This window comes from Streptomyces sp. NPDC006365, from assembly GCF_042870755.1.
Classification (GTDB): Bacteria; Actinomycetota; Actinomycetes; order Streptomycetales; family Streptomycetaceae; genus Streptomyces; species Streptomyces xiangluensis.
In genome coordinates this window covers 896693-1118948 of sequence record NZ_JBIAHS010000001.1, presented here as the reverse complement: position 1 = coordinate 1118948, position 222256 = coordinate 896693, and the positions used below count along the sequence as shown (strand labels likewise).

Genomic DNA, 222256 nt, shown 5'->3' with positions numbered 1-222256 from the left:
ACCCCGTCGAACTCATCGGCGGCGTCCGCTTCCCCGCCATCGGCGACCTGCCCTACCTCCTCACCCTCGCGGGCCACGGCTTCTACTGGTTCCGCCTACGTCGGGCGGTCCCCACCAGTGCCAGCTGGCGATCTTGATCGTGTGCCTCACCTCGTGTGCCTCGAAAGGACGCGCCTCCATGCCCAGGACCGCACCGCTCCTACCGGACAGCCTCGGCTCGGCCGCACTGCTGACCTCGGTCGCGGGGTTGCTGCGGGCCTGGCTGCCACGGCAGCGGTGGTTCGCGGGCAAAGGGCGGCCCGTCACGGATCTGACACTGCAGTCGGTGACTGAACTGCATCCAGGGTTCCTGCATCTGCTGGTGCACGCGCAGCACGGCGGCGGAGCGCCCCCGTCCGGCGACTGCTACCAACTGCTGCTCGGTGTACGGGAGGTCCTGCCGCCCCGGCTGGTCCACGCCTTCATCGGCCGGGCGAATGAGGGCCCGCTGGCCGGCCTGCTGGTGTACGACGCCTTTCGGGACCCCTGGTCCACCGGACTGTTGCTGGAGCGGCTGCGTCATCCGGGCACGGTCGGCCCGCTGCGCTTCGAGCGCGACGCCCAGGTGACGGTGCCCGCCGGGCTCGCTCCCCGGCTCCTCGACGCCGAGCAGTCCAACTCCTCGGTCGTATACGGGGATTCGTACATTCTGAAGGTCTTCCGGCGAGTCCAGTCCGGCATCAATCCGGATCTGGAGGTGCCGTGGGCGCTGGTCCACCATGGCTGCACTCGCGTCCCTCCCCCCGTGGCATGGTTTCGGACCTCGCGGCCGCAGGAGGCGACGCTCGGCGTGCTCCAGCCGTTCCTGCCCGAGGCCACGGACGGCTGGACTCTGGCGCTCCAATCCCTCACCTCGGGGAGGGATTTCACCGAGGAGGCGTACGAACTGGGGTGCGCCACCGCCGAGGTGCATCTGGCGCTGGCCGCCGCCTTCCCCTCCGAGACCCCAAGTCGGCGCCAGAACAGGCAACTTGCGGCCGCGATGACCGAACGTCTGACCGCCACGAGCCAGTCTGTGCCTGAACTCCTGCCGTACGCACCCGGGTTGCGGGCCGCCTTCGACGCGCTCGCCGAGCTCGACGCGACCCATGCTGCGCAGCGCATTCACGGCGATTTCCACCTCGGCCAGGTGCTGCGGGCCGGGCGACGGTGGTTCGTGATCGACTTCGAGGGCGAGCCGGCCCGCCCGCTCGCGGAACGCCGTCGCCGCCAGTCCCCCGTACGCGATGTGGCGGGCATGCTGCGCTCCTTCGACTACGCCGCCCGCAGCCGCCGTCCGTGGCGACCGGCGTGGGCGCGGCGCTGCCGGGAGGCCTACTGCGCCGGGTATGCCGCGGAGGCGGGGTGGGATCCGCGGGAGGAACCCGGGTTGCTGCGCGGATACGAGACGGACCGGGCCGTGTACGAGGTGCTGTACGAGGCCCGGCACCGCCCCGACTGGCTGCCCGTGCCGCTGGCCGCGATCGCCCGTCTCGCCGAACCCGACCGAACGCCCTCCGGCGGTGGTCCGTCGGCCCCTTCGTTCTCCCACAACGCCTGAGGAGGCTGACACCGTGGCAGCTTGCGAGATCCCCGCAGATGCGGATATGGACCCGGCCGACCGGGAGCGGCTGCTGGCGGGCGCCCATCATGATCCTCATGCGTTGCTCGGGGCGCATCCGGTGCCGGGTGGCGTGGTCTTTCGGGCGCTGCGTCCGTTCGCCGATGCCGTGGCCGTCTCGGCGAACGGGCGGCGTGTGGAGCTGGAGGCCACGGGCGACGGTCTGTTCTCGACTGTGCTGCCGCTCGACTCGATCCCCGAGTACACGCTGCTGGTGACGTACGGGGACGACGAGTTCGAGTTTGAGGATCCCTACCGGTTCCTGCCCTCCCTCGGCGAGTTCGATCTGTATCTCTTCAGCGAGGGACGGCACGAGCAGTTGTGGAAGGCGCTCGGTGCGGAGCCGATGGAGCACCAAGGTGTGACCGGCACCCGCTTCACGGTCTGGGCGCCCAACGCGCGCGGGGTGCGGCTGCTGGGAGACTTCAACTACTGGGACGGCACCGCTTTTCCGATGCGGTCGCTGGGCTCCTCCGGGGTGTGGGAGCTGTTCGTCCCGGGGCTCGGCGAGGGCGCCCGGTACAAGTTCGAGATCACGCGGCCCGACGGTTCCAGGACCCAGCGGGCCGATCCGATGGCCCGTGGCGCGGAACTGCCGCCCGCGACGGCGTCGGTGGTCCATGTGTCGCGCCACGAGTGGCGGGATGCCGAGTGGATGGCTCGGCGGGGACAGCGACCTGTGCACCTTTCGCCGTTCTCGGTGTACGAGGTCCATCTGCCGTCCTGGCGCCCCGGGCTGACGTACCGCCGGCTCGCCGAACAACTCCCCACCTACGTCTCCGACCTGGGCTTCACCCACGTCGAGCTGATGCCGGTCGCCGAGCATCCCTTCGGCGGCTCCTGGGGCTACCAGGTCACCGGCTTCTACGCACCCACCGCCCGCCTCGGCACCCCCGACGACTTCAAGCACCTCGTCGACGCCCTCCACCAGGCCGGCATCGGCGTGATCATGGACTGGGTGCCCGCCCACTTCCCGCGCGACGACTGGGCACTGGCCGAATTCGACGGCCGCCCGCTGTACGAGCACGAGGACCCGCTCCGCGCCGCACACCCCGACTGGGGCACCCTGGAATTCGACTACGGCCGCCGCGAGGTACGCAACTTCCTGGTCGCCAACGCCGTGTACTGGTGCGAGGAGTTCCACATCGACGGGCTGCGGGTCGATGCCGTGGCATCGATGCTGTACCTCGACTACTCACGCGAACACGGCCAGTGGACGCCCAACGTCCACGGCGGACGCGAGAACCTCGACGCCGTCGCCTTCCTCCAGGAGATGAACGCCACGGTGTACCGGCGTGTGCCGGGCGTCGTCACGATCGCCGAGGAGTCCACGGCCTGGGACGGAGTCACGAGGCCCACGTGCGACGGCGGCCTCGGCTTCGGGCTGAAGTGGAACATGGGCTGGATGCACGACTCGTTGGTCTATGTGTCGAAGGACCCTGTGCACCGGAAGTACCACCACAACGAGATGACGTTCTCGATGGTGTACGCCTACAGCGAGAACTACGTGCTGCCCATCTCGCACGACGAAGTCGTCCACGGCAAGCAGGCGTTGGTGTCGAAGATGCCGGGTGACTGGTGGCAGCGACGCGCCAACCACCGCGCGTATCTGGGCTTCATGTGGGCGCATCCCGGTAAGCAACTCCTCTTCATGGGGCAGGAGTTCGCGCAGGGCGGGGAATGGTCGGAAGGTCACGGACCGGACTGGTGGCTGCTGGACCCTGCGTACGACGCGGAGCCGGACCATCGCGGCGTACGGGACCTCGTCCGCGATCTCAACGGCCTGTACGCCGCGACTCCCGCCCTCTGGGAGCAGGACACCGTCCCGGCGGGGTTTTCCTGGGTCGTGGGGGACGCGGCGGACGACAACGTCTTCGCGTTCCTGCGCTTCGACGCCGCGGGCTCACCGCTGCTGGCGGTGTCCAACTTCTCGCCGGTGGTCCGGCACGAGTACCGGCTCTTCGTCCCGGCCGACATCCCTGCCTGGGGCGAGATCCTGAATACGGACTCCGCCTGTTACGGCGGCAGCGACGTCACCAACCCTGACCCCGTCAAGACCGAGGCCCTCGGCGACGGCGGACGGTCGGGGAGCATCCGGCTGACCTTGCCACCGCTGTCGACGGTGTGGTTGCGGCCGGCATAGCCGGCCGAGGCCGCCGAGGAGATCGGCAAGGTCATGGCTGAGGTGGGCGGTCTGGCCCTGGAGCTCCAACTCCGCGGACCTGCCCGGATCCTGCGACTCGCCGTACCGCTGGCGGAACCTGAGCAGCTTCTGATCGTTTCTGTCGAATCCCGGTCGCCTGGGGCTGAGTGTGCTGGCCGGCGAGCACCGTTCGGTGGCGCGTTCGCTCGCGTCGAAGAACGGTCACCGGTTCGAGACCGTCGACTGGGTCGCCACCGACACTGGGGCGGTTTTCGTGCACGGCGCCACGCTGTGGCTGGAGTGCCCCATCTATGAGGTCGTCGTGGCAGGCGATCACGCGATCGTGCTCCTGAAGATCGAGGCGCTCGACATGTACCCCGATGTCCCCCCGATGGTCTTCCACCGCAGCAGTTTCCACGAGCTCGCATCGAGCGCATGAGGCGGGGCCGCGGATTCGAACTCTGAATTGCGCTGGGGTGGAGGTTGAGGACGGAGCTGCCGTCCTCAACCCCACCCGCCCAGGCACTCCCAGCCCGCCCGGCGCTTGAGGACGAAGGCGCCAGGCCGGTCAGCGGGGTCCAGGGGCGGAGCTCCGGCCGCGGGCTCAGGGTCGCGGCGACGGGTCGGCGGTTCCCGGCAGCAGCGCTCGGGCCTCCTCGCGGGCATGCTCCAGCGCCCCGGGAAAGATGCGCAGACCGTGTGCCACAAGGGCACCCTCGTGAAGCAGCATCAGCGTGCGGGCCAGGGAGTCGGACGGGGCCGGGGCGAGGGGGCGTACGAGGTCGGTGAACAGGGTGAGCATCCACGCCTTCTGGCCGGTGATGACCGCGTACGCGGGATGCGCCGGATCATCGATCTCCGCATGTGCGTTGACCATGCTGCAGCCTCGGGAACCGTTGGCCTCCATCCAGTCACGTGAGGCATCGAAGACGGCCAGGACCCGGCCCTCCGCTGTGGGGGCCGAGTCCAGGCGGGGGGCGAGGAAGGCTCGCCAGCGCTCGTCGCGGTCGGCCAGGTATTCGACGACGATCTGCTCCTTGGAGCCGAAACGGTCGTACAGCGTCTTCTTCGTGACGCCGGCCTCGGCCGCGATGAGGTCGACACCCACGGCATGGATGCCGCGCTCGTAGAACAGCCGCCCGGCCGCTGCAAGCGCGCGGCGGGCGCCGGGGGTCAGTGGTACGCGTCGGGGGGTGTTCGCGGTCGCCATTCCTCCAGACTATACCGGTCTGTATACTCGAACCCCTAGGTATACAGACCGGTATACCTACGCCGGTGGCAGCCACTCACCACCCCTGGAGGTGTTCGCGCCGTGAACGTCCTGCTCTCGATCGCGTTCGTCGTCGCCTGGAGTTCCGGTTTCATCGGGGCCAAGCTCGGGGCGGGGAGCGCGTCGGCAGTCACGCTCCTGATGTGGCGCTTTCTTCCGCTGGCCCTCGTCCTGGGCGTCGTGGCCTTGATGGTGGCGCGGGCGTCCTTGCGGGAGCTGACGCCACGCGATCTCGTGCGACAGGTCGCCGTCGGGGCGCTGTCGCAGAGCGGCTACCTCCTCACCGTCTACTACGCCATCGAACTGGGGGTCTCCAGCGGCACGACGGCCTTGATCGACGGCACACAGCCTCTGGTGGCCGGAGCGCTGGCCGGGCCCCTGCTGGGGCTGCCGGTTTCCCGTACGCAGTGGCTCGGGCTGGGCCTTGGCGTGACCGGCGTCGTCATCGTCACCATGGCCGACGCCGGGGCCGGGACGGGCGCTGCCTGGTGGGCGTATCTCGTGCCGTTCGCCGGCATGCTCTGTCTGGTGGCCGCGACATTCCTGGACCGCCGGTCGCGCACGGAGGTCCGCCCGGTGGTGGCGATGACGGTCCACGCCGTCACAAGTGCCGTTGTCTTCACAGCACTTGCCGCGGGGACGGGAGGCGCGGTGCCGCCCTCGAGCACCTCCTTCTGGAGCGCCGTGGTCTGGCTCGTGGCCCTTTCCACGTTCGGCGGGTACGGGCTGTACTGGCTGATCCTGCGGCGGTCCGGGGTGACCAAGGTGAATACCCTCATGTTCCTGATGGCGCCGGTGACGGCCGTGTGGGGTGCGCTGATGTTCGGCGAGCCGTTCGGGGTACCGACGGCGGTGGGGCTGGCACTCGGCCTGCTGGCAGTGGCCGTTGTGCATCGCGGCGACCAACAGGACCCGGGTACGCGCAGGTTCACGCCCCGGCGAGCAGCATGGCACCGAGGGCGATCATCGTCGCGGCGATCAGACCGTCCAGTACGCGCCATGCCGACGGCCGGGCCAGGAAGCCGCTGAGCAGCCGGGCTCCGAACCCGAGCGCGACGAACCAGCACAGGCTGGCGAGTACCGCGCCGAGGCCGAAGGTCCAGCGGAGCGGGCCGCGGTCGGCGGCGACGGAGCCCAGCAGGAACACGGTGTCGAGGTAGACGTGCGGGTTGAGCCAGGTCATCGCCAGGCAGGTGAGTACGGCCCGCCGCCGCGAGCCGGCCGAACCGGCTTCCACCCGCAGGGCTGAGGCAGAGGGTCGGAAGACCCTACGGGCGGCGAGGCAGCCGTAGCCGAGCAGGAAGACGCCACCGATCAGCGCGATCACGGTGAGCGCCGACGGCCAGGCCACCACCACGGCTCCGACCCCGGCGACACCCAAGGCGATGAGGGTCGCGTCGGACAGGGCGCAGATGGCCACCACCGCGAACAGCGCCTCCCGGCGGATGCCCTGGCGCAGCACGAAGGCGTTCTGCGCGCCGATGGCGACGATGAGTGAGAGGCCGGTGCCGAATCCGGCGGCCGCGGCGGTCAGGGCGTTGGTCACGGCGTCGACGCTAGGAAGCCGGAGAGCAGGAGTACAGCTAAAGATTCTTACGTATCATTAGCGTTCGTGATGACGGAACTTCCCCTGGACCAGGTCCGCACACTGCTCGCCGTGGTGGACGAGGGCACGTTCGACGCCGCGGCCACCGTTCTGCATGTGACGCCGTCGGCGGTCAGCCAGCGCGTCAAGGCGCTGGAACAGCGCACGGGACGCGTCCTGTTGCTCCGTACGAAACCGGTGCGGCCCACCGAGTCCGGCGAGGTGGTCGTCCGCTTCGCACGCCAACTGGCCCGGCTGGAACGGGACGCCCACACCGAACTCGGCATGACCGGCTCCGAGGAACCGACACGTCTGTCGATCGCCGTGAACTCCGACTCACTGGCGACCTGGTTCCTGCCGGCGCTCACGCGCGTGCCGGAGGAACTGCGGCTCTGTTACGAGCTGCGCCGCGAGGACCAGGACCACACGGCCGCGCTGCTGCGCGAGGGGCTGGTGATGGCGGCGGTGACCTCGTCACCGGACCCGGTGGCCGGGTGTTCCGTCCGCAGCCTGGGCCGTATGAGCTATGTCCCGGCGGCGAGCCCCGGCTTCGCGGCGCGTTGGCTCGGCGACGGGCTGGGCCCGTCGTTGCGGGACGCCCTCGCCGACGCGCCCGTGGTGAGCTTCGACCGGCGCGACGACCTCCAGGACGGATTCGTACGAAGGCTCCGGCGTGGCCGGGACGGCGCGAGTTCCATGCGCCACTTCGTGCCGACCTCGGAGGGCTTCGTCGAGGCCGTCGCCGCCGGCATGGGCTGGGGCATGGTGCCCGTGGTTCAGGCCACGCCCCTGCTGGACGCGCGTCGACTTGTCAATCTGGCGCCGGACCGGAAGATCGACATTCCCTTGTTCTGGCAGCAGTGGAAACTCGACTTTCCGGCACTCGCGACCGTCGCGGAGATCGTCGCCGTGGCAGCCTCCGAGGTTCTCGACACGGCATGACGCAACTGTCCGGACAAATCACCCCCCGCGAGGAATCGACTGGAAATCCGCGAAAAGAACGACGGCTCAGTGAAGAAGTGCGTGAATTGTCAAGGCCGAGGTAATTCTCTTTTCTGGATCCTCACAAGTGCGGGGTAATACAGCCTCGCAATTCAGCCATGCTCGCGATGATCCGGGCCGGCAGCCGTCAGCCGGTCGATCCCGGCCCTGTTTCCGTCTCTTCCCTGAGGAAGCTGGCCACCTGGGCGGCAAGGCTGTCACAGGAGCCGTCGGGGCGGGCTCCGGCGCCGACGGACGGTTGGCGCAGGTCGATACCTCCGGACCAGAGATACCGGTGGGTCCACTCGTCGTCGACCTTCAGCTGGACCTGGACGTCCACCCGCCCCAGGCCGGCCTCGTCGGCCGCGGCGTACAGAACGGCCGTGACCCGGCGCAGCGGGTAGACGTCGAACCCCTCGATGAACTGCGAGTTCCGCCAGTCGAGAAAGGCGCTCTCGCCGTCGGCGCCGACCCGGACGTCGAGCTGGCCGTCTTCGAGGTGGATGCCGAAGTACGCGGTCGTACGGTTCTCGACGGTCACCCTGAACCTGACGTAGGTCAGACCCTCGGCCGCGTCGTCGCGTCCCCGCGGTGGCTCCGCCTTCTCCAGGCCGTGGACGCGGACACGCAGGCCGGCATGCTCCTCGTCGTACTCCTGCCAGTCGCCCACCACGTTCGGCTCGTACACAGTCCACCTCTCCACCTTCAGAGAGCTGCTTCCTATCTGTGCGTGCGATGACGTGTCAAATGCACGGAATGGGCTGTGGCCAGGGATTTTGCCCCGCTTGATCAGCGATCAAGCCGTGCCCAGCCACAATCCGCACTCCCGGCTCCGACGGCGGCGGTACGTGCGTGCTGCACATCACGTCCCACACGCGTCTCGCACCCGCGACGGAAGGGCTGGGTGAACGACGTCCGGCGATGAAGCCGGGGCGGAGAAAGTGACGCGCGTTGAATTTGAGTCACCAACGGCCAATAGCAATGATCCGGTTGATAGTTGAAACGATGGAATGCCACAATCCGATACGCCACGCCGGCCACCCCACCAGCGAGGCAACCAGCAAGCCGGAACACGGTTTCAGTGGCATTTCGGGCGAATTTCCGACCTGTGCGACCGGAAACGTGAACCGTGTTCAACAGTCGTCCCCCTGCATATTTCAGTGAAAAATTTCCGCGTGCAGACCGCGAACACAAGGCCCCAGACAAGGCACGGTATGCCAAGACACTCCAACTCATCCTTCAGCTCCCAACCAGGACAGATGCCGCCCGCCCCCGCGGCGGAGAACAGAGTCGCCTCGCATCCCGACTTCCGCTCCATACGCGGAGCCCACCGCTCGTTCGGGATCGTGGCGATGCTCATCTCGGTCGGCGGCTTCCTGCTGCTCGTGCTGCTGTCGGGCTTCGCGCCCGGACTGCTGAACCAGGAGCTGTTCGGCCACGTGACGCTGGGGCTGGTGGGTGGCATCGGCCAGTTCGTCGTGATGGCCGTGACCGCGTGGCGTTACACGGTCCACATGGAGCGGCGGATCGACCCGGCCGTCGACCGTCTGCGGGCGGAGATCGCCCGCGACGAGGCCGAGCAGGCTCGGGTCCAGCAAGCTCGTGTGCCCCAGGAGAGGCGGTTCCGTTCGTGGTGACTCTCTCCGACGGTCGCATGGTGACTCTCTCCGAGGGCGTCGTCGGCGGCACCAGTCTGAAGCTGACCTTCGTCCTGTTCGTGTCGGTCGTCGTCGTCAGCATGTTCTCGGCCCTCATCACCGCTCCGCAGGGCGACGAGATCAGCGACTTCTACCTGGGCAACCGGACCATGTCGCCCCTGCGCAACGGGCTGGCGATGTGCGGCGACTATCTGTCCGCCGTCACCCTCCTGGGCAGTACCGGACTGGTCGCACTGACCGGATACGACGGCCTGCTCTATCTCGTCGGCACCGTCGTCGCCTGGATGATGGTGATGTTGCTGATCGCCGAACCCCTGCGCAACTCGGGCAAGTTCACCCTCGGCGACACCCTGGCCCTGCGGCTGCCCCGGAGCCAGCGCTCGGTACGCATCGCCCTGGCCGCCTGCACCCTGACCATCTGCGTCCTCTACATCGTCGCCCAACTCGTCGGCAGCATCGCCTTGTTGACCCAGTTCATCGGCGAGCCGAGTGCCACCACCCGCACCATGTGCGTCGCGCTCATCGGCACCCTGATCGTGTTGTACGTGGCGCTCGGCGGCATGCCCGGCGCGACCTTCCTCCAGATCGTCAAGGCCGTCATGCTGATCGCGGGCGTCGCGGTGACCGCCGTCATCGTGCTGCACCGCTTCAGCTGGAACATCGACGGTCTCCTCGGCGCCGCAGCCGACGGCAGCGGCATGGGGCAGCGGTACCTGGAGCCGGGGCTGCGCTACGGAGGAAGCACGACCAGCAAGCTCGACTTCTTCAGTCTGCAGATCGCCATCGCGCTGGGCCTGGCGGCACTCCCCCACATGACGATGCGTCTGCTCGCTCCCCGCGCCACCCGTGTGCTGCGCCGGTCGGTGCTGTGGGCCACGGGCCTGGTCGGCTTCGTGTGTCTGGCGGCGGGCGTGCTCGGCCTGGGTGCGACGGCGATCGTCGGCCGCGACTCCATCGCGGAAGTCGACGCCAAGGGCGACGCGGCGGTACTGCTGCTCGCCAACTCCATCGGGGGCGCCGTACTCACCGCGCTCATCTCCTGTCTGGCGTTCATCACCCTGATGGCCGTCGCGGCCGGGCTCATGCTCGCCGCGGCATCCTCGCTCGCACACGACCTGTACGGGCAGGTGATCCGCAAGGGCAAGGCGAGTCAGACCGAGGAGCTGACCGCGGCCCGGCTGTCCGCCGTCGTCATCGGGATCCTCGGCATGCTCCTCGCGCTTCTGGCGTGGGGCACGAACACCGCCAGCCTGGGATTCCTGGCCTTCGCCATCGCCGCGTCCGCCATCCTGCCGACCATGGTCTACAGCCTGTTCTGGCGTCGCTTCAACGCACGCGGCGCCCTGCTGAGCCTGTACGGGGGGCTCACCACCTCCGTGCTGCTGGTCATCTGCTCCCCCGTCGTCTCCTCGACGCCCACCTCGTTCTATCCCGACGCGGACTTCGCCTTCTTCCCGCTCCAGAACCCGGGCCTCATCTCCGTACCGGCCGGGTTCCTGCTGGGCTGGCTCGGCACCGTGATGAGCGGTGGCGAAGAAGACGCCCCCGACGTGTACGAGAAGTTCGAGGTCCGCTCGCTGCTCGGTACCGGCGAGCAGGAGGAGGAGCAGCAGGAGGAGGAGCCCGTGGGCGCGCGACAGTGACGCCGACCGGACAAGGCCTCGGCCTTCCGTGACGACGAGTGGGGCCGGTGCCGTGCGGCACCGGCCCCACTCGTCGCGCGCGGTACATCTCGCGCCAGTTGACGAACCGGGCGTCCGAGTGCGGAGATGCTCTTGCGACGTGACGGACGACCGCGAGGCGAGGGCCCAAGAGCAATGGCATTGCACATCAGCGCCACCAACCCGGAGCATCCCGCGCTGCTGCTCGAACTGCCGTGGGATCTGCCCCTGGAGGAGTGGCCGGAGCGCCACCTGGTGCCGCTGCCGCGCGGCATCTCACGGCACGTGGTGCGGTACGCGCGCGCCGGCAACGAGGTGGTGGCCGTCAAGGAGCTGGCCGAGCGGCCCGCCGAGCGGGAGTACGAGCTGCTGCGCTCGCTGCACCGGCTCAACATCCCCGCGGTGGACCCACTCGCCGTGGTCACCGGCCGCACCCGCGACGACGAGGCCCCCCTGGAGCCGGTGCTGATCACCCGGCATCTGAACGGCTCGATGCCCTACCGGTCGATGTTCGAGACGACGATGCGGCCCGCCACCATGCACCGGCTCATGGACGCGCTCGCCGTGCTCCTGGTCCGGCTCCATCTGGCCGGGTTCGCATGGGGCGACTGCTCGCTGTCCAACACGCTGTTCCGGCGCGACGCCGGAGCTTTCGCCGCGTATCTCGTCGACGCGGAGACCGGCGAGCTGCACCAGAAGCTCAGCGACGGGCAGCGCAGTTACGATCTCGATCTCGCGCGCGTGAACATCAGCGGCGAGCTGCTCGACCTGGAGGCGTCGGGGGCGCTGCACCCGTCCGTCGACCCGATCGACTTCGGTACGGAGATCTGCGGGCGTTACCAGAGCCTGTGGCAAGAGCTGACCCGTACGTCCGTGTATCCGGCGGGCAAGCACCACTACATCGACCGCCGGGTCCGGCGGCTCAACGAACTCGGCTTCGACGTCGCCGAGATGCAGATCGCGCACTCCTCGAACGGTGACACCGTGACCTTCGTCCCCAAGGTCGTCGACGCGGGCCATCACCAGCGCCAACTCCTGCGGCTGACGGGGCTCGACGCCGAGGAGAACCAGGCGCGCCGACTCCTCAACGACCTCGAGAGGTGGATGGCCACCCAGGACGACTACGCACCCGGCGACCCTCTCGCCGCACGCCCCGAGGTGCTGGCCCACCGCTGGGTGCGGGAGGTTTTCCGGCCCACCGTGCGCGCCGTACCGAAGGAGCTGCGCGGCTCCATGGACGCGGCGGAGCTGTACCACGGGCTGCTCGAGCACCGCTGGTATCTGTCCGAACGGGCGCAGCACGACATCGGCCTGGACATGGCCGTCGAGGACTACGTCAAGCACATCCTGCCGAAGATCCGGGAGAAGCTGCCGGCGCCGGACGCCGCCGCGTCACGGGCGCCGTCAGCGCCGTCGGCCTGAGCCGGGCGTCAGGACGGCGGAACGACCGCCACCGGGCAGGGCGCGTGATGCATGACCGCGTGCGCCACCGAACCGATCCGTGACCCCACGGCGGAGCGGTGGGCGCGCCGTCCGACCACCATCAGCTGGGCCCGGGCCGCCACCGACAGCAGCACCTCTCCCGCGCTGCCTATCTCGACGTGCTCGGTCACGGGCACGTCGGGATACCGCTCCCGCCAGGGCCGCAGCGCCTCGTCGAGCGCCTTCTTCTCGTACGGTTCCAGACCGCCGGCCTCGTCGAGGAGTTTCAGCGAGGCGGGGCTGAACGAGTAGAGCGCCGGCAGACTCCAGGCGCGTACGACCCGTACGGCCGCGCCGCGTGCCGCCGCGGTCTCGAAGGCGAACCCCAGTGCCGCGCCGGTGTCGTCCGGGCCACCCTGCTGTCCCACGACGATCTCGCGGCCCGCCGCCTCGTGTTCGGCGCGGTCGTCGGCACGTACGAGGACGACGGGGCGCCCGGATTCGGCGGTCACCTGCTGGCCGACGGAGCCGAGCAGGAAGCCGACGATCGCTCCGTGCCCGCGCGAGCCGAGCACCAGCATCTCGGCAGTCGGCGCCTCGGCGACCAGCGAGGGGACCGGGGCCGCGTCCAAGAGGTCGGTGGTCACCGGCAGCTGGGGGTGCCGCTCGGTGAGACCGCTCGCGGCCTCTCGCAGCGCGTCCCGCGCCTTCGCGTCGTGCTCCCCCGAGTCGGCCGTCTCCCAGGCGTGCACCAGACGCAGCGGCAGCTCTCGGCGGACGGCTTCCCGGCCGGCCCAGGCCACGGCGGCCAGGCTCTCGGGTGATCCGTCCACTCCCACGGTGATCGGGCGGGTCATACGGGTGTCCCTCCTGCGTTCTCCTGCGAAGCCTGCCGACACCAGGTGATCGGCGGGACTGCCGACAGTACACAGGGCGCGGCCCGGTGTGATCCGTCACCAGCGCACAGGCAGCTTCCGTACGCCCCGGATCAACAACCCGGGCGTCCAGGGCAGTTCGGACTCGTCCGCGTCCGGCGCCAGGTCCGGGCAGCGTTCCAGCAGGGTGCGGAAAGCGATCCGGCCTTCCAGCCGTGCCAACGGCGCGCCCAGGCAGTGGTGCAGGCCGTGGCCGAAGGCGATGTGACCGCGGGAGTCCCGGCGGATGTCGAATCGGTCGGGCTCCTTGAAGCGCTCCGGGTCGCGGTCGGCGTCCGCCATGGTGATCAGGACGGTGGAACCCGCGGGGATGGTCACCCCGCCCATGTCCACATCCTCCAGTGCCAGGCGGTCCGTGCAGGTCTCCACCGGGCCGTCGTAGCGGAGCATCTCCTCGATCGCCCCGTCGAGCAGGCCGAAGTCGGCGCGCAGGTCGGCGAGTTGGCCGGGATGTGCGAACAGCGCCCGCAAGCCGTTGCCGATCAGATTGACCGTGGTCTCGTGACCGGCGACGAGCAGCAGATTGGACATGCCGATGAGCTCGTCCGGCGAGAGCCGGTCACCGTCCTCGTCTGCGGTGTGGATCAGCGCGCTGAGCAGATCCTCACCGGGCTTCGCCCGCTTGGCCGCGATCAGCTCGGCAAGATACGCCGACAACTCCTGGTAGGCGAGCGCCTCCGCCTCCGGGCTGGTGCGCGCGACCGCCTCGTTGGACCAGCGGCGAAAGGCTTCCCGGTCCAGCCCGGGGACGCCGAGCAGTTCGCAGATGACGGTCATGGGCAGCGGGAAGGCGAAGGAGGCGATCAGATCGGCCCGCCGCTCCTCCACTGCCAGCATCCTGTCCAGCAGCTCATCGGTGACCTGCTGGATGCGAGGAGCCAGTGACTCGATACGTCGCGGGGTGAATTCCCGGGCCACCAGCCGCCGCAGTCGGGTGTGGTCCGGCGGGTCCGACATCAGCATGTGCATGAGGGCCGGCTGGCCCTGCTCGGTGTTGACGATCCGTTCGATGTTCCCGGACCTCAACCAGTTCCGGCTGAGCCGTGGATCGGTGAAGGCCGTTCGGCATGCCTCGTGGCCGACGACGAGCCACACCTCCTCGCCATCGGGGTCGTGCACACGGTGGACGGGCCCCTGGGAACGGAGCCGGGCGTAGACGGGATACGGATCACGCAGGAAATCCGGACCGAGCTGCTTCAGGTCGACGATGGATCGGGCCACCATTCCACTCCCCGGTTCGTGGGCCGAAATGGCACGCTAACCCGCCTTCGGTGCGGATGAACGCCGGTTTCCGGACAGTTGCGCCCGGCCACGCCGACAGGGATGCGGGTCCCTGGGAGGGGCGGACCGGGGCCCGGGCTGGGAGTTGAGGTGAGGGTTGAGCGCGGAGCCGGAAAAGGACCTGCGTGACCGGGCCGTAGTCGGGTAAATGATCACTCGGTGCACAACACGGCGGGCAGGCGACGGTCCGCCCGACTTCACAACGGGGAGACATCCGAGCCCATGGGCCACCCGCCGACCGGTCCTTCATCCTCGCCGTCACCGCCACCGACCCGCTTCGACGAGACCTTCTGCGAGCTCCTGCCCCGGCTCTACCGAAGAGCCGTCATGCTGGCCGGGACGAGGTCCTGGGCCGAGGACGCCGTGCACGAGGCGTATCTGAAGCTGGCCGCACGGCCACAGCGGTTCCTCGACCATCCGGAGCCGTACGCCTATGCCTTCACCGCGCTGCTCAGCGTCATACGCGACACCCATCGCCGCGAGCGCCGTCAGGTCCTGGTGGATGATGTGGAGGTGTCGGGTGCCGCCGATGCCGCCGGGCAGGCGGGCCGCCTTGGCTCGATCGGGCCGGTGATCGCGGCGGGCTGGGACGGCGGAGTGGAGCGGCGCGACGCCGAAATGGAGGCGGTACGGCTGCTGGGGAGACTCTCTTCGAAGCAGGCAGGCGTGGTGATACTCGTCGATCTGGACGGTTACACCATCGATCAGGCCGCCCGGATCATAGGAGTGCACCGCGGAACGGCCGCGCGGCATCGCACGCGTGCGCTACAGAAGCTGCGCTCGCTGCTGGACAGAAGTGAGCGGGAACGCGGGGACCGTTCAGGAAAGGAGCCGGGGCATGAGGCCTGACGCAGAGCCAGACGACCGCGTTGCCGCGCTGCTGCGCGACCGGCTCAGGGCCGCCGACGAGGAGATCGAGACGCCGCCCGGGCTGTGGGAGCGTGTCCGGTCCGCCGAGGCTCCGCCACGCAGGGCGGTCTTCGGGGCGCGGCTGCGGATAGGTTGGGCGGTCGCTGCCGCCGCCGTCCTGGTGTGCGCCGTCGCGCTGGGCGCCTGGTGGCTGGTCCGGCCGGCCGCCGACACTCCTCCTGCCGACCGGGGGCGGTTCGATGCCTCAGTGACGGTGTTCAACGCCGAAGAGCCGTGCCGTCCGCTGCGGACGATGGAGTGCGCGCTGCGGCTGGCGTTGGATCCGTACGGCGAGTACGCGGCGCCGGGGAACACGGCCGGCCGCGTGTGGCACGGCGACCGGCTGGCCGCGGCGTGTGTCGTCACCCGCGGCACCATGGTGACGGACGAGAGTGGGATCTCCTCGACGCGCTGGTACCTGGTCAGGAACCGTGAGGGGGCGGAGGGCTGGCTGCCGGGTGTCCGTACCCGCAACACGGCTGAGATACGCGTGTGTTCGGCGGACGAGGCTCGTACGTCGTCCTGACCACCGCCCTTACGTCCATAAGAGTGTGACGAGCGTCACTCCACTCCGTGTCATACAGGGCAGCCCGTGTCCTCGTGTGCCGTGCGTAAGACAGGCAACGACCAAGCCAGCACGACAACACGGGGAGATCTCATGCGACTTCGTACTGCCCTCGGTGCCACCCTCGCCGCCACGACCCTGACCGCGGGCCTGGCCGGCCCGGCCGCGGCCTCGGCCGGTGACGCCTCGGACGGCGCGTCCGCCCGGGCGAGCTTCACGGTGTGGGCGACGGACGTCAATGTCCGCGACAACCCGGGCAACCCGGGCGCGTGCGACGCGTTCCCGTCGCCGGGCAACTGCCCTGTGGTGGCCGGGCAGTTGCAGCCGAACCAGCCCTTCGAGGCGGTCTGCCAGAAGCAGGGCCAGAACGTCGGCGGCAACCCGTGGTGGGTCTACATCACGCGTGGTGACTCCCGCGGCTACATCGCGAGTTACTACGTCGACCACCCGGACAACCAGCTGCCCGGCGTCCCGGTCTGCGGCACCTGAGCGACTGAAGGCCGCGAAAGCAACGGAAAGGGCCAGGCGCGTCCCCGCGCCTGGCCCCTTCCTGTCTGCGCGCCCAAGTTCAGGGGGTTTCCTCAGACTTGGCCAGGACCGTGGTGACCCCGCGGTTGTGCAGCTCGTCGAGGACGCGGGGGTCGGCCGCGTCGTCCGTGACCAGGGTCCAGCCCGCGGGCAGGGTGGCCCAGGCGTGGAAGGGGCGGCGGCCCACTTTCGCGGCGTGGGCGAGGACGTAGACGTGGTCGGCGCGGCGCGCCATGAGCTCCTTCAGGCGGGTCTGGCGCAGGTCGGCCTCGCAGATCCCGTGCTCCGGGGAGACGCCGTCCGTGCCGAGGAAGACGCGGTCGAAGGTGAGCCGTTCGAGGGCTGCTTCGGTCAGCGGGCCGACGAAGCCCTGGCTGAGGGGGCGGAGGGTGCCACCGAGGCACTCGACGTGGACGTTCTGGACGTCGGCGAGTTCCTGGAGCGCCGTCAGGCCGGTGGTCGCGACGGTGACGTTCTTGGCCGTACGCAGTTCATGCGCGAGCGCGCCGACGGTCGAGCCCGCGTCGAGGAGGAGGGTCTCGCCGGGCTGGATCTGGGCGGCCGCCCATCGGGCGATGGCGCGTTTGGCCTCGAAGGCCTCGCCCGTGCGCTGCCTCAGTGAAGCCTCGGGGTGTGCGGACAGCGCCATCGCACCGCCGTACGTCCGGGCGAGGCGTCCGTCGGTGGTGAGCTTCGCCAGGTCGCGGCGGATGGTGGAAGCCGTGACGCCGAACAGCTGCGAGAGTTCGTCCACGCTGGTCAGGCCGGTGGTGGTGGCGAGCTGGACGATCCGGTCGCGCCGGGACTTGGATCCGATCGCAGACATCAGTCCTGTGTCCTCCGGGTGTGCGGTGGTGTCCTCCGGGACCCACGAGAGCGGGGTCATCGGGCGGCCGAGGCGGATGACATCTCGGCGGCCTGCCGCAGCGCCTCGACCATGCTACCGGCCTCGGCGCGGCCGGTTCCCGCGATGTCGAACGCGGTGCCGTGGTCCACGGAGGTGCGGATGACGGGCAGTCCCACGGTGAGGTTGACGCCCGTTTCGATGCCGAGGACCTTCACCGGGCCGTGGCCCTGGTCGTGGTACATGGCGACGATGAGGTCGTAGTCGCCGCGGCCGGCGAGGAAGAAGGCGGTGTCGGCGGGGAGCGGCCCGTGGGCGTCGATGCCGTCGGCGCGGACGGCCGCCAGGGCGGGGGCGATCTTCGCTTCTTCCTCGCCGTAGCCGAACAGTCCGTTCTCGCCGGCGTGCGGGTTGATGCCGCAGACGCCGATCACGGGGGCGTCGACGCCCGCGCGGACCATGGCTTCGTGGCCGCGGCGCACGGTGCGTTCGACGAGGCCGGGCTCGATGCGGTTGACGGCGTCGATCAGGCCGAGGTGCGTGGTGACATGGATGACCTTCACCTTGGGTGTGGAGAGCATCATCGACACCTCCTCCACGCCGGTGAGGTGGGCGAGGAGTTCGGTGTGGCCGGGGTAGAGGTGTCCGGCGGCGTGCAGGGCCTCCTTGTTGAGGGGGGCGGTGCAGATGGCGTGGACTTCACCGTTCAGCGCGAGCCGGGCTGCGACGCGGATGTACTGGTACGCGGCGTCGCCCGCCGCTGCGGAGAGGGTGCCCCAGGGCAGGTCGGCCGGGAGCAGTCCGAGGTCGACGACGTTGATGCGGCCGGAAGTGAACTCGGCCTGCGCGGGGCCGTCGACGGCAACGATGTCACAGCTGATGCCGAGGATGTCCGCCGCCTGGCGCAGGCGATGGGCGTCGCCGATGACGACGGGGCGGCAGCCGCGCAGGGTGTCGGGGTGCAGCAGCGCGGGAACGATGACCTCCGGCCCGATGCCGGCACCGTCGCCCATGGTCACCGCGATGACCGGGAGCCGATGTCCGGCGGTGCCGGTCTGCTCGGCGGACGCGGCGGTGGGGGCTGCGTTCACGTGGGTTCTCCTTGCGGGGCTAACGAAGGGGTCGGTACGGCGGCGCGGACGGGGCGCAGCGCGCGGGCGATGCGCAGCAGGGAGTCTGTGCCGCCGAAGCTTCCGGGGCGGGTGACGACAGAGCGGCCGTCGGCGGTGCGGGAGTGCACGGCGCCGTGGTGGATCTGCCCGACGGGCAGCAGCTCACGGATGCCCAGCGCGTCCAGCACGCGGCGTGCGGTCTCCCCTCCCGTCAGGACCAGGTCGCTGTCGTACGCGGCTTCGGCGACCGTGCGGGCGAGGCCGGCCACCAGACCGCGGGCGGAGCCGGGCTCGACGGGGCCGCTGCCGTCGATGCTGACGATGGTGATGCCGTCCGGCGCGGTGGCGAGCGGCTGCGGGTCGCCGTGGTCGGTGAGCAGGCGCGCCGGTACGGGTATGTGGTGCGCGCCGGAGGCCAGCAGTTGCGCGATCTGCGCATCTGCGCTGAGCTCGGCGGTTCCGACCACGACAAGCAGCGGTCTGGGCCGCGTGGTCGCCGGGGTTTCCCTGAGACCGGCCCCGTCCGCTCCCGCCAGCCTCCGGCCGACGGCGGCGGCCAGCCCGCCGGCCCCCAAAAGCCGGATGTCGGGGCCGAGTTGAAGAACCGCCTCGGCTATCGCGTCGAGGTCGGCGTCCGTCTCGGCATCGCACACCGGGTGATGGCCCTTCGCGATGAGGGTGCGCAGCCAGCCCGACAGAACCAGGACGGGCGCGCGCACCACCGACAGCGGCACTACCCGCGTCGGCAGGTCGCCCAGCGCCGCCCGCACCGATTCCGGCGCCGGACCCCGCTCCGCCCGCCAGGCGTCGGTCGCGTGCAGCGCGGTGCCGTGCAGATGGACGACTCCGTCATGCACGGTGCGGCCCGCGACCGGTACGGCGAGGGCGATCACGACACCTGCGGCGCCCTCGGCGTAAGCGGCCGTCTCCGAGGCGAAGTTGCCCCGCAGCAGCGAGTCGGCCTTCTTCAGGACCAGGTCGCCGTCGGCGTACGACATGACGTCCCGTACGGCGCGTGCGGCCTCGTCCGCGGTGAGCTGCCGGGTGTCGAGGTCGAGTACGACCGCCTCGCCTTCCGGCGTCGGTGCGGTGGGCGGGCCCAGCAGGATCCGGCCGGGCAGGCCGAGGGCGGCAGCGGTCTCGGCGGCGCCGGACAGGTCGTCCGCGAGCGCCAGCACGCGGGATGGGCGGCTGGCGGGGGTTGTGCGGGACACGGGTACCTCCTCGGGCCTGTGGGTGATCGGCCTCGCACGCCGATGATGTCACGGCTGCGCGAAGTGCGCGAGACTCCTTGCGCGATTCGCGCAACCGTGCCACCTTTTTCGGCGCGACACTTCTGCGCCGCCCGGTGCCCGGTCGGCGTCAGCGAGAGCCGGTCGCCCCGAAGAACCGAGAAGGTCGACATGACCCCAGCCCCCCATCGTGTCCCCCCGCCCGGTCACCACACCCGCCGCACTGTGCTGCGCTGGAGCGCCCTCGGCGGTGCGGGCGTCGCCCTCGGTCCGCTGTCCGCCTGTGCCGGACCCACGGGCGCGCCCGGCCCCGGCACCCTCACCCTCGGTCTGAACCGCTCCCTGGTGAGCCTCGACAACAAGCTGAACCAGTTCGAGGCGGCAGTGACCGTGCAGCGCGCCGTACGGCAGGCTCTCACCCGTATCGGCCCGGACCTGGAGCCCCAACTCGTCCTGGCCGACCGGTTCGAGAGGACCGAGCCCACCGCGTGGACGGTGCGGCTGCGCGAGGGCGTGTGCTACTCGGACGGCAGCCCGGTCACCGTCGAGGACGTGGCCACGGCATTACGCATGTACGGCAAGGTCCCCGGCTCGTTCCTGCTCGGCCTCTTCCCGGAGCTGCCCACCGTCGAGGCCACCGGTGAGCGGACCTTCCTGCTGCGCACGGAGCGTCCGCTGCCGGTGCTCGACCGGCTCATGGCCAACATCCACATCACCCCGGCCAAGGCCAACCGGCCCGAGGAACTGCGCTCCGGGCTCGGCTCGGGCCCGTACCGCGTCGTCCGCGCGAACAGCGGAGCAGGCGAGTACACCCTCGCCCGCAACAGCAGGTACTGGGGCAGGCAGCCGTCCGTCGAGAAGGTCCAAGTCCGGTTCGTGCCAGAGGAGTCCAGCCGTGTCGTGGCCCTGCGCAGCGGCGAACTCGACGTCGTCGACACGCTGACGCCGGACTCCGCGGACCAGCTCATCGGGCTGCCGGGCGTCACCGTCCAGGAGACCGTCGGCGTCCGCATGTGCCAGCTCTTCTACAACTTCCGCAAGCCCAAAGGGCATCCGCTCGCCGACCCCCGGGTGCGGCAGGCGCTGACGTACGCCATCGACGGCACCGCCCTCGTCGACGATGTCCTGACCGGGACGGCCGAGGAGGCCCGCGGCGTGGTCCCGCTCGCCCTCCAGGGTGCGGTGCCGACAGGAACGTACGCTTTCGATCCGGGGCGGGCCCGGCAGCTGCTGCAGTCGCTCGGCGCCGACGACCTGCGGATCAAAGTCATCTGGGAGTCCGGGGAGTTCGCCGGCGACACCTCGGTCATGGAGGCCGTGCTCGACATGCTCCAGGACGTCGGCGTGCGCGCCTCGCTCCAGCAGTTCCAGCCCGGCGGCGACATCCTCAAGTGGCGCCAGGGACGCGCCGGCGACTGGGACGTCATCGGTAACGGCTACAGCAGCCCCACCGGTCAGGCGCTCACCATGCTGCAGGGGATGTACGGCGGAACGGCCGAGAAGGAACGCACCGGCGACGCGTTCATGGGCTATGTCATCCCCCGGATCGAGCGGCAGCTCTCGGCCACCGCCACCGAGGTCGACGACGCGGAACGGGACCGGCGGCTTGCCACGGTGCAGCGCGCCGTCTGGGAGACCTGGCCCAGCCTGTGGGCCTTCGCCCCCAAGACGCTCCTTGCCCGCCGCGACCGCGTCCAGGGGCTGGCGCTCCAGGCGATCAACTCCTACGACCTGACCGCGATACGCCTGGAGGGCTGAGCCGTGCCGAAGTACCTCGCCCGCCGTATCGGCCAGAGCCTGCTGACCGTCTTCCTCACGCTGACCACCGTCTTCCTGCTGGTGCGCCTCGCGCCCGGCGATCCGGCCTCCGCATACGCGGCCCCCAACGCGACCTCGGCCGAACTCGCCCGCATACGCGAACAGTTCGGGCTCGACGACCCGCTCCTCGTCCAGTACGGACTCTTCCTGCGCGACCTGTTCACGGGGGACCTCGGCACGAGCTACTCCTTCAGCTCCCCCGCCTTCGACGTGGTCCTGGACCGGATGCCGTACACCATCACGCTCGCCGTCTCCGCCCTCGCGGTCACCACCGTGGTGGCCGTGCCGCTGGGCGTGTGGATGGCCCGCCGCGCCGACACCCGCAGGGAGCTGGGCGCCAATGTGCTGACGATCGCCGGGCAGTCGATGCCGGACTTCTGGACCGGTGTGATGCTGCTGACGGTCTTCGCGGTGCTCTTTCCCGTGCTGCCCGCCTCCGGCTTCACGACCTGGAGCGGCCTGATCCTGCCGACCGCGACCGTGGCCGTCCTCCAACTCGCCCTGGTGTCACGGCTGGTACGGCGCGAGATGACCACCGCGCTGGCCTCGTCGTACATCACCGTGGCCCGCTCCCGCGGGGTGTCCGAGTCCGCGCTGACGTGGCGCTACGCGCTCGCGAACTCCGCCGTGCCGCTGGTGACGGCACTCGGTACGCGCTTCGCGGCACTGCTCAACGGTGTCGTCGTGGTGGAGGTCGTCTTCGGCTGGCCGGGGGTCGGCTCGCTGGTCGTACGCGCTCTGGAGACCCGCGACTATCCGCTGATCCAGGCCACCGTCCTGGTCACCGCCACCCTCGCGATCCTCGTCCAACTCCTCATCGACCTGGCCTATCCGCTGCTCGATCCGCGGGTACGCCTCGGGAAGGCGGCCTGAGCCATGACCACAGCCGTCAGCGCCGGCCGGCCCAGCGCCGTCACCGCGCGCGATCTCGCCCGGGCCACCGCGACCCGGCAGCGGCGCGGCGCCCGCCTCAAACTCTGGGCCGGAGCGGTGTGCACCGCCCTCGTCGTGCTGCCCGTGGCACTCGCCGGTGTGCTGCCGCTGGCCGGCGCCAACGCCCAGGACCTCTCCCGGCGCAGGCTGCCGCCGCTGAGCGAGGGGCACCTGTTCGGCACCGACCAGTTGGGGCGCGATCTGCTCTCCCGCGTCCTGCACGGCGGTCAGGTGTCCCTCGCGGTGGGTGTGCTCGCCGTCCTCGTGTCCGGTCTGATCGGTATCGCGGCCGGCGCGGCGGCCGGGTTCTTCGGCGGTTGGGTCGACGCGTTCGTATCCCGGTTCCTGGAGGCCCAACTGGCCCTGCCGCTCCTGATGATGCTGCTCCTCGTGGTCGCCCTGTTCGGCCCGTCCGTCACCGTCATCACCTGCGTGATCGCCCTCGCGCAGTGGCCCGAGGTCGCGCGGCTGACCCGCTCGCTCGTCCTGGTCGAACGCGAGAAGGCGTACGTCGCCGCGGCCCGCGTGCTAGGGCTGCGCTCCTGGTCGGTGCTCGCGCGCCATGTGATCCCCAACGTCGTACGCCCCGCGAGCCTGGTAGTTCTCCTGCTCCTCGCGCAGGCCGTGCTGCTGGAGAGCGCGCTGAGTTTCCTGGGCGCGGGACCTCAGCGGCCGTTCGCGACCTGGGGGCGGATCATCTCCGACGGCCAGGACTACATCACCACCTCCTGGTGGCTGGTCACCCTGCCCGGGCTGGTCATCGCGCTGCTGGTGGTCGGCGTCAACCTGCTCGGGGACGGGCTGCGAGACCGTACCCGGCCACGTTCCGGAAAGGGAGCGTGAGCCATGGCCGAGGAAACCCCGGTCACCGCCGGCCCATCGCTGCTCGACGCGACGGATCTGCAGATCGAACTCATCACCGCGCACGGCGTGGTGCGCGCGGTCGACGGAGTGAACTTCACCGTCCGCCGGGGCGAGACCGTGACCCTGATCGGCGAGTCCGGCTGCGGAAAGTCGACCACGGCGATGGGCGTGCTGCGGCTGCTGCCCGAAGGGCTCGCAGTGATGTCGGGCAGCGTACGCATCGCCGGACGGGACGTCGTCGCCGATCCCGACGCCGCACGCGCGGTACGCGGGCGAACCGTTTCGCTCATCCCGCAGGATCCGATGACGGCCCTCAGCCCGGTGCACACCATCGGCCGCCAGCTGGGCGACGCCCTACGCCTGCGCCACCCGGGCATGACGCGAACAGAAGCCCGTGACAAGGGAGTTGAACTGCTCGCCCAGGTACGCATAACCGAACCTCAGATCCGCTGGAAGGCGTACCCGCACCAGTTCTCCGGCGGCATGCTGCAACGCATCCTCATAGCGACCGCGCTGGCCGCCGAACCGGAACTGCTCGTCGCGGACGAGCCCACCTCAGCCCTGGACGCCACCGTGCAGGCGAGTGTGCTCGACCTGCTGATGGAACTTCAGGAACGCACGGGTATAGGCATGTTGATGATCACCCATGACCTCGGGGTGGCCCGGCTGGTCTCCGACCGCATCCACGTCATGAAGGACGGCCGTTTCGTCGAGTCGGGCTCCGCACAGCAGATCGTCGAGCGGCCGGCCGAACCGTACACCCGTGAACTCCTCGCCACCGTGCCCCGTGTGGGTACGTGGGACGAGGACAGCGACGGCCGCACCGAACCCGTCGCAGAGGAGGCGGCGTCATGACCGAACTCCCCACCGCCACAGGGCCGGTGCTTCTCTCCGTCGAGGACCTCGTCGTCGAATACGCCACGTCACGCGGCCCCTTCCGAGCCGTCGACCACGTCAACTTCCGCATCCCCCGAGGCGGTTCACTGGCGATCGTCGGCGAGTCCGGCTGCGGCAAGTCGACGCTGGCCCGAGCCCTGGTACGGCTGCTCGAGCCGGCAAGCGGCCGCATCATCCTGGACGGAACGAACATCGCCCAGCTTCCCGAACGGCGACTGCGCCCTCTGCGCCGCCGCATACAGATGGTCTTCCAGGACCCGTACGGCTCGCTGGACCCCCATCTCACCGCCCAGCAGATAGTCGCCGAACCGCTGCGCATGCACGGCCTCTCCGACCGAGCCCAACGCGCCAGGCGGGCGGCCGAGTTACTCGACCAGGTAGGCCTGCCGCCCTCGGCCCTGGACCGTCGCCCACCCGAGTTCTCCGGCGGCCAGCGTCAACGCATCGGCATCGCCCGCGCCCTGGCCTCCCGCCCCGACCTACTGGTCTGCGACGAGGCGACGTCCGCCCTGGATGTCTCCGTACAGGCCCAAGTCCTCGACCTGTTACGGGAGTTGCAGAAGGACACCGGCATCGCCTACCTCGTCATCGCGCACCACCTCGGGGTAGTCCGGGAAATCAGCACCGAGCTCGTGGTGATGCGCGCCGGCCGGATCGTCGAGGCCGGCCCGACGGCCACCGTGCTCACCACACCCTCCGACCCCTACACCCGCGCACTGCGCCGCGCCGCACTCGACCCCACCGCGATCCGGGGTGTGAAGCCCCGCCACCTGCTCGCCCTCGCCTCCGCCCCGGAAGGAACCCGCACGTGACCACCGGCATCGACCTGCCGAACATCCCCGTACCACTCTCCCGGCTGGTACTCGGCACCATGACCTTCGGCGACACCGTCGACGCCTCCTCAGCAGCCAACATGCTCGATGCCGCACTCGACGCAGGAATCACCGGCGTAGACACGGCCAACGGCTACGCGGGCGGTGAGAGCGAGCGTATCCTCGCCGCCCTGCTGCCAGGCCGCCGCGACCGCATCGTCCTGGCAACCAAGGCCGGTATCCCACACCCCGACCAGGGCGACAACGCCCCGCTCTCCGCGGCCGGCCTGCGGGCCGCACTCGAGGGCAGTCTCAAGCGCCTGGGCACCGACTCGGTCGACCTCTTCTACCTCCACCAACCGGACCGCGTGACACCACTGGCCGAAACTCTCACCGCCGTCGCCCAGTTCGTAGCCGAGGGAAAGATCCGCGCCCTCGGCGTCTCCAACTACGCAGCCTGGCAGATCTCCCAACTCGTCCGTGCCGCCGACGAGTTGGGAGCCCCACGCCCCGTCCTCGCCCAACAGATGCACAACCTCCTCGCCCGCCGCATAGAGGAGGAGTACGTCGAATACGCCGCAGTAACCGGCCTGCGCACCATGGTCTACAACCCCCTGGGCGGCGGCCTGCTCACCGGCCGCCACCACTTCGAACACCCCCCGGCTTCAGGTCGCTTCGGCGACTCCAAGGTCGCCGAGATGTACCGCCAACGCTATTGGGACGAACGCCTCTTCACCGCAGTGGACCAACTCTCCACCATCGCCGAAGCCGCAGGCATCCCCCTCACCGACCTGGCCCTCCGCTGGCTCCTGGACCGCGACTCGACCGACGCCCTGCTCCTGGGCGGCTCCAGCACCACCCACCTACTGGCCAATATCGCGGCCGCCGACAACGGCCCCCTCCCCACCGACGTCACAGCGGCCTGCGACGAGATCGGCAAGGGCCTGCGAGGCCCAATGCCCGCATACAACCGCTGAAAAGGAACCCAACCGCCGGAGGCGCAATGATCCCCACCACCTTCGCGGCAGCGCTACGCGCACGCGACCCCCTGGTCGGCTACTGGTCCGTCCTGGACTCCCCCGTCTCCACGGAACGAATAGCCCGGCTCGGCTACGACTACGTAGCCCTGGACGCCCAACACGGGCTGCTCGACTACGCAGGAGTACTCGCCTCACTCACCGCCATAGACACCAAGGGCTCAACCGCCGTGGGCCTGGTACGAGTCGAGGCCAACGACCCCATGCCCATCGGCAAGGCCCTGGACGCAGGCGCAGCCGGCGTCATCGTCCCGCTCATAGACACCGCACATGACGCCGCCGCAGCGGTGGCCGCGGTCCGCTACCCCCCACAGGGCAGGCGCTCGTACGGCCCGATGCGCGCAGCCCTGCGCATCGGGCCCGACCCCGCCGACACGCACGAGCAAACCGTGGTGCTGGCAATGATCGAAACCGCCGAGGGCCTCAAGAACGTAGAAGACATCTGCGCCACCGACGGCGTCGACGGCGTCTACATCGGCCCTTCCGACCTGCGCATCGCGCTCGGCGGCGCCAGCTCCACCGACCCAACGGTCGCGGACGAGTTCGAGGCGGCCCTGGTCACCGTGCGCGAGGCGGCAGCCGCCGCCGGTATCGCCGCGGGCATCCACAACGCCGACGGCGCGAGCGCCGCCAAGCGCCTCACCGAAGGCTTCACATACGTCACGGTCGCGAGCGACCTGGTCCACCTGGAGCAGGTCGCATACCGCCACCTCACCGCAGTACGCGCGCCAGGGCAGGTCCGGTGATGCCGGGCCCGGCCGTCGCCGACGGCGTCGTACGCCCGCACCCCACGGAGACGGGCCGCTCCGAGTCGTGGCTGTCCGCCCCGGCCATGCAGAACCATGCCGCCAACCTCACCGTGTTACCCGACGGTGAGCTGGGATGCGTCTGGTTCGGAGGAACGCAGGAGGGTGTCGCGGACATCTCGGTGTGGTTCTCCCGGCTGCCCGCGGGCGGTGACACCTGGTCCCGCCCGGAGCGGCTCTCCCACGACGACACCCGGTCCGAGCAGAACCCGCTGCTGTTCACCGACCCGTCCGGGGACTGGTGGCTGCTGCACACCGCGCAGCGGGCCGGGCGCCAGGACACCGCCGAGGTACGGCTGCGCATCAGCCATGACGAGGGAAAGACGTGGGGTCCCTCCCGCGTGCTCTTCGACGGCGGGATCTTCGTACGCCAGCCGGTGACCATGCTGCCGTCGGGCCGCCGGCTGCTGCCCGTGTTTCGTTGCGTCGCCGCGCCGGGCGAGCGATGGTCGGGCGATCGGGACACCAGCTCGGTGATGGTCAGCGACGACGAGGGGGCGAGCTGGTGCGAGGTTCCTGTGTCGGGTTCGACCGGTCTGGTGCACATGAACGTGCGCCCGCTGCCCGACGGTTCGCTCCTCGCACTGTTCCGCAGCCGCCGCGCCGACGCCGTGTACCGGAGCGTGTCGTACGACGACGGGGAGAGTTGGGCCGAGCCGCGCCCGCTGGACCTGCCGAACAACAACTCCTCGATCCAGTACGCCCCGTTGGCCGACGGACGGCTCGCACTGGTCCACAACCACAGCAGCGCGGCGGACGCCGTCGCCCGCCGCGTCTCGCTGTACGACGAGATCGACGACGACGGGCCGAGCGCGGACGACGGGCCGAGCAGCGACACACCTGCTACCGCCCCGGCGCCCGCCGCCGCCCCCACGACCGGAGCCGCCTTCTGGGGCGCCCCGCGCGCGCCGCTCACCCTCTCCGTTTCCTCGGACGGCGGCCTGACCTGGCCGGTGCGCCGGGACCTGGAGACGGGTGACGGCCACTGCCTGACCAACAACTCCCGCGACGGCCTCAACCGCGAGCTGTCCTACCCGTCCGTCGTCCAGACCCCGGACGGCGCACTGCACATCGCCTTCACCCACCATCGCCGGACGATCAAGTACCTCCGCCTGAGCCCCACTTGGGCGGACCGGGAGATCGCATGACCACGACCCCCATGACCACGACCCTCATCACCACGCCCACCTTCTCCCGCTACTCCGCCGAGCCCTGGCGGATCCTGGAGCGAGCGGGCGCGGGCCCCCTGCGACCGTATGAGGCCGAGGCGCTGCCCCCCGACGAACTCCTCAAGCGGATCCCAGAGACCGACGCCCTGATCGTCGGCATGGACCTGATCACCGCGGACATCATCGACGCGGCGGCCCGCCTCAAGGTCATCGCCAAGCACGGCGTCGGCGTCGACACCATCGACCTCGACGCCGCCCAGGCCCGCGGCATCCCCGTGGTGTGCGCGCCCGGCAGCAACTCCCGGGCGGTCGCCGAGTTCACCTTCGGCCTGATCCTGGACGCCACCCGTCGTATCACCGATGCGAGCGGGCGGTTGGCGGACGGGGAGTGGCCCAAGCTGTTCGGACCCGAACTCGCGGGCAGAACCCTGGCCGTGATCGGCTTCGGGCGGATCGGACAGCTCGTGACCGGGTACGCCCGCGCCTTCGGCATGACGGTGCTCGCGCACGACCCGTACGTCGACCCGCAGGACATGTGCGCCCTCGGCGCCCGCTCGGCCACGCTGGACAACTGCCTGGCCCGAGCCGATGTCGTCAGCCTGCATCTGCCCGCGACCCCCGGCGCGGGCCCGCTACTGGACCACGCCCGGCTCGCCGCTATGAAGCGGGGCGCGCTGCTGGTGAACACCGCCCGCGGCGGTCTCGTCGACGAGACCGCGCTCGCGACGCTCCTCGAGGACGGTCACCTGGGCGGCGCCGCGCTCGACGCGTTCGCACACGAACCGCTCCGCGACAGCCCGCTGCGCAGCGCCCCGAACGTCCTGCTCACCCCGCACATGGCGGCCTGCGGCCAGGACGCCAACCACATGATGGGCGCCATGGTCGCCGAGGACGTCGTGCGCGTCCTCGCGGGCGAGCCCCCGCAGCACCCCGCACCCTGACCCCCCTCCTCTCCCGTCCCCTCCCCTCCTCTCCCTTCCCCGGCACCGCTCCCCCGCCCCCGAGTCCGGCAACGAAGCCGGACGCCCGAAGGATCCGCCATGCCGAAAACCACCACGCCGACGGCACCCGCGGCCCCACCGACCGAACCCGACCCGTACGCCCTTCGCGCGGAGGATGTCCGCGAGGCGCCCGGCACCTTCACCGGGCGGCTGCGCCATCTCGGCCCCGGTTTTGTCCTGTCGGCCGCCGTGGTCGGCTCGGGCGAACTCATCGTGACCACCTCGCTCGGCGCCGAAGCCGGGTTCGTACTGCTGTGGCTGGTCGTCATCAGCACCGCGGTGAAGGTGTGGGTGCAGATGGAGCTGGCCCGCTGGACGATCCTCAACGGCCGTACGGCGCTGGAGGGTTATCGCGATGTCGGCCCCCGCATCGGCCGGCTGGGCTGGATCAACTGGCTCTGGATCGGCATGGACTTCGCCAAGATGTTCCAGCGGGGCGGCATCATCGGCGGTACGGCGGCGGCCTGTTCGGTGATGTGGCCGGTCACCGGGGAGGCACTGAGCTATCGTTCGCTGGCCGTCTGGACGGTCGTCGTCACCGCGCTGGCCATGCTCCTGCTGCGTACGGGCCGGTACAGCGTGGTGGAGCGGGTGTGCTTCGCCTCCGTCGTCGTCTTCACCCTCGCCACCGTGGCGCTGGCGCTCGGCTTGCCGATGACCGAATTCGGTTACGGGGCAGGCGAGTTGGGCGAGGGCTTCAGCTTCCTCATCCCGGCGGGGACGGCCGGGGTGGCGCTGGCCATGTTCGGGATCACCGGTGTCGGCGCCGACGAGATGACGACGTACACCTACTGGTGCATCGAGAAGGGCTACGCCCGCTGGACGGGTCCGGACGACGGGAGCGAGGAGCGGGCGCGGCGGGCCGAGGGGTGGCTGAAGGTGATGCGCATGGACGTCGCCGCCGGCTGGCTGGTCTGCACGCTGTGCACGCTGTCCTTCTACGTGATCGGCGCGGCCGTGCTGCATCCGCAGGGCCTGGTCCCCGAGGGCAACTCGATGATCACCACGCTGTCCCGGATCTACACGGACACGATGGGCCCTTGGGCCGAGTACCTGTTCCTGATCGGCGCGTTCGCCGTCCTGTTCTCGACGCTGGTCGGGTCGACCGCCAGCGTGCCGCGACTGTGGACCAACACACTCGGTCTGCTCGGTGTCATCGACTGGCACGACGTCCGCGTACGGCGGCGCACGATCCAGATCCTGACGTGCTGCCTGCCGCCGGTCTGGGCGTCGTTCTTCCTCTGGGTGCAGTCGCCCGTGCTGATGGTGCAGATCGGCGGCATCGGCGGCGGGGTCTTCCTGCTCGCCGTGGTGATCGCTGTCTGGCGGCTGCGGTCCACCGGCGTCGACAAGCGCTTCCGCGCCAACCCGTGGTTGACGGCGGCGCTCGCCGTCAGCAGCGCGGCGATCGTGTTCCTCGGCGTCTACGGCGTACTGGACGTCTTCGGCATCAGCCTCGCGGGGTCCTGAGTCGGCGGGGTGCCTGCGGGGTACCCGTGAGCTGCGAGACGGTGCCGGCCCGCTGGAGCCGCGGGCCGGGGGAAGGAGCCGGATGTGGCTGAGAAGGACCGGCTGCGGACCTACCGCGGCAAGCGCCACTTCGACCGGACCAAGGAGCCGCAGGGCGCCGAGGAGCGTCGCGGCCGGGACGTGTCCGACGCGTCCTCGGACGAAGGACGGCATTTCGTGGTGCAGATCCATGACGCGAGCACCATGCACTTCGACTTCCGGCTGCAGGTGGACGACGTACTGAAGTCCTGGTCCGTCCCGAAGGGTCCGTCGGCCGACCCGCAGGACAAGCGGCTCGCGATGCCCACGGAGGATCATCCGCTGGAGTACGAGGAGTTCGAGGGTGTGATCGCCGAGGGTGAGTACGGCGGCGGAACGGTCATCGTCTGGGACCGCGGTACGTACCGGCCCATGAGCCATGACCGGCGGGGTCGGTCCGTGCCCTTCGACGAGGCGCTGGAGCGAGGTCATGCCAGGTTCTGGCTCGACGGCTCGAAGCTGCACGGCGGATACGCGCTCACCCGCTTCCGTGGCGGTGAGCGCGAGGCGTGGCTGCTGGTGAAGACGGACGACGAGCGGGCCCGGCCCGGTGACCCCGGTACGCCCGATCCGCGTCGGGCCCGGTCGGTGCGCAGCGGGCGCACCCTGCGGCAGGTCGCCCGGGAGGAGTGAGCGGCGATGACCGACACCACCGACCTCCTGGGCACGCTGTCCCCCGACGAGAGCCGGCGGCTGCGCGCGGCACGCCCCGGCGTGGAACTGGCCGACCGGCCGATGCTCGCCACGCTGAGCGACCGGCGTGACTTCCCCGGCGGGTGGATCTTCGAGCGGAAGCTGGACGGCGTCCGTGTGCTGGCGGTCCGCGAGAGCGGGCGGGTGCTGCTGCTCTCCCGCACGGGCAGGCGGCTCAATGACACGTACCCGGAGATCGTCGCGGCGCTCGAGGAGCAGTCGTGCACGGACTTCACGGTGGACGGCGAGATCGTCGCGTTCGCGCACGGCCGCACCGACTTCGCCCGGCTCCAGCAGCGGATGGGGCTCACCCGGCGGCGGGAGATCGAGGCGAGCGGTGTCGCCGTGACGTACTACCTCTTCGATCTGCTGCGGCTGGACGGCGCCGACACCACACAACTGCCGTTGCGTACCCGCAAGTCGCTGCTGCGCCGCGCCCTGACGTTCCGCAACCCGCTGCGGATGAGCGCGCATCGCAACGCGGGCGGCACCGAGTTGCTGGCCGAGGCCTGCGCCCACGGATGGGAGGGGCTGATCGCGAAACGGGCCGACAGCCGTTACCAGCCGCGCCGTTCGACGGACTGGCTCAAGCTGAAGTGCTCCCAGGGCCAGGAGTTCGTCGTCGCCGGATTCACCGAACCGGCCGGCAGCCGTGTCGGGCTCGGTGCGCTGCTGCTCGGCTACTACGACGGGGACAGGTTGCGGTACGCGGGCAAGGTGGGCACGGGATTCGACCATCGCACCCTGGTCGCCCTCCGCGACCGCCTGGACGAACTCCGCACCTCGGCCTCGCCTTTCGCCGACCGGGTGCGGGAGCCGCGTACCCACTGGGCGAAGCCGGAGCTGGTCGCGCAGATCGAGTTCACCGAATGGACGCGGGACGGCATGCTGCGGCATCCGCGGTTCCTCGGGCTGCGCAACGACAAGACCGCACGTGACGTCGTCCGCGAGCGGCTCACGGCACAACTCCGCTGACAGCTCACTTGATGACAGCTCACTTGATGACGCGGATCGTGGCCAGCTCCGGGTCCGAGGCGTCCGGGAGATTCATGCCTCCCCGCAGGCCCGTTCGCAGGTAGCGCAGGACGGGCTCGGTGAGCCGTTCCCCAGGCAGGACGGCCGGGATGCCGGGCGGGTACGGCGTGATCATTTCCGCCGCGACACGGCCGGCCGCCCGCTCCGGGCGCACGGCTTCCGAAGGGCGGAAGTACGCGTCGCGGGGCCGGCAGGCCTGGTCGAGCCGCATGTCCTCCCCGCTCGGTACGTCGATGTCCGGCATCCCGGCCGCCAGATCGCCGGCATGCTCGGCGAGGTCGCGCAGGGCGCCGATCAGCGGCTGGGTGGTGGCGGCCGAGTCGGCGTGGGTGAGCTGGGCGTTGATGCGCCGGTGGTCCGCGAGGTGTACGTCGATGTGGTGCTCGGTGCGCAGCCAGTCGGCCGCACGGTAGCCGCTCGTACCGAGTCCGCTGACGTCGATGACCATGGGCAGCGGATCGAAGTCCACGGAGAGGCCGGGGCCCACGAGGTCGTCGCGACCGAGGACGTGCAGGCCGGGGATCTCGTCGATGGCACGGCGGACGTCCGCGGCGAGTCGCAGCGCATCGTCCAGGAGGTCCTTGCCGTGAAGGACCATCTGGCGGCGCCAGGCGTCGAGTCCCGCATAGATGAGGACCGACGGGCTGGTGGTGCCGAACAGGTCGGCGCGCGACTGGAGGGTGTTCGTCTCGATCAGGGAGCCCTGAAGGTGGTAGACGGAGCCCTGCTCCAGTCCGCTGCCCATCTTGTGGATGCTCGTCACGCAGACGTCCGCACCGGCGTCCATCGCCCAGGACGGCAGGTCCGGGTGGAAGGGCAGATGAGCGCCCCAGGCCTCGTCGACGATGAGAGGCAGGCCGCGTGCGTGGAAGATGTCTGCGATGTCCTCCAGAGGGGCGCATGCGCCGTACGGGGTGGGGCTGGTGACGAGGGCGCCGCGCGCGTCCGGGTGGCGGCTGAGCACCTCCTCGAAGGCCTCCGGGCCGGGTGCGTGCGCGAAGCGTTGCTTCTCGTCCCATCGGGGATCGACCCAGACCGGTTCGATGCCGGAGAGGATCAGTCCGGAGATCACCGACTTGTGCGCGTCGCGTCCCACGATGAGCTTGTCGCTCGGGCCCGCTAAGGCGAGCATGGCCGCCTTGACGGACAGGGAGCTGCCGCAGGTGGTGAAGTACGTGTGCTCGGCGTGCACCGCGTCCGCCATCAGCCGCTCCGCGCGCAGCAGCACATCACCTCTCGTACGCCGGTCGTCGAGGCCCCCGGACGCCAAGAGGTCGGTGTGGTAGACGGCGTCACCGAGGATCGCCCGGGCCTGAGGGTCGGCGCCTCGTGCCTGCTTGTGGCCGGGCGGGGTGAAGGCGAGTTCGCCGCGTTCGTGATGACGCCGCAGGGCCTCGAGTACGGGGGCTTGCGTGTGGTCCACGGTGGCCGGCCTCCCTTCGGCAGTGACTGCGGGTGTGGGAGCGCACCAGTCAGTCGGAGCCGTCCACCTCGGTGGCTTCGCGGTTCGCTCGGGTGCTCGGCGTGATGGGGTCACCGGGCCCGCGGTCCCGTCCCTCGGTGGTGTCCGTGTCGTCCTCGTGCCCCTGCTCCTTGACTTCCTCCAGGACCTCTTCGGTCGCGGTGCGGGGCTCCTTCTCGCGCCCGGCCGGGCGCCGCGTGATCTTGCGCATACGCGGCGGGTACCCGGTACGCCGCTGGGCAGTCCGGTGGAGAACCGTCGCGCAAAAACGCCTCCGGCGACCGCACGGGCGAGCCCGATACGGCCGCCGGATTTCATCGCACCGGCAAGCCGGGCCTACCGGCCGGTCCTCTTCGCGCGGTCGGCGGCCTTCTGGGCGGCTTCCTGCGTCTGGCCCGACATCTGTTCGGCCCGGCCCTCGACCTCCTGGGTCCTGTCGCCCGTGGCCTTGCCGGCGGCCTCCTTCATCTTGCCCTTCATCTGCTTGGCCTTGCCCTTTGCCTTAGCCATGGTGATCCGTCCTTTGTGGGGAGTTGGACTGGCGTATCCACCCTGCGCCCCGGCCTTCACCTTCGCAATTCGTGACTCTCTCGACACAGTGAGTGAGCAAATGCGTATCGCCGCCGCCCGCGCTGGCACACGGCCCGGCAAGTGGCGACGATGGAGTAACACGTCAGCGCTCCGACCCCGGAGGGGACGATGACCTCACACACCCGTTCGGGAGCTGTCGAGCCGGCCGGTGGCCCACAGGAGGCGACCGTGCCTGACGAAACGGCCCGGATCGTCGCGTTGCAGGAAGAGGTCGGCCAGCTGAAGGAAGCCGTGACCTCGCATGCGGTCGTGGACCAGGCGATCGGCATGATGGTCGCGCTGGGGCGGGTGACACCCGAGCAGGGCTGGGCCGTTCTTCGGGAAGTTTCCCAGCACACGAACATCAAACTGCGGAATGTGGCGGAGCTGATCATCATCTGGGGACAGAAAGGCGATCTCCCGCCCGATATTCGAGCCACGCTGGAAGACACGCTCGATCGTTACGGGCCGACACAGATTCCGGGCGGACCACCACTTGGGGAATCGCTGTAATCGCCTTCGCTCATCACCTCCGACAATGGCCCCGCCGGGCCCGTCGGGTATTCTTCGACATTCCCCAACAGGTACCCCAACAGGGCAGAGCCACCGTTTTGTTCGGACGGATCCGAAGCGTTTCGGATCCGTCCACGTGGTTAGTTCGGACAGCGGCGGCTCTCTGGCAAACCGCTCCCGGGAGGGTTCGGCAGTGAGCTCGCCGCTCGGTCGCCCGGCCCGGGAACCACCGGCGCCGGGCGACCGGGTTTGTCCGCTGCGGGACACCGGCCGCGGACACGACCGCGGGCCGGACATCCGCCGGCCCTGTCGGCCATCAGGAGGCCTTCTCGGAAAGGGCCTTCTCCCTCAGTTCGGCGCAGCAGGCGCTGAGCAGCCGGGACACGTGCATCTGCGAGATGCCGAGCTGGTTCGCGATGCGGCTTTGGGTCATACCTCCGAAGAAGCGCAGGTAGAGGATGGTGCGTTCGCGTTCGGGGAGTTCCTGCAGACAGGGCTTCACGGCCTCGCGGTCGACGACCAGATCGAACCCGGAGTCGGGCTCTCCGAGGACGTCTCCCAGAGCGTAGCCGTCGTCGCTGCCCGGCAGTTCGGCGTCCAGCGAGAGGGCGGTGAAGCTGTCGAGAGCTTCGAGACCGATTCGTACGTCGTCCTCGCTCATCCGCGCGTACTCGGCGATCTCGGCGACGGTGGGCTGACGGCCGGACGACGTCTGCGAGAGGTCCTTCGCGGCCGTACGGACCCGGTTGCGCAGGTCCTGGACCCGGCGCGGCACGTGCAGGACCCACATGTGGTCCCGGAAATGGCGCTTGATCTCGCCGGTGATCGTCGGGATCGCGTAACTCTCGAAGGCGCAGCCACGGTCCGGGTCGTAACGGGCGACCGCCTTGACGAGGCCGAGTGCCGCGACCTGACAAAGGTCCTCGACCGACTCACCGCGCCCCCGGTACTGGGCGGCAATGCGGTCGGCCATGGGCAGCCAGGCTCGGACGATCTCGTCACGCAGGGCGCCACGCTCGGGCCCCTCGGGCAGAGCGGCAAGCTTTTCGAAGGCCGCGGCCGTGTCGGGGGCGTCATCGTGCGGGTGTTGCTTCGATCTGACGGTGACTCGCATGGTGCGTCGCATCTCCCTCAGAAGGTGCCGAGACAGTCACCATGGGAGAAGGCGCACACGAACCGCTCGGAACACACCCGCGATCTGGCGGACCAGCTCCCACGGACGTGCCTCCTGTCCGAAGCACTATCACACTCTTTGCCCCATATTCACTTACCCAAACGCAGACATTTAGCCCGATGGCCAGAACTCGGCCGATCCGGCGGCAGGGAATGGTGTGACGTCGAGCGATCGACCGGTTCCGAAACGTGACGAGCCCGGCGAAGTACCCGGAATTCGCGGCCCGGGAAATGCAGAACCGGGGGCCGCAGGCCCCCGTTTCGGTCGCCAGTGCCGGGTACTCGCGGGAGATGGACATCGTCACGACACGACTGGCTGTCGGCTCCGCGGTGATGGGCGGAGTGGTGCCGTTCCTGGTGGGGCTCGTGATCGTCGGCGCCCTGATCTGGGCCGTCTGGCGTGGTCGCCGGATCCGCGCCCGCGAGCCCGCACCGCCGCGCCCCGAGGACCAGCCCAGGCCGCCCGACTCCGGCCCTGTGCACGAGGTGCGCGAGCGGCGCGAGCCCGCCGAGGTGCCGCGCGGCCGTCACCGGACCACCCCGCATCGGCTGCGGGGACACGGCAACCTCCGTACCCGCCGCGCCGCGGACCAGGAGGCGCCGAAGTGGGACGAGAACTCCAGCGGAGGCTTCGGCAGCGGCGGCCCCGGCCGGACCTGATCCCTCGACGCACGGGCGCGCCGCCTGCCAGGAAGGAACGGGAAGGAACACGCACATGAGTCACACCGACCGCGACACCCTGCCCCTGCCCGACTACGACCACCTGCCGCTGGGCGGTGTGCGGACCCGCATAAGGGCACTGTCCACAGACCAGGTCGAGCAGATACTGGCGTACGAGCGCGCACACGCCGACCGTACGCCGGTGGTGGAGGTGATCAAGGCTCGGCTGGCCGAGCTCGCCTCCGGGGCGGAACCCACGGGTGGTGACCCCACGGCCGTACGCCCCGAGCAGTCCCCGCGGCGCGCGGGCCGGACGGTGTCGCCCGCCACCGCCGCGGAGGCGACCCACCCGCCGCCCCACGGGACTCCGGACCAGCGCGGCAGGCCGAAGGGCAACCAGACCTGAGTCGCGGCTTCAGCCCCGAGCCTCGGGTCGGACCTCCGGGCTGAGGCCGCACAGCGTGGGTGCTCTTCTCGCGCTGGCTTCAGCGGCGGTCGTCGTGGTGCTGTCCGGCCTATGGTGGCATTGGCTGTATCCGGCCATTCCGACGGTCCTCGGGCTCGTGGTGCTGCACGAGAAGGTCAGCCGCAGGCAGCTGGTCGGCCTGGTGAGCGCGGGCACCGCGATCGTCCTGCTGACCTTGGAACTGACAGGACCCAGCCCGGTACCGTACAGACATTCGAATACGGGCGTAACCTGGACCCATGTCCACCCACCTCCAGGGCTCGCTCTTCGACCAGACCGACGACATCCACCTCGGCCCCCTGGACGGGCTGCGCAGGACCCGGCTTGGCGACGGTGCCTGGATCGATCTGTTGCCGGGCTGGCTGAGCGGCGCCGACGCGCTGTTCGCGCAGCTCGCCGCCGAGGTGCCCTGGCGGGCCGAGAGGCGGCAGATGTACGAGCACACGGTGGATGTCCCGCGCCTGCTCGCCTCCTACGGCGCCGGCGACGTACTGCCGCACCCCGTCCTGGACCAAGCGCGGGACGCCCTTTCCTCGTACTACGCCGAGGAGTTGGGAGAGCCCTTCACCACCGCCGGGCTCTGCTACTACCGGGACGGCAGGGACAGCGTGGCTTGGCACGGGGACCGGACGGGCCGCGGCGCGCGCGAGGACACGATGGTCGCCATCCTCTCCGTGGGCGCGCCGCGCGATCTGCTCCTGCGGCCCCGGCGCGGCGGCAGCACCGTACGCCGCCCGCTGGGCCACGGGGATCTGATCGTGATGGGCGGCTCCTGCCAGCGCACCTGGGAGCACGCGATCCCCAAGACAACGCGGGCGGCCGGGCCCCGGATCAGCATCCAGTTCCGGCCGCACGGCGTGCACTGACCGGGCCCTCAGGTCGGGCCCTCAGGTTCGGGCCCTCAGGTTCGGGGCCTCAGCGGAGGTCGCTCTCCTTGAGGTAGTCCCCGCCGATGAGCACCCTCTTGTAATTCTCCTTGTCGATGCTCACGGGTTCCAGCAGGTAGGCGGGCACGACCTTCTCGCCGTTGTCGTAGGTGCTCTTGTCGTTGATCGCCGGACGCTTGCCGTGGACTACCGCGTTGACCATGTACGAGGTGATGAGCGCGAGTTCACGGGTGTCCTTGTAGACGGTCTGCGTCTGCTCACCGGCGATGATCGACTTCACCGAGGGAATCTCGGCGTCCTGTCCCGTGATGATGGGCAGGCGTCTGTCTCCATCGCCGTAGCCGTGTGACTTCAGGGCTTTGATGATTCCGATGGACATGCCGTCGTACGGGGAGAGGACCGCGTCGACGCGCTCGTTCGCGTAGTGGGAGTCGAGCAGTTCGTTCATGCGCTTCTCGGCCCTGACGCCGTCCCAGCGCAGGGTCGTGACATCGTCCATCTTCGTCTGCCCGGATTTCACGACGAGTTCGCCGCTGTCGATGTAGGGCTTCAGAACCTTCATCGCGCCGTTGAAGAAGAAGCCGGTGTTGTTGTCGTCGGCCGAGCCGGCGAACAGCTCGATGTTGAACGGGCCCTTGGCGCTGCCGTTGACCAGCCCCAGCTGCTCGATGAGGAAGTCGCCCTGGAGCTCGCCGACCTGCTCGTTGTCGAAGGTGGCGTAGTAGTCGACGTCGGAGCTGCCCAGGATCAGGCGGTCGTACGAGATCACGGGAATCTTCGCGGACTTCGCCTTGCGCAGCACATCCGTGAGCGAGCGTCCGTCGACCGCCGCGATGACCAGGGCGTCCACACCGTCGTCGATCATGGTCTGCACCTGCTCGACCTGGGCATTCGGGTCGTTCTCGGCGTACTTCAGCGTGGCGCCGTAGCCGAAGCCCTTCACCTGGTCGACCATGCTCTGGCCGTCGCTGATCCACCGCGGAGAATCCGTGGTGGGCATCGCTATGCCGACGGTTTCGTCTCCTGAACTGCCCACGTCGCCACTCTCACCGCAGGCGGCGAGGGACAGGGACAGGGCTGCGGACAGGGCCGCGGCTACGGTGATGCGGACGCGCATGGTCATCTTCCTCGTAAAGTGACAAGTCACCGCACCGGACAGGTTCGTACGGTACGTCCGGTGGGTGCACCAGGTGAACCGGCACCCGGGAGCGGGGAGCTCTCGGGGTCGGCTGGACTCACCGGGTCCCGGTGAGGCGGTACGACAGCAGACCGTTCGGTATGTGTCTCGGAGCGGCTTTCCGTTGAACCCGCACACGAGCAGGCCGGGGGTGACCGGCCCCCACGCGCACGGACTCGAACGTGGGGTTCCGGGAGCGTATACCGCCGGAGACGCTCTGTGGTCGACTTTCGTCACTTTCGTTGCGGCAGCGCACGACCAGTGACCAAGCATGCAACAGAACGCGTCGCACTCCGAACGCGAACCGGCCTACAACTGGCGTACCTGCGCGTTCAGTTGAGCAACAAAGTGATCGGCGAGCGCACGGACCTGTGACAACAGTCCGTCCCAGGACTCTTTCTCGTCCCCGAGATAGATCGACCGCGCACGGGCCAGTACGGACCGGTGTCGGTCAGACAGGCGGTCGAGGGCCCGGTCAGCCGCCGCATCCTTGGACGTGATCGTCCCGGTCTCCAGCGTCGTCCAGATACGGCGAGTGTCAACAGGACGTTACGGGTGTCCGACTCCAGCTCGGCGAGCAACTCCGGCACACCTGCGACGATCGCCCGCCGCAGGTCTGACGTCCGCCGTAGGTGATCTGCCAGGGGTGGGTGTGCGTGTCCCACAGCCCCGGGACGACGCTGTGGTCCGAGGCGTCGATGTGCCTGAGCGCGCCGCGCCGGCGGTGCGGTTCGACGGCGGCGACGCGTCCGCGGCGTACCACGATGTCGACGTCGTCCCGTACGGATTCGCCTGCGCCGTCCCACAGTTGACCCGCGTGCACCACCGTGTCGGCGGGTGCCGGCCTGCGCTGATCGAGCGGTGCGCGGACCGTCCGCGCCGGGCCGCCGTCGATGTCGATCAGCCGCAGCCGGGCACCCGACAGGTACAGCAGCGTCTTGGAGTCACCGGACCAGGACGGGTGATCGGCCGGTTCGGTGGTGAGGGTGCGCAGGGTGCCGCGCGGAGTGCCGTCGGGCGCGACGGGCAGCAGACAGAGCGCGGATTCGACGATCACCGCCATCCAGCGCCCGTCGGGCGACCAGACGGGCCCGGAGTCGTACCGGTCGGCGAGGGAGACATGGGGGGCGACGGAGCGCAGGCGGTCGGTGCCGGCGGTGGTGTCGACGACCCGGATGAGGTTGCAGCCCTCGCGGAAGCGGAGGCTGAGGCGGTGCGGTCGCAGAGCGCGACGTATCGCCCGTCGGGCGACCAACTGGGCCGGCCGGGCAGCCCGCCCGCGCCCAGCGGGGTCACGAGCACGTGTTCCGTGCCGGACTCCAGGTCACGGACGACGAGCTGCCCGGTCATGTCGAGGCAGGCGAGCCGCGTGCCGTCGGGCGACAGCGCCGGGTGGACCCGGCCACCGGTCGCGAGCGCGGTCTCCTGTCCGGTGGCCAGATCGCGCCGGTACAACCCGAGCAGTCCGTCGCGGTCGTCGGCGTACAGCAGGGAGCGCCCGTCGCGCGCCCACACGGGTCCGAGGAGATAGCGGGTGGCTTCCGACCGGCGCAGCCGCTCCGGCGCCCGGCCCCCCCCCGAACTGTCGGCAAGCCACAGGGAATTGAGGGCGGCGATGCAGTCGGTGGCGGCCGATGCCGTAGCCTTCGTCGCACCCCAAGTGTTCGCTGGTTCTCTCCAGGTGATCAATCGACAGCACAGGGTAGGAACGAGGCGGGCGGCGCTCCGGGCTCACCACGCCGCGTGGCGAGCCACCGAACCGGGAAAGGTGAACGGGGAGAGGTGCACTCCGGGACGAGCCGAGGCAGGACAGATGGACACCAGTACGTGGGTTGTGGTCCTCCTGGTCGCCGCCCTGCTGGCCGCGGTCCTCGCGGTGGCGGTCGCGTTCCTCGTACGGCTGGTCCGGACCCGGCGCGCGCTCCGTCGCGCGGGGCTCCCGACGGGCTCGCCCTGGGTCTTCTGGGGCGCCGTCGCCTACGTCGTCCTGCCCACCGACCTCCTGCCCGACCCGGTGTACCTCGACGACATCGGCGTACTGCTCCTGGCCCTGAGGTCACTGCGCGCTTCCACCGAACCGCAGCGCTGACGCCGCCGCCCATCTGCTTGGCTGGGTCCGGCGGTCAGGGACCTCGAGGTCGGGATGATGATGCAGGCACGCATGAGCCAAGTCGCCGAAGGTGTCCATCTGGTGCACGGCAGCAACACCAACTGGGTGATCCTCACCGAGGGCGACGCCGTCACCCTGGTCGACACCGGCTATCGCGGAGACCGCGAGAAAGTCCTCGAATCGCTGTCGGCCGTGGGCTCTTCACCCCGGGCGGTCGCGGCCGTGCTCATCACGCACGCACACAACGACCATCTCGGCTCGGCCGAATATCTCAGCCGTACGTACGGCACGCCGGTCTACGCCCACGAGGCCGAAGTCCCGCACGCGCGCCGGGACTTCCTCCACCAGGTGACCATCGGCGAGATCCTCGAGAACGGCTGGCGCCCGGGCGTCCTGCCCTGGGCAGTGCACGCGTTGCGCTCCGGCGGCACGACGCCCGTGCCGGTGACGAGCCCTCAGCCGTTTCCTGCCACCGCCCGCCCTCTGGACCTGCCCGGCCGCCCCGTCCCTGTCCACACCCCCGGACACACGGAGGGCCACAGCGCCTTTCACCTGCCGGAAGCGGGGATCGTGATCTCCGGCGACGCCCTGGTCAGCGCCCATCCCACCTCGCGCGTCAACGGCCCGCAGTTGCTGCCCGTCATGTTCGACCATGACCGGCGCGGGGCGCTCGCCTCGCTGGACACGTTCGAGGCGCTGTCCGGTGACGTACTGCTGCCCGGGCACGGGCCGGTTCACCGGGGTTCTGTGCGCGAGGCGGCGCAGTGCGCCCGGGAGCTGGCGTCCTGACGTCACAGGCCGGGGAACCCCCGTTCACCGGTGAGACGTTGTCCGGGCAACGCCCCTCGGGGCGCGTAGAGCGGATTCAGCACCTCGACAGGCGGCGGCACGATGAGCGAGTTGGTTCCTGGAGGCAATCTGGCCCTGCCGGGTGGCGCCCTGACGCTGCAGGTGCCGGGGCCGTTCGACGTGTCCGCGTTGATCACCGATGACAGCGGCAAGGTGCGCGGAGATGGCGACTTCGTGTTCTACAACCAGCCGATCGCGCCCGGTGCGCGCCTCACCGGCGAGACGCTCAGCGTCGACCCGCCCGCGCTGCGGCCGGGGGCGAGCCGTGTCACCGTGGTCGTCTCTCCCGCCGATCCTGGCACTCCGCTGGGCCGGCTGCCCGCGCCGAGCCTGCGCGTGACCGGGCCGGGCGGCCGTGTTCTCGCCCGGTTCACCCCGCCGCGGCCCCAGCACGAGACCGTGCTGCTGCTCGCTGAGATCTACCGCCGGGGCACGGCGTGGAAGATCCGTGCACTGGGGCAGGGGTACGCCGACGGACTGGCAGGCATCGCACGGGACTTCGGCGTGGAGGTCAGCGAGGGTGCCGACGCCCACGCCGTCGGAGGCGCGGTTCCGGGCGGCTCTGAGGTTCCGGGTGGCTCCCCTGCCTCGGGCTCCAGGGGCGCGGGTATGGCGACGGCCTTGAGCGTCGCACGTGCCGGGCTCGACCGGCTGCGCGACGCCGGGCGCACAGCAACCGGACGCCCGGGCCCTGCCCCGGTACCGGCACCGGCACCGGCACCGAGCGCTGGTATCGCACCTCCCGCCCCGGCCGGAGTCCCCCGTGCCGCAGACCCCGACGGCCTTCTCGGCCTGGTCAACTCCGCGCGCGCCGCCGCCGGTTCACCATCCGTCTCCCGCGACGCCCGGCTCGAAGCCGCGGCCCGGGCCCACGCCGCCGGCATGGCCGCGCAGGGGCGTCTCGGCTCCGAGGGCGCGGACGGGCTCTCCGTGTACCAGCGCGTCACCGCGGGCGGATACGCGTATCTCACGGTCGGCGAACACCTGGTCTCCGGCCCGCGCACCCCGGCCGAGTTCGTGGACTACTGCCTGTCGGGCGAGCAGTCCCGCGGCACGCTCCACGACCCGGCGTTCACCGAGACCGGCGTGGCGTACGTCCCGGACAGCCGCTCCGGCACGCTCTACTGGACGGCGCTGTGGGCCCGGCCCCTCACCCCCGGCGGGCTTGCGCGGACGGCCGCCGACGTCATCGCGCTCACCAACGCCGAGCGTGCCTCGGCCGGACTGCCGCCCCTCGCCCCCGACCCTCTGCTCACCGCGGCGGCGCAGGCGCACAGCGCGGACATGGTGGCCCGCGCCTTCTACTCCCACACCTCTCCCGACGGGAGCGAACCCTGGCACCGGGCCGCCGCCGCGGGCAGCACCCGTCGCACCATCGGCGAGAACATCGCCTGCGGCCAGCGCTCCCCCGCCGAGGTCGTACGAGGCTGGATGAACAGCCCCGGCCACCGCGCCAACATCCTCAAGCCGGCCTTCACCCACATGGGCGTCGGCTTCGCGGGCGGCGGCGCGGCGGGCACGTACTGGACGCAGCTCTTCGGCGCCTGACCGCGGGCCCCCCGGCGGCCTTCGCAGGACCCGGGCAGCCTCTCGGCGCCGGAAGCATCGACACTGGTCAGAGGCCTGTTAACGATGATGACAACGGTCACCGATGCAGCCTTTGCCGATCTCCGCAAGGTGCGCTTCACTGCGTGAGTCAGCCATTGAATCGAGGGGGCAGCACATGACCAGCGCGCACCACGCACACGAGCCGGGCGGGCACGCCGGGCACGCGTACGGTGTGGCCGCGCACGCGGACCGCCGCTGGCTCGCGATCGCGCTGACACTGATCGCCTCGTTCATGGCCATCGAGGTCGTCATCGGCATCATCGCCCAGTCCCTCGCCCTGATCTCGGACGCGGCGCACATGCTCACGGACGCCGTGTCCATCGTGCTGGCGCTGATCGCGATGCGGCTGGCCGCGCGCCCGGCCCGCGGCGGTTTCACCTACGGCCTCAAGCGGGCCGAGATCCTCTCCGCGCAGGCCAACGGGCTCACGCTGCTGCTGCTCGGCGCCTGGCTGGCGTACGAGGCTGTGCTGCGGCTGATCGATCCGCCCGAGGTGGAGGGCGGGCTGGTGCTCGGCACGGCGCTCGCCGGGATCGCGGTGAACATCGCGGCGGCCTGGTGCATCTCGAAAGCCAACCGCACCTCGCTCAATGTCGAGGGCGCCTACCAGCACATCCTCAACGACCTGTTCGCCTTCATCGGCACCGCGGTCGCCGGTCTGATCGTGCTGCTCACCGGGTTCGCACGGGCCGACGCCATCGCGACCCTGGTCGTGGTGGCCCTCATGGTCAGGGCGGGCTACGGACTGGTCCGCGAGTCCGGGCGGATCTTCCTGGAAGCGGCTCCCGCGCACCTCGATCCGGACACCATCGGGGACCGGCTCGTCGCGCACAGCACGGTGACCGAGGTGCACGACCTGCATGTGTGGACCATCACCTCGGGGCAGCCCGCCCTGTCCGCGCACGTCCTGGTCGACCCCGGCGCGGACTGTCACACGGTACGCCGGGACCTCGAGAGGACGCTCCACACCGACTACGGGATCAGCCACACCACGCTGCAAGTCGACCACGCGCCCGCGGACCTCCTCGAAGTCCGCGCCGACGCCTTCGACGACGCCCACTGCGAGACACCGCACGGCCCGGTCCACCGCGACGAGCCGCACCCCCACTGACCGGGCCCACCGACCGGGCTACGGCGCGGCCGATTACCCGCTGGTACCCCTCAACTTCCGCAGTTCCCCGCCGACATCGGCGCGCAGCTTCTTCAGGAGTGCGGGCTGCGCGCCGATCGCCCATCTCGGGCCCACGAGGTACGTACCGCCGTACACGGCGGCGGCATCCAGCCAGGTCTCCTTGAACTTCTCCTGCGGGAACGTGGTGACCGTCCAGTCGCCGCGCGCGGTCCGGCACACTCCTTCGCGCAGTTGATCCGCCTCGATGCGGATCTCCGGCTTGCAGTCGGTCAGCGACGCGATCACCTCGACCTTCGCCGGCGCCGGCGGCCGGGAGACCGTACTCGGGCTCGCCTTGCTCGCCGGTTCCGCCGACTCGGCCGAACACCCCACCAACAAGGTGCTCAACAAGGCCGCCGCGACGGTGCACAGGGGGCGGAGGCGGGATCTCGTCACGGTGGTTTCCTTCCTGGACATGGGTGTGGACATGGACCGTTGTGCCAGGAGGTACGAGCAGTGGTGACGGGACGTTCAACTCGGGCTGATCTTGCCGGGAGTTGACTTGTCCTGCCGGGATCCCGTGATTCGCCGAGGGCAGAACGCGATCCCCTTCCCGCCACGCGTCACGCTTCTAGGCTGGAGCGGTGAGCAGCCACGCGCCCGAAGAAGCCCGCGTCATTCCCCTGCGACCGCGACCGGTACCGGCGGAGCCGACGGATCCTGCTGTACCCGCCGAACCGGTGCCCAAGGAGCCGCTGTGGCGGGACGTCGTGGGTGACGTCCTGCGACGCGAACGGCTCGCTCAGGAACGTACGCTCAAGGACGTCGCCGACGCGGCCCGGATCTCGATGCCGTATCTCTCCGAGCTGGAGCGGGGCCGCAAGGAGGCCTCGTCCGAGGTCCTCGCGGCCGCCGCCCACGCGCTCGGACTCGGCCTCGCCGACCTGCTGGCCCTCGCCCACAGCCGACTCGTCCGCCCCGCCCGGCCACTCAGGTCCCGCACCGCGCCCCGCTCCACCGAGGTGCAGTCGCGGTTCGGCGGTGTACGTCTCGCCGCTTGAGCCCGAGCGGACCGGCCCCGTTACGCCTCTGCCGGCACCCGTCGGCTGAGTACCTGGTCGGCGAGGCCGTACGCCACTGCCTCCTGCGCGGTGAACACCTTGTCGCGGTCCATGTCGGCGCGCAGGCTCTCCACGGAGTGATGGGTGTGCAGGGACAGCACCTCCTCGACCTGGGATCGGATGCGCATCATCTCCTTGGCCTGAATGCTGAGGTCGGCGGCCGTTCCCCGGGCGCCTCCGCTCGCGGGCTGGCCGAGCAGCACCCGGGCGTGCTCCAGCACGAACCGCCGTCCGGCGTCTCCACCGGCCAGGAGCACCGCCGCTGTCGAGGCGGCCTGGCCGACGCAGCACGTCGAGATGGGCGCGTTGACGTAGCGCATCGTGTCGTAGATCGCCATCAGCGAAGTGGATGAGCCGCCGGGCGAGTTGATGTAGACGGAGATCTCCTGCTCGGGAGCCGACGACTCCAGGTGGAGCAGCTGGGCGATGACGACGTTGGCTACGCCGTCATCGATCTCGGTGCCGAGGAAGATGATCCGCTCGGCCAGCAGCCGGCTGTAGATGTCGTACGCGCGCTCCCCCTGCGGGGTGCGTTCGACGACGTTGGGGATCGTGTACTGGCTCATGTCAGAGTCCCATCCGTCGCTTCGAGGTGGCCGGGCGGACGTCGTCCAGGGACTCGACGACGCGGTCGACCATTCCGTACGCCTGTGCCTGCTCGGCCGTGAACCAGCGGTCCCGGTCGCCGTCGCGGGCGATCGTCTCCTCACTCTGGCCGGTGTGCTCGGCGGTGATCCGCTCGACGGTCTTCTTGGTGAACTCGAGGTTCTCCGCCTGGATCTGGATGTCGGCGGTGCTGCCGCCGATGCCGCCCGAGGGCTGGTGCATCATGATCCGCGCGTTCGGCAGCGCGTAGCGCTTGCCGGGCGTCCCAACGGTGAGCAGGAACTGGCCCATGCTCGCGGCGAAGCCCATGGCGAGGGTGGCGACGTCATTCGGGATCAGCCGCATCGTGTCGTAGATCGCCAGACCCGCGCTCACGGAGCCGCCCGGGCTGTTGATGTACAGGCTGATGTCGGTTCGCGGGTCCTCGGCGGACAGCACGAGCAGTTGGGCGCAGACCCGGTTCGCGGAGACCTCGTCGACCTGCGTGCCGAGGAACACGATGCGCTGGCCCAGGAGTTGGGCGGCCAGGTGGTCGTCGAACCGTGACGGAGGTGTGTCGCCCTCCTCGGCTCGGGGTGTCAGGGCCGGGGCCCAGCCGGTCGCCGGGGACCGGCCGCTGCTGAGTGGTGCCATCGCTCCTCCTTGTGGTGGCTGGTGGTGGCGCGGCCCGATCGCCGCGGTGTTTCCACCCTCGGCCCGGCGGAGGCCTGGTGTAAGGGATCTCGGCCCGCAGCAGATTCGCCGACAGCAGAGCGTGCGGTGCCGGTCAACTGCCGGACGGTTCCTGCTATTTGGCGACCACGAGCGAGAACTCGTACAGATCACCGCGGCACAGCGACTCGCCGTACTCCACGACATGACCCATGTCGTCGAACGCCGTGCGCCGTACGAGGAGGGCGGCGGAGCCCTCCTTGACGCCGAGCAGCCCGGCTTGACGGCCCGTCACGTTCACCGCACGGATCTGCTGGGTCGCCCGCACCACTCGTACACCATGGGTGATCTGCAGGGCTTCCGACAGCGAGCCCGTGAGCAGTGACTCGTCCAGGTCCGGGAAACGCTCGGCGGAGAGGTAGACCGTCTCCAGGCAGATGGGGAAGTCGTCGCCGAGGCGCAGCCGTTCGATGCGGTGGAGGGTCGTGCCGGGGTCGACGCCCAGGGCGGTGGCGTGGTGCAGGTCGGCCTCCAGTCGCTGAGCGGCGAGCAGTTCGGCGCTGGGCCGGTAGCCGCGTGAGCGGAGGTCCTCCGAGAACGAGGTGAGCGTCGAGGTCTTGGTGATCCTGGGGTGGGCGACGAAGGTCCCCACGCCCCGCACGCTGCGGATGAGGCCGTCTTCGCGCAGCGCCTGGAGCGCACGCCGGGCGGTCGCTCTGCTGATGTTGTACCTCTGGGCGAGCTGCCGTTCGGTGGGCAGCGCCTCGTCGGGCCGCATCTTGGAGATGTCGGCCTCAAGCCGCTGTCGCAGCGCCTCGTGCTTGTAGGAGTCCATCTCCACGTCCAGGGTGCTGGGCTGCCTGGTACTCCGGCGCCAGTGGTGCGTACGTACCGCCAGTGGTACGTACCACAGGGGCCCCCAGGCTAAGTCGGTCGTTCCAGGCGGTCAACGAACTGACATGTTCTGACGGCGATCCCGGCGGCAATCCCATCGGGGGGTCTGGGCAGCCGCATGCCCCTTTGGTACGGTCCACAGCCACGTCAGCGACTCCCCAGCCAGCGCCTCCGAAGGGGGCTGACGCACCGGTCCGCCCCGACGAGACCACGCAAGGAGGCCGATGATGAAGAACAGGCGGCGCTTACGTCGCCGTATCGCCCGGGCGGCCTGCGCCCTCGCCCTCGTGCTGCCGCTCGCCGCCTGCGACGCCCTGACACCCGGGAGCACGTCCGCGGTTACGGGGCCCCGCAGCGTCCCGTCCTCAACCGCCGTGCCGGAGGGGGACGTCACCCTGCGCGTCCAGTTCGCCGATGCCCCGCTGATGGTGGATGCGCTGATCGCCGCGTTCGAGAAGGGCCACCCCGGGATCAGCGTGGAGCCGCAGTACAAGACGTTCTCCGACTACGTGCAGAACCTCAAGCTCACCATGACCTCCGACTCCGCCCCAGACATCGCGCAGTACGCGGTCGCGATGACCGACCTCGCTCAGGACGGTCACATCCTCGACCTGGCGCCGTACCGGGAGGCGTACGGCTGGGACAAGGCCATTCCTCCGGTCAGCCTCGACCAGCTCACCGCGGGGCTCAGAAGCGAAGCCACCGGCGGGCGCGCACTGTTCGGGGTCCCGGCCGGTTTGTCGATGACCGGCATCTACTACAACAAGGAACTCGCCGAGAAGGCCGGGATCGACGGTCCGCCCAGGACGCTGGCGGAGTTCGAGGACCAACTCGCCGCAGCGAAGGACGCGGACCTGACGCCCCTCGGTGTCGGCGGCCTGGACACCGGCGGCCTGCACCTGTGGGCCGCTCTCCTCAACCAGACCATGCCCACGGACGATTACTGGGACTGGGTCAACGGCACCAGGGACGCCACCATCGAGAACGAGGCCGGGATCACCGCCAGCGAGCTCGTCGTCGAGTGGGGCCGCAAGGGGTACTACAACGAGTCCGCCAACGGCACGGCTCAGGTCGACTCCACCGCCCAATTCGCCAAGGGCGACAGCGTCTTCCTGATCAACGGCAACTGGGCGGCCGGACAGCTGGCGACCACCATGGGAGACAACGTCGGCTTCTTCCCGATGCCGGGCGAGCAGACCACCGATCCCACGGTGGCCTCCGGCTTCAGCGTCGCCTACGCCGTGTCGTCCCGGACCGAACACCCCGAGGCGGCAGGCGCGTTCCTCGACTTCCTGACCTCGCCGGAGGCCGGCCAGATCATCAGCGACAACGGTTTCCTGCCGCCCAACCCCGAGGCCGTTGCGAAGCCGGAAGGCGTGCTCGCCGACGTCGCGGAGGGCCATCGGCGGGCCGTCGACGACGACGGGATCACGACGTTCCCCGACTTCGCCGCGCCCGCCATGCTCGACCGGCTGCGTTCCGGGGTGCAGAAGCTCATCGCGGATCGTGTCGAGCCCGCGGACTACCTCGACTCTCTTCAGGACGAGTGGGAGGAACATCATGCCGAGTAGGCCGCCGGTCCGGCCTCCGGGCGCCCGTGGGCGCAGTCCGTGGCGCGGCTATGTGTACGTGCTGCCCGCATTCCTCGTCTACGTCGCCTTCGCGGTGCTGCCCGCCCTGCACACGGCGTACCTGTCGCTGTTCGAGTGGGACGGCGTGACGCTGGGCGAGTGGGTCGGCCTCGGCAACTACCAGGAGATTCTCCAGGACTCCGTACTGCGCCGGTCCGTGTTCAACGCCCTGGTGCTCGTGGTGTTCTTCTCCTTCGTGCCCATCGTGCTCGGCCTGGCGATGACCGGGCTGCTGGCCCGATACCGGCGGCCCGGCATGGGGGTGTACCGCTTCCTTTTCATGCTGCCGCAGGTCATCCCCCTCGTCGCGGTGGGCGTCACCTGGCGCTGGCTGTACGGGGACGACGGGCTGGTGAACCAGGCGTTCGGCGCGGTCGGCCTGGACGGTGTGACACGGGCGTGGCTGGGTGACTTCGACGCCGCGCTGATCGCGGTGGGCCTGGTCGGCACCTGGGTGCTGAGCGGACTGTGCATGATGCTCTTCCTCAGCGGGGTGCAGAAGGTGGACCCCAGCCTGTACGAGGCGGCCCGGATCGACGGAGCGGGCTCGGTCCGGGAGTTCGTGTCCGTCACCTTGCCGCATCTGCGCGGCGAGCTGGCCGTGGCCATGACCGTGACGACGGTGGCCGCGCTGGCCAGCTTCGACATCGTGTACGTGACGACGAACGGCGGCCCTGGCGAGCAGACGACCGTTCCCGGTCTCCTCGTGTACCGGTTGGCGTTCTCCGAGGGCAAGGTCGGGCTGGCCGCGGCTCTGGCCGTCGTCCTCGGCTGTCTGATCCTTGCGATCGTCTACCTCATCAACCGTCTGTCGAGGACGGAGACATGACCGGAGACATGACCACCGCCAAGCGTTCGGAACGCTGGTCCGGCTACGGGCTCCTCACGGTCATGGCGATCGCCGTCGTGCTCCCGTTCCTCAGTGTCTTCCTCGCCTCCGTGCAGCCAGCGGGCACACCGGTGGTGGGCCTGACCTGGCCGGAGCAGTGGAGCTGGGGCAACTACGAGCAGGCGTGGTCGGTGGCCGCGTTCTCCGACCTCATCCGGCACAGCCTCATCATCGCCGTGGGTGTGGTACCCGCCACCCTGGTTCTCGCCGCGCTGGCGGGCTACGCGCTCGGCACCATGCGGCTCCCGGGCGGCAACGCGGTCGCGGCCTTCTTCATCGCCGGCCTCACCATCCCGGTCGAACTGATCGTGGTCCCGCTCTACTTCGACCTGCGGGGCCTCGGCCTGACCAACTCGTTCCTCGGCGTGATCCTGGTGGAGATCGCGCTGTTCATGCCGTTCAGCGTGTTCTGGATGCGCACCCACTTCCAGTCCACTCCGGAGTCGCTGGTGGAGGCGGCGCGGATCGACGGCGCCTCATCGGCCACGATCCTGCTGCGGATCCTGCTTCCTCTGGCCCGGCCCTCCCTGACGACCCTCGGCCTGCTCGTCTTCATGTGGTCGTGGAAGCAGTTCCTGTTGGTCCTGGTCCTCATCCAGGACACGACCAGGCACACCGCCCCCGCCGGCCTCGGTTTCTTCGTCGGCCAGAACACCACGGACATCCCGACGCTGGCCGCGGGCACGATCATCGTGATGCTGCCGATCCTGATCCTCTTCGTGATCTTCCAGCGCAGCTTCATCGCGGGCCTGCTCCAGGGAGCGATGAAGGGTTGACGAAGCAGGCGGAAAGGAGACAGACGGCCGGGCCGCCCGGTCACGCCGCCTTGCGCGAGTCCGCGGGCGGGTGGGACCGGGCGGGCTGCGGGGCGCTCGAGGCGCGCTCGTAGGCAGCCGCCCACTCCAACACCAGCCGCTGGTACTCCTGCCGCTGCTCGCCGCTGAGCGTGCCACCGGTCCGCAGCCACAGGGCGCGGATCTCCTCGTTGACCTCGGCGGCCGAGCGCCCGGAGGCGTTCGGAACACGGTGTGGAGTGGTGGACATAGCGTGAATCATACGGGCCTCGATGTGAAGGCCAGGTGAGTGGCCGCTGTCGTCGCGGCTACTCGCAAGTAGCGGCTCTGGTGCGCTGACCTCGTGCTTCGACGCCTCCAAGCACCAGCACCTGGATCGCCAGTACGGCCGCTCCCCGCGCCCAGTCGTGGAAGTCGGACACCTTGGTCTCCAGGTTGACCGGCTCCGCCCGCGGGTGGCGGTTGGCCTGGATGGCCTCCTCGACCGCCGGTCCCGCGACGTCGACCAGGCCCACGCCTTCGCCTGCGAGGAGGATCTTCTGAGGCATGGCGAAGTTGGCGATCTGGGCGACCAGTGTGCCGAGGGCGCGGGCCGCCTCGTCGATGACGCGGGCGGCCATCGGCTCGCCTTCGGCGGCGAGGGCGAGGATCTCGTCGTACGACACGTCACGGCCGGTCGCGGCCCGGAGCTGGTAGCGGATGCTGGGGATGGTCAGCAGGGAGACGGCGCTGCCCCGCTCCCCGTCGGGGGTGAGCGGGCCGTTGGGGTTCACGATCCAGAAGCGGCCGTAGCCCACTCCGTCCTCGGCGGTCGCGACCCGGCTTCCGCCGATCACCAGCGCATAACCGATGCCCGCGCCAATGGTGAGGACCGCGAACCGGTCGAGGCCCCGACCCGCGCCGAACCAGCTCTCGGCCTCCACGAGGGCGGCCACGTCGTTCTCGACGACGACGGGCAGCCCGGTGCGCTCCTCCACGAGTTGACCCAGGGGAACGTCGTGCCAGTCGAGGAACGCCGACTCGTCCACGACGGACCGGTCCTCGGCACGGCCGCCCACGCCGATGCCGATCCCGGCAAGGCCGGGGAAATCACGCGCGAACTCGTCCGTCAACTCCCCTAGTACGTCCACGATTTCATCCGGGTCATGGCCGGCGAGCGGACGGTCGCGGCGGGCCACGATATCGCTCCTGAGTGTGGTGACGACGCTGTACACCATGTCCTGTGTGATCTTGAAGCCCACGAACGTGCGGGATTCAGCGACGATGTCCAGTGGTTGAGACGGGCGCCCCTGGCGCACCTCGGCGAGCGCGGCACCCTCGGCGACCTCGACCAGCAGGCCCGACTCGATGAGCGGCTTGGTCAGCCGGGTGAGGCTGCCCGCGGAGAGGTCGAGGCGCCGGGCGATCTCACTGCGCGACAGCGGGCCGTGAGTGAGCACCTCGATGGCCACGGCACGCTCACCGGGACTGAGCGGCAGCCAACTGGCGGCCAGTGTCGTCACTGCCCCCACCTCCCACACGTTTCTTTCACTCTGGAATCAACGAGGCCAATGTACGTGCCCATACGTGGCCGGGAAAAGATGTTTGCACGAGCCTTGACGCCAGGATTATTCCGCCTCGAAAGTAAGTGAGGCCCGAGGACGAGCCGCAGAGCCAGGGAGTCCCCCTATGTCCGTCGCCTCCAGCAGCCCTCCGTCGCGTGTGCCACTACGCGAGGTCAAGGAATCAAAGGGAACACAGACCAGGCCGAAGACCCGCGAGGTACGAGAACGCGACGGCGGTGGCCGTGGTGACGGAGCCCTGGCGGCGCTCTTCATCGCACCGGCCATGCTGGGCTTCCTGGTCTTCCTGCTCTGGCCGACCCTGCGCGGCATCTGGCTCAGCTTCACCCGGTACAACCTGCTGACGCCGGCGGAGTGGGTGGGCCTGGACAACTACGTCCGTATGGTCAACGACCCGATCTTCTGGGACTCGTTGTGGGTCACCGTCGAGTACGTGGTGATCAACATCGGCGTCCAGACGGTCGCGGCGCTTGCCATCGCGGTTCTCCTCCAGCGGCTCACGCAGTCGTCGTTGCTGCGGGGCATCGTGCTCACGCCGTATCTGATGTCGAACGTCGTCGCCGGCCTCGTGTGGCTGTGGATGCTCGACACCCAGCTCGGCATCGGCAACGAGATCATCAGCGGTCTCGGCGTCGACCGCATCCCCTTCCTCGCCGACGAGACCTGGGCCATCCCCACCATCGCCCTGATCAACGTCTGGCGGCACGTCGGCTACACCGCGCTTCTCCTGTTCGCCGGGCTCCAGGCGATCCCGAACGACATGTACGAGGCGGCCAGGGTCGACGGCGCGAGCGAGTGGCGGATGTTCTGGCGGATCACGATGCCGCTGCTGCGGCCGGTGCTGGCGGTGGTGCTGATCATGACCGTGATCGGTTCGTTCCAGGTCTTCGACACCGTCGCGGTGACCACCGCGGGAGGCCCGGCGAACGCGACCAACGTCCTGCAGTTCTACATCTACGGCTCCGCCTTCGGCCGCTTCCAGTTCGGCTACGCCTCGGCGATGTCCGTCGCCCTGCTGGTCGTGCTGAGCGCGATCACCGTCCTGCAGTACCGGCTCACCCGGGCCGGCCAGAGCGACCTCGGCTGACGGAAGGGAGATACCGACATGGCTGCCGTAACAGCGACCAATACCGGGATACGACCGGAGCGGCGCAGGTTCTCCTTCGGGCGGGCCGCGGCCTGGACCGGGATGGGCCTGATCGTCCTCATCACCATGCTGCCCTTCTACTGGATCCTGCGGACCGCACTCTCCACCAACGCGGGCCTGGGCGCCGACCCCACCAACCCGCTGCCGGTCGACCTCACCACCAGCGGCTTCGAGCGGGCCCTCGGTCTGCAGTCGGCCGAGGAGGCGGTCGCGCAGGGCGGCGCGGGCGGCGGGCTCGACTTCTGGCGCTATCTGCTGAACTCGGTGGGCGTCTCGACAGTGATCACCGGCTGTCAGATCTTCTTCTCCGCGATGGCCGCGTACGCCTTCGCACGGCTGCGCTGGCGTGGCCGGGACAAGGTGTTCGCCCTGTTCCTGGCCGGGCTGATGGTGCCGACCATCTTCACGCTGCTGCCGAACTTCGTGCTCATCAAGGAACTCCAGCTGGTGGACACGCTGTTGGGCATCGCGCTGCCGACGATGTTCATGACCCCGTTCGCGGTCTTCTTCCTGCGGCAGTTCTTCATGAACATTCCCCGGGAGGTCGAGGAGGCGGCGCTGCTCGACGGCGCCGGGAAGATCAAGATCTTCTTCCGGGTCGTCCTGCCGATGGCGTCGACACCGATCATCACGCTGTCGGTGCTGACGTACATCACGTCCTGGAACGACTACTTCTGGCCGCTGATGGTGTCGTACAGCGACAGCTCGCGCGTGCTGACCGTTGCGCTGGCGGTCTTCCGGGCGCAGACCCCGGCGACCGGCGTCGACTGGTCCGGGCTCATGGCGGCGACGCTGATCGCCGCGCTGCCGATGCTGGTGCTCTTCGCCTGCTTCGCCCGCCGCATCGTCAGCTCCATCGGCTTCACCGGGATCAAGTGAGGGAATGACCATGCGACTTCGTACGCTGACCGCGTTGGTCGGAGCGCTGGGGCTGACCCTGGTGACCGGCTGCGCGCAGGGCGACTCCACCGGGGCCTCCGCGAACACGGTGACGTACTGGCTGTGGGACTCCAACCAGCTGCCCGCCTACCAGGCCTGTGCCAAGGGGTTCGAGAAGGAGAACCCCGGCCTGAAGGTCAAGATCACGCAGCTGGGCTGGAGCGACTACTGGACCAAGCTCACCGCCGGCTTCATCGCGGGTACCCAGCCGGACGTGTTCACCGACCACATCCAGAAGTTCGGCCAGTTCGCCGATCTTCAGGTGTTGGAGCCGCTCGACGACCTGGGCATCAATGAGGACGACTACCAGCCGGGGCTCGCCGCCAGCTGGATCGGTCAGGACGGCCACCGCTACGGCGCTCCCAAGGACTGGGACACCGTCGCGCTCTTCTACAACCAGAAGATGGCGAAGGACGCCGATCTCACCACCGAGCAGCTGGGCAACCTCTCCTGGAACCCCAAGGACGGCGGCACCTTCGAGAAGGCGATCGCCCACATGACCGTCGACAAGAACGGCAAGCGGGGCGACGAGCCGGGCTTCGACAAGAACAACGTCAAGGTGTACGGGCTCGCCAGCCAGGGCGGCGGCATGGGCGACGGCCAGACCCAGTGGAGTCCCTTCACCGGCTCCGCCGGGTGGAGTTACACCGAGAAGGCCCGGTGGGGCACGGAGTACCAGTACGACAGCAAGGCCTTCCAGTCCACCATCGACTGGTACTTCGGCCTGGCGAAGAAGGGCTACATGGCTCCCTTCTCCGACTACAACATCCAGTCCAACCAGGGCATCACACAGTTCGCCGCGGGCAAGGCCGCCGCCGTCTTCGACGGCGCCTGGATGATCTCCACGTACTACGGCACCAAGGGCATCGACGTCGGCACCGCCCTCACCCCGGCCGGCCCGACCGGCAAGCGCGCCACGATGATGAACGGCCTCGCCGACTCCATCAGCAAGGCCTCCGACAACAAGGAGAACGCCCGCAAGTGGGTGGCGTATCTGGCCTCCGACGCATGCCAGACCGTGGTCGGCCGGGCCGGGGTCGTCTTCCCCGCCACGCCGGCCGGCACCGAGGCCGCCACCGCCGCCTACAAGAAGAAGGACATCGACGTCACGGCCTTCACTGAACCCGTGGCCGACAAGAAGAACTTCCGGACGTTCTCCTACCCCATCACCAACTACGCGGCCGACGTCACCGCGCTCATGCAGCCCGCCATGGAGGACATCTACGGCAACGGCAAGCCGGTGAGCAGCCTCGACGAGACCAACGACCAGATCAATCTCATCCTCGACCAGTGAAGGGCACGCCTTACATGACGTTCTCCCTCGGCATCGTCGGTGCCGGACAGTTCTCAGGCCAGTTCGCCAAGCTGTTCCTGGCCCACCCCGGTGTGAGCGAGGTCTTTGTCACCGACCTCCTGCCCGAGCGGGCCGAGCAACTGGCGTCCGCGGAAGGGCTGTCGGGCACCTTCCCCTCGTACGAGGCGATGCTGGAATCCGAGGCGGTCGACGCCGTCGCGATCTTCACGCAGCGCTGGACCCATGGACCGCTGGTGGTCCAAGGGCTCAACGCGGGCAAGCACGTCTACTCGGCGGTGCCGATGGCGATCAGTACGGAGGAGATCGCGGCGATCATCGATGCCGTACGCGCCACCGGTCTGACGTACATGATGGGCGAGACCAGCCAGTACAACCCGGCGACCGTGCACGCCCGCAACCAGATCGCCGAGGGCGCGTTCGGGCGGCTCTTCTACGCCGAGGGCGACTATGTGCACGACATGGATCTCGGGTTCTACGAGGCCTATCAGTACAGCGGGGGCGAGGACTGGAAGTCCACCGCCAGTTATCCGCCGCTGCTCTACCCGACGCACTCCGTGGGCGGTGTGCTGGGCGCCTGGCAGACGCACGCGGTGAGCGTGTCCGCGATCGGGGTGCGTGACGAGCGGGGCGACGGCGTGTTCGACAAGGAGGTCAGCCAGTTCGGCAACGACTTCTCCAATGCGACCGCGCTGTTCGAGGTCGCGGGCGGTGGTTCGTTCCGTACGAACGAGTTCCGGCGGGTCGGATACCCCTCACACATCAGGGAGTCGCGGTTCCGGTTCTTCGGTACGGACGCCAGCATGGAGCAGATCGCCACGGTGGCCCTGTGGCAGGACAAAAAGGGCGTCAAGGACATCAGTGAGCTGCTGGAGCCCAAGCCCACCATGCCCCCCGACGACCCGTCGCTCCAGCACATCGCGCCGGACCTGAGGGCGGCCTTCACATCCGGTTCGGCACCGGTGCACGACCGCTCCCGGCTGCCGCAGGAGTTCGACCATCTGCACAACGGCCATGAGGGCAGCCACCACTTCCTGGTGGACGACTTCGTCACCGCGGTGAACACGCGCACCCTGCCGTCGGTGAACGCCTGGGTGGCAGCCCGCTACACCCTGCCGGGCATCGTCGCGCACGACTCCGCCCGACAGGGCGGGGCAAGGCTGGATATACCGGACTTCGGGGACGCACCCGAGGCGTGACCGGCCTGTACCGACTCCGGCCCGGCTGCCCTTCGGGGCAGCCGGGCCGACCCGTCAGGTGCCCGGCTTGCGGCCGTACACGAAGACGTCGTCGTTCTTCTTGAGGAGCGACCAGTACTTCTTGGCGTTGGTCTTCGTCATGTTGACGCAGCCGTGCGAGCCGGGCGGGTTCCACATGCTCACACCGACGGAGTGGAAGGCCTGGCCGCCGTCGAAGAACTGGCTGTAGGGCATCGGCACGTTGTAGATGGTCGAGACGTGGTCGATGTTCCGCCAGTAGATCTTCTTCAGGCCGGTACGGGTCTCGTATCCGTTGCGTCCGGTGCGGACCGGGACCGGGCCGTAGACGAGCCTGTTGCCGTCCTGGATCCAGCTGAGCTGCAGCGTGAGGTTCACGCAGGCGATGCGGCCCTTGTTGACCGGGCACCTGCCGTCCCTGTTGGGGTTGTTCCCGACGGCCTTCTGCTTCTTCATCAGGTCCATCACGCCCCAGGTGACCGACCCCGCGTACCCGATGTTCGGCGTGATCCCGTGCTTGGTCTGGAAGGCCTTGATCGCCTGGCAGTCGGCGGCGGACTGCCTGCCGTCGACGGTCCGGCCGAGGAACCTCTCCACCTGCTTCTGATACGGACCGGTCTGCGTGCTGCAGCTCGCCGCCTGCGCCGGCGCCGCGCCCAGCGCGACGGTCAGCGGAGCCACCAGCCCCGTGATGCCCAGTACGACGGCTCCCCGTCTGCGTATGTCCCCCATGTCGGCCTTTCCCTTTCCTCCGTGGTGCGATCTGTGCCAGCTAGACCGACTCCGGGGAGCGTCAGTTGTAGGCCGGCCCGACCTGCGACGAAACGGTGACATTACCCACTGCCTCGCGGGAGACGTCCGCCGGACGGCCGGACCCCCGTTCCGACGATTGGTGACGACGGGTGAAGGGCTGGACAGCGCGCCATGGGCCCATGGGCGCTTACCCCCTCCAGCGCAGCGACGTCGTCAGGTGTCACACCGGCCACAGAAGCCAAAAAGGTTGCCGTTGGTTTCAGACATGCTCACGAGATTCACCATGGCTACACTCGCCCCCCATGTGTGAGGGCAGCCGAACCCCAGAAGCCCACAAGACATGCACTGATGCGTCATGTCACGACCCCTCTGATCGGAGCAGAAAGGCCTTGGGCCACGCATTCATCACCGTCAGACACACCCCCTGCCGTGGCCGGAAAAGCATCAAGTGGCATGTGATTAATGACACGTTGGGCGCGACCGCATGAGCCGTCACGTGAGAGCGCGGCACAAGCGCTCCCGCGAGCCGCGTGGGCACTGGCTACTGCTGAGTCTCGTACTCCCCGTGATGTTCGCCTCCCTGCTCTTCGAAGGCTGGACCAACAACGAGGTCGACGCCGCGCCGACACGTCACGACTGCACCGAACCCGTGCCGAAGACCGTGAGCCGTGGTGGTCCTGTGCTGCGCATCGACGGTGACGAGGTGAAGTCCGCCTCGATGCCCGCCCGTACCGTCGCGCTCACCTTCGACGGCGGACCCGACCCGGTGTGGACACCGCGCCTGCTCACCCTGTTGCGCAGGCACCACGTGCACGCCACCTTCTTTCTCTTCGGCGTCCAGGCGGCCCGGCATCCGGAGCTGGTGCGGCGGATCCGCGCCGAAGGCCACGAGATCGGATCGAACACCTACACCGGCGCCGACCTGGGCGCGTCGTCGGCCGTCCGCTCCCGGATGGAGCTGTCGCTCACGCAGACGGCGCTGGCCGGCTCGGCGGGCATCCGCACCACGTTGCTGCGCATGCCGCAGACCACCTCGCCGGACACGCTGTGCGGCGCCGAGTGGAAGGCGGCGCAACGTGCCGCGACGGACGGTTACCTGTTGGTCGCGGCCGACCCGTGGCACCGAAAGCCGTCACAGGGCGTCATCCGGCAGTTCAGCCAGACGGAACTCGCCTACAAAGAGACGGAAAAGCTGCTCAACAACCGAAATATCGACAAGTTCACCACGGTGACGGCCGGTCTCCGGCTGGACCCGCCCGACACATCGGCGACCACAGTCGAACGAGGGCAGGGCAAGGGCCTGATCCTGGTCACGGCCATGGGGCACGCGTTCGCGAACGCCATGACATGGATGCTCGTGGTGGCAGGTGCGCTGGGGGTCGTGCGGCTGCTGGTACTCGTCTTCTTCGCCCGCGCCCATGTCCGGCGACTCACGCGCCTCCGTCCCGGAGCGCCCTGGCTGCGGGAGATCAACGACCCGGTGACGATCCTCATACCCGCCTACAACGAAGAGGCGGGTATCGAATCCACCGTCCATTCCCTGCTCGCCTCCACGCACCCGTACCTGCAGATCATCGTGATCGACGACGGGTCGACGGATCAGACGGCGGATCTCGCCACATGGATCAACGATCCCCGGGTGACGGTGATCCGCCAGCCCAACTCGGGCAAGGCCGCCGCCCTCAACACCGGTCTGGCACACGCGATGTACGACATCGTGGTCATGGTCGACGCCGACACCGTCTTCGAACCGGACGCCATCCACGAGCTCATCCAGCCGCTGGCGCACCCGGCCGTCGGCGCGGTCAGCGGCAACACCAAGGTCGGCAACCGACGCGGGCTGCTCGGCAGATGGCAGCACCTGGAATACGTCTTCGGGTTCAATCTCGACCGCCGGATGTTCGAGGTCCTGGAGTGCATGCCGACGGTCCCCGGTGCCATCGGCGCCTTCCGCCGGGACGCGCTGATGGGCGTCGGTGGAGTCAGCGAGGACACTCTGGCCGAGGACACCGACCTCACGATGGCCCTGTGGCGGGCCGGCTGGCGGGTGGTCTACCAGGAGTCCGCCGTCGCCTGGACCGAGGTGCCCACCTCGCTGCGTCAGCTGTGGCGGCAGCGCTACCGCTGGTGCTACGGCACCATCCAGGCCATGTGGAAGCACCGCGGTGCCGTTTTCGAGGTGGGCCCGGCCGGCCGCTTCGGGCGCCGCGGCCTGAGCTATCTCGGTGTCTTCCAGGTCGCGCTGCCGCTGATGGCGCCGATCGTCGACCTCTTCGCCCTGTACGGGGCGCTCTTCCTCAACCCCGTGCAATCGACCGGGGTGTGGCTCGCCTTCCTCGTCGTCCAGCTGGCCTCCGCCGGATACGCGCTTCGGCTGGACGGCGAGCGCAGGAGGGCGCTGTGGTCGATGCCCTTCCAGCTCTTCGTCTACCGGCAATTGATGTATCTCGTGGTCATCCAGTCCCTGGTCGCCATCGTCCTCGGCACTCGGCTGAAGTGGCATCGCATGCAGCGCTCCGGCACCGCCGCCGATCACATAGGTCAGCCCTCCCAGGCAGCAGAGCTGACATCGAGATGACCAAGGACAGCTCATGAATGATCGGCAGTACGGGTGGCCCGACACCAACGGGCTCAACGAACAGTGGAATGCGCACCACGTCATCCAGGGAGAGGTGTGGCACCGGACCGACCACGAGCCCCGGCCGTACGCGGCGCAGACACCGAACGCATCGCTGCACACAGGCGCACCGAGTGTGTTCATCCCTCATCAGCGGGACACCAGTACCGGTGCACCCAACAGGCCTCCCGGATTCGGCAGCCGGGGCGGAACCCGGCGATCCGGCCGGCCGCTCAGAACTCCCCGCAGCCGGGCCCGCAGGATCATACGAGCCGTGATCCTGCTGCTCTGCCTGCTCCTTGTCACATCCGCCAGCACGTACCTCTGGGCCGACGTCGAGCTGAACCGCGACGTGGACCTCGGCAAGATCACAAACCGTGTGCCGCATGGCGAAGGGACCAACTACCTCATCGTGGGCTCCGACAGCCGTGCGGGCCTTTCCGCCGAGGCCATCAAGGATCTGCACACCGGCGGCTCGGCCGCCGACGGCCGCCGTACCGACTCGATGATCTTGCTGCACACCGGCGCGAACGGCACCACGATGATGAGCCTGCCGCGCGACTCGTGGGTGACCATCCCCGCGCACATCCGCCCCCAAACGGGAGTGCACTACCGCCCGGCGAAGAACAAACTGAACGCGGCGTTCTCGTTCGGCGGTCCGGAACTGCTGATCCGGACCATCGAGTTCAACACGGGTCTGCACATCGACCACTACGCGGAGATAGGTTTCGCGGGCTTCGTGAACATCGTGAACGCGGTGGGCGGCGTGGACATCTGCGTGGACAGGAACATCAAGGACGAGAAGTCGGGACTGAACCTGACGAAGGGCTGCCACAACCTCGACGGCCGCAACGCGCTCGCTTTCGTCCGCCAGCGCCACCAAGAGGCACAGGGCGATCTGGGCCGGTCCCGCAACCAGCAGAAGTTCCTGGCCGCCCTCGCCCGCAAGGCCGTCACACCGGGTGTCGCGCTCGACCCGACCAAGCTCTATCCGGCCACGAGCGCAGGGCTGGACACGCTCATCGTGGACAAGGGCATGAGCCTGTCCACTCTGGCGTCGCTGTTCCAGGCGATGAGGAGCGTGACGGCCGGTCACGGCAAACAGATCAATGTGCCCGTGTCGTCGCTCGGCTTCCGGACCTCCAAGGGCGAAGCCGTGAAGTGGGACGACGCGCAGGCGAAGAAGCTCTTCGCCGAGCTGAGGGACGACCGGCCGGTGACCTTCGAGGAGAAGAAGTGAGGGTCGTCGGCGAAGAAGCGGCGACTCGACAGGTTTCGGCAGCAGAGCCGTACTCGTGGCGAGTGGTCGCGCCCGAAGCCGTATGCGGCTGGACCGGCTCCGGGCGGGGTGGGCCGTAGCCTGCCCGACCTGCGACGACAGGGTTACGCAGCCCGCCATCCTGCGGGAGACTTCCGCCGGACGGCGGGCCCCGTCGCCTCTCCGGGTCGGTGAGGATCGGCGTAAGGCAATGACGCCGTATCGAGGAGGACCCGATGACCACCACTCCCCCGCCCTTCGACCCCGAGCTGGCCGCGGCGCTCGCCGTGATGGGCGAGCAGGCGCCCACCACCCTTCTGCCGGAGTGGATCTCGATGGCGCGGGAGGCGGGCGGCGGTCCCTTCCCGCTACCGACGAACGAGGAGCTGAGTCGCGACGGCGCCTTCGAGGTCGAGGAGCGTACGGTGCCCGGCGCCGAGGGCGCACCCGACATCTCCCTGCTGATCTGCCGTCCCACGGCCGCGCCTGGTCCGCGGCCGGTGCTCTACTACGCGCACGGCGGCGGCATGGTGCTGGGCAACAACCGGCTCGGCCTGGACGTGACGATGGAGGTGGCCGAGGAGCTGGGCCTGGTCGTGGTGTCGGTGGAGTACCGGCTCGCTCCGGAGCATCCGCACCCGGCCCCGGTGGAGGACTGCTACGCGGGCCTGCTGTGGACGGAGGAGAACTCCAAGGAGATCGGCGGCGACCCGGACAGGATCATTCTGGTGGGCGGCAGCGCGGGCGGCGGGCTCACCGCGGCGGTGGCTCTGCTGGCCCGCGACCGGAAGGGGCCGCGTCCGATCGGCCAGATGCTGCTCTGCCCGATGCTCGACGACCGCAATGACACCCCGTCCGCCCTTCAGATGGCCGGGCTCGGCGTCTGGGACCGCACGGCGAACGAGACCGGCTGGAGCGCGCTGCTCGGTGAGGCGCGCGGCACCGCGGACGTGTCCCCGTACGCGGCTCCCGCACGGGCCGAGGACCTCTCCGGGCTGCCTCCGGCCTTCATCGACGTCGGCTCGGCCGAGACCTTCCGCGACGAGGACGTCGCCTACGCGTCCGGGATCTGGCAGGCGGGCGGCCAGGCCGAGCTGCACGTGTGGCCGGGCGGGTTCCACGGGTTCGACATGCTCGCCCCACAGGCCGCGCTGTCGCAGGACGCCCAGGCGGCCCGGCTGCGGTGGCTGCACCGACTGCTCGGTGAATGACACGACACTCACCGACACACAGCACATGGTGACTCCTGATTCATGGCACCAAATGGTGATTCCTGACCGAGAATGAGCAGATGGAAGAGCTGGCTGGCCGCCTGGCCGCGCTCGACCCGGACGCCGGAGCCGCCGTCCAGGTCATCGCCTACTTCGACCGGCTGGTCGAGGGGCGCGCCGGGCTCGAGGCCCTTGTGCGGGGTGCGGCGGTGCTGTCCGGCTGCCCTGCGCGGCTCGTCGACGAGGCCAGGCAGGTACGGGTCCGGGTCGAGCCCGACGGGCGCCGGCGCGACGAAAACGGGCCCGTGCGCCCCGAGTGGCCTTCGGTGCCGCTGACTCCCGGCGGGGTGCCCGCGGTGTGGCTGGAGCGCACGGGACCGCGGACGGTGGTCGACGCCATGGTCCTTGAGCGGACCGCGAGCGCCGCCCGGCATGTCCTGGATCGCACCCGGGGGCGGGCACCCGTGCATGGCCCGGCCGATGATCCGGCGCTGCTGGAGACGGTGCTCGACCCCACCGCCGCGGAGTCCGCCCGGCTGCACGCGGCGCGCGGGCTCGGTCTCGACCCGGACGGCCGGGCTCACGCGATCGCCCTGCGCGGCGGCCCGGTGAAGCAGCCCGCCCTGAGCCTTGCCTCCGGCGAGCGGGCCCGCGTCCAGCCGGTCCCCGGCCCGGAGCTGCCGCACGAGAGCCGGGTGGGCGTGGGCCCGGCGGTCCCCGTCCTGGAACTGCCGCGCTCCTGGTCCGCCGCCCGCACGGCCCTGCGCTTCACGGCCGAGGGCACCGACCAGGACCCGGGCCCCCGCATCGTCCACGCCGATGAACTCGGCACGCTCGCCCTCCTGGCGGCCGTGGTCACCCCGGGCACGGAGCCGCCTCCCGACGTACGCGCCCTCGACCAGGCCGCCGCGGCGAGCCCGTGGCTCCTGCCCACGCTGTACGCCGTCATCACCTCCCCGAGCCGGCGCACAGCGGCCACCGAACTGAACGTCCACCACTCCACGCTCCAGGACCGTTTGGCCCACGCGGAGGGCCTGCTCGGCTGGCCGGTACGCACGCCGCAGGGCCATCTGCGGCTTCAACTCGCCCTGGCGGCACGGCTGCTGACGAGGAACCAGCTCTGAAGTCGCCGCCTGAGTTGGCTGCCCGAGTACTTCCCCCGCGCGCCCCGCTGTGCTTGTCTGGGGGCCGTTTTCGGTGGTTGGGGCGGGAGTTGCCGTATGGGCAGGATGTGGGTCGGCGGGGTGCTGGCGGGTTTGCTGCTGCTCGCAGCATGCGGCGACCCCTCGTCCGGGCCCGAGACCGCGCCGCCCGAGCGGCCGGCTGCTCCCGGCACAGCGGCGGCGAAGGCTCCGGGTCCCTCGCCGTCCTCGACCACACAAAAGCAGCGGCCGCCCGCCTCAGCCGCGCCCGAGGCACCCGCGAAGCGGCCCACTGTGCTGTACCTCGGTGACTCGCTCGCAATGGAGAACCAGAAGGTGCTCGGCGGGTTCCTCCATGACGAGTTGAAGGCCCGCTACACCAGCGCCCCGTACTCGGGGACGACGCTCTGCGACTATCTCGAGGGCACCGGCGAGGACTCGCTCGTACCGGCCAAGGACAAGGCCGCTGCCCTGGTGCGTTCGCTGCGGCCGGACTTCGTGGTGCTGCAGTTCTGGGGCAACGCATGGGGCTATACGCCATGCATGAACGGGATCACGCACGACAAGGCGCGGGACAAGTACTTCGCGCGCTACACCTCCGACGCCCGCAAGCTGACCGAACAGATCGCGAACGCGTCGGGCGGGAAGGGGCCGAAGCTCGTGTGGGTGCTCCAGGGCCCTGACCCGATCACCCCCGACCGCGTCCGCCGCGTCAACGCGATCTACGAGCAGCAGGCCGACGCGTCCGGTGGCCTGGTCGCGGACGCCGGCAAGGAGGTCGGCCCGGCCGACGCCCGCTACACCTGGGCCCAGCACCTGCCGTGCACGGCGTACGAGCGCGATCACCCCGCGTACTGCACCCAGCCGGACAGTAACCGCACCGCCCTGCACCGCGACGACGACTACCTGCACTTCTGCCTGGCCCCCACCACCGAGAAGTCCAGGCCCTGCCCGGTCCGCTCCCCCGGCATCCTGCGTATGACCCGGGCGATCACCAAGACGCTGACCGCCGCGAACTGACAGAGCCGCCAACAGCAGGTGCCCGGGTCCGCTGACCTCTCGACGGACCCGGGCACCCGCGTGGGGTACCGGCGGCGCGGCGCCCTCATCGCCGCGCCGCCGGTGGTCATCACTTCATCGGGTCTCCCTTGCGTACGGGGCGACGGTGATCCGGTCGATCAGCGGCGCGTAGCGGGAGCGGAGCAGTACGCCGGGGAAGGTGTCCGAGGCGTACGAGGTGCCGTCGAAGTTCGGCAGCTCCTCGGAGCGGAAGGCGATCGTGTTCTGCCCCTTCTTCAGCTGGACGGGGATGGTCAGCTCCCAGAAGTTGTTCTGGTGGAAGCTGTGCGGGAAGGTCACTCGCTGCACCTTGCCGTTGATGCTGATGTCGGCATGGCGGGCGAGCGGGTCCGGGTTGTAGTGGGTGGCCTCGGACTGCTCCGGGTTGGAGTAGCGGACCCGCAGCGCGTGCAGTCCGGACCGGTCGGCCTTGACCGTGAACGTCGCGGTGTTGCCGTTGCCGGGATCACCGCCGATGTCGGTGATCGCCGTGCCGTCGGTGGCCAGGGAGAGCGGTGCGAGCTTGGCCGAGCCCGCGAGCTTCGCGTCGCCCGCCTCGTACGTACGCGCCGGGAGCGCGCCCTCGGTGGGCGTGACCCGGAGGCGGTCGACGAGGGTGGTGGACGAACCTCCGGTCACCGTCACCTTGTTGACGCCGCCCGTCAGGGAGACCGCCGCGCTGCTGCTGCCCTTGGACAGGCGCAGGACGTCATGCCCGTTGACGGACAGCCGGGCGCCCGAGCCGCCGAGGGTGTCGACCTTGAGAGTGGCCTCACGGTCGGCGGGTGAGTAGACCCAGAACGTGGCGGTCCCGTTCTTCGGGAGCCGGACCGCGCCCGAGCCGGTGGTGGGCTGCTTCGGCAGTGCGTAGACGGGCTGCGCGCCACCGCCCAGCCAGGCCAACTCGCCCTCGTACACCTGGGTGCCGGCCGAAGTCTCGGGGAGCGAGAGGGTGAGGCGGTCGACGATGGCGTCGCCCTTCGTGGCGCCCTTGCCGTCGGCGCTCTTCGCGGCCAGCGTGATGGTGTGCTTGCCCTTGGTGAGCTTGACCTTGGTGTCGGTGTGGTCCCACACCACCCACTTGTAGCCGAGCGGCAGATGCAGCTCCTGCTCGCTGTCCGCCTTGCCGTCCACGCGCAGGAAGACGTTGGTCGGGCCCTGCTCCTTCACTCGGTCGAAGGTGTTGAGGGAGTTGGCGAAGACGCTCAGGTCGTAGGTGCCGTCCTCGGGCACGTCCACCGTGAAGTCGAGCGTGACGTCCGAGCCGGTGCGCAGGCCGCCCACGTCGTAACCGCCGGAGGTGTAGAACTTCGACACGTCGCGCGGCGAGCCCTCCGGGCCGTTCTTGGAGTAGCCGGACCCGGTGTGGGCGGCGCCCTCCGCCTCGTACGAGTCCTTCCAGCGCACTGGCGGGGACTGCGTGTCCTTCGCCTTCCCGGCCGGGCTGAGGACGATCTCGTACGCCGAGGACTCCTTCAGCGTCGGCAGGTCTCCGTCGCCGAAGTCGACGACGACCTTGCCGTCGTCACCGACCTTCAGGTTCTGCTCGGACAGCAGCTTCGGGCCGGAGTTGTCGCCGACCTGACCGCTCCAGTCGATCTCCTTCACCCAGGCGTGCACCCGGTCCCCGAAGAGCTTCTTCGGAACGTTGTCGAAGGTGATGTGGCCCTTGCCGGTGGAGCCGCCGAAGATCAGCCGGGACTGCTTCTTCTTCTCGTCGAGCGTGGCGACGCCCTGCATGCTGTAGTTCTCGCCGGGGAACGGCGGAGTCACCTTCACCGTGTGCCCGCTCATCGAGGCGTACGAGTTCAGCAGCCACCACTGGCCGTTGCCGCGGTTGGACTGCACCGCGGAGTCGGAGAGGTTGCCGTCGATGTTCCAGTACGCGATGTCGGCGTCCACCTTGGACTCCTCGATCGCGGACACCCACTGGATCATCTGGCCGGGTACCGAGGTGTGGTAGTTGAAGGCGTACTCGTTGATGTTGATGGGGAGTTGGGTGCCTTCGCGGTCGGTGCCCTTGAAGAGGTCCTTCTCCCACTCGCGGTACTTGGCGACGCTGTCGCGGACCGCCTCCGGGTGGCTCAGCTCGTGCCAGGTGATGACCTCGGGGAGGGTGCCGGCCTCCAGGGTGTGGGTGAGGAAGCCCTTCACCTGGTCATACAGCACGCTGGTGTTGGGGCCGGCGATGCGGGCGTCGGGCAGCTTGCTCTTGATGAGCTTGTAGAAGTCGTCCCAGGCGGCGAAGAAGTCGTCCGGGTCGTTGAGCCAGCTGATCTTGTTGTAGCTCCACTCGCCGGTGCCGAACATGTTGCCCTCGGGCTCGTTGAACGGCACGAAGACGATGTTGTCCTGGTATTCCTTCGGCAGTTTCAGGACCTGGTCGACCTGTTTGTCGACCTTCTCCCGGTAGAGCTTGACCTTCTCCTCCGGGGTGTCGCCCGGCCACTGGTACGGGAAGCCGCGGTGGATGTCCGTCATGTAGATGTACACGTCACCGTTGGTGGAGTCGGCCAGCGGCTTGACCACCTCCAGTGCGTCGGCACCGGGGTGCTGCGGGCCGTCCTGCGCCTTGGTGGAGACCGTGCGCAGGCCCATGCCCTCGATGAGGTTGTTGGTGGGGACATCCGGCCCGTACACGCCGTAGAGGGTGCCGGAGGCGCCGCCGTGGAACTTACCGGTGTCCGAGCCGAGGTCGACGGTGAGCTGGCCCTCGCGGACCACTGTGACGGTTGCCTTGACGGCGCGCCCTGCGGCGGTTCCGGCGACCGTGAACGTCCCGGGCTGGGCGTACTTGTCGGCCGGTATCTCGTCCCAGGTGATCGGGGTGTCGCGGTCGTAGCCGTCGGAGTAGGTGGAGCGGACGGCGGCGGGGAGGGTCGGGGCGGTCCCGTCCGTCGTACGGGCCTCGAAGGACGTCTTCGAGAGCTCCTGGAGGGTGGGCAGGGCGGGGACGGTGCCGGCCACCTGCTCGGCGCTGAGTGCCGCGTGCCAGACGGTGAAGTCGTCGACCGCGCCCTTGAGCAGCGGGTCCGGCCAGAGGGACTTGCCGATGTAACCGGCGGCCGTCGCCGAACTCTCCAGCAGGTCCTTCGCCTTGATGGCCGTCTCGGCGGAGGAGACCGCCACTCCGTCGAGGTAGGTGGTGAGCCGGCCGGCGGAGGTGTCGAGGGTGACCGTAACGGTCCGCCACTCGTCGGCGGGAAGCGGCGCGTAGCCCTTGACCTGGTTCTCCGCGCCCCCTCCGCCGGTGGTCACGGAGGTCTGCCACAGCCCGTTGCTGTTGTACGGGGTGCTGAAGAGGTATTTGGTGGTGTTGGTGCCCAGGTCGAAGATCCGCTGCCAGGGCGACTTGTCACCGCTCCACTTCACCCGTGCGGAGACCGTCAAGTCGCTTGCGTCGCCGATGATTTCCCGGGGCAGGCGGACGTACGCCCCGTTGGACGTGTCCGGCCCGCCGGGCAGGGCGAGCGCCTTGCCGCCGCCCGTACCCTCGACGGACTGGGCGGTGGAGCCGTTCACCAGGTCCGCCGTCAGTCCGTTGCCGGAGCTGTCGGTGATCTTGCCGGAGGCGAGGTCGTCCTGGTCGAAGGTGTAGTGGGCGGTCGGCTTGGGCGGTTCGGCCGCCAGCGCGGGGCCGGCCGGCGCGGCCAGCAGGCCCGCGCCGAGGGCCAGCGCCACGGCGGCCGGGGCTCTGCGCCGCGCGGCTCTGTCGGCGGATGGCATGGGTGACGTCCTTTCAGGAGCGTCGTCGAACCGGTTCGACGACGTGGCCACGCTCGTACGGGTTGGCACGGGGCGACCGGCGGTCAGGTGTTACCGGTGTTCAGGTGTCGGGGCGCCGGGCGGCCGACGAGCACGGGCGGGGCGTCCGTCGGCTTCGGCGCTTCGCCGACGTCGTATGTGATGCGATTCGGGCATGGGCGGCTCGTACTTTCGGCTCCGGGAGTCGGGTTCTCTCAACTCGACCCGGTTGTGCGGCATTTCGAACACGGTTCGTAGCGTCGGCGGCACCGTAGGGGTGTGATCGAGTCACGGTCAAGACTTTGCGCAACACTGGCAACAGCCGAATCACGCCAGCCGGATTCGGGGCGTGATCACATCCCAACCGGTCGGATTGCGCCAATCCAGGGCAGTAATTGCGTCACGCCTCGCCGCCGCGGCCGAGTACCGACGGTAAGGGCTTGCTACGCCAGCTCTTGAAACGCGAACCTTCCCCTTCCAAGTAGCCATGCTCTCGGGGGAAGTGGCATATGCAAGGCACAGTGGACGGATTCAGCTACGGCGCTGTCACTCCGGTGGCCGCCTACCTCATGGCCTGCCTGGGCGGGGCGTTGGGGCTGCGCTGCATCGTCCGGACCCTGTCCAACAACAAGCAGTCGTCGAAGCCCGGTTGGCTGGCGCTCGGGGCGGTGTCGATCGGATGCGGCATCTGGACGATGCACTTCATCGCGATGATCGGTTTCCAGGTCGAGGAGACCCGCCTCAGCTACGACGTCGGCCTGACCGTGCTGAGTCTCCTGGTGGCGATCGCCGTGGTCGGCATCGGCGTCTTCATAGTGGGATACGGCGGCTCCGGCCGCATGCTGGCCGTCGCCGGCATCGTCACCGGTCTCGGCGTCGCCGCCATGCACTATCTGGGCATGGCGGCGATCCAGATGGCCGGGAGCATCCGCTACGCCCTGGGGACCGTCGCGCTCTCCATCGTGATCGCCGTCGTCGCCGCGACCGCCGCGCTGTGGGCGGCCGTCTCGATCCGGGGCTTCATGACCAGCCTGGGCGCCAGTCTGGTCATGGGTGTGGCCGTGAGCGGTATGCACTACACGGGCATGGCCGCGGTCAGCGTGCATCTCCACGACACGACCGGCGGCGCCCAGGGCGGCGATTCGCCCCTGTCGCTGCTGCTCCCCATGCTCATGGGGCCGGTCATCTTTCTGGTGCTGGCCGGAGCGATCGTAATGTTCGACCCTCTCCTGGTCACGGGTGACGGGGACGAGGGCCGGCCCGCCTCGCGGCGTAGCCGCGCCACGGCCGGGAGCGACGCCGAACCGTCCACGCCCCGGACCGGCTCGCTCTTCGAGGGATTCGAGGGTTCTGAGGAGCCGCCCTCCGGGGGCCGGCCCCGCGGACAATACGAGGCCTCGAAGTCCGCCTACGAGTGGTGAGTTGCCCTTTGCGACGGCGCACAGCGGCCGGTTCGTCCCACGGTGGTGTGGCGACGGGCGACCGCTGTGCCGCTCCGGCTCACTCGCCCGCGGCGGCCTTCTCCAGGGCGGCGACGTCCAGCTTCGACATCTTCATCATCGCGTCCATCGCCCTGCCCGCCCTCTCCTCGTCGGGGTCAGCGATCAGCTCGAGGAGCCTGCTCGGGACGACCTGCCAGGAGACGCCGAACCTGTCCTTCAGCCAGCCGCAGGGGCCCTCCTGGCCGCCGCCCTCCGTGAACTTGTTCCAGTAGAAGTCCACCTCGTCCTGGTCGTCACAGCGGATCTCGAAGGAGACGGCCTCGTTGAACTTGAACTCCGGGCCGCCGTTCAGCGCGACGAACTTCTGTCCGTTCGCCACGAACTCGACGGTCACGACGCTGCCGGCGGGGCCGGGCCCGGCCTTCGTGGCGCGGAGGACCCGGCCCAGCCGGGAGTTCTTGAAGACCGAGACATAGAAGTCCGCGGCCTCTTCCGCCTGGCCGTCGAACCAGAGACATGTGGTGAATCCCTCGGTGGTCATGAGCACCTCCTGGTGGGTGAACGCTGTCACCTGTGTCGACTCGTCCTCGGGCCGAAACTCATCGCTCCACTCGAGATGCGGTTCCCTCCGTTGGTTGCGCGGGGCGCCTGGAGGGGTGGCGGGTTCGGTTCATTGGCGGGTGCGGGTTCGTTGTGGCTTGTCGCGCCCGCGCGGCGGAGCCGCATATCGACACAGCCCTGCGCCCCTCGGGTCCGTGGGCGGGTCGGGGCCGTGGGCCGGCTCATGTCGCGTCGGGGGACTCTTGGCCGGGGGGCGAGTCGGCGGGCTCGTCCGGAGTTGGCTCATCCGGAGTTGGCTCATCCGGAGGGGGTTCGGACGTCGTGGGCGCGGGTTCGGGAGACGGCTCGTCCGGAGGCGTCGTTTCCGTGGGCGGCTTGGGCGGTGTGGCCGTTGGGGTCGGCGGGCATGTGGTCGTGCCGTCGGTCTCCGCGGTCGTTTCGCCGGGCGGGCAGGACGGGGGCAGCGAACTCGCGGATGGTGTCGGGCGCTTCTCGGGCGGCTTCGTCTTCTTGTCCTTGGTGCCGGTGTCGCCCCTTTGCCGCTCGATCCACTCGCCGTTGTCGGGGTCGTAGAGGACGAAGGTGTTGATGACCTGGGTCGCGGGCGAGACGGCCACGACATTCGACGGGCGGTACGAAGGCCAGGAGTCGCCCGTCTTCTTGGGTGTGCTCTTCTGCGCGACCGGCGGCGTCAGCGGGTTGCCGCAGGCACAGCGCACCCGGGGTACGCCGCGGTCGTCGACGAGTACGGCGGTGCCGGACTGCAGGACGGCCTGGTAGCTGGTGGCGGAGCCGTCGCGGTAGCCGTGGTTGGTGACGCGGGTGTCCATCCTCAGCTGCACGGGGGTGAGCGAGCGCAGGTACCCGGGGACGCCGGACGGTTCGAGGTCCTGGACGGAGGCAAAGGCCTCGTTCTTGGCTGGGGCGTCCTGGAGGTAGGAGATCTGCTTCTCCACGTCGCAGCTGGCCTTGTTCCGCGTACCGCCGTAGAGGCCGGGTGCCGAACCGTCCACGCCACGCGTCACGTTGCCGGAGTCCGGGGTGGGTGTGGGCGAGGGCGTCTCGGGGACGGTCGAGCTGTCCTCTGCCGTCGACCCGGTGAACGGGTCGGGGCCCGACTTGCCGGCGGCCTGGAGGAAGACCTCGCTGCCGGAGCCCGAGGTGCCGTCGGGGCGGGTGAAGACGACGGCCAGAACCACGGCGGCGGCGACCACGAGGGAGATGACCGCGACGCGGGGTGCGGACCTCCACCACGGCCGGCCGGGTCCGTCACCGGGGCCGGGCTCGGCCGGCCCGAGCGGGCCGCTGGGGCCGGAAGGGCCGCCGCCTCCCGGGCCTCCAGCCTCCGAACCGCCGCCCGACGGGCCCAGCGGTGCGCGGTCACCCGGCGGCTGCGAGGGAGGAGGCTGGGACCCACCGGACAGCGGGCCCGACGGCGGTCCGGTGGGGCGGCCGGAGGACGGCGGTTCGACGCTCACTGGCTCTACTTCCCGGTGTAGGGGTTCACGGCATTTCACACACTTCATTCGGCTTCACGCTGGTTTACGCGTAATCAACCCATTGTGTGTGCCAGCCCTGTACCGGCCGCAAGCTGACGCCGGTCGGCCCTCTTCGGCAGGCGGGCCGCCGAACCCCTGCCTAGCGTGGCAGCGTGAACTCCCAGACGCGCGCTGACCAGGCCGTCGCCCGCCATGGCTGGGCCGAGGCCGCCGCGACCGTCCTCGCAGGAGTGATCGTCATGCTCGTGGTCGCCGCGCTCGGGCTGTGGGCGGCCGGGGCGACGGATCTGCCTGAGGGCGCGTTTCCCCGGGTCGTCCTGGCCACCGTGGTGGCGGCGGTCGGCGGTTCGGTCGAGTTCGCGGGCAACGCCGGAGCTCTCGCCGAGACCCAGGCGAACCTGGCGGTGGTCCCCCTGTCGGTGGCTCTCGCCGGAGTCCTGGTCATCGCCGCCGGATTCCTCCGGCCGCTGCGCCACCGGGCCGTGACCGGGGCTCCGGAACTGGCGGGCTGGGCCGCCCGTATCGCGGCAGTCTGGCTCGTCGCCCTGATCGCGCTCTCGTTGCCGGCCCGCCAGACCTTCGACATCTCACTCGGGGAGGACGGCCTCGGCGACATCGGCGACCTGTTCGGCGAGCAGACGTCGCCCCGGGTGGGCTTCGAGGCCGATGTTCCGGTGACGCTGTTCTTCGGGCTGCTGTGGCTCGCGGGCGTGCTGGCCCTCGCGCTGCTGGTGTCGCGGAAGGCCCCGCTTCCGGCCCGCCTGCTGCGCTTCCAGGAGTCGGTGCGGCCCGCCGCGTTCGCGATGGTCGTGCTGCTCCTCGCCTACGTCGTCCTCGGCCTCCTCATCGCCCTGGTCGTCGCGGCGACGCGCGGGCATGCCGTCGAGACGTTCGCCGTGATCCTTCTCGGGCTGCCCAATCTCGTCTGGCTCGCCTTCACCATCGGCCTGGGCGCCTCGTGGGAGGGCCGCGTCGACGGGCCGTTCGGGCTGCCCATGCCACGGCTGCTGGACCTGGTGATGCGTACGCCGGACATCTCGAGAATCGATCTGCGGACGCTGTCCGAGCACGACGGCAAGGTGTGGTGGCTGGTCGTCGTCAACGCCGTGCTGGTGCTGGGCGCCGCATTCCTGATGGCCGCCCGCTCACCGGCCCGGACGCGCCTGTGGCAGCACGCCGTGCACATGGCGGTGGCGCTCGTGCTCACGGTGCTGACCGTCTGTCTCGTAGGCAAGATCCACGCGCACTACGGCCTGTCGTTCCTCGGCATCAGTGACCTCGGCGGCGGGCTGTCCGGTGACCTCCTGCTGCGGGCACGGCTGTGGACCGCGTTGGGGTTCGCCGCGCTCTGGGGGCTCGTAGCCGGTTTCCTGGGCGGGCTGCTCGCCTGGCGTGTGCACCGGCGGGGCGAGGTGGCCAGTACGCGACGGTGAGGACGATGAGGCGTACTACGGTACGTCTCCATGATCGAGCCGGACTTCCTGCACACCACCCGTACGGCGTACGACTCCGTAGCCGTCCGTTACGCCGAACTGTTCGCCGACGCGCTCGAGGACTGGCCCCTGGACCGGGCGATGCTCACCGCGTTCGCCGAGTTCGTACGGGCGGACGGCGCCGGGCCGGTCGCGGACCTCGGCTGCGGGCCCGGCCATGTGACCGCGCTGCTGCACTCGCTGGGGCTGGCCGCGTCCGGCGTCGACCTGTCGGCGGAGATGATCACCATCGCCCGTAAGGCGCATCCGGAGCTGCGGTTCGATCAGGGATCGATGACCGCGCTGCCCCTCGATGACAGCGCTCTCGGCGGGATCCTCGCCCGGTACTCGATCATTCACACCCCGCCCGAGCGGCTGCCGGAGGTGTTCGCCGAGTTCCACCGGGTGCTGGCGCCGGGCGGCCATCTGCTCCTGGCGTTCCAGACCCACGACGATCCCTCTCAGCTGGCGGAGGCGTTCGACCACAAGGTGGCGCTCGCCTACCGCTGGTCGCCCGACCGCGTCGCAGACCTGCTGCGCGAGAGGGGGCTCGTCGAGGTGGCGCGGCTGCTGCGGGAGCCCGACGAGACCGACGAACGGGGCTTCCAGCAGGCCCATCTGCTGGCCCGCAAGGGACAACCGGCAGCTTTCCGACGGCCTTTGCCCACGCGACGGAAGAATTCCGCCTGATTCCCCAGCACGGCCCGTCATTACGGGGTTAGAGTCGCCTCATGTCCCACAGCGATGCCATAACTCGTGTGTCCCTCAAGAGAATTACCCCCGACGTCTCCGCAGCGATGGGCGCCCTGCACGGTGCCGCCGTTTCCGCGGCGCGGGATGCCAAGATCGAGCCGGAGCTTCTCGAACTGCTCAGAATTCGCGCGTCCCAGATCAACGGCTGTGCGTTCTGCCTCGACATGCATACGAAGGACGCCCGCACCCAGGGCGAGACCGAGCAGCGCATCTACGCGCTGAGCGCCTGGCGGGAGACCCCGTTCTTCACCGAACGGGAGCGCGCCGCACTGGCGTTGACCGAGGCAGTGACCTTGGTGCACGACGGGCGGGTCCCGGACGCGGTGTACGCGGAGGCCGCAGAGGCCTTCGACGAGGAGCAGATCGCGGCACTGATCTGGGCGGCCACCGTCATCAACGCGTACAACCGCATCGCCATCGCGCAACGTATGACTCCGGGCGCTCATGAGCCCAAGCAGAAGACCAACTGAGGTCTTAAAACAATGGACGCAGGCCTGAATCCGGCCTGAATCAGAAAATGGGTCGATGGCGCCGGGTGATTGAATTCGTCCGGCGCCTTCGGTTTCGGATGTTCCGTTGTCGTCGCGGGTCGCAGAAGCATCCTCCTCGCACGTCGATTTCAGGTGTTCGGCAACGGCTCCATGATGTCGTCCAGCCATTTCCTCCATTCCTCGGCCCGCACCGCCGGACCCGCCTCCATCGGCCTTCCCTCCCACGCGACCACCGGACGGATCCCGTGCAGGGCGTTCACCAGCCACACCTCGTGGCCCTCCAGTTCCTCCAGGGTCCGCTCGCGCTGGGCGAGTTGGACGCCGGTGGCAGCGGCCCGTTTCTCGATGAGCCCGAGGGTGACGCCCGGGAGCAGGGGCAGCCGCGCTGGGGGCGAACAGAGGGTGTCGTCCTCCCACCACAGGAGGCTTGAGCTCGATCCCTCCAGGACGAGGCCGGAGGGTGCGATGAGTACGGCCTCCTCGGCGCCCTGTCCGGCCGCCCGCTGCCGGACCCGGGCCAGGACATCCAGGTCGGGGCCCTTGCGGCGGGGCACGGTCCGTGGGTCGGGCTGGCCGGCCGCCCACACCCGTACTTCGGGGGCCAGTTCCGGGGCATGCCGCAGCAGGAGCCTCAGCTGGAGGGATCCGCGGACGAGTTCGACACGGGGGAACCATGTTCCCGTTCGGGGCAGGGCCGCGGTCATGTCCTGCCAGAACTCGGTGAGTTGTCCGGGCGGTGGGGCGCCGCAGTCGGCGCAGGCGCGCTCGAAGCGTGCCCGGTGCCGCTCGAAGCCGCGCACCAGTCCGTCGCGCAGCAGCCACGAGTCCGCGGCCAGCAGTCGGGTGTCGGCCGCCAGCCCCCGGGTGAGACCACTGCCCGGGGTCCAGGCCAACAGGCCCTCCGCGGTTGCGGGTTGCGTCATAGAGACTCCTCTCATTTCACTACGTGTCTCATCGGGTGCCCCGGTAACAGGTGTCCTAGTACTTACGGCCCGCGCTTGCCGGTGAGCCGTTGCGTGGCCCGTAGGGAGCGTGTTCCAGCCAGGCCCCGCACCACGGCAGTACGGGCGCGAGTGCCGCTGCCGCGCGCTGTTTGGCCCGTACGATCCGCCGCCGGGGCCGTAGATGGTCGAGTGCGGTGCCTGCGGCGGCGCTGTTGAACAGGGCCGCCGCGCGCCGGGCCGCGGCGAAGTGAGCGACCGCTTCCGGCACTCCGGTGGCGATGGCCTCCGCTGCCGCCGCCGCGTCGGCGATTCCGCTGTTCATGCCGCGTGCGCCGAACGGCGGGAAGAGGTGCGCCGCCTCGCCGACGAGCAGCACCCGGTGGTGCGAGTCGGTGAAGGTGGCGGCGACCTTGCGCAGGAAGCGGTACGTCGACACCCACAGGATCCGGTCGGCGTACCCCTCCCCCACCACGGCCGGCAGCCAGCCGCGTACGGACTCCTCGGTGCCGTACGCCTCCTGACGGTCGTCGTCTCGGCACTGGAGGTCGAGCTGGAAGCCTCCGGTGAACGGCACGCGCATCACGCTGCGCCCGCCGACACCGGGATGCTCATAGTGGAAGACCCGCTCCAGGGGGAGTTCCGCGCCCGGGATGTCGGCGACGTCCACGACGACGTGGAAGCCGTTCGCGTGGCTGCCCTCCAGGACGATGCCCAGTTCGCGCCGCAGCGCCGAGCGGGCCCCGTCGGCGGCGACGACGTGACTGCCGGTCCAGGTACGGCCGTCGCCGTCGGTCAGGGTGACGCCGGTCGGACCGGTCCGTACGCCCACCACCTCGGCGCCCCACACGAATTCGACTCCGGCGTCCTTGCAGGCGGCGAGCAGGAAGCGCTCGGTGTCCACCTGGCGCAGGCTGGTGAAGGGCGGTGCTCCCGAGGGCGGCGGGAAGGTGCGGGAGTAGACCTCGCGGCCCCGGTACAGGGTGCGCTTGGTCTGCCAGGTGCGTCCGTACGCGGTGATCTCGTCGGCCAGCCCCGGTCGCATCGACTCAAGCAGGTGCAGGGTCTCCCGATGGACGAACAGGGCGCGGCTGCCCGGCCGTTCGCGGCCCTCGGGGTCTGCTTCCAGGAGAGTGACCGGAACCTCCCGGGCGCGCAGGGCGAGGGCGGCCGACAGGCCCACGGGTCCCGCGCCCACCACGATGACGGGGCTCATGTGCGGGTGCCCTCGGTCAGCATGCGGGTGATCTCCACCCGCTTCACCTTCCAGGTGGCGGTCATCGGCAGCTCCTCGAACCGCCACTGCCGTGGTTCAGCCATCGCGGGCAGGTCGCCGGTGGCCCCCTTCCATCGCTCCATGTCCAGGGGCACGTCGCCGCGGACGCACACGACCGGCACGGGTTCGCGGTCGGCGCCCGGCACGATGACGACCTCGCGCAACTCCTCCAGGCGGGACATCAGGGTGTCCTCTACCTCCAGGTTGCTGTGCACCGAGTCGATCTGGTCGATCTCACGATCGATCAGATACAGGGCGCCCAGTCGGCTCTGGTAGCCCATGTCGCCCATCTGCCACCAGTCACCGTCGAGTTGGCGCAGATACTGCTCCCGGGCACCGAGGTAGGTGAGGATGCGGCCCCTGGTGCGGGCCTCGATCGGTCCGGGTGTTCCGGGCCTGGCCCGTCCGCCGGATCCGTCGGCGATGCGTACACGCGTGAAGCCGGGGATGCCGACCCCGACCCGGCGGCCGTCGGCGCGGGCGGCGCTGCGCCGGGTGAACCACTGGAAGGCGACCGGGCCCGTCTCGCTCTGCCCGTACAGCTGGATCAGATACGGCGAGCGGCGCTTCGAGGCGTCCAGGAGCCGTCGCACAGTACGCGGATGGATCGCGTCGAAGGTGGAGCCGTACGAGCGGACCCGGGACAGCGGCGCTCCGGGGGCGTCGGCCAACTCCTCCCACAGTACGAAGGTGTTGGGGTGCGTCTCGACGATGCCGGGGCGGTGGCGGCTGAGCAGTGGGCCGACCGAGGCGGGTTCCGGCTGGGTGATCAGCACCAGTGGGCTGCCGAAGTGCAGCAGCACGCCGAGCAGATGGTAGAAGCGCGAGTGCACGAACGACATGTGCAGTGCCGCGATCTCGCCGCGCGTGGGCCAGCCCATCGCCTTTTGCGGTATGAGCCGGTTCCACATGGTGTTCGGGCAGTGCACGGCGAGCTTGGGAACGCCGGTGGTGCCCGAGCTGTGCGTGATCAGGGAGGGCTCGCGGGGGTGGAGCCGTACGGGCGTGGGCGGTTTGCTGCCTGCGTACTGCTCCAGGGGGACGGCTCCGGGCGCGTCGTCCACGGAGAGCGTCCGCCGCACGAGCGTGGAGAGTTCGACGTCCTTGAGCGGTCCTTCCAGCTTGGCTCGGTCGGTGATCAGCCAGGGCTTGTGGAGGCGTTCGAGGAGCTGTCCGGCCACCGGTCCCGCCAGGGCGGGCGCAAGCAGCGCCGGTACGGCCCCGATCCGGGAGACAGCGCAGGTCAGCAGCACGATGTCGACGTTGTCCGACTTGTGGATGACCACCTCCTCCGACGGCCTGACCCCGGCCTCCCACAGCCGGCCGGAGAGCTCGTCGACGAGGTCCGCGAGCACTGGGTAGCTGAGGTAGACCCCGAGGTCGGGGTTGACGTCCAGCGGCCGGTCCAGCGTGACGAAGGCCGCTCCGTGGCGGTCTGCCGCCTGCCGGAACATCGGGCCCAGATAGAAGCCGCGGTCGGGGAGCAGGGGCTGCTGCTGTCGCATGCGCCCAATCCTTTCTGCTGTGGTGACTGAGCCTGAGGCCGCAAGGGACGGCGGGACGGCGCTCACGGTCACCACGCGCCGTGGCGGACTAGGTGGCGGCGGAGTTTGCCGGTGGAGGTGCGGGGCAGCGTCGGTACGAAGCTGACGCTCCGGGGGACCTTGAAGGCGGCGAGACGGTCGCGGGCCAGGGCGATGAGTTCGGCTTCGAGGCCGGCCGGTATCGGGGTGACGGGGACGACGAAGGCACGTAACCGGTTCGCGCCGCTGCGGTCGGTGACGGCGGCGACGGCGACCTCCTTCACCGCGTGATGGGTCCGCAGTACGGCCTCCACCTCCAGCGGGGAGACGGTGATGCCGCCGACCATCTCCATGTCGTCCGCGCGGCCCAGGTGCCGGATGGTGCCGTCGGGTTCGCGGCGCGCCCGGTCCCGGGTGGCCAGCCAGCCGCCGACCAGGGTGCGCTCGGTTTCCTCGGGCCGGTTCAGATATCCCGGCGTCAACGTCGGTCCGCGGACCCACAGTTCGCCCGATGTGCCGTCGGACACCGGGCGTCCCGCGCTGTCGCGCACCTCCACCTCGAAGCCGGGTACCGGGCGGCCGACGGTGCCCGGGTGGTTGTGGTGGAAGCTGTTGGCGCAGAAGGCGTGCCCGGCCTCGGTCGAGCCGATCTGCTCCAGCACGGGCGCGCCGAGGAGTGCGGTGATCTGTTCGCCGAGCCCGGCGGGCATGCCCTCACCGGCTGACACCGCGGCGCGTACCGAGGCGAAGCAGGCGGTGTGCCCGCCTGCCCGGTCGGCCACCAGGGCGGCGTACGCCGACGGTACGGAGTAGAGCAGGGTCACCCGGTGCCGTGCGACGATCTCGTCGACGGCCGCGGGGGTCGGGCGCCGGTCCACCAGTACGGCGGAGGAACCGGAGAACAGCGGGAAGGCGAAGGTGTTGCCGAAGCCGTAGGCGAAGAACAGCTTCGACACCGACAGCGTGACGTCCTCCGGGGTGATCTTCAGCAGCCGTCGGCCGATCAGGTCGTGGTACGTCTTCGGGTCGCCGTGGCAGTGCACAACTCCCTTGGGGCTGCCGGTGGTTCCGGAGGTGTACTGGATGTACAGCGGGCTGTGCGCGTCGACCGGGTGGGCGTCGGCGGTCGGCTCGGCGGTCCGGGTGAGCGCGACCAGCTGGTCGGCGCCGAGGCGGGCGCGGCCGGCGAACCGGTCCTCGAGGCCTGGTCCGGTCACGCACAGCGCGGCACGAGTGTCCTCGGCCATGAACTCGTGCTCGGGGGCGGTGAGTTCGGGGTTGACGAGCACCGCGACGGCTCCGAGCCGGGCGGTGGCGAGGAAGGCCGTCACCCAGGCGACGGAGTCGGGCAGCGCGATCAGCACCCGGTCGCCGGGACCCACGCCGTGGTCGGCGAGCACGGTTGCCGTTCGGGCCGCGAGGTCGTGCACCTCGCCGTGGGTCCAGGACTGGTGGCCCTGGCGGAAGGCGGTCCGTGCGGTCCAGTCGCGCCGCTCGGCGAGCGCGGCGAGGTGGGCGGCCAGGTTTCCGGGGGCGCCCGCGTCGGCGAAGGCCCGCGTGGCCTGAAGGGTCGTCAGGCTGTCCGTGGACCGCGCGGTCGCCTCAGCTGTATGCGTCGTCTGCATGGGCTGCGTCATCATCGGGTGGGCTCCTCGGCAGCGGCGGGGACAGCGGTGTGCTCCTGGTGGACGGCCCGCATCTGTGCCGCGGTCTTCAGCAGCATTTCGTCGTACTCCGCGGCCGGATCGGAGTCGAGGACGATCGCGCCGCCGGCCCCCAGGTGCATCAGGCCGTCGGTGAACACGGCGGTGCGGATGACGATGCTCAGGTCCGCCCCGCCGCCGCACCCCAGGTAGCCGAGGGCGCCGGAGTACACGCCACGGGCCTCGGTCTCCAGGGAGTCGATGATCTCCATGGTGCGCAGCTTGGGCGCGCCGGTCATGGAGCCGCCGGGGAAGCAGGCGCGTACGCAGTCGACGGCGTCCGTGCCCTCGCGCACCCGTCCCTCGACGGTGGAGACGAGCTGGTGGACGGTGGCGTACGTCTCGGTGGCCATGAGGCGGGAGACCCGCACCGTGCCGGTCTCGCAGACCCTGCCCAGGTCGTTGCGGAGCAGGTCGACGATCATCAGGTTCTCGGCGCGGGTCTTGGGGTCCGCGGCCAGGTCGTCCCGTAGCCGGGCGTCCTCGTCCGGGGTGCCGCCGCGGGCCGCGGTGCCCTTGATGGGCTTGGCCTCGGCGATGCCGTCCGGGGTGATCCGCAGGAAACGCTCGGGCGACGAGCCGGCCACGTCGAGGTCGCCGAACCTCAGGAAGGCCGCGTAGGGCGCCGGGTTGACGCGCCGGAGCACCCGGTAGAAGTCGTACGGGTCGGGCGGCGCGGGTAAGCGGGCGGCGTTGGTCAGGCAGATCTCGTAGCTGGTGCCTGCCCTGAGTTCCCGTTGGCAGGCCTCGATGTCCGCGAGGTAGGTCGCCCTGTCGCGGACCAGCCACGGTTCGGCGGCGTCGGGGTCCGGCTCGGAGGTGACGGGCAGCGGCGGCTTGTCCGTGGAGACGAAGCTGAGCTGGGCCATGGCGCTGTCCAGCCAGTCGGTGGCCTCTCGGGTGGCGTGCGGGGTGTCCTCGGCCAGGCAGACGGCGTAGGTGAAGCCCTCCTCGTGGTCGACGGCGATCAGCCGGTCGGCGAACAGCCAGCAGGCGTCGGGGGTTTCGGCCCGGTGGCGGTTGTCCGATCCGCAGTCGGCCTTCAACTCGTAGCCGAAGTAGCCGACATAGCCGCCGGTGAAGTCGAAGGGCAGTCCCGTGCCGTCGACATGACGGGTCGCCAGCTGCCGCTTCAGGTAGTCGAAGACGGAGGAGCGGACCTTGCGCAGGGGCCGTCCGGGTCGCTCGACTTCGCAGAGGCCGGTGTCGACGTCGTACCGGACGAACTCGGCGAGCGGGCCCCTGCCGTCCCCGAAGAACGAGAAGCGGGACTGTCCCTCCTCGACGCGGGAGCTGTCCAGCCAGAACGCCCGCGGGGCGTCTGCGCACATACGGGTGAAGGCGGCCTCGGTGTCCACGGCGGTGGCGATGCGGCGGGTGTGCAGCCGGTGGGCTGGACGCGGGGCGCGCCGGGGGCGGGGGATCGCCGCCGCGGCCGGGGTGACCGCGGTGTTCTTCGTACGCGGCCTGTGGTCCCGTTCCGCGGTGAGGTTGCGGAAGTTCACCAGCATGCGGTGGCCGTAGTCGGTGAGCACGGACTCGGGGTGGAACTGCACCCCCCACAGGGGCCGGGTGCGGTGCCGCAGCCCCATCAGGACGCCGTCCTCGGCCCAGGCGGTGGCCTCCAGGGTCTCGGGCAGCGGCTCGCGCACGGAGAGCGAGTGGTAGCGGACCACGGTGAAGTGCTGCGGCAGCCCCTGGAACAGGTCCCGGCCGTCGTGCCGGACCGTGGAGAGGTGGCCGTGCCGGGGCTCGGGGGCGGCCTCGACCAGTCCGCGCTCCCCCAGCGCGATGCCCTGGTGGCCCAGGCAGACGCCCAGTACGGGGATCTCGGCCTCGGCGAGCACCCTCGCGGCGATGCCGAAGTCACGCGATACGGCGGGGTGTCCCGGCCCCGGCGACACCACCACATTGTCGAATTCCCGGAGGTCCGGAATTTCACCGGCCGGGGTGTCATTGAGGATCACCACCGGCTCCTCGCCGTTGACCTCGGCAATCAGCTGGAACAGGTTGTACGTGTACGAGTCGTAATTGTCGATGAGCAGGGTCTTCACCCGCCCACCTCCTTTGTCGTTCCCGGGCCTATGCGGCCCGACGTTTGTGCCGCCCGCGAAGCATCGTCTGAATCGGCGGGTACAGCCATTTCTTGAAGAAACGCTGAAGCCGTGGCATGAGAATCCAGGTGACGATAGCCGTCACACACAGACACAGCAGCAGAGTTCGGAGCAAAGGATTGAGGTCGCCAATATAGGGCAGCACGAGGAGATTGAATAAGAGCACCGGTGGAAATACCGCGCTCATATTGATCAGCCACAGCTTCCACTTCGGTGGCGGTCGCGGAGTGGCCGGCGTGGCGGCCTGGGCTTCGAACCATGCGCTGGAGCCCTGCACGCTACGGCGTCCGGTCTCCCGTGCGAGCCCCTCCGCCTCGGTCGACCACTGGGCCCACGTGAGCGAGTTCTCCCAGGTCCGGGCCGAATCCTCGCTGTCAAAGCGGTAGACCACATGCCAATCAGCCTCTCCGTCGACGAGTACGCCACCCCCGAGAAAGCCCGGCTCACGCGCACACGCGCGCAGCGCTGCCCACCCCCAGCGATGGAAGGCGGACTCACAGCCCGGCACCACGTGATACGCCACGGTGACGGTAACGGGATTCCTGGTCACTCCTCCGGGTACGGAAAGAAACCCCCGCACACTCAAACGTTCAACGAGGTTTTTCAAGCTGTCCGATACGCACCCCTAAATCACTCTTTCGTACATATTGACAGCTTCTGCCGAGGGGTACCACGGAGTAACCATTACGGAATTCTGACGGTTACCTTGAGAGCGCTTGCACGGCGCGTCGAAAAATGGGCACGGTTGTTATTCTGCTTGCCACTGCCTACCGAAAACAGCAACCGCGCAAACCATTTACTGGTGGAAGACCGGCAGGGCCCAGCGTGGCGGTTCGGGGGGTGGGCCCGGATTCTCCGTCACCCCGGCCCCGGCAACCCGGAGATCCACCTGAGTCGGCGCGTGGCCCGATGGCGAGGTCTCGCTCGCCGCCGCCCGCAGAGCGGCGACAAAAGCGCGGCAGGATTCGTAACGGTCTTCCGGGCTTTTTGCGAGCGCCTTGGCCAGTACGCCGTCGACGGGGGCGGCGATATCGGGACGCGACTCGGTCAGACGGGGCGGCTGGTCGAACTGGTGCGCCCATAGCAGTGCCATGTCGTCGTCGCGTTGGAACGGCGGTTTGCCGGTCAGGGTTTCGTGGGTGACGCAGGCGAGGCTGTAGACATCGCAGCGTCCGTCGACGGGACGTCCGGAGATCTGCTCGGGCGCCACATAGTCGAGCGTGCCGACGAACTGACCGACCGTCGTGAAGCCGGTCAGCGACAGCGACTTCTTCGTGAGGCCGAAGTCGGTGAGGTAGACGTGCTCGGGGTGGTCGCTGTCCGTGCCCTGGGCGACGAGGATGTTGCCGGGCTTGACGTCCCGGTGGACCAGGCCGTGGTCGTGCGCGGCGTCCAGCGCGGACGCCACCTGGCCGACGATCCGCGCGGCCACCGCGACGGACAACGGGCCCTCGCGGTCGAGTAGATGACGCAGGTCACGACCCGAGACGTACCGCATGGCGATGTACAGCACGCCGTCGTTCTCCCCCGCCTCGAAGATCGGCACGATGTGGGGATGGTCGATGGCGGCGGCCACACGTGACTCATGGGTGAAGCGCTGACGGAAGGTGTCGTTACGGGCGAGCTCCGGACCGAGCAGCTTGAGGGCGACGGACCGGTCGAGGCGCAGATCCTTGGCGCGGTACACCACGGCCATCCCGCCGCGGCCGATCTCACACTCGATCCGGTAACCCGCGATCTGCTTGCCGACCAGGTCGGAGGGACGCCCCGAGTAGGGGTTCGCATCGGGCGGCATCAGGGGTCACCGTCGCTCGTTTTCACGATTCGGGTGGGGGCATGGCGGGCGTCTCCGACGGCTTGGGTCCACTCCGGGTCTGCGACTTCTCGGGGTGCCTCCCGGTCTCCCGCGACTCGGGTCTCCTCCCGATCCCGCACGACATGCGTCGGCTCGCGGGCTTCCACGACCCGCGTGGGTTCCGGTCCGGCAGCACCGTCGATGTGGTCCACGACCCGCGTGGGCTCCGCCTCGGCAACGGCGCCGGCGTCCTCCACGACTCGTGTCCGCTCCGGCTCGGACGCCGCACCGGCACCTCTCACGACTCGAGTCGCCTCGCCATCCTCCACGACCGGCGTCGGCTCGCGCTCTCCCACGACCCGCGTCGGCTCCGCGCCGGCGGCGCCGCCGGCATTCCGCGCAAGCCGCGTGGGCTCCGGCTCGGACCGCGCATCGGCGTCCCTTGCGCCCCGAGTCGGCTCAGGAGCCCCGACGACCCGCGTCGGCTCTGCCGCAGTGGCTCCACCGTCGTCTGCGGCAACCCGAGTCGAGTCCCGCTCCGACACCGCACCGGCGTCCCCCACGCCTTGGGGCGGCTCCGCACCGGGGACGCCACGTGCGTCCACCACCCGCGTCGGTTCCGGCGCCCCCGGGGCGGGTCGTTCCGGGGGCGCCGGCGTGGGCGGCTCCCGTCCGTCCGCCGCCGGAGGCCCCGGTGTCGCGTACGTCGTCAAGTGAGTGCCGTCGCAGTAGACCCAGCGCTCGTGTTCGGCCTCGTACAGCCATACGGACTCCCCGTCGACGACCATTCCGACCCGCAGGCCCTGCGTGCGGGCGCGGAAGGATTCTCCGTCGAGGCGTCCCTCTGTCAGGTCCTCGACCGCTTGGCGGTAGCGGCCGAGTGCCTGCTCGGCGCGGGTGAGCAGTGGGCGTGGGTCCGCCGTGCGGGAGAGTGGGTGCGCGGCGGCGGGCGGCTCCTGGGGTACGGCGATCAGCAGTCGGCCGTCGACCCACGCCGACCAGCCGTTGGCGCAGACGATGTGGCCCCAGTCGCCGAGCCGATCGACGAGCCGGACCGGCAGCAGCGCGTCGAGCGGCACGGCGGGCCGGGCGGGGTCCGGGGCCTCCCAGGCCGGCATGCCGGCCTGGGGGACGACGTGCGTGGGATGGAAGCCGGGAGTCGTCATCGCGCCTACTTCCGCATGACCTCGGGTTCGTGCCTCCTGAGCAGCCGGGCGACCAGGTAACCGAAGACCGCCGACAGAACGACGAGCATGCCCATGTCGAGCAGCCACACATCCGCCTCGTGCCGGAACAGCGGGTCGGCGGTCAGATCGCCCGGGGAGAGCCGGGCCAGTTCGACTGTGCCCGCCATGGCGCCGAGCGCCCACCGGGACGGCACCAGCCACGACAACTGCTCGATACCGGGCACCCCGTCCAGCTTGAGCAGCGCACCGCAGAACACCACCTGCACGATGGCGAGGAGCACGAGCAGGGGCATCGTCACCTCCTCCTTGCGCACCAGCGCGGACACGAGGAGGCCGAGCATCATCGCCGTGAAGGCGAGCAGCGCGACGGCAACCGTGATCTCGGCGAGGGGCGGTATGAGGACCCCCTCACCGCCCGGCGCGTTCAGATCGACCCCCAACAGCGCCACCAAGGTCAGTACGACGGCCTGCAGGACGGTGATCGTGCCGAGGACGACGACCTTGGACATCAGATACGCCGATCTGGACAGGCCTACGGCGCGCTCGCGCTGGTAGATCACGCGTTCCTTCACCAGCTCCCGGACGGCATTGGCCGCGCCCGTCAGGACTCCGCCCACACACAGGATGAGCAGCGTGTTCAGCACGGACTTCTGAGTGAGCTGGCTTCCGGCGAGCGCCCGGGCCATCGCACCCATCACGAACGGCAGCGCGATCATGATGGCGAGGAAGGTCCGGTCGGCGGCGAGCGCGGCGGTGTACCGGCTCACCAGCGTGCGCACCTGTGAGCCCCAGCTCTGCGCCTTGGGCGGGGGCCCGACGACCTGACCGCGGGCGCGCAACGGACGATGCGGTTGCGCACTGGAGTTGGTGATGTACCGCCGCTGGAACGGCGACGCCCGGTAGTTCCCCGCCCAGTCCCGGTCACGGTCCCGCTCGAAGGCCTCGAACGCCTCGGGCCACTGCTCGAAGCCGAAGAAGGCGAGGGCGTCCTCGGGCGGCCCGTAGTAGGCGATCCTGCCGCCGGGCGCGAGCACGAGCAGCCGGTCGCAGACGTCGAGGCTGAGCACGCTGTGTGTGACGACGATGACGGTGCGCCCGTCATCCGCGAGGCCGCGCAGCATGTGCATCACGGAGTGGTCCATGCCGGGGTCGAGGCCGGACGTCGGTTCGTCGAGGAAGAGCAGCGACGGCTTGGTCAGCAGCTCCAGGGCCACGCTGACGCGCTTGCGCTGGCCGCCCGAGAGGCTGTGGATGCTCTGCCCGGTGCGCTGCTCAAGGCCCAGCTCCCGGACCACCTCGTCGACCCGTTCCCGGCGCTCGGCCTTTGCGGTGTCCTGCGGGAACCGCAGCTCGGCGGCGTATCCGAGGGCCCGGTGCACGGTCAGCTGGGCGTGCAGGATGTCGTCCTGCGGTACGAGGCCGATGCGCTGGCGCAGCTCGGCGTAGTCGCGGTACAGGTCGCGGCCGTCGTACAGCACCGTGCCCTTGTCGGCGGGACGCTGCCCGGTCAGCGCGTTCAGCAGTGTGGACTTGCCCGCGCCGCTGGGGCCCACGACGGCGAGCAGGCATTTCTCGCCGACAGGGAAGGACACCTGGTCCAGGAGCGTCTTGCGGCCACGGTCGACGGCGACGGTCAGATCCTGCACGTCGAGCGAGACCTCACCGGTGTCGACGTACTCCTGCAACTGGTCGCCGACCAGACAGAACGCCGAATGACCGATCCCCACGATGTCGCCCTCGGAGATCAGGGCCCGCGTCACCGGCTGTCCGTTGAGGAACGTTCCGTTGTGGCTGCCGAGGTCGACGATCTCGTACGTACCGTCCCCGTGGGCACGCAGTTCCGCGTGCCGTCGGGAGACGATCAGGTCGTCGACGACCAGGTCGTTGTCGCCGCCGCGGCCGAGGCTGACGGTGCGGGCGGGCAGCGGCCGTACGGTCGTGGGCTGCCGGAAGGTGCCGGTCGCGGCGGGCACGGAGACGGCCGACGGGCGCTCGGCGGGCTCGGCGGCGGGCGGGGGCCTGCTGGTGAGCACGGCGCGCGGGCCGTCGGCGGGATGTCCGAAGCGCAGGACGCTGCCGGCGCCGACGTCCCATGCGCGGACGCGGCGGCCGTCGGCGTAGGTGCCGTTCGTGCTGTTCTCGTCCTCGAGCGTCCAGTGACCGTCTTCGGGCCGCAGCACCGCGTGGTGCCAGGACACCCGGGCGTCGTCGATGACGATGTCGCTCAGTGGGTCGCGCCCGACGTGATAGGCCCGGCTCGGACTCATCACCGTGGAACCCGTCTCGGTCTCGAGGACGAGTTCGGGCGCAGTGGACCACTCTCCCATGCCCGAATTCTATCGATTCGTTCATATATGCGCCTGGGCGGAGACGGGCCACCCGGGCCGCGGGGTGAAGTCAGGCGGCCGGGACGGTCAACAGAGGAACCGTCCGTTGCATCCGCAGCGCGTCCACCGACTCGGCCAGCAACTCATACTCGGTGGTCTCGTCACTCGTGGCGATGCGGACGAGCTGCCCGGCAGCCAGCAGGCCGGCGGTCAACTCCTGTTGGTCCATGTCGCCGCACCAGGCACGCAGCATGCCGGGCACGTCGGGCGTGGTGTCCGCGACCGGTGCGACCGAGTTCGGCGGGTAGTAGGGAGCCTCGGGGTCCGGGTCCAGCCGCTCGGCGATCCATGAGGCCCGGTCCCGTAACCACCACATGGCCAACGCCAGGGTGGGCGCCCGATAGGTTCCGAGGGGTACGCCCACCCGGCGCCCGCCGCATATTCCGTACGCCGTGACATGGCAAAGGAACTCGTCGTGCACGATCTCTCCCCCGTTGGCGGCCTGCCGCCAGTCCGGCCTCTCTTTCCTTGCGATGTGCTGGTCGTGCACGATGGAGCTGATCGGCCTGCGGCCGACGGAGCCGAGGGCGCGAGCGCTCGGGATGCGAGCGCTCGCACAGTGTGGGCACCCAGAGTTCGAGTACTCAGAGTTTCAGTATCGTCACTCCTGACACTCTGTCACTACGCCATTTCAGCCAGTCTCTTGGCATATTCAAGGCGCACATTGGCTGAATCGTTGCGGAGCGCCTCACGGATTGACAATCGCGGCGATTCTGACCAGCTCGTCCGGGGCGAAGTCGAGGTTACGAGTCGCCGTCACGCTGTCCTCGAGCTGCTGAGGGCTGCTCGCGCCGACGAGCGCCGAGGTGACCCGGCCGCCGCGCAGCACCCAGGCCAGCGCCATCTGGGCCAGGGTCTGACCGCGCGACTTGGCGATGTCGTCGAGGGCGCGCAACTGCTGCACGAGGTCCTCGGTGACGGTGTCGGCGTTCAGGAACGGGCTGTCGCTCGCGGCGCGCGAGTCCTCGGGGATCCCGTTGAGGTACCGGCCGGTGAGCAGACCCTGCTCCAGCGGCGAGTAGGCGATCGAGCCCACCTGCAACTCGTCGAGCGCGTCCAGCAGTCCGTCCTCGGGACGCCTGTCGAGCATCGAGTAGCGCGGCTGGTGGATCAGCAGCGGTGTCCCCAACTCGCCCAGGATGCGGGCGGCTTCACGTGTCTGCTCCGGCGAATAGTTGGAGACGCCGACGTACAGCGCCTTGCCCTGGACGACCGCCGAGTGCAGCGCCCCCATCGTCTCCTCCAGGGGAGTGTCCGGGTCGGGGCGGTGCGAGTAGAAGATGTCCACGTAGTCGAGGCCCATCCGGGCCAGGCTCTGGTCGAGGGAGGACAGCAGGTACTTGCGCGAGCCCCACTCCCCGTACGGGCCCGGCCACATCAGATAGCCGGCCTTCGTGGAGATGACGAGCTCGTCGCGGTACGGCGCGAAGTCCGCCGTCAGCGCCTCGCCGAGGGCCGACTCCGCGGCGCCGGGCGGCGGACCGTAGTTGTTGGCCAGGTCGAAGTGCGTCACACCCAGGTCGAAGGCGCGGCGCAGGATCTGCCGCTGGGTGTCCACCGGCCGGTCCGGGCCGAAGTTGTGCCACAGGCCGAGCGACAGTGCGGGCAGCTTCAGTCCGCTGCGTCCGGTGCGCCGGTAGGGCATGTCCGTGTAGCGGTCGGGATGTGCGGTGTACACGCGTACTCCAGAGAGCCGGGAAGGAGGGAAACGGGCAAAGACGGCTCCACTCTCGCGCGGGCACCGAGCAGTGGTCCAACAGAAGAATCGGATGGAATTCAGCGGATACGCTTCTCAATTATGGAACTGCGCCACCTTCAGCACTTCGTCGCCGTCGCCGAGGACCAGCATTTCACCAGGGCCGCGGAGCGGCTGATGGTGTCGCAGTCGGGCCTGTCCGCCTCGATCCGCGCCCTGGAGCGTGAGCTGCGGGCCCCGCTGTTCGTCCGCACTACCCGTCGCGTCACGCTCACGGAGGCCGGCCGCGCCCTGTTGACCGAGGCGGAGCGGATCCTCGCCCAGGTCCGCGCGGCCCGGGACGCCGTGGCCGCGGTGCAGGGCGTACTGCGCGGCACGCTCTCCCTGGGCGCCGAGCAGTGCATCGCCGGAGTGTGCGTGGGCCCGCTGCTCGCCGCGTTCCGGCGGCGCCACCCCGATGTCGAGATCCGGCTGCGGCAGGCGGGTTCCGGCGCGCTGGCCGAGGAGGTCGCGGCCGGCCGTCTCGACCTGGCCTTCGCGGTGACGACGCAGGCCGACACCGACCAGCTCCGCTGTCTGCCCCTGACCAGTGAGCCTATGACCGTCCTGTGTCATCCGGCGCACCGCCTGGCGGAAGGCGGAGCGGTCACGCCGGAGGATCTGGGCGGCGAGGACTTCGTGGACTTCCACCCCGACTGGGGTCCCCGGCGCACCACGGACTCGGTCTTCGCGGCGGCGGGTGTGCACCGTACGGTCGCCCTCGAGGTCAACGACGTACACAGCTTGCTCGATCTGGTGCAGGAGAACCTCGGCATCGCCGTCGTACCACGCCACTTCGGCCAGAAGCGCGAGGCTTCCGCCCTCACCGCACTCCCCCTGAAGGACGTCACCGAGACCTCGTACAAGACAGTCGCCATGCTTCCGCCGCCGGACGCGACCAGTCCGGCGGCGCGGGCGCTGATGGAACTGCTCGAAGCGGAGGCCACGACTCCAGGGACGTGAGCCCGTCCGGCCGGGGGGCGCCTGCTGTCGCTTGTCACGCCTCCTGCATGCTGGAGGCAAGATCGAGTGACAGGAGTGACGCACCATGTCCGAGACGCCCAGGTCGACCGGGGCCCCTGCCCATCAGAACGTGACCTTCCCGAGTGCCGGGACCACCGCGCACGGCTATCTGGCGCTGCCTCCGTCGGGTCAGGGCCCGGGCGTGATCGTCATCCAGGAGTGGTGGGGCCTGACCGACCACATAGCGAATGTCGCCGACCGGCTGGCGGCGGAGGGTTTCGTGGCGCTCGCTCCTGATCTGTATGGCGGGAATGTCGCGCACGACAGCGACGAGGCCCTGCGCATGATGCAGGACCTGCCGGTTTCCCGCGGTGTCGAGCTGCTCTCCGGCGCGGTCGACCACCTGCTGGCGCTCGACGCGGTCACCTCGGACTGCGTCGGCTCGGTCGGCTTCTGCATGGGCGGCGGCTTCGTCCTCTACCAGGCCGCCGTCGACCCGCGCGTGAGCGCGGCGGTTCCGTTCTACGGTGTCATCCGCGGCGAGCTGCCCGACTTCTCGGGCCTCAAGGCCGAGGTCCTCGGTCACTACGGCGAACGCGACGCAGCCATCCCTGCCGAGAGCCTCGACACCCTCCGCGAGACGATCCATCGGCAGTCCGGCATCACCGCGGACTTCCGCCTCTACCCCGCCGGTCACGCCTTCTTCAACGACGGCCGCCCCGAGGTCCACGACCCCGAGTCCTCGGCCCTGGCCTGGGGCAGCACCGTCGAGTTCCTGCGCGCACGGCTGGGCTGAGTTCCTCAATACGTATACGTGTTCAAGGTGGCCACCGCCGACGAAGGCGAGCCGAGGTCATAGCGGTCCACCGCGAGGAAGTTGGGCTTCTTGCGGGCGGCGGGCTGGCAGAAGCGCTGGGCGCGGTCGGTGAGTTTGGTGTTGTCGGTGGTGGCCGTGCCCGCGATCGGGACGTCGCGGAAGTGGTTCATCACGAAGAGCGGGCGGAAGGGCGGCTCGGTGCGGGTCAGCGGGATGTTGGTGTTGGCGTCGTACCAGCGGCTGTGGCAGGACCAGTCGGAGCTGCCGATGCCGGATCCCATGGACCAGTAGTTCTCGACGGTCCACTCGCGCTGGTACATCACACCGAAGCTGTCCCGGGTCAGCCCCGCGGCCTGGTCGGCGGACCGGCTGTGGTCGCTGAAGATGAGAAGGCGGTCGTTGGCGGCGGTCAGGTCTGCCATCCGCGGCCAGCCGCCCGTGCGTACGCCGGTCTGGTCCGGGCGGTAGAGCACATCGGACAGGCCGTTCACACGGGCCAGTTCACTGCGCAGGACGCCCGGATCGACGTAGTCCTCGAGGAACACGGTGATGAACTGGCTGGGGTTCTGCTTCAGGAAGTCCACCATGCGCTGGAGGTCGACCCACAGCGCGACCGGGCTGCTGACGAGCGTGCAGCTGTTGTGGCACAGGATCGCGCCGTCCGGGGTCTGGTGGATGTCCATCATGAACCCGCGTACACCGTCGGTGAGTTGCTGGTTGATGCCGCGGGTCTGGTTCGGCACAAGGTTCACGAAGGGCGGGGCGAAGCCGCCGTCGACGCCGTTCGCGTACGCGTTGTGCGAGGTGAGGAACGTGACCTGGTCCAGGGTGCGTTGGTCCGGCGACGGCATCGGAGCGGTCGGTGACGTCACCGGAGTGAGGTACCAGTTGGCCAGGCCGCCCGCCGGGCCCGCGACCACCGGGCCCACGGCCAGCTGGGCGGGGTAGTTGGCCCCGGATGGCTTCGCTCCGATAGTCAAGTAGCGCTCGGCTCCGGGGACTTTGAGGGTGTACTGATCGGCTCCGTTCGGTCTCACCTCCCACGCGGCATCGACGCCGGCGCAGTCGACGGTTCTGGCCTGCTCTCCCGAGCGGCCCAGACAGCTGCCCGCCGTGTCGGTGCTCTCCAGCACATACGACGCGCCGCTCGGCCGGAGCGTCCACTGCTGACGGTCCTCGTTGCCCCTGGGGTTGCGCTGGACGACCGCTCCCCCGCTGTCGGCCGCGTTCAGCCCCGTGGTCGCGCTCTGTACGTAGTAGGCGCCGGCGCCCGGAACCTCCGCGGCAGGGGCGGACGAGGGCGCGACGAGGACGGCGGCCAGCGCCGCGCCCACGACGGTGGCGGCGAGCAGGGGACGGCAGTTCCGCAGCATGGCTTTTCCTTCCGCTGCACGAGGGTGCGGCCGCATACCGGTCAATTCCGGTACGCGGCCGCACAGTTGGCGATCGGCTACGACAACAACGCTGTGATCCTCGGCGGTACGGCCCGTCATGGTGCCGTATCCGGTCGGTGGGTGCCAGAGGGTCAGCCCCTCATGACGGAGAGGCGCAGCGTGGATCCGGCCGGGCCGGTGCGCACCGAGACCCGGCCCGCGGGTACGTCGGAGTCGATCTGCGGGTAGTCGTCGCTGGAGAGGCGCAGCGTCAGCCGGTGGCCGGCGGACAGCCGGTGGTGGACCGGCCAGAGGTGCACGCCGAGTGCGTACGTGGTTCCTGGCTTCACCGGAGACAGCCGGGTGTGCGTGTGGCGGTGGCTCGCCTTGAGCCAGCCTTCCGTGATCCGGTTGCTGGTGCCGTCGGGGGCCTGGTCGTAGAGCACGGCCGCGATGTTGCCGTCGATCGCGGTGAACGAGGCGCGGATGTCGGCCAGGGTGTCTCCGGCGAGCACCAGGTCGTGGCGCAACGGCGTTGTGCTGAAGCGCAGTTGCTGATGCTCCGCCGGGGGTGTGGTGCCGGTGTTGACGTCGAACGCCGCCATGCCGGGGGCTGCCGCTGATGGGTGCAGTGTTCCGTTCCGTCCGAGCCGCAGGGTGAGCGCCCGGGCGTCGGTCGGTGGCCACTGTTCGAATTGCTGCCAGCCCTTCCCCGCTCCGGGCCCGGGGACCTCGTAGGAGATGACGTGGGTGGCCGGCAGCGGCGCGCCTCGGTCGCGGGCCAGCCAGTGGTCCCACCAGGCGAGGTAGGCGCCGTTGTCGATCCCCGCGTACTGCCCTTCGGGCGAGCCGTGCTCCCAGGGGCCGGACACGAGCCACACGTCGCGCGGGCGGGCCCGGTAGTTCTTCACCATGCCGTCGCGGTAACGGTCGTACCAGCCGTTGATCTCGAGCGTGGGGACGGTGAGGTTCTCCCAGCGGGACATCACGCTGCGGCCCCGCCAGAAGTCGTCGTAGAGCGGGTGCTCGGCGTAGGTGCGGAGCGTGCCGGGTGCCACCGTCTGCTGCCATTCGCGGATGCGCGGGGAGTAGATGCCGCCTCGGTAGATGGTGTTCTCGTACCAGTCGTGGATGCCATTGACCGGGATGACGGCCTTCAGGTGGGGCGGTCGGTTCACCGCGGCCAGGAGCGTGGTGTGACCGCCGTAGCTCACCCCCGTCTGGCCGATGCGTCCGGTGGAGGCGGGGTGGCGGGCGAGCCACTCGATGACGTCGTAGTTGTCGCGCTGCTCCTGGGGGCTGAACGGGTCGACGGTGCCCGGCGAATCGCCCGATCCCCGGACCTGGCAGACGAGGGCGTTGTAGCCACGGCGAACGAAGTAGGCGGCACCTTCGCCGAAGGCCTCGGCACTGTCCGCGTACGCCGTGTACTCGTACACGATGCCGGGGAAGGCGCCGGCGGCGGGCCGTCCGGCGGAGGTTCCCGGCCGGTACAACTGGCCTGCCAGGTGGCTGCCGTCGCGGAGGGGCACCTTGACGTCCTCGCGTACGACCTCGTACCGGGCTGGGCGGTCGTAGGCGAAGAAGGGGTCGGGTGGGAGCCGGGGCCCGCCGGCGGCGCCGACCGGTGACGGCAGTGCGGCGGCCAGGGGCACCGCAAGTCCGAGGGAGCACAGGGTTCGTCGGGACAGCAGCGGGTTTTCTCGCTGTGCGTTCATGTGTGCGCGCTCCTTGGCACCGCGTCAGAGAGAGAAGGGTCAGAGAGAGAAGGCGCCGGTGATGAGCGCGCCGACGGTCATGACCAGGGTGGTGGCGAAGGCCCAGCGGAAGATGAAGCGCTGGTGCTCGCCGAGTTGTACGCCGCTCATGCCGACGAGGATGAAGGTGGAGGCGGTGAGCGGGCTGAGCGGGAAGCCGGTGGTCATCTGGCCGAGGATGGCGGCCCTGGCGACCTCGGCCGGAGGAACACCGAAGCCGTCGGCGGTCTGGCCGAGAACCGGGAGTACGCCGAAGTAGTAGGCGTCCGGGGTGAAGACCAGGCTGAGCGGCATGGACGTGAGGGCAACCAGGACGGGCAGATGCCCGCCGAGCGCGTCCGGGATGACACCGACGAGCGCCTCGGCCATCGAGTCGATCATCTTCGTGCCCGTGAGTACACCGGTCAGAACACCGGCCGCGAAGATCATCGTCGTGACCAGGACCACGCTCTTGGCGTGCTTGTCGAGCAGGGCCTGCTGCTGCTCCCACGTGGGGTGGTTGACCAGCATGGCGATGGCGAAGCCGAGCACGAACAGCACGGGGAGCGGCATCACTTCGAGGATCAGACACACGACGAGAGCGATGGTCAGCACCAGGTTGAAGACGGTCAGCCACGGCCGGGCGGGCGCCGGCACGCGAAGAGTTCCCGGCCCGTCTCCCACGCCCGCGGCAGGGTGTGCGTCCGGTTCCCTCCGGTCTTCGGCATCGTCCTCCGTACGGTCGTGGCCCTGCGAGTCGAGCATGCCGAGACGCCGACGCTCCCGACGGCCGATCAGGTACGAGGCCACCAGCACCCAGGCGATGCCGAAGCCCATGGCGGGCAGAACCGGCGTGAAGACCTCCGAACTCTCCAGCTTCAGCGCCGCCATGGCCCGTACGGTGGGGCCACCCCAGGGAATCATGTTCATGACTCCCGCACCCAGGCAGACGACTCCGGACAGCACGAGCGGGCTCATGCCGAGTCGCTTGTAGACGGGCAGCAGGGCGGAGACGGTGATGAGGAAGGTCGAGGCCCCGTCACCGTCCAGTGCCACGCACATCGTGAGGACGGCCGTGCCGACCGTGATGCGCAGCGGGTCGTTGCGAACTACCCGCAGAATGCCGCGGATCAGTGGATCGAAGAGGCCCGCGTCGACCATCAGGCTGAAGTACAGGACGGCGAAGGCGATCATGATGCCTGTCGGGGCCACCGTGGTCAGCCCCTCCAGGATGAGGTCGCCCAGCTCGTCCCCGAAGCCGCCGGCCAGTGCCGCCAGCACCGGGAGCAGGACCAGGGCGACCAGGACCGAGACGCGCTTGGTCATGGTCAGCAACAAGAAGAGGCCGATCGTGGTGTAGCCCAGGGCTGCCAGCATGCAGTCGGCTCGCTTTCTCGGGGGACGGCTCCTGGCGGCGGGAAAGCGAGGGCCTGGAGCATCGGTCTGTCGCGGGAGAGTTTCCGAGCGGCAACAGATCGGTGTCCAGCATCGAACCGGGATCGACTCATGCGATCTCCGCATCAATGCGGAAGCCGTGTGCCTATCCTCCGGCCATGGATGCCACCTTGCGCCAACTCGCGGCCTACGCGGCCGTCGCCCGGGCGGCCAGCTTCACCGCCGCCGCCGCACAGATGCACGTATCGCAATCGTCGCTCAGCCGTGCCGTGGCCGACCTTGAGCGGTTGCTCGGCGCGCAGCTGCTCGAACGCGACACGCGCAATGTGCAGTTGACCGCCGCCGGAGTCGAGGCCCTGCGGATAGCCGAGCAGATCGTGAACGCACATCGAGCGGGCATGAAAGAACTGCGTCGGTTTCTGCTCGGTGAGTCGGGAACCGTCGCGGTGGCCACCCTGCCGTCCGTCGCCGCCGTGCTGTTGCCGCGGGTGATCTCCCAATTCCGTGCGCAGCGACCACAGGTGGCCGTGCGCATCCTCGACGGCCTGGAGCGGTCGGTGCTGGACCGGGTCCTCAGCGGCGACGCGGACTTCGCGATCACCACGGTCGGCAGACCGTCGGACCAGCTGGAGCAACGGCCGCTGGTCCACGACCGGTTCGTGGCAGTGCTCCCGCCACACCATCCGCTCACCGAGCGCGCCGAGGTCTTCTGGGAGGACCTGGCCCGCGAGCCCTTCCTCGCCGTGGGCCGCGACTCGAGCGTACGCAGACTCACCGACGCCGCCTTCGCCCAGGTCGACGCACACAAGGAGCCGGCAGCCGAGGCCGGCAGCATCGCCACGGTGGGCGGTTTGGTGGCAGCGGGACTGGGGGTCTCCGCCCTACCCGCCCTGGTACTGCCCCTCACGGGCACAGGCCAGGTCGTCTGCCGCCCCCTCGTCGGCCCCGCGGTCAACCGCCGCCTGGACATCGCCCTGCGCGCACGCCGAACCCTGCCACTGGCGGCCCACCATCTGCTGGAGACGCTGGATGCGCTGCGCGACCAGGGGCACGAGTTGCCTGACGGGGTTGCGTGGTCCGAGTAAAAAGTGCCCTTCAGGGGCGTGAGGCTGTATGAACTTGCCGCTCTGCCGCGGGGCGGCACCAACGCCCCTTCAGGGGCGCGGGGCTGTATCGATGTGCGGCTCCGCCACGGGGCGCGATCAGCCACGGCACGAACCGGGTTGGGGCGCCTGGGGCGCAGCCCCAGCGGGGTCTGGGGCTGCGCCCCAGGGATGGGACGGGTAGGAGCGGCGGGGGCGAAGCGACCCCGATTCATGCACAAGCCGCATGGATTGATCGACTTCCTTTGCTGGACAGGCATTTCTCCGCTTCGGCACGCTGAATCCCCGAGACCCAACAAGGGAGAGCCCGGATGACGAGGAAGTGCAACGGTGCCGGATGAGCGCCGAGACCCCGGCGGACAGGGACAACTACGAGGGCTGAAGGTCGTCGAGTTCGCCCACGTGGTGGCCGGCCCGCTGGCCGGCTCGATGCTCGCCGACCAGGGCGCCGACGTCGTACACGTAGAGCCCCCGGGCACCGGCGACGCCGCCAGAGCGATGGGCCCTCAACGAGACGGCGTGCCCCTGTGGTTCAAGGTCTCCGGACGCAACAAGCGCTCCGTGACCCTGGATCTGCACCACGAGGCCGGCCGTGCCGTGGCCCACCGGCTCGTCGCCTGGGCAGACGTCGTCATCGTCACCCTGCGCGCCGGACGCCTGCGTACCTGGGAGCTGGACTGGGAGTCCGTGCACCGCATCAACCCCAAAGCGGTACTGCTGCAGATCTCCGGCTTCGGCGCGACCTCCTCGCAGGCCGACGCACCGGGCTTCGGCAAGATGGGCGAGGCCCGCAGCGGGGTCGTGCAGCTGACCGGATTCCCCGACGGGCCGCCCGTCCACACCGGCTTCTCCCACGGCGACGCCGTGACCGGCCTGATGGGCGCGTACGCCGTACTCGCCGCCCTCCACCGCCGGGACCACGACCCCGACTTCGACGGCGAATGGATCGACCTCGCGCTCTTCGAGCCGCTGTTCCGGCTCGTCGAGTGGCAGGTCATCGTGCACGACCAACTGGGAGAGGTACCCGAGCGCGCCGGCAACCAGCTGGCGGTCGCCCCCGCCGCGGTGATCAACACCTACCGTTCCCGTGACGACGAGTGGATCACCGTGACATCCGCGACGCCGCGCTCGGTGCGCAATGTGGCCCGGCTGCTCGGGCTGCCCGAGGAGGAGTTCACGACGACGCGGCAACAGCACGCGCGGCGCGGCGAGTTGGACGAGGGGCTGCGCACCTGGGTGGCACAGCACTCGACCGCCGAGTGCCTGGAGGAGTTCGCCCGCAACGAGGTGGTGGCCTCGCGGGTGTTCAGCGCCGCCGACATCGCCGACGACCCCGTGTACGCCGAACGCGGCGACATCGTCACCGTCGACGATCCCGACCTCGGCCCGGTACGCATGCAGGCGGTCATCCCGCACTTCCGACAGGTCCCCGGGCGGGTCTGGCGCACCGGGCCCGCCCTGGGACAGGACAACCGCCTCGTGTACCGCGAGTGGCTCGGACTCGACGAGAAGGAACTCACCGACCTTGAGAAGCAAGGTGTCGTGTAAACCGGGATACCCGGGAGACAGGGTGTCGTACGGCCGGGAAGTGAGAACGCCGGACCGGCCCCCGCTGCGCTCCCTGCTCTTCGTCCCGGCGAACCGGACGGAATGGCTGCCCAAAGCGCGCGCGGCCGGTGCCGATGCCGCGATCCTCGACCTGGAGGACGCGGTACCGCAGGAGGCCAAGGCGGGTGCCCGTGCCGGGGTGGTGGAGGCCATCGCGCGGGCCGCCGAGGATCCGCCGGGGAGCATGGCGCTGTTCGTACGGATCAACCCGCTCGACGGCTGGACAGGAGCCAAGGAACTGCGCATGGTCGCGCGCCCGGGTCTGTCGGGCATCGTCCTGCCCAAGGTGGGCTGCGCGGAGGAGGTACGGCTCGCCGACCGGTTGCTCACCTGGTGCGAGGACGAACAAGGCCTGGCTCGGGGCCGGTTGGCGCTCGTGCCCCTGCTGGAGACGGCTCGAGCACTGCGCGAGGCCCACGACATCGCCTCCGCCGCCCCGCGGGTCGCCTACCTCGGCGCCCTCACCGCGCCAGGGGGCGACGTCGAACGCGCCGTCGGCTACGGCTGGACCCCCGAAGGAGCCGAAACCCTCGCGCTCCGCTCCCGCGTCCTGCTGGACGTCCGGGCGGCGGGATCACCCCACCCGGTCACCGGCCTGTGGACCCACCTCGCGGACCTGGACGGCCTGCGTGTCTTCGCGGAACAGAACCGCTCGCTCGGATACGAGGGGATGATGGCCATCCACCCCTCCCACATCCCCGTCATCAACGACGCCTTCTCCCCCGGCGCCGAGGAACTCGCCCGCTGCGCCCGCCTGATCGCCGCCGTGGAGCAGGCCCAGGCACGCGGTCAGGGCGCGGTGTCCTTCGAGGGCCAGATGGTGGACGAGGCCATGGCCGCGACGGCACGGCTGGTGCTGGAGCGGCATACTGCCACACGCTGACGCTGTTCAGTGCCCCTTGCACTGAGCTAGCGTGAACCGCTCCAACCCAACGCCCGCGAGCGCGCCGGAGGGACGACGGATGCCGCCAGAACTGCGCAGCGCACAGTGGTACGCGGGGACGGACCGCAACGCCTACATCCACCGTGCGTGGATGCGGCGCGGCCTTCCCCGGGACGCCTTCTCCGGCAGGCCGCACATCGCCATCGCGAACACCGCGTCCGATCTGACCCCCTGCAACGCCCATCTCGGCGAGGTCGCGAAGTCCGTGCGGGACGGTGTGCACGAATCCGGCGGGATTCCGATGGAGTTGCCAGTGGTCTCGCTCGGCGAGACCCAGATGCGGCCCACCGCCATGCTCTGGCGGAACATGGCCGCGATGGCGGCGGAGGAGATGTTCCGCGCCAACCCGATCGACGGCGTCGTACTCCTCGGAGGGTGCGACAAGACGATCCCCGCCCTGCTCATGGCCGCCGCCTCCGTGGGCCTGCCCGCCGTTGTGGTGCCAGGCGGGCCGATGCTCACCGGCACGTTCCGCGGCCGGCCGCTCGGCTGTGGGACGGATGTCTGGCGGCTGAGCGAGGAGGTCCGCGCGGGGACGCTGTCCCAGGAGGACTTCACCCGTTCCGAGTCGTCCATGATCCGCAGCCGGGGGCACTGCAACACGATGGGTACGGCGTCGACGATGGCCGTCGTCGCGGAGGCGCTCGGCATGACGCTGCCCGGACTGGCCGGAACGCCCGCACCCGACAGCCGACTGCTCGAAGCCGCCCATGAGACGGGGCAGTTGGCCGTCGAGCTGGTGGCCGAGCAGCGCGCGCCCGCCGACGTCATGACCGCCGCCTCCTTCCACAACGCGACCGTCGCGCTCGCGGCGACCGGCGGGTCCACCAATGCCGTCGTCCACCTGCTGGCCATCGCCGGCCGGCTCGGCGTACCGCTGAGCCTGGACGACTTCGACCGGATCGGATCCCATGTCCCGCTCCTGGTCGACCTGTTGCCGGCGGGCACACACCTCATGGACGACTTCCACCGCGCGGGCGGACTCCTCGCCGTGCTCCGCGAAGTACGTGACCTGCTCGACCCCACCGCGACCACCGTCACCGGGCGCCCCCTCGTCGACTTCCTTGACGACGCGGAGAGTTGGGACCGGGAAGTGATCCGCCCCCGCGAGACGCCGCTGCAACCGGACGCGGGCATCGCCGTGCTGCGCGGCAACCTCGCCCCGAGCGGAGCCATCATCAAGCCCGCCGCCGCCTCGCCCGAGCTGCTCCAACACCGGGGCCGGGCGGTCGTGTTCGACCACATCGAGGACTTCCACGCCCGCGTCGACGACCCGGATCTACCGGTCGACGCAGACTCCGTGCTCGTGCTGCGCGGCTGCGGCCCCAAGGGCTACCCCGGCATGCCCGAGGTGTCGAACATGCCCCTGCCGCGCAAGCTGCTGGAGCGCGGCGTTCGGGACATGGTGCGGATCTGCGACGGCCGGATGAGCGGCACGGCGTACGGAACGGTCGTCCTCCACGTCGCCCCGGAAGCCGCCGCCGACGGCCCACTGGCGCTTGTACGCGACGGCGACTGGATCACTCTCGACGTTCCCGCGCGCACCCTCACCCTTGAGGTCGACGACAGCGAACTGGCGCTGCGTACGCCCAACAAGGCGACCCTCGACGGATTCGCGAACCCCGGACGGGGCTGGGAGCGCCTGTACGTGGACCATGTCACTCAGGCGGACACTGGCGCCGACCTCGACTTCCTGACCGGTTCTTCGGGGTCGGCGGTGAGCCGTGAATCGCATTGAGCCAGGCCCTGTATCCCAACTGCGCTGTTAGCGTTGCCTCTTGAGTGAGGAGGCGGAGACAGCAGTTGACATCGACCACGTTTCGCATCGGCGGGGATCTGGAAGTACGGCGACTCGGGTTCGGGGCCATGCAGTTGCCGACCGAGCCCGCCGCCGACCGTGAAGCGTCCATCGCGGTCGCCCGGCGGGCCGTCGAACTGGGCGTCACGCTGATCGACACGGCGCACCTGTACGGCGGAGGTGCCAACGAAGAGCTGCTCGCCGAGGGCCTGAACCCCTACCCGGAGGGGCTGATCATCACCACCAAGGTGGGCGTCGCGCGATCCACCGAGACGGGTGAGTGGGGGCTCGACGCGAGGCCCTCCGTGCTGCGCGCTCAGGTCGACGACGCCCTCCGCCGACTGCGCGTCGAGAGGCTCGAACTGCTCCAGCTGCATCGCATCGACCCGGAGACACCCCTGGCCGACCAGCTCGGCACGCTGCGGGAACTCCAGACCGAGGGCAAGATCGGCCGCATCGGACTGTCCGAGGTCACCGTCGCCGAACTCGAACAGGCACGGGAGGTCATCGACGTCGTCAGCGTGCAGAACCGCTACAACGTGCTCGACCGCGAGCACGAGCCCGTGCTCACGGCCTGCGAGGCGGCGGGGATCGCGTTTCTGCCGTGGCGGCCCGTCGCTTGGGGTACGTCGGGCGAGAGGGCCGAGATCGCCGCCGTGGCAACTGAGCTCGACGCCAGCCCCACGCAAGTGACGCTCGCGTGGCTGCTCGGCCACTCGCCGGTCATGCTGCCGATCCCGGGCACCTCCCGGATCGACCATCTGGAGGAGAACCTCGCGGCGGAACACCTCCAGCTGCCCTCGTCCCACCGTGACCGCCTCGACCAACTGACCGAGCGGACAACGGCGTAGGCCCGCGGCGGCCAAGCCGTGGCTAGGAGGGGGCTCCTCCGAAGCCGATCTCGTTGCCGTCGGGGTCGCGGTACAGCGCCTTGCGCACGCCGTTGGAATAGGTCTCCCGCTTCACGGGCTCGATCCCGCGCTCGGCGATCTGCGTGACGCGGGCGTCGAAATCCTCGACGAAGATCGTCTGGATGCCGTGCCCGGCGTGCTCGGCGTTCTGCTCGATGGCCACAAACCGGTGCTCGGCGAGCTCCCACACGGCTTCCGTGTCGGATGCGATGTAGGTCGGCTCCCCCAGCAGCCGCGCGTACCAGTCTTTCGCGGCCTCGTAGTCGCGGACGTACATCCCTGCGAACAGGTCGAGTGACATCCGGCCATGCTAAGCGCCTGTCAAGCGCCCGGGGACACGAGCCCGGTCTCATAGGCGAGGACGACGGCCTGCGCACGGTCGCGAAGGGCGAGCTTGGCGAAGATGCGAGCGACGTGGGACTTCACGGTGGCTCCGCTGAGGGTCAGCTCAGCGGCCAGTTCGGCGTTGGAGAGACCGCGGCCCAGGAGGGTGAGGACTTCGAGCTCCCTGGGAGTCAGTGCGTCGAGGTCGCGGTGCGGGGGCGTCGGTTCGGTGTTTCGGCACTCATCGTTGCCCGCAGCATCGCATGCACGTTCGCTTCCGGCACCGCACCCACGTTCGCCTCCGGCACCGCACCCACGTTCGCCTCCGGCACCGCACCCACGTTCGCCTCCGGCAAAACGCTCGACGAGGCGCCGCGTGATCGAAGGGGCGAGCAGGGCGTCGCCCGTGTTGACTAGGCGTACGGCGGCGGCGAGGTGCTCGGGGGTGACGTCCTTCAGCAGGAAGCCGCTCGCGCCCAGGGCCAGGGCCTCGTACACGTAACGGTCGAGGTCGAAGGTGGTGAGCATCAACACCCGGCATTCCGGGGCCTGTTGCAGGATAAGCCGAGCCGCCTCCAGGCCGTCCATGTTGGGCATCCGGATGTCCATGAGAACGACGTCCGGCCGCAGTTCGCGTGCCGCCGCCACCGCCTCGGCTCCGTCGGCCGCCTCGCCGACGACTTCGATGCCACGGGTCGTCAGGATGAGCCGAAATCCCGTACGAATCAGGGTCTGATCGTCGGCGACGAGGACGCGCGGGGCACGCTCGACGGCGCTCATGGGCGGTCCAGCGGGATACGCGCCCGCACGCGGTAGCCCCCGCCGAGGCGACGTCGCGCGTCCAACTCGCCGCCGTACACCGCGACCCGCTCACGCAGCCCCAACAGCCCTCGCCCCGTGCCGTTCCCACGCCCGCCCGACCCGGTCCGCGGCGGCGCGGACCCCGGCCGTGCCCCAGTCAGCACACTGGACCCACTGTTCAGTACCTCCACCCGGAGGGAGTGGTCGGCGTAGCGTACGGTCACTTCGGCCTCTCCGCCGTCGCCGTGTTTGAGGGCGTTCGTCAGGGCCTCCTGGACGATTCGGTACGCGGTGACGTCGATCCCGGCGGGTAGCGGGCGGGGCTCGCCGGAGATGCGTACCTCTACGGGGAGCCCGGCGAAGGCGATCCGGTCGACCAGTCGGCTCAGCGCGCTCAGGCCGGGCTGGGGCGCCAGGCACGGGCCGACCACCACGACGTCACCGTCCCCGCCGTCCCAGCCGCCCTCGTCGTCGCGCACGCCCTCGCCGCTCTCCTCGTCCTCGCCGCTCTGCGACGGTGCCAACACGCCCAGAAGGTGCCGCAGTTCGGTCATCGTGGAGCGGCCCGCGTCCTCGACGGCCCTGATCGCCGCCTCGGCCTCGTCGGGCATGGTCTTCAGTACGTCGCGGGCGGCCCCGGCCTGCACCACCATGAGGCTGACGTTGTGACTGACGATGTCGTGCAACTCGCGGGCGATACGGTCCCGTTCGGACCGTACGGCACCGCGGGCCGCGCTCTGCCGCTCCCGCTCGAGCAGCCAGCCCTGTTCCTCCACGGATCTGCGGTACCGGCTCCGCGTCCGCAGGAACGCCACACCCAGCCACGCGGCGGCGGCACACGCCACCACAAGCGCCGCGACAAGCAGGCCCACCCCCGACGACCACACACGCTCACCTTCGCAGAGCCGCCCGCGATGTGCATCATCCTCCGGATGCAGGCGCCTGCATCCCTGGGACGAGACGAGCCGAAGAAGACCGAAGTTTGCCATCCGGGGACGGATGTCCGGGCGGGCCCGCCGCCTTACCGTCCTGTTCATGGTGACAGGAGAGAGCACGGGCACGGGAGAGGTCGTCGTACGACTGGACGGCGTTCGCAAGGAGTACGGCGAGACGGCGGCGCTGGACGGTGTTTCGCTGGAGATCCGGGCCGGGGAGGCCGTCGCGGTGATGGGGCCGTCGGGCTGCGGCAAGTCCACACTGCTCAACATGATCGCGGGGCTCGACCGTCCGACGTCCGGTGCGGTCCTCGTGCACGGCGAGGACGTGGGGAGGCTCGGCGAGAAGGCGCTGGCACTGTACCGGCGCCGCCGGATCGGCATGGTCTTCCAGTTCTTCAACCTCATCGACGACCTGTCGGCCCTCGACAACGTCGCACTGGCCGCCCAGCTGACCGGAACCCCGGCCGCACAGGCCCGCAGGCGCGCACTGGAACTGTTCGACGAACTCGGCATCGCCGACCGGAAGAACGCGTATCCCGCGGTACTCAGCGGCGGCGAACGCCAGCGCGTCGGCGTCGCCCGCGCCCTGATCAACCGGCCCGCCCTGCTGCTGGCCGATGAGCCGACCGGCGCGTTGGACAGCCGGGCCGGCGAACAGGTGATGGATCTGCTGCTCGACCTCAACCAGATAGGCCAGACACTGCTGTTGGTCACGCACGACGAACGCCTCGCGCAACGCTGCGCGAGTCGGCTGGTCGAGCTGGCGGATGGCCGCGTGGTCGGGGAGCACACCCTGGACGAGAGCGACGAAAGGACACCTGCAGACGAGGCGAAGCCCCTGGGACGGACCGCGTGAGCGCCGTGTGGCGGGCCACGCGTGGGGCCGTACGCCGTCGCAGGCTGCAGACGTTCGTCATCGGCCTGGTCGTCCTGATGTCCACGGGGACGATCGTCGTCGCGCTGGGCCTGGTGGACGCCGCCTCCGCCCCCTTCGACCGCGCCTTCGGCAAGCAGCGCGGCGCCCACGTCGTCGCAACCTTCGACCCCGGCAAGGCCTCGGACGCCCAACTCGCGCGCGCGGCCCGCCAGCCGGGCGTCGAGGCCACCGCGGGTCCCTTCCGGCAGGCTGTACTGGATCTGCCGCGCACGACCGCCCAGTCGTTCGGCCTGGACTCCGGCCTCGCGGTCGTCGGCCGGGCGGGGCCGGGCGGCCCGGTGGACCGCCTGGACCTCTGGGCCGGCCGCTGGGCCACCCGCCCCGGTGAGATCGTCCTGAACCGCAGCCCGGGCTGGGGGGCGGAGGCACTGGGCAAGCAACTCAAGGTGCCCGGTGGGCCAAGTCTCACCATCGTGGGGTATGCCTTCACCTTGAGTCGGTCGGCCGACGCCTGGGTCCCGCCCGGTCAGATCGCGAGCCTGCGTCCAGCCGCCACGCAGATGCTCTTCCGGTTCGAGGAGTCCTCGACGGAGGGAGGGATCCGCTCGGGCTTGTCCGCCGTCACCGCCGATCTGCCGCCGGACTCGCTGACGGCCTCGCAGTCGTACCTCACCGTCAAGCGCCAGATCGGCAGTTCGGCCCGGGCCTACGCCCCGTACCTGATGACCTTCGGCATCCTGGGGATCCTGGTGGCGGTGCTGATCGTCGGCAACGTGGTGAGCGGCGCGGTCATCTCCGGCTTCCGGCACATCGGGATACTCAAGGCCATCGGCTTCACGCCTGGCCAAGTGGTCGCCGTCTACCTCGCGATGGTGTCCGTCCCGGCGGTCGTCGGGTGCGTACTCGGCACCGTCATCGGCAATGTCCTGGCCCGGCCCCTGCTGGAGTTCGCCTTCACGGGTCCCGACGCGGGCGTGCTGCGCGACAGCGTCGGTGGTGTCCCGACCTGGGTGAACGCCGTCGCCCTGTTGGGTCTGCCGTCCGTCGTCGTTCTCGCCGCGCTCATTCCCGCGTTGCGCGCGCACCGGATGTCAGCGGCGCGGGCGATCAGCGCGGGAAGCGCGCAGCGCACCGGCCGGGCGTTGCGGATCCAGCGCCGGCTGGCGGGCAGCGGACTGCCGCGCTCGGTCAGCCTGGGTCTGGGCCTGCCGTTCGCCCGCCCGGGCCGCAGCGCGCTCACACTCGCGGCCGTGGTCCTCGGGGTGACCACCGTGACGTTCGCGACGGGCCTGGCCACGACGATGACCCGGTTCGGGAGCGTGGGCGAAGACGCCCACCAAGTCGTGGTGTACACCGGCAGCTTCAAGGACGGCCGGGCAATCGATCCGGAGCATGGGGACCGGGAACTCGAGTCACTCCTGCGCTCCCTGCCCGGCGCGAGCGAGGTAACCGCCCGGGGGTACGTCGACGCGCGCGCTGCCGGGTACCCGCGAGGGGTGGATGTCGAAGGCCGGCGGGGGGACCGGCCCGCCATGGGCGACGTACTCGTCGAGGGACGGTGGATGCGCGACACGGACGAGATCGTCGCCCCGACGCCGTTCCTGCGCGAGCGCGGCCTGAAGGTCGGCGACAGCATGCTCCTGGAGAAGGGCGACCGTCGGGAACGCGTGACGGTCGTCGGCGAGGCGTTCGGCGGCAATGCCCGTAATGTGTACGCGAGTTGGGCAACGATGACCGCGCTGGCGCCGCAAGAGAAAGCCATCGCCTATCACGTCAAGCTCGCTCAAGGCACGGACACGGACGCCTACATGTCCGCGGCTCGGGCCGCCGATCCCGGGGTCAGCCCGACGGCGAACGGTCCGAACGCCGTGACCCGGACCATCGTCGGCTCGGCGTCGATCCTCACCCTCATGCTGGCCGCGGTCGCGTCCCTCGGCGTCTTCAACACCGTCGTGCTCAACACCCGCGAGCGCCGCCGCGACCTGGGGATGCTCAAGTCCATCGGCATGACGCCACGCCAGGTGACGATGATGATGGTGTCCTCCATGGCGGCCCTGGGCGTGGCCGGCGGCCTGCTCGGCATCCCCCTCGGCATCGCCGGTCACCACTTGATCGTCCCGGAGATGGCCGAAGCGGTGGACCTCGCCCTCCCCGCGTACATGACGGACGTCTGGCAGCCCCTCTCCCTCACCGCCCTGGCCTTCGCGGGCGTCGTGATCACCGGCCTGGGTGCCTTCGTCCCGTCCCGCAGGGCGGCCCGGCTCACGATCGCGGAGGTACTCCACAACGAGTGACGTAGTGACGCAGAGAAGTAGGAGGCGTCCGCGACGGCGCACGGCAACCGGCCCGCGACACGGTGAACGGCGACAGGAAGCGGTCCCAGTCCACGTCGGCAGCAGACCGCGCCGGGCGAGGAGCTCCGCATTCCGGCCTCGGCACCGCCTACCCACCCTGGCGGCATGTGGCGAGCCGGCCGTCGCGGTCCACTCCGGCACCCACCTGCCCCTGCGCCCGTACGCGGCGACTGCGTGGCCGTGGGCTCCGGGCGCGAGGAGTGCGGGAAAATCTTGATTTGGGGGGGTTACGTATGCTATCGACCGCGTTAAACTAAAAGTGCCTACGGGACGAGCGAGGGAGTTCGACGGGAGTAGCCGACTTCGGCGGAAAGCTTCGGCTTCCGCTCGGGCCGACTGCGACTGTCGGGCTGAGAGGCTGGAAGGTCGAGAGACTGGACGGCGACCCCTGGAACCTGATCCGGACAATGCCGGCGCAGGGAGCCCGTCTCGTAGGTTTTTTGTGTGCCCTGCGCCCGCGGACAGTTGCCGCACTACGGTGCGATCCATGGATGTCACCGTGGGGGCCGCAGCCCGCGAGGACGACAGCCCGACAGATGAGTCCCTGCGCATCGCGATGGCGGTCGACCGGCCGCCGATCCGGACGGTGCTCGAGGTGATCTCGCCCGGACAGGTCGGCGAACTTCGCGCCAATCTGGACGCCACGGCGGAACGAGCGGCCGTACACCACCCTGGCCGGCCGCCTGGTCGCTCGCGGTCGTGAATCCGACGCCCGAATCCCGTACGCAGATCATGCGCGGCCTCGTTGGCCACCTCGCCGTCCACGGCTACCGGATTCATGTGCAGTGCAGTGCAGGTCGGTGGGTTCTGCTGCTCGGAGACGCCCTTGAGGGAGTTGACCAGCTCGGTCACGGCCCCCGTAGGCGCGAGATCGCGCTCGTCCGCGCGACCAGTGGCGATTCCGGGGGCGAGCACACGCTGACGGCGCCGGCCACGTGACCGGGCGCGGCGCCTCAGGCGCCGCTCGTCAGTCGGCGCCTCACACCACCACGCCATCCACCTGAAGCGTTTGCACCGCACCCGCGCCGAACGGCACTCGCAGCAGCTTGCCGCTGAGGTACGTGTCCGCGCGCTCCGTGTAGAGGTCGCCACCGCCTGCGGTGACCGTGTTCCAGCGGCGGACCAGACCGCCCGTGCCGCCGGTCACCGTGCCGAAGCGGGAGAGGTCGAAGGTCAGGGTCTGGGCCGCGCCGGTGTTGACGGCCACGATGACCAGGCGTCGAGCCGCCGTGTCCAGGGCGGCCACCGCGTAGCCGACGCCCGTGTCGAGGATCGTCATGCCGGGGCGAATGTGACGGCTGAACTGTGCCATCACGTAGTACTTCGTCTGGACGGCGCCGGCCTGGAGCGTGTTCTCGTCGTAGTGGATCATCGCCCAGCCGGCGGACGGGTCCATCACCTGCCAGTAGCACCAGGCCGTGGGGTGCAGCCAGCGGAAGTCCAGGCACAGGTTGCTCGCCATGGTGAGGCCGGTGCCGTCGCTGTCGCCGTACTCGGAGTTCCACAGCTGCTTGCGCGCCGTGGTCACGACGTCGGTGTAGAGGAGGTCGCGTCGGCCGCCGGAGCCCTGGTAGCCGTGCACGTTGACGCGGCCGACCAGCGCCTTGGTCGACGAGCTGAACGAGTTCCATGTCGTGCGCGCCAGGTCGTAGCTGGTCTCGTCGGAGGCCGAGATCCGCGTACCGGTCAGTCCGCGCTTGTCGAGTTCGCTGCGCAGAAGCGGGAGGACGGCCGACTGGACGGTGGCGTCCATGTGGCAGCCCTCCTGCCGTCCGGTGGCCGTCCACCAGTTGGACGAGGGCTCGTTGAACGGGTCGACGGTCGCGAAGTTCACGCCCCAGTTGTTCTTCGCGTACAGGGCGGTGGCGGCCAGGTGGGAGGCGTGCTGGCGGTAGTTCCAGGACTGGAGGTTGTTGCCGCCGCCGGCGGCGCCCGAGGGGTTGTGGTTGAGGCACATCCACCACATCGGGGAGTTGGCGAACAGCTCGCTGACCGCGCCCCGTGCGGTCGCCTTGACGAGCGCGGCGCGCTGGGGGGCGTCAGCGGACCACTTCCAGGCGGAGGACGTCGGGTCCTCGTTGTTCCAGTCCTGCCAGAAGCCCTCGATCTGCTTGAAGCGGGGGATGTTGGGCGACGCCACCATGCTTTCGCCCTCCACGCTGTTCCAACTGCACGCGCCGAGGTTGTAGCGGGCGATGTTCAGGCCCAGACCCGGCAGCGTACGGCCGTTGTAGGCGACGGACTTGGTGGTGAAGAAGGCGTCGGCGAAGTCGTCGCGCGCCCCGAACACGTTGGCCCACCAGGCCAGGGAGGTACCCCAGCCGTCCCAACGTCCGTACGTCGTACCGGGGTTGACCGCGATGGTCGCGTCGGCCCGGGCAGTGCCCGTCGCCAGGGCACTACCGAGGAACGTACCGCCCGCCGCAGCCAGTAGTGACCTGCGTCTGATCATGAAGAAGCCCCTTCTGTCGCGCTCATGCCACGCGTCTGCTGAAGGATGAGGTGCGGCCGTTGCGCTTGTCGAGAGTCATGACAGCGCTTTCTACAACGACGTCCGAACCCTTGACGCCGAACCGTTTCATTGCTTCTCTCGAAAAAGCTGCCACTGGGAGCGCTCCCACCCCTCCCTCCCCTTCCGTTGAAAGGGAACTCTGTGCAGACCACCCCCCACCTGCGCTTACTGTGCCGCCAAGCCAGACGCGCGCTGCCCGCCCTCCTCACTGCGGCTCTCGTCGCCTGCCTGCTGTCCTGGGCGGGCGGCGGCTCCCCAGCGCAGGCCGCGCCGGGGGACGGCTCGGTGTCCGACCCCAACATCGTCTATGTCGGGCGCTGGGACACCAGCTCCGGCACCGCGGCCACCCCCCACTGGAGCGGCGCCTACCTGCAGACGTCCTTCACCGGCACCACGGTGCAGGTCAAAGCCAGGGATGCGGTCAACTTCTACGTCAGCATCGACGGCAAGCCCGATGTCTTCCACGCCGGGGTACGCGGAACCGTGAACCTCACTCCCCAGCCGCTGCCCGCGGGTACCCATACCCTGCGCATCTCCTACCGCTCCGGCGACACCGTCTTCCAGGGCCTGGTGCTGGACCCGGGCGCGCGGACAGTAGCTCCGAACGGGCCGTCGGGGCTGATCGAGTTCGTCGGCGACTCCATCACCGCGGGCGCCCTCACCGACCGGCTCGCGGTCGACTCGTACGCCTGGAAGACCGGCGAGCAGCTGAAGATGCGGCACACCCGGATCGCCCGCGCCGGCTACTGCCTCGTCGCCCAGTCCGGGTGCACCGGTCTGAGCGGCCAGTTCTTCAGGACGGGCAGCACCGGCACCCAGAACTGGGACTTCTCGCGTTACGAAGCGAGCGCGGTGGTCATCAACCTCGGCACCAACGACATCGGGCACGGCGTGTCCGGCGTCGCGTTCCAGTCGGCATACACCACGTTCCTGCGCGACATCCGCGCCAAGTACCCGAACGCGGCGCTCTTCGCGGTGCAGACGCTCAAGAAGCGCTACGTCACTGAGACCAAGGCGGCCGTCAGCGCCCGCAACAACTCCGGTGACGCCAAGGTGCATTACGTCGACACAACGGGCTGGCTCACCGACGGGGCCGACTACGAGGACGGCAACGGGCACCCCAACGAGGCGGGTCACAGCAAGTTCGCCAGTCGTCTGGCCCCTGTCATCAGCGCCGGACTGGGCAGCGCCACGGCCGGTCCCGTGAAGGCGGCGGCTCCCGGCCAGCCCGGCGATCCCAACATCAAGTTCGTCGGGCGCTGGGACACGCGGAGCTCCAGCAGCCTCTACACGCCGTACTGGGCGGGCGCGTACTACCGGGTCGGCTTCACCGGCAGGACCGTACAGCTGAAGCAGCGGAACACGATCGACTTCTGGGCGAGGATCGACGACGGGCCCGTGAAGTTCTACGACGACGTCAAGGGGACGGTGAACCTGACTCCGTCGCCGCTGTCCGCCGGAAACCACACCCTGCAGGTCAACTACCAGGTGGTCGCGGGCTCCTATCGCGGCGACGCCGTGTTCCAGGGGCTGGTCCTCGACAACGGAGCGACGACCTTCGCGCCGCCGGCGCCGACCAAGCTGATCGAGTTCGTCGGCGACTCGATCACGGTGGGTACGACCTCGTCGCAGAACGCCCGTACCGCGTACGGCTGGCTGATCGGCGAACGGCTCAGCGCCGAGCACACCCAGATCGCTCAGGGCGGCGCCTGTCTGGTCGCCGCGGCGGACGGATGCGTGGGGCTGGAGCGGCAGTTCACCAAACTCAATCCCAACGCGTCGACCCCTGACTGGGATTTCGACCGCTATCGTGCGGACGCGATCGTCATCAATCTCGGCACCAACGATGCCGGCCACGGGGTGAGTTCCGCTCAGTTCCAGTCCGCGTACAGCAGCCTGTTGCGCAAGGTCCGTGCCGCCTATCCCCAGGCGTGGATCTTCGCGCTGGAGACCTTCCGCGGACGGTTCGTCCCGCAGACCGAAGCGGCCGTGAAGGCGGCCGTCGACGGCGGCGACTCCCGGGTCTCCTTCGTCGATACGACGGGCTGGCTGGGCTCGGGCGACCTCACGGACTCGGTCCACCCCAACGATCAGGGTCACCGCGCGATCGCAGAGCGGCTCGCACCCGTCATCACGGCCAGAATCGGCGGCCGAACGGCCTGACGTGGGGCGCTGCCCCTCGGTTCTCCGGTTGGTGCGCCCCCGGGTTGTCTTCCGCCGTCAGGCATCCGCCTCCACGAGGACCGGAGCGCCGTCCGGCAGGTCGAGCCGGAGCCCGCCTGCGTCCGTGGCCGTCACCGGGGCGCCGTCGACCCGTACCCCACGGCCGAAGCGTGCGGGCAGACGGAGTCGTCCGGGCACGGTGCCCGGGCCCCGCCGGAGGACTCGTATCCCCAGCCGGTCCTCCTCCGCGTGGACGTCGAGGTCGAGCCGGCCGAAGCGGGTAGGGGTGCCTTCGACGTGGATCTCGGCGCCCGGCCGGAACCAGTGCGCGGGCGCCGCGGGCAGCAGGTCGAGGCCCGCGCCGCGCTCGAAGACCAGCAGGTGGCGCACCAGACGGATGAACTCGGCCGACGCCCAGTTGTGCGGCATGTCCCCGCAGATCTGGAGGTGCCCGCTGCCCGTCAGTGGCTGTTCCTCCCGCCAGACGCGGGTCGGGGAAGCGTGGTTGGCGAAGGCATAGAGGTAGTCGGCCGCCTTGTCGGGGCGATCCGCGTAGAGCCAGGCGTGCGCGGCGAAGGACGCATGGTACGTCCACACCGCCTGGTGCGGCAGCCAGCCGGTGGTCGCCGGGATGCCCTGCTCGTCGTCGCGGGCCTCGTACAGGTCGAGCAGGTCGCGCACCACCTCGTCGTCGGCGGCGAAGACCTCACCGGGCCAGATGGCGTGGCACAGCGCCCAGGTCGCGGTCTCCGGCCGGATGCGGCGCCAGACCGGCACCTCGCTCTCCGGGAGATGCGGTACGAACTGGTGCTCGCCGCTGCCCGGCAGGTTCATCGGGAGGTGGCGCAGACCGTCCTCGGTCGTGCGTCGCTGGACCTTGGCGGAGCGCTGGAAGGCCCCGAGCAGGCTCTCGAAGAGGTCGCCGAAGCGTTCCGCGTCGGCGCTCTCGCCGAGCATGCGGGCGCCCGCGACCGCGTACCGAAGGCCCGTCAGGATCCACATCGTGGTGGTGTACTCGGCGCGGCAGCCGCCGAGCCCGCCGTCCCCGAACGCCTCGGGCAGCAGGCCTCGGAGGGGGTGGTCGGCGGGCAACTCGGCCGCCTGCTCGCGCAGTTCGGCGATGTGCGCCACGGCTGCCCGGACGGTGGGCCAGCGACGACGCAACTCCTCGGCGCCACCGGTCAGTTCGGCCTGTCGTACCAGCGTGGCGATGGCGATGCCCGTCTCCTTGACGTACGGCTCACTGTCCAGCTGCACGATGGAGCCGTTCGGCCTGACGCGTCGCATCAGCACCTCGAGACCGGCGTCAGCGGTGTCGTCCAGGCCCAGATAGCGCGCCGCCTCAAGCAAGAAGTGGCCGTCGACCAGCCAAAGCCCCCGGTAGATCGTCGGCCCGACGTGCAGCACCGGCAGATCCTGCTCGATCTCGCGGGCCTGGAGCATATTGCGGGCGCAGGCGGTGAGCATGTCCTGTACGGCTGCGTCGGGCACGCTCAACGGCAGCCGCTGGACGTCGAGTTGGTCCCAGTAACGGCGTTCCGCGTCGAGTGCTGCGCACGCCCGGTCGAGGTCCATGTCGCCCTCGGTAAGCGGGACGACGACCGCCCCGCTCACGCTCTCGCCGCCCCGCAACAGCACCGGCCGGGTGACCAGGCCGTCGGCCGGACGAAAGCCCCGGGCGGAGCCGCCGACGAGCGGATGCCCGCAGGAGAGCAGTCGCCAGGCATCCGGAGGGGCGGCGTCGACGGTCGGCAGTCCGTCCGTCCAGTCCGGGGTGGCGGGCGCCTTGTCCACGGGTACCGCGTACACCTCGTGGCGGGATCCGGTGCTCGCGAGCGTCTCCCCGCGCAGATGCGAGTCGATGTGCAGACCCGTGAGGAGCTCGTCCACGCCGGGCGCCGCCCTGACGGTCCACAGGACGACGTCGTACCGGGCCGAGCCGTCGTAGTGCGCGAAAGTGATCAGTTCGAGCGTCTGGTTCGGATACGCCACGACCGTACGGACTATGGCGCGCCGCGCGCTCTCGGTCTCCTGGCTGATCCGGACCGGGCGGTGCGTGGTCTGCGCGGAGAACTCCACCGTTCGGTCGAATGACCAGGCGTCGAAGCCGCTCGCGTGGAAGCCGTAGAGGAGAGCGCCGTCCTCTCCTACGAGACTCTTGTGCGGGTCGTCCGGTCGGCACAGCAGTGTCCAGGAGGAGGTTGGCGCGTGCCTGAAGTCAACGGTATGGCTGGTCACTTGACGGCTCCGGCGGTCAGGCCCGACACGATGCGGCGCTGTGCGAACAGCACGAGCAGGACGACAGGCAGGGTGATCAGGACGACCGCCGCGTCGATGCGGTTGTAGAAGACCTGGAACTGGCTCTGTCCGAGGTTCACGATCGCCAGCGGCGCGGTGAACTGCTCAGGGGTCTGCAGGAAGGACTGGGCGAACGCGAAGTCGTTCCAGGCCAGGATGAAGGAGATGATCGCGGAGGTGAAGACCGCGGGCATCGCCACCGGGACGACGATCCGCCACAGCACCTGCAGGCGGCTCGCTCCGTCGACCATGGCCGCCTCCTCCAGGCTGCGCGGCACCTGGTCGAAGAAGCTCTTCAGCAGCCAGGTCGCGATCGGCAGCGTGTAGACCATGTACGCGAGGATCAGCCCGCCCGGTGAGTCCAGCAGGCCGAGGTTGCGGTAGACGAGGAAGAGCGGGCCGACCATGGCCAGTACCGGGAAGAACCCTGCGAACAGTACGAAGCCGAGGACCAGCCCCGCGCCGCGTACCCGCAGCCGGGACAGCGCGTAACCGGCCAGCGTCGCGCACACCACCGACAGCGCGGTGCTGACCAGGCAGATGATCAGGCTGTTGAGAAGCGGGCGCAGGAAGTTCTGGTCGGAGAGGTTGTCGCCGTAGCTGGAGAACGTGAGGTGCTTGGGCAGGAAGCCGGTGACTCCCTCGGCGAACTCCTGCGAACTCATCAGCGAGGTCCGCAGGATCCACAGGAACGGGAACAGCGAGACAGCGACGATGACCGCCACGAGCAGGCCGAATCCCGTACGCCGCCAGGCCGCGGCCCTTCGGCGGCGGACTCGCCCGGACCGCCGGGCGTGCCGCTGCTGCGCCGTCGGCGCCGGGGCGGGGCGCCGGGCCACGTCGAGTTGTCCGGTCATCGGGTCGCCTCCCGGCTGCTGTCGCCGCCGTCGCCGTTGTCGGAGCGGAAGATCCTTACGTACCCGGCCGCGACGAGCAGTGACAGCACGACGAGTACGACGGAGACTGCGCCGCCCGTACCGAAGTTGGTCTCCACCAGGAACTCGCGCCAGTTGATGTAGGAGAGCGTCTCGGTCGTGCTGCCCGGACCGCCACCGGTGAGGATGAAGACGACGTCGAAGACCAGCAGCGCGGAGAGCGTACGGAAGATCAGCGCCACCAGCAGGGCCGGTTTGAGCAGCGGCAGGGTGACGCGCCAGAAGGCCTGCCAGGCGTTCGCGCCGTCGATGCGGGCCGCCTCGTAGAGCTCGTCCGGGATCACTTGGAGCCCGGCGAGCAGGATGATGGCGACGAACGGCACGGTCTTCCATGCGTCGGTGATGCCGATCGCCACCCATGCCGTCCACTCGCCGCCGAGCCAGTTGGTGTCCGCGCCCGGCAGGTTCAGGGCGCTGAGCGCCTGGTTCACGAAGCCGGTCTGCGGGTCGAGCATCGTCTTCCAGGACGTGGCCGCCACCACCGTGGGGACGGCCCACGGCACCAGGACGGCGGCACGCACCCAGCCGCGGCCGCGGAAGGGGCGGTGCAGTACGAGGGCGACGACGAGCCCGGCGATCATCTGGGTGAAGACGGATACCGCGGTGTATACGAGGGTCCGCAGGAGCGCCTGCCGGAACGCCGGGTCGGCGAAGACCTCGCGGTAGTTGCCGAGGCCCGCGAATCCGCTGACGGTGGGATCGGCGAGCTCGACGTGGCGCACCGAGTTCCACAGGTTGTACGCGAGCGGGAACGCCGTGACCGCGAGCAGGATCACGAGGGTCGGCGCCAGCAGAAGCCAGCCGAGCCGCCGGTCCGCCGCCGCGGCGCTCCCCCCGCCTCCGGCCGGGGGGACCCCCATCTCGCCTCGCTCGCGCCGCGGCGGCGGCCGGTTCCCCCGTGGGGAGGCGGCTACACCGCTAGCCATTGGCCGCGTCCCGGACCTTGGGAGCCGCGTCGGACAGCGCCTTGTCCGGTGCGCTCAGGTTCGACACGACGGACGACAGCATGGTCTGCAACTGGTCCGAGACCTTGGGGTAGTTGGGGGAGACGGGCCGCTGGACGGCGACCGCGGCCACCTTCTCGACCTCCTTGAAGTACGGCGCCTCCTTGAAGAGCTCGGCGCTGTACGCGGCCTTCACCGACGGCGGATTGCCGGCCGCCAGCGCCCGTGTCACCTGGACGTCCTTGCTGGTGAGGTACTGGACCAGCTTCCAGGCGGCCCCTGTGTGACTGCTCCTGGCGTTGACCGCGAGCATCTCGGCGCCGAGCGTCGCGCCCTTGCCCGCGAAGGGCACGAAGCCGACCTTGCCCTCGGTGGGCGTGCCCTTGGTGGTGGAGAAGACGAACGGCCAGTTGATCGCGAACGCCGCCTGGCCGGAGCTGAAGGCCTGCTGGACCTCGCCCTCCTTCCAGCCGGTGACCGCGCTGGGCGAGATCTTGTACTTGCGGACTGCGTCGTCCATGAACTGCATGGCCTGCCGGTTCTGCGGAGTGTCGAGGTTCTCCGGGTCGAGCTTGCCGCCGAAGCCGCCGGCCATGGCCATGAACGCGGTGACCACGCCTTCGTACTTGGCGCCCTCGAAGGCCAGCCCGTACTTGAGCTTCGAGTCCTTCTTCATCGCCTCCTGAGCGGCGGTGACGAGCTCGTCGGGCGTCGTCGGGGGCGCCTTGACCAGGTCCGTGCGGTAGAAGAGCCCCTCGGTGTTGACGAACCAGGGCACGGCATACGTCTTGCCCTCGTACTCGCCCGCGGTCAGCGAGGCCGGCAGGAAGCCGGACGTGTCGACCTTCACCTTGGCCAGGTCCAGCAGCCAGCCGGACTTGGCGAAGGAGGCGGCATAGATGCCGTCCACTTTGAAGACGTCGGGCGCTCCGGAGCCGGCGACGAGCCGCTGCTGGATCTGCTGCTGGTATTGCGTGGCATCGGTGGAGAGCACCTGCACATTGACCTTGATCTTCGGGTTCGCCTTCTCGAACGCCTTGATCGCAGCCTCCGTGGCCTTGCCCTCGGGTCCCAGCCCGGTGAGCGCGACGGTGATCGTCTCCGTGCCGTCGGCGCTCGTCGTACCGCTACCACCACCGCAGGCGGCAATCAGCGAGACCGAAGCCGCGAGCGCGACTCCTGCCAGTCGTCGACGCGGCATCCGCCTTGGCGAAGTGGAGGCTCTCATGTCGTCCCACGACCTTTCTCGGAGCGGAGCACGGCGCTTTGTCGTTCCAGCGAGGCAGTGTGGTCTAACTGGTCTGACCAGCCTGCCCGCGGGCCACACCTTCCCATCGGGGTCAGGGGGCGTCAAGGCGCGCTGCGCAAGATATTTGGCGGCGCGAGCGGAGGGCTCCGGGGGCGGTCTGGGACCCTGAGGAAGCCGATTCCAGCTCTGACCTTTGGTCTTACCGGTCTATCCTGTTCAGGAAAACCGCCCGGAGAGGAAGTCGACACCATGCCATCGGACTTCACTGCGAACGCAGCCGCTCCACCGCTGTATCCCAACCAGGACGCCGTGCTGGCCCAGTTGGAGCGCCGGATCCTCAGCGGAACCCTTAGCGTCGGCGACCGGCTGCCGTCCGAGCGGAGTCTGTGCACCGAGTACAACGTCAGCCGACCGGTGATACGGGAGGTGCTCCGGGGCCTCCAGGAGCGGGGCTACATCGAGATCCATCCGGGCCGCGGCTCGTTCGTCCGGGCCGTGGGGGCGAGCGACCTGGCCCGGCCGCTGGCCCGGATGGCACAGCGCACCGGGGTCACGCCGCGGGATCTGGTCACCGCGCGCACGATGCTGGAGTGCGAGGCGACGGCGATGGCCGCCGCACACGGCAGCGACGAGCAGATCGATCTCGTACGGCAGGCGCTGGAGGCCCATCAGGCGGCCCGCGACCTGACCTCCCTGGCGCGCACCGACCTCGCCTTCCACGAGGCGGTGGCCCACGCCAGCGGCAACCCGGTGATCGCGGTGATGTTCGGCTCCATCCGGACCCTGGTCTACGGGCTCATGCTGCGCAGCCTGAGCGACCGGGCGGTCCTGGAGGCGGGCGACCCGTGGCACCAGACGATCTACGAGGGCATCGCACGCAGGGATTCCGAGGCGGCGCGCGCGGCCATGGCGGAGCATCTGCGACTGGCGCTGGACTTCTACGGGGCGGACCTGGATACACCGCTGGGTGACGTGCTGGCCCGGCGGGGCATCCAAGTGGCGCGACTGGACGACGAGTTGGCGGGCCTGCACTGAAACTCGTGTCGGAGAGGTCGAGGGCTCGCCCCGTCACCCGCTCACGTTCAGCCGGGACACCCGGCGGCTGGTGCCCGCGGCCTCCAGGTGTTCCGCACGCAGCGCGACCCCCAGCCCGGGTGCGGCCGTCGGCGCCACCCACCCGTCGACCGGCACGGGCAGCCCTTCGGCCATGAGCCCGTACCAGCTGTGGTGGAAGGCGCGTACGGTCTCGGCGATCAGTCCGTTCGGCTGGCTCGCGATGAACTGGACGGTCGTGGCGAACGACACCGGTCCGGTGCAGTCGTGGGGCGCGACAGCCACGCCGTATGTGTCGGCGAGTGCGGCCACCTTGTGCGCCTCGGTCAGCCCGCCCGTCCAGCTGATGTCGATGAGGGCCACATCGATCGCGCCGCTCTCCAGCAGCGGCTTGAACGCCCGGCGCCCCGCCAGGGTCTCCCCCGTCGCGATCGGCACCGAGGTGCGGCCACGCAGACTGCGATAGCCGTCGATGCCGTCGGGCCGCAGCGGATCCTCCACCCAGAACGGCTCGATGTCCTCCAACGCGGTCAGGATCTCGACGGCGGCCTTGACCGACCACAGTCCGTGCAGCTCGACGAGGATGTCCATACGGTCCCCCGCGGCGCCCCGGATCTCCTCCAGCACCTTCATGCCCTGCCGGATGTCCGCCGGCGAGACGTGCAGCCCGCCGGTCCGCTCGGCGGCGGAGTCGAAGGGCCAGACCTTCATCGCTGTGATCCCCTCCTCCAACAGGGAGCGGGCCAGTTCGCCGGGACGGTGGAGGAACGCCTCCAGGTCCTCGTAGCGGTGGGACTCCTCGGCCAGCCCCCAGTTGGCCGAGGACTGACGCCCCTCGTCGCGGATGTAGCCGGTGCCCGCGCATGTGTTGTAGACCCGCAGCGACTCCTGGGCCGGACCGCCGAGGAGCGCCGTGACAGGCAGCCCCGCGCGCTTGCCGAGCAGGTCCCAGAGGGCGATGTCCACCGCCCCGTTGCCGCGGGTCTCCGCCCCCGAGCCGCCGAAGCCGACGTACGGCGCGAGCAGCTTGGCCACCCGCTCGGGAGCCGGATCCGCCAGGCCGAGCAGCACCGGGGCGACCGACTCGTGGAGGTACGCCTCGACGGCCTCCGCTCCCCAGAAGGTCTCACCCAGTCCCTGCAGTCCCTCGGAAGTGTGGACGAGGACCTGACAGACGTTGGGCTGGACTTCCGAGCGCACGGTTTCCAGGGCGGTGATGCGCATGATCGTCCTCCATCTGGTCATGCCGGTCTTACCAGTCAGCCTGGAGCCTGACCGAGACTTGGCCCCGCGTCAAGCGCGCCTCCCTGTACGGAACCCCTGACGCGCCCCTTGACACGCGGCGGGCGTGGCGGGAGAAAGGAGGACGGTCGGTCTGACCAGTTAGACCAATGAGAGGACGCCGAGGTGCCCCAGGATCTTGTCGGCCGACACGTCGCCATCACCGGCGGTGTCGGCGACATCGGCCTCGCCATCGGGTACGAACTCGCCTCCCGGGGCGCCGACGTCGTACTGATCGACATCGTCGACGAGGTGGCGGCGTCGACTCGTATCGCAGATGTGGGCGAGGTGGCCGGCACCCTGCGCTACGACCTGGCGGACACCACGGACCCGGACGCCCTCACGGCCGCGCTGGCCCGTGTCGACGGACTGGACACGGCGATCGGCAACGCGGGCATCGTCCGCTCCTCCCCCTTCCTCAAGATCACGTCTGAGGACTGGCAGGCCCAGCTGGACGTCAACCTCACCGGCGTCTTCCAACTGACCCAGGCGGCGGCCCGCCAGATGGTCTCCGACGGCACCGAAGGCCGCATCATTCTCACCGGCTCCTGGATCGGCTCCGTACCGTGGCCCGAAACCACCGCGTACTCCGTCTCCAAGGCCGGCCTCGAGATGCTCACCCGTTCCGCCGCCCTGGAACTGGCCCCACACCGCATCCGCGTCAACGTCCTCGCGCCCGGGATCGTCGACGCGGGCCTTGCCGCACGGCAGTACCGGGAGGAGCCGCAGTACCGCGAGCGTGTCGACCGGGCGATCCCCCTGGGCGAGATGCAGACCACGCGACAGGTCGCCCGGGTCGCGGGATTCCTCTGTTCACCGGCAGCCGACTACATCACCGGCACCGCCCTGCTGGCCGACGGCGGTTGCTCTCTCATGTCCGGCGGCTGACCGGACCGGGGCGCGTGCCGGCAGCCACTTCCCCAGCCCTCGGCTGACGGCACGCGCCCCCGCGTGCCGCTCAGCTCGCGGGCGGCACCACCGAGGAGTGTGCTGCGGCGATTGACGTCATTCGATTCGGGCTGCACCGGGATCTGCGGAAGATGCGCCAGGACTTCAGCCGTGCGACGCCGCGTTCGACCGGTGCCCGTGCCGTGGACGGTGCAGGGTTGACGGTTTCCTGGGTCGGTATGAGGTCGCGGCCCGGCGGGCTCGGACCCGCTGGGCGGACCATCGTGCCCGAACACCACCCACCTGTGTTTGTTGACGCCTCAGAGTCGAGCTCAGCCAGGCACCGGATCTTCGGAGGCGGGCAGCGGTTCTGCGGTCTTCGGGACCAGCGCGCGGATGGAGGGGGTGGCGACCATGGCGAGGGTGGCGAGGAGGATGAGCGCGGCAGCCGCGTAGAGGGTGGCTTGAAGGCCGAGGAGGAGTACGGCGGGACCGGCGGCGAACTGGGCGAACGGGAGCGCGAGGTAGGAGCCGAGGTCGTCGTAGGCGTAGACGCGGGCAAGGCGGTCCTCGGGGATCTGCTCGTTGAGGGTCGAGTACCAGGCGACGCCGGCCTGCTCGATACCCACGCCCGCCACGAAGTTGGCCACGACCAGCAGCCAGGTGTACGGAGCGAGCGCGAGCAGCAGCGGGATCGTCGCCGTCAGGCCCATCAGCGCGCAGCCGACCAGGACCGCGCGCCGGGGCCGCCATCTCAGCGACAGTACGCCGCCGGCGACCGCGCCGAGCGAGCCCGCCGCAAGGGCCAGGCCCCAGCCGCTGCGGCCGATCCCTGTGGTGTCGGCGACGGCCGGGCCGAGGACGGTGAACGAGGCGGTAAGGCCGGCGTTGAGGAAGCAGAAGGCCACCACGATCACCCACACCCAGCTGCGGGAGGTGAACTCTTGCCAACCGACGCGCAGTTCATGCACGAGGCCGGGGCTGGGCGCGGGCGGCGCGACCTGGATGCGGACCAGCGCGAAGGACGCGGCGGCGAGCGCGAAGCTGAGCGCGTCGACGGCCAGGCCCCAGCCGGGGCCGACCGCGGCGACCAGTACGCCGCCCAGCGAGGCGCCCACGATCAACGCGCTGCTGCCCGCGATCCGGGAGAGCGCGAGGGCGGCGCGGCGGGACTCGGCCGGCACGGTCTGGGGCAGCAGGGCCTGGGCGGCGGGCTGGTAGCAGGAACTTGACGCCCCGTTGACCGCGGCGAGCGCCATGAGCAGGGGAATGGCGGCGCTGTGGGTGAGGACCAGGGCGGCGACCACCGCCTGGCTCGCGGCGCTGACCACGCTGCTGCCGACCAGCAGCGGGCCGCGCGGCAGCCGGTCCGCCAACACCCCGCCGTACAGCAAGAAGAGGATGCTGGTGAGGGAGTGGGTGCCGACCACCAACCCGAGCGAGCCGACCGAGCCAGTGGCGTCGAGCACGGCGAAGGCCAGGGCGATCGGCGCCATTCCGTTGCCGAGCAGGTTGGCCGTCGTACCGATGAAGAGCTGACGGAACGGGCGGTGGCGCAGAGGCGCCAGGGCGGCAGGCATGCGCCTGATCGTCGGGGCTGGGCAGCGCGCCCGGCAACGGGTTTTAGGACCGGCACCGGGCCAGGTGTGCGGCTGCCCACTGAGGTCTTTCGGCGTGGCTACTGATCGGGGGCGACGTAGGCGTCCGCAACGGACGAGGCTCCCGTGCCGTTGAGGGAGGTGTTCGACGTCTCAACTCGCCAGCGCAGGAGCCTAGTTGGATACCTATCCTGCCGCACTCGACCTGCCCCACGCCCTGGTTCGAGTGGGTCGCCCGGATCGAGTCGGCTGTAGTCACGGGGGATCTGTGCGAAGAGCGGCTGCCGACCTGCGCGAGACTACGCCGAAGCCTGGGCCTTGACATGGCCGCGCCTTCGTGAAGATACTTCGCAAACGAAATATCTAGAATGCCTTGAGCGAACTGTGAATTCATACACAGAATTCCGCTCGGGGCATTTTTGTTTCCGCCGAGAGCTGGAAGATACAGCCGAGAAAGTCAAGTGAAACGCCTCGGAAACGAGGCGACTTGAAGCTGTGGACCGCACTTCACGAGCTTGTCCTTCATGGGACGAGGAGGTCCTTTTGTCCAGCGGTTCCAGAATTTTCCGACGCCAGATAGTGGCGGGCGCGGCGGCGCTCGCGGCCGCTGTCGCGTTGTCCGCGTGCGGCGCCAAGACCGACGCGGGGGGCTCGTCCGACAAGGCGGCCCAGGCGGACACGAGCGGTGACACCGTCAAGGTCGGCCTGCTCAACTCGCTGTCCGGCACGATGGCGATCAGCGAGGTGACCGTACGCGATTCGCTGAAGCTGGCGATCGACGAGATCAACGCCAAGGGCGGCGTGCTCGGCAAGAAGATCAAGCCGATCAGCGAGGACGGCGCCTCCGACTGGCCCACCTTCGCCGAAAAGGCGAGCAAACTCATCCGGGAAGACCGGGTCGTGGCCACCTTCGGCTGCTGGACCTCCGCGAGCCGCAAGGCCGTGAAACCCGTCTTTGAGAAGAACAAGTCCCTGCTGTTCTATCCCGTGCAGTATGAGGGACTTGAGGAATCCCCGTACATCTTCTATACGGGTGCCACCACCAACCAGCAGATCGTCCCGGCGCTCGACTACCTCAAGAGCCAGGGCAAGAAGTCGATTTACCTCGTCGGCAGCGACTATGTCTTCCCGCGGACCGCAAACAAGATCATCAAAGCGTACGCGAAGGCCAATGGCATGAAGGTGCTCGGCGAGGACTACGCGCCGCTGGGCTCGACGGAGTTCAGCACGATCGCCAACAAGGTGAAGGCGTCGAAGGCCGACGCCGTCTTCAACACCCTCAACGGCGATTCGAATGTGGCCTTCTTCAAGGAGTACAAGTCCGCGGGCCTGACCGCCGCGAGCATGCCGGTGGTCTCGGTGTCGATCGCCGAGGAAGAGGTCAAGTCGATCGGATCGCAGTATCTGGCGGGCCAGTTGACGGCCTGGAACTACTACCAGACGACCGCGGGCGCGGCGAACACCGAGTTCGTGAAGGCATACAAGGCCAAGTACGGCCAGGACAAGCCGACCAGCGACCCGATGGAGGCGGCGTACACCTCGGTGTACCTGTGGAAGGCGATGGTCGAAAAGGCCAAGTCGTTCGACCCGGAGAAGGTCAAGGCGGCCTCGGACGGCATCACCTTCGACGCCCCTGAGGGCAAGGTCACCGTCGACGGGGCGTCCCAGCACATCTACAAGACCGCCCGGATCGGCAAGATCGGCACGGATGGGCTGATCGAGCAGGTGTGGGACTCCGGCAAGGCGATCAAGCCGGACCCGTACCTGAAGGGCTACGCCTGGGCCTCCGGCCTTTCCTGACGCTCCCTGACCAGCCGTCACGCGGAGGCCCGCTTCGAGGAGTTGAAGACTTCGAAGCGGGTGTCCCCGTGCCCCGCCGCCTTCTCCCGGAGCCGCCGTATGACCGTGATCCTCGGTCAGACTTTCACCGGCATCAGCATCGGTGCCGTCCTGCTGCTCATCGCGCTCGGTCTCTCACTCACCTTCGGCCAGATGAACGTCATCAATATGGCCCACGGCGAGTTCATCATGGCCGGCGCCTACACCACGTACGTCCTCCAGAAGTCCATCACCAGCGCCGGTCTGTCGCTGCTCGTCGCGCTGCCCGTCGCCTTCCTGGTGACGGGAGCCCTCGGCGCGCTGCTGGAGTGGCTGCTGATCCGCCGTCTGTATCTGCGCCCGCTCGACACGCTGCTCGTCACATGGGGTGTCTCGCTGATGCTCCAGCAGCTCGCCCGGGACATCTTCGGCGCGCCGAACGTGCAGACCCGCGCGCCCGACCTGCTCACCGGGAACATCACGCTCATCGGCGGTGATGATCCGCTCACGGTCGCCAACAGCCGCCTGTTCATCCTGGGGTTGGCGATCGCGGCGGTCGTCGCGCTGTCGCTGACCCTGCGGCTGACCCCGCTGGGCCGCCGGATCCGCGGCGTCGTACAGAACCGCGATCTTGCCGAGGTGTCCGGCATCTCCACCGAACGCGTGGACCGGACCGCGTTCTTCATCGGGTCCGGGCTCGCCGGAGTCGCCGGAGTCGCGCTGACGCTGGTCGGTCCGATCGGTCCCACGATGGGCACCAACATCATCATCGACGCCTTCCTGGTGATCGTGGTCGGCGGCATCGGACAGCTCAAGGGCACCGTGATCGTCGCCTTCGTGCTGGGCGTCCTGCAGTCCGTCCTCGAGTACTCCACCACCGTCAGCGTCGCAAAGGTGCTCGTCCTCGTGGGCATCGTCGCGTTCCTCCAGTGGCGGCCCCAAGGGCTGTACACCCTGCGTACGAGGAGCCTCGTATGACCGACTCTCGTATGCCGCTTCGCGGTCTTACGCCCCTTGTCAAGGGACGCTCCGCGCGGGCCTGGGCCGGCTTCGCCGCGGCCGCCGTGGCCCTGTTCGCCCTCGCCCCGCTGACCCTCTCCGACTTCCGGCTCGGGCTGCTCGCCAAGTACCTGTGCACCGCGATGGTCGCCGTCGGCATCTGCCTCGCCTGGGGGCGCGGCGGCTTGCTCACGCTCGGGCAGGGCGTCTTCTTCGGGCTCGGCGGCTACGCCATGGCGATGCACCTGAAGATCGCCGACGCGGGCCCCGGCAACCTCCCCGACTTCATGCAGCTGTACGGCACCGCCACCGAACTCCCCTGGTGGTGGCAGCCGTTCGCCAACCCCGTGTTCGCGCTCGCCGCGACCGTACTGCTGCCGATGCTCGTCGCCGCGCTGCTCGGTTCGTTCATCTTCCGCCGCCGGGTCAAGGGCGCGTACTTCGCGATCCTCAGCCAGGCGCTCACCGCCGCCTTCGCGATCTGGCTCATCGGCCAGCAGGCCACCACCGGCGGCACCAACGGGCTCACCGACATCCAGGGCTTCTTCGGCTACGACCTCAACGACCCCGTCAACCAGCGGATGGTGTACTTCGTCATCGCCGCCGCCCTGCTGCTCCTGATCGCTCTTGCCCGGCAGCTGATCCACAGCCGGTACGGCGAACTCCTCGTCGCCGTACGGGACTCGGAGGAGCGGGTGCGCTTCCTCGGGTACGACCCGGCGAACGTGAAGCTCGTCGCGTACGTCGTCGCGGCCGGCATGGCCGGGCTCGCGGGCGCCCTGTTCGTGCCCGCGGTCGGCATCATCTCGCCCGCGATGATCGGGATCGTGCCGTCCATCGAGTTCGTCATCGGCGCGGCTGTCGGCGGACGGGCGAGCCTGGTCGGCGCGGTGCTGGGCGCGATCGGTGTCGCCTGGGCCAAGACGGCGCTGTCGGAGGAGTTCCCGGCGGCCTGGACGTACTTCCAGGGGCTGCTGTTCATCGTGGCCCTGGCGTTCCTGCCGGGTGGTCTCGCCTCGCTGGTGGGGATGGTACGGCGGCGCAGGGCGTCGCGTGCGAGTGAGAAACCGTCAGCCGCCCTTCCTGTGGGAGAAGCAGCATGAGTGAGCTCTCAGGTCTTCGGATACGGCAACTTCGGGTGTCCTTCGACGGATTCAAGGCCGTCGACGGCGTGGACCTGGACGTACAGCCCGGCGATCTGCGCTTCCTCATCGGGCCGAACGGCGCGGGCAAGACGACGCTCGTCGACGCCGTCACCGGCCTGGTGAAGGCGGAGGGTTCGGTGCTCTTCGGGGATGAGGAACTCCTTGGGCGCAGCGTCCACAAGATCGCCTGGTCGGGCATCGGCCGTACGTTCCAAACGGCAACGGTCTTCGAGGAGTTGACGGTCCTTCAGAACCTGGACATCGCGGCGGGCGCCGGACGCGGGATGCTGACGATGCTGCGGCGTCGCAGGGGCGTTCCGGAGTCCGTCGCGCGGGCCTTGGAGACGGTGGGACTCACGGAGCTCGCCGAACATCCGGCCGGAACCCTCGCGCACGGCCAGAAACAGTGGCTGGAGATCGGCATGCTGCTCGTGCAGGACGTACGGCTGCTGCTGCTCGACGAGCCGGTCGCCGGGATGAGCCACGACGAACGGCAGGCCACCGGCGAGCTGTTGGAGCGGATCAGCGAGGAGCGGACCGTGGTTGTCATCGAGCACGACATGGACTTCATGCGGTCCTTCGCGCGCAGCGTCAGCGTGCTGCACGCGGGCAAGGTGCTGAGCGAGGGAACGGTGGCCGAGGTGCAGGCGGATCCCAAGGTGCAGGAGGTGTACCTCGGGCACGCGGCCGCCGGGGACGCACTCGATCCCGCGGCCCCGGCGGCCGTACAGGAGGCGTGATGCTGGAGATCGACAACATCCACGTCGGCTATCACCGCAGCACCGTCCTGCACGGGGTCTCCGTCGAGGTCCCGAAGGACGGCGTGGCCGCCGTGCTCGGGCACAACGGCGCCGGCAAGAGCACCCTGCTGCGGGCCGCCGTGGGACTGCTCACCCCGTCGAGCGGCGCGGTTCGCTTCGACGGCGAGGACGTCACGCGGCGCAAGCCGCATGAGCGTGTGGCGCGCGGCATGGCGTACGTACCGCAGGGTCAGCAGGCCTTCCCCCACCTCACGACCGCCGAGAACCTTCAGCTGGTGGCGGACGGACGGCGGCACGGCAAAGCCGCGATCGCGGAGGCGCTGGACCTGTTCCCGGCGCTGCGGGCACTGTCGAACCGGCGGGCGGGGCTGCTCTCGGGCGGTCAGCGGCAGCAGCTCGCCATCGCCCGGGCCCTGGTGACGGAGCCTCGGCTGCTGCTCCTCGACGAACCGACCGAGGGCATCCAGCCGTCCGTCGTGGCCGAGATCGAGGACACGATCCTCGCGCTGGCCGCCCGGGGCGGGCTCTCGGTGCTCCTGGTCGAGCAGCACGTGGGCTTCGCGATGCGGGCGGCGCAGCGGTACTTCGTCCTGGAGGCCGGGCGGGTCACCTCGTCCGGGGAGGGCGGCAAGGAGGCCGAGTCGGCGGTGCGGGAGGCGCTCAGCGTGTGAGTTCCCTCCGGCGACGGTCGAGGAACGCACGTTCCGCCGCGCTCTCGGTGAGCGCGATGGCCGCCTCGTACTCCCGCACGGCCTCCGTGTCGCGGCCCAGGCGGCGCAGCAGGTCGGCGCGGACGGCGTGAAGGACGCGGTAGTCGTCGAGGTCGAGGGCATCCACGAGACCGAGGGCCTGCCGCGGGCCCTCGGTCTCGGCCACGGCGACGGCCCGGTTCAGGGCCACGACCGGGTTCGGGGCCAGAGCCAGGAGATGGTCGTAGAGCTGCCGGATCTGATTCCAGTCCGTGGCGTCCGCGGTCGGAGCGTCGCTGTGGACGGCCTGGATGGCGGCCTGGACCTGGTACGGGCCAGGTTGGTTCCGGCGCAGGCAGCGGCGGACGAGTTCCTGCCCCTCGGCGATCAGGTCGCGCTCCCAGCAGGCGCGGTCCTGCTCCGGCAGCGGCACCAGCACGCCGTCGTCGTCCCGCCGGGCATCCCGGCGCGACTCGATGAGGAGCATCAGCGCGAGCAGGCCAGTGGCCTCGGGCTCGTCCGGCATGAGCTCGGCGAGGAGGCGGCCGAGACGCAGAGCCTCGGCGCCTCCCGGCCCAGCGGCTCACCGACGGGCTGCATCACGCTGAGCAGGTAGTACTTCATACCGACCTCCTTGGTGCCTTGGTGCTCTTCCACCCCCTGCACGAACGGCACACCCCGGGATCGACGCCCCGCCCCGCAATTCCGCGAGAATCTCTCCATGACCATGGCGCCCCATCCCCTCGTCACCCGTGCCCACCGGCTCGCGCACGACCTTCTCGCCCCGCATGCCGAGCGGGTGGACCAGGAGACCGTGCCCGCCGGCCACATCGACGCGCTCAGGCGGTCGGGGCTGCTCGGAGTGGGCGCGCCGACAGAGTACGGCGGGGCGGCGGCGCCCGCCCCGGTGGCACGGGAGACCGCGGAGATCCTGGCCGGGGCGTGCTGCTCCACGTGGTTCGTGCAGACCCAGCACCACACGCCCGTGAAGGTGCTCGCCACCTACGACTCACCCGTACGGGAGAAGCTACTGCGCCCCCTGGCCACGGGCGAGCTGCTGGCGGGGATCGCGTACGCCCATGTCCGTGCCTTTCCACGGGTTCCCGTACGGGCCGTGCCCGAGCTCGGAGGCTGGCGGTTCGACGGCACTGTGCCCTGGTACACGGGCTGGGGGCTGAACGACGTGATGCTGCTCGCCGGCGTGACGGACACGGCCGAGGTGGTGTTCGCCTTCACCGAGGCACGCGAGCAGCCGGGGCTGCGCCCGTCGCCGCCGATGCGGCTCGCGGCCCTGACAGCAGCCCGCACGGTGTCCGTGGAGCTGGAAGGCCTGCGGGTGCCGGAAGAGTCGGTCGCCCTGCGGGTGCCGTACGAGCGGTGGTCCGTGACCGACCGCGCGAAGACGGTGAACACGTCACCGGCGGTGTTCGGCATCACCGAGGCGGCCCTCTCTCTGCTGGACGACGACACCGCCGCCTCGCTGCGCACGCGCCTCGACGAGGTCCGCCGCCGGTCCTACACCCTGGCCGACCACCCGGTACCGCACGAGCACCTGGACGAACGACTGGCTCTGCGCACCCAGGCCTACGACGTGATGCGCACGGCCACCACCGCGGCGGTGGTGACGGGAGGCGGGCGGGCGATGGCCTTGACCAGCAAGGCCCAACGCCTGACAAGGGAGGCGATGTTCCTCCTGGTCCAGGGCCAGACCACCGAGACGCGGGCGGCGCACCTTGCCTCGTTGGCGTTCAGCGCATCGGCTTGAAGCCCCTCCCCCACGACGACCCCTGCGTGCCGCCCCACGACTCGTCGGTGGCCTTGAAGGGGACGACGTCCAGTCACCGTTGCTTCTTCCCCTCCAGCCCCGCCGACCACTACACATAAAGAAAAAATAAGCGCAGAATGTATGTACGCGGCCCCTTACCGCATACCGCACCAGAGCGGTCAGATCTGCGGAGAACAAAGGAGACCAGTCATGGCCGACGTCTCACGCACCAGAGCTGACATCACCACTCACCCAGACGCAGGCGAAATGCGGGAACGCTACGCCCGCATGCTTGGTGGTCGCGATGTGGCGCTCGTGGACGGACCGGTGTTCCTGCTCGGTCTGTACTGCGCTGCATCCCCGTGGATTCTCCACTTCACGACAAGCCAGCCCGCACTCGTGACGCACAACCTCATCATGGGCATCGCGATAGGTCTGCTGGCACTCGGATTCACCAGAGCCCCGGAACGGATGTACGGCCTGAGCTGGGCGATGTCCGCCATCGGCGTGTGGCTGATCATCTCGCCGTGGGTCGTGGGCGAGAGCCCCGACGCGGGCGTCATAGTCAGCAACATCATCATCGGCGGCCTCGCCGTCGTGCTGGGGGCTGTGTGTGCGGCCGCATCGGCGAAGAGCACGCCGAAGGCATACGAGCAGCGGTAGGAGGACGTCTGCACGGATGAGGGAGGTCGGCCGGTCCGCGGGTACATGTCGCGGACCGGCCTCCTCATGAGGTCTCCGCATGTCAACGGGTGCTTGAGGCGACATGCTCCCTTGGCCGCCCACGCGGCGTACGGCATGATCCACGCATGGACATCGGACCGACGCTTGCCCTGCCGCCTCAGCTCCGCCTCGAAGGGGACGGGATCCGACTGCGCGAGTGGTCGGAGGACGATGTGCTCGCTCTGGTCGAGTTGTACGACGAGCCAGAGATGGCCCGCTGGACGCCCGTGGCCTCGCCGTTCGACATCGCGGCGGCTCAGACGTATCTCGCAGAGGCGTTCGCGGCACGTACTCAGGGGCGCAAGGTGCAGTTCGCGATCACCACGGACGGTGTCGTTCCGCGCGGTGAGGTCCTGCTGTTCCGCAACCAGAGGGACGAACGGGACGTAGAACTCGCCTACGGCGTCGGCGCCGCCCACCGCGGCCAGGGCCTGGCCTCCAGAGCCGTACGCCTCGTATCGGACTACGCCCTGCGCCACACCGGCGCACGACGCCTGGTCCTGTGCATCGAGGAGGGCAACACGGCGAGCAGAGCGGTCGCGCAAACCACCGGCTTCACCCTCGTCGACACCGACCCCGTCCTGCGCGTGTCGAGGGGCCGGGAGGTCCACCTGCAGACCTGGGCGCGCACCAACCGCACCGAACCGCTGGCCGACTGACCGACTGGTCGGCTGGTCGGCTGGCCGGCTGGCCGGCTGGCCGCTCGGCGAATCTCGGTCGCGTGGCGTACGCCCGGTCGGGCACGCTGCTCGCATGGTTCATGCGGAGGTTCTGCTCATCGGTGGGCGCGCGGGGGTCGGCAAGTCGACGGTGGGCTGGGAGGTTTCGGATCAGCTGAGGAGGGCGAAGGTCGCGCATGCCCTCGTCGAGGGCGACCTGATGGGGCAGGTGCATCCGGCGCCGGAGGGCGACCCGCATCGGGCCCGGATCACCGAGCGCAATCTGTCGGCGGTCTGGGGAAACTTCGCCGAGCTCGGCCATCGGCGCCTCATCTACACGAACACCCTGAGCGTGCTGGCCTCGGCCGCCGGCATCTTCGAGCGGGCAATGGGAGCGGACGTACGGATGATACGAGTGCTCCTCACCGCCACCGATGTCACCGCCGCCAAGCGGCTGGCGGGGCGGGAGATCGGCTCGGAACTGGAGCGGGAGCTGAAGAGCAGCGCTTACAAGGCACGGTTGCTGGACGAGCGTGCGCCCGCGGCCACCGTGCGCGTGGTGACCGACGATCGCTCCGTGGTCGACATCGCGGGCGAGGTGCTTGACGCCACGGGATGGCTCGTAGGCGGAGCCGGGAGTGCACTCACCGTTACGGGGCACTCATAGCAATAGGGAGTATGACGAAGAGGGGCTGAGATGGAGATCTCGGGCATCATCAGTGCCATCGTGATCGGCATCATCATTGGTGTGCTGGGCCGGCTCGTCGTTCCGGGCCGTCAGCGCATCGGGATCCTTTGGACCATCCTGGTCGGTATCGGGGCCGCGCTCGTCGGATCGGGCATCGCCTCGGCGTTCGACGTGGCGGACACCGAAGGGGTGGACTGGATCGAGTGGCTGATCCAGATCGGCCTCGCGGCGGTGGGCGTCGCCGCCCTGGACCGGTCCAAGGCACGCCGCTGACCACAACGGCCTGCCGCACAGAACCAGCGCAAAAACTGTTGCACGCCGGTCTCCGTCACGGTTGGCTCCTGCGGGATCACTGATCGACTTCACCACCCGCAGCCCACGTGACGGAGACCTCGTGCCGCCTCGCATCACCGCGCTCACCGACCCCGAACCCTCCCCGTCCAGCTGGCGGCGGGCCTGGCTCGCGGCCGACGACGAAAGAATGCCGGTCGGGTCCGCCTTTCTGCGGCTCTTCACGAAGGAGGGGCAGCGGCATCTCGCGGAGCTCGAAGTCGCTGTGCACCGGGCCGAGCGGCGCCGGGGCGTGGGCACCACTCTGCTGGACGCGGCCGTCGCGGCGGCGCGGCACGAGGGGCGCAGGTCGGTCCTCGCGCAGGCCGAGGAGGGGTCCCCGGGCGACGGGTTCCTGGCGGCGCGCGGCTTTCGCCGGGTGCTGGCGCTGACGTACGCCCGGCTCCCGCTGGCCGACGCCGACCTCACCCGGATCGACGCGATAGCCGAACAGGCCCATGACGGCTACCGGTTGACCGAGTGGGAGGGCACCGTGCCGCCCGAACTGGCGCGGACGTACGCCGAGTCGCGGCGGGCCATGGACGACATGCCGATGGAGGGCACCGACCACGGCACGGTGGTGTGGGACGTGGAACGCGTGGTGTCGGCGGCCGAGGCGATCGCCAAGCGGGGCGATCTGCTGCACACCGTCGCCGTGGTGGATGCCAGGGACGGTGCGGTGGTCGGTTTCACCGAGCTGGTCGTGCCCGGCGACGGGCAGGGCGACGGTCAGCACTACGGAACCGCCGTACTCCCCGAACACCGCGGACACGGCCTCGCCCGCTGGATGAAGGCCCACTCCATCCGCCTCGCCCGCCGACGCCACCCCGAGCTCGGCGCCCTGCTCACCGACACGGCGGACAGCAACACGCCCATGCGCCGCGTCAACGACACCCTCGGCTATCTGCCCACGCTCAAGGCCGTGGAGTACCAGCTGGACCTGTGAGACAGCGACGCCTCGCGTGTGACAGGGACGTCAGCGCGAGGCGTACACGTACGGCGTCGTCGTGGTCAGCGGTACGAAGCCGAGTCGCCCGAGGATGGGGCGGCTCTGGTCGGAGGCGTCGACCTGGAGGTAGCGGTAACCGCGGTCGGCGGCGATGCGGGCCCGGTGGGCGACGAGGGCGCGGTAGATGCCGCGGCCACGCCAGGCCGGGACGGTACCGCCGCCCCACAGGCCCGCGAACCCGACGCCCGGCGTGACCTCCATGCGGGCAGAGCTCACCGGCACGTCACCGGCGAGGGCCACGACGGCGACGACCGTGTCCGGGTCCGCGTCGAGCTGGGTCAGCAGCTGGTGGCGGAGCTGGGAGCTGTCCGTGCCGAAGGCCTGCTCGTGTACGTCCACCATGAGGTCGACGCCCGCTCGGTCGGTGACGGGGCGGAGTTCGATGCCCTCGGGCGGCTCGGCGTCGAGGCGGAGCTCGCCACACTCGGCGATCATCAGCGTCTCCTCCGGTTCGGGGGTGAACCCGGCCCCGCGCAGCCGCCCGCCAAGGTCCGCGGGCCGGTCGTGCCCGTACAGTTTCCACTCGAACTCGCGGCCGAGGCCTGTGAAGTACCGCACCTGGTCGGTGATCACCGCGTCAACGTCGGCCTCCGCCAGTCCCGACAGATGAGACCAGAGGACACCGTTCCAGCCCTGCTCGGATCCGATCTGCCGCACGACTCCGTCAGCATGCTCAACCACGGCACCGGGGCCGTCGGGCCGCGCTCCTTCGCGCATCTGCCGGTCGAACTGGGCCAGTACCTCTGCATGATCCATACCGGCACTCCACCACGCGCGGGCCGACCGGACAACGGAATTCCATGCCCGCGGAGACTGGCTTCGGCCGGGCGGGCCGGGGGCACGGTTTCAGCCACCGCGTGTCTGCCGAGCCAGATGTGAACGTCTCACACCAACGCGCCGTATGTGACAGTGGCGGGCGGGAGGAATCAGTTTCACGTTGTCGAGGCTTGGAGAGATGGTGTCGCAGGACTTGTCGGCCCCCGCACACGTGGCGGTGTCGGAGCCGCCGCCCAGAATACCGGCCAAGCCTCCGCCGGCCCGCCGGGACCCGTACTTCGACAACGCGAAGTACCTCACCATTGTGCTGGTGTGCTGCGGTCATGCCTGGGAGCCCCTGACGCACAGCGGCAGGTTCGCGACAGCGGCGTATCTGACCGTGTACGCGTTCCACATGCCCGCGTTCGCGCTGATCTCCGGCTATTTCTCCCGGAGTTTCGACATGGCGCCGGGACGGGTGCGCAGGCTGCTGACGGGTGTTGTGGTGCCGTATCTCGTCTTCGAGTGCGCGTACACGCTCTTCTACCGCTGGGCGCAGGACGACTGGACCTATCCGTTCAGCCTGCTGGATCCCTGGTACGTGATGTGGTTCCTGGTCGCGCTGTTCATCTGGCGGCTGACGACCCCGGTGTGGCTGGCTCTGCGTCGCCCGGTGCCGATCGCGATAGGGCTCGCCGTGTTCGCCTCGGTGTCACCGGATCTCGGCGGAGACATCTCGATCCAGCGGACCCTGCAGTTTCTGCCGTTCTTCGTGCTCGGCCTCACCCTCCGCGCCGAACACTTCGACCGGCTGCGTACGCGGCAGGTGCGGCTGATGGCGGTCCCGGTGGGCATGGCCGCGTGCGGGGCGGCGTACGCGGTGGCGCCCTGGTTCGACGCCAGGTGGCTGTACCACCGCAGCAGCGTCACCAGCCAGGGCGTGCCGAACTGGGCGGGCCTGGTCACCACGCCGGCGCTGCTCGCTCTGGCGCTGGTGCTGACCGTCTGCTTCCTGGCCTGGGTGCCGAGGCGGCACATGTGGTTCACGGCGCTGGGCGCGGGCACGATGTACGGCTACCTGCTGCACGGCTTCATCATCAAGTCGTCCCGCTTCTTCGACTGGTACGACTACCCGTGGCTGCATTCCCCGCTCGGCGAGCTGGCGGTCACGGCGGCTGCGGTCGGTCTCATCACGTTCCTGTGTTCCAGGCCGGTCCGCGCCGTCTTCCGCTTCGTCGTCGAGCCGCGCATGTCGTGGGCGTTCGGCGAGCCGAGAGACACCTCCCCAAAGGCCACAGAGGCCACAGGGGCCACAGCATCGACGCGCTGAGCGCTTCGGCGCGAAGAGTAAGCCTCCTGCGGGCGTCTCGCTTGTCCAGAGGCGTGGTCGGGAGTGGGCCCTTATCGTGAGCCAGGGGGAATCCCCGGTCCTGGGCCGGGGCGTCCCTGGAGGGTTCCCATGCTGCTCACGCACCATCGCTGCGCTTTCGCCGGCGCCGTGACGCTGGTCCTGCTGGGAGCCGCGTTGCCGCCCCAGGCTCTGCTGGGAGCCGGGCTGCCGACGGTGACCGCGGCCGGTCAGCGTGATCAACCCGATCAGCCCGAGCTGTCCCGCTTCTACGACCAGAAGATCGACTGGGCCGACTGCGAAGACGCCGGGATGGGGGTGCCCGAGGATCTGCAGTGCGGCAAGGTGACCGTTCCACTGGACTACGCGAAACCCGCCGGCAAAACGCTCGACATAGCCATGGCCCGCTTCAGGGCGACGGGCGAGTCCAGGGGATCCGTACTGCTGAACTTCGGGGGCCCCGGCGCCTCGGGAGTCAGTGAACTCACCGCCGGCGGCGATGACTTCCTGGGCCTGACGAACGGCTACGACGTGGTGACCTTCGACCCGCGCGGCGTCGGCAGAAGCTCACCGGTCAGCTGCGGTGACGGGATCGAGCCAACATCGGATCCGACGGACGACCCCACCGAGGACACCGAACCGGACAGCGACGATCCGCAGGCCGCGCTGAAGCTGCTCAGGAAGGCCGCCGACGCCTGCGCCAAGCACTCCGGGCCCGTGCTCCCGCACATCGGCACGGTCAACGTCTCCCGGGATCTGGACATCATGCGTGATGCCCTCGGCGACAAGAAGCTCAACTACCTCGGCTTCTCCTACGGAACGCGGCTGGGCGCGGTCTACGCGTCCCAGTTCCCGGACAGAACCGGCCGGTTGGTGCTCGACGGTGTGGACACGCTCACCGAGCCGCTCAGTGAGCAGGTCCTCGCCAACACCGAAGGAATGCAGACCGCGCTGGAGGACTTCCTCACCTGGTGCACCGAGGACATCAGCTGCGCGTTGGGGCAGGATCCGCGCACGGCCAGGGAGCAGATGGTCGACCTGGTCCGCTCACTGGACGAGAATCCACTGCCGACGGAGTTCGGCGCGCCCTTCTCCGGCCAGGACCTCGCGGGCGCCCTCGGACAGGCCCTCTACAGCAAGGAGTTGTGGCCGGCCCTCTCGCAGGCGCTCAGATCGCTGATCGAGGACGGTGACGCCCGCGGGCTCCTGCGGTTCACCGGCGGCGGCATCGCGGCGCCCCGCAACGGCGGGCTCGTCGACGAGGCGGACATCCCCATGGACAACCTCCAGGCCGCGCTCATAGCCATCAACTGCGCGGACGATCCCGACCGTCCCACCGCCGCCCGGATCACCAAGAACCTCGACCGGCTGCGCGCCGAGTACGAGGAGGCGTCACCGGTCTTCGGCCGCTACCGACTCACCCAGGTGCTCATGTGCTACGGCCGTCCCCAGGGCACCGACTACATCCGCGAGGACGTTCGTGACGTCGACACCCCGAAGATGCTCCTGGTCGGCACCCGCGGTGACCCCGCGACCCCGTACCGCTGGACCGTGGAGACCGCGAAGCGGCTCGGCCCGTCGGCCGTGGTGCTCGACAACAAGGGCGAGGGTCACACGGGCTACGGTTCGTCGAAGTGCGTGCACGAGAAGGTCGATGACTTCCTGCTGTACGGCTCGCTCGCGGACGCCGGAAGCTCCTGCGGGGCCGAGGAGCGACCGCCTTCCTGACCGCACCTGCCGACCGGCCCCGGCACGGCCCGCTACATATGCCCCACTCCCTCGCCATGGGCACGGCAGGCGGCGTCCGCTCGCACGAGCTTCGAACATGCGCTTGAAGGAGTCCGCACCTACTGCCACAACTCCACCAACTCGCCCACGTGGTCTACGACTTGGCTACTCTCACGCCTAATCGATCCGTCCCGGTCGGACCCTCCGGGAGGACTTAGGCATATGCCAGAGTCACCAGCGCGTCGCGTCTTGCCAAATCCCTTACAGCGCGTCGCGGGCTGTGCAAGAGTCGTAACGGTCCTTCCCTCAGCCTTGGTCATATCGGGCCTGTATCGGAGTACGTCATGCCGTCCCATCTCTCGGCGGACCACCCAGCCGCCCAGCCGCCCCCACGCGGCTCGGTCGACGCTCTCATTTCGCAGACGCGTCGGCTGCGCGGCGACGTGGACGCCGTGCGGCGTGACGCGCGGGCAGACGACACGGACCCCGAAGGGCGCTGGCAGCGCGCGCTGTGCGATCTGGCTCTGCACCAACTGAACGATCTGGACGAGCACTTGGCGCAGTTGCGGGACGGCCCGCCGCCCGTGCCCGCGACACCCGACGCGGCGGCTCCCGTCGTACGAACCGTGCCGCCCGCCTCTCCACACGGCTCACTGCTCAGCCGGGTCGGCAGCGCCGAGTGGAACCTGCTGACCGACGAGGCGAGCTGGTCCGGCGAGCTCTACCAGATCCTCGGCCGCGCCCCCGCCGCTCCCGCACTCACCCTCGACGAACTGCCGTCCGTGGTACTCGACGAGGACCGGTCGAGGCTGACGGTGATGGTGACGGACTGTCTCATCGACGCCAAGCCGATCGACGGGGAGTTCCGGATCGTGCACCCGGACGGCAGTGTACGAACCGTGCACATGATGGGCGAGCCCGTGCTCGCAGCCGACGGCAGCACCGCCTCGATGTGGGCCGTGCTGCGGGACGTCAGCGAACTGCGCCGCAGCCAGCGGACGGTGCACGAGACCCGTGACTCGCTGCAACGCCAACGGCACATCGCGCAGACGGAGCACCGGCTCGCGGTCGAGCTGCAGGAGGCTGTGCTGCCGCCGTGGCGCGGCCCCCTGCGGCTCCCGCACCAAGGGCCGCAGGCCCTGGACGTCGCCGCCCGCTATCTGCCGTCCTCGACGAGCGCGCTGATCGGCGGCGACTGGTACGACGCCCTCGAACTGCCAGGCGGCGAAACCATGTTGAGCGTGGGCGAGCTCACCGGGCACGGGGCCACCGTCACCTCGGGCATGGCGATGCTGCTCGGCGCGGTGCGCGGGATGGCCATGGCAGGCAGCGAACCCGGCCAACTCATGGTCTGGCTCAACCAGTTACTGGATGCCTCGGTCCAGCCGGCTCTCGGCAGCGCCGTGTGCTGCCGCTACCGGCCGGAGAACCGGGCGCTGGTCTGGGCACAGGCGGGCCACCCCGCCCCCCTGCTGTTCCGCAACGGGACGGGGCATGCGCTGTCGCCGCCGGACGGCGTCCTGCTCGGCGCGACCTCGGGCGCCGCCTACGGGCAGGCCGAAGAGCCGCTCGAACCAGGCGACCTGCTGCTCCTGCACACCGATGGACTGGTCCCCGGGCGCAGTCGTGACGCGACAGTGGACCGTCTCCTCGACCTGGCCCCGCGCTTCGGCGAGGCCCGTGACGCACAGGACTGCGTACGGACGGTCGTGGAGGAGTTCGGCGAAACGGAACGCGAGGACGACGCCTGCGTACTCATCGCCAGAGTCGCCACCTGAACACGGTGACGCCTGACGTCGAGCGACGTCAGCTCCGGCGATCCCTTTGGTTCAGTTCACATCGTTCAATTACAGTGCACGGTCCGCCTATGCCCGTGCGCTGTTGCCGCCCCGGGTGTTCAAGCCCTTGGGCAGCGACAGTTTGATCTCCTCACGCAGTTCCTGGATCTTCGGATAGCTGGAGTACTGCCCCGTCAGCCGGTACATCTCACGCAGCCGGTCCCAGGTGCGATGGGAGGAGTTCGAGCCCATCGAGGTCAGGGCCAGGCGTGCGTACCGGTCGGCCTGTTCGGGGTCGTCGGCGATGAAGCAGGCGGACGCGAGGGAGATGTGGTCGAAGATCTGCGACCGGTTCCGTCCCTTCTCGCGCAGCTGCAGCGCCTCCTTCGCGTGGCGCTGCGCAATGGCGGCAGCCGCTGGTTCGTGCTCCGCGAGCGTGCGGTAGGCCAGGGCCTGCATACCATGCAGGTCCGCCTCGTCGAAGAGCTGCATCCAACTGGGCGCCGGTACGTCGTTCTTGTCCGAGACGAAGAGTTCCTCCGCTTCCCCGAGGGTGCGCCGCATGGCCTGGCCCTTGCCCAGCGAGGCCTGAGCCCAGGCCTCGACGGTGTAGAGCATGGCCTTGGTGCGCGGCAGCACCTCGTCACCGGAGCCCGACTTGGCGAGCTTCATGAGGTCGAGTGCGTCGTCGGGCCGCCCCAGGTGCACCATCTGGCGTGCGGCGCGGGAGAGCGCCTCGCCGGCGCGGGGCCGGTCACCGCCCTCACGGGCGGCGTGGGCGGCGATGACGAAGTACTTCTGGGCCGTGGGCTCCAGGCCGACGTCGTGAGACATCCAGCCGGCGAGGACGGCGAGGTTGGCGGCGACGCCCCAAAGGCGCCGCTGGAGATGGTCGGGGTGTCGGTAGGCGAGCATTCCGCCCACTTCGTTGAGCTGCCCCACGACAGCCTTGCGTTGCAGCCCGCCGCCGCGGGCCGCGTCCCAGGCCCGGAACACCTCGACCGAGCGCTCCAGTTCCTCGATCTCCTGCGACCCGATGGGGGCGGCCTCATAGCGGTCGTACCCGGCGGGGTCGGCGTGCAGGGGATCGTGGAGTACGGGAGCGTCGGCCGAAAGAGCCGGGTCGGAGTGCAGCCAGTCGTGCATGGCGCTGCTGAGTGCGGATCCTGCGGCGAGCGCGGCGCCCGCGCCCACCAAGCCGCGTCGGTTGAGCATGAGGTCCATTCCCGTGAATTCGGTGAGGACCGCGGCAGTCTGCTCGGGCGTCCACGGCACTCCGTCGGGATGCTCCGCACTCCCGCCGCCCGGCCGTTTCCCCGTACGCCCGTGCCGGACCAGACCGAGGTCCTCGATGGTCACGACACGGCCGAGACGCTCGGTGAACAGCGCTGCCAGCACCCGCGGCACGGGATCGCGCGGGATCTCTCCCATATCGATCCAGCGCCGCACCCGCGAGGTGTCGGTCGCCAGCTGGGGGTGGCCCATGGCCGCCGCCTGCCGGTTGACCATCCGCGCGAGCTCGCCCTTGGACCAGCCGGCCAGGCCGAACAGATCCGCCAGACGGGTGTTGGGTTGTCCGCTCACGTCAAGCCCCCAGGTTCTCGGCTGAGTTGACAGTAACCCCGTGTCAGTTGCTGCGGGACTATTCGCCAGGGTTCGCCAGGGTGCGCCAGATGGTGTGCCAGTGCGCATCGGGTGTCAGGTAGGAACGCGCCACCCCGACCCGGTCGCCGTAGGGACATTCCCCAGGGTGCACCGAGGCGGCCGGGGCGGGTAGCGCGGTAATTCGCAGGCACACGAAGGGATCCGTATCACCCATGTACGCAGCATCGTCCTCCGTGTCCGCCCCGCCCCGATCGCTGCGCCCGCGTCCACAGGCTCCTCGAGCTGGGGAGTCGCCGAGGGCGGGCAGCGGCCCTTATCTGGACCCCGCGCGTCAGGGGTCACCCGTGCTCGGTGCCGCTCGGACTACGCGGCGTGTACCGGGTGCCGCCACCCAACCGCTCAGCGGGAGACTCGACTTGTCCGGCCCTCAGGGCGCGCAGCTGCGCACGGCGATCGCCTCGGTGCACCGGATCTGTCCGGAGTTCGCTCCGGTGCAGGTGCTGCGCCGCAGCGGCCGTGCGGTGCTCCTCGTCGGAACGACAGGGCGCAGCACCGCCGTCGCCAAGTGTTTACTGGACCACTCTCCAGCATGGGCCGAGCGGATCCGCCATGAGATAGCGGCATACCGCTCGTTCGTGCGGCACCGTCCTCCGGTGCGGGTGCCACGGCTGATCGCGGCGGATCCGGACAACTGCACGCTGGTGATCGAGCGGATGCCAGGGCGGGTAGCGGCACTCCAGCGACACCCGGCGGAGGCTCCGCCGCGTGCGGACATCAGGGCGGCGTTGGGCGCGATCTGCCGACTCAATTCGTGGCGCCCGCCGGCGGGGACGTTCGACGCTCCGCTGGACTACGCGGCGCGGATCTCCCGGTATCACGACCTGGGGCTGCTCACCGACCGGGACATGGGCGATCTCCAGAAGCTCGTGCACGGCATCGCGCACTCGGCAGGGCGCCAGGGGATGGGCCAGTTCTGCCACGGTGACGCGTTGCTGTCGAACATCCTGATCTCACCGGCCGGTCCAGTGCTGGTGGACTGGGAGCACGCGGGCTGGTATCTGCCGGGCTACGACCTGGCGACGCTGTGGTCGGTCCTCGGCGACGCTCCGGTGGCCCGGCGGCAGATCAGCCAGCTGGCACAGTCGGCGGGGCCCGCGGCACGGGACGCGTTCCTGGTGAACCTGATGCTCGTCCTGACCCGTGAGATCCGTACATACGAGACGGCCGTGCAGCGTTCGATGCACGAAGCGACCCCAGTGGCACCGGGACCTGCCCACCCGGGTGCCGCGCCGTCCGGCGAGGAACAGCGGCTGCTGCTCAGGCGGCTGCACGACGACTGCCAACTGGCCCGCAAGGCCGTTCGAGCGGCGGTCGGCACTCGCTGAACGGGGACGGCGGTCCGCAGTGAGCCTGGCACAGGGCCACCGCGGACCTTCGTCGTAGACGAGCGAACTTGCCGAAGCCAGGTGCGGTACCGCGTCCCATAGGGGCGCGGGGCTGTGACATTTGCGGCTCCGCCGCGTGGGTGCGACCAGCCACGGCGCACCCGCAGCTTCGAATCGGCATCCGCCACGCTCACTCCTCCTCGCCCCACACGTACCGCCGCCCAGCAATCGCCTTGAACGTGCTCTCCCCCTCCGGCAGGAGATCGCTGCGAACGGTGAGCCGCCGGGTTCGCGACGCGACCAGCGCGAGGCGAGTCGCGTGCCCATCGGCCCAGTCGATGTCAAGCGTCGCGCCTCCGCGGGCGCGCAGACCGCGGACCGAGCCGTCCGGCCAGGTGGCGGGCAGCGCGGGGAGTACCTCGATCGCGTCGTACTGGCTCTGCAGCAGCATCTCGACCATCCCGGAGGTGGCACCGAAGTTGCCGTCGATCTGGAACGGCGGATGGGTGTCCCAAAGGTTCGGCAGGGTCGAGGACTTGAGCTGCTCGCCGAGCATCTTGTGCGCGTGATCTCCATCGCGCAGCCGTGCCCAGAAGTTGACCTTCCAGGCCTTGGACCAGCCGGTGCCGCCGTCGCCGCGCGCCGTGAGCGAGACCCTCGCGGCGTCGGCCCACTTGCTGCCGGGCTCGATCTGCCGCCCGGGGTGCAGGGCGTAGAGGTGCGAGACATGCCGGTGGTCGTCGTTCGGGTCGTCCAAGTCGGCTTTCCACTCCTGGAGTTGACCCCAGGAGCCGATGCGCAGTCCGGGGTCCAGGCCCTCCAGTGTCTTCCCGAGAGACCGGCGGAAGGAAGGCGAGTCGCCCAGAATGCCGGCCGCCTCGAGGGTGTTGGTCAGCAGGTCGTGCACGATCTGCTGCGACATGGCGGCGCCGGCCGTGAAGTCGCCGTGCTCGGGCGAGTAGCTGGGCGTGACGACCAGCGTGCCGTCGCGCGGATCGGTGCGCAGATTGTCGAGCCAGAACTCGGCGGCCTCCTTCATCACCGGGTACGCGGTGCTGCGGAGGTAGTCCGTCGACCCGCCGAACCGGTAGTGCTCGTACAGCTGCCCGGTGAGCCACGCCGCCGCCTCGGGGAACCAGAAGGCGGTCGCCCAGTCGTGCACGCCGGTGAAGCCGTAGGGGTTGGTCTCGTTGTGCACTACCCAGCCACGTGAGCCGAACATTTGTTTGGCGGTACGCCGCCCGGGTGCGCGCAGGGCTTCCACGAAGCGGTCGTACGGGGCTGTCGTCTCGGCGAGGTTCGCGGCCTCGGCGAGCCAGTAGTTCATCTGGATGTTGATGTTGGTGTGGTAGTCGGCCGACCACGGAGGCGAGGTGCTGTTGTTCCAGACGCCCTGGAGGTTCGCGGGTAGCGACCCCGGGCGGGAGGAGGCGATGAGGAGGTAGCGGCCGTACTGGAAGTAGAGCGCTTCCAGGGCGCGGTCCGCGGCGCTTGCGCCGCCGGTGTAGTTCGCGAGGAGGCGGTCCGTGGACACATCGGAGGGGGCCGTCTGGCCGATGTCCAGGGTGACCCGGTCGAACAGGGCGCGGTGATCGCGGACATGGCGGGCGAGGAGGGACTGGTAGCGCTCGCCAGCGGCCTTGTCGATGGTCCGGGTGACGGCGGCGTGCGGGTCGTCGCCGCGGTAGTCGGGGTACGTGTCGGCGTAGTCGGTGCCCGCGGCCAGCACGAACCAGGCGCTGTCGGCTCCGGTCACGGTGATCGTGCCGTCACTGTTCGAGGTGACGGTTCCACCTTCGCTGCGTACCCGGACCTGGGCCTCGAAGCGCAGCCCGTTGTCCTCGAGCGCGCCTCGCACGGTGAGCCGCCCGCCCGCCGCGGTGGCCGTGAAGTCGCTGCGAGGCGAGGTGTGGCGGAGAGTGAAGGCGACCTTGCCGGGGCGGTCCGCGGTCAGCCGTCCCACGATCACGCCGTCGGGGTAGGAGGCGAAGAACTCCCTTTGGTGTCGAACCTGTTGGTGGGTGTAGCCGACCATCGCGACGGCGCTGGAGATGTCGAGTTCACGGCGGTACGAGTCTGGCGGGGCCGCCGGTGCGTCCGGGATGTCGAGGTGCAGGTCGCCGAAGGTCTGATGGGCGCCGTATCCAATTCGCGGCTGGCCCAGCTCGTCGGCAACGCTCTCGGGGTCGAGCCGGGTCTTCGCGTCGAGCTCGTCCTGCACGGCGGTGATCACGCCGGGGCGCGCCTCGCACCAGTTGCCGTGATCGTAGCCCTGGGCCGAGCCGGGGCCGCCGGTCCACAGGCTCTTCTCGTTGAACTGAAGCCGCTCGGAGGCGAGCGTGCCGAACACCGCGGCGCCGAGCGCGCCGTTGCCGATGGGCAGGGCCTCGCGCTCCCAGTCGGCGGCCGGGGAGGCGTACCACAGCGCCATCGACTCCCGCGATGCATCGGAGGAATCGGCGGCGGCCACTCCACTGCCGACGAGGCCCCCGCCCAGAGCGAGAACGGCCGCCCCGCCAACTGTCGTCTTCAACGTGGCTCTTCGAGACATCTCGCGTGACTCATGCGGCTCATGCGGCTCATGCGACATAACTCAGGACGCTAAAGGTCCGATCACCAGGTGACAAGACGGCATGAGGCAGCGTGCGGAATCCCGAACAGAATCCCGATCAAGTCCCCGTGCAGGAGGGCCGTCGATTCAGCCTTGCTGCTGGAACAGCTCCGCGGGCAGCGGCTTCAGCAGCGCGTACAGGTCGTCGGTGATGGGACGGTCCCAGGCTGCGATGGTCACCAGGACGTTGTCACTGCGGTCGAACTGCACACAGGAGATACGCGCCTCGGAGAGCTTGAGGCGGCGCACGATCAGGAGGTTGTCGCCCTGCATCACCGGTGTGTCCTCGGCGCCGACGACCGTGACCTCCTCGTCGTTCTCCAGCGCCAGCAGCAGCTGGGCCACCTCGAAGGGGATCTCGTCCTCGGCGACGTCCCGGGCCGGGGAGCCCTCCGGCAGATTCCCGATGATCATCGCGGGACCGCGGCCACCGAAGAGGTCGTAGCGCAGGAACACACCCTGGCAGGTGCCGTCGGGGGCGGGCAGCAGGCCCGCGCCGAGATTGCCCGGCCAGTCCCCCGGGTCCATGGCCAGAACATCGAAGTCGGGCCCTGCGGGTGTGGCGCTGCGGCGGCGGAGGAAGGACATGTCGCCATGGTACGTGCAAGTCGGGGCGCGACGAGGTACAGGAGACGACTGCCGGTGCCACACCGGAAAGCTTGCGGCGACCGCCGCGAACCCGCCCGGCCGTCACCGCCCGGAGCCCTCGGCGAGCCGTCCCGGAAAAGCCACCGTCTCGGCCGCCCGCGCGTACGGTACGACACGGCCACCGGATGCTCGCGCGACCAGGGGGCGACCCCGCCGTGGCGGCGAGGCCGTCCGCGCCCCCGCCCCTGCCATCGTGCCGACGGTAATGTCGCCGTCATGCAATGACACGGAAGGGATCACATGGACGATCTGCGTCAACTGCTGCTCGGCCTGGAGCTCTGTCTGCGGTCCGGCGAGGACGAAAGCGGCAGCGACGGCTGGGTCGGGCAGTCGCTGTGACCGTGAACGAGCAAGGCGTACTCGACTACTGGCGCGGCGGGCTCAGCGACGTACCCGAAGAGGTGTGGGAGCATCCCGCACCGCAGTCCCTACTGCTGCCGGACAACGCGCTCACCGCAGTGCCCGCCCGCATAGGCACCCTCACCACGCTGCACACGCTGGATCTCGGGCACAACCGCCTCGCCGAGGTCCCCGAAGAGCTGGGTGATCTGACGGCCCTCACGCGTTTCCTCTACCTGCACGACAATCAACTCACCTCGCTCCCCGAGTCGTTGGGCCGTCTGACCCGGCTCGCCTACCTCAACGTCGGCGAGAACCGCCTCAAGGCGCTGCCGGAGTCACTGGGATCGATGACGGGCCTGGTGGAGCTGCGCGCCCAGCAGAACCTGCTCACCGAACTGCCCGCTTCGCTCGGAGAGTTGGCCGCGCTGCGCGAGCTGTGGCTGCGTGGCAATCAGCTCACGGCACTCCCCGACTCCGTACGCGGTCTGCGGGAACTGCGTGAACTGGAGCTGCGGGAGAACGAGTTCGCGGAGGTGCCCGAGGTGCTGCGCGGGCTGCCCCTGCTGCGGCGGCTCGATCTACGCGCCAACCGGCTCGGCGAACTGCCGTCTTGGATCGCGGAGTTGCCGTCGCTGGAGAAGCTGGATCTGCGGTGGAACGACGTCGAGATCCCGGCCGGAGCGCGGCGGGACCTCGAAGCACGCGGGTGTGTGGTGCTGCGGTGACGTGGCTCAGCTCTCCTCGCCGGCCGGCGGCACCACCGCCACCGGGCTCGCCGCGTGCAGCAGGACCGCCTGCGTGACCGAACCGATCATGCGGATGGGTGCCAGCAGCCGTCGGCGGTGGCGGCCCACCACCACGAGGTCGGCGTCCTTGGAGGCAGCGACCAGGTGTCCGGCGGCGTCGCCCGGCCCCACCAGCACCTCGACGCGGACGTCGGGGTGCCGCTCGCGGTGCGGGGCCACGAAGCCGTCGGCCAGCGTTCGGGTGCCGGTCTCGATGGCCTCCTGGTCGACGGTCGAGGTCGTGATGAAGTCGCCGGGGACGGCCCACATCTGAAGCGGCCACACGTACGCCGCGACCACCTGCACGCGGGCCGCGCGGCGGTCGGCCTCGGCGAACGCGAACGCGAGGCTCGCCTCGTCGGGGCCGTCGACGTGCAGACCGACCACCACCCGCGGGCCCGCTCCGGCGGGACCGTTCTCGTGCACCTGGCGTCCGGGCCGGGGCACCACGACGACCGGGCACTCCGCGTCACGTGCGGCGGCCATGCTGTTGGAGCCGAGGATCAGGCTGGCGAAGCCGCCGCGGCCACGGGAGCCGAGCACCAACAGCTGGGCGGTGGAGCCGAGTTCGGGCAGTACCGCCGCGGGCGCGCCCTCCAGTACGACGTACTCCGTCGCCGGCCGCTCGGCCCGGCCCTCCAGGCGGGCGCGTACCTGTCGGAGGACCGGGTCCTCTTCCGGCTCCGGCGGCGAGGCCGGCAGGACCTCGGGCGGGGCCCAGGGCGCGTACTGCCGCACATGGACCACGGACAATGGCGCCCCGCGCATCCGGGCCGCGTCGAAGGCCCACTCCAGAGCGCGCAAGCTGTCGTCCGAACCGTCGACCGCTGCGATGACGGGCAGGGTGCTCATGCGAATCCTCGCCTCCGGGATGCCGCCTTCTGTTTCCCGGGGGCCAGCCTCGCTCAGGCATGGCCCCGGGACGTCAGAGAAAGCCGCGTGTCCGGGAAAGAGGAGGAAAAGACCCCTCGGCCGAACATCAGGTGAGGTCGAACTCCCCCTCCCGTGCCCCCGACACGAACGCGCCCCACTCCGCGGGTGTGAAGATCAGGGAGGGGCTTTCGGGGCGGCCACTGTTCCGCATTGCGATGAAGCCCTCGACAAAGGCGATCTGGACATCCCCCAGCCCACGGCTGCTGGAGCGCCAGTCGGCACTGCTGAGGTCAAGCTCCGGCTTGTCCCAGCCTGCGAGCGGATGCTGCTGGATGGTGCTCTCGGCCACGTCCGTGCTCCTCCCGGTTCGTCGTCCGCGGCCAGCCTAGCGATCGGTCACCGCCAGGCACAGGCCATGTGAGGGGCACAGTTCAGGAGGCGGGCGGTTCGGCACCCACCAGCCACATCGAGAAGAACTGGGAGCCGCCGCCGTAGGCGTGCCCCAGCGCCCTGCGCGCCCCGTCGACCTGGTGTTCTCCCGCCTGGCCGCGTACCTGGAGAGCCGCTTCCGCGAAGCGGATCATGCCGGATGCCCCGATCGGATTGGTGGACAGGACGCCGCCTGACATGTTGACGGGCAGGTCTCCGTCGAGTTCCGTCACGCCGGACTCGGTGAGTTTCCAGCCCTCGCCCTCGGCGGCGAAGCCGAGGTTCTCCAGCCACATGGGCTCGTACCAGGAGAACGGCACGTACATCTCGACGGCGTCGATCTCCCGGCGCGGGTCCGTGATGCCGGCCTGCTGGTACACGTCGGCCGCACAGTCCTTGCCGGCCTGCGGCGACACGAAGTCCTTGCCGGCGAAGAGCGTGGGCTCGCTGCGCATCGCGCCGCCGTGCAGCCAGGCGGGCGGCCGGGCCGAACGGGCCGCTCCCGCGCGGTCGGTGAGCACCATCGCGCACGCGCCGTCCGAGGACGGGCAGGTCTCGGAGTAGCGGATCGGGTCCCACAGCATGGGCGAGGCCTGGACCTTCTCCAGCGTGATGTCGTGCTCGTGCAGATGCGCGTACGGGTTCTTGAGCGCGTTGCGACGGTCCTTGTACGCGACAAGGGAGCCTACGGTGTCGGGGGCGCCGGTGCGTCGCATGTACGCGCGTACGTGCGGGGCGAAGAAACCGCCCGCGCCGGCCAGCAGCGGCTGCTGGAAGGGTATCGGCAGGGACAGGCCCCACATGGCGTTCGACTCGGACTGCTTCTCGTAGGCCAGGGTCAGGACGGTGCCGTGGACGCGGCCCGCGATCAGGTTCGTGGCGACGAGCGCGGTGGAGCCGCCGACGGAGCCCGCGGTGTGCACGCGCAGCATCGGTTTGCCGACCGCGCCGAGTGCGTCGGCGAGGTACAGCTCGGGCATCATGACGCCCTCGAAGAAGTCGGGCGCCTTGCCGATGACGACGGCGTCGACGTCGACCCACGTCAACTCCGCGTCGTCCAGGGCCCGTTTGGCTGCTTCGCGGACGAGTCCCGCGATGGACACGTCCCGGCGGGCGGCGACATGCTTGGTCTGGCCGATCCCGACGACGGCCACGGGCTCCTTGCTCATCGGGCCTCCCCTTCGAGTACGGCGACCAGGTTCTGCTGCAGACAGGGTCCTGAGGTGGCGTGTGCGAGCGCGCGGTCGGACTCACCGCGGTGGATACGGGCGGCGGCCTCGCCGATGCGGATAAGCCCGGCGGCCATGATCGGGTTGGCGGAGAGCGCTCCACCGGAGGGATTGACCGCGACGTCCTCGCCCAGCCGCAGCGCCTTGCGCAGGACCACCTCCTGAGAGGTGAAGGGCGCGTGCAACTCGGCGGTGTCGACGGGCCGTTCGAAGGCGCCGGCTTTCTGGGCGGCCAGCCGCGTGGACGGCGACTCGGTCAGATCGCGCACGCCGAGACCGTGCGCCTCGATGCGGTGATCGATCCCCCGGATCCAGGCGGGCCGCTCGCACAGCCCACGGGCCCGCTCCCCCGCCGCGAGGATCACGGCAGCCGCTCCGTCGCCTATGGGCGGGCAGTCGCCGGTACGGAGCGGACGTACGACGTAGTCCCCCTGCGGCACCGAACCCCGCAGCTGGGCATGGGAGTTGGCGCGCGCGTCCGCGCGGCTGCGGGCGGCCACCCCGGCGAGCGCGGGCTCGTCCGCCTCCCCCGCGTCGATGAGTGCCTGCGCCTGAAGGGCGGCGAGGGCCACGGAGTCCGGCCACAGGGGCGCCACGTAGTACGGGTCGAGCTGCCGGGTCAGCACATCGCGTACGGAGCCGGGTGAGGATTTTCCGTACGAGTACACGAGCGCGGTGTCGGCGTCCCCGGTGAGCAGCTTCGTCCAGGCCTCGTACAGCGCCCATGCCCCGTCCATCTCCACATGCGACTCGGAGATCGGCGGCCAGGCGCCGACCCCGTCCAGCGCCATGGTGAAGGAGAAGGCGCGGCCCGCGAGATAGTCCGTGGAGCCGGAGCAGGTGAAGCCGATGTCGCTGGTCTTCATGCCGGTCCGGTCGAGAACGTCATGCAGGACCGGCATGAGCATCTCCACCTCGGAGAACTCGTCGCTGGTGCGCCGGTGACCGGTCTGCCCGAAGGCGACCACGGCGATCTCACGCATCACACCAGCTCCTTGTACGTTTCGTAGTCCGCGTCGGGTTCGCCGGTCGGCCGGTAGTGGTCGGGATAACGGCCGCCGTCGGTCCACACCGGCTCGACGCGCAGCCCCATGCGCACCTGGTCGTAGGGGATGCCGCCGATACGGCCGTGCAGGGCGAGGTCGGCGCCGTCGAGTGCGATGTGCCCGTAGACGTACGGGACTTCGATGTCGAGGTTCTTCGCCTTGATGTTGACGATGCAGTACGTGGTGACGGTGCCGCGCGGCCCCACCTCGACCTCTTCCACGGTGGCCACCCCACAGGTGGGGCACGCACCCCTCGGCGGGACGTACACCTTGCGGCAGGACGGGCAGCGTTCGCCGACGATCCGCCGGTCGGCGAGCGCGTTGATGTAGCCGGACTGGGCGCGCCCGGGCGAGTAGGTGTAGTCGAGGCGGGCGGGGGCGACGATCCCGGTCACCATGTCCTCGAAATCGCCGCTGTGGCCCGTGAGTTCGGGTACCTGATCCGCGTTGTACGGCTCGAAGCAGGCGATGTCCGTGATGGCGCCGGACCGTTCCTCGGCCCACCGGATCCGGACGCGCATCCCGGTGCGTACGGCGTCGGGGCCAGGCGCGTCCAGGGCGTGCAGGAGAGAGGTGTCGGCGCCGTCGAGTCTCACCAGGACCCAGGCGAAGGGGGTCTCCCGGGGCTGGCCTCGGCGGGGGGCATGGTTCCAGGCCCAGGTGGTGACGGTGCCGGTAGGGGCCACCTCGACGAGATCCCGGATCTCCTCGGAGGTGACGGGGTCGTACTCGACGGGCGGGACCAGAGTCCTGCCGTCACCGGTCTTGACCCCCAGCACGACCCGCTCGCGCAGCCCGCTGAGAAAGGCACTCTGAACGGGCCCGAGGGAACGGGTGAAGGGAAACTCGACGACGAGGGGGGCTTTGAGCACTTCGGGCACGGGGTCTCCTCGGGGAACGGGGCAGCGGCTAGGGGCGCGGGGCTGTGACATGTGCGGCGCCGCCGCGATGGGGGTCCCCCGCTCGATCGAAGCCGAGCGTGGGGGAGCGACCAGCCACAACGAACCCGCAGGTGTCGAACTGCCTTACCAACGGAGCTACTCCCGCCGATACACCGGCGGCCGCTTCTCGGCAAAGGCACGCGACCCCTCCTTGGCGTCGGCGGTGTCGAAGATCGGCCACCCACGCTTCAGCTCGGCAGCCAGCCCATCGACCTCGGTCATCTCGGCGGTCTCGTACACGGACGCCTTGACGGCCTCGACGGCCAGTGGCCCACACGCGTTGATCTGCTCGGCGATGGCGAGGGCCTTCTCCAGGGCCGTCCCGTCGGGGACGACATGCCCGATCAGGCCGATGTCGGCGGCCTCCCGTGCGGAGTACGGCCGACCGGTGAGCAGCATCTCCAGCGCATGCGTCCGCGGAATCTGCCGCTGGAGGCGGACCGTCGAACCACCGATCGGAAACAGACCGCGCTTCACCTCGAAGAGACCGAAGGTGGCGGACTCCCCCGCGACCCGGATGTCGGTCCCCTGGAGGATCTCGGTACCGCCCGCCACACAGTGGCCCTCGACCGCGGCGATCACCGGCTTGCGCGGCCGGTGATGGCGGAGCATCGCCTTCCAGTGCAGATCGGGATCGGCCTTGAGCCGGTCCCGGTACTGCTGCCCTTCCATGCCCTTGCCGGCCAGGGCCTTGAGATCCATGCCCGCGCAAAACGCGCCGCCCGCGCCCCCCGCGCCGGTGAGCACGATCGAGCGGATCCCGTCGTCCTCGTCGGCCTCGACCCAGCCGTCGTACAGGCCGACCAGCATCGGCAACGAGAGGGCGTTCTTGGCCTCGGGCCTGTTGAGCGTGAGCACCAGTGTGGCGCCTTCGCGCTGCACGGTGAGGTGTTCCGTCCCACCCATGGCGGTCCTCCTGTCTCGGGACGAGAACAGGTTGCAGTAGGCGCCGGGGCAGTTCAAGGGTTTTCTGACAGACAGTCAGATTTCTTCTGCGCGAGCCCTTCACAGTTGGGGCGGGCTTTGCTCTGATGGCCGTCGAACCGAAGGACGCGCGCATCTCTTAGTCGTCCAGTCGCCTTGTCGATCGTTTGCCGGGGTCAGGAGGAGCGGTGGAGTACAACCTTGCCGACCTGTTCGAGTCGATCGTCGACGTGGTGCCCGACCGCGAGGCGCTCGTGTATATCGACCACCCCGGCACGGGAGCGGAACGCCGCCTCACGTACGCCGAACTGGACGCGGCGGCCAACCGCATCGCGCACCACCTGCTCGACCAAGGCGTGCGCCCCGGTGAGCATCTCGGGCTGCACCTCTACAACAGCGTCGAGTACCTGCAGACCGTGCTCGGCTGCCTGAAGGCGCGGATCGTGCCGGTCAACGTCAACTACCGCTATGTGGAAGAGGAGTTGGTCTACCTCTACCGTGACGCGGATCTGGTGGCCCTGGTCTTCGACGCGGAGTTCACCGAGCGGGTGGCGGCGGCGCTGCCGCGGGCGGAGAAGCTGCGGCATCTGGTGCGGGTGGGCACCCCGGCGCCGGACGCTCCGCCGCTGTCCGCGGTGGACTTCACCAAGGCCGAGGCCTCAGGGTCCGCCGAGCGGGGCTTCGCGCCGCGCTCGGCCGACGACCAGTTCATCATCTACACCGGCGGCACGACCGGGATGCCCAAGGGCGTGATGTGGCGTCAGGAAGACCTGTTCTTCTCGGGGATGGGAGGCGGTGCCCCGACCGGAGAGCCGGTCAAGAAGCCGGAGGAACTGGCCGAGCGGGTCGCGGCCGGAGGCGATGGGATCACCTTCTTGCCCGCTGCCCCGCTGATGCACGGCACGTCGACCCTCACCGCCTTCATCGGCTTCAACTTCGGCCAACGGGTCGTGATGCACCGCAAGTTCGTGCCCGAGGAAGTCCTGCGCACCATCGAGAAGGAGAAGGTCACCAGCATGGCGCTGGTCGGCGACGCGATGCTGCGCCCACTGATCGACGCCCTCAGCGGCCCGATGAAGGGCACGGATTGCTCGTCCATGTTCAGCGTCTCGTCCTCCGGCGCGATCATGTCGGACACGGTGCGCGAGCAGTTCCAGGCGCTCATGCCGAACGTGCTGCTGCTCAACAACTTCGGTTCCTCGGAGTCCGGCTTCAACGGCACGGCAACCGAGGACTCCGGCCCTGACAAGGGCTTCAGAGTCCGCGTCAACTCCCGTACGCAGGTGGTGGATCCGGCGACGTACGAGCCGGTCGCGGTCGGTGAACCGGGCCGCGTCGCCCAGCGCGGACACGTCCCGCTCGGCTACTACAACGACCCCAGGAAAACCGCCGAGACCTTCTTCCAGAAGGACGGCGAGCGCTGGGTCCTCCTCGGCGACATGGCGACCGTCGACGAGGAGGGCGTCGTCACGGTCCTCGGCCGTGGCTCCCAGTGCATCAACACCGGAGGCGAGAAGGTCTATCCGGAGGAGGTCGAGCAGGCCCTCAAGGCCCACCCGGACGTGTACGACGCACTGGTAGCCGGAGTCCCCGACGCGAAGTGGGGCAACCATGTCGCGGCAGTGGTGCAACTGCGCGACGGGGCGAGGCCACTGTCCCTGGACGACATCCAGACCCACTGCCGCGCCCGTCTCGCCGGCTACAAGATCCCACGCCAGCTGGTGCTCACAGCTTCCATCCAGCGCTCCCCGAGCGGCAAGGCGGACTACCGCTGGGCCCGGTCGGTGGCGGTGGAGGCGAACCGCTGAGCCCGCGGTCACCCACGCCTGAGTGCCCTGCCCCCGCGAGCCACACCGCTTCCGTACGGCTTGACGACCGACCGCACCCCTGAATTACTGACCCCGGAGACTCGACCGAATGATCGGTCGTCCGGATTGGCGCGGTTGGCGAGGGAGAAGTCGTATGACGGATGCGGCGGATCTGCTGGACATGGGGGAACGGCTCGACGCGGACGGCTTGCGGGCGCTTCAGCTGGAGCGGCTGCGGGCGTCGCTGCGGCACGCGTACGAGAACGTGGCCTTCTACCGGGAGTCGTTCGACAAGGCTGGAGTGCACCCCGACGACTGCCGAACGCTCGCCGACCTGGTCCGCTTCCCCTTCACCACCAAAGCGGACCTGCGCGAGAACTACCCGTACGGGATGTTCGCCGTGTCGCGGGACAAGATCCGGCGCATCCACGCGTCCAGTGGCACCACCGGGCGCCCCACGGTCGTCGGCTACACCGAGGGCGACCTGGACCTGTGGTCGGACCTGGTCGCGCGCTCGATCCGGGCGGCGGGCGGGCGTCCCGGTGACACGGTCCAAGTGGCGTACGGCTATGGGCTGTTCACGGGCGGGCTCGGCGCACACTACGGAGCCGAGCGGCTGGGCTGCACGGTGATCCCCGCCTCCGGCGGCATGACCGCCCGCCAGGTCACGCTGATCCAGGATCTGCAGCCCGGGGTCATCATGGTGACCCCCTCCTACATGCTCACGTTGCTTGACGAGTTCGAGCGGCAAGGGGTCGATCCCCGCGGGACCTCGCTGCGTGTGGGCCTCTTCGGCGCGGAGCCGTGGACCGAGGAGATGCGCCGGGAGATCGAGGAGCGGTTCGCGATCGACGCGGTCGACATTTACGGGCTGTCGGAGGTGATCGGGCCGGGTGTCGCCCAGGAGTGCGTGGAGACGAAGGACGGGCTCCACGTGTGGGAGGACCACTTCTATCCGGAGGTCGTCGATCCGATCACGGGCGAGGTACTGCCGGACGGCGAGCAGGGCGAGTTGGTTTTCACCTCGCTCACCAAGGAGGCCATGCCCGTGGTCCGCTACCGGACCCGGGACCTGACGCGTCTGCTGCCCGGAACGGCACGCGCCTTCCGACGGATGGAGAAGATCACCGGCCGCAGCGACGACATGGTCATCCTGCGCGGCGTGAACCTCTTCCCCACCCAGATCGAGGAGATCGTGCTCCGTACGCCAGGTGTGGCGCCGCACTTCCAGCTCCGCCTCACCCGCGAGGGCCGCCTCGACGCACTCACCGTGCGCGCCGAGGCACGGGCCGGAGCCACCCCCGAGACCCGCGACGCGGCGGTGCGCGCCATCGCCGCGGCCGTGAAGGACGGCATCGGCGTCTCGGTCGGCGTCGAGATCGACGAACCGGAGTCGCTAGAACGGTCAGTGGGCAAGATCAAGCGGATCGTGGACCTGCGCGGGCGTCAGTACTGACGGCCGACAGCACGTGGAAGGACCGCTGCATCAACTGCGACAGCATCTTCCTCAAAAAGTCTTCCCTTGGCTGGAACCGGACACCTGCCTGGCTTGTCTTAGGTCCCGCAACGCGCGTAAATCGCCACACATGGGCCCAAGAGCCAAGGGGGGAAACCAAGTTGAGAACCATCACACAAGTCGCACTGGCATGCCTGGTCGGCGTCGGCGCGGTCGCGTCCACCGCCGGGACCGCACAGGCCGCACCCGCGGCGGAGGGCGGATCCAAGCCGGTGAAGACGGTCGAGAAGGGCTACGCGCTGTCCTGTGCCGGGCAGTCCGCAGGCATCTCTGTCGCCGTGGACCTCTACCAGAACTCCGCGTTCGGCTCGCACACCGGCGTGTCGATCGAGACGCCCGAGGGAGAGTACGGCGGCGGTTACGGACCGGAGGACACCACACTGTTCTCCGACGGAACCATCGCGGCGGACATCCCGGTCAGGAAGCTGGACGACACGGCCGAGCCGGCAGGCGACGCGGTCATCAGCGGCGCCTACTCGGCCGCGGGCCCGCCGAAGCCGGTGCACGAGGTCATCGAGGACCCGGCCGGGCACTACGTGATCAGCAAGGGCACCAACACCCCTCTGCGCACGACGGCCACGGTGAACGTGCTCGGCAGGACGGTCCCGCTGTCCTGCTCCACCGCCTTCGCGTTCGACCTCACGGTGTGGCGGCTGTCCCCCGGTCGCGGCTGACGAGCGACTGCGCTTGGCCTGCCGCCGGTTCACCGGCGGCAGGCTCTGGTCTCACTCCTGCTTGGAGGGATTGGGCTGTGAGCCGTACGCGGTCAGGAAGCGGTCGCGGAAGGAGTCCATTCGCCAGACCGGGGCGTTCGCGTCGGGCTTGAGGCCGTCCGTCCAGTTCCAGTCGTCGATCTTGTCCAGTACGGACTTGTCCTGGGCGACGATCGAGATCGGCACGTCCCGACTGGCCTTGTTGCCACTGACCTTGGCCATCGGCTGGTGGTCGCCGAGGAAGACGAGCACGGTGTCCTTGCTTCCGTACTTGGTCACGTAGTCGATCAGACTGGTCACCGAGTACTGGATGGACTTGCCGTACTCCTCCGTCGCCTTCTCGGAGTCGTAGAAGACGTCCCCGGGCTTCTTGCCGGCCTTCTGGATGTCCTTGTAGACGGAGCCGTCGCCGACCTGGTCCCAGGGAACCGTCTTGGGGAGCGGCGCCCAGGGCTGGTGGCTGGACGTCAGGATGATCTGCGACATCAGTGGCTTGTCCTGCTTCTTGCCGTGCTCGAGCTGCTCGAAGGCCTTCAGGGCGTACTGGTCGGGCATCGTCGACCAGCTGAACTTGGGGCCCTTGTAGCCGAGGTCCCGGGAGTCGTAGACCTGGTCGAGGCCATAGAACTTGCCCTCCGGCCAGTTCTTCTGCACGCCCGGCATGACACCCACCGTCCGCCAGGCGCCGGTGCGCTGGAAGGCCCCCGTCAGGGTCAGGTGCTCGCCCGCGGTGACGACGCGGTAGCGGTTCTGGTTGTTGATCCACAGGCCCGACAGGAACGTGGAGTGGCCGAGCCAGCTGTTGCCGCCGTAGGTCGCCGAGGTGAGCCAGCCACTCTTGGCGGCGAACCCGGCCTTGGTCAGCTCCTCGTTCTTGGCGGTGAGGGTCGCGTTGACGCCCGGTGCGATGTCCTCGTCCTCGATCGCGCTGCGGCCGTAGCTCTCGATGAAGGTGAAGATGACGTCCTTGCCGCGCAGATCGGTGAGCAGCTGGTCGCCCGGCGTGTTGCCGAACTTGTCCTTCTTGGCCTCCTTGGCGAACGCCGCCTCGTCCTTGATGGTGGCGCGCACCCGCTTCATACGGTCTTCGACCAGGGCGACCGTGCTTCTGGCGGCGAGCGGCGTGCCGGCGAGCTGGAGGCCGAGCGCCGCGCAGGTGACCCAGGCGGTTCCGATCAGCACGGTGGTACGGGTGGCCTTGTCGCGGTCGCGGGCCAGGACGTTGCTCAGCCGGAGCACCGCCAGGGTCATCACGGCGAGTACGACCAGGACGAGCGCCACGACCCCGATGACGGCGGCGATCGTGCCGCCGCTGCCCATCGAATCCTCGAGATAGGCCTTCGCGTCGTCGAACAGGACCCAGTCGAGGACCATGTTGAAGCCTCGGCCGAGGAACATGTTGAAGCCGATGTCGAGGAGGTTCAGCACGGTCAGCACGCCGAGGCCCAGACCGGCGAGGGCCGCCGCCACCATCCGTGGCCTGCGCGGCAGGAAGATCAGGACGCCGGCGCCGAGGATCGCCTCCACGGGGATGCGTACGAAGATTCCTGGCCGGAAGGCTTCGATCGAGGTCGGCATGAGGAGCGCGAAGCACACGAGGCCGAGGGACAGGGCGGTGATCGTCCAGCCGACGTAGCTCGCCGCGACGGGGTGTCTGTCACGCCAGCGGCGCCGGGCGACGGGTTCCTCCGGAGCGTCGGATGGGAGCTGCCCGGACGGAGCGTCGGCCGGGCCATCCGTGGGGGCGTCGGCGTCGCTCGCGGGGGGCTTCTCCTCGGTGGCGGCTTCAGCGGGTTCCGCGCGTTCGGCAGGCGCTTCTTCCTCGGCGGCGGGTTCAGCGGGGGCTTCTTCTTCGGCGGCGGCTTCGGCGGGTTCAGCGGGGGCTTCTGAGGTGAATTGCGTGGCAGCAGGGCTCTCGTCGGCTGCCCTGTCCTCCCCAGAAGCCTCGGCAACGGCGTCATCAGGCGTGTCCGCCGGTGGAACCTCCTCCGGCGTCTGGTCCTTTTCCGGGGTTGTCCGGTCCGTGTCCGGCAGTTGAGGTGAGTTCGTGGTGCTCGACAACCCGGAGGTCCTTCCGTGCGTTTCCCGCTGGTGGCGCGGCGGACCGGGCCCGGGTGGTCGGGTCCGCCGGTATGTGTACGGCTCGTCGGCCTCGACCGTTCAATCACCTGGGGCGATGGTTCGGGCGGGCTCGTCCTGGAACCGGTCCCTGAGCTCCCTCTTGAGGATCTTGCCGCTGGCGTTGCGGGGCAGCCCATCCACGAACAGGACCCGCTTCGGCGCCTTGAAGCCGGCGAGCCTCTCACGGGCGTATGCGAGCAGCTCCTCCTCCGTCACCTCGTCCCGGCGGACGACCACCGCGGTCACGGCCTCGATCCAGCGCGCGTCCGGCAGTCCGATCACCGCGACCTCGGCCACCGCGTCATGCGTGTAGAGCACGTCCTCGACCTGGCGCGAAGCGACCAGGACACCGCCAGAGTTGATCACGTCCTTCACCCGGTCGACCACGGTGAAGTACCCGTCGGCGTCACGCACGGCGAGATCCCCGGAGTGGAACCAGCCGTCACGGAAGGCCTCGGCCGTCTCCTCGGGCTTGTCCCAGTAGCCCTCGCACAGCTGCGGTGACCGATAGACGATCTCGCCCCGCTCCCCGTCAGGCGCATCCTTGCCGGACTCGTCCACGAGCCGCGCCTCGACGAACAACACCGGGCGCCCGCAGGAGTCCATCCGTCCCTTGTGCTCGTGCGGCCCGAGAACCATGGCCAGCGGGCCGATCTCGCTCTGCCCGAAACAGTTGAAGAAGGCCAGCTTCGGCAGCCGCTCCTTCAGGCGTTCCAGTACGGGCACGGGCATGATCGACGCCCCGTAGTACGCCTTGCGCAGCCCGCTCAGGTCACGGGTGGCGAAGTCGGGGCGGTTCGACAGCCCGATCCACACGGTGGGCGGAGCGAACAGGCTGTCCGCGCGACCGGTCTCGATCAGGTCGAAGATCTGCTCGGCGTCGGGCGCGTCGAGGATGGTGTTCCGGGCGCCGACCGCGAGATACGGCAGCAGGAACACATGCATCTGTGCCGAGTGGTAGAGCGGCAGCGAGTGCACCGGCAGGTCGCCGGCGCTCAGATCGAGCGCGGCGATCGCGCTCAGGTACTCGTGCACCAGCGCGCGATGCGTCATCATCGCGCCCTTCGGAGCGGCCGTGGTGCCCGAGGTGTAGAGCAACTGCACCAGGTCCTCGGTACGCGGCTCATCACCGTCGTACGGCGCCGTGGAGGCCAGCCGCGCGAGCAGCGAGTCGTCGGCATCGCGCAGCGGCAAAACCCGTACGCCGTCCGGGAGTTGACCGGCGAGGTCCGGGTCGGCCATCACCAGCGTGCTGCCGGACTGGCCGACGATGTACGCGAGGTCGTCACCGGTCAGGTTCTGGTTGACCGGTACGTGCACCAGACCGGCCCGCGCACAGGCCAGGAAGCCGATCAGGTACGCGTCCGAGTTGTGACCGTAGGCGCCGACCCGGTCGCCGGGGGCGAGGCCCATGTCGCACAGTACCCGGGCGGCGCGGGAGACGGCATCGTCCAACTCCTCGTAGGTCCAGGTCCGTTCGCCGTAGTGGACCGCGGCACGGGCGGGTGTCCGGCGGGCACTGCGCCGCAGTACCCCGTCGACCGTCACGTTGCGTCCCGCAGCCACCGTCATTACCCGCTCCTTTGTCCCACTGCCCTGGCGCGATCCTCGTGCGGCGGCGCGAGCGGGTCAACTCCGGGCATGACGGTGGCCGGCGTACAGGGCGGCAAGCGGGTGAACTGTCCGCCCACCACCTCACTCAGACGGGACGCGTGCGTCCTTCCCAATACGGCTCCCGCAGCCGTCGCTTGTACAGCTTCCCGTTCGGGTCCCGTGGCATCGTCTCGATGAAGTCGACGCTCTTGGGCCGTTTGTAGCCGGCCAGTTGCCGTTCGCAGTGGCCGAGGATCTCGGCGGCCAGCGCCTCGCCGGGTTCGAAGCCGGAGGCCGGCTCGACGACGGCCTTGACCTGCTCGCCCCAGTCGTCGTGCGGGATGCCGAACGCGGCTGCGTCGGCGACGGCCGGGTGGGTGAGCAGCGCGGACTCGATCTCGGCCGGGTAGATGTTGACGCCGCCCGAGATGATCAGGTCGATCTTGCGGTCGCGGAGGAAGAGGTAGCCGTCCTCGTCGAGATAGCCGAGGTCGCCGACGGTGAAGAAGTCGCCGATGCGGTTCTTCTTCGTCTTGGTCTCGTCCTTGTGGTACGAGAAGCCTCCTGTGCTCATCTTCATGTAGACGGTGCCGAGTTCACCGGGCTGCAGTTTGTTCCCGTCGTCGTCGAAGACGGCGAGTTCGCTGATGGGCCAGGCCTTGCCGACCGTGCCGGGCTTCTTCAGCCAGTCCTCGGCGGTGGCGAAGGCTCCGCCGCCCTCGCTGGCCGCGTAGTACTCCTCGACGCTGTTGCCCCACCAGTCGATCATGGCCCGTTTCACATGGTCGGGGCAGGGGGCGGCGCCATGGATGGCGTGCCGCATGGAGGAGACGTCGTAGCGGGCCCGTACCTCGTCGGGCAGCGCCAGCAGGCGGTGGAACTGGGTCGGGACCATGTGCGTATGCGTGCACCGGTGGGTGTCGATGAGGCGGAGCATCTCCTCGGGCGTCCACTTGTCCATGAGGACGAGGCGGTGGCCGATGTGCAGGGACGCGCCGGCGAACTGGAGCACGGCCGTGTGGTAGAGCGGCGAGCAGACCAGGTGCACGTTGTCGTCGAAGGGTTTGATCCCGAAGATGCCGAGGAAGCCGCCGAGATACGCCTCCTCGGGGAGCTTGCCGGACAGTGGGCGCCGGATGCCGCGCGGGCGCCCGGTGGTGCCCGAGGTGTAGTTCATGACCCAGCCGAGGGTGCGGTCGCCGGGTGCCGACTCGGGCTGTCCGTCGAGGAGTTGGGCGTAGGGCCTGAATCCCTCGACCGAACCGACCGCGTACCGCCGCCCCTGTGGCAGCTTCGCCTCGTCTGCGGCGTGCCGTGCGGCGTCCGCGAACCGCTCGTGCGCGAGGAGCACCTTGGCCCCCGAGTCGGAGACGATCCAGGCGATCTCGGGGCCGACGAGGTGGTGGTTGACGGGGACGAGGTAGAAACCCGCCTGCTGGGAGGCCAGGTACGCGGTGAAGAACTCGACTCCGTTGGGCAGCACGACCGCGAACGCGTCGCCGCGCTCGAGCCCGGCGGCACGCAGCCCGTGGACGAGGCGGTTGGTCTCGGCGTGCAGCCGTCCGGCGGTCCACTTCTCCCCATCGGGGGCGATCAGGACCGTACGCTCCGGGTCTGCGGCTGCCTGGGCCCAGAAGCCGTTGGCGGAAGCATTGGGGGCCTGGGTCACACCTCACTCCTTCCAGCGATCCGGTTGATTCGGTCGACGGCCCGCTCGAAGCCGCGGGTGAGGTCGTCGAAGACGGCCTGGACGCTGCGCTCGCTGTTCATCCGGCCGACGATCTGCCCGACGGGCGTCCCGAGCAGCGGCTCCACCTCGTACTTCTGGATCCGTGAGACCGCTTCGGCGACCAGCAGGCCCTGGAGCGGCATGGGGAGCGTGCCGGGCCCGTTCGGGTCGTCCCAAGCGTCGGTCCATTCGGTACGCAGCTGCCGTGCGGGTTTCCCGGTCAGCGCACGCGAGCGGACCGTGTCACCGGATCCGGCGGCGAGAAGTTTCCGGGTCACGGCCCGCGAGTGCATGTCGGCCTCGGTGGTGGTCAGCCACAGGGAGCCGAGCCACACCCCCTGAGCACCGAGAGCAAGCGCGGCGGCCACCTGCTGTCCGCTGCCGATACCGCCCGCGGCCAGTACAGGCAACGGATCGACGGCGTCCACGACTTCGGGCGTGAGCACCATCGAGGCGATCTCACCCGTGTGTCCGCCGGCCTCGTAGCCCTGGGCGACGACGATGTCGATGCCCGCCTCCGCGTGCTTGCCGGCGTGCCGGGCACTGCCCGCGAGCGCGGCGACGAGCACACGCTGGTCGTGAGCGCGCGCGATGACGTCGGCGGGCGGTGAACCGAGCGCGTTGGCCAGCAACTTGATCGGGTAGTCGAAGGCGACGTCGAGCTGGTTGCGGGCCACCTGCTCCATCCAGCCGGTGATGCGCCAGCCGGAGGCCTCACCCTCGGCGAGTTCCGGCACGCCGTACTTGGCCAGGGTGTCCTTGACGTACTGCCGGTGCGCTTCGGGAATCATCGCCTCGACATCGGCCTCGGTGACGCCTTCGATCTTCTTGGCCGGCATGACGACGTCCAGGCCGTACGGCATGCCGTCGACGTGCTTCTCGACCCAGTCGAGGTCGCGTTTGAGGTCGTCGGGGGCGGTGTAGCGGACCGCGCCGAGCACGCCGAAACCACCGGCCCGGCTGATGGCCGCGGCGACGGCGGGGAACGGCGTGAAGCCGAAAATGGCGTGCTCGACTCCCAGTTTCTTGCTCAGCTCCGTCTGCATGGCCGCAGGATGCCGCAGTCCTCCGGACGAGGGAAGACCTTTTCTGATGCGCCGTCAGATTTCTGGCCGGACTTCTGGGAGGTTCCGTCAGTCCTCTCTCCAGCGGGGCAAGATACTTTCAAGCGGGCGGGCGCACGATTCGCTACAGGAGGCTTCTCGATGGCCGAAGACGCAGGGGACCGAGAGAGCAGAGGGAGCAGCACCGGGCTGACTCGTCGCCAACTCGCCCGGAAAACCCTGGCGTTGGGCGGCGCACTGGCCCTCGTGCCCTTCCCGGCGGGCCCCGCGTCGGCCGCGCCCGAGCACGGCAGGCCCACCTTGCGGCCCGGAACCCCGGAGCGGGCGGGCCTGCTCGCCGGGCATCTGCGCCAACTCGTCGCCGACGCCGAGACGTTCCTCGGCGCCTCCCCCAAGTATCCCTGGTACGCGGGTGCCGTCTTACTCGCCGGACGCGGCGGCACGGTCGCCCTGCATCAGCCGATCGGCAAGGCGGTGCGCTACTCCGCGTACGACGAGAAGACGGACACCGGCGTGGAGTTCCCCGCCGGGCAGCAGATCCCGATGGCCGAGGACACGGTCTTCGACCTCGCCTCGGTCTCGAAGCTGTTCACCTCGATCCTGGCCGTGCAGCAGATCGAGCGGGGCGCTCTGGATCTTGAGGGGAAGGTCGGCTCGTATCTGCCGGAGTTCGGGGGCGCGGGCAAGCAGGACATCACGATCCGTCAGCTCCTCACGCACACCTCCGGGTTCCGGGCCTGGATCCCGCTCTACAACGCGCCGACGTACGAGGAGAAGCTCCAGCTCATCTGGAGCGAGGCGCCGGTCGACCCGCCGGGCACCAAGTACCTCTACTCGGACCTCAATCTGATCTCCCTCCAGCTGGTCCTGGAGGAGATCACCGGTGACCCTCTGGATGCCCTGCTCCGAAGCGAGATCACCGCTCCACTCGGGATGCACCGCACTCGCTACAACCCGCCCGCCTCCTGGAAGCGGAAGATCGCCGCCACGGAGGACGCCCGCAAGCCCTGGTCCGGGATCGACCGCGGCCTGGTGTGGGGCGAGGTGCACGACGAGAACGCATACAGTCTCGGCGGGGTCGCGGGCCACGCGGGTGTCTTCTCCGACGCGTGGGACCTGGCGGTGCTCGGCCGTACGCTCCTCAACGGCGGCTCGTACGGCCGGGCCCGGATCCTGACGCCCGAGTCGGTGGAGCTGATGTTCACCGACTTCAACACCGCGTTCCCCGGCGACGAGCACGGCCTCGGCTTCGAGCTCTACCAGCACTGGTACATGGGCGCGATGGCCACCCCGCGCACCGCAGGGCACACCGGTTTCACCGGCACGTCGATGGTCCTCGACCCGACGACCGACTCCTTTCTGATCGTGCTCGGCAACTCCGTTCATCCCGTACGCAGTTGGCGATCCGGCTCCGCCCCCCGGGTCGCCGCCGCAAACAACCTGGCGCGTGCCGTCCCGGTCCGGCCCGCACGAGGGCGTACGGCCTGGTTCTCCGGCATGGCCACCGCGGCATCCGCGACGCTCACGCTCCCCGCACTCGCCGTCCCCACCGGCGGCCGGCTGCGCTGCGCCCTGTGGTGGGACACCGAACCCCGTTCGGACACCCTGTTCCTGGAGTCCTCGGCGGACGGCGGCACGACATGGCAGCCGGTGCCGTTCACGACGCGCCGCGACGGCGAGGAGAAGCAGGAGCATCCGGCCGGATCGGTGACCGGCTGGTCGGGCCGGGCCTGGTACCGGCTCACCGCGGACCTTGCCGCGGCCCCCAAAGTCCTGCTGCGGTGGCGTTACACGACGGACCAGCGCTACGTCGGCCGCGGCGCGTACGTGGACGGTCTGCGCGTCGAGGACGGCGACCGTGTCGTCTTCGACGAGGCCAGACCGTCGGACGCGGCACGGATCGAGGCGGACGGCTGGACGCCGTCCGACAACTGACCGGCGACCGAGGCTATCCCCGCCCCCGATCCTCCAGCACTGCCATCGCCGCGTTGTGCCCCGGCACCCCGCTCACCCCGCCGCCGCGCACCGCGCCCGCGCCGCACAGCAGGACGTTCGCGTGCCGGGTCTCCACGCCCCAGCGGCCGGTGCCCTCCTGGGCGTAGGGGAAGGCGAGGTCGCGGTGGAAGATGTTGCCGCCGGGCAACCGCAGGTCACGTTCCAGGTCGAGGGGGGTCTTCGCCTCGATACAGGGACGGCCGTCCGCATCCGTGGCCAGGCAGTCGGTGAGGGGTTCGGCCAGGTGGGCGTCCAGTTGGGCGAGGGTCGACTTGAGCAGTTCATCGCGTACGGCGTCGTTGTCGTGGGCGAAGAGCCGGGCCGGTGTGTGGAGACCGAAGAGGGTAAGCGTCTGGTAGCCCTGGCGGACCAGGTCGGGGCCCAGGATCGTGGGGTCCGTGAGGGAGTGGCAGTAGATCTCGGAGGGCGGCGCGGCGGGCAGCTCGCCGGACGCGGCCTGTGCGTGTGCGGTCGCCAACTGTTCGTACCCCTCGGCGATGTGGAAGGTCCCGGAGAACGCCTCACGGGGATCGACGGAGGTGTCGCGGAGCCTCGGCAGTCGCTTGAGCAGCATGTTCACCTTGAGCTGGGCGCCCTCGGCGGGGGCGGGCGGCTCCTCCCCTGTGAGGCTCGCGAGTTCCTGCGGCGAGGCGTTCACGAGGACGTGCCGGGCCGCGACGACTTCCTCCGCCTCCTCGGTCCGGTAGGTGACCTCGGCGGCGTGTCCGTCGCTCTCGACCCGGACCACGTCGTGCCCGGTCGCGATGACGGCGCCTGCGGCGCGGGCGGCTCCGGTCAGCGCGTCGGTGAGGGCGCCCATGCCGCCGACCGGTACGTCCCAGTCGCCCGTGCCGCCGCCGATCACGTGATAGAGGAAGCAGCGGTTCTGCCGAAGAGAGGGGTCGTGGGCGTCGGCGAAGGTGCCGATGAGCGCGTCGGTGAGCACGACGCCGCGTACGAGATCGTCGGCGAAGGTTTCCTCGATGACCGCGCCGATCGGCTCCTCGAACAGCGCCCGCCAGGCCTCCGCGTCGTCGATGCGGCGGCTGAGCTCGTCGCGTGTGGGCAGAGGTTCGGTGAGGGTGGGGAACACCTGCTTGGCGACGCGGCCGGTCATCGCGTAGAAGCGCTGCCAGGCCCGGTACTCGTGGTCCGAGCCGGTGAGCCGCGCGAAGGCCTCCCTGGTGCGCCGTTCGCCGCTGCCGACGAGCAGTCCGGTCGGCCGTCCATCGCGTTCGGCAGGTGTGTACGAGGACACCGTGCGTCCGCGTACCCGGAAGTCGAGGCCGAGATCCCGCACGATCTTCCGGGGCAGCAGGCTGACCAGGTACGAGTACCGGGACAGGCGTGCGTCGAGCCCGGCGAACGGCCGGCTGGACACGGCGGCGCCCCCGGTGTTCCCCAGCCGTTCCAGCAGCAGGACGGACTTCCCCGCGCGGGCCAGGTAGGCGGCGGCGACCAGACCGTTGTGGCCCCCGCCGACGATCACGGCGTCGAATTCCTTGTGTCCCTCGAGTGCAGGCATGCCTCTTCGTAACACGCGGTGATCTAGGTCGGCCAGAGATACGCGGCCGGTTGCCGCCGGCGGTTGGGCAGGGCGCCTTAGAGGGAGGGTGGGTTCGGTTCGTGGGCGACTGCGGGTCCGTCGTGGCTGGTCGCTCCCCCACTCTCGGCTTCTCCCCCACTCTCGACTTCGCTCGAGCGGGGGGACCCCCATGAGCGGGGGGACCCCCATCGCGGCGGAGCCGCAAACTGATACAGCCCCGCGCCCCTGAATCACGCGCTCGAGGCAACACATCCGAGTGCCTGTCCACGGACCCCCCGCGTCCTACTGAAAACCGGGTTCGGAACACACCAAGGGGCGTCGACGTCGGCCAGACGGCCACCTACCGATTTTCACGCACACAGGGTGTCGCCGTCAGGCGACCGAACTACTGAAAAGCAAAAGACTGCGACTCCCCGCCCCCGAACGGACCGGCGCCCTGAAAGCCCGTACCCCCAACTACCCGCACTCTCCCACCGGCGGGAGGGGACGTGGGCCGGTGCGTCGTACGCCCGTCGCGTAGGTTCTGTCTCAGGTCACCCGCACCCGGTATCAGCAAAGGGCCGTATGCCCACCCGGCGACGGGCTGACGCACCGGCCCACGGCCCCGACCCACCACCCACGCCAGGGGCGCGGGGAGCGGAGCGTCACCGCGCCCCGGACGCCCGCTGTTGCCGCAGCGCCGCGACCCTCCGGTACAGCTCCACCGCCTCCGCCCCGCGGCCGAGCTGCTCCAGGCAGTGTGCCTCGTCGTTGCGGCTGGCCAGGGCATCGGGATGGTCGGCGCCCAGGACCTGCTCGCGGGCGGTGGCGACACGGCGGTACTCCGTGAGCGCGTCGGCCCAGCGGCCGAGCCAGCCGAGGCCGACGGCGACCTCGCGACGGCTGACCAGGGTGTCCGGGTGATCGGAGCCGAGGACACGCTCACGAATGGCGCACACGTCGCGGGACTCGGCAAGCGCCTCCTCCCAGCGACCGAGCCGGCCGAGGTTGACGCAGAGGCCGTGCCGGGCGCGCAATGTCTCGGGGTGGGCCGGGCCGTGGACGCGGGTGCGGTCGTCGATCAGGTCGCGGTACAGCGTCAGGGCCTGGGCGCTGCGGCCGAGCCGGCCGAGGCTGATGCCGACCTCGTAGCGCGCGGCGAGCGTGTCGGGGTGGTCGGGCCCGAGAGCCCCCGCGCGGGCCTCGGCGACCTCTTGGTAGGTCTGGAGCGCTTCGGGCCATCGGCCCAACTGGCCGAGTGCGTAGGCCACTTCGTACCGGGTGACGAGGGTGTCGGGATGGTTTGGGCCGAGGACCCGGGCGCGGGCCGCTGCCACGTCCAGAGCCATGCGGTACGAGTCCTCCAGGCGCCCGAGCCTGCTGAGGTTGAAGGCGAGGTTGTGGCGGCAGCGCAGGGTGTCGGGGTGGTCGGGTCCCATGGCGCGCTCCCGGGCGGCGAGCACCGACGTGTACACCTGGTGCGCCTCGAAGTGGCGGCCCAACTGCCCCAGTACGTACGCCATTTCCTGTCGCGCGGCCAGTGTGTCCGGGTGGTCGGACCCGAGCACCCGCTCCCTGGAATCGGCCACATGCGTGTACTCGCGCAGCGCGTCAGCGGGGCGCCCGGTACGGCTGAGGGTGAAGGCGACCTCGTACCGGCTGGCAAGGGTGTCGGGGTGGTCGGGACCCAGCGCGTGCTCGCGTTCGGCGGCGACCGCGCGGTGCACTTCGCCCGCCTCCGCCCAGCGGCCGAGGCGCCCCAGGCTCAGGCCCGCGTTGTGCCGGCCGGTGAGGGTGCTGATCAATTCCGGTGACGGAGCGGGCCGTTCGGCCTGCACGGGCTCCTGGGCGAAGCGGGAGTCGGTACGGGCGATCCAGTCGCCGGTCAGGCCTGCCGCGGCGTCCGGCGGTGTGGTGCGCATGCCCGCTCCGGCCGCCTTGTGGCCGGTGGTCATGCCGCGGGTCCAGGAGGGCAGTCGCGGTTCGGGAGTGGTGGCCGGTTCCGGTGCCTGCCGGCGCACGGGAGGAGACGCCACGGTCGGCACGTACACCGGCGTGGTGCGGGCCGCGCTGATGCGGTGGCTCAACTCGCGGGCGTTGTGCGGACGTTGCTCGGGCTCCTTGGCCAGCAGGTCCAGGATGATCTCCTCTACGTAATCGGGGAGTTCGGCGCGGTGGCGGCGCGGCGGCTCGGGAGGAGTGTCGCGGTGGCCGACGAGCACGGCCCATGCGTCATCGAGGTCGAACGGCGGCGCCCCGGTGGCGATCTCGTACAGCACGCAGCCGAACGAGTAGAGGTCGCTGCGTTCGTCGACGGACGAGCCGCTGATCTGCTCCGGCGACATGTAGTGCGGGGTGCCCATCGCGATGCCCGTGCCGGTGAGGCGGGCCGTGAAACCGATGTCGTGGCCGAGGCGGGCGATGCCGAAGTCGCAGATCTTCACCGTGCCATCGGTCAGCCGCATGATGTTCGCGGGCTTCAAGTCGCGGTGCACGATGCCCTGTTGGTGGGTGTAGGCGAGAGCGGCGGACACCTGGTCGGCGATCTCCACGACGTCGGCGACCGGCAGCGGGTGATGCTTGTTGTCCTCCAGGAGCTGGCTGAGGTTGCGCCCGTCCAGCAGCTCCATGACGAGATAGAGCACGCCGTCGGACTCGCCGAAGTCGTGGACGACGGTCACCCCGCGGTGCTGAAGGGCGGCGGCCACGCGGGCCTCACGCCTGAACCGCTCCCTCAGGACCCGGGTGAAGGACTGGTCGTGATGGTGGCCCAGTGGTTTGAGGCACTTGACGGCGACCTGTCTGCCCAGCGACTCATCGCGCGCACGCCACACCTCCCCCATGCCGCCGCGACCGATCAGGTCGAGCAGCCGGTAACGGCCCTGGATCAGCCTGGTCTCCCCCATTTCTGCGCCCGCCCCCGTCGTGTGTCCCCGCCCTCCCCTGGCTCGTCCAGTATGGCGAGGTGTCGTCCGAGTTTGTACGGGGCCGGTCGGGAGCCGGGGCCGAGCCGTGACATGGCACGGATAATGTGCTTGGGCGGGAGTTGCCAGCGCACACGTGCGGGAATGCTGCGCAGCATGGTGCCGGTGAAACGCAGTTGAAGGTTCACCGCCTCGCGCGACGGTGCGGATCGTCCGTACAGCTCATGGGCGTACGGCGGCAATGAGGCGTACGCGAGTTCCGCCACACCCCGCCAGAGCAGTTCGCGCGCCGGGACGAGCAGGGCGGGCGTCGGTGGCCGGCGCAGGAAGTCCTCGACGTCCCGTGCCTCCTCTCCGGCGGCCAGCTCGGGCCGCATCTTCTCGAAGTAGGCGCCGAGTTGGCCCTGGTCGGCGGGTACGTCCTCGGGATCGAGGCCCACCAGCCGGGCGCTCTCGCGATGTTCGCCGATGTAACGGTCGGCCTGCGCTTCCGTGAGGCGGATACCGGAACGGCGCGCGACATCGAGGTAGGAGTCGATCTCCGCGCAGTGCACCCAGAGGAGCAACTCGGGTTCGTCGATCCGGTAGTGCTCACCCGTGTCGGGGTCCGTCGCGGTGAGCATGGCGTGGATCTTCCGGACCCGGGCGCCCGCTTTCTCGGCGGCCTCGGTCGTGCCGTACGTCGCCGTCCCGACGAAGTTGGCCGTACGCATCAGCCGACCCCAGGCGTCCTTGCGGAAGTCCGAATTCTGCATGACCCCTCGCACCGCGCGCGGGTGCAGAGCCTGGAGGTAGAGCGCGCGGACGCCTGCGACCCACATCATCGGGTCGCTGTGCAGCTGCCAGGTGACCGAGGAAGGGCCGAAGAGACCGGCGTCGCCGGTGTGATCCACATCCACGCCGTCCAGTGTGACGATGATTGCCGGTTGGCACCAGAGACCGTCACTGACGCGTTCGAGCGCCGTTCGATGGCGTCAGAAGTCTGCAGGCCAGGCGGAGGAACGTCAGGAACACCGTGCAGAAAAATGGAAAAACTTCTGCAAGAACGCGCATAGATCTGATCGCGTTTGACGAGTAGTGTCTGGCGCGTGCTGGCTGAGCGACGACACCAACTGATCCTGCGAGCTCTGCGCTCGGGCGGCCCCGCATCGGTGACCGATCTCTGCGGGGAGCTGGGCGTGAGCGCCGCGACCGTCCGGCGCGACCTGGTCCGGCTGGAAGAGGAGGGGCTGCTCACCCGGGTCCACGGGGGAGCGGTCATCGGGGAGGGCGACCAGCAGGGCGACCAGCCATTCGCGGAGGTCGTCGGGGTGGGTGTGGCCGAGAAGGACGCGATAGCGGTGCGCGCCGCCGCCATGATCGAGGACGGTCAGTCGGTCCTGCTCGACATCGGAACGACCGCCTATCGGCTGGCCCGGCAGTTGCGCGGTCGCCAGCTCACCGTGATCACCAGCAACCTCGTGGTGTACGAGGAACTCGCGAAGGAGGAGAGCATCGAGCTGGTGCTGCTCGGCGGCATGGTCAGACGCGAGTACCGCTCGCTGGTCGGCTTTCTCACGGAAGACAATTTGCGGCAGTTGCATGCCGACTGGCTGTTCCTGGGCACGAGCGGTGTCCGCCCCGGCGGCCAGGTCATGGACACCACCGTCATCGAGGTGCCCGTCAAGCGCTCCATGATCGCGGCCGGTGACCGGGTGGTGCTCCTCGCCGACGAGAGGAAGTTCCCCGGCACGGGCATGGCCCAGGTCTGCGGGCCCGAGGAACTCGATGTGGTCGTGACCAACACCGGGGCGGACGCCGCGACCTGCACGGCCCTGGAGGAGGCGGGTGTCACGGTCGTACGGACGTGAACACCGGGGCGACGCGGACTTGAGCATCCCCCGTCGAGGTGGACGGCTTCGAGGTGAACGGCGGATCCGGGCGCGTCCGACGGGACTCAGGGCACTGGTCTCACACCTCGGCCACCTCGACTCCGGCCGCCTGCAGTGCGCTGCGAGTCGCCGGGTCCGTGGGCGCGTTGGTCACCACCATGTCGAGACTGCCGGGCCCGCACACCCGGGCCATACCGGTGCCCGGAAACTTTCCGGCGTCCGCCATCAGTACCACCTGTTCGCTGGCGGCGATCATGGCCCGTTTCACCGGCACCTGCACGGAGGTGGTGTCCAGTACGTGGCCGTCCGGGCGGACGCCGCTGGTGCCCAGGAACAGCCGGTCGGCATGGATCTGCCGGAGATTGTCCTCGGTGAGGAATCCGGCCAGCGAGCGGTAGTCGCGCCGGACGGCTCCGCCGAGCATCACCAGCTGGACACACGGATCGTCGGCGAGTTCCTCGTACACGGCGAGACTGCTGGTGATCACGGTGACGGCGCGGCCCCGCAGGCGGCGTGCCAACCGGTGTGTCGTGGTGCCGATGTCGAGCAGGAGGGTCTCTCCGTCGCTGACGAGGTCGGCGCACTTGTCCGCGAGGGTGTCCTTCGCCGCCACCCGTACGGTTGCCACCTCCGTGAAGGGTTCGTCTCCGCCCTCGGCCGGCATCGCGCCGCCGTGGACCCGTCTCAGTAGACCCTCATCCTCCAATTGCCCCAGGTCACGGCGGATCGTCGCCCGGCTCACACTCAGCCTCTCGGCCAGTGCGACGACGGCGGTCGGGCCGTCCGAGCGCAGCGCCCGCAAGATCAGTTCATGGCGGCGGTCGGGAAGCATGCCGGTCACTTCATCCTCCAAGTTCAATCAAACCCGCGCAGGATCGCGATGAAGTCTTGCCAGATCTGCGCACCAGGTGCAAGCTTCTGCGTAATTCGAGCAGGTGTAATCACTGCACCGGTACTTCCTGAGCAAAGGGCACCATGCCGCCATTCGCTGTCGATGGCTCAGGGGGAGGGGAAGCGCTCATGTCTCAGGCCCTGCGACCGGGCAGCTCTGCCCGACGAACTGGCGCAGCCCGGTGCCCGGGTGAAGCGCCCGCGGTCACCGATCACGTCGAACAGTAGGAGAACGAAAGTGGATCTGTCCCGTAGACGGTTCGTCCAGACGGCGTTGCTCGTCGCGGCGGGCGCCGGAGTCACCGCCGCGTGCGGGGGCTCGGACAGCAGCAGCGGTACGAAGGACGGCAAGGAACTGACCCTGTGGTACTGGGGCGGTGGCCTCAGCGACAAGGTCGTGGCAGACGCCAAGAAGCAGTTCACCGACGTGACGCTGAAGTCCTCGATCATCGGCGGCACCTTCAAGCAGAAGCTGCTCACCACGATGAACGGCCGCAGTTTCGTACCGGACATCACCGGGATCAAGGGCGAGGACATCGCCTCCTTCCTGCCCAACGCCAACCGGTTCATCGACCTCAACACCCTGGGGGCCGACAAGATCGCCTCGGAGTACCTGGGCTGGAAGCTGAAGCAGGGACAGACCCAGGACGGCAAGCAGATCGGCTTCCCGATCGACATCGGTCCGACCGCGATGTACTACCGCGAGGACATGTTCGCGAAGGCCGGACTGCCCACGGACCCCGCCAAGGTGGCCGCTGAGATATCCACTTGGGAGGAATACTTCGCGATCGGCGCCGAGATCCAGAAGGCGTATCCCAAGGCGTTTCTGCTCAACAACATGACGGCCGTCTTCGACATGTCCCTCGGTCAGGGCGGCAAGCGCATGATCGACGAGAACAACAAGTTCATCGGCGACCAGGAGCACGTCCGCAAGTGCTGGGACCTCGCCGTGCGCCTCTACGAATCCGGCGCCGACGCCAAGATCAACGACGAGAGCCTCAAGGCCGCCGTGGCCGACGGGTCCGTGGCCACCCAGCTCGGGGCCGCCTGGATGGCGCTGGACGTCAAGGACATGGCGCCGGACACCTCGGGCAAATGGCGGGTCGCTCCCCTGCCCGGCGGGCCCTCCAACATGGGCGGCTCCTTCCTGGCCCTGCCCAAGGAGTGCCGCAACCCGGAAGTCGCCTTCGAGATCATCAAGTGGCTGCTCAGCCCGGAGAACCAGGGCCGAGGCTTCACGGACGCGGCGCTGTTCCCCTCGGCCCCGGCCGCCTATGAGCTGCCCGCCCTGACCGAAGGCGACCCGTTCTTCGGCGGCCAGAAGACGATCGAGGTGTTCGGCCCGGCCGCCGAGAAGGTTCCGGCCTTCTACGAGGCTCCGGCGAACGCGGCGGTAGCCGTGCCCTACTACAACGAGCTGACCAGCATCGAGTCGAAGGGCAAGAAGCCGGACGACGCATGGAAGGACGCCGTCGAGCAGGCCAAGCAGATCGCCAAGCAGCAGGGCGTGAGCTGAGGTGGCAGCACCCCCCACGGCCGGACCCGCCGCAGCGCCCGAGGTTCCTCCGAAGCACCGCCGGACCGTCCGGAGTACCGGACGGTCCGAGCAGCGCCGGGGCCTGCGGCGGCTTCTGTCCTTCTGGCCGCAGTACGTGGCGGTGTCGCCGTTCTTCCTGCTGTTCGTGACCTTCCTGTTCTTCCCGATGATCTATTCGCTGTACCTGGCGTTCCAGCGTTGGGACGGCATCGGCGAGATGGCCTTTGTCGGGTTCGACCAGTTCCGCTTCCTGTTCGACGACCCCACCTTCTGGCTGGCGCTGCGGAACACCCTGGTGATCTGGGTGTTCGCCACGTTCCCCATGCTGTTCGTGGCGTTGGTGCTGGCCACCATGCTGAATTCCACGCGCCGCCTCACCAGCTTCTACCGCGTTGCCTACTTCGTCCCGAACGTCACCTCTGTAGTCGCGGTCTCCATCTTCTTCTTCTCTGCCTTCAGCGACCGGTACGGCGTCGTGAATGCGGCATTGCAGGCGGTGAACGTTCCGTCAGTCCCCTGGCTGAACAACGAGTGGACGATCAAAGCGGTCATCGCCATGCTGATGACCTGGCAATGGACCGGCTACAACATGATCATTTACCTTGCCGGTCTGCAGGCGATTCCCTCTGATGTCTACGAGGCGGCCAAGCTCGACGGCGCGGGGCCGGTACGGACCTTCTTCTCCATCACCGTCCCGATGATGCGTCCGATCATTCTGTTCACGGTGATCATCTCGACGGTCAACGGCCTGCAGAGTTTCACAGAGCCTCAAGTCCTGTTCGGCAGCAACGCGGCCAACAACCCGAATTCCGGCGGGCCGGGACAAGCAGGACTGACCACACTGCTGTACTTCTACCACCAGGCTTTCGACAACAACAACTTCGGTTACGCCGCCGCGATCGTCTGGGCGTTCTTCCTGGTCATCCTGCTGTTCGTGGTCATCAACTGGCGAGTCGTCCAAGGAAGGAGGAAGGTGTGAAGGCCCTCCGTCTCCGCCGGCCCACGACCGCCAGAGGACTGCTCCTCCATGTGGTCCTCACGGCCGGGGTCCTCATCTCGATGTTCCCGTTCTACTGGACCATCGTGATGGCGACCAACACGACGCGGGACATCTCCAAATACCCGCCGAAGCTCACCTTCGGGCCTCATCTCTTCGACAACATCCAGCGGTTGCTGGACAGCATCGACTTCTTCGGGGCGATGTTCAACACGGTCGTCGTGGCCGTGAGCACGACGGCACTCGTCCTGCTCCTCGACTCCCTGGCGGCGTTCGCCTTCGCCAAATACGAATTCCCCGGCAGACGTGTGCTGTTCGCGATGCTGATGGCCATCTTCATGCTGCCGCTCCAGCTCGCGATCATCCCCCAGTACCTCATCATGGCGGAACTGGGCTGGCTGGGCTCGCTCAAGGCCGTCATATTCCCGGCGACAGCGAACGCCTTCGGCATCTTCTGGATGCGTCAGTACATGATCGGCGCCATTCACGACGAACTCATCGACGCCGCCCGCATGGACGGCTGCGGCTTCTTCCGGCAGTACTGGCACGTCGGGTTGCCGGCCGTCCGGCCGGGGCTCGCCTTCCTCGGCATCTATACCTTCGTCGCCGCGTGGAACGACTACGTCTGGCCGCTCGTCGCCCTGGTCAACCCCGAAAAAGTGACCCTGCAGGTCGCCCTGTCCCAGCTCAACGTCTCGCACGGCCGACAGGACTACGCCATGGTGATGGCCGGCGTACTGCTCGCCGTACTGCCGCTGGTAGTGGTGTTCTCCCTGTTCGCCCGCAACTTCATCGCCGACGCCACGAAGGGGGCGGTGCGCGAGTGAGCACCTCAGGAGCGAGGGCGACTTGAGAGGTGTGCAGCCGATGGGAGTGTCACATCCGACCCCAGGAACGCTAATTCCAGAAAGGCAATTCAACTTTCCCGGGAGGAGACGACCCAGCGTCACCACACGGCCGTCCTGAGATCCGTTGCAGCAGGATGCGCACCGAATCGTCGTCCAGACCGTAGACGGGGCCTACCCCTCCGAACCGGGCACCCCTGCCTCGGATCTCCCCCCAACAAGGGATCAGGGCCCCTTGGCAGCTCGAGGTCGCGAAACCGTTCCGAGCACCAACGGGCCCTGTTGCCGCTGCGCCGAGCGCCCTGCTACATGTTGATCATGTGGCCTGCAACTCGCCGACCAGCACATCCGCGTGGCCGGCCTACACGTCGGCTACATGGACACCGACATGGTCCGCACCGTCGACGCAGCCAAGTCCGACCCCGCCGACATCGCCCGGATCGCCATCGACGGCATCGCCGCCGACACCTACGAAACCCTCGCGGACAACGCCTCCCGCCAAGCGCAGGCCGCACTGGCCGGAGGCGTCTCCATGCTCTACCCGCAGCTCCCCTGAGGCCGACTGCCCGCATCCGGCGACGTGAAGCTGCTCAACCGATCCGCAGCCGCGGCCCCCAGACCCGCCCTGCAACTCGTCATCACCGAGGACCGCCTGGAGCCCGCCGGCACCGCACCCCTCGCGGCCGACCCCAACCTCGCGCTGGCGCTCATCGCCCAGGACGCCGTCGACCTGCTTCTGTCCGCCGAGATCCGGCGCGTACGCGTCTGCGGAGCGGACCGCTGCGCACTGCGCTTCCTGGACCGCTCCCCGGCCCGCAACCGCCGCTGGTGCTCCATGTCCCGCTGCGGAAACCGCACCAAGGTCTGCCTCCACCAGGCGCGCACACGACAGAGCGGCCGGATCACGGAAAGCTGACGAAGGAGTCCTCAGCTCACTCGGACGACCTCATACGAAAGGCCGGACCGGGGACGCTCTCGATGTCCTTGGCCTGCACCGGGTGGCCTCGTTCGCAGCGAATCCGGACGTCCACATGCGCGCCGCACCCGCGGTGTCGCGCCAGTACCGCCGGGCCCTCCGGGTCGGCGCGGTAACGGTCACCCCACTGCAACAGCCCCATCACGGCCGGCACCAGATCCACACCCTTGGGAGTGATCACGTACTTGGGCCGGCTACGCGAGCCGGGCTCCTTGTAGGTCTCGGTGGCCAGGATCCCTTCCTCGACGAGCATCCGGAGCTCCGACCAGGGTGGGCTGTGCTTACTCCGTCGGTGAGGGGGTGAGTGCTCCGCCGGGCGCTGGGCGGCGACATGGACCCCAGTGCCGCAGTCGGCGTACGGGCGTTCATTGCGCGATCTCGAACGCGATCAGGTCGAGTGATCGATCGCGGTATCGAGGGCTGAGTCCGCGCCGCGAGAAGGTTACGAGGACAGCCGAGGACGTGTTCGAAGTCACTGAACCGGGACGAGCCGTACCAGACCTCTCGCAGGATCAGGATCGTCCACTTCTCCCCGCCCACCTCAGACCCAAGCCACCCACACTGCCTTACGATCATAATAGTATGTGTGTCAGACCATGGACTAAGCTCGGATTGCGAGGCGACGGCCTTACATTGCGACGGGAGGAAGCCTGTGGCGCGCTACGCCAAGGAACACAAACAGGTGACGCGGCAACGGATCATCGAGAAGGCCGGCCACCGATTCAAGCAGGACGGGATAGACGGCTCAGGCATCTCGACACTGATGGCGGACGCCGGGCTCACCAACGGAGCGTTCTACGCCCACTTCGCCTCCAAGGACGACCTCGTCGCCAACGTTGTCGCCGATCAACTTCGCACGCAGGTGGAGAGCTACGACACGCTGCGGCCCGGCCGACAGGGACTCGAGGACTTCGTTCGCGGCTATCTGTCGCCCGAGCACCGTGACCAGCCCGGCACCGGATGCCCCTCCGCCGCGCTGCTCGACGAGATCGGCCGCTGCGCGGACGACACCAAGCAGGCGTACACCGAGGGCGCGACGGCCATCATGGAAGAGATCGCCGCCCGTCTGGCGCCTGCGGATCCGCAGTCCGCCCGCAGCAAGGCCATCGGGCTCTTCACCATGGTGGTGGGGACGCTGCAACTGTCCCGCGCCCTCGCCGACCGTCAGTTCGCCGACGAGGTCCTCGAGCAGGGCATCGCAAACGCCCTCACGTTCATGCACTGAGAGGAACGGCCGAGCCGCAACAGTGTGGCGATCGACCTCCGCCGGGCGACGGGCGAGGTCATTGAGCCGAGCCCCGAGGCGACAACCGTTCCGCTCGTCCGGTGGCGGCCCCGAAAGGGTGATCGCGGGGCGTCAGCGCAGTGCAACCTCGCCCGCGTGGACGGCACGCATGGCGCGCTCGACAGTCTCCTGATTTTCGCCGACCGGAGCCACGTAGTCGATGACGTCGCGCGCGGCCCCCTCCCCGAGCATTCGGGTGATCACCCACGTGGCGAGATACTGGGACGCCAGGCAACCGCCCGCCGTAGCGATGTTCCCCTCGGCGTGGAACGGCGCGTCCAACACCGTGACGTCGCAGGCTTGGACAAAGGGCCGGCTCTTCATGTCCGTGCAAGCCGGTATGCCATGCAGCAACCCGAGTCGGGCGAGCACCAGCGCGCCTGAGCACTGCGCACCGATCAGCTGTCGCGAGGGGTCGAGCTGCAGACTGGAGATCAGCCGGTCGTCGGCGACCACGGCTCGCGCCTTCACCCCGCTGCCGATCAGCACGACGTCGGCTTCGGTCACGAACTCCATCGGGCGCTGCCCGGTAACCTCGACGCCGTTCATCGACGTGACCACCGGCGTCGGCGTCGTAATGAAGGCTTCCAAGCCGTCCTTACGGCACCGGTTGATCAGCGCGGAAGCGATGAAACTGTCGAGCTCGTTGAACCCGTCGAAGGTGACCACGGCTACCTGCATCACGACTCCCCCAAGTACGGCATCGGATCTGCAGTCTCTCTGGCGCGCCGTTCCGGGACGAGAGCCAATCAGCGACTGGTGGCATGCCTACCGCCACTCTGTGTCTCGAACTCCGAACCCGAGTGCCGTACTTACATACTCGAGCGCGAAAGACGCGGCAACATGGAGGCCAGCGGCTCCCAGCTGCGTAAACTCGGCGCCCTCTACGACAGCGGGAAGCTCCGCCCGGTCATCGACAGCGCCTTCCCCTTCGACCAGACGCTCGAGGCGATGGCGCACGTCGAACAGGGCCGCACCAAGGCCGGCAGGTCGTGGTCTCGATGGTGCCCGACAACGACTGAGACCGTGCCGGGCCACAGACCCTCCGTCCGGTACGGTCACCCCCGGAGGGGCGACGACCGCCCCTCGCGCGAGGCAATGTCCTGCTCACGGCGGGATGCTCAGGCCGACAGCGTCCGTCCGCCGAGCGACGCACGTTGCCAGGTGGGAGTGCGGTCCTTGTCGACCAGGGCGGCACGGACGCCCTCCAGGAAGTCCGGCGTGCGGATGGTCGTGCGCGTGAGGGCGAGTTCTGCGTCAAGGCACTCGCGCAACGTGTGCTCCCTACCCCGGGCCAGCAGGGCGTGAGTGATCTCCAGGCTCTGCGGTGAGGCGGACTCCACGGCGACCAGCGCGGCTGCCGCCCAGGGGGTCTCGAGGTGGCGCAGGCGTTTCTCGATCTCGCCGAGGGACGGCGCGCCGAACGCCCAGTCCACGTCCCCGCGTACCTCCGCCAGTCCGCTCTCCGCCACCGGGGAACGGCCGGCGAGGCGGTTCAGGACGACGTCCACCGGGTCGCCGGGGTTGTCGGCCAGGGCATCGCCGACCGCGTCGAGCCCGTCCGCGGGGATGAAGTGCGTGGCCAGCCCCGTGTACAGGGCGTCGGCCGCATCGAGCCGGTGCCCGGTCAGTCCCAGGTACATGCCGATCGCCCCGGGCAGCCTCGGCAGGAAGTAGCTGGCCCCGATGTCCGGGAAGAACCCGATTCCGGTCTCGGGCATCGCCAGCACCGCGCGCTCGGTGACGACGCGGAAGCTGCCGTGGACGGACAGACCGAGACCGCCGCCCATGCACAGGCCGTCGATGAGCGACACGACCGGGACGGGATACTCGGCGATCCGGGCGTTCAGCCGGTACTCGGAGGCGAAGAACCGCTCACTGGCCTCGGCATCCCCGGCGAGGCTGTGCTCGCGGATCGTGCGGATGTCTCCACCCGCGCAGAACGCCTTCGTGCTGGTGCTGGCGAGCACCACAGCGGACAGCGGTATGCGCTCCCACTCAGCGAGCACACGGTCGATGGCGACGACCATGCCTGTCGTCAGGGCGTTGAGCGCCTTGGGCCGGTTCAGCAGAATGCGGCCGACGCCTCGGTGGACGTCGGCGAGAATCTCGACCGCAGCGGTGTCAGTCATCGGTCGTCATCTCGTCATCCGCGGACCTGGCTGTCGTGGCCATTACGTTCCTCACTCGCCGGGTGTCAGGCGGAGATCTGCGCGTAGAGATCCTGGATCTCCTCCGCGGTGGGTACGACGGGGTTGTTGGCGGGGGATCCGGACGCGAGCGCCTGCTCGGCCATGAAGGGCAACAGGCGGAACCACTCGTCTTTGTCGATGCCGTGGGCTTGGGGGGTGGGCACCTCAAGATCCTGACACAGGGCTCGGAGCGCCTCCACGAGCCTATCGGCGGCCAAGGCGTTGCTGTCGCCGTCGGTGGCGGCTCCGAGGGCGCGGGCGCAGTCGGCGTACCGGCTCTCGGCGGCGGGCGCGGAGAACGCGGTCACCGCGGGGAAGAGCATCGCGTTCGACAGACCGTGGGCAACGTGGAAGTGAGCGCCGATCGGGCGGCTCATGCCGTGCACGAGCGCCACGCCGGCGTTGGAGAAGGCGATGCCGGCCTGGGTCGCGGCGAGCATCATCGCCTCGCGAGCCTCGGTGTCTCCCTCGTCGGCGTAGACGCGGCGCCCGCGCCCCGCAGCCGGCCGGCTCCCCTCGCTCCGTCGACAAGCGCAAACTCCGCGCGGACGATCTGCGCTACCTGATCGCGCTGTCCCGTACCGGGCGCCTGGTGACAGCCGCCGACGCACTCGGTGTGGATCACACCACGGTGTCACGCCGTATCGCCGCGCTGGAGAAGAGCATCGGCCTGCGCCTCATCGAGCGCGGCACGGAGGGATGGACGCTGACGGACATCGGAAGAGCCATCTCGGAGACCTGACCGGCCTGCCGCCCACCACCGTCCACTACGGCGAGTACGAGACCCTCGCCGACGACGGCGCCCAGCTCGGCCGCCGCCTCGCGGACTTCAAGGTCACCTCCGAGGTCCACCCGATGCCCGAAGGCCGGCACTCCTTCGTCCTGGGCGCCGGGCGCGTACCCGAGGTGGACCAGGCGATCCAGCAGATGGGCCAGTGGCTCCGTAAGCACCTCGGCGCGCGAGCAGAAGCTGCACCTGACGGCCAGACCGCCGCACCACCGTGATGCCGGTGACCGGCACGCCGGTCTCCGGCATCCTGCTCGACCAGGCCGGCCGGCGTGCGGTACTTGTGTCAGACACCGTTCCACACGCAGCCCCACCAATGTCCCTCGATGCCACAAAGGAGTGCGCGATGGGAACGTACGAGGATGTCTTCGCCGCCAGTACCAAGGACCCGGAGAGCTTCTGGCTGAAGGCGGCAGAGGGCGTCGACTGGGAAGTCGCTCCGCGGCGCGCCCTGGACTCCTCGGGCGCACCGTTCTACCGCTGGTTTCCCGACGGGCGGCTCAACTTCTGTTTCAACGCGCTCGACCGGCACGTCGAAGCCGGCCGAGGCGAACAACCCGCGCTCGTCTATGACTCTCCCGTGACCGACACCCGCCGCACCTACACCTACGCACAGCTGAGGAACGAGGTGGCGGCCTTCGCCGGAGCGCTCGCGCAACTCGGCGTGGGGCACGGCGACCGGGTGGTGATCTACATGCCGATGGTTCCCGAGGCCGCCGTCGCGATGCTGGCCTGTGCGCGCATCGGCGCGGTCCACTCGGTCGTCTTCGGCGGGTTCGCCCCGCGCGAACTCGCCCTGCGCATTGATGACGCGGCCCCGAAGGTGGTCGTTTCCGCCTCCTGCGGCATCGAGGGCAAGCGGGTCATCGCGTACAAGCCCCTGCTCGACCGGGCGATCGAACTCGCGGCCCACAAGCCGGAGAAGAGTGTGATCCTGCAACGCCCGCAGGAACGGGCAGAGTTGGGGCCGGACGATCTCGACTGGGCCGAGCTGGTCGCCGCCGCGCCGCCGGCCGACTGCGTTCCCGTCGCCGCCACCGACCCCCTCTACATCCTCTACACGTCCGGAACGACCGGAAAACCCAAGGGAGTCGTACGTGACTGCGGCGGCTACGCGGTCGCCCTCCACTGGTCGATGGGAGCCGTCTACGACGTGGGACCGGGCGAGACCATGTTCACCGGCTCCGACGTCGGCTGGGTCGTCGGACACTCCTACATCGTCTACGCGCCCCTGCTGGCCGGAGCGACGACTGTCCTGTACGAGGGCAAGCCGGTCGGCACCCCGGACGCGGGCCAGTTCTGGCGCGTTGCCGCCGACTACCGGGTCAAGACCCTGTTCACCGCGCCCACCGCCTTCCGCGCGATCAGGAAGGAGGACCCGACGGGGGCGCTCACCGCGGACTACGACCTCTCACACCTGCGCTATCTCTTCCTGGCCGGTGAGCGCCTCGATCCCGAGACGTATCACTGGGCGAGCGCCCTCCTGGGCGTCCCGGTGATCGACCACTGGTGGCAGACCGAGACCGGGTGGCCCATCGTCGCCAACCCGGTCGGCATCGAGGCCGCGCCCGTCAAGCCAGGCTCCCCGACACGCCCACTCCCGGGCTGGAACGTCCGTGTCCTCGACCCCTCGGGCGAGCCGGTGCCCGCGGGCGTCGACGGCGCGATCGTCGTGAGGCTCCCCCTGCCGCCCGGCGCACTCCCCACTCTCTGGAAGGACGACGACCGCTACGTCGCCTCCTACCTCTCCGCCTATAACGGCTACTACCTCACCGGCGACAGCGGCCACATCGACGACGACGGCTACGTCTACGTCATGGGCCGCACCGACGACGTCATCAACGTCGCCGGACACCGGCTGTCCACCGGCAGCATGGAAGAGGCCCTGGCCGCCCACCCCGACGTCGCCGAATGCGCCGTCATCGGCGTCGCCGACGAACTCAAGGGACAGATCCCGCGCGGCTTCGTCGTCCTGAAAGCAGGCAGCAACCGCGAACCGAGCCAGGTCGAGGCCGAACTCGTCCAGCTGGCACGGGAACGTATCGGCGCCGTCGCCTCCCTCAAGGACGTCACGGTCGTGGCCGCCCTGCCCAAGACCCGCTCGGGAAAGATCCTGCGCAAGACCATGCGCGGCATCGCCGACGGCCACGACGAACCCATCCCCTCCACCGTGGACGACCCCGGCGTCATCGAGGTCCTGCGCCCGGTCCTCCGCCGCGCCGGTCACACCCCGTGAACGGTGAGGCTTCGGCTTATGAGGTCGATCATCGCGACGTGGATTAATGCTTCGGAACGGTGAGGGCGGGTTTCGTAGTCGCGAGCGGGCCCGGCACGGGTGCTCGGTGCATCGTGCCTACTGGGTGACCGATGCCGTCTCCACCGCGGCCGCCGACCTACTGGCTCGGTACCCGGCGAGGTCGCCACAACAGCGTCACCGGGCGCACCGTTCCGCGTCCGGCACCCCGCCGGATCCCTCACCGTCCAGGTCGACGTGGACGGCCCCGCCCTCCGGATCCGCAGAGCGACCGCTGGATCCGATCGCTCAGCGGTTCAGGCAGCCGCCAGCTTCCGGATGCGCGGGTGGTTCTCCAGAGCCCACCGCACGGTCTTCGGCGGGCGTCCGAGCAGGGTTTCCAGCTCGTCGGTGATGCCGCCGTATCCTCCGCGGCCGATGATCCGGGTCAGGGTCTTCAGGTGCTCCGCGATGTGCGGGTACGCGGACATGTTGCTGTCCACGTAGGTCTTGTTCCAGGTTTCGATGTCTTCGGGAACATACGTGACCGGGCGTCCCAGCACGGCCGCGAAGTCCTCCGCAATCCCGTGCATGTCCTTCAGCTCCGGACCGGTGAGCGCGTAGGACTTGGAGATGTGCGGCGCCGGGTCGGCCAGGATCTTCGCGCACAGTTCCGCGACGTCGTAACCGGCGATGGGTGCGAGCCGGTGGTCGTCGAAGGGCAGGCGCAGTTCACCGTCGGCCAGTGAGCCCAGAGCCAGCCAGGTCATGATGGGGTTCTCGACGAAGAAGGCCGCCTGCACGTTGACGGTCGGGACGCCGGACCACTCCAGCACCTGCTCGGCGACCCAGTGGGCCCGTTGCTGCGGCGACCAGTTGGCGACGAGTCCGCCGAGCCACGCGCGCCGTTCCTCCTCCGGCGCGGTCATCTTGTCGAAGGTCATGAACGACTGCTCGTACTCGGAGATGTTGACGAACACCTCGATGTCGCCCTGAGCCCGCGCCGCCGCGGCCATCAGGCTCACGGCGTCGGTGTAGTACGGCGACAGGCTCATGCTGAAGTAGATGCGCCGGACGCCCTTCAGCGCGGCGGTCACGTCGGCGATGGTGAGCAGGTCACCGACGAAGACCTCCGCCCCGGCCTGGCAGAGCGAGTGCGCGCGTTCGTCGTCCTGGCGTACGAACGCGCGCACCGGGTGCCCTTGTTCGAGCAGCATGTCGACCATCGTCCGGCTCACACCACCGATTTCGCCGGCGGCACCGGTGATCAGGATGGGGTTGCGCTCTGGCATCAAGGTGTCCTCTGTCTGGTGGGGATGGGTCAGTGGTTCGGAAAGCCACGAGGCGGATGCCGCCGCGTAGCGTCATCGGGACGCGGAGCCGTCGATGCGGGAGAGGAAGTCGAGGAGTGCGGCGTTGACCTCGGCGGGACGCTCCTGCTGTGTCCAGTGGCCGCAGCCCGGCAGCACCACCGGGCCGTGCAGTTGAGGCGCGACAGCGGTCAACGGGTTGCCCGGTCCGCCCTGGCCACGGAAGATCTCGCTCAGCGAGGGGCCCCCGTCCGGGCCGCGCAGCGAGGTGACCATGTCGCGGTCTCCCACCACGTACAGCGCGGGGACGTCGATCTGGCGCCCCCGGAAGGGCGCGAGGAGTTCGTTGTTGCGTTCGATGTTCCGGTACCAGTTGAAGGCTCCGGTGAAGGCCTGCTCGCCGTGCAGTGCGAAGTCCTCGGCGTATGCCTGAATGTCGTCCTCCGTCAGCCACGCAGGGAGGACGGGCGACTCCGGCATGGTGTCCAGGAGGCCCAGACCGTCGGGTATGACCAACGGGCGGGGCTCCCTGCCGAGCGGGTTGTCGCCCGAGGCCCCGACCAGGAGACGGCGCAAGGAATCCGGGATGTCCTTGGCGAACTCCGCGTCGGCGACTCCCGGCTGCTGGAAGTAGACCTGGTAGAAGCCCTCGCCGTACTGGGCGCGGGTGATCGAGGGCGGGATCATCCCGCCCGGCAGAATGGGCGGAATACTGAGCCCTGCCACCGCGCGGACCTTGTCCGGGCGCAGCATCGCCGCGGTCCACGCCACGGGTGCACCCCAGTCGTGGCCCACGACGACCGCCTGCTCCTCCCCGAGTTCCTCGATCAGGGCGATCACGTCACCGACGAGGTGGAGCAGGGTGTACGACGCCACGTCCGGCGGTTGCTCGCTGCGGGCGTAGCCGCGCTGGTCGGGGGCGACGACCCGGTACCCGGCCGCAGCCAGCGCCCCGAACTGGTGACGCCAGGAGTACCAGCTCTCCGGCCAGCCGTGCAGCAGCAGGACCAGCGGCCCCTGCCCCTGCTCGGCGATGTGCAGTCTGACTCCGTTCACGTCGACGAAGCGGTGGGTGAGCGGACTTTCCACGCGGATCTCCTTGAAGTGCGTACGTGCGTGCTACTACTTCGCCAGCTGGGCGTACATGGCTTCCGGGTCGGCGGACAGCTGCGACTTGACCCAGCGGGTGGTGTCGTCGGCCAGCACCTCGTGCGACCCCGCCTCGATGCCGTCGAGTGCGGCCACGGCGATGTCGCGGGGGGCGGCCTTGGGTGCGTCGACGCCCGAGGTCATGTCGGTGTCCACGTAGGCCATGTGGAGCCCGGTCACCGCGATGCCGCGCGGCAGCAGCTCCAGGCGCAGGGAGTTGGTCTGCGACCACAGGGCGGCCTTGGAGGCGCTGTAGGGCGTGCCGTCGGCCAGCCATGACAGGACGGAGTGGGCGTTGAGGATGTGACCCCCGCCATTGCGCTCGATGACCGGTACGAAGGCTCGGGTGACCAGCAGAGGCCCGTAGAAGTTGGTCTCCAGATCCCGGCGCAGCTCCTCCATCGGGGAGCTGAGGTACGAGGCGCGGACGGAGGCCCCGGCGTTGTTGATCAGGATGGTGACGTCCTGGGCCTGCGCGGCGGCGGCCGCCACGGACGCCGGGTCGGTGGCCTCGAGCGCCAGCGGAACGGCACCGGGGTGCGTCACCGTGCGCGGGTCACGAGCCGTGGCGTAGACCTTGCCGGCACCGCGCGCGTAGAGCTCCTCGACCAGCACCTTGCCGATACCCCGGCTGCCTCCGGTAACGAAGACGGTGGCGCCCTTGATCACTGTCATGACTACCTCCATACAGATAGAAACCGATCGGTTTCACCACCGTAAACCGATCGGTTTCGTCATGCAAGTCGGGTGAGCGGCGGATGACCACGGGCGCACGGTGTCCAGGTGGAGTCAGGCGGATCTCAGGCTTCCGGGAAGCCGGCCGCACACCCGTCGGTGCAGGCCGTACTCGCCTTGCGTGCGGCGGGACGTAACGAGCCCGCCGGCAGTGATCGACGTGGCCTGGTGGCGCGAGCTGTGGCTGGCGGCCTGCGGGGCCCTTGTTCCGCTGATGCGGCACCGTCTCGGCGGGCAAGCGCCTCGACACCACTCACAAAGGAGACCGGTCGCTGGCGCCTTGGGAGGGGAAGGGATGAAGTCCCCGGGTGACGATCAGCCCCACGTCCGCGTCGGTTCGACGGACCTAGCACTGGGCCGCGTCACCAGTGCGGGCCTGTCCGCGAACAGGGCTGCACGGGCGCGGTCCCAACCGCGAAGTAGTCGGTATGCAGCTGGTCGAAATCTTCATCCCGGCCGGGCTGAACGCGGATGCCGCGGCCGTGGCCGAACAAAAGGTTGATCTGCCGGTTCCGCTCCGGAATCAGGCACCCGGCGCCGCCCACGACATCACAGCCGCCCGCACCTACCGCGCATCGGCGCTCTGGCCGAGGCAGGCATCAAGTGCTTTGCGGACAAGGGATATCAGGATGCGGGAGGCACCGTGGTCGTCTCTTTCCGCGGCAAGCACCGGAACCTGTCCGCCGGCAAGCAGGCGGACAACGTCGCCCAGGCGAAGATCCGCGCCATGGGCGAGCAGGCCATGGCCACGCTCAAAGGCTGGCGCCCGCTGCGCTGCAGCACCACCCGGATCACCGACATCGTCAAGGCCGTCCTCAGACCCGTGCGGGGGTGAGCCGGCCGGGCTCGGCCGCGTCCGGCCGGAGCCAGTGGGTGACGTCCACTGCCAGGACCAGGCGTTCGTCGGCGGCCTTGGGCCGCGGCAGCCCGGCCAGCACCTGCCGCAGCTGCGGCAATCGACATCCCCGCTGTTCAGTGCGTCGTACATCGCGCCGTGCCCGCGCCGGTGCTCGGCCGTCAGTGTGAGGTCCACCGGTGTGGTCACCGGCCCGTCCGCACACAGCAAAGCGTCGTCAGCTCGAACAGCGTGTCCCGCGCACGGTCAGGCAGTCGAAGAAGTCTTCCCGCCTACCGCCACCGCGGACGCTTCACGCCGGACATCGTGATGCAGCAGACTCATTCCCCCACGGCCTTCGTGCTGGTCAAGTGCCTCTTTGGTCGGAGCACAGGATCAGATGGAGGCCGCGTTCGCGTCCCCGGAATCCCCGTACGAGCGATCACGTTCGGGGCATCGTTCGACTCACCTCACGCTTGGCGGTGACCGAACTCATCTCTGATGGCCGTGAGGTCAGGTTCGCCGAACTGGACCTGCAGTCGGTGGAATGTGCGGACTTTGTCGCTTCCATATCTCTGCAGGTGCGCGGTGTAGGAGCTGGCAGCGAGAAATTTCGGGGGCGTGGTCTTGCTGTGAAATTTGTCCGCGTACATCACCAGTTGCTCTTCCACGGTCACGGCCAAGTAGTCGGCCACAGGTAGATCCAGCCGCTGTTCACGGATGTCGTGCCTGGTGAGACCGACTCCTGTGTGGCAGGAGCAGAAGCGGCGGAGGCGCTCTGGGAAGCCCTCCTGGCGGAGGATCTCGTGGCCGAGGACTCCGTGGCGGATGTAGTTGCTGTGATCGAGACGTCCGGCATGGTCGTAGAGCCGGTAGACGCCGATGTCGTGGAGCAGTGCGCCTGCACGCACAAGGGCAGTGTCAAGCTGGAGGACAGTGCGAGCCATGAGGTTCTCTGCGATGCGGCAGATGATCTCGCAGTGCGTGTACACAAGGTCGAGAGCCTCACGCGTCGGTGCGTACTTCTCGTGCAGTGCACGCGTCTGCTGGACCGTCGGCAGGGTCACCGCGGCAGCGTAACAACCCTTCGCACAGCCGAATGAGCCGTTCACCCCACGAGTGAGGGCAACCTAAGCAGCTCACGCTGAGGGATCGGGTGGCCCGGGGGCACCCCCGGGCTCCCACAGAACGGAGCGTGACATTCTTCCCGTCACTCCGCTCTTCTCATCGAGCCCACACGAACTCGCGGTCCCACGCCCAGTGCTTGAAGAGTCCCCGCGCTCGTTGCACGAGTCCGGTCCACCATGCGCGGAAGCGTTTGCAGCCCCGCAGCCGTTTGTATTTCTGCCGCGCCCATCGCATCAGGTAGGTGTTGATGCTCGAAGGAAGGGATACACCGGAGCTTCATCGCTACTACGAGCCGGTCCGCCAGCGCGTGCCGCATCGGTACTCAACGCCTCACGGTTTCTGCCGCTCGGCGCGCTGAAACGTGACCGGGGTACCGGTGCGCCCCCGACAGGAGCGGGTGGCGTTCGGTCTTCATGCCCGCAAGGTGCCCTGTGCTTTTTGGCACACGCGACTCAGCTTTCGAATTGACCAAGAAACAAGAAAACGGACCTGGAATTGGCGAACTCGGACAACGGGATCGTCTCGCCACCATCGGGGACCTCGAAGTCGACGCCAACAGCCTGGGCAAGCGCCGCGGCGAGGGTGGTGGCCACCGTCGCCGCGAGCGTGGCGATGAGGCCGGTGCCGGCGAGCCCGCGAAGTCGCTGGGCGTGGCTGGTCCGGCCCGATGCCGGGCCTGCGACGCCCCCGATGTCACTCGTGCTGTTCATGTCGTTCCTCCATCATTGGTCGGTGAGCCGCACCGACTCCGGCGGCGAGCTCGTCACGACGACGAACGCGGGCTTGCCGACCTCCCCGGCGCCGTAGCCGGTCTTGCGTCCGGAGAATGCTCAGGTGTGCAGGGCCTCGCCGCCGGTGCCCAGACCATTGTCCGGGCTGGGGTCGGGCCCGGTGACGAAGCCGTCGAGGGAGACCGAGATGTCAGCGATGATTCGAGTCATGCCAGGGCAGACCTGATCCGCCGCCCAAACTCATCGCTCACGCGTGAAGCGTGCGCCGGAAGTGAACCCGATGGCACGACGCCCGAAGTGGCACGTCGAACGTACGGCGGACGGTCGCCCCCGGAGTACCTCAGAGGCGCATATGCACAGGTCAAAGGGCGCCACCGGCCTGCGAGTGGGTGCGGGCGCGGTTGAGCGCGGCGGCGAGGTCGGAGGCCGCGATGATCCGGAAGACGCCGAGCGCCTCTCGTCTCCAGCAGACCTGTGTCACCTGCTTCAGGCCGTGGCCGTCTCGTACTGCGGGCGGCCTGTGGTGCGGTAGGTCTGGATCGTCAGCCCCCTTCGGGGTGGACTGCAAGTCGACCAGCTCGAGTCCTAGGTCCGGTGCCGTGGCGGTGTCACTCGCAGAGTGGCGGTGCTGCCTCGGCCGGGCTTCTTCAGGAACTGTCGGTGGTCGTCCAGGAATCCGTCCGCGAAGAGCGAGCGGGGGGAGAAGAGTGCAGTGAGCGTGGTCCTGACGTCCGACTGCTCGATGGACTGCTTGAGCAGTGAATGGGCCCCGTCCGGGTAGCGTTTGACCGTCAGCGCACCGCCTGCGTCCAGCACCTTGCGGTAGATGCGCTCCGTGTCGGCGGTGTCCACGTTGATGTCATGGCCTGCGAGGGTCAGCAGCACCGGTATGCCGCGCAGGGCGCGCAGGTCTTGCGTGGCGTCCGCGGTGTAGTTCTTGGAGATGAAGCCCCAGCGGTCGGCGGTCATGCCGTCGGTGTCGCCGCGCGTGGCCTTGACGTACTCCTCGAAGGTCGCGTGGCGTTTCAGCAGTCGGCGGGTGGTGTCGCTCTTGGCGATCGCGGCCTTGGTGCGTGCTGCCGACGCGCCGTCGGCGCGCAGCTGGGCGAGGAGGTTGTGGCGGCCCTGCTGGAGCCAGTTGATCGCGGGCGAGACGGCGATGACGAACCTCACCGGGGTCTTGGCGGCGATCTTCGGCAGGACCCAGCCCGCCTGGCTGGCGCCCCAGAGCCCGATCCGGTCGCCGTCGATGTCCGGGCGGGCGCGTGCCCAGGTGATGGCGGCGGCTGCCTCGTTGGCCCGGTCGTCCATGGATTGGTCGAGCCAGTTGCCGGGTGCGCCTGCGACGCCGGGCTTGTCCCAGGACAAAGAGGCGTACCCGGCCTTGGCGTTCGCTTCCCACATGGGCTTGTAACCGTCGTCGTGTGTGGCGTCGACGGGACCGTCGCCGTGGACGTACACGACCAGGCCGTGGTGCTTGCGGCCGTCCTTGGGGGTGGCCAGTACGCCGTTGAGGGTGTGGCCGCCGTGGCGGATCGAGACCCGCTGCTCGTCCATGTCGTACGAGTTCTGCCACAGCACCACACCGACGAGACCGGCGGCCACGACCAGGACCGTGACGAGTGACCACACGGCGATGCGGAGCCCGCGCCGTCGGGGCTGGGGCATTGGACACATGGGAGGACCGCCTCTGTTCGGGTCTGCGCAGGAAACCAAATCTCACGAGCCAGAAACTATCATCATCAGAACGATCGTAAGGAGTCTGATAGATTGGGCTTGAGTTCAAGGACAAGGGGGGCACGGCATGGGACTGGACACGACAGGTCCCGGGACCGGACCGGTGGCCGTCCAGCGAGGCGTCCCGGCCGGAGCCGAGCGGCGGGCGGCCGAGCTGTACTGGGACGCCTTCGGCCGCAAACTCGGTCCCGCACTGAACCCGCCGGGCAAGGCGGTGCCCTTCATCGCCGCCCACCTGAACGCCGATCGCGCGGTCTGCGCGCTCCTCGACGGGCAGCTCGTCGGCCTCGCCGGCTACCAGCTCGGCGGGCGGGCCCTCACCGGGGGGTCGGCTTCCGCCGTGCTGCGCGCGTACGGACACCTGGGAGGACTGCACCGACTCCTCCTCCTCGCCGTGTTCGAACGCCACCCGGCCCCCGGACAGCTCGTCATGGACGGCATCGCCGTTGCCCCGGACGTGCGCGGACGTGGTGTCGGAACCCTGCTCATCGAGGAAGTGGCCGCAGTCGCGGCCGAGCAGGACTGCCGGGAGATCAGACTGGACGTGATCGACACCAATCCGCGCGCCAGAGCCCTGTACGAGCGGCGCGGCTTCACGGCCGTACGGACCGAGCGCACGCCCTACCTCCGCAGGTTGCTGGGGTTCGGCGCGGTGACCACCATGCACCGCCCCGTCGAGGCGGATGGGCCGAAAGGACTGCGCACACCGTGAGCGACCACGTCGAGATCCCCACCCGCATGCTCGTCCACGCGATGATCCGGGAGGACGGCACGGTCAGCGCGGACGAGCTGTACACCGTCGCCGCGACCCTCGGCATGAGCGACCAGCAGGTACGGCTGTGCGTCAAACGCCTCGTGGCCGAAAGCCGGTTCACCCACGAAGGCCGCGGTCGCAAAGCAGTGCTGCACGCCACGGAAGACACCACACAAGCCCTGGCCCCCAACGCGGACTTCCTGCGGCACGCATTCCGCCAGGACGCCGGGCTCGCCCCCTGGGACGGCGTCTGGCACCTGGCCGCCTTCGCCGTGCCCGAATCGGCGCGCACGGCCCGGGACGCCCTGCGCGAGACACTCGTCCACCTCGGTGGCGCCCCGCTCCAGGGCGGACTGTACGTCTGCGCCAACGCCTGGGAACCGTACATCGAAGACGCGGCGCACCGCCTCGGCGCCCACGGTGCGCTCACCCTCCTCAGCACGACCGACCTACGCAGGGGCGACGCCCAAGAGCCTGCCGAACTTGCCCGCCGCCTGTGGCCCCTGCAGGAGATCGCCGACCGCTACCACCGCCTCAGCCGCATCGCCCAGCCCCGCCTCGACCGGCTCACCGGCTCTGCCGGACTCTCCCCGTCCGAACTGCTCACCATCGCTGTCGAGCTGGCGGCCGAGCTCACCCGTGCCATGGAGCCCGACCCGCTGCTGCCGCCTCAGCTCCTGCCCCAGCCCTGGCCCGGCACCCATGCCCGGGAGCTCATCGCCCGGTGCTGGGCGGCCCTGCCCGAACGCGACCACGGCGAAGCCCGGCCGACCCTCTTTCGCCTCTACGCCGACATCACCCGAGAAGCAGCAGACCGGGCCACGCGCTGAAGACGCAACAGATGGCGGAGGTTGCGCCTGTTGGGCGAAGGGCACCGAGAGCACCCGCTCTTGGGTCAGACGCGCATCAGATCAACGTTGCACACTTCGATCCCGTACCAACCGCTGGCCCGGACCCGTGGAGCACCCACCTCGTCAGTTCTCACGTCCAACCACCTCCCACAGCTGCCTTCCCCCGCAGGCGGCAGGTGCTGTCCAAAGTGGTGAACATCGAAGCTGACGGTGTCCTTCACGACCACGGCTGACACGTCTCCCGAAGTCACGACCACCCGCAGCAGCTGGACACAGGGACAGCTGGCGTCCCACTTCAGCAATCGCCCTTCAGCAATCGCCTGATTGTCGTCCACTCATTCGCTTGCGACTCGGCGGAGGCCTGCGCAGCGCCGACGGCGGTGAGGGTCCCGGCCGTTGCCGTCGCCACCGAGCAACTGCTCAACGCCGCTGGGCGGTGGAGAACACAGCGCGCCTGGAAGCGGCCTTGGGAGGCGTTCGGGCAGGCCGTCCGCGCGGCCACCGCGCCGCGCCTGTCCTGGTGGGCGCGGCGCCGCGGGGCCCGTGGCGCAGTCCTTCAGTCGGGCGGCCAAATCGAAAGAGGGGCGGGAAAGCGTGCCGTGGTCGGCGTCGGATCGCGTTTCCAGCCGATGCGCCGAACGCCAACTCACCTGTCGCCAACCGGCGCGCCGGGCTGCAGCCTCGGCGACCGATGTGTTGCTGTGTCACGGCCGTATGACAGCGATGTCCTGATGCGAGGACGGGCGTGACCTGCGGGACTGGCGTGCCCTCTTATTGGTCACACAGCGGGAGAACGGCACAAGCACCGGCGCCCCCGCTACCCCTCACATCGGAAGGACTTCCCATGATGAACCGCCACCTGCGCAAGGCCGCCGTCGTCACCGCCGCCGTCACGGCCGGGCTGCTGATGACCGCCTGCCAGAACGACTCCGCGACCAGCGGCGGCTCGTCCTCCGGCAAGGGCACCAAGGACTCTGCCGCGGTCGCGGACAAGGCCGAGGCCGAGGCCACGGACTCCAACGGCTCCAGAGATGCCAAGGGCTCCATGTCCAAGGGAGTCAGCGGGACGTTCAGCAACGGCACGGTGACCTACCTCGCGCCGGGCAAGTACATCGTGACCGCCCCGGGCAAGAACGACCAGCAGTTCTGGGTCGCTGAAGACACCGAGGTCTACGGCGTGGGGACCATATGCGGGGACGCGCAGTCGAAGGTCGACGCCCCGTGCACGCTGGACCAGTTGGAGACGGCAGCCAAGAAGGGCGCCGTCAACGCAGATGTGAAGATGAAGGACGGAGTCGCCACGCTCGTCTCCGAGCGGCGTGCCGCTCAGTCCGAGGACGGCACCGGATCCGAGTCCGATTCCAGCACCGGCTCCGGCTCCGGCTCCCGGGACACGGCCATCGAGGGCATCAACAAGGGCAAGGGCGTCAACGGAACCTGGCACGGAGCCGTCTCCTACCTGGCGCCGGGCAAGTACACGGTCACCGAGGAGCACGGCGTCCCACAGCAGTTCTTCGTCGCCGAGGACACTGACATCTGGGGCTACGGCCAGGTCTGCGGGGGCCCGGGGGTAGGGGAAGGACAAGAGGGCGGCACCGAGTGCACGGAAACCGAACTGGAGAGCGCAGCCAAGAAGGGCTTCACCGCTGAGGTGAAGATCACCAACGGCACAGCGACCACCATCCACGACACCCCCTGAGCCGTATCCACCACGGCGGACCCACGACGACGAGCACCGTGAGCCCGCGGCCTGTGCCACTCGATGCTCCTTGGGGCGGCGCTGCTCTGCTCTTCCAGGCAGCCTCGCGGGCCGCGACCAGGGCCTGGCGCGCGAGGTCGACCCGCTCAGCTCGGTGCTCATGCGATCACCGTCCCGGCCGTGTCGCCGTCCAGCGGGCGCACGGCGAGCCCGGTGAGCCGGTCCGACCACGACGCGGGCCCGGCCTTCTCGGTGCGGCCGCCGTCTGCTCGCGCAGTTGCTCCAGCGGCGTCACCAGTAGGTACTTCGCGGTGCGCTCCAAGGCAGCGTCGGCGGCCTTCGTCGCAGCCGCAATGGCGTCCGCACCGTTCGGGTTGGCCCGAAGGCCCGGAACCACCAGCGGTTCTGCTCCGTCTTGTCGCCCTCCGCGCCTCCGCCTCGGCTTCCTCGGTCCGGCCAAGCCGTCCGAGGGCCCTGCTGCGGTACTCCGGCAGCGCCTGCTCCACGGCCTGGAGTGCGGCAAAGAGAACGCCTCAAGTCCGGCCGTCACGATGGTCAGGCTGCGCCGCACCGGGGCGTCCAACAGCCAGTCGGGCACCTCTGAGGGCTGGGAACGGATCCACTGTGCTCTTCCCGCCGAGTTCCTCCAGGCCCGGGATCGGGTTGCCGTCGGGCGGACTCGGTCGGGTGCCGCAGCAGCTTCAGGACGCGGTCGACGACCTCGCTCATCACGTGCTCCCGGCGGCAGGCATCAGCGTGGGCCTGCTCCCGCTGACGCCCCCGGTGACGCCCTCAAACCGCAGGACCTCGCCAAGGGACAGGGCGTGAGCCACGTGCCTTTGCGGCCCGCCATCTTCTTCCCGCCGTCCCGGTCTTGTCCGTCGCTGGTCCGTCGGCGCCGACTGTGTCGGCCGCCCGCAGGGACGGCGAGTCGACGATCACCGCCGTCGACGTGAGGCTGCAGGCGTACACTGCTGGGCAAATAGCCTTTTAATTGTTTAATTTTTACAATTCGGGCAGACGTGTAGTCAGAACCATCGGATCCGGCGTCCGATCTGCCCGGGAGGTCCGCAGCGAGTGGCTGTCGGCAGCCTTGGGGGGGCGCGGCGGATCGCACAGGCGCCAGGAGGAAGATTTCTCGATGACCCGGCCCGATGACCCGCGCACCGCGGCGGCCCGGGTGTTCGCCGAGGGCGGCACGTTCGGCGAGCTTCTGGCAGGGATCGACTGGGCGGCGACGCCGCTCGGGCCCCCCGTCTCCTGGCCGGGGCCCCTGGTGGACACTCTGCGCCTGATGCTCACCTCCGAGCATGGGATGGCACTGTACTGGGGGGCTGAATTCGCCACGCTGTACAACCTGGGCTCCACACCCATCGTCGGCGCCAAACACCCCTGGGCGCTCGGCAAGCCTTATAAGGAAGTGTTCCCCGAGGTCTGGGCCCACCCGGTGAGCTCCCACTTCCACTATGTGACCGGCACCCGCCAGCCCCTGCTGGTCCCGGATGAGCTGCTCATCATGGAGCGCCACGGCTTTTTGGAGCAGTGCTACTTCGACTCCGCCTTCCAGCCCGTGCTGCTGGACGACGGCACCGCCGGCGGCGTGCTGCAGATCCTCACCGAGACCACCGGCCGGGTACTGGGTGAGCGCCGGCTGCGCCTGCTGAGCGAGACCGGCACGCGCACGGCCGGGCTGCCCACCCCGGGCGAGGTCGCCCGCGTGGTCGCCGAGGTGGCGGGCTCCTACCCCGAGGAGGTCCCGTTTCTGGGCCTGTACCTGGCCTCCGAACCGGGAATGCAGCGCCCGGCGGCCTCCGCCGGGCTCCGGTCGGCGCCCGAGACCGTCTCGCTGAGCGCAGCCGACGGGTCGGAGGTGGCGGCCCGGCTGGCGCAGGTGGTCGCCGACGGTGCCCCGGCCACGCTGCCGGCCGCCGCGTTCACCGGCGGCAGCACGGCCGGGCAGCACGCCGCGGCCCCCCGGCTCCCGGTCGAGCAGGCGCTGGCCCTGCCGCTGCACTGCGCGGGCCAGGTGGAGGGCGTCCTGGTAGTGGGCGTCAACCCCTGCTTCCCACCGGCCGGGGCCTACCACGACTTCCTGGAGGTGCTCGCCTCCGCCGTGGCCGGGGCGCTGTCAGCCGCGCTCGCGCACGAGTCGGCCGCGCTCGCGCACGAAGAGCAGCGCCGGCGGGCGGAGGCGCTGGCCGAGCTGGACCGGGCCAAGACCACCTTCTTCGCCAACGTCAGCCACGAGCTCCGCACCCCGCTCACCCTGCTCCTGGGCCCGCTCCAGCAGGCCCTGGCCGACGAGGACCGGCCCGACCGGCGCGAGCAGCTGGAGCTGGCCGAGCGCGGCGCCCTGCGCCTGCTGAAGCAGGTCAACACCCTCCTGGACGTCGCCAGAGCCGAGGCCGGGCAGATGCGCCCGGCCCTCGAGCCAGTCGACCTCGCCGGTGCCACGGCCGAGCTGGCCGGGGTGTTCCGCTCCGCCTTCGAGGCGGCCGGGCTGACACTGGAGGTGGACTGCCCGCCGCTGCCCAAGCCGGTGTCCCTGGACCGGGAGATGTGGGAAAAGATCATCCTCAACCTCCTCAGCAACACCCTGAAGTTCACCTTCACCGGCGGCGCTCGGGTGCAGATGGCCGCGGTCGGCGACCGGGCCCGGCTGACCGTGACCGACACCGGCACCGGCATCCCCGCGGACGAGCTGCCGCGCCTGTTCGAGCGCTTCCACAGAGTCCGCGGCGCCCGCTCCCGCTCCCACGAGGGCAGCGGTCTCGGCCTGGTGCTGGTGAAGGACCTGGTGGAAGCGCACGGCGGCACCGTCGGCGTGGACAGCCGGCTCGGCCAGGGCACCACCGTCACCGTGGACCTCCCCTTCGCCGCCGCCCACCGGCCCCGCCCGGCCCCGCCCGCTGCCGACGCAGGATTCCCCGAAACCGCCGGGGAAGGCGGAAGCGGCCGACCCGGCCGCGCCGCGGCCTATGTGGACGAGGCGCTCGGCTGGCTGGCGGCCGATCCCGTCCCCGCCGCGGCCACCACGTCCGCGGCACGCACCCCGCACGCCCCCGCGAACCACGATGCCCCCCACGGCCCCGGTCCGCACGAAGACCTCCCCCACCGGGCCCGCCTGCTGGTCGTCGACGACAACGCCGACATGCGCGCCTACCTCACCCAGCTCCTGCAGCCCGACTACGACGTGCTGCTCGCCCCCGACGGCCGGGCCGCCCTGGAGATGGCCCTGGCACAGCCGGTGGAGCTGGTGCTCAGCGACGTGATGATGCCCCGCATGGACGGCTTCGAGCTGGTGCGGGCGCTGCGCGCCGACCCGCGCACCGCCCGCCTGCCCATCGTCTTGCTCACCGCCCGCGCCGGCGAGGAGGAATCCGTGCAGGGCCGGCACGCCGGCGCCGACGACTACCTGGCCAAACCCTTCTCCTCTCGCCAGCTGCTGGCGCGCGTCCGCACCGGGTTGGAACTGTTCCGGCTACGCGAACAGGTCCTGACCGAGACCCGCAACCAGCTGGCCGTGCTGGCCTCCCTGGCCGACGCGGGCCTGCGGCTGTCCGCCACCCTCGACCCGGACCGGATACTGCAGACTGCCGGCCAGATCCTGCTGCCCGACTTCGCCGACCAGATCAGCATCCACCTCACCGCCGCGACACCCGCCCCGGCGCAGTCGCCCCCCGCATACATCGCCGGCACCCCCCTCCTTGCACACGAGGCCCTGGCCACCGCCGCCACCCACGCGATCAACGGCACCGCCCCTGCCCCAGCCGGCCCGCACCCGGCGCCCGCCGCCGTGCTGGCCCTGCCGCTGCACGCCCACGACCAGACGCTGGGGGCCCTGGTACTGGTCCGGCACACCGGAGGCTATTCCGCGGTCGAACACAAGTATCTGGAGAACCTCGCCCACCGCCTGTCCCTGGCCTACGACAACGCCACCCGGTACCACAACGAGCGCTGCCTCGCCCTGACCCTGCAGCGCGCCCTGCTGCCCCACCGCCTGCCCCAGGTACCCGGCGTGCGCCTGGCCACCCACTACCGGGCCAGCAACCGCGGCGCCGAGGTCGGTGGCGACTGGTACGACGTGCTTCCCCTGCCCGACGGCGCCGTGGGACTGGCCATCGGCGACGTCATGGGCCACGACGTGGAAGCGGCCACCGTGATGGGCCAACTCCGCTCCGCCCTGCACAGCCTCGCACTGGAGGGCGCCGGCCCGGCCCAGGTGCTGACCAGGCTGGACGCCTACCTGCAGTCGCTCGCCACCGATCGCTTCGCCACCTGCCTGTACGCGGTCTACAACCCCCACCATCACCGCCTGCGCTACGCCGCCAGCGGGCACCTGCCGCCGCTGCTGGTAGCCGCCGACACCGCCTACCTGGAGCTGCCCCCGGCGCTGCCGCTGGGACTGGGCAGCACCCCAGCCGACCGCGAGGTCGCGTTCCCGCCCGGCACCAGCCTGCTGCTGTACACCGATGGTTTGGTGGAGAACCGGGCGCTGTCCCTTGACGACGGCTTGGCGGCCCTGCGCCAGACCTGCGGCGCGCTGCCCGCCGCCGCCCGCCCCGACCCCCAGCAGATCACCGAACGGGCTCTGGAACTGCTGAACACCCCCGACCGGGTCGACGACGACGCCGCCCTGCTCGCGGCCACCGCCGAACCATCGTGTCGAACCGGCGCCCCGCAGACTGCCTGCCACTCCCCTGGTGCCATGGCATGAATGCCAACTTTCAACGGGATCACGCCACGACGTGCTTTCGTCGATGCATTGCATCGACCCAGCCCGGCTCGCTGCGTTCGACGGCTTCCGGTTGACATGCCAACGGTGACGGATGCGGAAGCAGGACCATCCACGGAGACCTCGGGCTGTGCCGTTTTTTGGCGTGTTGCAGGCCGTTGAAGCGGCGGTCATGGAGGACCTTCTGGGTCCCGTCCAGGCTGCTGCCCGAGGGGCCGGGGCCTGGCCGAACACTGGGCAAGGGAGTGGTGTAGTGCCTCTGCTGCCACGGCTGGGAGGTACGCGATGAGCCGTTCGGCATCCTCGCCACCGGCCCCGCCTCGGTCCACCACGCCTGGCTGTTCCGCCAGCTGACCGACGACCTCATTGTCTGAGCTGTCTGATCGCGATCGTGGAGCATGATCAGACCGTCGCGAACCCCAGCACAGTGGCGCCACGGCAACGAGCATCTCGTCGGCCAGTTCCGGGGAGAAGAAGGTGCCCGGGCACGCTCTGCGCGATCGCCCGCCGGAACAGTCCGGCGGCCCGGGGCATGGCCATCAGCACCGCGATCGAGCCGGCCCCGGCGGACTCGCCGAAGACCGTCACCCGGTCCGGGTCGCCGCCGAACGCGGCGATGTTGTCCCGCACCCACTCCAGCGCGGCGATCTGGTCGAGCAGCCCCCGATTGGGCCGCGCGCCCTCGATATGCGCGAAACCCTCCATGCCCATGCGGTAGTTCAACGTCACGACGACCACGCCCTGCGCAGCCAGCGCGGCCCCGTCGTCGTCGGGCTGATCCGCGTTCCCGGTCATATAGGCACCGCCGTAGATCCACACCATGACCGGCAGGGCCGCTGCGGGTCCACTGCCGTAAGCGGGGGACCAGACGTTCACCGTCAGCCACTCCGTGTACCCGCCGCCCTCCCAGGACGGGACGGGCCCGAACGCCGAGGACTGTGGCGGCGGAGGACCGTAGGCGGCGGCCTCGCGCACCCGTTCCACGGCAGCGCGGGCTGGGGCGCCGCGAAACGCTGTTCGCCGACTGGTGGCTGGGCGAAGGGTATGCCGCGGAAGACGGCGAGGCCGTCCTCATTGCGGCCACGCACGGTCCCGCCGCTGACGTGGGCCTCGGGGCGGCTGGTGATGCTCATGGAAGACTCCTCTTGGGGCGGTGGGCCGGCGGTACTGCCGGGAGTGTGATGATCTACTGCCGCCTGAATCGATCAGTTGTGCTGCTCGGTATCCAGCAGTGCGAGGGCGTTGCGGATGCCCTGTTCGAGGAGTTCGTCGGCGAGCTGCCGGTCGGTCAGGGCGCGGGAGAGTTGCAGTGTCCCGGCGAGCATGCCGAGGAGGCTGAGGGACTTCAGACGCGCCGACGGCGGATCGTGGGGTGCCAGGCGGGCGGCGAAGTCGTCGATGAGGATGAGCGCGCCGTCGGTGTATGCCTGCCTGGTGGGATCCGTAGAGCGTGCGATCTCGTCGAGCAGGGCGGCGTTGGGGCAGCCGTCCTCGATGTTGTCGCGCTGATCGGTGGAGAAGTACCAGCGCACGACCTGTTCGAGTCCGGCACGGCCGGGCGCCGCCTGCGCGACGATGTTCGCGTGCTGTGCACGCATCTGGTCGGCGACCGCGGTGGCGACGAGTTCGTCCTTGGACGCGAAGTAGGCGTAGAAGGTGCCGTTGGTCAGGCCCGCGTCCTTCATGAGCGTCGCGACTCCGGAGCCGTCGATGCCGTCCCGCTTGAGCCGGCGGCCGGCCGTCGCGATGATCCGCTGCCTTGTCTCCTGTTTGTGTTCTTTCGTGTACCGCAATGCGTTCCTCCATTGCGGCCGGGGCTTGCGCCCCGGCTGCCGCCCTGGTCAGGTCAGTGTGCCGCGCCTGCAAGGAGAGCGGGGAAGTTGATCCTGGCGGTCTGCAACTTCGGGTCGTGGGGTTCGGGGACCCCGCCGTCGGTGATGTACAGCCGGTCGCCGCGGACCGCGGTCGCGGAGGGCGAGGCGAGCCCGTCCGCGCTGGTCATAACGGCCTTGTAGGTGCCGTTCGGGTAGATCACCACGACCCTGTCGGGGCCGTTCTGCGAGGAGGAGCCGTTCTGCGCCGCGAACACCACATCGGACCAGGGGGCCAGGAAGCTGAGATCGTCGATGTTGGGCAGGCCGCCCGCGACAACTCGGATGGAACCGGCAGCGCCGGTGGTGGTGACCGGTACCCGCAACAGTGTTCCCTTGTTGAAGTTGCTGACCCACAGAGCGCCGTTGTGGAACCTGAGCCCGTTGGCACCGATCGGCAGGGCTTCGGTCGGCACCGGCGCCAGAGCGGCATCGGTCAGCCACGGGGTCACCGATCCGCCCGAGACCGGAACGGACCAGATGATGCCCTTCAGGCTGTCCGCGACGTAGAGGGTGCCTCCGGCCGAGTCGATGGCCAGCCCATTGGGGCCCGAGTCGGCGGGCAGAGTGGCGATGCGCTGAGGGGTACCGTCCGCAAGCAGCTTGTACACGCCGTTCCTGGCCGCGTCGCCCGGAGCCCACACGCTGTAGTAGACGGTGCCGTCACTGCCACGGGTGTTGCCGCTGATCGCCTCACCCACCTGGCCGGTGACGAGCACTCTGCGCTCTCCGGACGAGGAGATACGCATCAACTACGGCCCATGGGTGCGCTGGCACACCACGCAACTGCCGAGCATGGACAGGATCACCGAGCCGTCGGGGGTGACGGTGATGTTATGGGGGATCTCGCCGGCGGCGTAGTCGAACGTCGCCGCGGTCCGTACGTCGGTGACAACAGATCTGCTGTACGAGGGTCCCGTCCCTGCGGACGCGGACGGCGCCGACCCCAGGGCGGCCGCCGTCGCGGTGACCGCCACGGCGATTCCGACGTTCTTCTTCAGAAAACGCCTTGCGCTTGGATGCACGGTGCCGGGCCGCGTGCTGGCGTTGCTGCTGCATGACTCTCCTTGGCAAATCAACGAGTGCCTGATCAATGGACTTTCGGCGACACGCGAGATCTCGGAGACATTCGGCCGGAATCGGCGCCCTTGAAGCCGGACCGGGATGTCATCGGCGCTCTTGGAGCCTGACCGGAATGTCAGGTGGGCAGGCGATTGTTCTTGCGGATCTGCTTGTCGAACGCTCCGGCGGGGACTAGGCGGCGCGCCGTGGTGACGCGTGAGGCCAGCGGGCCGGCGGTGTAGCGCAGTTTCGGCTTCTTGTCGGTGGCCGCGGTGACGATCGCTTTGGCGACGACGGCGGGGGCGTCGCCGTCCTTCATCGCCTCCGCGATCACCTCGTCGAAGATGCGCCGCCGCTCCGCGTACAGGGGCAGCGGGGTGTCGGGCTGCGCGGCGTTGGCGTCGAAGCTGGTCTTGGTGTAGGCGGGCTGGACGATCAGGACACGGACGCCGTGCTCGCGGACCTCGTGGTCCAGCGACTCGGAGTAGCCCTCGATGGCGTGCTTCGACGCGACGTAGAGGGCCATGAAGGGCTGGGGGGCGACCCCGAGGACGGACGAGATGTTGATGACGCGTCCGCCACCCTGGGCACGCATGTGCGGCAGGACGGCCTTCGTCATACGGATGACGCCGAGGACGTTGATGTTCAGGATGTTCTGGGCCTGGGTGACGGAGTTCTCCTCGACGGCGCCCGCCAAGCCGATGCCCGCGTTGTTGACCAGGACGTCGATGCGTCCGAACCGGTCGATCACCTCTGCGACCGCGACGGTGGCCGAGTCGTCACTGGCCACGTCGAGATCGAGGTACGTCACGCCGGCGGGCGGGGTGAGTCCGGAGGTCTTGCGGCCGGTTCCGACCACCTCGAAACCCGCCGCGACGAAGGCGCGGGCCGCCTCCTTGCCGATCCCCGATGAGGCACCTGTAACGAGCGCCACCGGTCGAGTTGTCGCCATCACGTACTCCCTTGATTTTGCATTACGGTCGTATGCCTTACGTTCGTACGACCATATGATGGTCGTCGGTCGCTGGCAAGGGATCAGGTGCGGCGATCACAGAAAGTCGGGGAAACGTGGGGCGCGGTACGGGAAAGACCACGAGTGGGCGACGCAGCAGGGACCGAGACGCCGGTCCTCGCATGACCCGCCGCACTCGACGGCGGCCTCGGTGCCGTCTCCCGCACCACTTCGGACTTGGGCATCCCAGATCGACAGGCCGACCGAGCCCTGTTTGCTCGGACGGTCCCGGTGGTTGAAGGTGCCACCCCAGTGGTCGCCGACACGCCGAAACCCTCCAGGATCGGGGCGTCGAAGCGTTTCTCGAACTCGGTGAGGACCTCGACGGGCAGTGATGACCCGCCCGCTACCGCAACCCGCAGGTTGGCTGCGGTCAACGACCCTGTCGAGGGAGCCTGGGAGAAACTGCCGGCGATGGAGGTCCGTGGGCCGGGCGACGAGGACGCCTGGCTTCTCCCCCGTGCCGTCGCTCCGCACGCGGACGAGTCAGTGATCCCGCCGCACGATCCGCGTGGCAGGCGGAAATCCCCTGGCACTCCAGGAGCTGACCACGTCCGTGGCGGCCGGCGCCGGCGACATCTCTACGCACCCTCTTGCCGATGAGCAGACGCCATTGGGCCACGCCTGCTCCGTGCCTTCCGGTCCCGGATCGAGAGGTTGTCCGCGCCTTCCCGCACAGCATCGAGCGATGGCCGACCAAACAGGATGAGGCAGCTCGTCCGAAGGGAAGCTACTGATCAAGCGGTGAGATTGTATTCCTGCTGCTTGGTGAGCGCGCAGACCTCATCGAGAGGCACCATCACGCGCCACCCAACCGTCCAGCCCGAGCTGCGGTTACATCTGGCTACGGGAAGCGGCGCCGCCTCTGCCGTTGTGCTGACGGTGCCCGCCGGTCGGGTCTGTCGGGCGGGCACAGGCGACAACGCTCCGGCAATTCCCGCTCCGCGGTGGCGGTGGCGGTGGCGACGGTCGTGCGCGACGGGCGCCTTCTCCGTCAGGCAGTGACCAGGTCCTTCTGCTCCGGCGAGGTATCCGTCGGAGCAGTCTCGGATGCCGTGTAGTAGACGGACGAGCCCTGCTTGGTGCGGCGGACATGGCCCTTGGCTACGAGTCCTTCGACCGTGGTGCGTACGACCTTGGGCTTGATGTCACGGTCGGGATGGGCCTCGGCCAACGCGGTGCTGATTTCCGCGGAAGAGCGCGGTTCGGACTGCTGGCCGAGATGGTTGCGGATGAGCTCGACGAGAGTGGGCTGCTTCGCCCCAGTTGTGGGCGCCTTCGTATCGGGGCTCTTGGCCGGTGTTTTCTTCGGCTTCGGGGCAGCGGCCTTCTTCTGCCTGGCCGGTGTGGGCTCCGCCGAAGCCTGCTGCGGTACCGAAGGCGCAGGCGTGACAGTCTCGTCTGAACCTGGACCGGCGTCCTCGGCGCTCTCGCCGCTCAGCGCCTGCTGCAAGTTCACCAACAGGGCACGGTCACGCTGCAGGGCGAGCAACTGCTCCTGGAGTACGGATACTTCGGCGCCGATGCGTTCCTGATCCTTGGCGTTGCGCTCAAGGTCCGCAGCCACCTGAGCGGCGTACTGCGTTTTGAGTTCCGTGGTCACTGACTCGACTTCGGACATGGCAGTTACCTTTCCTCGTGCATCATGTGGTGCTGATGGCGGATCGTACTCGCATCATCCAGGCCATGATCCGCCATTCGCCCAGGCTGCTCCGGGCGAGGCGCGGATGGAAGCTGACTTCTACGCGACCAATGCCGCCAGGGACTTGCTCTTCGAGGCCGCCGGGAAGCGGACGGGCATCGTCCTGACGCCCGTCGAGCGGGCACAGCTGGACCTTGGCCTGACTCGCGGGTACGCCTCTTGGGGACAGGTACAGACCGACCAGGCCTCGGATCTCTCGAGGCTCGCCGATCGTCGGGCTGGACGACGGCCCCGACGACCATCCCGTGATCATCACCGGCCGCAGGGCAACTCGCAACGCAGTGCCGCTGCGGCGGCCCCACGTCGTACGACATGGGTGCGCCGCGCTTCGACGACCTGACCACCCACTGACCGCGGCCGGGAAAGAAGCGAACCGCCTGCTCAACCGCGGAGGCGCCGCAGTCGAGCACGGCTCCGCAAACTTGAAATCCTGGCGCTTCCTGAGCAAGGTCCGCATGAACGCCCGTCACGCGACCACACTCCTGAGGGCCCTGCTCGTCCTGGCGGGCACAGAGGGCCAGAGGTGACAGAGGTGACAGAGGATCTCCTACAGCCGATCATGCTCCCGGCCGGCGGGAGTACCCCACTTCCGACCCACACCAGCCCCGTGACTGCGCAATCACGACGGCATTCGCTCACTGACCGGCTGAGCCGGCTTGGAGCTGCTTGATCAGCTTCAGTATGAGGGGTCGGGCAACCTCTTGGAGATCCCATTTCCCATCCTGGACAGCCTGGTTACTTATCCAGAACACCATCAGGTCACCGTGCACGGCGTGCACGTTCACACCGTAGGACCAGCCGTTGCCGCCGGAGTGGGTCGCGAGGCTCCGATCGGGCATGATGCCCCACCCGTAGCCGGTGGCATAGCCGTCATAGCCCGGCAGGCCGGTGGGGGCGTGGGCTTTGAACATCATGGCCTGCGCGTCGCGGTCCAGGAGGGTGTCGCCGGTCAGAGCGCGGTGGAAGCGGTACATATCGCGGGCAGTAGACAGCAAACCGCCGTTGCCGCGCAGGTTCCAGTACGGGCCGTCAGTGGCCCATCGGTGGTCCAGCGGCCGCCCTTGGGAGACGCCCTGTTCGTCGTACTCCACCGCGATCCGCTCTGTGTCCCAGCGCGGCAGGACGTAGCCGGTGTGCTTCATGCCGGCGGGAGCAAAGATCTCCTTCGCCAGGAAGTGCTCGTAGTCCGTGCCGGAGGCGTTCTCGATGACGGCGGCCAGCAAGCTGTAGCCCAGGTTGGAGTAGGCGAACTTCGTGCCGGGCAGGGCGATCAGCTTGGACTTGGCGGCTCCGTCGATCATCTCCTGGCGGGAGATCGGATCGTAGTCGTCTCCCAGCGCCTCCGGCAGCCCGGAGGTGTGGGTGAGCAACTGGTGAATCGTGATGTTGCGCTTGTCCGCGGTTACAGGCCCGACGAACTTGCTGATCGTGTCGCTGACCCGCAGTTTGCCCGCCATCTGCAACTTCATGATCGCCACAGCCGTGAACGACTTGGTCATCGACATGATGTCGTACACCGTGTCGCAACTCGCGGAGATGCGGTGGGCCCGATCGGCCATCCCGTAACCTGCGCAGTGTGTGACCTTACCGCCGCGGGCGGCGATCATCGTACCGCTCCCGCCGCGGGGCAGGGCCTTGTTGAGGACCGCCTGGATCGAATCATCCATGAGATCAGGCGTTGGCGAAGGAAAACCAGGGCCCGCCGAGCGGGCGGCTTCAGGAGTGCCGCTGCTGTTACTACAGGCGGCCAGTGCCAGCGCGGAAACCAATGCGAGCACGACAGGAGCACGGAATGCGGACAGCCTCATGAATAGTCCTTGCGTAGCTGCCGACAACGGGCCCGCGAGTTCGCCACGGGACGTCCATGAGGCCGACGTGTCGATCGTACAACGCGACGGGCGGGTTCCGGTCGGCTCGGCTCGCTCCTCGGAGGTCACTACAGCCCGCCGCAATGAGACCACCGAGAAGCTGCGCGTGGCTGGCCTCGGCCCCATCGGCGACCCGACCATTCCGCGATCGCCATCGCATACAAGGCTCGCCCACCTGACAAACTGACGCATCCTCACCAAGCTCCGTCTGGACGCGGCGCACGCCACCGCCCGCCTGCGGCCCCTGCTGGTCCTGACGAGCTGCGAAGTCGCATGCTGACAGACGATCTACGACACAGATTCCCGCCCACCTCCAGCATGAGTATCCGTCCGGCCGCTTGGCTGCGGCACCAGACCGGGGTACGCATCTGGAAGGCGATCTTCTCGGGCGGGTAGTCGTGACGGTCGGTGCGTTTGCCCTGCTCAAGTGCCGCGTGGGTCTTGACGAGTTCGCCGTCATGGAAGACCTGACGGCAACAGCAGCAGCTCGGCGGCCTCCAGCGCCTCGAACACCGCCGGCGGGGCGGCCCCGTCCAGCGGGCGGCACTTTCGCCGTCCGGGCGGCCTGCTGGCTCCAGGTCACCGCCTCGGCCTGCATGTGCTCGATCGAGGTGAACTCCCGCCCGCGCCAGAACGAGTCTCGGACGTAGGGCATGGGCCGCTCCACCCTGGGCTTGCCCTTGGGCTTGGACGTCCGAGCCGGATCCACCAACACCCCGTAGTGGGTGGGTAGTTCGGCATACGCCATGTTGATTTTCGGGTCGTAGAGGTCGGGCTTGTCCACACCGGTCTTGAGGTTGTCCGGCAACAGCCGGCGCTGGACACCTCTAATATGCGGGTCTTGATGTCAAGCCGCCGACCACGCTGTGGGTGAGGCCCCTTGGAACAAATGAGTCGAGGAGTCCGGCTGGGCCTATCTAGGGTCGACGCCATGGTCTCCATGAAGCTCTTCGACTCCGAGCGCCGAGTCATAGAGGCTGCAGAACGGCTCGCTACTGCCCTCGGGAGCGACCCGAACCACACCGTAGCCGCAGCGGCGATGGACACGGCCGGCAGGATCCATGAGGCGGTCAACGTCTACCACTTCACCGGCGGACCGTGCGCCGAGCTCGTCGTACTCGGTGCCGCCGCAGCAGCGGGAGCCGGTCCGCTCGTCACAATCGCCGCCGCGGGAGATCAGGGTCGCGGCCTCGTCCCGCCGTGCGGCCGCTGCCGCCAAGCCCTTCTCGACCTCCATCCCGACATCTTCGTCGCCGTACCGACCGACGACGGGCCGGCACTGCGCCCGATTCGGAAGCTTCTGCCGGACACCTACTTCTTCCCCGATGCCGATGCGCGTCGAATTGTTCGGTTCAACAAGCGCTACTACGAGGCCATCGCCACCGCGCGGAAAACCTCCACCATCCGCTACGACGATCAGATCGCGCCGGGTCCCGCAATCTTCCTCTTCGAGGACGACGAAGCCCACCGCACGTTGAACGGCACCGTCACCGGCGTCGAACACCACCGGCTCGATCGCCTCACCGCCGCACATGCTCGGCTCGATGACAGCACGAGCATCGACCAGCTCAGGAAGGGCCTCCAGAGCCACTATCCCGGCCTGCCCTCCGATGCCGAAGTCGACATTGTGAGGTTTACCGTCGAAGCACCTGACGTCGTGCAGTGATGCAGCATGGACAGCTCCACGCCCGATGGGGATATCGGTGCATGACGCTGGTCAGATCGAATCGTTCATGTTGAATGGGGGCCAGTCAGGACGCTTCCCCATCGAGTCGGCTGAGGAGTCCGTCGAAGATCTGCTCGCGTGCGACTTGTCCCTTCGCTGCCGCGTCGTCTCGCTGGCGTTCGAGAGTGGGCCGGAACTCGATCGTGGTGACGAAGAACGTGCCGATTCACAGATCGACTCGAAGTGGCAGCTACGCCGGGACAAGGACGGTAAGCCATTCCGCCTCACGTGCCCGGTACCCGCAACGATTCACCAGACCCGACACGATCGCCGGGACGTGGCCCGCTCCGTAGACGATGGCCACCCGGATCGGCTCGTCGCCGCGCTCCGCGTGGATCTCGCCGAGCGCGGCGAGCAACCGCTGGTCGCGCCGACCGGTCAACGCATGCGCCACAGGATCGTCGGCCATCATTTCCGCCCGCAGCGTCGACGGCAGATCCTCGACCACCAGGTCCTCATCGAGGAAAGCGCGCGGACCGCGCAGCGCGATCACCAAACCCATCAAGGGAGCCGCGACCATGAGCAGCAAGTACGTCCACCGCGGCAGTGTCTTCAGGTCCGCGATCACATCCGTCGCGGTCACATCCGGGTTGATAACCGGCACATCCTTGGGAAGTAGCAGCTCCTCGCGCTGCTCCTGCAGACCGTTGCGCCGACGCCGCGGGGCGAACCTGTACGCGAGTGTGAGGGCACTCACTCGGACCGAATTCCCTCGGACTCCCTCCATGACTATGAGGTCGCATTCCTTGAGCCTGATGCGGATCTGGGAGTAGAACGTCGGCGAAGCCACATGCAGCATCGGGAAGATCACGAATTCAAGTGGCGCCCCTGTGCGCCTCATGGTGATCACAGCAGATCGGACGGCATACCCGGTCACCTCGATGATCTGCATGATTCCCCCGCGAGCCTCGCCCGGTTTCCCTGCCACGCGTACCAGGACACGAGCCCGACCAGGGCCGCGGTTCCCTCCGATACAAGCCGTGTCACCGGGCAGGTGGATCGAGTACAAGATCCACCACGGCGTCACGTGATCGAGGAACGCCAGGGCCGCAGCCCGGAAGGCCGCCGAGATCGAGCAGCGGCGTGCCGAAGGGTTGCCGATTCAGTCGTCGGCCGACGCTCTGTCGGAGGACCGGCGCGAGCAGTTGGAGGAGATCGACCCGTCCCGGTGCACGACCACGCCTGGCCCGTGGAGTGGCAGCGCGCCTTCCACCTCACCCGGCGACACCTTGAGGAGGCCGGCGAACTGCCCACCGAGTCACCACCCTGCCCGCCCACCTCAAGCGGTCCCTGACCTGGGACCAGGGCATCGGGATGAGCCGGCACCATGAGTTCACCCTCGCCACGGACATCCCGGTCTACTTTTGCGACCCGGCAAGCCCCTGGCAGCGCGGCTCGAACGAAAACACCAACGGTCTGCTACGGCAGTACTTCCCCAAGGGAACCAACCTCGCCACCCACACCCGCGAACACCTCGACACAGTCGCCGCCGAGCTCAACAGCCGCCCACGCAAAACGCTCGGCTGGGAAACCCCAGCCGAGCGCCTCGCTAAGCTACTGGACCTAGCCAGCTGACCAGCAGTGTTGCAACGACCCCTCGAATCCGCCCGTGTTCCGGGGGCCCGACGAGGTCTGACCGCGCCGTCAGGCGGGCGTGATGTTCTCCGCCTGCGGGCCCTTCTGCCCCTGTGTGACGTCGAAGGTCACAACCTGGCCTTCCAGCAACTCGCGGAAGCCGGAGGAGTTGATGTTGGAGTAGTGCGCGAAGACGTCCGGTCCGCCGCCGTCCTGGGCAATGAAGCCGAAGCCCTTTTCAGCGTTGAACCACTTGACGGTTCCCCTGGCCATGCTGGTGCCTTCCAGTCGATGTCGGACCCGCACCGCGCGGATCCGGAGGTGATCGCCCTGGTCCTGCACTGCACAGCAAAGCGCCCGCGCCGGAGCGCGGGCAGGTACTGCGAACCACGACATCTGAGAGCGACGCTACACGGCGAAACCGTCTGCTGCCAAAGAGCAACGGCCGTGATTCGGCCGGGGCATGAATGCTTCTCAGTAGCGATCCGCGTGTCCGCGCTCAGCGCCGGCCCGGGTTCAGGTCCAGGTCCAGGTCCAGCCATGCGGGTGCTGTGGCCTCGCTTGGCATAGTTGGCCCCGCCAAAGCGGCAGGAAATCGTCAGCGCGGAGACCAAGCGATTCAGCATGGCCGAGTCCGACTTCAAGATCTCCTTCCGGGACGGGTCCTGGGCCCGGCTGACGACGACTTCGGCGGACGGCGCGCGGAGGATCGTGGCTCTGCTCTCCTAGGGCGATGATGCCGTACACCGGCGCGCCCGACACGTTGTTGCAGTACCACCTGATCCCGCCGTCGTTCGTCCAGCAGCCGGGTGCCGCATTGGCGGACGGCGCCGCCACGGCACCGAATCCCACGGTCAGCGCCGCCGTCGCCAGCACCGCTCCGAGCCTCCTGCGCGTACGCACGCGTTTCCCCCGTGTCACTCGTCGGCCGGCACGCCGGTCTTGGTGTGCCGTTAGGTCGTCGGGGGAGACGCGACGGCTGCGCGGAAGTTTCCGTTCGACTTCGGAATCCAGGAATGTCATTCAGCGGCGGACCCCACTTCTGGCCGTATCCGCCGCTGCTCCAGTTCTTCCGTTCGCAGGAAACGTCGGCCTAGGGAGGCACCGGCACCTGGCCCAGCAAACGGGTCAACAGGGTCTGTTCGAACTTGAGCCTGCTGGCGGCGCCAGGAGCCGTCGTATGTCTTGTCCCCGATTGCACCGTCGCCGACAGTGTGGTTGGTACAGCCGTTTCTCAGCGCCTGCATCGCCTGTCGGCGGCGGGACAGTGGGCGAGCGAGTGTGGGTTCCGAGTACCGGCGTGCGGCGCCCAGTTCCGGTTTACATCGAACAATTGCTCTGGCTTAGTCGGATTCAGCTCGGGTATTTCCTTACTAACTCGTCTGCAAAAGCAGTGCTATTCACTGCCCTCAGTTGGTCTCCAGGCGCAAGGAGCGTGATATGCGCGAACTGTGCCGAGTGGATCAGGAAGCGATGGATGAACATGCCGATCGATCCGGAACAGGGATCCACCGGCGGTGGCGCCGTGGTGACGTTCACCGGTACTGGCCTCAGCGGCGCAACAGCCGTCCACTTCGGATCTGAGCCAGCCACGATCACCGCCAATACGGCCACCTCGGTATCGGTCGTTTCCCCCTCGGGGGCGGGCGTGGTCGAGGCCACGGTCACCACACCGGGGGGCACCAGCAATCCGGTGCCCTATTACTACGTCCCCCCACCCTTTGTCCTTGACGCGTCACCAGCGTCCGGGCCTACCGCGGGCGGGAGCACCGTCACCATCACCGGGCGCGGTCTCGCTGCCACCACGTCCGTACGATTCGGCGAATCCGCCGTCACACCAACGGTGGTGTCCGACAGCGAACTCACCGTCGTCACCCCGGCCGTCGCGGCCGGCACCGTGCCCCTGGTCGTCACGGGCCACGGCGGGACAGTCGCACTGTCCTTCGAGTTCGTGACTCCTCCGGCCGTTACCGGCTTCAGCCCGGTCACGGGAACGACCGAGGGCGGTACTCTCGTCGACCTCACGGGCACCGCTCTGTCGACGACCACGGGCGTGACCTTCGGAGGTATCGCGGCCACGTCGTTCGCCGTCCTGTCCGACACACGGATCGCCGCCGTGACCCCCGCCCACTCCTCGGGTGAGGTCACCGTCGCGGTGACCACCACAGGCGGCACCGACGCCGCGCCTGGCACATTCCTTTACGTCCCGTGACCTGGCGGGGCGGGACCGTGGCTCGGTGAGTCCAGAACCGCCCGCCCTGCCGTGCGACTGGAGCCGTAGGCCCAGAGGGTGGCGCGATCTCCTGCAGGGCGCGGCAGTTTGGCGTACCGGATGTCCTTGTCGGCTCGTTCGAGACGATCGACCCCGCCACCATCCGCCCGCTCCTGCCCGGGAGCTACATCGCCCGGCTCGATCGCCTCCTGAGGCAGTACGGCATTCGCGTCGGCAGCACTCGATGTCGCGCGACGGCTGCTGTGTCGCGGCCCGGGCACGAAGGCCACCGCGGTGCACCTGGCGTACGTGCCCTGGGCAGAGGGTGTCACCGCGCTGATGCCCTGGGACTTGCTGATCTCAAAGGAGCACCAGGGCTACTGGAACCGATGGCGTCGCCCAGCGAGGCTGCGCCGGCACCGGTGGCGGTGAGGTCGGCGGCCGTCTCCTCGGCCGGGGTCATCCGGTCCGGGTTGCACCGGTGTCCGGGGTGCCGCCTACCTGCTGCGTGCACTCAGGCGTTTCACCTCCTGCGCAGCCTGGCGTGCCTCTTGCTCGGCCCGGGTGCGCGCGTCGGCGGCCGCGTGGCTTCGTTCCTCGGCATCCTGTCGTTCATGGTCGGCTCGCTGGAGCTCCTCCCGCGCCTGTTGCAGTTGCTGCTCGGCAGCGGACATCTGCTGATGGGCCTGGGCATGGCGGTCGCGTGCCCGCTGCAGTTCCGTGTCGGCGTCGGTTTGTTCGGCGCGCTTGTCGCGCAGCCGCTGCGCGGCCTCCTCGGCTGCTCTGCGGGCCTGATCGAGCCGATCCTGCCTCTGGCGGCGCCGTTCGGCGAGTTCGTCCTCCTTCGTCCGCGTCCGGGCCGATGGCGGAGGGGCCGCCTGCCGGCTCGGCTTCCGCGGAGTACGGGCCGCCGGGGCGGGGCCGGAGGGAAACTCCGATGAGGGGGTGAGGGCGCCCTCCAGGCGGCCGGTGGCCCATCGGTCGGCCGCGTCCGGATCGGCGAGCACGGCGCGCAGTGTGGACTCGACGTCCTGCTGCACCGTGTCCGACAGCCGGTGCCCGGCCTCCCCAGCAAGCTGCCCGGCCTGCTGGGACAAGGCGAAGACGACGCGCCGGCGCTGCGCGGACAGCTCTTTGATCCCACTGCTGTCCAGGCTGTCGTACGCCTCGCGCAACGCCCGCCCCAGCTCCAGGAACCGCTGACTCTCCGCCGGCTGAGAGCGCAGCAGCAGGTTCGCGGCCCAGGCCGCGAGTGTGGGGCGGCGGGCGGCATGGATCCGGCGGGCGTCCTCCACGCGGCCGGCCGCCTTGGCCGCGGCCGCCAGCTCCTCACGACGGGCCACGAAGGCGGAGGGCGGCGTGATGTAGAGCTCGTCGAGAACAGCCTCCACATCCCGCTCCGTGCGACCCTGCACCTTCTTGCGCATGTTCAGGGCTTCCACACCTCCGGCCCGCCTCCATGCCACTCGATCAACCCCAACTCGGCGGCGTCCAGTGCGTCCAGCCGGCCAGGCCGGCCTTCTGCAGGAACACGGTGAGGTCGTGGACGCTGTACGCGCTGCCGAGGATCCGGTCCTCGATGCGCACCGTGCGGCCGTCGGTCGCAGACGGCGGGTAGACGATCACGTGGCGCTCGGACATGGCACCAGCCTCACCCGCGGCGGGTGGCCCTGCATCCCGGCCGGGCGCCCCTGTCCCTGATCTCGCTTCCCCGGCCCCGGGCAGGACGTGACCTGGCGCTACAGGTCGGTCAGCAGCCGCAGGGGCGTCTACGGAACTGTTCGTCCGGCTCCAGCGCGGTGCGCTCGGCGCGGAAGGAGATCACGGGGGCGCATGCCGTCACTGGTCCGAGCTGTGGCCGTTCGCGGTTGTTGGCGATTGAGGCGGGGTGGCTTCGCTGCTCGCGCGGTTTCTGTTTGACGAGCTGCGCGGCCGGGTTGCCGTCACCACGCCCGCCACGACCTCCACCACGGTGTCCGCCCGCGACGGGCGTGTAGGTGTCGCCAACCTTCGTGGACCCGCGCCCGGACTGGGAGGCCGGACACAGGACAGGAGGTTTACGACACCTTCCCCGCGATGCGGGTCGTTCAGCCGCCGCCAGAGCCCGAACCATAGAGCGCAGCGATGTCCTTGGACGTCGCCCACCGGCTGTATGTGGGCGACTGCGGCCAGCCCTCGGGCGAGTCCTGCCACTCCTCCTGCCGTCCGTACGGCAGGACGTCGATCAGCGGGAAGGTGTGACTGAGCTGTTCGGTGCCCCGGCCGTTGGTGTGCCAGGTGCGATAGACGGTGTCGCCGTCGCGCAGGAACACGTTGACCGCGAATCCTCCGTCGGGCGGTGCACCGACGTCGGCCCCGAATGAGCTGTTGGCAGTCGAGTACCACGTCATCTGGTTGCCGACCCGCTGCTTGTAGGCGAGTGCCTCTTTGATCGGGCCCTGGGTGACGATGATGAATCGCGCATCGTAGTTGTCCAGGAACTCCAGGCGGGTGTACTGCGAGGTGAACCCCGTGCAGCCCGGACACTGCCATTCCTTGCCGGCGAACCACATGTGGTTGTAGACGATCAGTTGCCTCTTGCCTTCGAAGACGTCCGCCAGCCGAACGGGGCCGTCCTCGCCCTCGAGGGTGTAGTCGGGCATCTCGACCATCGGCAGGCGACGACGCTCGGCGGCGATGGCGTCAAGCTCCCGCGTCGCGGCCTTCTCCCGGGCACGCAGCGCCTGGAGTTGGCGCTCCCACGTTGCGGCGTCGACGACGGGTGGTAGTGCGTGGGTGATCATGGTCCCCTCACAGAACTCGTGTGCAGCTTTCGCTCGTACAGAGGTAGACCCCACCGGGCCCCGGAACTCATCGGCGCAGCTGGGGTCCGGACAACTCCTTCCTGTCAGCGAGGCCTTGAGGCCTCTCGGTCGCGTCCCGAGCGCGGCATGCGTCACCTGCGGTGACCGCGGTGCCGGCGGGCTCCTGCTGGCGCGCCTCGCGTGCCGCGGCTCCACGAGAATCGGCCCAACTGTTCGGCTCCGTCGGCCAGTTGGAGGGCGTCCTGCGGGGGTCCCGCCTCAGAGAAGGAGTCACCGGCCAGGTGCGCTGAGTGATTGGACGGGAACGTGGAAGGGACCACCAGTCATCCGCTGGTTGTCGCGCGCCATGCGGTGGGCATGATGATGGAGGAGTTCGTCTCCGGTCTGTCCACGGTGGCCGAACTGCTTGAGCACGGCCGCTGCACGCCCGCCCTCCGGCTCCGTCTGCACACCCTGGCCGCCTCCCTGTCCCAGACCGTCGCCTGGCACCGCTTCGACCTGGGCCGCCACATCCACGCCAGACGGAACTGGATCGCCCGCCTGCACAACGCCCACGCGGCCGGGGACCATGACATGGGCGCCGGCCTCCTGGGCGACCTCGCCTACCAGGCCGCCTGGCGCCGCGATCACACCACCGCGGCAAGCTTCCTGAACCATGCCCTGACCCGCGTTCAGAACCCCACCGCCCGCTGCCTGCTCCAACTGCGCCTCGCCCGCACCCTTGCCGCACGAGGCGACCGAAACGAACGACGCGCCGTGCCGCGCGCCCTCACCGCGGCCGAGAAACACCTCAACGACGCCGGCGCCGACCGGCCCCCATGGTGCGCCTGGGTGTCCGAGGCCGACCTCGCCGTGGACTCCGGCCAGGCCCTCCTGGACCTCGGCGACATCGGCCGCGCCCACCGGCTCATCACCGAGGGTGAACGCCTGCTGCCCGCGGCCCGGGACAAGACCCGCGGCGTGTTCCTCGCCTACCGTGCCGCGAGCTACCTCGATCTGAAGGAACCCGAGCCCGCCGCGGCCGTCGCCACCCAGTCCCTGCTCCTGGCCCGTCACATCGGAGCACCCCGCTGCGTGCAGCTTGTCGACGACCTGCTCCCCCGCTTCCAGCCCTACCGGGACGCCCAGGGCGTTCCGGAACTCCTCCAACTCGCTGCCGCGTAGCGCAAATCCGACTCGTCAGGACTTGCGGCCGATGAAGGCGAGCAAGCGAGTCTGGACGTCGGCTGTCTCCGGCACCTCGACCCGCGGGCCGTACTGCCCGCTCGCGCGGAGCACGTCGTCGAGCGGCAGCATCCCGTCGAGCAACTGGGTGCATCTGTCGGGATCGAGGTGTGCGTCCTGGCCGGTTGCCCGTGCCAGATCCCAGGTATGCATGAAGACGTCGGCGGTGTAGAACCGGTCGACCGCCTGGTCCAGTGGGACCTCACCGATGTGCGGGTTCGACAGCAGCTTGTGTGCGGTGGCCGGATCGTCGAGGAGGGCCTGCACTCCATCGCGGTGCGTCGCCCAGGCTGCCACCGGGTCGTCGTCCACCGAGGGCCCCTTCGGTAGTTCGACTCCGGCGCCTGCTTTCAGGAAGGCGGGGAACCACTCGACGAGGTGACGGACGACATCCCGGGCGACCCACCCCTCGCACGGCGCCGGGTTGCCCCATGCCTGTGGGTCCGTGCCGCGTACGAGGTCGGTGAATGCACGTGCCACGGTGCGGTGCTCATCAGCTGCTGTTCTCGCCATGATCAAGATCCCGTCTCGGTGTGTCGGCCGGCGCTGTTGCCCTGTTGGCCGCCGAGCAGCTCGTCAAGCCGCTCGTAGCCTTCGCGGACGCCGTGATCCATGCCGCTCTTGAGCATCGAATCGCGGGCTTCGATGGAGTCCATGAGCGACTTGCCGGTGACCCGGGTGCGACCACCAAGGTCCTCGAAGACGGCCGTCTCCAGGCTGACGCCCTCCGGAAAGCCCTCGTAGGTGAAGGTCTGCACGATGCGCTCATTGGGGCGCACCTCGTGGAACACACCGTGGAAGCCGTACTCGGTACCGTCGTCGTCGCGATGCACATAGCGATAGGAACCACCGCTGCGCGCGTCGTACTGGTCGATCCGCATCGTGAGCCGACGCGGGCCGAGCCACTGGACGACCAGCTCGGGGTCGGTGTACGCCCGGAACACGCGCTCCGGCGGAGCGTCGAACTCCCGGATGATCAGGATTGTGGGCAGATCCGGGTCGGCCACGATCCGCGTCTCGTTGTGGTGGTGCGTGTCGGTGGTGCTCATGATGCCGCCTCTTTCCCCTGGGTACCCGTCGCCGACTGCTCGCCCATCTGTCCAAGGAGGGCATCGAGACGGCGGAAACGGTCCTCCGCCTCGCGCCGATAACGCTCGATCCACTTCGTCATCAGGTCGAAGACCTCTGCCTCGAGGTGACAGGGCCGCCGCTGGGCGTCTCTGCTGCGACTGACCAGACCTGCGTCCTCCAGGACCTTGATGTGCTTGGACACGGCCTGCACCGTGACGTCGTACGGCTCGGCCAGGTCGTTGACCGTGGCGTCCCCGGCGGCGAGCCTGGCCACGATGTCGCGCCGCGTGGGGTCGGCCAGTGCGGAGAACACCAGCGACAGCTGGTCGTCGGCCACCTCGCACCTCCAGTATTCAACCGATTGGTTAAATAGCCTACGACCGAGGTTCGGGCTTGTCAACCAATCGGTTGAATAGCGGCCGGAAGCCGCCTGCGCCAGGGCCATCGCGGCCGGCGATCCCTCCTACGCACCGTCAAAGGAATCCTGGCCGTCGCTGCGATGGGCGTGAAGCCACGGTCGATGCGGCGCGGCGCGACGGAACTCGGGGTCCCGCGAGGACGGCCTCGGAAAGGCCCGGCGGGGGCGGGGCACCGGCATCCGGCCGGAGGCGGCTACTTCTCGTCGAGGAGGAGGTCCTCGGGTGCGTGGTGAGTCGTACGGTGTTGCCATTGGTGATGTCGACGACAGTGTCAGTCCGGCCCAATGCCCTGTGGTGAGGATGAACAGCCGATCGTCCCGCTGCTCCAGGCAGTCGGGGAAGCCGTCGAGTGCGGGGCCACCGTCACTGAACTGGAGGTGGTCGGCCAGGCGGCGGAACAGCTTGGGCCACAGCACAGCGTCAGTCAGTCAGTCAGTCAGTCAGTCAGCGTGGACATCCGCTCCGCCTTCGCCCCACTTTCGGTCTGGTCCTTGGCCCACACCGTCACCACCCGCATGACCACCGCAAATATCACGACCGCCGCCTGCCGCACCTACACCGCGGTCGGGGTGGACTGGTGCTGATCGACGAGATCCACCGGCTCAACCCGCGCACCTCAAGCGGCGCGGAGGCCGCCGACTGACTCAAGGACCTGAGCTGAGACAGTGATCTCACCTGTAGGCGCCCCAGTGGCGGCCTTCCATCTGGTCCTGCGGGGCTGTGGTCACGCCGGGCGGATGTTCTCCGCCTGCGGGCCCTTCTGGCCCTGCACGACATCGAACTCAACTTTCTGCCCCTCCTGAAGCTCGCGGAAGCCCTGAGCGGCAATGTTGGAGTAGTGGGCGAAGACGTCGGGTCCGCCGCCCTCCTGTTCGATGAAGCCGAAACCCTTTTCGCTGTTGAACCACTTCACGGTGCCCTTGGCCATGGCCTGCTCCTTCGAGGAACCCCGGGCTCGCACCCTGCAGACCCGGGAGGTGAGTGCCCTGGTCCGGAGAGGCGCTGAACAGCAAGAACGCCCATGATCGTGATCACGGGCGAACGGGACTTCGGAACCACGACAGCTGAATACCGACGCTACACCGCGCGGTCGGCAGCCGCTATCGACGCGGCCGTGGATCGTTGCGCTTGATGTCCTACGAGGGCCAGATCGCCGGCCTCGGCGACAACCAGCCCGGATCTCCGCTCAAGCGAGCCGCCCTCCGCGCCATGCAGCGCTTCTCCGGCCTTGAACTGGCCGACCGCCGCGCCGCGGCCATCGCCGCCGTCGAGACCGTCGCTCCGCTGGAGTTCGTGAACGGCGGCGGCACCGCGGGGGCGAACCCCTCGTCGAGGAGGACTGAGGCGGCTCGCCGGAGCGGAGCCACGTCCCCGAAGTACCGCCTTCAGGGCACCTGACGCCGCGTTCTCGGCCCTCGTGGCATGCGGCGTTGCGACGCGCATGTCTCGCAGGGAGCCTTCTCTGCGGGAACTGGATAGGGTGGCCTTTTCAGGCATGCCCATGACGGACCTACCGGAGTTGGGCGATGACGTCGTCCAGGCTTACGGCCAAGGCGTGCTCGATATGGGTCCAGTCGTCCTTGGCGTGGCCGAGGAGATACTCGCGCCGTTCGGGTGCGCGCTCCGCTCGCCAGTTGGTGAGGAGCGCGCGCAGTGTGAGTCGTGCCAGTGCGGCAATCGGGAGCAGCGGAAGTTCCGAGTCCTTGATCGGCCGCTTGCGTTGGTAGCCGGCGACGAAAGCGCAGGCCTCCCGCCAGGGATGATCCGGCGTCCTGGCGAGCAGGTTCGCCATGGGAACGGCGGGGTCGAAGATCACCGCACTGCGCATCGTGTCGCCGAAGTCGATGACGCCGGTGATGACGTGTTCGTTCTTCGGATCCACCACGACGTTGTAGGGGCTGAAGTCCCCGTGGATCACCTGTGCTTCGAGATCGCTCAGCCTCGGGACGACGTTTTCGCCAAAGAGCCGGAAGACCTTTTCAGCCAACTGGTGGTGCTCGGGGCTCGGCGTGTGCTCGACCAGTTCGGCCAGCTGGTGGAAGTACCGGATGTCCCATGCCAGACCTCGTCGGTCCGCCGGGTGCGTGAACGTCCTGAGCGCCACGTCGACTCGCCCCAGCATCTCGCCCGCCTTGGCGAGCCGCTCGGCGTCCGGGTTCGTCTCGGCCAGGATCTGGCCCTCGACGAAGTCGAACACCCGCAGGACCCGAGTCCTGCCGTCGTTCAGCCTGATCGTGACATGGTCGTCTCCGTCGGCGGTCAGCTTCACCCGCTGGACGGGCAAGTACGGAGCGGTGCTTTCGAGGTAGCGCATCGCTGCGGTCTGGAGGGCGACAACCGCCTCCGCCTCGTCAGGCGGTGAGACCTTCACGAGGTAGTTGCTCGAGTCGGTCCTGAGTCTGAACGTGTCGTCCTTCTCGGTCGCCAGTCGCCCCAAGCGCCCGGTGAGGCGGTAGTGCTCCTCAAGGAAAATGCTCACCAGCATCACGTCGATGGGCTCGTGGGACGACGTCAGGCCGCTCTCCTGGAGGAGCCGCTGAGCATGGTTCGCAGCTGGTGAGGTGTTCACGGTCAGTCCCTTCGGCCAGCCTGTTACAGACGGTTCTTCGCGACCTCGGCGAAGGTCTCCAGGAATCGGGTCACATCGGCGGAGTCGAAGGCCAGCGGAGGGCGGATCTTCAGAGTGTTCGCCGAGGGGCCCGTGCCGCTGATGAGAATCCGGCGGTCTCGCATGTCGTTGATGACGTTGTCGGTCAGCGCGCGGTCGGGTTCGAGGGTGTCCCGGTCCTTCACGATCTCCACGCCGACGTACAGGCCGGCGCCGCGGACCTCGGCGACGTAAGGGGAATCCTTGGTGATCCCCCGCAGCCCCGCGCGCAGAGCGTTGCCGCTCTCCAGGACGCGCTGCCGCACATTCTCCTTTTCCAGGACGTCCAGCACCGCGGCGCCGGCGGCCACGGGGATCGAGCTGCCGCCGAAGGTGTTGAAGTAACGGACGTTCTGTCCGAACTTCTCGCTGACCTCGGGGCGGAAGACCACACCCGAGATCGGAATTCCGTTGCCCATCGGCTTGCCCAGGGTGACGATGTCCGGCACCACGCCGTGGCGGGTGAAGCCCCACATCGACTCCCCGAGCCTGGCGAACCCCGACTGCACCTCGTCCGCGATGTAGACACCGCCGGCCGCGTGCACCTCCGCCACCACGGCCTGCATGTATCCGACGGGATCCGTGAAGATGCCGTCGCTGGAGTAGGCGCAGTCGGTGATCAGCGCGGCCAGCCGGTAGCCGTGGCGCTCCAGGTCCTCGATCGCACCGCGCACCTGCTGCCGCATGTGCGCGGCGAGCGTGGATCCGGGCGCGACGAGGCGCGGGTCAGGAGCATCGATGAACCGGACGTTCGGGCCCAGCGGTGATCCCGAGCCCAGGGTCGGCGAGAAGCTGGCCACCTCGCGGGTGAGGCCGTGGTAGGCCCAGCGGGTGACGATGATGCCCTCGCCGCCCGTGTGGAAGCGGGCCACACGCACCGCCAGGTCGTTCGCCTCCGAACCGCTGCACGCGATGCTCAGCCGCGACAGTTCCTCGGGGAAGGTCGCCAGAAGCCGCTCCGCGTAGTCGACCAGGGCTTCCTGGACGTAGCGCGTGTTGGTGTTGACCGCGGTCATCTGGCGGGCGACCGCCTCGGCCACGTGGGGGTGGGCGTGTCCGACACACGGGACGTTGTTGTAGGCGTCGAGGTAGTCGTTGCCGTCCCGGTCGATCAGGTGGGCCCCGTGACCGGAGACGAACTCGACCGGCTCCTTGTAGATGAGTGTGTAACCAGGGCCCAGCACCTTGTCGCGGCGCTGGATCGTCTCCTGGAGGTGTTCGGGGAGTTCGCTCAGTACCCCCGGATCGAACCTATTGGGGTAGTGGGCGAGAGCCCGACTAATCGTCGAAGTCATCGGCAGGCACACCTTCAGTCTTTGTCCGGGGCTGCTCGCTGCGTTGGTCGAAACCGTACCATCATTTATCTCAGTTTCAACCTGAGACTAGAAACTACCCGGATCTTGGGGGTCCCAGCAGCCCTCCGCATGCACGATGAGGGTGTTCTCGTCATCGCACATCTCGCCGCGGACGGCCCTTGGGGCGCCGCCAATCCGGAGCGGGCAATGCCTGCTGGGCACCCCTGGCTCGCCGCCTGTCCCGTTGAGCAGGAGGGTTACGGGTAGGGGCGACCCAGCGCGAGGGGCTTGTAGTGGGGTGGGCCGGACCTGGCGAGGCCCAAACGATATTGGGTCCCCGTACCCGGATGGAGGAGGCAGCCGGCGCGGGCCGGCACGTGTGTCAGGGAGAGTACGCCGCCATCGCGGGGACTAGCACGCCTCACCGCCAGAGGGGCGCCGTCAGCGCCGTATCAGTTGGTCCCCGTCACGATCAAGCAGTGCCTCCTAGGCATGGCCTACGCACCAGCGGCGGCCGAAGCAGCGGCCGCTTCCCTCGTTGTAGGAGAAGCCGACGCGGTGCCGTTGGAACTCACGGAACACGAAGATCGGCGCACTGACGATTCCCTTCCGTGCCAGGTGAAGTGCCGCCGAGAGGCCGGTCAGGCCGGCCCGAAGATCGCCACGTCGACACTCTTCATGTCCCTGCTCTCTGCCAGTGGCGTCAGTCGCTCTGGGTGCATGACAGATGAGTTGAGAACCCTCCGACAAGGCGGAAGCCTCCGGCAAGGACACCTTCGAGGGCTGCCAGGCGGGAACGACAAGTCCGTCGAAACAACCGCTTGTCACCGCGTCGCCCTTTGTCGTACCGCCCAAACCGGTGCCGGCCCGATCGGCGAACCGCTCTCGCTATGGTCATCACGTGACCACCAACCCAACCTCCCGCGACTACAACAAAGCGTCAGTCCTTGACGTGGTCCTCTCCCACGCGCCCTTGACACGGAACAAGCTCACCGGGCTGACAGGCCTGAGCAGGGCCACGGTCTTCAGAGCGGTGGAGGAGCTCTGGGCCGACGGCTTCCTCGTCGACTGCGGGATCGACGAGGTCACCGGCCGCGGCCGCCGGTCCACCTATCTGGACCTGTCCGGCACGGCCGGCCACGTCGCCGGTGTCAGCTTCGGCGCACAGACCACCGGCGTGCTGGTGACCGACCTCAGGGGCCGCGAGATCCAGCATGTAACGGTTCCCACCGCCGA

196 protein-coding genes, 13 pseudogenes and 1 riboswitch (1 of these 210 only partly in view) are annotated in these 222256 nt (G+C 69.2%); of the genes and pseudogenes, 107 read left to right on the top strand and 102 right to left on the bottom strand.

Going from position 1 to position 222256, the window contains the following annotated elements; genetic code table 11:
• The 4 genes from ACFYO0_RS05195 to ACFYO0_RS05180 form a co-directional block, all read left to right on the top strand.
• On the top strand, positions 1-137 hold a 137-nt coding region (locus ACFYO0_RS05195; RefSeq protein WP_344393978.1), incomplete at its 5' end, for an alpha-glucosidase C-terminal domain-containing protein.
• Positions 138-178: 41 nt separating this feature from the next.
• Entirely contained in the window at positions 179-1579 is a 1401-nt protein-coding gene (locus ACFYO0_RS05190) for a maltokinase (RefSeq protein WP_388670761.1), read from the top strand.
• A 46-nt stretch (positions 1580-1625) separates the two neighbouring features.
• Positions 1626-3782, top strand: a complete 2157-nt coding sequence (gene glgB, locus ACFYO0_RS05185; RefSeq protein ID WP_388670896.1) for a 1,4-alpha-glucan branching enzyme — start codon at positions 1626-1628, stop codon at positions 3780-3782.
• 139 nt (positions 3783-3921) lie between these two features.
• Positions 3922-4221 (top strand): flavin reductase family protein, encoded by a 300-nt coding sequence (locus ACFYO0_RS05180; RefSeq protein WP_388670893.1) that lies wholly within the window; start codon positions 3922-3924, stop codon positions 4219-4221.
• A gap of 165 nt (positions 4222-4386) precedes the next feature.
• Here the strand turns inward: ACFYO0_RS05180 and ACFYO0_RS05175 are convergent, their stop codons facing one another.
• Entirely contained in the window at positions 4387-4992 is a 606-nt protein-coding gene (locus tag ACFYO0_RS05175) for a TetR/AcrR family transcriptional regulator (protein ID WP_388670758.1), read from the bottom strand.
• 102 nt (positions 4993-5094) lie between these two features.
• On the opposite strand from ACFYO0_RS05175, the gene ACFYO0_RS05170 reads away from it, so the two are divergent.
• Positions 5095-6081, top strand: coding sequence for a DMT family transporter (locus ACFYO0_RS05170; protein ID WP_388670755.1), 987 nt, complete (start codon positions 5095-5097; stop codon positions 6079-6081).
• Here the strand turns inward: ACFYO0_RS05170 and ACFYO0_RS05165 are convergent.
• The gene (locus ACFYO0_RS05165) at positions 5981-6598 is read right to left on the bottom strand and encodes a LysE/ArgO family amino acid transporter (RefSeq protein WP_388670752.1); all 618 of its coding nucleotides are present in this window, start codon (positions 6596-6598) and stop codon (positions 5981-5983) included. The genes ACFYO0_RS05170 and ACFYO0_RS05165 overlap by 101 nt on opposite strands.
• A 69-nt stretch (positions 6599-6667) precedes the next feature.
• Here ACFYO0_RS05165 and ACFYO0_RS05160 point away from each other — a divergent pair, with 69 nt between their 5' ends.
• On the top strand, positions 6668-7579 hold the full coding sequence (locus tag ACFYO0_RS05160) for a LysR family transcriptional regulator ArgP (protein ID WP_388670749.1): 912 nt from the start codon (positions 6668-6670) through the stop codon (positions 7577-7579).
• A gap of 187 nt (positions 7580-7766) precedes the next feature.
• Here ACFYO0_RS05160 and ACFYO0_RS05155 read toward each other — a convergent pair whose 3' ends face one another.
• A complete protein-coding gene (locus ACFYO0_RS05155) occupies positions 7767-8306 on the bottom strand; it encodes a hypothetical protein (RefSeq protein WP_388670747.1) in 540 nt (179 codons plus the stop codon).
• Between the two features lie 571 nt (positions 8307-8877).
• Between ACFYO0_RS05155 and ACFYO0_RS05150 the strand changes: the two genes are divergently transcribed.
• The 3 genes from ACFYO0_RS05150 (at position 8878) to ACFYO0_RS05140 (ending at position 12359) form a co-directional block, all read left to right on the top strand.
• Positions 8878-9255, top strand: coding sequence for a DUF485 domain-containing protein (locus tag ACFYO0_RS05150; RefSeq protein WP_388670744.1), 378 nt, complete (start codon positions 8878-8880; stop codon positions 9253-9255).
• A gap of 17 nt (positions 9256-9272) precedes the next feature.
• Positions 9273-10919 carry a cation acetate symporter gene (locus tag ACFYO0_RS05145; protein ID WP_388670890.1) on the top strand — a complete coding sequence of 549 codons (1647 nt, stop codon included), beginning with the start codon at positions 9273-9275 and terminating at the stop codon, positions 10917-10919.
• Between the two features lie 174 nt (positions 10920-11093).
• The gene (locus tag ACFYO0_RS05140) at positions 11094-12359 is read left to right on the top strand and encodes a DUF4032 domain-containing protein (protein ID WP_388670741.1); all 1266 of its coding nucleotides are present in this window, start codon (positions 11094-11096) and stop codon (positions 12357-12359) included.
• Between the two features lie 8 nt (positions 12360-12367).
• Here ACFYO0_RS05140 and ACFYO0_RS05135 read toward each other — a convergent pair whose 3' ends face one another.
• Together ACFYO0_RS05135 and ACFYO0_RS05130 are read right to left on the bottom strand one after the other, a co-directional pair.
• Positions 12368-13216 carry a universal stress protein gene (locus ACFYO0_RS05135; protein ID WP_388670738.1) on the bottom strand — a complete coding sequence of 283 codons (849 nt, stop codon included), beginning with the start codon at positions 13214-13216 and terminating at the stop codon, positions 12368-12370.
• 96 nt (positions 13217-13312) lie between these two features.
• Positions 13313-14518 (bottom strand): cytochrome P450, encoded by a 1206-nt coding sequence (locus ACFYO0_RS05130; RefSeq protein ID WP_388670735.1) that lies wholly within the window; start codon positions 14516-14518, stop codon positions 13313-13315.
• Between the two features lie 279 nt (positions 14519-14797).
• Here ACFYO0_RS05130 and ACFYO0_RS05125 point away from each other — a divergent pair, with 279 nt between their 5' ends.
• From ACFYO0_RS05125 to ACFYO0_RS05115, 3 genes are all read left to right on the top strand, one after another.
• The gene (locus ACFYO0_RS05125; RefSeq protein WP_388670732.1) at positions 14798-15424 is read left to right on the top strand and encodes an RNA polymerase sigma factor; all 627 of its coding nucleotides are present in this window, start codon (positions 14798-14800) and stop codon (positions 15422-15424) included.
• Positions 15414-16010 carry a hypothetical protein gene (locus ACFYO0_RS05120; RefSeq protein WP_388670729.1) on the top strand — a complete coding sequence of 199 codons (597 nt, stop codon included), beginning with the start codon at positions 15414-15416 and terminating at the stop codon, positions 16008-16010. Before ACFYO0_RS05125 ends, ACFYO0_RS05120 begins: the two co-directional genes overlap by 11 nt.
• Positions 16011-16142: 132 nt before the next feature.
• Positions 16143-16538, top strand: coding sequence for a hypothetical protein (locus tag ACFYO0_RS05115; protein WP_388670726.1), 396 nt, complete (start codon positions 16143-16145; stop codon positions 16536-16538).
• Positions 16539-16617: 79 nt separating this feature from the next.
• Here ACFYO0_RS05115 and ACFYO0_RS05110 read toward each other — a convergent pair whose 3' ends face one another.
• From ACFYO0_RS05110 to ACFYO0_RS05100, 3 genes are read right to left on the bottom strand one after another with little or no spacing between them, the layout of a single operon-like run.
• On the bottom strand, positions 16618-17403 hold the full coding sequence (locus ACFYO0_RS05110) for a DeoR/GlpR family DNA-binding transcription regulator (RefSeq protein ID WP_388670723.1): 786 nt from the start codon (positions 17401-17403) through the stop codon (positions 16618-16620).
• A 56-nt stretch (positions 17404-17459) separates the two neighbouring features.
• On the bottom strand, positions 17460-18512 hold the full coding sequence (gene pdxA / locus ACFYO0_RS05105; RefSeq protein WP_388670720.1) for a 4-hydroxythreonine-4-phosphate dehydrogenase PdxA: 1053 nt from the start codon (positions 18510-18512) through the stop codon (positions 17460-17462).
• Positions 18509-19747: a four-carbon acid sugar kinase family protein gene (locus ACFYO0_RS05100; RefSeq protein ID WP_388670717.1), complete on the bottom strand. Its 1239-nt coding sequence runs from the start codon at positions 19745-19747 to the stop codon at positions 18509-18511. The genes pdxA and ACFYO0_RS05100 overlap by 4 nt, the downstream gene beginning before the upstream one ends.
• A gap of 189 nt (positions 19748-19936) precedes the next feature.
• Between ACFYO0_RS05100 and ACFYO0_RS05095 the strand changes: the two genes are divergently transcribed.
• The 12 genes from ACFYO0_RS05095 to ligD all read left to right on the top strand — a co-directional run bounded on the left by ACFYO0_RS05095 (position 19937) and on the right by ligD (position 32318).
• A complete protein-coding gene (locus ACFYO0_RS05095; protein ID WP_388670714.1) occupies positions 19937-21523 on the top strand; it encodes an ABC transporter substrate-binding protein in 1587 nt (528 codons plus the stop codon).
• Positions 21524-21526: 3 nt separating this feature from the next.
• Positions 21527-22456: an ABC transporter permease gene (locus tag ACFYO0_RS05090; protein ID WP_388670711.1), complete on the top strand. Its 930-nt coding sequence runs from the start codon at positions 21527-21529 to the stop codon at positions 22454-22456.
• Positions 22457-22459: 3 nt separating this feature from the next.
• Positions 22460-23359, top strand: coding sequence for an ABC transporter permease (locus tag ACFYO0_RS05085; protein ID WP_388670708.1), 900 nt, complete (start codon positions 22460-22462; stop codon positions 23357-23359).
• Between the two features lie 3 nt (positions 23360-23362).
• Complete coding sequence (locus ACFYO0_RS05080) at positions 23363-24235, top strand: ABC transporter ATP-binding protein (protein WP_388670705.1); 873 nt, start codon at positions 23363-23365, stop codon at positions 24233-24235.
• On the top strand, positions 24232-25089 hold the full coding sequence (locus ACFYO0_RS05075; RefSeq protein ID WP_388670702.1) for an ATP-binding cassette domain-containing protein: 858 nt from the start codon (positions 24232-24234) through the stop codon (positions 25087-25089). The genes ACFYO0_RS05080 and ACFYO0_RS05075 overlap by 4 nt, the downstream gene beginning before the upstream one ends.
• The gene (locus ACFYO0_RS05070; protein WP_388670699.1) at positions 25086-26066 is read left to right on the top strand and encodes an aldo/keto reductase; all 981 of its coding nucleotides are present in this window, start codon (positions 25086-25088) and stop codon (positions 26064-26066) included. The genes ACFYO0_RS05075 and ACFYO0_RS05070 overlap by 4 nt, the downstream gene beginning before the upstream one ends.
• Before the next feature lie 26 nt (positions 26067-26092).
• Positions 26093-26872: an HpcH/HpaI aldolase/citrate lyase family protein gene (locus tag ACFYO0_RS05065; RefSeq protein ID WP_388670696.1), complete on the top strand. Its 780-nt coding sequence runs from the start codon at positions 26093-26095 to the stop codon at positions 26870-26872.
• A complete protein-coding gene (locus ACFYO0_RS05060) occupies positions 26872-28080 on the top strand; it encodes an exo-alpha-sialidase (protein ID WP_388670693.1) in 1209 nt (402 codons plus the stop codon). The genes ACFYO0_RS05065 and ACFYO0_RS05060 overlap by 1 nt, the downstream gene beginning before the upstream one ends.
• Positions 28077-29042 carry a phosphoglycerate dehydrogenase gene (locus tag ACFYO0_RS05055; RefSeq protein ID WP_388670690.1) on the top strand — a complete coding sequence of 322 codons (966 nt, stop codon included), beginning with the start codon at positions 28077-28079 and terminating at the stop codon, positions 29040-29042. The genes ACFYO0_RS05060 and ACFYO0_RS05055 overlap by 4 nt, the downstream gene beginning before the upstream one ends.
• A gap of 99 nt (positions 29043-29141) precedes the next feature.
• A complete protein-coding gene (locus ACFYO0_RS05050; protein WP_388670687.1) occupies positions 29142-30572 on the top strand; it encodes an Nramp family divalent metal transporter in 1431 nt (476 codons plus the stop codon).
• Positions 30573-30656: 84 nt separating this feature from the next.
• On the top strand, positions 30657-31283 hold the full coding sequence (locus ACFYO0_RS05045) for a DNA polymerase ligase N-terminal domain-containing protein (RefSeq protein WP_388670684.1): 627 nt from the start codon (positions 30657-30659) through the stop codon (positions 31281-31283).
• A 6-nt stretch (positions 31284-31289) separates the two neighbouring features.
• On the top strand, positions 31290-32318 hold the full coding sequence (ligD, locus tag ACFYO0_RS05040; protein WP_388670681.1) for a non-homologous end-joining DNA ligase: 1029 nt from the start codon (positions 31290-31292) through the stop codon (positions 32316-32318).
• 19 nt (positions 32319-32337) lie between these two features.
• Here ligD and ACFYO0_RS05035 read toward each other — a convergent pair whose 3' ends face one another.
• From ACFYO0_RS05035 to ACFYO0_RS05025, 3 genes are all read right to left on the bottom strand, one after another.
• Positions 32338-33801, bottom strand: coding sequence for an aminotransferase class I/II-fold pyridoxal phosphate-dependent enzyme (locus ACFYO0_RS05035; RefSeq protein ID WP_388670678.1), 1464 nt, complete (start codon positions 33799-33801; stop codon positions 32338-32340).
• A 49-nt stretch (positions 33802-33850) separates the two neighbouring features.
• Positions 33851-34051, bottom strand: coding sequence for a hypothetical protein (locus tag ACFYO0_RS05030; RefSeq protein WP_388670675.1), 201 nt, complete (start codon positions 34049-34051; stop codon positions 33851-33853).
• Between the two features lie 125 nt (positions 34052-34176).
• The gene (locus ACFYO0_RS05025; RefSeq protein ID WP_388670672.1) at positions 34177-34350 is read right to left on the bottom strand and encodes a CsbD family protein; all 174 of its coding nucleotides are present in this window, start codon (positions 34348-34350) and stop codon (positions 34177-34179) included.
• Positions 34351-34599: 249 nt separating this feature from the next.
• Here ACFYO0_RS05025 and ACFYO0_RS05020 point away from each other — a divergent pair, with 249 nt between their 5' ends.
• The gene (locus ACFYO0_RS05020) at positions 34600-34923 is read left to right on the top strand and encodes an ANTAR domain-containing protein (RefSeq protein WP_388670669.1); all 324 of its coding nucleotides are present in this window, start codon (positions 34600-34602) and stop codon (positions 34921-34923) included.
• A 316-nt stretch (positions 34924-35239) separates the two neighbouring features.
• Here ACFYO0_RS05020 and ACFYO0_RS05015 read toward each other — a convergent pair whose 3' ends face one another.
• Positions 35240-36037 (bottom strand): RNA polymerase sigma factor SigF, encoded by a 798-nt coding sequence (locus ACFYO0_RS05015; protein ID WP_388670666.1) that lies wholly within the window; start codon positions 36035-36037, stop codon positions 35240-35242.
• A gap of 248 nt (positions 36038-36285) precedes the next feature.
• Between ACFYO0_RS05015 and ACFYO0_RS05010 the strand changes: the two genes are divergently transcribed.
• From ACFYO0_RS05010 to ACFYO0_RS05000, 3 genes are all read left to right on the top strand, one after another.
• Entirely contained in the window at positions 36286-36756 is a 471-nt protein-coding gene (locus tag ACFYO0_RS05010; RefSeq protein WP_388670663.1) for a DUF6479 family protein, read from the top strand.
• Positions 36757-36811: 55 nt separating this feature from the next.
• Entirely contained in the window at positions 36812-37162 is a 351-nt protein-coding gene (locus ACFYO0_RS05005; protein WP_388670660.1) for a hypothetical protein, read from the top strand.
• A 299-nt stretch (positions 37163-37461) separates the two neighbouring features.
• The gene (locus ACFYO0_RS05000; protein WP_388670657.1) at positions 37462-38088 is read left to right on the top strand and encodes an alpha-ketoglutarate-dependent dioxygenase AlkB; all 627 of its coding nucleotides are present in this window, start codon (positions 37462-37464) and stop codon (positions 38086-38088) included.
• 49 nt (positions 38089-38137) lie between these two features.
• On the opposite strand, the gene chvE is transcribed toward ACFYO0_RS05000, so the two are convergent.
• From chvE to ACFYO0_RS04985, 3 genes and pseudogenes are all read right to left on the bottom strand, one after another.
• Positions 38138-39232 (bottom strand): multiple monosaccharide ABC transporter substrate-binding protein, encoded by a 1095-nt coding sequence (gene chvE, locus ACFYO0_RS04995; RefSeq protein WP_388670654.1) that lies wholly within the window; start codon positions 39230-39232, stop codon positions 38138-38140.
• A 363-nt stretch (positions 39233-39595) separates the two neighbouring features.
• Positions 39596-39876: pseudogene (locus tag ACFYO0_RS04990) on the bottom strand (DUF4111 domain-containing protein).
• A gap of 23 nt (positions 39877-39899) precedes the next feature.
• Positions 39900-40900, bottom strand: a pseudogene (locus ACFYO0_RS04985) (amidohydrolase); the annotation flags it as partial.
• A gap of 199 nt (positions 40901-41099) precedes the next feature.
• On the opposite strand from ACFYO0_RS04985, the gene ACFYO0_RS04980 reads away from it, so the two are divergent.
• The 4 genes from ACFYO0_RS04980 (at position 41100) to ACFYO0_RS04965 (ending at position 44964) form a co-directional block, all read left to right on the top strand.
• Positions 41100-41375: a DUF1232 domain-containing protein gene (locus ACFYO0_RS04980; RefSeq protein WP_388670652.1), complete on the top strand. Its 276-nt coding sequence runs from the start codon at positions 41100-41102 to the stop codon at positions 41373-41375.
• A gap of 60 nt (positions 41376-41435) precedes the next feature.
• Positions 41436-42185 carry an MBL fold metallo-hydrolase gene (locus ACFYO0_RS04975; protein ID WP_388670887.1) on the top strand — a complete coding sequence of 250 codons (750 nt, stop codon included), beginning with the start codon at positions 41436-41438 and terminating at the stop codon, positions 42183-42185.
• Positions 42186-42287: 102 nt separating this feature from the next.
• Positions 42288-43793, top strand: a complete 1506-nt coding sequence (locus ACFYO0_RS04970) for a CAP domain-containing protein (protein ID WP_388670649.1) — start codon at positions 42288-42290, stop codon at positions 43791-43793.
• A gap of 175 nt (positions 43794-43968) precedes the next feature.
• Complete coding sequence (locus ACFYO0_RS04965; protein WP_388670646.1) at positions 43969-44964, top strand: cation diffusion facilitator family transporter; 996 nt, start codon at positions 43969-43971, stop codon at positions 44962-44964.
• A gap of 33 nt (positions 44965-44997) precedes the next feature.
• Here the strand turns inward: ACFYO0_RS04965 and ACFYO0_RS04960 are convergent, their stop codons facing one another.
• Positions 44998-45270: a hypothetical protein gene (locus ACFYO0_RS04960; protein ID WP_388670643.1), complete on the bottom strand. Its 273-nt coding sequence runs from the start codon at positions 45268-45270 to the stop codon at positions 44998-45000.
• Here ACFYO0_RS04960 and ACFYO0_RS04955 point away from each other — a divergent pair.
• Positions 45245-45487 carry a hypothetical protein gene (locus ACFYO0_RS04955; protein WP_388670640.1) on the top strand — a complete coding sequence of 81 codons (243 nt, stop codon included), beginning with the start codon at positions 45245-45247 and terminating at the stop codon, positions 45485-45487. The genes ACFYO0_RS04960 and ACFYO0_RS04955 overlap by 26 nt on opposite strands.
• Positions 45488-45608: 121 nt before the next feature.
• Positions 45609-46025 (top strand): helix-turn-helix domain-containing protein, encoded by a 417-nt coding sequence (locus ACFYO0_RS04950; protein ID WP_388670637.1) that lies wholly within the window; start codon positions 45609-45611, stop codon positions 46023-46025.
• Positions 46026-46045: 20 nt separating this feature from the next.
• On the opposite strand, the gene ACFYO0_RS04945 is transcribed toward ACFYO0_RS04950, so the two are convergent.
• The 3 genes from ACFYO0_RS04945 to ACFYO0_RS04935 form a co-directional block, all read right to left on the bottom strand.
• A complete protein-coding gene (locus ACFYO0_RS04945; protein WP_388670634.1) occupies positions 46046-46651 on the bottom strand; it encodes a ClpP family protease in 606 nt (201 codons plus the stop codon).
• Between the two features lies 1 nt (position 46652).
• Positions 46653-47324, bottom strand: coding sequence for a ClpP family protease (locus ACFYO0_RS04940; RefSeq protein ID WP_388670632.1), 672 nt, complete (start codon positions 47322-47324; stop codon positions 46653-46655).
• 154 nt (positions 47325-47478) lie between these two features.
• Positions 47479-48177, bottom strand: a complete 699-nt coding sequence (locus ACFYO0_RS04935; RefSeq protein ID WP_388670629.1) for a GntR family transcriptional regulator — start codon at positions 48175-48177, stop codon at positions 47479-47481.
• Between the two features lie 283 nt (positions 48178-48460).
• Here ACFYO0_RS04935 and ACFYO0_RS04930 point away from each other — a divergent pair, with 283 nt between their 5' ends.
• The 3 genes from ACFYO0_RS04930 to ACFYO0_RS04920 are packed head-to-tail and all read left to right on the top strand — an operon-like array spanning position 48461 to position 51532.
• Complete coding sequence (locus ACFYO0_RS04930) at positions 48461-49807, top strand: ABC transporter substrate-binding protein (protein ID WP_388670626.1); 1347 nt, start codon at positions 48461-48463, stop codon at positions 49805-49807.
• On the top strand, positions 49797-50696 hold the full coding sequence (locus tag ACFYO0_RS04925) for a carbohydrate ABC transporter permease (RefSeq protein WP_388670623.1): 900 nt from the start codon (positions 49797-49799) through the stop codon (positions 50694-50696). Before ACFYO0_RS04930 ends, ACFYO0_RS04925 begins: the two co-directional genes overlap by 11 nt.
• Complete coding sequence (locus ACFYO0_RS04920) at positions 50693-51532, top strand: carbohydrate ABC transporter permease (RefSeq protein WP_388670620.1); 840 nt, start codon at positions 50693-50695, stop codon at positions 51530-51532. The genes ACFYO0_RS04925 and ACFYO0_RS04920 overlap by 4 nt, the downstream gene beginning before the upstream one ends.
• A 40-nt stretch (positions 51533-51572) precedes the next feature.
• Here ACFYO0_RS04920 and ACFYO0_RS04915 read toward each other — a convergent pair whose 3' ends face one another.
• Entirely contained in the window at positions 51573-51812 is a 240-nt protein-coding gene (locus ACFYO0_RS04915; RefSeq protein ID WP_388670617.1) for a hypothetical protein, read from the bottom strand.
• Between the two features lie 46 nt (positions 51813-51858).
• Positions 51859-53052 (bottom strand): ROK family protein, encoded by a 1194-nt coding sequence (locus ACFYO0_RS04910; RefSeq protein ID WP_388670614.1) that lies wholly within the window; start codon positions 53050-53052, stop codon positions 51859-51861.
• 166 nt (positions 53053-53218) lie between these two features.
• On the opposite strand from ACFYO0_RS04910, the gene ACFYO0_RS04905 reads away from it, so the two are divergent.
• Genes ACFYO0_RS04905 through ACFYO0_RS04890 form a run of 4 tightly spaced genes read left to right on the top strand, consistent with a single transcriptional unit; the run spans position 53219 to position 57709 of the window.
• Positions 53219-54199 (top strand): carbohydrate ABC transporter permease, encoded by a 981-nt coding sequence (locus ACFYO0_RS04905; protein WP_388670611.1) that lies wholly within the window; start codon positions 53219-53221, stop codon positions 54197-54199.
• Positions 54200-54217: 18 nt separating this feature from the next.
• Positions 54218-55138, top strand: a complete 921-nt coding sequence (locus tag ACFYO0_RS04900; protein ID WP_344393951.1) for a carbohydrate ABC transporter permease — start codon at positions 54218-54220, stop codon at positions 55136-55138.
• 10 nt (positions 55139-55148) lie between these two features.
• Positions 55149-56492, top strand: a complete 1344-nt coding sequence (locus tag ACFYO0_RS04895; RefSeq protein ID WP_388670608.1) for an ABC transporter substrate-binding protein — start codon at positions 55149-55151, stop codon at positions 56490-56492.
• Between the two features lie 14 nt (positions 56493-56506).
• Positions 56507-57709 carry a Gfo/Idh/MocA family protein gene (locus ACFYO0_RS04890; protein WP_388670884.1) on the top strand — a complete coding sequence of 401 codons (1203 nt, stop codon included), beginning with the start codon at positions 56507-56509 and terminating at the stop codon, positions 57707-57709.
• Positions 57710-57763: 54 nt separating this feature from the next.
• Here ACFYO0_RS04890 and ACFYO0_RS04885 read toward each other — a convergent pair whose 3' ends face one another.
• Entirely contained in the window at positions 57764-58459 is a 696-nt protein-coding gene (locus ACFYO0_RS04885; RefSeq protein ID WP_388670605.1) for a L,D-transpeptidase family protein, read from the bottom strand.
• A gap of 505 nt (positions 58460-58964) precedes the next feature.
• Between ACFYO0_RS04885 and ACFYO0_RS04880 the strand changes: the two genes are divergently transcribed.
• From ACFYO0_RS04880 to ACFYO0_RS04860, 5 genes are all read left to right on the top strand, one after another.
• On the top strand, positions 58965-61058 hold the full coding sequence (locus ACFYO0_RS04880; protein ID WP_388670602.1) for a bifunctional polysaccharide deacetylase/glycosyltransferase family 2 protein: 2094 nt from the start codon (positions 58965-58967) through the stop codon (positions 61056-61058).
• 313 nt (positions 61059-61371) lie between these two features.
• Complete coding sequence (locus tag ACFYO0_RS04875; protein ID WP_388670599.1) at positions 61372-62337, top strand: LCP family protein; 966 nt, start codon at positions 61372-61374, stop codon at positions 62335-62337.
• Between the two features lie 254 nt (positions 62338-62591).
• Positions 62592-63566, top strand: a complete 975-nt coding sequence (locus tag ACFYO0_RS04870; RefSeq protein WP_388670597.1) for an alpha/beta hydrolase — start codon at positions 62592-62594, stop codon at positions 63564-63566.
• An 80-nt stretch (positions 63567-63646) separates the two neighbouring features.
• Positions 63647-64690 carry a helix-turn-helix domain-containing protein gene (locus ACFYO0_RS04865; RefSeq protein ID WP_388670594.1) on the top strand — a complete coding sequence of 348 codons (1044 nt, stop codon included), beginning with the start codon at positions 63647-63649 and terminating at the stop codon, positions 64688-64690.
• Between the two features lie 96 nt (positions 64691-64786).
• Positions 64787-65728 carry an SGNH/GDSL hydrolase family protein gene (locus ACFYO0_RS04860; protein WP_388670591.1) on the top strand — a complete coding sequence of 314 codons (942 nt, stop codon included), beginning with the start codon at positions 64787-64789 and terminating at the stop codon, positions 65726-65728.
• Positions 65729-65842: 114 nt separating this feature from the next.
• On the opposite strand, the gene ACFYO0_RS04855 is transcribed toward ACFYO0_RS04860, so the two are convergent.
• The gene (locus tag ACFYO0_RS04855; protein WP_388670588.1) at positions 65843-69493 is read right to left on the bottom strand and encodes a LamG-like jellyroll fold domain-containing protein; all 3651 of its coding nucleotides are present in this window, start codon (positions 69491-69493) and stop codon (positions 65843-65845) included.
• 527 nt (positions 69494-70020) lie between these two features.
• Here ACFYO0_RS04855 and ACFYO0_RS04850 point away from each other — a divergent pair.
• Positions 70021-70932, top strand: coding sequence for an MHYT domain-containing protein (locus ACFYO0_RS04850; RefSeq protein ID WP_388670585.1), 912 nt, complete (start codon positions 70021-70023; stop codon positions 70930-70932).
• Positions 70933-71011: 79 nt separating this feature from the next.
• On the opposite strand, the gene ACFYO0_RS04845 is transcribed toward ACFYO0_RS04850, so the two are convergent.
• Both ACFYO0_RS04845 and ACFYO0_RS04840 read right to left on the bottom strand, forming a co-directional pair.
• Positions 71012-71494 (bottom strand): VOC family protein, encoded by a 483-nt coding sequence (locus ACFYO0_RS04845; protein ID WP_388670582.1) that lies wholly within the window; start codon positions 71492-71494, stop codon positions 71012-71014.
• A 241-nt stretch (positions 71495-71735) separates the two neighbouring features.
• A complete protein-coding gene (locus tag ACFYO0_RS04840; RefSeq protein WP_388670579.1) occupies positions 71736-72992 on the bottom strand; it encodes a DUF6777 domain-containing protein in 1257 nt (418 codons plus the stop codon).
• Positions 72993-73165: 173 nt separating this feature from the next.
• On the opposite strand from ACFYO0_RS04840, the gene ACFYO0_RS04835 reads away from it, so the two are divergent.
• The 3 genes from ACFYO0_RS04835 to ACFYO0_RS04825 are packed head-to-tail and all read left to right on the top strand — an operon-like array spanning position 73166 to position 75708.
• Entirely contained in the window at positions 73166-74446 is a 1281-nt protein-coding gene (locus tag ACFYO0_RS04835; RefSeq protein ID WP_388670575.1) for a streptophobe family protein, read from the top strand.
• Between the two features lie 30 nt (positions 74447-74476).
• A complete protein-coding gene (locus ACFYO0_RS04830; protein ID WP_388670572.1) occupies positions 74477-75175 on the top strand; it encodes a class I SAM-dependent DNA methyltransferase in 699 nt (232 codons plus the stop codon).
• A 41-nt stretch (positions 75176-75216) separates the two neighbouring features.
• Complete coding sequence (locus tag ACFYO0_RS04825; RefSeq protein WP_388670569.1) at positions 75217-75708, top strand: carboxymuconolactone decarboxylase family protein; 492 nt, start codon at positions 75217-75219, stop codon at positions 75706-75708.
• A gap of 149 nt (positions 75709-75857) precedes the next feature.
• Here the strand turns inward: ACFYO0_RS04825 and ACFYO0_RS04820 are convergent, their stop codons facing one another.
• The 11 genes from ACFYO0_RS04820 to mgrA form a co-directional block, all read right to left on the bottom strand.
• The gene (locus tag ACFYO0_RS04820) at positions 75858-76652 is read right to left on the bottom strand and encodes an aminotransferase class IV (RefSeq protein WP_388670566.1); all 795 of its coding nucleotides are present in this window, start codon (positions 76650-76652) and stop codon (positions 75858-75860) included.
• A gap of 55 nt (positions 76653-76707) precedes the next feature.
• Positions 76708-77886: an FAD-dependent monooxygenase gene (locus ACFYO0_RS04815; protein WP_388670563.1), complete on the bottom strand. Its 1179-nt coding sequence runs from the start codon at positions 77884-77886 to the stop codon at positions 76708-76710.
• Positions 77883-79451, bottom strand: coding sequence for a class I adenylate-forming enzyme family protein (locus tag ACFYO0_RS04810; protein ID WP_388670560.1), 1569 nt, complete (start codon positions 79449-79451; stop codon positions 77883-77885). Before ACFYO0_RS04810 ends, ACFYO0_RS04815 begins: the two co-directional genes overlap by 4 nt.
• 68 nt (positions 79452-79519) lie before the next feature.
• Positions 79520-81094, bottom strand: coding sequence for an AMP-binding protein (locus ACFYO0_RS04805; protein WP_388670881.1), 1575 nt, complete (start codon positions 81092-81094; stop codon positions 79520-79522).
• A gap of 11 nt (positions 81095-81105) precedes the next feature.
• Positions 81106-83226 carry an aminodeoxychorismate synthase component I gene (gene pabB / locus ACFYO0_RS04800; protein WP_388670557.1) on the bottom strand — a complete coding sequence of 707 codons (2121 nt, stop codon included), beginning with the start codon at positions 83224-83226 and terminating at the stop codon, positions 81106-81108.
• 28 nt (positions 83227-83254) lie between these two features.
• The gene (locus ACFYO0_RS04795; RefSeq protein WP_388670554.1) at positions 83255-83836 is read right to left on the bottom strand and encodes a hypothetical protein; all 582 of its coding nucleotides are present in this window, start codon (positions 83834-83836) and stop codon (positions 83255-83257) included.
• 246 nt (positions 83837-84082) lie between these two features.
• Positions 84083-85081, bottom strand: a complete 999-nt coding sequence (locus tag ACFYO0_RS04790) for a serine/threonine-protein kinase (protein ID WP_388670551.1) — start codon at positions 85079-85081, stop codon at positions 84083-84085.
• Entirely contained in the window at positions 85081-86247 is a 1167-nt protein-coding gene (locus ACFYO0_RS04785) for a hypothetical protein (RefSeq protein WP_388670548.1), read from the bottom strand. Before ACFYO0_RS04785 ends, ACFYO0_RS04790 begins: the two co-directional genes overlap by 1 nt.
• Before the next feature lie 5 nt (positions 86248-86252).
• Positions 86253-88595 carry an FHA domain-containing protein gene (locus ACFYO0_RS04780; protein ID WP_388670545.1) on the bottom strand — a complete coding sequence of 781 codons (2343 nt, stop codon included), beginning with the start codon at positions 88593-88595 and terminating at the stop codon, positions 86253-86255.
• A gap of 70 nt (positions 88596-88665) precedes the next feature.
• The gene (locus ACFYO0_RS04775) at positions 88666-89076 is read right to left on the bottom strand and encodes a hypothetical protein (RefSeq protein WP_388670878.1); all 411 of its coding nucleotides are present in this window, start codon (positions 89074-89076) and stop codon (positions 88666-88668) included.
• Between the two features lie 267 nt (positions 89077-89343).
• Positions 89344-90333 (bottom strand): L-glyceraldehyde 3-phosphate reductase, encoded by a 990-nt coding sequence (gene mgrA / locus ACFYO0_RS04770; protein ID WP_388670542.1) that lies wholly within the window; start codon positions 90331-90333, stop codon positions 89344-89346.
• A 120-nt stretch (positions 90334-90453) separates the two neighbouring features.
• Between mgrA and ACFYO0_RS04765 the strand changes: the two genes are divergently transcribed.
• Together ACFYO0_RS04765 and ACFYO0_RS04760 are read left to right on the top strand one after the other, a co-directional pair.
• Entirely contained in the window at positions 90454-91353 is a 900-nt protein-coding gene (locus ACFYO0_RS04765) for a LysR family transcriptional regulator (RefSeq protein WP_388670539.1), read from the top strand.
• Positions 91354-91438: 85 nt separating this feature from the next.
• Complete coding sequence (locus tag ACFYO0_RS04760; RefSeq protein ID WP_388670536.1) at positions 91439-92149, top strand: dienelactone hydrolase family protein; 711 nt, start codon at positions 91439-91441, stop codon at positions 92147-92149.
• A 5-nt stretch (positions 92150-92154) separates the two neighbouring features.
• Here ACFYO0_RS04760 and ACFYO0_RS04755 read toward each other — a convergent pair whose 3' ends face one another.
• From ACFYO0_RS04755 to ACFYO0_RS04745, 3 genes are all read right to left on the bottom strand, one after another.
• On the bottom strand, positions 92155-93543 hold the full coding sequence (locus ACFYO0_RS04755) for a phospholipase (protein WP_388670533.1): 1389 nt from the start codon (positions 93541-93543) through the stop codon (positions 92155-92157).
• A 152-nt stretch (positions 93544-93695) separates the two neighbouring features.
• Complete coding sequence (locus tag ACFYO0_RS04750; protein WP_388670530.1) at positions 93696-95261, bottom strand: CocE/NonD family hydrolase; 1566 nt, start codon at positions 95259-95261, stop codon at positions 93696-93698.
• A gap of 39 nt (positions 95262-95300) precedes the next feature.
• Complete coding sequence (locus tag ACFYO0_RS04745; protein WP_388670527.1) at positions 95301-96656, bottom strand: CitMHS family transporter; 1356 nt, start codon at positions 96654-96656, stop codon at positions 95301-95303.
• Positions 96657-96832: 176 nt separating this feature from the next.
• Here ACFYO0_RS04745 and ACFYO0_RS04740 point away from each other — a divergent pair, with 176 nt between their 5' ends.
• The 5 genes from ACFYO0_RS04740 (at position 96833) to ACFYO0_RS04720 (ending at position 102977) form a co-directional block, all read left to right on the top strand.
• Positions 96833-97759 carry a LysR family transcriptional regulator gene (locus ACFYO0_RS04740; protein ID WP_388670524.1) on the top strand — a complete coding sequence of 309 codons (927 nt, stop codon included), beginning with the start codon at positions 96833-96835 and terminating at the stop codon, positions 97757-97759.
• 348 nt (positions 97760-98107) lie between these two features.
• On the top strand, positions 98108-99325 hold the full coding sequence (locus tag ACFYO0_RS04735) for a CaiB/BaiF CoA transferase family protein (RefSeq protein ID WP_388670521.1): 1218 nt from the start codon (positions 98108-98110) through the stop codon (positions 99323-99325).
• A gap of 40 nt (positions 99326-99365) precedes the next feature.
• Complete coding sequence (locus ACFYO0_RS04730) at positions 99366-100268, top strand: HpcH/HpaI aldolase/citrate lyase family protein (protein ID WP_388670517.1); 903 nt, start codon at positions 99366-99368, stop codon at positions 100266-100268.
• Positions 100269-100347: 79 nt separating this feature from the next.
• Positions 100348-102066 (top strand): IlvD/Edd family dehydratase, encoded by a 1719-nt coding sequence (locus ACFYO0_RS04725; protein WP_388670514.1) that lies wholly within the window; start codon positions 100348-100350, stop codon positions 102064-102066.
• Positions 102067-102131: 65 nt separating this feature from the next.
• Entirely contained in the window at positions 102132-102977 is an 846-nt protein-coding gene (locus ACFYO0_RS04720; RefSeq protein WP_388670511.1) for an aldo/keto reductase, read from the top strand.
• Positions 102978-102999: 22 nt separating this feature from the next.
• Here ACFYO0_RS04720 and ACFYO0_RS04715 read toward each other — a convergent pair whose 3' ends face one another.
• Genes ACFYO0_RS04715 through ACFYO0_RS04705 form a run of 3 tightly spaced genes read right to left on the bottom strand, consistent with a single transcriptional unit; the run spans position 103000 to position 105049 of the window.
• Positions 103000-103338 carry a VOC family protein gene (locus ACFYO0_RS04715; RefSeq protein ID WP_388670508.1) on the bottom strand — a complete coding sequence of 113 codons (339 nt, stop codon included), beginning with the start codon at positions 103336-103338 and terminating at the stop codon, positions 103000-103002.
• Positions 103339-103358: 20 nt separating this feature from the next.
• Positions 103359-104141 (bottom strand): response regulator, encoded by a 783-nt coding sequence (locus ACFYO0_RS04710; protein WP_388670505.1) that lies wholly within the window; start codon positions 104139-104141, stop codon positions 103359-103361.
• Positions 104138-105049, bottom strand: a complete 912-nt coding sequence (locus ACFYO0_RS04705; RefSeq protein WP_388670502.1) for a sensor histidine kinase — start codon at positions 105047-105049, stop codon at positions 104138-104140. Before ACFYO0_RS04705 ends, ACFYO0_RS04710 begins: the two co-directional genes overlap by 4 nt.
• 148 nt (positions 105050-105197) lie before the next feature.
• Here ACFYO0_RS04705 and ACFYO0_RS04700 point away from each other — a divergent pair, with 148 nt between their 5' ends.
• The 4 genes from ACFYO0_RS04700 to ACFYO0_RS04685 all read left to right on the top strand — a co-directional run bounded on the left by ACFYO0_RS04700 (position 105198) and on the right by ACFYO0_RS04685 (position 109270).
• Positions 105198-105956, top strand: coding sequence for an ABC transporter ATP-binding protein (locus ACFYO0_RS04700; RefSeq protein ID WP_388670499.1), 759 nt, complete (start codon positions 105198-105200; stop codon positions 105954-105956).
• The gene (locus ACFYO0_RS04695; protein ID WP_388670496.1) at positions 105953-108271 is read left to right on the top strand and encodes an FtsX-like permease family protein; all 2319 of its coding nucleotides are present in this window, start codon (positions 105953-105955) and stop codon (positions 108269-108271) included. The genes ACFYO0_RS04700 and ACFYO0_RS04695 overlap by 4 nt, the downstream gene beginning before the upstream one ends.
• A 326-nt stretch (positions 108272-108597) precedes the next feature.
• Positions 108598-108770: riboswitch (TPP riboswitch) on the top strand.
• Between the two features lie 48 nt (positions 108771-108818).
• Positions 108819-109034: a hypothetical protein gene (locus ACFYO0_RS04690; RefSeq protein ID WP_388670493.1), complete on the top strand. Its 216-nt coding sequence runs from the start codon at positions 108819-108821 to the stop codon at positions 109032-109034.
• Positions 109031-109270, top strand: a complete 240-nt coding sequence (locus ACFYO0_RS04685) for a hypothetical protein (protein WP_388670490.1) — start codon at positions 109031-109033, stop codon at positions 109268-109270. The genes ACFYO0_RS04690 and ACFYO0_RS04685 overlap by 4 nt, the downstream gene beginning before the upstream one ends.
• A 40-nt stretch (positions 109271-109310) precedes the next feature.
• Here ACFYO0_RS04685 and ACFYO0_RS04680 read toward each other — a convergent pair whose 3' ends face one another.
• Positions 109311-110783 carry a beta-1,6-galactanase gene (locus tag ACFYO0_RS04680; protein WP_388670487.1) on the bottom strand — a complete coding sequence of 491 codons (1473 nt, stop codon included), beginning with the start codon at positions 110781-110783 and terminating at the stop codon, positions 109311-109313.
• A gap of 201 nt (positions 110784-110984) precedes the next feature.
• Here ACFYO0_RS04680 and ACFYO0_RS04675 point away from each other — a divergent pair, with 201 nt between their 5' ends.
• On the top strand, positions 110985-113006 hold the full coding sequence (locus tag ACFYO0_RS04675) for a GDSL-type esterase/lipase family protein (protein ID WP_388670484.1): 2022 nt from the start codon (positions 110985-110987) through the stop codon (positions 113004-113006).
• A gap of 57 nt (positions 113007-113063) precedes the next feature.
• Here ACFYO0_RS04675 and ACFYO0_RS04670 read toward each other — a convergent pair whose 3' ends face one another.
• Genes ACFYO0_RS04670 through ACFYO0_RS04655 form a run of 4 tightly spaced genes read right to left on the bottom strand, consistent with a single transcriptional unit; the run spans position 113064 to position 118384 of the window.
• A complete protein-coding gene (locus tag ACFYO0_RS04670; protein ID WP_388670481.1) occupies positions 113064-115244 on the bottom strand; it encodes a hypothetical protein in 2181 nt (726 codons plus the stop codon).
• Positions 115241-116161 (bottom strand): carbohydrate ABC transporter permease, encoded by a 921-nt coding sequence (locus ACFYO0_RS04665; RefSeq protein ID WP_388670478.1) that lies wholly within the window; start codon positions 116159-116161, stop codon positions 115241-115243. The genes ACFYO0_RS04670 and ACFYO0_RS04665 overlap by 4 nt, the downstream gene beginning before the upstream one ends.
• On the bottom strand, positions 116158-117099 hold the full coding sequence (locus ACFYO0_RS04660; protein WP_388670474.1) for a carbohydrate ABC transporter permease: 942 nt from the start codon (positions 117097-117099) through the stop codon (positions 116158-116160). The genes ACFYO0_RS04665 and ACFYO0_RS04660 overlap by 4 nt, the downstream gene beginning before the upstream one ends.
• A gap of 58 nt (positions 117100-117157) precedes the next feature.
• Entirely contained in the window at positions 117158-118384 is a 1227-nt protein-coding gene (locus ACFYO0_RS04655) for an extracellular solute-binding protein (protein ID WP_388670471.1), read from the bottom strand.
• Positions 118385-118681: 297 nt separating this feature from the next.
• On the opposite strand from ACFYO0_RS04655, the gene ACFYO0_RS04650 reads away from it, so the two are divergent.
• Positions 118682-119467 carry a FadR/GntR family transcriptional regulator gene (locus ACFYO0_RS04650; RefSeq protein ID WP_388670468.1) on the top strand — a complete coding sequence of 262 codons (786 nt, stop codon included), beginning with the start codon at positions 118682-118684 and terminating at the stop codon, positions 119465-119467.
• A 33-nt stretch (positions 119468-119500) separates the two neighbouring features.
• Here the strand turns inward: ACFYO0_RS04650 and ACFYO0_RS04645 are convergent, their stop codons facing one another.
• Entirely contained in the window at positions 119501-120709 is a 1209-nt protein-coding gene (locus ACFYO0_RS04645) for a mandelate racemase/muconate lactonizing enzyme family protein (protein ID WP_388670465.1), read from the bottom strand.
• Between the two features lie 183 nt (positions 120710-120892).
• Between ACFYO0_RS04645 and ACFYO0_RS04640 the strand changes: the two genes are divergently transcribed.
• A complete protein-coding gene (locus ACFYO0_RS04640; RefSeq protein ID WP_388670462.1) occupies positions 120893-121654 on the top strand; it encodes an SDR family NAD(P)-dependent oxidoreductase in 762 nt (253 codons plus the stop codon).
• Positions 121655-121986: 332 nt separating this feature from the next.
• Here the strand turns inward: ACFYO0_RS04640 and ACFYO0_RS04635 are convergent, their stop codons facing one another.
• Positions 121987-123234, bottom strand: coding sequence for an MFS transporter (locus tag ACFYO0_RS04635; protein WP_388670459.1), 1248 nt, complete (start codon positions 123232-123234; stop codon positions 121987-121989).
• Between the two features lie 561 nt (positions 123235-123795).
• Between ACFYO0_RS04635 and urtA the strand changes: the two genes are divergently transcribed.
• From urtA to urtE, 5 genes are all read left to right on the top strand, one after another.
• Positions 123796-125052, top strand: a complete 1257-nt coding sequence (urtA, locus tag ACFYO0_RS04630; RefSeq protein ID WP_388670455.1) for an urea ABC transporter substrate-binding protein — start codon at positions 123796-123798, stop codon at positions 125050-125052.
• 99 nt (positions 125053-125151) lie between these two features.
• Positions 125152-126048, top strand: a complete 897-nt coding sequence (urtB, locus tag ACFYO0_RS04625; RefSeq protein WP_388670452.1) for an urea ABC transporter permease subunit UrtB — start codon at positions 125152-125154, stop codon at positions 126046-126048.
• Complete coding sequence (gene urtC / locus ACFYO0_RS04620) at positions 126045-127172, top strand: urea ABC transporter permease subunit UrtC (protein ID WP_388670449.1); 1128 nt, start codon at positions 126045-126047, stop codon at positions 127170-127172. Before urtB ends, urtC begins: the two co-directional genes overlap by 4 nt.
• Positions 127169-127954: an urea ABC transporter ATP-binding protein UrtD gene (gene urtD, locus ACFYO0_RS04615; RefSeq protein ID WP_388670446.1), complete on the top strand. Its 786-nt coding sequence runs from the start codon at positions 127169-127171 to the stop codon at positions 127952-127954. The genes urtC and urtD overlap by 4 nt, the downstream gene beginning before the upstream one ends.
• A complete protein-coding gene (urtE, locus tag ACFYO0_RS04610) occupies positions 127954-128646 on the top strand; it encodes an urea ABC transporter ATP-binding subunit UrtE (RefSeq protein ID WP_388670443.1) in 693 nt (230 codons plus the stop codon). Before urtD ends, urtE begins: the two co-directional genes overlap by 1 nt.
• Here urtE and ACFYO0_RS04605 read toward each other — a convergent pair.
• Positions 128636-129229: pseudogene (locus ACFYO0_RS04605) on the bottom strand (RNA polymerase sigma factor); the annotation flags it as partial. The gene urtE and the pseudogene ACFYO0_RS04605 overlap by 11 nt on opposite strands.
• 156 nt (positions 129230-129385) lie before the next feature.
• Here ACFYO0_RS04605 and ACFYO0_RS04600 point away from each other — a divergent pair.
• The 6 genes from ACFYO0_RS04600 (at position 129386) to ACFYO0_RS04575 (ending at position 133775) form a co-directional block, all read left to right on the top strand.
• Positions 129386-130429, top strand: a complete 1044-nt coding sequence (locus ACFYO0_RS04600; protein WP_388670440.1) for an acyl-CoA dehydrogenase family protein — start codon at positions 129386-129388, stop codon at positions 130427-130429.
• 210 nt (positions 130430-130639) lie between these two features.
• Positions 130640-131092, top strand: coding sequence for an SPW repeat protein (locus tag ACFYO0_RS04595; RefSeq protein WP_388670437.1), 453 nt, complete (start codon positions 130640-130642; stop codon positions 131090-131092).
• A gap of 146 nt (positions 131093-131238) precedes the next feature.
• Positions 131239-131811, top strand: a complete 573-nt coding sequence (locus tag ACFYO0_RS04590) for a GNAT family N-acetyltransferase (RefSeq protein ID WP_388670434.1) — start codon at positions 131239-131241, stop codon at positions 131809-131811.
• 94 nt (positions 131812-131905) lie between these two features.
• On the top strand, positions 131906-132478 hold the full coding sequence (locus ACFYO0_RS04585; RefSeq protein WP_388670431.1) for a hypothetical protein: 573 nt from the start codon (positions 131906-131908) through the stop codon (positions 132476-132478).
• Between the two features lie 30 nt (positions 132479-132508).
• Positions 132509-132772, top strand: a complete 264-nt coding sequence (locus tag ACFYO0_RS04580) for a GlsB/YeaQ/YmgE family stress response membrane protein (protein WP_388670428.1) — start codon at positions 132509-132511, stop codon at positions 132770-132772.
• A 121-nt stretch (positions 132773-132893) separates the two neighbouring features.
• Positions 132894-133775 (top strand): GNAT family N-acetyltransferase, encoded by an 882-nt coding sequence (locus ACFYO0_RS04575; protein WP_388670425.1) that lies wholly within the window; start codon positions 132894-132896, stop codon positions 133773-133775.
• Positions 133776-133805: 30 nt separating this feature from the next.
• On the opposite strand, the gene ACFYO0_RS04570 is transcribed toward ACFYO0_RS04575, so the two are convergent.
• Complete coding sequence (locus tag ACFYO0_RS04570; RefSeq protein WP_388670422.1) at positions 133806-134594, bottom strand: GNAT family N-acetyltransferase; 789 nt, start codon at positions 134592-134594, stop codon at positions 133806-133808.
• A gap of 199 nt (positions 134595-134793) precedes the next feature.
• Between ACFYO0_RS04570 and ACFYO0_RS04565 the strand changes: the two genes are divergently transcribed.
• From ACFYO0_RS04565 to ACFYO0_RS04555, 3 genes are all read left to right on the top strand, one after another.
• Positions 134794-135924 (top strand): acyltransferase family protein, encoded by a 1131-nt coding sequence (locus ACFYO0_RS04565; RefSeq protein ID WP_388670419.1) that lies wholly within the window; start codon positions 134794-134796, stop codon positions 135922-135924.
• A gap of 129 nt (positions 135925-136053) precedes the next feature.
• Positions 136054-137670 carry an alpha/beta hydrolase gene (locus ACFYO0_RS04560; protein ID WP_388670416.1) on the top strand — a complete coding sequence of 539 codons (1617 nt, stop codon included), beginning with the start codon at positions 136054-136056 and terminating at the stop codon, positions 137668-137670.
• Between the two features lie 344 nt (positions 137671-138014).
• Positions 138015-139448 carry a PP2C family protein-serine/threonine phosphatase gene (locus ACFYO0_RS04555; protein ID WP_388670413.1) on the top strand — a complete coding sequence of 478 codons (1434 nt, stop codon included), beginning with the start codon at positions 138015-138017 and terminating at the stop codon, positions 139446-139448.
• Positions 139449-139535: 87 nt separating this feature from the next.
• Here ACFYO0_RS04555 and ACFYO0_RS04550 read toward each other — a convergent pair whose 3' ends face one another.
• Positions 139536-141032: a hypothetical protein gene (locus tag ACFYO0_RS04550; RefSeq protein ID WP_388670410.1), complete on the bottom strand. Its 1497-nt coding sequence runs from the start codon at positions 141030-141032 to the stop codon at positions 139536-139538.
• Positions 141033-141265: 233 nt separating this feature from the next.
• On the opposite strand from ACFYO0_RS04550, the gene ACFYO0_RS04545 reads away from it, so the two are divergent.
• A complete protein-coding gene (locus tag ACFYO0_RS04545) occupies positions 141266-142438 on the top strand; it encodes an aminoglycoside phosphotransferase family protein (RefSeq protein WP_388670407.1) in 1173 nt (390 codons plus the stop codon).
• A gap of 190 nt (positions 142439-142628) precedes the next feature.
• Here the strand turns inward: ACFYO0_RS04545 and ACFYO0_RS04540 are convergent, their stop codons facing one another.
• Both ACFYO0_RS04540 and ACFYO0_RS04535 read right to left on the bottom strand, forming a co-directional pair.
• Positions 142629-144869: a glycoside hydrolase N-terminal domain-containing protein gene (locus ACFYO0_RS04540; protein WP_388670875.1), complete on the bottom strand. Its 2241-nt coding sequence runs from the start codon at positions 144867-144869 to the stop codon at positions 142629-142631.
• Between the two features lie 267 nt (positions 144870-145136).
• On the bottom strand, positions 145137-145637 hold the full coding sequence (locus tag ACFYO0_RS04535; protein ID WP_388670404.1) for a hypothetical protein: 501 nt from the start codon (positions 145635-145637) through the stop codon (positions 145137-145139).
• 395 nt (positions 145638-146032) lie between these two features.
• On the opposite strand from ACFYO0_RS04535, the gene ACFYO0_RS04530 reads away from it, so the two are divergent.
• The gene (locus ACFYO0_RS04530; RefSeq protein WP_388670401.1) at positions 146033-146764 is read left to right on the top strand and encodes a leucine-rich repeat domain-containing protein; all 732 of its coding nucleotides are present in this window, start codon (positions 146033-146035) and stop codon (positions 146762-146764) included.
• Between the two features lie 6 nt (positions 146765-146770).
• Here ACFYO0_RS04530 and ACFYO0_RS04525 read toward each other — a convergent pair whose 3' ends face one another.
• The 6 genes from ACFYO0_RS04525 to ACFYO0_RS04500 form a co-directional block, all read right to left on the bottom strand.
• Positions 146771-147676: a universal stress protein gene (locus tag ACFYO0_RS04525; RefSeq protein ID WP_388670398.1), complete on the bottom strand. Its 906-nt coding sequence runs from the start codon at positions 147674-147676 to the stop codon at positions 146771-146773.
• Between the two features lie 127 nt (positions 147677-147803).
• Positions 147804-148046, bottom strand: a complete 243-nt coding sequence (locus ACFYO0_RS04520; protein ID WP_344389498.1) for a DUF397 domain-containing protein — start codon at positions 148044-148046, stop codon at positions 147804-147806.
• Between the two features lie 82 nt (positions 148047-148128).
• Positions 148129-149295 (bottom strand): thiolase domain-containing protein, encoded by a 1167-nt coding sequence (locus tag ACFYO0_RS04515; protein WP_388670394.1) that lies wholly within the window; start codon positions 149293-149295, stop codon positions 148129-148131.
• Entirely contained in the window at positions 149292-150338 is a 1047-nt protein-coding gene (locus tag ACFYO0_RS04510) for a thiolase domain-containing protein (protein WP_388670391.1), read from the bottom strand. The genes ACFYO0_RS04515 and ACFYO0_RS04510 overlap by 4 nt, the downstream gene beginning before the upstream one ends.
• On the bottom strand, positions 150338-151282 hold the full coding sequence (locus ACFYO0_RS04505) for a Zn-ribbon domain-containing OB-fold protein (RefSeq protein WP_388670388.1): 945 nt from the start codon (positions 151280-151282) through the stop codon (positions 150338-150340). The genes ACFYO0_RS04510 and ACFYO0_RS04505 overlap by 1 nt, the downstream gene beginning before the upstream one ends.
• A gap of 156 nt (positions 151283-151438) precedes the next feature.
• Positions 151439-152248 (bottom strand): crotonase/enoyl-CoA hydratase family protein, encoded by an 810-nt coding sequence (locus ACFYO0_RS04500; protein ID WP_388670385.1) that lies wholly within the window; start codon positions 152246-152248, stop codon positions 151439-151441.
• A 206-nt stretch (positions 152249-152454) separates the two neighbouring features.
• Here ACFYO0_RS04500 and ACFYO0_RS04495 point away from each other — a divergent pair, with 206 nt between their 5' ends.
• From ACFYO0_RS04495 to ACFYO0_RS04485, 3 genes are all read left to right on the top strand, one after another.
• Positions 152455-154074: an acyl-CoA synthetase gene (locus tag ACFYO0_RS04495; RefSeq protein ID WP_388670378.1), complete on the top strand. Its 1620-nt coding sequence runs from the start codon at positions 152455-152457 to the stop codon at positions 154072-154074.
• A 154-nt stretch (positions 154075-154228) separates the two neighbouring features.
• Positions 154229-155530: a phenylacetate--CoA ligase PaaK gene (paaK, locus tag ACFYO0_RS04490; RefSeq protein ID WP_388670375.1), complete on the top strand. Its 1302-nt coding sequence runs from the start codon at positions 154229-154231 to the stop codon at positions 155528-155530.
• A 161-nt stretch (positions 155531-155691) separates the two neighbouring features.
• A complete protein-coding gene (locus ACFYO0_RS04485) occupies positions 155692-156264 on the top strand; it encodes a hypothetical protein (protein WP_388670372.1) in 573 nt (190 codons plus the stop codon).
• Positions 156265-156315: 51 nt separating this feature from the next.
• On the opposite strand, the gene ACFYO0_RS04480 is transcribed toward ACFYO0_RS04485, so the two are convergent.
• From ACFYO0_RS04480 to ACFYO0_RS04465, 4 genes are all read right to left on the bottom strand, one after another.
• Positions 156316-158364: a sulfatase-like hydrolase/transferase gene (locus ACFYO0_RS04480; RefSeq protein WP_388670369.1), complete on the bottom strand. Its 2049-nt coding sequence runs from the start codon at positions 158362-158364 to the stop codon at positions 156316-156318.
• 99 nt (positions 158365-158463) lie between these two features.
• Positions 158464-159996 (bottom strand): acyl-CoA synthetase, encoded by a 1533-nt coding sequence (locus tag ACFYO0_RS04475; RefSeq protein ID WP_388670366.1) that lies wholly within the window; start codon positions 159994-159996, stop codon positions 158464-158466.
• 127 nt (positions 159997-160123) lie between these two features.
• On the bottom strand, positions 160124-161686 hold the full coding sequence (locus tag ACFYO0_RS04470) for an acyl-CoA synthetase (RefSeq protein WP_388670363.1): 1563 nt from the start codon (positions 161684-161686) through the stop codon (positions 160124-160126).
• A complete protein-coding gene (locus ACFYO0_RS04465; protein ID WP_388670360.1) occupies positions 161683-162792 on the bottom strand; it encodes a nitronate monooxygenase in 1110 nt (369 codons plus the stop codon). The genes ACFYO0_RS04470 and ACFYO0_RS04465 overlap by 4 nt, the downstream gene beginning before the upstream one ends.
• Positions 162793-162951: 159 nt before the next feature.
• Between ACFYO0_RS04465 and ACFYO0_RS04460 the strand changes: the two genes are divergently transcribed.
• Entirely contained in the window at positions 162952-164745 is a 1794-nt protein-coding gene (locus ACFYO0_RS04460; RefSeq protein ID WP_388670357.1) for a serine hydrolase, read from the top strand.
• Between the two features lie 13 nt (positions 164746-164758).
• Here ACFYO0_RS04460 and ACFYO0_RS04455 read toward each other — a convergent pair whose 3' ends face one another.
• The 3 genes from ACFYO0_RS04455 to ACFYO0_RS04445 form a co-directional block, all read right to left on the bottom strand.
• Positions 164759-166330 (bottom strand): phytoene desaturase family protein, encoded by a 1572-nt coding sequence (locus ACFYO0_RS04455; RefSeq protein WP_388670355.1) that lies wholly within the window; start codon positions 166328-166330, stop codon positions 164759-164761.
• A gap of 665 nt (positions 166331-166995) precedes the next feature.
• Positions 166996-169236 (bottom strand): tetratricopeptide repeat protein, encoded by a 2241-nt coding sequence (locus ACFYO0_RS04450; protein ID WP_388670352.1) that lies wholly within the window; start codon positions 169234-169236, stop codon positions 166996-166998.
• Complete coding sequence (locus tag ACFYO0_RS04445; protein ID WP_388670349.1) at positions 169218-170153, bottom strand: oxygenase MpaB family protein; 936 nt, start codon at positions 170151-170153, stop codon at positions 169218-169220. The genes ACFYO0_RS04450 and ACFYO0_RS04445 overlap by 19 nt, the downstream gene beginning before the upstream one ends.
• Before the next feature lie 189 nt (positions 170154-170342).
• Between ACFYO0_RS04445 and ACFYO0_RS04440 the strand changes: the two genes are divergently transcribed.
• The gene (locus tag ACFYO0_RS04440; RefSeq protein WP_388670346.1) at positions 170343-171104 is read left to right on the top strand and encodes a DeoR/GlpR family DNA-binding transcription regulator; all 762 of its coding nucleotides are present in this window, start codon (positions 170343-170345) and stop codon (positions 171102-171104) included.
• A 100-nt stretch (positions 171105-171204) separates the two neighbouring features.
• On the opposite strand, the gene ACFYO0_RS04435 is transcribed toward ACFYO0_RS04440, so the two are convergent.
• Entirely contained in the window at positions 171205-171957 is a 753-nt protein-coding gene (locus ACFYO0_RS04435) for a DeoR/GlpR family DNA-binding transcription regulator (RefSeq protein ID WP_388670871.1), read from the bottom strand.
• A 297-nt stretch (positions 171958-172254) separates the two neighbouring features.
• Between ACFYO0_RS04435 and ACFYO0_RS04430 the strand changes: the two genes are divergently transcribed.
• The 5 genes from ACFYO0_RS04430 to ACFYO0_RS04410 all read left to right on the top strand — a co-directional run bounded on the left by ACFYO0_RS04430 (position 172255) and on the right by ACFYO0_RS04410 (position 176311).
• Complete coding sequence (locus ACFYO0_RS04430; protein WP_388670343.1) at positions 172255-173532, top strand: ABC transporter substrate-binding protein; 1278 nt, start codon at positions 172255-172257, stop codon at positions 173530-173532.
• A gap of 142 nt (positions 173533-173674) precedes the next feature.
• Entirely contained in the window at positions 173675-174532 is an 858-nt protein-coding gene (locus tag ACFYO0_RS04425) for a carbohydrate ABC transporter permease (protein WP_388670340.1), read from the top strand.
• On the top strand, positions 174529-175377 hold the full coding sequence (locus tag ACFYO0_RS04420) for a carbohydrate ABC transporter permease (RefSeq protein WP_388670337.1): 849 nt from the start codon (positions 174529-174531) through the stop codon (positions 175375-175377). Before ACFYO0_RS04425 ends, ACFYO0_RS04420 begins: the two co-directional genes overlap by 4 nt.
• Before the next feature lie 370 nt (positions 175378-175747).
• Positions 175748-175951, top strand: a complete 204-nt coding sequence (locus ACFYO0_RS04415; RefSeq protein ID WP_388670333.1) for a hypothetical protein — start codon at positions 175748-175750, stop codon at positions 175949-175951.
• A gap of 24 nt (positions 175952-175975) precedes the next feature.
• Positions 175976-176311: a CGNR zinc finger domain-containing protein gene (locus ACFYO0_RS04410; RefSeq protein WP_388670330.1), complete on the top strand. Its 336-nt coding sequence runs from the start codon at positions 175976-175978 to the stop codon at positions 176309-176311.
• A gap of 16 nt (positions 176312-176327) precedes the next feature.
• Here the strand turns inward: ACFYO0_RS04410 and ACFYO0_RS04405 are convergent, their stop codons facing one another.
• The gene (locus ACFYO0_RS04405) at positions 176328-176624 is read right to left on the bottom strand and encodes a winged helix-turn-helix transcriptional regulator (RefSeq protein WP_388670327.1); all 297 of its coding nucleotides are present in this window, start codon (positions 176622-176624) and stop codon (positions 176328-176330) included.
• Entirely contained in the window at positions 176549-176947 is a 399-nt protein-coding gene (locus tag ACFYO0_RS04400; RefSeq protein WP_388670323.1) for a winged helix-turn-helix transcriptional regulator, read from the bottom strand. Before ACFYO0_RS04400 ends, ACFYO0_RS04405 begins: the two co-directional genes overlap by 76 nt.
• A gap of 76 nt (positions 176948-177023) precedes the next feature.
• Here ACFYO0_RS04400 and ACFYO0_RS04395 point away from each other — a divergent pair, with 76 nt between their 5' ends.
• Positions 177024-177596, top strand: a complete 573-nt coding sequence (locus ACFYO0_RS04395) for a TetR/AcrR family transcriptional regulator (protein WP_388670320.1) — start codon at positions 177024-177026, stop codon at positions 177594-177596.
• Between the two features lie 132 nt (positions 177597-177728).
• Here ACFYO0_RS04395 and ACFYO0_RS04390 read toward each other — a convergent pair whose 3' ends face one another.
• Complete coding sequence (locus ACFYO0_RS04390) at positions 177729-178337, bottom strand: DJ-1/PfpI family protein (RefSeq protein ID WP_388670317.1); 609 nt, start codon at positions 178335-178337, stop codon at positions 177729-177731.
• 162 nt (positions 178338-178499) lie between these two features.
• On the opposite strand from ACFYO0_RS04390, the pseudogene ACFYO0_RS04385 reads away from it, so the two are divergent.
• Positions 178500-178577: pseudogene (locus ACFYO0_RS04385) on the top strand (hypothetical protein); the annotation flags it as partial.
• Between the two features lie 200 nt (positions 178578-178777).
• Here ACFYO0_RS04385 and ACFYO0_RS04380 read toward each other — a convergent pair.
• Complete coding sequence (locus ACFYO0_RS04380) at positions 178778-179788, bottom strand: enoyl-CoA hydratase/isomerase family protein (RefSeq protein WP_388670314.1); 1011 nt, start codon at positions 179786-179788, stop codon at positions 178778-178780.
• A 65-nt stretch (positions 179789-179853) separates the two neighbouring features.
• Entirely contained in the window at positions 179854-180459 is a 606-nt protein-coding gene (locus tag ACFYO0_RS04375; RefSeq protein WP_388670311.1) for an iron-containing alcohol dehydrogenase, read from the bottom strand.
• Between ACFYO0_RS04375 and ACFYO0_RS04370 the strand changes: the two genes are divergently transcribed.
• The 3 genes from ACFYO0_RS04370 (at position 180441) to ACFYO0_RS04360 (ending at position 182871) form a co-directional block, all read left to right on the top strand.
• The gene (locus tag ACFYO0_RS04370; protein WP_388670308.1) at positions 180441-180590 is read left to right on the top strand and encodes a LysR family transcriptional regulator; all 150 of its coding nucleotides are present in this window, start codon (positions 180441-180443) and stop codon (positions 180588-180590) included. The two genes, ACFYO0_RS04375 and ACFYO0_RS04370, sit on opposite strands and share 19 nt — an antisense overlap.
• Positions 180548-180853 carry an alpha/beta hydrolase gene (locus ACFYO0_RS04365; RefSeq protein WP_388670305.1) on the top strand — a complete coding sequence of 102 codons (306 nt, stop codon included), beginning with the start codon at positions 180548-180550 and terminating at the stop codon, positions 180851-180853. The genes ACFYO0_RS04370 and ACFYO0_RS04365 overlap by 43 nt, the downstream gene beginning before the upstream one ends.
• A gap of 128 nt (positions 180854-180981) precedes the next feature.
• Positions 180982-182871, top strand: coding sequence for a propionyl-CoA synthetase (locus ACFYO0_RS04360; RefSeq protein ID WP_388670301.1), 1890 nt, complete (start codon positions 180982-180984; stop codon positions 182869-182871).
• 314 nt (positions 182872-183185) lie between these two features.
• Here ACFYO0_RS04360 and ACFYO0_RS04355 read toward each other — a convergent pair whose 3' ends face one another.
• The 3 genes from ACFYO0_RS04355 to ACFYO0_RS04345 form a co-directional block, all read right to left on the bottom strand.
• On the bottom strand, positions 183186-184160 hold the full coding sequence (locus ACFYO0_RS04355; protein ID WP_388670298.1) for an NmrA family NAD(P)-binding protein: 975 nt from the start codon (positions 184158-184160) through the stop codon (positions 183186-183188).
• 72 nt (positions 184161-184232) lie between these two features.
• On the bottom strand, positions 184233-185267 hold the full coding sequence (locus ACFYO0_RS04350) for an alpha/beta fold hydrolase (protein ID WP_388670295.1): 1035 nt from the start codon (positions 185265-185267) through the stop codon (positions 184233-184235).
• 33 nt (positions 185268-185300) lie between these two features.
• Positions 185301-186002, bottom strand: coding sequence for an SDR family oxidoreductase (locus ACFYO0_RS04345; RefSeq protein ID WP_388670292.1), 702 nt, complete (start codon positions 186000-186002; stop codon positions 185301-185303).
• Positions 186003-186592: 590 nt separating this feature from the next.
• On the opposite strand from ACFYO0_RS04345, the pseudogene ACFYO0_RS04340 reads away from it, so the two are divergent.
• A pseudogene (locus ACFYO0_RS04340) lies at positions 186593-186897 on the top strand (transposase family protein); the annotation flags it as partial.
• A 16-nt stretch (positions 186898-186913) separates the two neighbouring features.
• Here the strand turns inward: ACFYO0_RS04340 and ACFYO0_RS04335 are convergent.
• The 5 genes and pseudogenes from ACFYO0_RS04335 to ACFYO0_RS04315 form a co-directional block, all read right to left on the bottom strand.
• A pseudogene (locus ACFYO0_RS04335) lies at positions 186914-187242 on the bottom strand (transposase); the annotation flags it as partial.
• Between the two features lie 125 nt (positions 187243-187367).
• A complete protein-coding gene (locus ACFYO0_RS04330; RefSeq protein ID WP_388670289.1) occupies positions 187368-187964 on the bottom strand; it encodes an HDIG domain-containing metalloprotein in 597 nt (198 codons plus the stop codon).
• Positions 187965-188477: 513 nt separating this feature from the next.
• Complete coding sequence (locus ACFYO0_RS04325; protein ID WP_388670286.1) at positions 188478-188735, bottom strand: DUF6069 family protein; 258 nt, start codon at positions 188733-188735, stop codon at positions 188478-188480.
• A 21-nt stretch (positions 188736-188756) separates the two neighbouring features.
• Positions 188757-188966 (bottom strand): annotated as a pseudogene (locus ACFYO0_RS04320) (dihydrofolate reductase); the annotation flags it as partial.
• 375 nt (positions 188967-189341) lie between these two features.
• Positions 189342-190424, bottom strand: coding sequence for an alpha/beta hydrolase family protein (locus ACFYO0_RS04315; protein ID WP_388670283.1), 1083 nt, complete (start codon positions 190422-190424; stop codon positions 189342-189344).
• Positions 190425-190560: 136 nt separating this feature from the next.
• On the opposite strand from ACFYO0_RS04315, the gene ACFYO0_RS04310 reads away from it, so the two are divergent.
• From ACFYO0_RS04310 to ACFYO0_RS04300, 3 genes are all read left to right on the top strand, one after another.
• On the top strand, positions 190561-191205 hold the full coding sequence (locus ACFYO0_RS04310) for a GNAT family N-acetyltransferase (RefSeq protein ID WP_388670280.1): 645 nt from the start codon (positions 190561-190563) through the stop codon (positions 191203-191205).
• Positions 191202-192077, top strand: coding sequence for a PaaX family transcriptional regulator C-terminal domain-containing protein (locus tag ACFYO0_RS04305; RefSeq protein WP_388670277.1), 876 nt, complete (start codon positions 191202-191204; stop codon positions 192075-192077). The genes ACFYO0_RS04310 and ACFYO0_RS04305 overlap by 4 nt, the downstream gene beginning before the upstream one ends.
• A gap of 865 nt (positions 192078-192942) precedes the next feature.
• On the top strand, positions 192943-193797 hold the full coding sequence (locus ACFYO0_RS04300; protein WP_388670274.1) for a hypothetical protein: 855 nt from the start codon (positions 192943-192945) through the stop codon (positions 193795-193797).
• A gap of 536 nt (positions 193798-194333) precedes the next feature.
• On the opposite strand, the pseudogene ACFYO0_RS04295 reads toward ACFYO0_RS04300, so the two are convergent.
• Positions 194334-194577, bottom strand: a pseudogene (locus tag ACFYO0_RS04295) (iron dependent repressor, metal binding and dimerization domain protein); the annotation flags it as partial.
• A gap of 361 nt (positions 194578-194938) precedes the next feature.
• Between ACFYO0_RS04295 and ACFYO0_RS04290 the strand changes: the two are divergent.
• On the top strand, positions 194939-198514 hold the full coding sequence (locus tag ACFYO0_RS04290; RefSeq protein ID WP_388670271.1) for a SpoIIE family protein phosphatase: 3576 nt from the start codon (positions 194939-194941) through the stop codon (positions 198512-198514).
• A 420-nt stretch (positions 198515-198934) separates the two neighbouring features.
• Here ACFYO0_RS04290 and ACFYO0_RS04285 read toward each other — a convergent pair.
• The 8 genes and pseudogenes from ACFYO0_RS04285 to ACFYO0_RS04250 form a co-directional block, all read right to left on the bottom strand.
• Positions 198935-199665: pseudogene (locus ACFYO0_RS04285) on the bottom strand (carboxylesterase family protein).
• Between the two features lie 72 nt (positions 199666-199737).
• Complete coding sequence (locus tag ACFYO0_RS04280) at positions 199738-200325, bottom strand: TetR/AcrR family transcriptional regulator (RefSeq protein WP_388670268.1); 588 nt, start codon at positions 200323-200325, stop codon at positions 199738-199740.
• Between the two features lie 53 nt (positions 200326-200378).
• Positions 200379-201152 (bottom strand): hypothetical protein, encoded by a 774-nt coding sequence (locus tag ACFYO0_RS04275; protein WP_388670265.1) that lies wholly within the window; start codon positions 201150-201152, stop codon positions 200379-200381.
• Between the two features lie 3 nt (positions 201153-201155).
• The gene (locus ACFYO0_RS04270; RefSeq protein WP_388670262.1) at positions 201156-201380 is read right to left on the bottom strand and encodes a hypothetical protein; all 225 of its coding nucleotides are present in this window, start codon (positions 201378-201380) and stop codon (positions 201156-201158) included.
• A gap of 221 nt (positions 201381-201601) precedes the next feature.
• The gene (locus ACFYO0_RS04265) at positions 201602-202417 is read right to left on the bottom strand and encodes an oxidoreductase (RefSeq protein ID WP_388670259.1); all 816 of its coding nucleotides are present in this window, start codon (positions 202415-202417) and stop codon (positions 201602-201604) included.
• Between the two features lie 1054 nt (positions 202418-203471).
• Positions 203472-204098: a BlaI/MecI/CopY family transcriptional regulator gene (locus ACFYO0_RS04260; protein WP_388670256.1), complete on the bottom strand. Its 627-nt coding sequence runs from the start codon at positions 204096-204098 to the stop codon at positions 203472-203474.
• 716 nt (positions 204099-204814) lie between these two features.
• Positions 204815-205987 carry a serine hydrolase domain-containing protein gene (locus tag ACFYO0_RS04255; RefSeq protein WP_388670253.1) on the bottom strand — a complete coding sequence of 391 codons (1173 nt, stop codon included), beginning with the start codon at positions 205985-205987 and terminating at the stop codon, positions 204815-204817.
• Between the two features lie 395 nt (positions 205988-206382).
• A pseudogene (locus ACFYO0_RS04250) lies at positions 206383-206873 on the bottom strand (IS21 family transposase); the annotation flags it as partial.
• A gap of 105 nt (positions 206874-206978) precedes the next feature.
• On the opposite strand from ACFYO0_RS04250, the gene ACFYO0_RS04245 reads away from it, so the two are divergent.
• Entirely contained in the window at positions 206979-207713 is a 735-nt protein-coding gene (locus ACFYO0_RS04245; RefSeq protein WP_388670250.1) for an ASCH domain-containing protein, read from the top strand.
• 250 nt (positions 207714-207963) lie between these two features.
• On the opposite strand, the gene ACFYO0_RS04240 is transcribed toward ACFYO0_RS04245, so the two are convergent.
• Positions 207964-208665, bottom strand: a complete 702-nt coding sequence (locus tag ACFYO0_RS04240; RefSeq protein ID WP_388670247.1) for a hypothetical protein — start codon at positions 208663-208665, stop codon at positions 207964-207966.
• Between the two features lie 365 nt (positions 208666-209030).
• On the opposite strand from ACFYO0_RS04240, the pseudogene ACFYO0_RS04235 reads away from it, so the two are divergent.
• Positions 209031-209348: pseudogene (locus ACFYO0_RS04235) on the top strand (IS30 family transposase); the annotation flags it as partial.
• 69 nt (positions 209349-209417) lie between these two features.
• On the opposite strand, the gene ACFYO0_RS04230 reads toward ACFYO0_RS04235, so the two are convergent.
• On the bottom strand, positions 209418-209621 hold the full coding sequence (locus ACFYO0_RS04230) for a cold-shock protein (RefSeq protein WP_388670244.1): 204 nt from the start codon (positions 209619-209621) through the stop codon (positions 209418-209420).
• A gap of 1204 nt (positions 209622-210825) precedes the next feature.
• On the opposite strand from ACFYO0_RS04230, the gene ACFYO0_RS04225 reads away from it, so the two are divergent.
• Complete coding sequence (locus ACFYO0_RS04225; protein WP_388670241.1) at positions 210826-211560, top strand: IPT/TIG domain-containing protein; 735 nt, start codon at positions 210826-210828, stop codon at positions 211558-211560.
• A 497-nt stretch (positions 211561-212057) separates the two neighbouring features.
• Here the strand turns inward: ACFYO0_RS04225 and ACFYO0_RS04220 are convergent, their stop codons facing one another.
• From ACFYO0_RS04220 to ACFYO0_RS04210, 3 genes are all read right to left on the bottom strand, one after another.
• The gene (locus ACFYO0_RS04220) at positions 212058-212987 is read right to left on the bottom strand and encodes a hypothetical protein (protein WP_388670868.1); all 930 of its coding nucleotides are present in this window, start codon (positions 212985-212987) and stop codon (positions 212058-212060) included.
• Positions 212988-213030: 43 nt separating this feature from the next.
• The gene (locus ACFYO0_RS04215) at positions 213031-213201 is read right to left on the bottom strand and encodes a hypothetical protein (RefSeq protein ID WP_388670238.1); all 171 of its coding nucleotides are present in this window, start codon (positions 213199-213201) and stop codon (positions 213031-213033) included.
• A 446-nt stretch (positions 213202-213647) separates the two neighbouring features.
• On the bottom strand, positions 213648-214343 hold the full coding sequence (locus ACFYO0_RS04210; protein ID WP_388670235.1) for a DUF899 domain-containing protein: 696 nt from the start codon (positions 214341-214343) through the stop codon (positions 213648-213650).
• 327 nt (positions 214344-214670) lie between these two features.
• Between ACFYO0_RS04210 and ACFYO0_RS04205 the strand changes: the two genes are divergently transcribed.
• Positions 214671-215528, top strand: a complete 858-nt coding sequence (locus tag ACFYO0_RS04205; RefSeq protein WP_388670232.1) for an XRE family transcriptional regulator — start codon at positions 214671-214673, stop codon at positions 215526-215528.
• A gap of 15 nt (positions 215529-215543) precedes the next feature.
• On the opposite strand, the gene ACFYO0_RS04200 is transcribed toward ACFYO0_RS04205, so the two are convergent.
• From ACFYO0_RS04200 to ACFYO0_RS04190, 3 genes are read right to left on the bottom strand one after another with little or no spacing between them, the layout of a single operon-like run.
• Positions 215544-216068 carry a TIGR03086 family metal-binding protein gene (locus tag ACFYO0_RS04200; RefSeq protein ID WP_388670229.1) on the bottom strand — a complete coding sequence of 175 codons (525 nt, stop codon included), beginning with the start codon at positions 216066-216068 and terminating at the stop codon, positions 215544-215546.
• A gap of 35 nt (positions 216069-216103) precedes the next feature.
• The gene (locus ACFYO0_RS04195; RefSeq protein WP_388670226.1) at positions 216104-216637 is read right to left on the bottom strand and encodes an SRPBCC family protein; all 534 of its coding nucleotides are present in this window, start codon (positions 216635-216637) and stop codon (positions 216104-216106) included.
• The gene (locus ACFYO0_RS04190) at positions 216634-216996 is read right to left on the bottom strand and encodes an ArsR/SmtB family transcription factor (RefSeq protein ID WP_388670223.1); all 363 of its coding nucleotides are present in this window, start codon (positions 216994-216996) and stop codon (positions 216634-216636) included. The genes ACFYO0_RS04195 and ACFYO0_RS04190 overlap by 4 nt, the downstream gene beginning before the upstream one ends.
• Before the next feature lie 585 nt (positions 216997-217581).
• Here ACFYO0_RS04190 and ACFYO0_RS04185 point away from each other — a divergent pair.
• Positions 217582-217718, top strand: a pseudogene (locus tag ACFYO0_RS04185) (ATP/GTP-binding protein); the annotation flags it as partial.
• Between the two features lie 84 nt (positions 217719-217802).
• Here ACFYO0_RS04185 and ACFYO0_RS04180 read toward each other — a convergent pair.
• Positions 217803-218006, bottom strand: a complete 204-nt coding sequence (locus tag ACFYO0_RS04180; RefSeq protein WP_033318262.1) for a cold-shock protein — start codon at positions 218004-218006, stop codon at positions 217803-217805.
• 203 nt (positions 218007-218209) lie between these two features.
• On the opposite strand from ACFYO0_RS04180, the gene ACFYO0_RS04175 reads away from it, so the two are divergent.
• A complete protein-coding gene (locus ACFYO0_RS04175; protein WP_388670220.1) occupies positions 218210-218476 on the top strand; it encodes a hypothetical protein in 267 nt (88 codons plus the stop codon).
• 112 nt (positions 218477-218588) lie between these two features.
• Here ACFYO0_RS04175 and ACFYO0_RS04170 read toward each other — a convergent pair whose 3' ends face one another.
• From ACFYO0_RS04170 to ACFYO0_RS04160, 3 genes and pseudogenes are all read right to left on the bottom strand, one after another.
• The gene (locus ACFYO0_RS04170) at positions 218589-219647 is read right to left on the bottom strand and encodes a phosphotransferase (protein ID WP_388670217.1); all 1059 of its coding nucleotides are present in this window, start codon (positions 219645-219647) and stop codon (positions 218589-218591) included.
• A 23-nt stretch (positions 219648-219670) separates the two neighbouring features.
• Positions 219671-221020, bottom strand: a complete 1350-nt coding sequence (locus ACFYO0_RS04165) for an aspartate aminotransferase family protein (RefSeq protein ID WP_388670214.1) — start codon at positions 221018-221020, stop codon at positions 219671-219673.
• 522 nt (positions 221021-221542) lie between these two features.
• Positions 221543-221623 (bottom strand): annotated as a pseudogene (locus ACFYO0_RS04160) (thymidylate synthase (FAD)); the annotation flags it as partial.
• Between the two features lie 298 nt (positions 221624-221921).
• Between ACFYO0_RS04160 and ACFYO0_RS04155 the strand changes: the two are divergent.
• Positions 221922-222256, top strand: partial view of an ROK family protein gene (locus ACFYO0_RS04155; RefSeq protein ID WP_388670211.1) — the 5' portion only. It continues 835 nt past the right edge of the window; 335 of the gene's 1170 nt are visible here — the first part of the coding sequence; the start codon lies at positions 221922-221924; its stop codon lies beyond the right edge, outside the window.

Bases quoted from the DNA above. Each gene is read 5' to 3' on its own strand.
- ACFYO0_RS04405 (WP_388670327.1), bottom strand. From the start codon at position 176,624: ATGCTCGTCGAGGAAGGGATCCTGGCCACCGAGACCTACAAGGAGCCC.
- ACFYO0_RS05135 (WP_388670738.1), bottom strand. From the start codon at position 13,216: ATGACCCGCCCGATCACCGTGGGAGTGGACGGATCACCCGAGAGCCTG.
- ACFYO0_RS04435 (WP_388670871.1), bottom strand. From the start codon at position 171,957: ATGCTTCCCGACCGCCGCCATGAACTGATCTTGCGGGCGCTGCGCTCG.
- ACFYO0_RS04325 (WP_388670286.1), bottom strand. From the start codon at position 188,735: ATGAACAGCACGAGTGACATCGGGGGCGTCGCAGGCCCGGCATCGGGC.
- ACFYO0_RS04225 (WP_388670241.1), top strand. From the start codon at position 210,826: ATGAACATGCCGATCGATCCGGAACAGGGATCCACCGGCGGTGGCGCC.
- ACFYO0_RS05125 (WP_388670732.1), top strand. From the start codon at position 14,798: ATGGGCCACCCGCCGACCGGTCCTTCATCCTCGCCGTCACCGCCACCG.
- ACFYO0_RS05050 (WP_388670687.1), top strand. From the start codon at position 29,142: ATGCCGAAAACCACCACGCCGACGGCACCCGCGGCCCCACCGACCGAA.
- ACFYO0_RS04895 (WP_388670608.1), top strand. From the start codon at position 55,149: ATGCGACTTCGTACGCTGACCGCGTTGGTCGGAGCGCTGGGGCTGACC.
- urtB (WP_388670452.1), top strand. From the start codon at position 125,152: ATGACCGTGATCCTCGGTCAGACTTTCACCGGCATCAGCATCGGTGCC.
- ACFYO0_RS04565 (WP_388670419.1), top strand. From the start codon at position 134,794: ATGGTGTCGCAGGACTTGTCGGCCCCCGCACACGTGGCGGTGTCGGAG.
- ACFYO0_RS04555 (WP_388670413.1), top strand. From the start codon at position 138,015: ATGCCGTCCCATCTCTCGGCGGACCACCCAGCCGCCCAGCCGCCCCCA.
- ACFYO0_RS04475 (WP_388670366.1), bottom strand. From the start codon at position 159,996: ATGACGGTGGCTGCGGGACGCAACGTGACGGTCGACGGGGTACTGCGG.
- ACFYO0_RS05095 (WP_388670714.1), top strand. From the start codon at position 19,937: ATGACCCCAGCCCCCCATCGTGTCCCCCCGCCCGGTCACCACACCCGC.
- ACFYO0_RS05085 (WP_388670708.1), top strand. From the start codon at position 22,460: ATGACCACAGCCGTCAGCGCCGGCCGGCCCAGCGCCGTCACCGCGCGC.
- ACFYO0_RS04900 (WP_344393951.1), top strand. From the start codon at position 54,218: ATGGCTGCCGTAACAGCGACCAATACCGGGATACGACCGGAGCGGCGC.
- ACFYO0_RS04195 (WP_388670226.1), bottom strand. From the start codon at position 216,637: ATGAGCACCACCGACACGCACCACCACAACGAGACGCGGATCGTGGCC.
- ACFYO0_RS04570 (WP_388670422.1), bottom strand. From the start codon at position 134,594: ATGGATCATGCAGAGGTACTGGCCCAGTTCGACCGGCAGATGCGCGAA.
- ACFYO0_RS04830 (WP_388670572.1), top strand. From the start codon at position 74,477: ATGATCGAGCCGGACTTCCTGCACACCACCCGTACGGCGTACGACTCC.
- ACFYO0_RS05115 (WP_388670726.1), top strand. From the start codon at position 16,143: ATGCGACTTCGTACTGCCCTCGGTGCCACCCTCGCCGCCACGACCCTG.
- ACFYO0_RS04760 (WP_388670536.1), top strand. From the start codon at position 91,439: ATGTCCGAGACGCCCAGGTCGACCGGGGCCCCTGCCCATCAGAACGTG.
- ACFYO0_RS04465 (WP_388670360.1), bottom strand. From the start codon at position 162,792: ATGCAGACGGAGCTGAGCAAGAAACTGGGAGTCGAGCACGCCATTTTC.
- ACFYO0_RS04290 (WP_388670271.1), top strand. From the start codon at position 194,939: ATGACCCGGCCCGATGACCCGCGCACCGCGGCGGCCCGGGTGTTCGCC.
- ACFYO0_RS04885 (WP_388670605.1), bottom strand. From the start codon at position 58,459: ATGGGGGACATACGCAGACGGGGAGCCGTCGTACTGGGCATCACGGGG.
- urtE (WP_388670443.1), top strand. From the start codon at position 127,954: ATGCTGGAGATCGACAACATCCACGTCGGCTATCACCGCAGCACCGTC.
- ACFYO0_RS04715 (WP_388670508.1), bottom strand. From the start codon at position 103,338: ATGTCACTCGACCTGTTCGCAGGGATGTACGTCCGCGACTACGAGGCC.
- urtD (WP_388670446.1), top strand. From the start codon at position 127,169: ATGAGTGAGCTCTCAGGTCTTCGGATACGGCAACTTCGGGTGTCCTTC.
- ACFYO0_RS05175 (WP_388670758.1), bottom strand. From the start codon at position 4,992: ATGGCGACCGCGAACACCCCCCGACGCGTACCACTGACCCCCGGCGCC.
- ACFYO0_RS04825 (WP_388670569.1), top strand. From the start codon at position 75,217: ATGTCCCACAGCGATGCCATAACTCGTGTGTCCCTCAAGAGAATTACC.
- ACFYO0_RS05160 (WP_388670749.1), top strand. From the start codon at position 6,668: ATGACGGAACTTCCCCTGGACCAGGTCCGCACACTGCTCGCCGTGGTG.
- ACFYO0_RS04700 (WP_388670499.1), top strand. From the start codon at position 105,198: ATGGTGACAGGAGAGAGCACGGGCACGGGAGAGGTCGTCGTACGACTG.
- ACFYO0_RS04680 (WP_388670487.1), bottom strand. From the start codon at position 110,783: ATGATCAGACGCAGGTCACTACTGGCTGCGGCGGGCGGTACGTTCCTC.
- ACFYO0_RS04660 (WP_388670474.1), bottom strand. From the start codon at position 117,099: ATGGGGGTCCCCCCGGCCGGAGGCGGGGGGAGCGCCGCGGCGGCGGAC.
- ACFYO0_RS05190 (WP_388670761.1), top strand. From the start codon at position 179: ATGCCCAGGACCGCACCGCTCCTACCGGACAGCCTCGGCTCGGCCGCA.
- ACFYO0_RS04925 (WP_388670623.1), top strand. From the start codon at position 49,797: ATGCCGAGTAGGCCGCCGGTCCGGCCTCCGGGCGCCCGTGGGCGCAGT.
- ACFYO0_RS04790 (WP_388670551.1), bottom strand. From the start codon at position 85,081: ATGCCGCCCGATGCGAACCCCTACTCGGGGCGTCCCTCCGACCTGGTC.
- ACFYO0_RS05015 (WP_388670666.1), bottom strand. From the start codon at position 36,037: ATGCGAGTCACCGTCAGATCGAAGCAACACCCGCACGATGACGCCCCC.
- ACFYO0_RS04905 (WP_388670611.1), top strand. From the start codon at position 53,219: ATGTCCGTCGCCTCCAGCAGCCCTCCGTCGCGTGTGCCACTACGCGAG.
- ACFYO0_RS04755 (WP_388670533.1), bottom strand. From the start codon at position 93,543: ATGCTGCGGAACTGCCGTCCCCTGCTCGCCGCCACCGTCGTGGGCGCG.
- ACFYO0_RS04545 (WP_388670407.1), top strand. From the start codon at position 141,266: ATGTACGCAGCATCGTCCTCCGTGTCCGCCCCGCCCCGATCGCTGCGC.
- ACFYO0_RS04175 (WP_388670220.1), top strand. From the start codon at position 218,210: ATGTCCTACGAGGGCCAGATCGCCGGCCTCGGCGACAACCAGCCCGGA.
- ACFYO0_RS04690 (WP_388670493.1), top strand. From the start codon at position 108,819: ATGGATGTCACCGTGGGGGCCGCAGCCCGCGAGGACGACAGCCCGACA.
- ACFYO0_RS04740 (WP_388670524.1), top strand. From the start codon at position 96,833: ATGGATGCCACCTTGCGCCAACTCGCGGCCTACGCGGCCGTCGCCCGG.
- ACFYO0_RS04400 (WP_388670323.1), bottom strand. From the start codon at position 176,947: ATGATCGTAAGGCAGTGTGGGTGGCTTGGGTCTGAGGTGGGCGGGGAG.
- ACFYO0_RS04500 (WP_388670385.1), bottom strand. From the start codon at position 152,248: ATGGGTGGGACGGAACACCTCACCGTGCAGCGCGAAGGCGCCACACTG.
- ACFYO0_RS05005 (WP_388670660.1), top strand. From the start codon at position 36,812: ATGAGTCACACCGACCGCGACACCCTGCCCCTGCCCGACTACGACCAC.
- ACFYO0_RS04240 (WP_388670247.1), bottom strand. From the start codon at position 208,665: ATGCAGATCATCGAGGTGACCGGGTATGCCGTCCGATCTGCTGTGATC.
- glgB (WP_388670896.1), top strand. From the start codon at position 1,626: ATGGACCCGGCCGACCGGGAGCGGCTGCTGGCGGGCGCCCATCATGAT.
- ACFYO0_RS04540 (WP_388670875.1), bottom strand. From the start codon at position 144,869: ATGGCGCTGTGGTACGCCTCCCCGGCCGCCGACTGGGAGCGCGAGGCC.
- ACFYO0_RS05120 (WP_388670729.1), top strand. From the start codon at position 15,414: ATGAGGCCTGACGCAGAGCCAGACGACCGCGTTGCCGCGCTGCTGCGC.
- ACFYO0_RS04585 (WP_388670431.1), top strand. From the start codon at position 131,906: ATGGTTCATGCGGAGGTTCTGCTCATCGGTGGGCGCGCGGGGGTCGGC.
- ACFYO0_RS04510 (WP_388670391.1), bottom strand. From the start codon at position 150,338: ATGCGTGAGATCGCCGTGGTCGCCTTCGGGCAGACCGGTCACCGGCGC.
- ACFYO0_RS04220 (WP_388670868.1), bottom strand. From the start codon at position 212,987: ATGCGCAAGAAGGTGCAGGGTCGCACGGAGCGGGATGTGGAGGCTGTT.
- ACFYO0_RS04785 (WP_388670548.1), bottom strand. From the start codon at position 86,247: ATGACGACTCCCGGCTTCCATCCCACGCACGTCGTCCCCCAGGCCGGC.
- ACFYO0_RS05060 (WP_388670693.1), top strand. From the start codon at position 26,872: ATGCCGGGCCCGGCCGTCGCCGACGGCGTCGTACGCCCGCACCCCACG.
- paaK (WP_388670375.1), top strand. From the start codon at position 154,229: ATGACGGATGCGGCGGATCTGCTGGACATGGGGGAACGGCTCGACGCG.
- ACFYO0_RS04850 (WP_388670585.1), top strand. From the start codon at position 70,021: ATGCAAGGCACAGTGGACGGATTCAGCTACGGCGCTGTCACTCCGGTG.
- ACFYO0_RS05110 (WP_388670723.1), bottom strand. From the start codon at position 17,403: ATGTCTGCGATCGGATCCAAGTCCCGGCGCGACCGGATCGTCCAGCTC.
- ACFYO0_RS04920 (WP_388670620.1), top strand. From the start codon at position 50,693: ATGACCGGAGACATGACCACCGCCAAGCGTTCGGAACGCTGGTCCGGC.
- ACFYO0_RS04810 (WP_388670560.1), bottom strand. From the start codon at position 79,451: ATGCGACAGCAGCAGCCCCTGCTCCCCGACCGCGGCTTCTATCTGGGC.
- ACFYO0_RS05065 (WP_388670696.1), top strand. From the start codon at position 26,093: ATGATCCCCACCACCTTCGCGGCAGCGCTACGCGCACGCGACCCCCTG.
- ACFYO0_RS04890 (WP_388670884.1), top strand. From the start codon at position 56,507: ATGACGTTCTCCCTCGGCATCGTCGGTGCCGGACAGTTCTCAGGCCAG.
- ACFYO0_RS04595 (WP_388670437.1), top strand. From the start codon at position 130,640: ATGGCCGACGTCTCACGCACCAGAGCTGACATCACCACTCACCCAGAC.
- ACFYO0_RS04745 (WP_388670527.1), bottom strand. From the start codon at position 96,656: ATGCTGGCAGCCCTGGGCTACACCACGATCGGCCTCTTCTTGTTGCTG.
- ACFYO0_RS04710 (WP_388670505.1), bottom strand. From the start codon at position 104,141: ATGAGCGCCGTCGAGCGTGCCCCGCGCGTCCTCGTCGCCGACGATCAG.
- ACFYO0_RS04935 (WP_388670629.1), bottom strand. From the start codon at position 48,177: ATGGACTCCTACAAGCACGAGGCGCTGCGACAGCGGCTTGAGGCCGAC.
- ACFYO0_RS04765 (WP_388670539.1), top strand. From the start codon at position 90,454: ATGGAACTGCGCCACCTTCAGCACTTCGTCGCCGTCGCCGAGGACCAG.
- ACFYO0_RS04165 (WP_388670214.1), bottom strand. From the start codon at position 221,020: ATGACTTCGACGATTAGTCGGGCTCTCGCCCACTACCCCAATAGGTTC.
- ACFYO0_RS05000 (WP_388670657.1), top strand. From the start codon at position 37,462: ATGTCCACCCACCTCCAGGGCTCGCTCTTCGACCAGACCGACGACATC.
- ACFYO0_RS04355 (WP_388670298.1), bottom strand. From the start codon at position 184,160: ATGCCAGAGCGCAACCCCATCCTGATCACCGGTGCCGCCGGCGAAATC.
- ACFYO0_RS04940 (WP_388670632.1), bottom strand. From the start codon at position 47,324: ATGGCACCACTCAGCAGCGGCCGGTCCCCGGCGACCGGCTGGGCCCCG.
- ACFYO0_RS04965 (WP_388670646.1), top strand. From the start codon at position 43,969: ATGACCAGCGCGCACCACGCACACGAGCCGGGCGGGCACGCCGGGCAC.
- chvE (WP_388670654.1), bottom strand. From the start codon at position 39,232: ATGACCATGCGCGTCCGCATCACCGTAGCCGCGGCCCTGTCCGCAGCC.
- ACFYO0_RS04180 (WP_033318262.1), bottom strand. From the start codon at position 218,006: ATGGCCAAGGGCACCGTGAAGTGGTTCAACAGCGAAAAGGGTTTCGGC.
- ACFYO0_RS04215 (WP_388670238.1), bottom strand. From the start codon at position 213,201: ATGTCCGAGCGCCACGTGATCGTCTACCCGCCGTCTGCGACCGACGGC.
- ACFYO0_RS04255 (WP_388670253.1), bottom strand. From the start codon at position 205,987: ATGAGGCTGTCCGCATTCCGTGCTCCTGTCGTGCTCGCATTGGTTTCC.
- ACFYO0_RS05150 (WP_388670744.1), top strand. From the start codon at position 8,878: ATGCCGCCCGCCCCCGCGGCGGAGAACAGAGTCGCCTCGCATCCCGAC.
- ACFYO0_RS04725 (WP_388670514.1), top strand. From the start codon at position 100,348: ATGCCGCCAGAACTGCGCAGCGCACAGTGGTACGCGGGGACGGACCGC.
- ACFYO0_RS04980 (WP_388670652.1), top strand. From the start codon at position 41,100: ATGGACACCAGTACGTGGGTTGTGGTCCTCCTGGTCGCCGCCCTGCTG.
- ACFYO0_RS04665 (WP_388670478.1), bottom strand. From the start codon at position 116,161: ATGACCGGACAACTCGACGTGGCCCGGCGCCCCGCCCCGGCGCCGACG.
- ACFYO0_RS04310 (WP_388670280.1), top strand. From the start codon at position 190,561: ATGGGACTGGACACGACAGGTCCCGGGACCGGACCGGTGGCCGTCCAG.
- ACFYO0_RS04635 (WP_388670459.1), bottom strand. From the start codon at position 123,234: ATGCCTGCCGCCCTGGCGCCTCTGCGCCACCGCCCGTTCCGTCAGCTC.
- ACFYO0_RS04535 (WP_388670404.1), bottom strand. From the start codon at position 145,637: ATGTCCTTCCTCCGCCGCCGCAGCGCCACACCCGCAGGGCCCGACTTC.
- ACFYO0_RS04390 (WP_388670317.1), bottom strand. From the start codon at position 178,337: ATGCAGGTAGCCGTGGTCACCTTCGACGGGTTCAACGAGCTCGACAGT.
- ACFYO0_RS04245 (WP_388670250.1), top strand. From the start codon at position 206,979: ATGGTCTCCATGAAGCTCTTCGACTCCGAGCGCCGAGTCATAGAGGCT.
- ACFYO0_RS04945 (WP_388670634.1), bottom strand. From the start codon at position 46,651: ATGAGCCAGTACACGATCCCCAACGTCGTCGAACGCACCCCGCAGGGG.
- ACFYO0_RS04750 (WP_388670530.1), bottom strand. From the start codon at position 95,261: ATGAACGCACAGCGAGAAAACCCGCTGCTGTCCCGACGAACCCTGTGC.
- ACFYO0_RS04515 (WP_388670394.1), bottom strand. From the start codon at position 149,295: ATGAGCAAGGAGCCCGTGGCCGTCGTCGGGATCGGCCAGACCAAGCAT.
- ACFYO0_RS04845 (WP_388670582.1), bottom strand. From the start codon at position 71,494: ATGACCACCGAGGGATTCACCACATGTCTCTGGTTCGACGGCCAGGCG.
- ACFYO0_RS04450 (WP_388670352.1), bottom strand. From the start codon at position 169,236: ATGGGGGAGACCAGGCTGATCCAGGGCCGTTACCGGCTGCTCGACCTG.
- ACFYO0_RS04970 (WP_388670649.1), top strand. From the start codon at position 42,288: ATGAGCGAGTTGGTTCCTGGAGGCAATCTGGCCCTGCCGGGTGGCGCC.
- ACFYO0_RS04590 (WP_388670434.1), top strand. From the start codon at position 131,239: ATGGACATCGGACCGACGCTTGCCCTGCCGCCTCAGCTCCGCCTCGAA.
- ACFYO0_RS04345 (WP_388670292.1), bottom strand. From the start codon at position 186,002: ATGACAGTGATCAAGGGCGCCACCGTCTTCGTTACCGGAGGCAGCCGG.
- ACFYO0_RS04805 (WP_388670881.1), bottom strand. From the start codon at position 81,094: ATGCAGACGACGCATACAGCTGAGGCGACCGCGCGGTCCACGGACAGC.
- ACFYO0_RS05075 (WP_388670702.1), top strand. From the start codon at position 24,232: ATGACCGAACTCCCCACCGCCACAGGGCCGGTGCTTCTCTCCGTCGAG.
- ACFYO0_RS05130 (WP_388670735.1), bottom strand. From the start codon at position 14,518: ATGGTGGCCCGATCCATCGTCGACCTGAAGCAGCTCGGTCCGGATTTC.
- ACFYO0_RS04930 (WP_388670626.1), top strand. From the start codon at position 48,461: ATGATGAAGAACAGGCGGCGCTTACGTCGCCGTATCGCCCGGGCGGCC.
- ACFYO0_RS04975 (WP_388670887.1), top strand. From the start codon at position 41,436: ATGCAGGCACGCATGAGCCAAGTCGCCGAAGGTGTCCATCTGGTGCAC.
- ACFYO0_RS04560 (WP_388670416.1), top strand. From the start codon at position 136,054: ATGCTGCTCACGCACCATCGCTGCGCTTTCGCCGGCGCCGTGACGCTG.
- ligD (WP_388670681.1), top strand. From the start codon at position 31,290: ATGACCGACACCACCGACCTCCTGGGCACGCTGTCCCCCGACGAGAGC.
- ACFYO0_RS04380 (WP_388670314.1), bottom strand. From the start codon at position 179,788: ATGACTGACACCGCTGCGGTCGAGATTCTCGCCGACGTCCACCGAGGC.
- ACFYO0_RS04655 (WP_388670471.1), bottom strand. From the start codon at position 118,384: ATGCCGCGTCGACGACTGGCAGGAGTCGCGCTCGCGGCTTCGGTCTCG.
- ACFYO0_RS04260 (WP_388670256.1), bottom strand. From the start codon at position 204,098: ATGTCCGAAGTCGAGTCAGTGACCACGGAACTCAAAACGCAGTACGCC.
- ACFYO0_RS04455 (WP_388670355.1), bottom strand. From the start codon at position 166,330: ATGCCTGCACTCGAGGGACACAAGGAATTCGACGCCGTGATCGTCGGC.
- ACFYO0_RS04315 (WP_388670283.1), bottom strand. From the start codon at position 190,424: ATGCCCCAGCCCCGACGGCGCGGGCTCCGCATCGCCGTGTGGTCACTC.
- ACFYO0_RS04820 (WP_388670566.1), bottom strand. From the start codon at position 76,652: ATGACGCAACCCGCAACCGCGGAGGGCCTGTTGGCCTGGACCCCGGGC.
- ACFYO0_RS04880 (WP_388670602.1), top strand. From the start codon at position 58,965: ATGAGCCGTCACGTGAGAGCGCGGCACAAGCGCTCCCGCGAGCCGCGT.
- ACFYO0_RS04600 (WP_388670440.1), top strand. From the start codon at position 129,386: ATGACCATGGCGCCCCATCCCCTCGTCACCCGTGCCCACCGGCTCGCG.
- ACFYO0_RS05145 (WP_388670890.1), top strand. From the start codon at position 9,273: ATGGTGACTCTCTCCGAGGGCGTCGTCGGCGGCACCAGTCTGAAGCTG.
- ACFYO0_RS04855 (WP_388670588.1), bottom strand. From the start codon at position 69,493: ATGCCATCCGCCGACAGAGCCGCGCGGCGCAGAGCCCCGGCCGCCGTG.
- ACFYO0_RS05025 (WP_388670672.1), bottom strand. From the start codon at position 34,350: ATGGCTAAGGCAAAGGGCAAGGCCAAGCAGATGAAGGGCAAGATGAAG.
- ACFYO0_RS04265 (WP_388670259.1), bottom strand. From the start codon at position 202,417: ATGGCGACAACTCGACCGGTGGCGCTCGTTACAGGTGCCTCATCGGGG.
- ACFYO0_RS04870 (WP_388670597.1), top strand. From the start codon at position 62,592: ATGACCACCACTCCCCCGCCCTTCGACCCCGAGCTGGCCGCGGCGCTC.
- ACFYO0_RS04525 (WP_388670398.1), bottom strand. From the start codon at position 147,676: ATGAGCACCCTGCCCGTCATCGCAGCGGTCGACGGTTCGGACGACAGC.
- ACFYO0_RS04650 (WP_388670468.1), top strand. From the start codon at position 118,682: ATGCCATCGGACTTCACTGCGAACGCAGCCGCTCCACCGCTGTATCCC.
- ACFYO0_RS05030 (WP_388670675.1), bottom strand. From the start codon at position 34,051: ATGCGCAAGATCACGCGGCGCCCGGCCGGGCGCGAGAAGGAGCCCCGC.
- ACFYO0_RS04275 (WP_388670265.1), bottom strand. From the start codon at position 201,152: ATGCGTATCTCCTCGTCCGGAGAGCGCAGAGTGCTCGTCACCGGCCAG.
- ACFYO0_RS04230 (WP_388670244.1), bottom strand. From the start codon at position 209,621: ATGGCCAGGGGAACCGTCAAGTGGTTCAACGCTGAAAAGGGCTTCGGC.
- ACFYO0_RS04645 (WP_388670465.1), bottom strand. From the start codon at position 120,709: ATGCGCATCACCGCCCTGGAAACCGTGCGCTCGGAAGTCCAGCCCAAC.
- ACFYO0_RS04915 (WP_388670617.1), bottom strand. From the start codon at position 51,812: ATGATTCACGCTATGTCCACCACTCCACACCGTGTTCCGAACGCCTCC.
- ACFYO0_RS04300 (WP_388670274.1), top strand. From the start codon at position 192,943: ATGATGAACCGCCACCTGCGCAAGGCCGCCGTCGTCACCGCCGCCGTC.
- ACFYO0_RS04360 (WP_388670301.1), top strand. From the start codon at position 180,982: ATGGGAACGTACGAGGATGTCTTCGCCGCCAGTACCAAGGACCCGGAG.
- ACFYO0_RS04860 (WP_388670591.1), top strand. From the start codon at position 64,787: ATGGGCAGGATGTGGGTCGGCGGGGTGCTGGCGGGTTTGCTGCTGCTC.
- ACFYO0_RS05080 (WP_388670705.1), top strand. From the start codon at position 23,363: ATGGCCGAGGAAACCCCGGTCACCGCCGGCCCATCGCTGCTCGACGCG.
- ACFYO0_RS05140 (WP_388670741.1), top strand. From the start codon at position 11,094: ATGGCATTGCACATCAGCGCCACCAACCCGGAGCATCCCGCGCTGCTG.
- ACFYO0_RS04780 (WP_388670545.1), bottom strand. From the start codon at position 88,595: ATGGGAGAGTGGTCCACTGCGCCCGAACTCGTCCTCGAGACCGAGACG.
- ACFYO0_RS05055 (WP_388670690.1), top strand. From the start codon at position 28,077: ATGACCACGACCCCCATGACCACGACCCTCATCACCACGCCCACCTTC.
- ACFYO0_RS04210 (WP_388670235.1), bottom strand. From the start codon at position 214,343: ATGATCACCCACGCACTACCACCCGTCGTCGACGCCGCAACGTGGGAG.
- ACFYO0_RS04815 (WP_388670563.1), bottom strand. From the start codon at position 77,886: ATGAGCCCCGTCATCGTGGTGGGCGCGGGACCCGTGGGCCTGTCGGCC.
- ACFYO0_RS04865 (WP_388670594.1), top strand. From the start codon at position 63,647: ATGGAAGAGCTGGCTGGCCGCCTGGCCGCGCTCGACCCGGACGCCGGA.
- ACFYO0_RS04580 (WP_388670428.1), top strand. From the start codon at position 132,509: ATGGAGATCTCGGGCATCATCAGTGCCATCGTGATCGGCATCATCATT.
- ACFYO0_RS04365 (WP_388670305.1), top strand. From the start codon at position 180,548: ATGGACGCTGACGGACATCGGAAGAGCCATCTCGGAGACCTGACCGGC.
- urtC (WP_388670449.1), top strand. From the start codon at position 126,045: ATGACCGACTCTCGTATGCCGCTTCGCGGTCTTACGCCCCTTGTCAAG.
- ACFYO0_RS04460 (WP_388670357.1), top strand. From the start codon at position 162,952: ATGGCCGAAGACGCAGGGGACCGAGAGAGCAGAGGGAGCAGCACCGGG.